At 34.3% G+C, this 230686-nt stretch carries 210 protein-coding genes, 9 tRNA genes, 9 rRNA genes, 2 pseudogenes and 1 other annotated feature (2 of these 231 cut by a window edge); of the genes and pseudogenes, 44 read left to right on the top strand and 186 right to left on the bottom strand.

All coding sequences use genetic code 11. The annotated features are described in order from the left end of the window. A protein-coding gene (tarA, locus tag LG295_RS11365; RefSeq protein ID WP_107529829.1) for an N-acetylglucosaminyldiphosphoundecaprenol N-acetyl-beta-D-mannosaminyltransferase TarA crosses the window boundary here: on the bottom strand, window positions 1-73 show its start. Its footprint begins 674 nt before the window's first position; only the first 73 of its 747 coding nucleotides appear in the window; its start codon is at window positions 71-73; its stop codon lies beyond the left edge, outside the window. Window positions 74-310: 237 nt separating this feature from the next. On the opposite strand from tarA, the gene LG295_RS11370 reads away from it, so the two are divergent. Beyond that, on the top strand, window positions 311-1060 hold the full coding sequence (locus LG295_RS11370; protein ID WP_107558116.1) for a M50 family metallopeptidase: 750 nt from the start codon (window positions 311-313) through the stop codon (window positions 1058-1060). 234 nt (window positions 1061-1294) lie between these two features. Here the strand turns inward: LG295_RS11370 and LG295_RS11375 are convergent, their stop codons facing one another. Then, complete coding sequence (locus LG295_RS11375) at window positions 1295-1939, bottom strand: metal-dependent transcriptional regulator (RefSeq protein ID WP_017722623.1); 645 nt, start codon at window positions 1937-1939, stop codon at window positions 1295-1297. 121 nt (window positions 1940-2060) lie between these two features. Here LG295_RS11375 and LG295_RS11380 point away from each other — a divergent pair, with 121 nt between their 5' ends. Genes LG295_RS11380 through mntC form a run of 3 tightly spaced genes read left to right on the top strand, consistent with a single transcriptional unit; the run spans window position 2061 to window position 4568 of the window. Then, window positions 2061-2783, top strand: a complete 723-nt coding sequence (locus tag LG295_RS11380) for a metal ABC transporter ATP-binding protein (protein ID WP_107558115.1) — start codon at window positions 2061-2063, stop codon at window positions 2781-2783. A 25-nt stretch (window positions 2784-2808) separates the two neighbouring features. Then, a complete protein-coding gene (locus tag LG295_RS11385; RefSeq protein ID WP_404475953.1) occupies window positions 2809-3642 on the top strand; it encodes a metal ABC transporter permease in 834 nt (277 codons plus the stop codon). Then, window positions 3639-4568: a manganese ABC transporter substrate-binding lipoprotein MntC gene (mntC, locus tag LG295_RS11390; protein ID WP_107529825.1), complete on the top strand. Its 930-nt coding sequence runs from the start codon at window positions 3639-3641 to the stop codon at window positions 4566-4568. Before LG295_RS11385 ends, mntC begins: the two co-directional genes overlap by 4 nt. Before the next feature lie 571 nt (window positions 4569-5139). Here the strand turns inward: mntC and LG295_RS11395 are convergent. The 9 genes from LG295_RS11395 to LG295_RS11435 all read right to left on the bottom strand — a co-directional run bounded on the left by LG295_RS11395 (window position 5140) and on the right by LG295_RS11435 (window position 13934). Further along, window positions 5140-7191 (bottom strand): sodium:proton antiporter, encoded by a 2052-nt coding sequence (locus LG295_RS11395; RefSeq protein ID WP_107558114.1) that lies wholly within the window; start codon window positions 7189-7191, stop codon window positions 5140-5142. 321 nt (window positions 7192-7512) lie between these two features. Further along, window positions 7513-7959 carry a Na+/H+ antiporter subunit G gene (locus tag LG295_RS11400; RefSeq protein ID WP_017722629.1) on the bottom strand — a complete coding sequence of 149 codons (447 nt, stop codon included), beginning with the start codon at window positions 7957-7959 and terminating at the stop codon, window positions 7513-7515. Further along, on the bottom strand, window positions 7934-8236 hold the full coding sequence (gene mnhF2 / locus LG295_RS11405) for a Na+/H+ antiporter Mnh2 subunit F (protein ID WP_017722630.1): 303 nt from the start codon (window positions 8234-8236) through the stop codon (window positions 7934-7936). The genes LG295_RS11400 and mnhF2 overlap by 26 nt, the downstream gene beginning before the upstream one ends. After that, on the bottom strand, window positions 8233-8715 hold the full coding sequence (gene mnhE2 / locus LG295_RS11410) for a Na+/H+ antiporter Mnh2 subunit E (protein WP_107529823.1): 483 nt from the start codon (window positions 8713-8715) through the stop codon (window positions 8233-8235). The genes mnhF2 and mnhE2 overlap by 4 nt, the downstream gene beginning before the upstream one ends. Further along, window positions 8715-10217 carry a Na+/H+ antiporter Mnh2 subunit D gene (mnhD2, locus tag LG295_RS11415; protein ID WP_107529822.1) on the bottom strand — a complete coding sequence of 501 codons (1503 nt, stop codon included), beginning with the start codon at window positions 10215-10217 and terminating at the stop codon, window positions 8715-8717. The genes mnhE2 and mnhD2 overlap by 1 nt, the downstream gene beginning before the upstream one ends. After that, a complete protein-coding gene (gene mnhC2, locus LG295_RS11420; RefSeq protein ID WP_017722633.1) occupies window positions 10207-10554 on the bottom strand; it encodes a Na+/H+ antiporter Mnh2 subunit C in 348 nt (115 codons plus the stop codon). Before mnhC2 ends, mnhD2 begins: the two co-directional genes overlap by 11 nt. Further along, window positions 10551-10976 (bottom strand): Na+/H+ antiporter Mnh2 subunit B, encoded by a 426-nt coding sequence (gene mnhB2, locus LG295_RS11425; protein ID WP_017722634.1) that lies wholly within the window; start codon window positions 10974-10976, stop codon window positions 10551-10553. The genes mnhC2 and mnhB2 overlap by 4 nt, the downstream gene beginning before the upstream one ends. After that, window positions 10963-13359, bottom strand: coding sequence for a DUF4040 family protein (locus LG295_RS11430; protein ID WP_107558113.1), 2397 nt, complete (start codon window positions 13357-13359; stop codon window positions 10963-10965). The genes mnhB2 and LG295_RS11430 overlap by 14 nt, the downstream gene beginning before the upstream one ends. A 23-nt stretch (window positions 13360-13382) precedes the next feature. Continuing rightward, complete coding sequence (locus LG295_RS11435) at window positions 13383-13934, bottom strand: tyrosine-type recombinase/integrase (RefSeq protein WP_107558112.1); 552 nt, start codon at window positions 13932-13934, stop codon at window positions 13383-13385. Between the two features lie 147 nt (window positions 13935-14081). On the opposite strand from LG295_RS11435, the gene LG295_RS11440 reads away from it, so the two are divergent. Then, complete coding sequence (locus tag LG295_RS11440; RefSeq protein WP_107529819.1) at window positions 14082-14288, top strand: hypothetical protein; 207 nt, start codon at window positions 14082-14084, stop codon at window positions 14286-14288. Window positions 14289-14302: 14 nt separating this feature from the next. Continuing rightward, window positions 14303-14521: a DUF2922 domain-containing protein gene (locus tag LG295_RS11445; RefSeq protein ID WP_107529818.1), complete on the top strand. Its 219-nt coding sequence runs from the start codon at window positions 14303-14305 to the stop codon at window positions 14519-14521. 145 nt (window positions 14522-14666) lie between these two features. Here LG295_RS11445 and LG295_RS11450 read toward each other — a convergent pair whose 3' ends face one another. Next, window positions 14667-14900, bottom strand: a complete 234-nt coding sequence (locus LG295_RS11450; protein WP_017722639.1) for a hypothetical protein — start codon at window positions 14898-14900, stop codon at window positions 14667-14669. Window positions 14901-15123: 223 nt separating this feature from the next. Between LG295_RS11450 and LG295_RS11455 the strand changes: the two genes are divergently transcribed. From LG295_RS11455 to sarA, 3 genes are all read left to right on the top strand, one after another. Next, window positions 15124-16053 carry a DMT family transporter gene (locus LG295_RS11455; protein ID WP_107558111.1) on the top strand — a complete coding sequence of 310 codons (930 nt, stop codon included), beginning with the start codon at window positions 15124-15126 and terminating at the stop codon, window positions 16051-16053. Between the two features lie 108 nt (window positions 16054-16161). Continuing rightward, window positions 16162-17106: an efflux RND transporter periplasmic adaptor subunit gene (locus LG295_RS11460; protein WP_318833103.1), complete on the top strand. Its 945-nt coding sequence runs from the start codon at window positions 16162-16164 to the stop codon at window positions 17104-17106. Window positions 17107-17470: 364 nt separating this feature from the next. Further along, complete coding sequence (gene sarA / locus LG295_RS11465) at window positions 17471-17845, top strand: global transcriptional regulator SarA (protein ID WP_107529815.1); 375 nt, start codon at window positions 17471-17473, stop codon at window positions 17843-17845. A 260-nt stretch (window positions 17846-18105) separates the two neighbouring features. On the opposite strand, the gene LG295_RS11470 is transcribed toward sarA, so the two are convergent. From LG295_RS11470 to LG295_RS11565, 20 genes and pseudogenes are all read right to left on the bottom strand, one after another. Further along, window positions 18106-18909 (bottom strand): alpha/beta fold hydrolase, encoded by an 804-nt coding sequence (locus LG295_RS11470; protein WP_107558493.1) that lies wholly within the window; start codon window positions 18907-18909, stop codon window positions 18106-18108. A 204-nt stretch (window positions 18910-19113) separates the two neighbouring features. Then, on the bottom strand, window positions 19114-19824 hold the full coding sequence (locus LG295_RS11475; RefSeq protein WP_107529813.1) for a hypothetical protein: 711 nt from the start codon (window positions 19822-19824) through the stop codon (window positions 19114-19116). A gap of 274 nt (window positions 19825-20098) precedes the next feature. Continuing rightward, window positions 20099-20605 carry an SA0570 family protein gene (locus tag LG295_RS11480; RefSeq protein WP_107529812.1) on the bottom strand — a complete coding sequence of 169 codons (507 nt, stop codon included), beginning with the start codon at window positions 20603-20605 and terminating at the stop codon, window positions 20099-20101. Between the two features lie 355 nt (window positions 20606-20960). Then, the gene (locus tag LG295_RS11485; RefSeq protein ID WP_107558494.1) at window positions 20961-21761 is read right to left on the bottom strand and encodes an alpha/beta fold hydrolase; all 801 of its coding nucleotides are present in this window, start codon (window positions 21759-21761) and stop codon (window positions 20961-20963) included. Beyond that, window positions 21718-22462: pseudogene (locus LG295_RS11490) on the bottom strand (HAD family hydrolase). Before LG295_RS11490 ends, LG295_RS11485 begins: the two are co-directional and overlap by 44 nt. A 72-nt stretch (window positions 22463-22534) precedes the next feature. Beyond that, a complete protein-coding gene (locus LG295_RS11495; protein ID WP_107529856.1) occupies window positions 22535-23485 on the bottom strand; it encodes an iron ABC transporter permease in 951 nt (316 codons plus the stop codon). Between the two features lie 274 nt (window positions 23486-23759). Continuing rightward, window positions 23760-24644: an ABC transporter substrate-binding protein gene (locus LG295_RS11500; protein ID WP_107558495.1), complete on the bottom strand. Its 885-nt coding sequence runs from the start codon at window positions 24642-24644 to the stop codon at window positions 23760-23762. Between the two features lie 228 nt (window positions 24645-24872). Continuing rightward, window positions 24873-25466, bottom strand: coding sequence for an endonuclease III domain-containing protein (locus tag LG295_RS11505; protein ID WP_107558497.1), 594 nt, complete (start codon window positions 25464-25466; stop codon window positions 24873-24875). A gap of 189 nt (window positions 25467-25655) precedes the next feature. Then, entirely contained in the window at window positions 25656-27323 is a 1668-nt protein-coding gene (gene argS, locus LG295_RS11510) for an arginine--tRNA ligase (protein WP_107529808.1), read from the bottom strand. After that, a complete protein-coding gene (locus tag LG295_RS11515; RefSeq protein ID WP_107529807.1) occupies window positions 27324-27737 on the bottom strand; it encodes a DUF1934 domain-containing protein in 414 nt (137 codons plus the stop codon). Window positions 27738-28063: 326 nt separating this feature from the next. Next, window positions 28064-28576 (bottom strand): YwhD family protein, encoded by a 513-nt coding sequence (locus tag LG295_RS11520; RefSeq protein WP_107529806.1) that lies wholly within the window; start codon window positions 28574-28576, stop codon window positions 28064-28066. Between the two features lie 255 nt (window positions 28577-28831). Beyond that, window positions 28832-30136, bottom strand: a complete 1305-nt coding sequence (locus LG295_RS11525) for an HD domain-containing protein (RefSeq protein ID WP_199186520.1) — start codon at window positions 30134-30136, stop codon at window positions 28832-28834. Window positions 30137-30164: 28 nt separating this feature from the next. After that, complete coding sequence (locus LG295_RS11530; RefSeq protein ID WP_326001095.1) at window positions 30165-30644, bottom strand: GNAT family N-acetyltransferase; 480 nt, start codon at window positions 30642-30644, stop codon at window positions 30165-30167. Window positions 30645-30820: 176 nt separating this feature from the next. After that, entirely contained in the window at window positions 30821-31378 is a 558-nt protein-coding gene (locus LG295_RS11535; RefSeq protein WP_107529803.1) for a flavodoxin family protein, read from the bottom strand. 262 nt (window positions 31379-31640) lie between these two features. Next, entirely contained in the window at window positions 31641-32576 is a 936-nt protein-coding gene (locus LG295_RS11540; protein WP_107529802.1) for an aldo/keto reductase, read from the bottom strand. A 417-nt stretch (window positions 32577-32993) separates the two neighbouring features. After that, on the bottom strand, window positions 32994-33335 hold the full coding sequence (locus LG295_RS11545; protein ID WP_107529801.1) for a DUF1450 domain-containing protein: 342 nt from the start codon (window positions 33333-33335) through the stop codon (window positions 32994-32996). A 377-nt stretch (window positions 33336-33712) separates the two neighbouring features. Further along, on the bottom strand, window positions 33713-34681 hold the full coding sequence (locus tag LG295_RS11550) for a sugar phosphate isomerase/epimerase (protein WP_107529800.1): 969 nt from the start codon (window positions 34679-34681) through the stop codon (window positions 33713-33715). A gap of 19 nt (window positions 34682-34700) precedes the next feature. Continuing rightward, a complete protein-coding gene (locus tag LG295_RS11555; RefSeq protein ID WP_326001097.1) occupies window positions 34701-35747 on the bottom strand; it encodes a Gfo/Idh/MocA family oxidoreductase in 1047 nt (348 codons plus the stop codon). A 19-nt stretch (window positions 35748-35766) separates the two neighbouring features. Beyond that, window positions 35767-36483: a ThuA domain-containing protein gene (locus LG295_RS11560; RefSeq protein ID WP_404475957.1), complete on the bottom strand. Its 717-nt coding sequence runs from the start codon at window positions 36481-36483 to the stop codon at window positions 35767-35769. Between the two features lie 18 nt (window positions 36484-36501). Beyond that, window positions 36502-37584, bottom strand: coding sequence for a Gfo/Idh/MocA family protein (locus LG295_RS11565; RefSeq protein WP_107558496.1), 1083 nt, complete (start codon window positions 37582-37584; stop codon window positions 36502-36504). Window positions 37585-37807: 223 nt separating this feature from the next. Here LG295_RS11565 and LG295_RS11570 point away from each other — a divergent pair, with 223 nt between their 5' ends. After that, window positions 37808-38557, top strand: a complete 750-nt coding sequence (locus tag LG295_RS11570; protein WP_107529796.1) for a MurR/RpiR family transcriptional regulator — start codon at window positions 37808-37810, stop codon at window positions 38555-38557. Window positions 38558-38705: 148 nt separating this feature from the next. Here the strand turns inward: LG295_RS11570 and LG295_RS11575 are convergent, their stop codons facing one another. From LG295_RS11575 to pta, 6 genes are all read right to left on the bottom strand, one after another. Next, window positions 38706-40316 carry an alpha-glucoside-specific PTS transporter subunit IIBC gene (locus tag LG295_RS11575; RefSeq protein WP_107558741.1) on the bottom strand — a complete coding sequence of 537 codons (1611 nt, stop codon included), beginning with the start codon at window positions 40314-40316 and terminating at the stop codon, window positions 38706-38708. A 273-nt stretch (window positions 40317-40589) separates the two neighbouring features. Beyond that, complete coding sequence (locus LG295_RS11580) at window positions 40590-41666, bottom strand: phosphomevalonate kinase (protein ID WP_107529794.1); 1077 nt, start codon at window positions 41664-41666, stop codon at window positions 40590-40592. A gap of 12 nt (window positions 41667-41678) precedes the next feature. Further along, the gene (mvaD, locus tag LG295_RS11585) at window positions 41679-42662 is read right to left on the bottom strand and encodes a diphosphomevalonate decarboxylase (protein ID WP_107529793.1); all 984 of its coding nucleotides are present in this window, start codon (window positions 42660-42662) and stop codon (window positions 41679-41681) included. A gap of 5 nt (window positions 42663-42667) precedes the next feature. Beyond that, complete coding sequence (gene mvk, locus LG295_RS11590) at window positions 42668-43591, bottom strand: mevalonate kinase (protein ID WP_107529792.1); 924 nt, start codon at window positions 43589-43591, stop codon at window positions 42668-42670. Between the two features lie 618 nt (window positions 43592-44209). Next, window positions 44210-45046, bottom strand: a complete 837-nt coding sequence (locus tag LG295_RS11595) for a lipoate--protein ligase family protein (protein ID WP_325999528.1) — start codon at window positions 45044-45046, stop codon at window positions 44210-44212. Next, window positions 45046-46032: a phosphate acetyltransferase gene (gene pta, locus LG295_RS11600; protein WP_107558739.1), complete on the bottom strand. Its 987-nt coding sequence runs from the start codon at window positions 46030-46032 to the stop codon at window positions 45046-45048. Before pta ends, LG295_RS11595 begins: the two co-directional genes overlap by 1 nt. Before the next feature lie 172 nt (window positions 46033-46204). On the opposite strand from pta, the gene hemQ reads away from it, so the two are divergent. From hemQ to LG295_RS11615, 3 genes are all read left to right on the top strand, one after another. Beyond that, window positions 46205-46954: a hydrogen peroxide-dependent heme synthase gene (hemQ, locus tag LG295_RS11605; RefSeq protein WP_107529789.1), complete on the top strand. Its 750-nt coding sequence runs from the start codon at window positions 46205-46207 to the stop codon at window positions 46952-46954. A gap of 479 nt (window positions 46955-47433) precedes the next feature. Further along, complete coding sequence (locus LG295_RS11610) at window positions 47434-48204, top strand: threonine/serine exporter family protein (protein WP_404476882.1); 771 nt, start codon at window positions 47434-47436, stop codon at window positions 48202-48204. Between the two features lie 11 nt (window positions 48205-48215). Then, a complete protein-coding gene (locus LG295_RS11615) occupies window positions 48216-48668 on the top strand; it encodes a threonine/serine exporter family protein (protein WP_047172793.1) in 453 nt (150 codons plus the stop codon). 128 nt (window positions 48669-48796) lie between these two features. Here the strand turns inward: LG295_RS11615 and LG295_RS11620 are convergent, their stop codons facing one another. From LG295_RS11620 to LG295_RS11635, 4 genes are all read right to left on the bottom strand, one after another. Continuing rightward, window positions 48797-50284 (bottom strand): APC family permease, encoded by a 1488-nt coding sequence (locus LG295_RS11620; RefSeq protein WP_107558757.1) that lies wholly within the window; start codon window positions 50282-50284, stop codon window positions 48797-48799. Between the two features lie 63 nt (window positions 50285-50347). After that, the gene (locus LG295_RS11625; protein ID WP_039068954.1) at window positions 50348-50710 is read right to left on the bottom strand and encodes a DUF423 domain-containing protein; all 363 of its coding nucleotides are present in this window, start codon (window positions 50708-50710) and stop codon (window positions 50348-50350) included. A gap of 26 nt (window positions 50711-50736) precedes the next feature. Then, window positions 50737-51102, bottom strand: coding sequence for a DUF5327 family protein (locus LG295_RS11630; RefSeq protein WP_325999529.1), 366 nt, complete (start codon window positions 51100-51102; stop codon window positions 50737-50739). Window positions 51103-51105: 3 nt separating this feature from the next. Continuing rightward, complete coding sequence (locus LG295_RS11635; protein WP_107529785.1) at window positions 51106-51762, bottom strand: uracil-DNA glycosylase; 657 nt, start codon at window positions 51760-51762, stop codon at window positions 51106-51108. Window positions 51763-52554: 792 nt separating this feature from the next. Between LG295_RS11635 and thiD the strand changes: the two genes are divergently transcribed. Both thiD and vraX read left to right on the top strand, forming a co-directional pair. Further along, window positions 52555-53385 carry a bifunctional hydroxymethylpyrimidine kinase/phosphomethylpyrimidine kinase gene (thiD, locus tag LG295_RS11640; RefSeq protein ID WP_107529784.1) on the top strand — a complete coding sequence of 277 codons (831 nt, stop codon included), beginning with the start codon at window positions 52555-52557 and terminating at the stop codon, window positions 53383-53385. A gap of 275 nt (window positions 53386-53660) precedes the next feature. Beyond that, complete coding sequence (gene vraX / locus LG295_RS11645) at window positions 53661-53831, top strand: C1q-binding complement inhibitor VraX (protein WP_017723548.1); 171 nt, start codon at window positions 53661-53663, stop codon at window positions 53829-53831. 258 nt (window positions 53832-54089) lie between these two features. On the opposite strand, the gene LG295_RS11650 is transcribed toward vraX, so the two are convergent. The 8 genes from LG295_RS11650 to LG295_RS11685 all read right to left on the bottom strand — a co-directional run bounded on the left by LG295_RS11650 (window position 54090) and on the right by LG295_RS11685 (window position 62455). Further along, window positions 54090-54536: an ASCH domain-containing protein gene (locus LG295_RS11650; protein WP_107529783.1), complete on the bottom strand. Its 447-nt coding sequence runs from the start codon at window positions 54534-54536 to the stop codon at window positions 54090-54092. A gap of 298 nt (window positions 54537-54834) precedes the next feature. After that, a complete protein-coding gene (locus LG295_RS11655; protein ID WP_345965546.1) occupies window positions 54835-56247 on the bottom strand; it encodes an MFS transporter in 1413 nt (470 codons plus the stop codon). Window positions 56248-56438: 191 nt separating this feature from the next. After that, entirely contained in the window at window positions 56439-56702 is a 264-nt protein-coding gene (locus LG295_RS11660) for a hypothetical protein (protein ID WP_107529781.1), read from the bottom strand. 1 nt (window position 56703) lies between these two features. Then, window positions 56704-57066 (bottom strand): hypothetical protein, encoded by a 363-nt coding sequence (locus LG295_RS11665; protein ID WP_107529780.1) that lies wholly within the window; start codon window positions 57064-57066, stop codon window positions 56704-56706. Next, window positions 57038-58180 (bottom strand): acetyl-CoA C-acyltransferase, encoded by a 1143-nt coding sequence (locus LG295_RS11670; RefSeq protein WP_107529779.1) that lies wholly within the window; start codon window positions 58178-58180, stop codon window positions 57038-57040. Before LG295_RS11670 ends, LG295_RS11665 begins: the two co-directional genes overlap by 29 nt. Further along, window positions 58177-59547, bottom strand: coding sequence for an AMP-binding protein (locus LG295_RS11675; RefSeq protein ID WP_107529778.1), 1371 nt, complete (start codon window positions 59545-59547; stop codon window positions 58177-58179). Before LG295_RS11675 ends, LG295_RS11670 begins: the two co-directional genes overlap by 4 nt. Window positions 59548-59885: 338 nt before the next feature. Further along, complete coding sequence (locus LG295_RS11680) at window positions 59886-61061, bottom strand: NADP-dependent malic enzyme (RefSeq protein ID WP_107558416.1); 1176 nt, start codon at window positions 61059-61061, stop codon at window positions 59886-59888. A 68-nt stretch (window positions 61062-61129) separates the two neighbouring features. Beyond that, window positions 61130-62455, bottom strand: coding sequence for a 2-hydroxycarboxylate transporter family protein (locus LG295_RS11685; protein ID WP_404476884.1), 1326 nt, complete (start codon window positions 62453-62455; stop codon window positions 61130-61132). Window positions 62456-62762: 307 nt separating this feature from the next. Here LG295_RS11685 and LG295_RS11690 point away from each other — a divergent pair, with 307 nt between their 5' ends. Continuing rightward, window positions 62763-63671: a PhzF family phenazine biosynthesis isomerase gene (locus LG295_RS11690; protein WP_107529775.1), complete on the top strand. Its 909-nt coding sequence runs from the start codon at window positions 62763-62765 to the stop codon at window positions 63669-63671. A 685-nt stretch (window positions 63672-64356) separates the two neighbouring features. Here LG295_RS11690 and LG295_RS11695 read toward each other — a convergent pair. The 7 genes from LG295_RS11695 to nagB all read right to left on the bottom strand — a co-directional run bounded on the left by LG295_RS11695 (window position 64357) and on the right by nagB (window position 70068). Continuing rightward, the gene (locus LG295_RS11695; RefSeq protein ID WP_199186516.1) at window positions 64357-64521 is read right to left on the bottom strand and encodes a hypothetical protein; all 165 of its coding nucleotides are present in this window, start codon (window positions 64519-64521) and stop codon (window positions 64357-64359) included. Window positions 64522-64747: 226 nt separating this feature from the next. Beyond that, window positions 64748-65116, bottom strand: coding sequence for a YbaN family protein (locus tag LG295_RS11700; protein WP_107531790.1), 369 nt, complete (start codon window positions 65114-65116; stop codon window positions 64748-64750). A 154-nt stretch (window positions 65117-65270) separates the two neighbouring features. Continuing rightward, a complete protein-coding gene (locus LG295_RS11705; RefSeq protein ID WP_107531789.1) occupies window positions 65271-65990 on the bottom strand; it encodes a response regulator in 720 nt (239 codons plus the stop codon). A gap of 14 nt (window positions 65991-66004) precedes the next feature. Continuing rightward, entirely contained in the window at window positions 66005-67585 is a 1581-nt protein-coding gene (gene dcuS, locus LG295_RS11710; RefSeq protein WP_318832381.1) for a DcuS/MalK family sensor histidine kinase, read from the bottom strand. A gap of 459 nt (window positions 67586-68044) precedes the next feature. Next, window positions 68045-68593, bottom strand: a complete 549-nt coding sequence (hxlB, locus tag LG295_RS11715; RefSeq protein ID WP_107531787.1) for a 6-phospho-3-hexuloisomerase — start codon at window positions 68591-68593, stop codon at window positions 68045-68047. Between the two features lies 1 nt (window position 68594). Then, window positions 68595-69227 (bottom strand): 3-hexulose-6-phosphate synthase, encoded by a 633-nt coding sequence (gene hxlA / locus LG295_RS11720; protein ID WP_029377852.1) that lies wholly within the window; start codon window positions 69225-69227, stop codon window positions 68595-68597. A gap of 112 nt (window positions 69228-69339) precedes the next feature. Then, window positions 69340-70068 (bottom strand): glucosamine-6-phosphate deaminase, encoded by a 729-nt coding sequence (gene nagB / locus LG295_RS11725; RefSeq protein ID WP_107531786.1) that lies wholly within the window; start codon window positions 70066-70068, stop codon window positions 69340-69342. A 366-nt stretch (window positions 70069-70434) separates the two neighbouring features. Here nagB and LG295_RS11730 point away from each other — a divergent pair, with 366 nt between their 5' ends. The 5 genes from LG295_RS11730 (at window position 70435) to LG295_RS11750 (ending at window position 73856) form a co-directional block, all read left to right on the top strand. Next, window positions 70435-70794 (top strand): YojF family protein, encoded by a 360-nt coding sequence (locus tag LG295_RS11730; RefSeq protein ID WP_017723530.1) that lies wholly within the window; start codon window positions 70435-70437, stop codon window positions 70792-70794. Window positions 70795-70805: 11 nt separating this feature from the next. Next, window positions 70806-71471, top strand: coding sequence for a bacillithiol biosynthesis deacetylase BshB2 (gene bshB2, locus LG295_RS11735; RefSeq protein WP_017723529.1), 666 nt, complete (start codon window positions 70806-70808; stop codon window positions 71469-71471). Between the two features lie 14 nt (window positions 71472-71485). Then, a complete protein-coding gene (gene folE2 / locus LG295_RS11740; protein WP_039068917.1) occupies window positions 71486-72364 on the top strand; it encodes a GTP cyclohydrolase FolE2 in 879 nt (292 codons plus the stop codon). Window positions 72365-72664: 300 nt separating this feature from the next. Further along, on the top strand, window positions 72665-73411 hold the full coding sequence (locus LG295_RS11745) for a transcriptional regulator (protein WP_318832380.1): 747 nt from the start codon (window positions 72665-72667) through the stop codon (window positions 73409-73411). A 106-nt stretch (window positions 73412-73517) separates the two neighbouring features. Further along, a complete protein-coding gene (locus LG295_RS11750) occupies window positions 73518-73856 on the top strand; it encodes a transcriptional regulator, SarA/Rot family (protein ID WP_107555197.1) in 339 nt (112 codons plus the stop codon). A gap of 160 nt (window positions 73857-74016) precedes the next feature. Here LG295_RS11750 and LG295_RS11755 read toward each other — a convergent pair whose 3' ends face one another. The 3 genes from LG295_RS11755 to tadA form a co-directional block, all read right to left on the bottom strand. Continuing rightward, window positions 74017-74583, bottom strand: coding sequence for an NADPH-dependent FMN reductase (locus LG295_RS11755; protein ID WP_107531585.1), 567 nt, complete (start codon window positions 74581-74583; stop codon window positions 74017-74019). 18 nt (window positions 74584-74601) lie between these two features. Further along, window positions 74602-75474: a Cof-type HAD-IIB family hydrolase gene (locus LG295_RS11760; protein ID WP_107531586.1), complete on the bottom strand. Its 873-nt coding sequence runs from the start codon at window positions 75472-75474 to the stop codon at window positions 74602-74604. 100 nt (window positions 75475-75574) lie between these two features. After that, window positions 75575-76066: a tRNA adenosine(34) deaminase TadA gene (gene tadA / locus LG295_RS11765; RefSeq protein ID WP_107531587.1), complete on the bottom strand. Its 492-nt coding sequence runs from the start codon at window positions 76064-76066 to the stop codon at window positions 75575-75577. Between the two features lie 64 nt (window positions 76067-76130). Here tadA and LG295_RS11770 point away from each other — a divergent pair, with 64 nt between their 5' ends. Then, window positions 76131-76748 (top strand): deoxynucleoside kinase, encoded by a 618-nt coding sequence (locus tag LG295_RS11770; protein WP_107531588.1) that lies wholly within the window; start codon window positions 76131-76133, stop codon window positions 76746-76748. After that, window positions 76741-77403, top strand: coding sequence for a deoxynucleoside kinase (locus LG295_RS11775; protein WP_107558423.1), 663 nt, complete (start codon window positions 76741-76743; stop codon window positions 77401-77403). The genes LG295_RS11770 and LG295_RS11775 overlap by 8 nt, the downstream gene beginning before the upstream one ends. Window positions 77404-77480: 77 nt before the next feature. Here the strand turns inward: LG295_RS11775 and LG295_RS11780 are convergent, their stop codons facing one another. The 3 genes from LG295_RS11780 to LG295_RS11790 all read right to left on the bottom strand — a co-directional run bounded on the left by LG295_RS11780 (window position 77481) and on the right by LG295_RS11790 (window position 79220). Next, the gene (locus tag LG295_RS11780) at window positions 77481-77870 is read right to left on the bottom strand and encodes a hypothetical protein (RefSeq protein WP_107531590.1); all 390 of its coding nucleotides are present in this window, start codon (window positions 77868-77870) and stop codon (window positions 77481-77483) included. Between the two features lie 82 nt (window positions 77871-77952). Beyond that, window positions 77953-78645, bottom strand: coding sequence for an HAD family hydrolase (locus LG295_RS11785; RefSeq protein ID WP_404475967.1), 693 nt, complete (start codon window positions 78643-78645; stop codon window positions 77953-77955). Between the two features lie 419 nt (window positions 78646-79064). Then, complete coding sequence (locus tag LG295_RS11790; protein WP_107531592.1) at window positions 79065-79220, bottom strand: DUF1648 domain-containing protein; 156 nt, start codon at window positions 79218-79220, stop codon at window positions 79065-79067. Between the two features lie 44 nt (window positions 79221-79264). Between LG295_RS11790 and LG295_RS11795 the strand changes: the two genes are divergently transcribed. Beyond that, window positions 79265-79411 (top strand): hypothetical protein, encoded by a 147-nt coding sequence (locus LG295_RS11795; RefSeq protein ID WP_199193405.1) that lies wholly within the window; start codon window positions 79265-79267, stop codon window positions 79409-79411. Window positions 79412-79562: 151 nt separating this feature from the next. On the opposite strand, the gene LG295_RS11800 is transcribed toward LG295_RS11795, so the two are convergent. Further along, complete coding sequence (locus LG295_RS11800) at window positions 79563-80639, bottom strand: branched-chain amino acid aminotransferase (protein WP_107531594.1); 1077 nt, start codon at window positions 80637-80639, stop codon at window positions 79563-79565. Between the two features lie 496 nt (window positions 80640-81135). Further along, window positions 81136-82098, bottom strand: coding sequence for an NAD-dependent epimerase/dehydratase family protein (locus LG295_RS11805; protein ID WP_326020342.1), 963 nt, complete (start codon window positions 82096-82098; stop codon window positions 81136-81138). Window positions 82099-82538: 440 nt separating this feature from the next. Here LG295_RS11805 and LG295_RS11810 point away from each other — a divergent pair, with 440 nt between their 5' ends. Continuing rightward, window positions 82539-83180, top strand: a complete 642-nt coding sequence (locus tag LG295_RS11810; RefSeq protein ID WP_107531596.1) for a FusB/FusC family EF-G-binding protein — start codon at window positions 82539-82541, stop codon at window positions 83178-83180. A 61-nt stretch (window positions 83181-83241) separates the two neighbouring features. On the opposite strand, the gene LG295_RS11815 is transcribed toward LG295_RS11810, so the two are convergent. Further along, on the bottom strand, window positions 83242-84132 hold the full coding sequence (locus tag LG295_RS11815) for a LysR family transcriptional regulator (RefSeq protein WP_107531597.1): 891 nt from the start codon (window positions 84130-84132) through the stop codon (window positions 83242-83244). Between the two features lie 123 nt (window positions 84133-84255). Here LG295_RS11815 and LG295_RS11820 point away from each other — a divergent pair, with 123 nt between their 5' ends. Further along, entirely contained in the window at window positions 84256-85431 is a 1176-nt protein-coding gene (locus tag LG295_RS11820; protein ID WP_107531598.1) for an MFS transporter, read from the top strand. A gap of 508 nt (window positions 85432-85939) precedes the next feature. On the opposite strand, the gene LG295_RS11825 is transcribed toward LG295_RS11820, so the two are convergent. After that, window positions 85940-86107, bottom strand: a complete 168-nt coding sequence (locus tag LG295_RS11825) for a hypothetical protein (RefSeq protein WP_318832378.1) — start codon at window positions 86105-86107, stop codon at window positions 85940-85942. A 139-nt stretch (window positions 86108-86246) separates the two neighbouring features. Here LG295_RS11825 and LG295_RS11830 point away from each other — a divergent pair, with 139 nt between their 5' ends. After that, window positions 86247-87389, top strand: a complete 1143-nt coding sequence (locus tag LG295_RS11830; RefSeq protein WP_318832377.1) for a low temperature requirement protein A — start codon at window positions 86247-86249, stop codon at window positions 87387-87389. A gap of 97 nt (window positions 87390-87486) precedes the next feature. On the opposite strand, the gene LG295_RS11835 is transcribed toward LG295_RS11830, so the two are convergent. Both LG295_RS11835 and LG295_RS11840 read right to left on the bottom strand, forming a co-directional pair. Further along, window positions 87487-88794: an NtaA/DmoA family FMN-dependent monooxygenase gene (locus tag LG295_RS11835; protein ID WP_318832376.1), complete on the bottom strand. Its 1308-nt coding sequence runs from the start codon at window positions 88792-88794 to the stop codon at window positions 87487-87489. Between the two features lie 626 nt (window positions 88795-89420). Beyond that, window positions 89421-89774, bottom strand: a complete 354-nt coding sequence (locus LG295_RS11840; RefSeq protein WP_318832375.1) for a zinc ribbon domain-containing protein YjdM — start codon at window positions 89772-89774, stop codon at window positions 89421-89423. A gap of 273 nt (window positions 89775-90047) precedes the next feature. On the opposite strand from LG295_RS11840, the gene LG295_RS11845 reads away from it, so the two are divergent. Next, window positions 90048-90179 carry a hypothetical protein gene (locus LG295_RS11845; RefSeq protein WP_017723505.1) on the top strand — a complete coding sequence of 44 codons (132 nt, stop codon included), beginning with the start codon at window positions 90048-90050 and terminating at the stop codon, window positions 90177-90179. Between the two features lie 105 nt (window positions 90180-90284). On the opposite strand, the gene LG295_RS11850 is transcribed toward LG295_RS11845, so the two are convergent. Both LG295_RS11850 and LG295_RS11855 read right to left on the bottom strand, forming a co-directional pair. Beyond that, complete coding sequence (locus tag LG295_RS11850; protein ID WP_318832374.1) at window positions 90285-90761, bottom strand: SRPBCC domain-containing protein; 477 nt, start codon at window positions 90759-90761, stop codon at window positions 90285-90287. A gap of 242 nt (window positions 90762-91003) precedes the next feature. Then, window positions 91004-92374 (bottom strand): amino acid permease, encoded by a 1371-nt coding sequence (locus tag LG295_RS11855; RefSeq protein WP_325999536.1) that lies wholly within the window; start codon window positions 92372-92374, stop codon window positions 91004-91006. A gap of 421 nt (window positions 92375-92795) precedes the next feature. Between LG295_RS11855 and LG295_RS11860 the strand changes: the two genes are divergently transcribed. Then, window positions 92796-93803: a fatty acid desaturase gene (locus tag LG295_RS11860; protein WP_325999537.1), complete on the top strand. Its 1008-nt coding sequence runs from the start codon at window positions 92796-92798 to the stop codon at window positions 93801-93803. 286 nt (window positions 93804-94089) lie between these two features. Continuing rightward, window positions 94090-96729 (top strand): fibrinogen-binding adhesin SdrG C-terminal domain-containing protein, encoded by a 2640-nt coding sequence (locus LG295_RS11865; RefSeq protein ID WP_404475971.1) that lies wholly within the window; start codon window positions 94090-94092, stop codon window positions 96727-96729. Window positions 96730-96992: 263 nt separating this feature from the next. On the opposite strand, the gene mmuM is transcribed toward LG295_RS11865, so the two are convergent. Both mmuM and LG295_RS11875 read right to left on the bottom strand, forming a co-directional pair. Then, complete coding sequence (gene mmuM / locus LG295_RS11870) at window positions 96993-97901, bottom strand: homocysteine S-methyltransferase (RefSeq protein ID WP_107530565.1); 909 nt, start codon at window positions 97899-97901, stop codon at window positions 96993-96995. A gap of 9 nt (window positions 97902-97910) precedes the next feature. After that, window positions 97911-99239 (bottom strand): amino acid permease, encoded by a 1329-nt coding sequence (locus tag LG295_RS11875; protein ID WP_318832370.1) that lies wholly within the window; start codon window positions 99237-99239, stop codon window positions 97911-97913. 274 nt (window positions 99240-99513) lie between these two features. Here LG295_RS11875 and LG295_RS11880 point away from each other — a divergent pair, with 274 nt between their 5' ends. The 3 genes from LG295_RS11880 to LG295_RS11890 all read left to right on the top strand — a co-directional run bounded on the left by LG295_RS11880 (window position 99514) and on the right by LG295_RS11890 (window position 103213). Next, window positions 99514-100758, top strand: a complete 1245-nt coding sequence (locus LG295_RS11880; RefSeq protein WP_318832369.1) for a Glu/Leu/Phe/Val dehydrogenase — start codon at window positions 99514-99516, stop codon at window positions 100756-100758. 272 nt (window positions 100759-101030) lie between these two features. After that, window positions 101031-101975: an agmatinase family protein gene (locus LG295_RS11885; RefSeq protein WP_318832368.1), complete on the top strand. Its 945-nt coding sequence runs from the start codon at window positions 101031-101033 to the stop codon at window positions 101973-101975. A 17-nt stretch (window positions 101976-101992) separates the two neighbouring features. Beyond that, window positions 101993-103213, top strand: a complete 1221-nt coding sequence (locus LG295_RS11890) for an Nramp family divalent metal transporter (protein WP_107530561.1) — start codon at window positions 101993-101995, stop codon at window positions 103211-103213. A 397-nt stretch (window positions 103214-103610) separates the two neighbouring features. Here the strand turns inward: LG295_RS11890 and LG295_RS11895 are convergent, their stop codons facing one another. Both LG295_RS11895 and LG295_RS11900 read right to left on the bottom strand, forming a co-directional pair. Further along, complete coding sequence (locus tag LG295_RS11895; protein ID WP_318832367.1) at window positions 103611-104090, bottom strand: SRPBCC family protein; 480 nt, start codon at window positions 104088-104090, stop codon at window positions 103611-103613. Window positions 104091-104183: 93 nt separating this feature from the next. Then, entirely contained in the window at window positions 104184-105812 is a 1629-nt protein-coding gene (locus tag LG295_RS11900; RefSeq protein ID WP_318832366.1) for a ribulokinase, read from the bottom strand. Window positions 105813-106015: 203 nt separating this feature from the next. Here LG295_RS11900 and LG295_RS11905 point away from each other — a divergent pair, with 203 nt between their 5' ends. Genes LG295_RS11905 through LG295_RS11915 form a run of 3 tightly spaced genes read left to right on the top strand, consistent with a single transcriptional unit; the run spans window position 106016 to window position 109166 of the window. Then, entirely contained in the window at window positions 106016-107089 is a 1074-nt protein-coding gene (locus LG295_RS11905) for a zinc-binding dehydrogenase (RefSeq protein ID WP_318832365.1), read from the top strand. 15 nt (window positions 107090-107104) lie between these two features. Then, entirely contained in the window at window positions 107105-108343 is a 1239-nt protein-coding gene (locus LG295_RS11910; protein ID WP_107530557.1) for an MFS transporter, read from the top strand. Between the two features lie 40 nt (window positions 108344-108383). Next, window positions 108384-109166 carry a DeoR/GlpR family DNA-binding transcription regulator gene (locus tag LG295_RS11915; protein ID WP_107530556.1) on the top strand — a complete coding sequence of 261 codons (783 nt, stop codon included), beginning with the start codon at window positions 108384-108386 and terminating at the stop codon, window positions 109164-109166. A gap of 109 nt (window positions 109167-109275) precedes the next feature. Here LG295_RS11915 and LG295_RS11920 read toward each other — a convergent pair whose 3' ends face one another. The 9 genes from LG295_RS11920 to eda form a co-directional block, all read right to left on the bottom strand. Next, window positions 109276-110997, bottom strand: coding sequence for an ABC transporter ATP-binding protein (locus LG295_RS11920; RefSeq protein ID WP_107530555.1), 1722 nt, complete (start codon window positions 110995-110997; stop codon window positions 109276-109278). A gap of 481 nt (window positions 110998-111478) precedes the next feature. Further along, window positions 111479-112300: an SDR family oxidoreductase gene (locus LG295_RS11925; RefSeq protein ID WP_107530554.1), complete on the bottom strand. Its 822-nt coding sequence runs from the start codon at window positions 112298-112300 to the stop codon at window positions 111479-111481. Beyond that, the gene (locus LG295_RS11930) at window positions 112300-113331 is read right to left on the bottom strand and encodes a mannonate dehydratase (protein WP_318832364.1); all 1032 of its coding nucleotides are present in this window, start codon (window positions 113329-113331) and stop codon (window positions 112300-112302) included. Before LG295_RS11930 ends, LG295_RS11925 begins: the two co-directional genes overlap by 1 nt. Before the next feature lie 2 nt (window positions 113332-113333). Next, complete coding sequence (gene uxaC / locus LG295_RS11935; RefSeq protein WP_318832363.1) at window positions 113334-114740, bottom strand: glucuronate isomerase; 1407 nt, start codon at window positions 114738-114740, stop codon at window positions 113334-113336. A gap of 17 nt (window positions 114741-114757) precedes the next feature. Beyond that, the gene (locus LG295_RS11940) at window positions 114758-116053 is read right to left on the bottom strand and encodes a TRAP transporter large permease (protein WP_318832362.1); all 1296 of its coding nucleotides are present in this window, start codon (window positions 116051-116053) and stop codon (window positions 114758-114760) included. Then, the gene (locus LG295_RS11945; RefSeq protein ID WP_107530550.1) at window positions 116050-116559 is read right to left on the bottom strand and encodes a TRAP transporter small permease; all 510 of its coding nucleotides are present in this window, start codon (window positions 116557-116559) and stop codon (window positions 116050-116052) included. Before LG295_RS11945 ends, LG295_RS11940 begins: the two co-directional genes overlap by 4 nt. After that, a complete protein-coding gene (locus LG295_RS11950; RefSeq protein ID WP_107558094.1) occupies window positions 116534-117571 on the bottom strand; it encodes a TRAP transporter substrate-binding protein in 1038 nt (345 codons plus the stop codon). Before LG295_RS11950 ends, LG295_RS11945 begins: the two co-directional genes overlap by 26 nt. A gap of 26 nt (window positions 117572-117597) precedes the next feature. Further along, window positions 117598-118569, bottom strand: coding sequence for a sugar kinase (locus LG295_RS11955; RefSeq protein WP_107530548.1), 972 nt, complete (start codon window positions 118567-118569; stop codon window positions 117598-117600). A 3-nt stretch (window positions 118570-118572) separates the two neighbouring features. Then, on the bottom strand, window positions 118573-119190 hold the full coding sequence (gene eda, locus LG295_RS11960; protein WP_107530547.1) for a bifunctional 4-hydroxy-2-oxoglutarate aldolase/2-dehydro-3-deoxy-phosphogluconate aldolase: 618 nt from the start codon (window positions 119188-119190) through the stop codon (window positions 118573-118575). Window positions 119191-119327: 137 nt separating this feature from the next. Here eda and LG295_RS11965 point away from each other — a divergent pair, with 137 nt between their 5' ends. Further along, window positions 119328-120272, top strand: coding sequence for a LacI family DNA-binding transcriptional regulator (locus LG295_RS11965; protein WP_107530546.1), 945 nt, complete (start codon window positions 119328-119330; stop codon window positions 120270-120272). Window positions 120273-121091: 819 nt separating this feature from the next. Here the strand turns inward: LG295_RS11965 and cidR are convergent. The 3 genes from cidR to isaB all read right to left on the bottom strand — a co-directional run bounded on the left by cidR (window position 121092) and on the right by isaB (window position 123861). Beyond that, window positions 121092-121967 carry a cidABC operon transcriptional activator CidR gene (cidR, locus tag LG295_RS11970; protein ID WP_107530545.1) on the bottom strand — a complete coding sequence of 292 codons (876 nt, stop codon included), beginning with the start codon at window positions 121965-121967 and terminating at the stop codon, window positions 121092-121094. 72 nt (window positions 121968-122039) lie between these two features. Continuing rightward, window positions 122040-122900, bottom strand: a complete 861-nt coding sequence (gene bla, locus LG295_RS11975; RefSeq protein ID WP_318832361.1) for a class A beta-lactamase — start codon at window positions 122898-122900, stop codon at window positions 122040-122042. A gap of 376 nt (window positions 122901-123276) precedes the next feature. Next, a complete protein-coding gene (gene isaB, locus LG295_RS11980) occupies window positions 123277-123861 on the bottom strand; it encodes an immunodominant staphylococcal antigen IsaB family protein (RefSeq protein WP_107530544.1) in 585 nt (194 codons plus the stop codon). A gap of 846 nt (window positions 123862-124707) precedes the next feature. Here isaB and LG295_RS11985 point away from each other — a divergent pair. Further along, entirely contained in the window at window positions 124708-126099 is a 1392-nt protein-coding gene (locus tag LG295_RS11985) for a gluconate:H+ symporter (protein WP_107530543.1), read from the top strand. Window positions 126100-126173: 74 nt separating this feature from the next. Here the strand turns inward: LG295_RS11985 and LG295_RS11990 are convergent, their stop codons facing one another. Then, entirely contained in the window at window positions 126174-127253 is a 1080-nt protein-coding gene (locus LG295_RS11990; RefSeq protein WP_107530542.1) for an aldo/keto reductase, read from the bottom strand. Between the two features lie 224 nt (window positions 127254-127477). Between LG295_RS11990 and LG295_RS11995 the strand changes: the two genes are divergently transcribed. After that, the gene (locus LG295_RS11995) at window positions 127478-127783 is read left to right on the top strand and encodes a monooxygenase (RefSeq protein WP_107530541.1); all 306 of its coding nucleotides are present in this window, start codon (window positions 127478-127480) and stop codon (window positions 127781-127783) included. Between the two features lie 187 nt (window positions 127784-127970). On the opposite strand, the gene LG295_RS12000 is transcribed toward LG295_RS11995, so the two are convergent. Then, entirely contained in the window at window positions 127971-128810 is an 840-nt protein-coding gene (locus LG295_RS12000; protein ID WP_107558090.1) for a sialate O-acetylesterase, read from the bottom strand. 192 nt (window positions 128811-129002) lie between these two features. On the opposite strand from LG295_RS12000, the pseudogene LG295_RS12005 reads away from it, so the two are divergent. Then, window positions 129003-129851 (top strand): annotated as a pseudogene (locus tag LG295_RS12005) (NAD-dependent epimerase/dehydratase family protein). A gap of 77 nt (window positions 129852-129928) precedes the next feature. On the opposite strand, the gene LG295_RS12010 reads toward LG295_RS12005, so the two are convergent. From LG295_RS12010 to LG295_RS12055, 10 genes are all read right to left on the bottom strand, one after another. Next, entirely contained in the window at window positions 129929-131197 is a 1269-nt protein-coding gene (locus tag LG295_RS12010) for a DUF1958 domain-containing protein (RefSeq protein WP_325999541.1), read from the bottom strand. Between the two features lie 311 nt (window positions 131198-131508). Continuing rightward, window positions 131509-132462 (bottom strand): ornithine cyclodeaminase family protein, encoded by a 954-nt coding sequence (locus LG295_RS12015; RefSeq protein WP_318832357.1) that lies wholly within the window; start codon window positions 132460-132462, stop codon window positions 131509-131511. Window positions 132463-132471: 9 nt separating this feature from the next. Continuing rightward, a complete protein-coding gene (locus LG295_RS12020; protein WP_318832356.1) occupies window positions 132472-132891 on the bottom strand; it encodes a hypothetical protein in 420 nt (139 codons plus the stop codon). 102 nt (window positions 132892-132993) lie between these two features. Next, window positions 132994-133770, bottom strand: a complete 777-nt coding sequence (locus LG295_RS12025) for a 3-hydroxybutyrate dehydrogenase (protein WP_318832355.1) — start codon at window positions 133768-133770, stop codon at window positions 132994-132996. A gap of 9 nt (window positions 133771-133779) precedes the next feature. Then, the gene (locus tag LG295_RS12030; RefSeq protein ID WP_107558717.1) at window positions 133780-134427 is read right to left on the bottom strand and encodes a 3-oxoacid CoA-transferase subunit B; all 648 of its coding nucleotides are present in this window, start codon (window positions 134425-134427) and stop codon (window positions 133780-133782) included. After that, window positions 134420-135124: a CoA transferase subunit A gene (locus LG295_RS12035; RefSeq protein ID WP_107558718.1), complete on the bottom strand. Its 705-nt coding sequence runs from the start codon at window positions 135122-135124 to the stop codon at window positions 134420-134422. Before LG295_RS12035 ends, LG295_RS12030 begins: the two co-directional genes overlap by 8 nt. A gap of 175 nt (window positions 135125-135299) precedes the next feature. Further along, on the bottom strand, window positions 135300-136253 hold the full coding sequence (locus LG295_RS12040) for an accessory Sec system protein Asp2 (protein ID WP_107530533.1): 954 nt from the start codon (window positions 136251-136253) through the stop codon (window positions 135300-135302). Window position 136254: 1 nt separating this feature from the next. After that, the gene (locus LG295_RS12045; RefSeq protein WP_107558719.1) at window positions 136255-138600 is read right to left on the bottom strand and encodes a CDP-glycerol glycerophosphotransferase family protein; all 2346 of its coding nucleotides are present in this window, start codon (window positions 138598-138600) and stop codon (window positions 136255-136257) included. A gap of 396 nt (window positions 138601-138996) precedes the next feature. Next, the gene (locus LG295_RS12050) at window positions 138997-139500 is read right to left on the bottom strand and encodes a GNAT family N-acetyltransferase (protein WP_325999542.1); all 504 of its coding nucleotides are present in this window, start codon (window positions 139498-139500) and stop codon (window positions 138997-138999) included. A 24-nt stretch (window positions 139501-139524) separates the two neighbouring features. Further along, window positions 139525-140097 (bottom strand): GNAT family N-acetyltransferase, encoded by a 573-nt coding sequence (locus LG295_RS12055; RefSeq protein ID WP_107530601.1) that lies wholly within the window; start codon window positions 140095-140097, stop codon window positions 139525-139527. Window positions 140098-140348: 251 nt separating this feature from the next. Here LG295_RS12055 and LG295_RS12060 point away from each other — a divergent pair, with 251 nt between their 5' ends. After that, window positions 140349-140813, top strand: coding sequence for a hypothetical protein (locus LG295_RS12060; RefSeq protein WP_325999543.1), 465 nt, complete (start codon window positions 140349-140351; stop codon window positions 140811-140813). Between the two features lie 318 nt (window positions 140814-141131). Here LG295_RS12060 and LG295_RS12065 read toward each other — a convergent pair whose 3' ends face one another. Both LG295_RS12065 and LG295_RS12070 read right to left on the bottom strand, forming a co-directional pair. Continuing rightward, complete coding sequence (locus LG295_RS12065; RefSeq protein WP_199193388.1) at window positions 141132-141626, bottom strand: AAA family ATPase; 495 nt, start codon at window positions 141624-141626, stop codon at window positions 141132-141134. A 253-nt stretch (window positions 141627-141879) separates the two neighbouring features. Further along, window positions 141880-143070 (bottom strand): glycine C-acetyltransferase, encoded by a 1191-nt coding sequence (locus LG295_RS12070; protein WP_107530603.1) that lies wholly within the window; start codon window positions 143068-143070, stop codon window positions 141880-141882. A gap of 191 nt (window positions 143071-143261) precedes the next feature. Here LG295_RS12070 and LG295_RS12075 point away from each other — a divergent pair, with 191 nt between their 5' ends. Beyond that, window positions 143262-144440: a M20 family metallopeptidase gene (locus tag LG295_RS12075; RefSeq protein WP_107530604.1), complete on the top strand. Its 1179-nt coding sequence runs from the start codon at window positions 143262-143264 to the stop codon at window positions 144438-144440. A gap of 440 nt (window positions 144441-144880) precedes the next feature. Here LG295_RS12075 and tuf read toward each other — a convergent pair whose 3' ends face one another. The 28 genes from tuf to LG295_RS12215 form a co-directional block, all read right to left on the bottom strand. After that, window positions 144881-146068, bottom strand: a complete 1188-nt coding sequence (gene tuf, locus LG295_RS12080; RefSeq protein ID WP_107530605.1) for an elongation factor Tu — start codon at window positions 146066-146068, stop codon at window positions 144881-144883. Window positions 146069-146284: 216 nt separating this feature from the next. Then, entirely contained in the window at window positions 146285-148375 is a 2091-nt protein-coding gene (gene fusA, locus LG295_RS12085; protein ID WP_404475978.1) for an elongation factor G, read from the bottom strand. Between the two features lie 119 nt (window positions 148376-148494). Further along, window positions 148495-148965, bottom strand: coding sequence for a 30S ribosomal protein S7 (gene rpsG, locus LG295_RS12090; protein ID WP_002484155.1), 471 nt, complete (start codon window positions 148963-148965; stop codon window positions 148495-148497). A gap of 70 nt (window positions 148966-149035) precedes the next feature. Next, window positions 149036-149449 (bottom strand): 30S ribosomal protein S12, encoded by a 414-nt coding sequence (gene rpsL / locus LG295_RS12095; RefSeq protein WP_002484156.1) that lies wholly within the window; start codon window positions 149447-149449, stop codon window positions 149036-149038. A gap of 94 nt (window positions 149450-149543) precedes the next feature. After that, window positions 149544-149798, bottom strand: a complete 255-nt coding sequence (locus LG295_RS12100) for a ribosomal L7Ae/L30e/S12e/Gadd45 family protein (RefSeq protein WP_017723033.1) — start codon at window positions 149796-149798, stop codon at window positions 149544-149546. 232 nt (window positions 149799-150030) lie between these two features. Further along, window positions 150031-153627, bottom strand: a complete 3597-nt coding sequence (rpoC, locus tag LG295_RS12105; RefSeq protein ID WP_199186503.1) for a DNA-directed RNA polymerase subunit beta' — start codon at window positions 153625-153627, stop codon at window positions 150031-150033. A gap of 169 nt (window positions 153628-153796) precedes the next feature. Further along, window positions 153797-157348 (bottom strand): DNA-directed RNA polymerase subunit beta, encoded by a 3552-nt coding sequence (rpoB, locus tag LG295_RS12110; RefSeq protein ID WP_107558152.1) that lies wholly within the window; start codon window positions 157346-157348, stop codon window positions 153797-153799. Between the two features lie 198 nt (window positions 157349-157546). After that, entirely contained in the window at window positions 157547-158155 is a 609-nt protein-coding gene (locus LG295_RS12115) for a class I SAM-dependent methyltransferase (RefSeq protein WP_107558151.1), read from the bottom strand. 267 nt (window positions 158156-158422) lie between these two features. Further along, entirely contained in the window at window positions 158423-158791 is a 369-nt protein-coding gene (rplL, locus tag LG295_RS12120) for a 50S ribosomal protein L7/L12 (protein ID WP_017723037.1), read from the bottom strand. A 41-nt stretch (window positions 158792-158832) separates the two neighbouring features. Then, complete coding sequence (rplJ, locus tag LG295_RS12125; protein ID WP_017723038.1) at window positions 158833-159342, bottom strand: 50S ribosomal protein L10; 510 nt, start codon at window positions 159340-159342, stop codon at window positions 158833-158835. A gap of 76 nt (window positions 159343-159418) precedes the next feature. After that, window positions 159419-159566: a sequence feature (ribosomal protein L10 leader region), on the bottom strand. Between the two features lie 88 nt (window positions 159567-159654). Beyond that, window positions 159655-160350, bottom strand: coding sequence for a 50S ribosomal protein L1 (gene rplA / locus LG295_RS12130; RefSeq protein WP_017723039.1), 696 nt, complete (start codon window positions 160348-160350; stop codon window positions 159655-159657). Window positions 160351-160578: 228 nt separating this feature from the next. Then, on the bottom strand, window positions 160579-161001 hold the full coding sequence (rplK, locus tag LG295_RS12135) for a 50S ribosomal protein L11 (protein WP_017723040.1): 423 nt from the start codon (window positions 160999-161001) through the stop codon (window positions 160579-160581). 331 nt (window positions 161002-161332) lie between these two features. Further along, the gene (nusG, locus tag LG295_RS12140; protein ID WP_029377932.1) at window positions 161333-161881 is read right to left on the bottom strand and encodes a transcription termination/antitermination protein NusG; all 549 of its coding nucleotides are present in this window, start codon (window positions 161879-161881) and stop codon (window positions 161333-161335) included. 14 nt (window positions 161882-161895) lie between these two features. Then, a complete protein-coding gene (secE, locus tag LG295_RS12145) occupies window positions 161896-162075 on the bottom strand; it encodes a preprotein translocase subunit SecE (protein WP_002484168.1) in 180 nt (59 codons plus the stop codon). A gap of 130 nt (window positions 162076-162205) precedes the next feature. After that, window positions 162206-162349: a 50S ribosomal protein L33 gene (gene rpmG / locus LG295_RS12150; protein WP_107530610.1), complete on the bottom strand. Its 144-nt coding sequence runs from the start codon at window positions 162347-162349 to the stop codon at window positions 162206-162208. 113 nt (window positions 162350-162462) lie between these two features. After that, entirely contained in the window at window positions 162463-163038 is a 576-nt protein-coding gene (locus LG295_RS12155; RefSeq protein WP_107530611.1) for a sigma-70 family RNA polymerase sigma factor, read from the bottom strand. Window positions 163039-163110: 72 nt separating this feature from the next. Next, window positions 163111-163635, bottom strand: a complete 525-nt coding sequence (locus tag LG295_RS12160; RefSeq protein ID WP_017723043.1) for an NYN domain-containing protein — start codon at window positions 163633-163635, stop codon at window positions 163111-163113. Next, a complete protein-coding gene (rlmB, locus tag LG295_RS12165; RefSeq protein ID WP_107530613.1) occupies window positions 163632-164381 on the bottom strand; it encodes a 23S rRNA (guanosine(2251)-2'-O)-methyltransferase RlmB in 750 nt (249 codons plus the stop codon). The genes LG295_RS12160 and rlmB overlap by 4 nt, the downstream gene beginning before the upstream one ends. A 7-nt stretch (window positions 164382-164388) precedes the next feature. Continuing rightward, window positions 164389-164736, bottom strand: a complete 348-nt coding sequence (locus tag LG295_RS12170; protein ID WP_199186502.1) for a Mini-ribonuclease 3 — start codon at window positions 164734-164736, stop codon at window positions 164389-164391. Window positions 164737-164776: 40 nt separating this feature from the next. Beyond that, window positions 164777-166177 carry a cysteine--tRNA ligase gene (gene cysS, locus LG295_RS12175; protein ID WP_404475981.1) on the bottom strand — a complete coding sequence of 467 codons (1401 nt, stop codon included), beginning with the start codon at window positions 166175-166177 and terminating at the stop codon, window positions 164777-164779. Then, on the bottom strand, window positions 166161-166811 hold the full coding sequence (gene cysE, locus LG295_RS12180; RefSeq protein ID WP_107530615.1) for a serine O-acetyltransferase: 651 nt from the start codon (window positions 166809-166811) through the stop codon (window positions 166161-166163). The genes cysS and cysE overlap by 17 nt, the downstream gene beginning before the upstream one ends. Window positions 166812-167154: 343 nt before the next feature. After that, complete coding sequence (gene gltX, locus LG295_RS12185; protein WP_404475983.1) at window positions 167155-168609, bottom strand: glutamate--tRNA ligase; 1455 nt, start codon at window positions 168607-168609, stop codon at window positions 167155-167157. A 425-nt stretch (window positions 168610-169034) separates the two neighbouring features. Continuing rightward, window positions 169035-170093 (bottom strand): PIN/TRAM domain-containing protein, encoded by a 1059-nt coding sequence (locus LG295_RS12190; RefSeq protein WP_107530617.1) that lies wholly within the window; start codon window positions 170091-170093, stop codon window positions 169035-169037. An 81-nt stretch (window positions 170094-170174) separates the two neighbouring features. Next, window positions 170175-171545: a DNA repair protein RadA gene (gene radA, locus LG295_RS12195; protein ID WP_404475985.1), complete on the bottom strand. Its 1371-nt coding sequence runs from the start codon at window positions 171543-171545 to the stop codon at window positions 170175-170177. Window positions 171546-171885: 340 nt separating this feature from the next. Beyond that, entirely contained in the window at window positions 171886-174348 is a 2463-nt protein-coding gene (locus LG295_RS12200; RefSeq protein WP_107530618.1) for an ATP-dependent Clp protease ATP-binding subunit, read from the bottom strand. 13 nt (window positions 174349-174361) lie between these two features. Beyond that, window positions 174362-175372: a protein arginine kinase gene (locus tag LG295_RS12205; protein ID WP_404475986.1), complete on the bottom strand. Its 1011-nt coding sequence runs from the start codon at window positions 175370-175372 to the stop codon at window positions 174362-174364. Beyond that, window positions 175365-175916: a UvrB/UvrC motif-containing protein gene (locus LG295_RS12210; RefSeq protein WP_042363311.1), complete on the bottom strand. Its 552-nt coding sequence runs from the start codon at window positions 175914-175916 to the stop codon at window positions 175365-175367. Before LG295_RS12210 ends, LG295_RS12205 begins: the two co-directional genes overlap by 8 nt. Before the next feature lie 16 nt (window positions 175917-175932). Beyond that, window positions 175933-176394, bottom strand: coding sequence for a CtsR family transcriptional regulator (locus LG295_RS12215; protein ID WP_318832353.1), 462 nt, complete (start codon window positions 176392-176394; stop codon window positions 175933-175935). A 156-nt stretch (window positions 176395-176550) separates the two neighbouring features. Between LG295_RS12215 and LG295_RS12220 the strand changes: the two genes are divergently transcribed. Beyond that, window positions 176551-177765 carry a NupC/NupG family nucleoside CNT transporter gene (locus tag LG295_RS12220; RefSeq protein WP_107530620.1) on the top strand — a complete coding sequence of 405 codons (1215 nt, stop codon included), beginning with the start codon at window positions 176551-176553 and terminating at the stop codon, window positions 177763-177765. Window positions 177766-178160: 395 nt separating this feature from the next. Here the strand turns inward: LG295_RS12220 and pdxT are convergent, their stop codons facing one another. Beyond that, window positions 178161-178739 carry a pyridoxal 5'-phosphate synthase glutaminase subunit PdxT gene (gene pdxT, locus LG295_RS12225; protein ID WP_107530621.1) on the bottom strand — a complete coding sequence of 193 codons (579 nt, stop codon included), beginning with the start codon at window positions 178737-178739 and terminating at the stop codon, window positions 178161-178163. A gap of 1 nt (window position 178740) precedes the next feature. After that, window positions 178741-179628, bottom strand: coding sequence for a pyridoxal 5'-phosphate synthase lyase subunit PdxS (gene pdxS / locus LG295_RS12230; protein WP_029377948.1), 888 nt, complete (start codon window positions 179626-179628; stop codon window positions 178741-178743). A 97-nt stretch (window positions 179629-179725) separates the two neighbouring features. Between pdxS and LG295_RS12235 the strand changes: the two genes are divergently transcribed. Next, the gene (locus LG295_RS12235) at window positions 179726-181099 is read left to right on the top strand and encodes a PLP-dependent aminotransferase family protein (protein WP_107530622.1); all 1374 of its coding nucleotides are present in this window, start codon (window positions 179726-179728) and stop codon (window positions 181097-181099) included. Window positions 181100-181264: 165 nt separating this feature from the next. On the opposite strand, the gene rrf (LG295_RS12240) is transcribed toward LG295_RS12235, so the two are convergent. The 55 genes from rrf (LG295_RS12240) to LG295_RS12510 all read right to left on the bottom strand — a co-directional run. Then, window positions 181265-181379: ribosomal RNA gene (gene rrf / locus LG295_RS12240) — 5S ribosomal RNA — on the bottom strand. A 78-nt stretch (window positions 181380-181457) separates the two neighbouring features. Further along, window positions 181458-184380: ribosomal RNA gene (locus LG295_RS12245) — 23S ribosomal RNA — on the bottom strand. 189 nt (window positions 184381-184569) lie between these two features. Continuing rightward, window positions 184570-184646: transfer RNA gene (locus LG295_RS12250), tRNA-Ile, on the bottom strand. A gap of 102 nt (window positions 184647-184748) precedes the next feature. Beyond that, window positions 184749-186301: ribosomal RNA gene (locus tag LG295_RS12255) — 16S ribosomal RNA — on the bottom strand. 254 nt (window positions 186302-186555) lie between these two features. After that, window positions 186556-186670 (bottom strand): 5S ribosomal RNA (rrf, locus tag LG295_RS12260). Between the two features lie 79 nt (window positions 186671-186749). Next, a 23S ribosomal RNA gene (locus tag LG295_RS12265) occupies window positions 186750-189672 on the bottom strand. 286 nt (window positions 189673-189958) lie between these two features. Next, a 16S ribosomal RNA gene (locus LG295_RS12270) occupies window positions 189959-191511 on the bottom strand. A gap of 151 nt (window positions 191512-191662) precedes the next feature. Beyond that, window positions 191663-191738 (bottom strand) — tRNA-Ala (locus tag LG295_RS12275). 19 nt (window positions 191739-191757) lie between these two features. Then, a tRNA-Pro gene (locus tag LG295_RS12280) sits at window positions 191758-191831 on the bottom strand. A gap of 23 nt (window positions 191832-191854) precedes the next feature. Beyond that, a tRNA-Arg gene (locus LG295_RS12285) sits at window positions 191855-191931 on the bottom strand. Window positions 191932-191944: 13 nt separating this feature from the next. Further along, window positions 191945-192033, bottom strand: a tRNA-Leu gene (locus LG295_RS12290). 8 nt (window positions 192034-192041) lie between these two features. Continuing rightward, a tRNA-Gly gene (locus tag LG295_RS12295) sits at window positions 192042-192116 on the bottom strand. A gap of 14 nt (window positions 192117-192130) precedes the next feature. Further along, window positions 192131-192203 (bottom strand) — tRNA-Lys (locus tag LG295_RS12300). Window positions 192204-192209: 6 nt separating this feature from the next. After that, window positions 192210-192285, bottom strand: a tRNA-Thr gene (locus tag LG295_RS12305). A 13-nt stretch (window positions 192286-192298) separates the two neighbouring features. Then, window positions 192299-192374: transfer RNA gene (locus tag LG295_RS12310), tRNA-Val, on the bottom strand. A gap of 20 nt (window positions 192375-192394) precedes the next feature. Then, window positions 192395-192509 (bottom strand): 5S ribosomal RNA (rrf, locus tag LG295_RS12315). Together the 16S, 23S and 5S rRNA genes with 9 tRNA genes alongside form the textbook arrangement of a ribosomal RNA operon. 510 nt (window positions 192510-193019) lie before the next feature. After that, complete coding sequence (gene lysS / locus LG295_RS12320; RefSeq protein ID WP_318832394.1) at window positions 193020-194507, bottom strand: lysine--tRNA ligase; 1488 nt, start codon at window positions 194505-194507, stop codon at window positions 193020-193022. A 22-nt stretch (window positions 194508-194529) separates the two neighbouring features. Next, window positions 194530-195009 carry a 2-amino-4-hydroxy-6-hydroxymethyldihydropteridine diphosphokinase gene (folK, locus tag LG295_RS12325; protein ID WP_318832395.1) on the bottom strand — a complete coding sequence of 160 codons (480 nt, stop codon included), beginning with the start codon at window positions 195007-195009 and terminating at the stop codon, window positions 194530-194532. Continuing rightward, window positions 195009-195374, bottom strand: a complete 366-nt coding sequence (folB, locus tag LG295_RS12330) for a dihydroneopterin aldolase (RefSeq protein ID WP_107531890.1) — start codon at window positions 195372-195374, stop codon at window positions 195009-195011. The genes folK and folB overlap by 1 nt, the downstream gene beginning before the upstream one ends. Further along, on the bottom strand, window positions 195352-196155 hold the full coding sequence (gene folP / locus LG295_RS12335) for a dihydropteroate synthase (RefSeq protein ID WP_318832396.1): 804 nt from the start codon (window positions 196153-196155) through the stop codon (window positions 195352-195354). Before folP ends, folB begins: the two co-directional genes overlap by 23 nt. Before the next feature lie 227 nt (window positions 196156-196382). Beyond that, a complete protein-coding gene (gene cysK, locus LG295_RS12340; protein WP_107531889.1) occupies window positions 196383-197315 on the bottom strand; it encodes a cysteine synthase A in 933 nt (310 codons plus the stop codon). A 146-nt stretch (window positions 197316-197461) separates the two neighbouring features. Further along, window positions 197462-198343, bottom strand: a complete 882-nt coding sequence (gene hslO, locus LG295_RS12345; protein WP_107555043.1) for an Hsp33 family molecular chaperone HslO — start codon at window positions 198341-198343, stop codon at window positions 197462-197464. A gap of 236 nt (window positions 198344-198579) precedes the next feature. Beyond that, entirely contained in the window at window positions 198580-200646 is a 2067-nt protein-coding gene (ftsH, locus tag LG295_RS12350) for an ATP-dependent zinc metalloprotease FtsH (RefSeq protein WP_107558396.1), read from the bottom strand. Between the two features lie 296 nt (window positions 200647-200942). Next, a complete protein-coding gene (gene hpt / locus LG295_RS12355; RefSeq protein WP_107531063.1) occupies window positions 200943-201482 on the bottom strand; it encodes a hypoxanthine phosphoribosyltransferase in 540 nt (179 codons plus the stop codon). A gap of 5 nt (window positions 201483-201487) precedes the next feature. Then, on the bottom strand, window positions 201488-202771 hold the full coding sequence (gene tilS / locus LG295_RS12360) for a tRNA lysidine(34) synthetase TilS (RefSeq protein WP_107558397.1): 1284 nt from the start codon (window positions 202769-202771) through the stop codon (window positions 201488-201490). A gap of 207 nt (window positions 202772-202978) precedes the next feature. Then, window positions 202979-203377: a S1 domain-containing RNA-binding protein gene (locus LG295_RS12365; protein WP_107531058.1), complete on the bottom strand. Its 399-nt coding sequence runs from the start codon at window positions 203375-203377 to the stop codon at window positions 202979-202981. 100 nt (window positions 203378-203477) lie between these two features. Continuing rightward, window positions 203478-203876: a cell division protein DivIC gene (gene divIC / locus LG295_RS12370; protein ID WP_107558398.1), complete on the bottom strand. Its 399-nt coding sequence runs from the start codon at window positions 203874-203876 to the stop codon at window positions 203478-203480. Window positions 203877-203897: 21 nt separating this feature from the next. After that, on the bottom strand, window positions 203898-204161 hold the full coding sequence (locus LG295_RS12375) for an RNA-binding S4 domain-containing protein (RefSeq protein WP_017722017.1): 264 nt from the start codon (window positions 204159-204161) through the stop codon (window positions 203898-203900). Next, complete coding sequence (locus LG295_RS12380; protein WP_318832397.1) at window positions 204158-205351, bottom strand: MazG nucleotide pyrophosphohydrolase domain-containing protein; 1194 nt, start codon at window positions 205349-205351, stop codon at window positions 204158-204160. The genes LG295_RS12375 and LG295_RS12380 overlap by 4 nt, the downstream gene beginning before the upstream one ends. Further along, window positions 205351-206904: a polysaccharide biosynthesis protein gene (locus LG295_RS12385; protein ID WP_318832398.1), complete on the bottom strand. Its 1554-nt coding sequence runs from the start codon at window positions 206902-206904 to the stop codon at window positions 205351-205353. The genes LG295_RS12380 and LG295_RS12385 overlap by 1 nt, the downstream gene beginning before the upstream one ends. Then, window positions 206894-210406: a transcription-repair coupling factor gene (gene mfd / locus LG295_RS12390; protein ID WP_318832399.1), complete on the bottom strand. Its 3513-nt coding sequence runs from the start codon at window positions 210404-210406 to the stop codon at window positions 206894-206896. Before mfd ends, LG295_RS12385 begins: the two co-directional genes overlap by 11 nt. After that, window positions 210403-210975, bottom strand: a complete 573-nt coding sequence (gene pth, locus LG295_RS12395; protein WP_318832400.1) for an aminoacyl-tRNA hydrolase — start codon at window positions 210973-210975, stop codon at window positions 210403-210405. Before pth ends, mfd begins: the two co-directional genes overlap by 4 nt. Window positions 210976-211184: 209 nt before the next feature. Further along, entirely contained in the window at window positions 211185-211841 is a 657-nt protein-coding gene (locus LG295_RS12400) for a 50S ribosomal protein L25/general stress protein Ctc (protein ID WP_107531053.1), read from the bottom strand. Between the two features lie 138 nt (window positions 211842-211979). Continuing rightward, window positions 211980-212945, bottom strand: a complete 966-nt coding sequence (locus tag LG295_RS12405) for a ribose-phosphate diphosphokinase (RefSeq protein ID WP_039069421.1) — start codon at window positions 212943-212945, stop codon at window positions 211980-211982. 152 nt (window positions 212946-213097) lie between these two features. Then, on the bottom strand, window positions 213098-214453 hold the full coding sequence (gene glmU, locus LG295_RS12410) for a bifunctional UDP-N-acetylglucosamine diphosphorylase/glucosamine-1-phosphate N-acetyltransferase GlmU (RefSeq protein WP_107531052.1): 1356 nt from the start codon (window positions 214451-214453) through the stop codon (window positions 213098-213100). Window positions 214454-214915: 462 nt separating this feature from the next. After that, window positions 214916-215227, bottom strand: a complete 312-nt coding sequence (spoVG, locus tag LG295_RS12415) for a septation regulator SpoVG (protein ID WP_029379205.1) — start codon at window positions 215225-215227, stop codon at window positions 214916-214918. Between the two features lie 65 nt (window positions 215228-215292). Beyond that, window positions 215293-215667: a RidA family protein gene (locus tag LG295_RS12420; RefSeq protein WP_107558403.1), complete on the bottom strand. Its 375-nt coding sequence runs from the start codon at window positions 215665-215667 to the stop codon at window positions 215293-215295. Between the two features lie 18 nt (window positions 215668-215685). Then, window positions 215686-216510: a pur operon repressor gene (purR, locus tag LG295_RS12425; RefSeq protein ID WP_017722007.1), complete on the bottom strand. Its 825-nt coding sequence runs from the start codon at window positions 216508-216510 to the stop codon at window positions 215686-215688. A 19-nt stretch (window positions 216511-216529) separates the two neighbouring features. After that, window positions 216530-217378, bottom strand: coding sequence for a 4-(cytidine 5'-diphospho)-2-C-methyl-D-erythritol kinase (gene ispE, locus LG295_RS12430; protein ID WP_107531051.1), 849 nt, complete (start codon window positions 217376-217378; stop codon window positions 216530-216532). 354 nt (window positions 217379-217732) lie between these two features. After that, window positions 217733-217996: a Veg family protein gene (locus LG295_RS12435; protein ID WP_029379202.1), complete on the bottom strand. Its 264-nt coding sequence runs from the start codon at window positions 217994-217996 to the stop codon at window positions 217733-217735. Window positions 217997-218095: 99 nt separating this feature from the next. Beyond that, entirely contained in the window at window positions 218096-218986 is an 891-nt protein-coding gene (gene rsmA / locus LG295_RS12440; protein WP_107531050.1) for a 16S rRNA (adenine(1518)-N(6)/adenine(1519)-N(6))-dimethyltransferase RsmA, read from the bottom strand. Beyond that, window positions 218987-219538, bottom strand: coding sequence for a ribonuclease M5 (gene rnmV / locus LG295_RS12445; RefSeq protein ID WP_107558656.1), 552 nt, complete (start codon window positions 219536-219538; stop codon window positions 218987-218989). It abuts the gene before it with no gap. A gap of 134 nt (window positions 219539-219672) precedes the next feature. Continuing rightward, the gene (locus LG295_RS12450) at window positions 219673-220446 is read right to left on the bottom strand and encodes a TatD family hydrolase (protein WP_029379199.1); all 774 of its coding nucleotides are present in this window, start codon (window positions 220444-220446) and stop codon (window positions 219673-219675) included. Between the two features lie 25 nt (window positions 220447-220471). Continuing rightward, window positions 220472-222454 (bottom strand): methionine--tRNA ligase, encoded by a 1983-nt coding sequence (gene metG / locus LG295_RS12455; RefSeq protein ID WP_107531047.1) that lies wholly within the window; start codon window positions 222452-222454, stop codon window positions 220472-220474. Window positions 222455-222792: 338 nt separating this feature from the next. After that, window positions 222793-223626 carry a 16S rRNA (cytidine(1402)-2'-O)-methyltransferase gene (gene rsmI, locus LG295_RS12460; RefSeq protein WP_404475991.1) on the bottom strand — a complete coding sequence of 278 codons (834 nt, stop codon included), beginning with the start codon at window positions 223624-223626 and terminating at the stop codon, window positions 222793-222795. Between the two features lie 3 nt (window positions 223627-223629). Then, window positions 223630-223878 (bottom strand): GIY-YIG nuclease family protein, encoded by a 249-nt coding sequence (locus tag LG295_RS12465; protein ID WP_107531045.1) that lies wholly within the window; start codon window positions 223876-223878, stop codon window positions 223630-223632. Then, entirely contained in the window at window positions 223871-224596 is a 726-nt protein-coding gene (locus tag LG295_RS12470) for a tRNA1(Val) (adenine(37)-N6)-methyltransferase (protein WP_404475993.1), read from the bottom strand. Before LG295_RS12470 ends, LG295_RS12465 begins: the two co-directional genes overlap by 8 nt. Window positions 224597-224709: 113 nt before the next feature. After that, window positions 224710-225051, bottom strand: a complete 342-nt coding sequence (yabA, locus tag LG295_RS12475; RefSeq protein WP_107531043.1) for a DNA replication initiation control protein YabA — start codon at window positions 225049-225051, stop codon at window positions 224710-224712. Between the two features lie 15 nt (window positions 225052-225066). Continuing rightward, window positions 225067-225870, bottom strand: coding sequence for a stage 0 sporulation family protein (locus LG295_RS12480; RefSeq protein ID WP_107531042.1), 804 nt, complete (start codon window positions 225868-225870; stop codon window positions 225067-225069). A gap of 2 nt (window positions 225871-225872) precedes the next feature. After that, on the bottom strand, window positions 225873-226799 hold the full coding sequence (locus LG295_RS12485) for a DNA polymerase III subunit delta' C-terminal domain-containing protein (protein ID WP_404475995.1): 927 nt from the start codon (window positions 226797-226799) through the stop codon (window positions 225873-225875). A gap of 134 nt (window positions 226800-226933) precedes the next feature. Next, entirely contained in the window at window positions 226934-227263 is a 330-nt protein-coding gene (locus tag LG295_RS12490) for a cyclic-di-AMP receptor (protein WP_017721994.1), read from the bottom strand. A gap of 26 nt (window positions 227264-227289) precedes the next feature. Beyond that, on the bottom strand, window positions 227290-227907 hold the full coding sequence (gene tmk, locus LG295_RS12495) for a dTMP kinase (protein ID WP_107531041.1): 618 nt from the start codon (window positions 227905-227907) through the stop codon (window positions 227290-227292). A 1-nt stretch (window position 227908) separates the two neighbouring features. Next, complete coding sequence (locus LG295_RS12500) at window positions 227909-229252, bottom strand: lysine decarboxylase (RefSeq protein WP_404475998.1); 1344 nt, start codon at window positions 229250-229252, stop codon at window positions 227909-227911. Between the two features lie 666 nt (window positions 229253-229918). Then, window positions 229919-230033, bottom strand: a 5S ribosomal RNA gene (gene rrf, locus LG295_RS12505). Between the two features lie 79 nt (window positions 230034-230112). Continuing rightward, window positions 230113-230686 (bottom strand): 23S ribosomal RNA (locus LG295_RS12510); it runs 2349 nt beyond the window's last position.

The raw sequence follows: 230686 nt of genomic DNA on the forward strand, positions 1-230686 counted from the left end.
TTTCCTCTAGCGTAACGTTATCAAAATAAACAGATAACACATTTACTTTATTTTCTTTGTTGCTTTCCGTCATGTTTTGGAATCTCCTAACTCAATTATAGCGCTTTATCATTATAGTTTATGCTTGTTATATTAACATATTATGATTCATCCATATAATATAAATCAGTACTAATCATCTTTATATTCTAAATCTACATCCAAAGTCCAAATGCTTTATTTCAAAATTTACTTTATACTTAATATTGCGCTATGACTGTTTTCACTTTCTATAAAAGCGGTTATTGAAAATTAAAATCGAGGTTATATTATGTCATATTTACAATCATTTTTTAGCTCTGTAATACAACTCAATTTATACTGGGTCGTGTTTATAGCTTTAATATATGTATTGATTCATTCTTATCGCAACAAACCAATAAACCAAATTTTAGATATTTACTTAAATTACATCCCTGTATTAACACATGAATTCGGACATATCTTATTTAATAAAATAAGTGGCGGCAAAGCTAAAGATTTGGTGATTGTTTCCTCACCTGCAGAACGTATCGAAACTTCTCAACAAGGTTTCGCTATTACTCAATCAAAATCACGTCTAGGACAAGCCATAACCACTTTTGGCGGATATGTTATGCCACCACTAATGTTATTTATTGGTTTTTGGGCATTAGATTCACAATACCCTAGTTTATTTATTACGGCCTACTTAATCATTTTCATATATTTTTTAATATTAACTTCCAGAAAACTATTACCAATTATCATTGTAATATTGTTATTTGCTTTGCTTTATTTCTTGTTCCAAAGCGATAATCAACTCATGATGTTTTACATTGTAGCAATCACTTATCATTTCATTCTAGGTGTACTTTTAGGCGAAGTTATCCAATCGTCATGGACCATTTTTAAACTAACATTTTCACACCAATCAGTGACTTGGGATGGCTCAACTCTAAAATCACTAACGTATATACCTACATTCGTTTTTAGTACCATTTGGATAGCCACCAATTTATTTACTATTTACCAATTAATTCATGCTTATTTTACAACCTAAAACCTAGTTAGATTGGTTACTGAAATAGTACAACAGTGTCATTGTAATTACTGATATCATGCATAAGAAACAAGGAAAGTGCATCCATAAAATATACAAATAAAAATCCCTCCAAAGTTTTCATTTTTTAATGATTACTTTGGAGGGATTTTGTCATTATCGATCGTCTAAACAACTTCATAAAATGAAGGTGCTTTTTTGAGTACAGTATATGTCAAAGTTCAATTTGCACCATCATTTTTCTGCATAAATATGTGCAGCGTTATCATAACTTAATACCGTAACTTGATCACCTTTTTTAACAATAATCACTTTGTTGGTATCATCTCTATTGATAATCTCTATTTGCTCGTCTATTAAAATTGCTTTACTTGATAAGTAAATTAATAAGTCCGTTCTATCTCGAACTCTTTTAATTGTTACTATATCACCAGTTTCAAAAGACAATAGATTCGTTGTGTATAGTTCTTTATATTGATTTTCTCTTGGTATCACGCCCCCATGAGGACACGTGATTGGGTAATCCAATAATTTATCTAAACGATCAACAAACAAATGAGATACTCTATGCTCTAATACCTCTGCTTCTTGATGCACTTCTTCCCAATTATATTGCAAAATTTTTATTAAAAATAACTCTAATAAACGATGACGTTTAATTATATCTAAAGTATAAGTTAAACCAGTTTCAGAAAGTTTCACACCTTTATAAGGTTTTGTTTCTACATATCCCGACTTTTCCAAACGATTAACCATTTCACTTACAGAGGGCGGTTTAATGTTTAAATATTGGGAAAGTGTTTTATTTGAAACGAAAGAATGGTCACCATCATGCGTTAAAATTGCTTTTAAATAATCTTCCTTTTCTTCAGTTAGCATTATCTCACCTCTCAAGTCGATTCATCTTATTGTATCACGAATCGACTTGACACGCTAAAAGTTCATGGTATATTATAAATTAAATTAGGTTATCCTAAAATTATTATTAAGGAGGGTGAAAATGTTAGAAATTGAGAATTTAAACCTTACATTAGGAAATAAACATGTGCTACAAAATATTAATTTACCCATTCCTATTAATGGTGAAATAATTGGAATTATGGGTCCTAATGGAGCTGGGAAATCATCTTTAATTAAATCTCTTATCGGAGAATTTAAATCGACAGGCAAAGCCCAATTAAATGGTAATCCCATACAAAATGATTTGAAATCTATAACTTATATCCCACAAAAAGCGCATATTGATCTAGATTTTCCTATCAATGTGGAACATGTAGTCATGTCAGGTGCATATAAGGATATAGGGTGGTTTAAATGGGTAAATTCCGAAACCAAACAAAGATTAAATCAATTAATGGATACCTTAGAGTTAAAAGATTTACGTCATCGACAAATTTCAGAACTGAGTGGTGGACAACTACAACGTGTGCTAGTAGCTCGTGCTTTAATGACTGATAGCTCATTATATTTATTAGATGAACCTTTTGTTGGCATTGACTTTCACAGTGAACAAATCATTATGTCACAATTACGAATTCTAAAAGAATCCGGAAAATTACTGCTCATTGTACATCATGACTTATCAAAAACTGATGAATATTTTGATCGTGTAATTCTTTTAAACAGAAATATTCGTTATTTTGGGGACAGCAGAACTGCTATGAAACCTGAGCATTTAAACAACACATTTATAAGTGCTCCGTCACAACATGAAACTGTTTAGTATTTTAGAAAGGACGTAACTTATAATGGAATTTTTTCAACAATTACTCGATTATAAATTTTTAAGCAATGCACTAATTATTTCAATTGTTGTAGGTATTGTATGTGGAACAGTCGGCTCTCTTATTGTTCTTAGAGGTCTTTCACTAATGGGAGATGCAATGAGCCATGCCGTACTACCAGGTGTAGCACTGTCATTTTTATTCAATATACCTATGTTTATTGGTGCTTTAGCAACGGGGATGGTGGCAAGTATTTTTATTGGTTTTATTACTAAAAATAGTAAAACCAAATCCGACGCAGCTATCGGCATTAGCTATACTGCATTTTTAGCTTTAGGGATTATCTTAGTCAGTTTAATCAATAGTACAACCGATCTTTATCATATTTTATTCGGTAATTTACTCGCAGTTACACAAGTCACATTCTGGTCAACTATCGTTGTTGGAGTTTTAGTAATGTTATTAATTATTGTTTTTTATAGACCTTTAATGGTTTCAACTTTCGATCCAGTATTCAGTAGAATGAGTGGCTTAAATACTACATTAATTCATTACTTTGTAATGCTATTACTATCTCTTGTAACTGTAGCAAGCATTCAAACTGTCGGTATTATACTGGTGGTAGCTTTACTTATAACACCAGCATCTGCCGCATTTTTAATTTCTAAAAAATTACATACAATGATGATTGTAGCTAGTCTAATCAGTACTGTAAGTGCTATTGTCGGACTATATTTCAGCTACGTTTATAACATCCCTAGTGGTGCAACGATTGTATTCTTCGCATTCTTAATTTATATCGCTATTTTTGCATTAACTAAATTAGAACTTTTTAAAAAGAGAGGACAACAAACATGAAGAAATTACTATCAATCGCTTTAATATTTTTACTATTTTTAGCAGCCTGTGGTAACGACAAGAATGACTCGGGTGCAAATTCAAACGAAAAATTAAAAGTTGTAACAACAAACTCTATTTTATATGACATGGTTAAAAACGCTGGCGGTAAAAACGTGGAAATTCACAGTATCGTACCAATAGGCCAAGATCCACACGAATACGAAGTTAAGCCTAAAGATATTAAAGCGTTAACTGATGCTGATATCGTTTTTTATAACGGCTTAAATTTAGAAACAGGTAATGGTTGGTTTGATAAAGCCTTATCTCAAGCTGGTAAGTCAGCAAAAGACGACAGTGTAGTAAAAGTGTCTGACAAAGTAAAACCATTATATTTAAACGGTGCTGAAGGCGATGAAAGTAAACAAGACCCACATGCTTGGTTAAGCCTTGAAAATGGCATAAAATACGTAGAAACAATTAGAGATAGCTTATTAAAACACGATAAAGCACATAGTGATGATATCAAATCGCACAGCAAAGATTATATCGCTAAATTAGAAACGTTAAATAAAGAGAGTCATGAAAAATTCAATGATATACCAAAAGAACGCAGAGCCATGATTACAAGTGAAGGTGCATTTAAATATTTCTCTAAACAATATGACATCACACCAGGTTATATCTGGGAGATAAACACTGAAAAACAAGGTACACCAGAACAAATGAAACAAGCGATTCAATTCGTAAAAGATCATGACTTAAAACATCTCCTTGTTGAAACAAGCGTAGATAAGAAGAGTATGCAAAGCTTAAGTGAAGAAACTAATAAAGATATATACGGTGAAGTATTTACTGATTCAATTGGTCAAGAAGGATCAAAAGGTGATTCTTATTACAATATGATGAAATCAAATATCGAAACTGTTCACGGCAGCATGGAATAAATGATTTGGGCTATTTAACCTAAGTAATAGGTGAATAGTCCCATGCCGTACAGCTTTCCTCCTAATTGCGTACGGCATGGTGGTATTCAAGCCTTAAATCATCTCCCTAACTCCATCAATGGTCGGTTCCTCCCCCCATTGATGGAGATTTTTTATAATACTTTTTAATAAAGTACATAGTTATATTTTGCTAAATCAAAAAATAGATTTCATAAAAAAGCAGAGCCGTTTGATGGCATCTGATCTGAACGTAGACAAACCTTAGGTGATAGTTCGCCTAAGGTTTGTTTATTTATATTTATATAGTTATTTTTCAAAATAGCACCGACCTTCCAGACCAAAATTGGCTCCTTTACCAATTGATTTATTCAACATTATAAACACCAACACTGTTAAATTTATATACTATCATCTTTTCAGTGTAATATTGGCCGTCATTTAGTCGGACTCTTGCGGGAAGTGCACTAGCCGAAGGCTACGGGCTAAGGCAGCGTCCGCGCGGAAAACGTGCACAAAAAACTGCCAACAAAGTCGGAAACTTTGTCGACAGTATGAATATATTCCATATAATTTAATCCGTCAGACTATCTACAATAATCATTTCATCGTAATTTATTGCTTCACGGATTTTTAATGCTGTCACTTCACTTACTTCTTCATCTTCAACAAGTTGATTTAAAATACGACGTTGCTCTTTAAGTGCAAGTAATTTAATTTTTGTTATTGAATTTTCATTTTTAGGATTAAAGAAATTAGAAGGTGTTAAGTTATCTATACGAAGAAGATAGCTATCACAAATCATACCGACTTCTAATTTATTATCTTCAGTTGTTTCTTTTGCTAAACGGCTCACAACGCGATAGTGAACTGTGCGCATCACATTTGAAATCTCTTGTAAGTTATCAATTATGGATAACGGAGATGCCGCATTAGTTTTTACTTTATACTTAATTCTTCTTTTTAAAATCATTGCTCTGAATTCAACTTTTATACGTTGTATTAATGAAGCTTGTTTATAAACTTGGGTACGCTCTGTATAGCGCATATAGTTATCTAACACGTTAGTAGTAATATCGCCATTCTCAACTAAATTATTGAGTGTATGGTTCTCTACGTCAAATGCTAATTTTTGTAATCTTTGAAGTTCTTTAGTATTTTCATCTTCATTTTCAACAGTTCTAAGAAAAGCCAATTTATCATGATAATCCTTAATTACGTTGCCATATTGAAAACTAGATTCTACTGAAGACATTTGATTTAAATTATCTATTACTTTTTCTAAAATATAGACACGGGCTTGTTTGAAATTCATACCCACAACTTTAGGTTTCTTAGCGTTAGGAGTAACAACAGGGAGTAAAAATTGTGCTACGATTAAACTAATAATGACCATGCCTGAAGCTATAAACAATAGATCATCTCTAAAAGTAAACGAGTGATGGTCTGCAAGCATATAAGGTAATGTTAAAGCAATGGCTAAAGAAATCGTCCCATGAACACCACATAAAGTCATGATAAAAGCATACATGCCACGTTTAGGTGGTGTTTCCTTTACTTTGGTTTCATCTTCATTATATGAAATCATTTTCTGGAATGGGCTCACTGGTAAGTAAAAATACGGATATAAAACAAAAACCCATAAAAATCTAAATAAATAAATAGCTAAGGCAATTAAACATGTCACTACTATTAAGAAAATTAAATTATGTGGTTCATTTTCAATGATACGCCCCACCACTTCAGGGATTAAGTAACCTAAAATAGAAAATACAAAACCATTCAAAGCATATCCCAAAATATTCCAAGTATGGTTATAGCTCATCTGCAATCTTGTACGTGCTTGAGCAATACGATCACGTTCAAAACCATGAACTAAACCAGCAGTTACTGCTGCAATAATACCAGAAGCATGGAACATTTCTGCCACGATATAAGTTACAAATGGTGTGACTAACTGAATAAATGTGAACATATTGATATTTTCAATACCACGACGAGACAGTGTCACTCTAAATCTAACTAGCGCAACACCTATAATTAAACCTACGACAAAGCCCCCAATTGAAGAGATTAAGAACTGTTCAACAGCATTAACCATTGAGAAGCCACCTGTAATCAGCGCTGCTACAGCAATTTTAAAGGATATGATACCAGCTGCATCATTTAAGAGAGATTCACCCTCTAAAATTGTCATAGAACCCTTCGGTAATACTTTCCCATTAGTTATAGCTTGTACTGCGACTGCATCCGTTGGACATAGTATTGCGGCCAACGCAAAGGCAGCTGCCATTGGTAACTCTGGCCAAATCCAATGTACAAATAGTCCTACCACTATAACTGTCGTAACTACTAGTCCTAACGCCATCATTAAGACTGGTTTTATGTACCGTCGCAAATGGACACGTGAAACTTTAACACCTTCAACAAACAATAGCGGTGCAATCAAAGCGACCATAAATAGTTCCGAATCAAATCGAAATTCAACGGGAATTGGTGTCACATACAATAACATACCTAGTATAATTTGGATAAAAGCCAACGGTACCTTAGGAAGTATTGTGTGCACCAGCGAACTTACAATAACAAGTGCTAAAAATATAAGTATCGTTTCAAATATTTGCAAGGTTTCACCTCTTTTCAACATAATTATTCATTCATAATTGTTGAGGTTGAAACATAAAATAATATTGTCTTTAATTGAACATATTGTGTTTCAAACTCTTACTCATCAAATACCAAACGTTTTTCATCCCCAATTTGATAATTAATTTAAAAATTAACATAATTACAAATATATATTATTTTATCATTTTATTGACTATCCCTTAAACGTAACGCACCTAAAATCTATAATTTTCTATTTTAAAGTAAATTTACGATTATTTAAGCTTTTTTAAACAAAAAGACACTTCTTAAAATACGAGAAGTGTCTCCTTGAAACAAATTAGTAATCATGTTCTTTTTCATACGTTTTTCTTCTACGTTCTTCACGCTCATGTGCACGTTTTTTCAATTGTTCAAATGTGTTATTCTCAGTAGCACTCAATAATATATTCGTTTGTCTAGGCGCATCACTTTTTCTATACATATACGCGCCAGTACGGTATGCTGCACGAGAAATTAAGTGCCCCCCAACAGGAGAAGTTAAATTAATAAACACTAAAGCGAGAATAAGTCTTACACTTAAATAACCTTGTGATGAAATAAAATAGATGATAACGCCCACAAGCGTCAATAATACAGATAACGTTGAACTTTTCGTTGCTGCATGACTACGTAAGAAGACATCTTGGAATTTAATTAAACCAATGGCACTAATTAAAGCTATAATACTTCCTAAAAATATCATAAAGGCTGCAATAAGATTAACGATTTCGCTTGTTATTTGCATTGAAGACGTGCCCCCCTTCTATAAATCTAGAAATCGACACTGTACTTACAAAAGAAATAATGGCGATAAGTAATATCGAATCCAAGAATGAGAATGTGCCGAACACGATGCTTAGCAATCCGACCATCGACATTAATATTGCACTGGCAGCATCAAATGCAACTACTCTATCTGCAGTAGTCGGACCTTTTATCAATCTAAATAGTGTTAATAACAAAGCTATACCAAATATAATTAGCGCACTCGTAATAAAGAAATCTATTAGATATTCAATCATTCTGCCACCTCCAATATGAGTCCTTCATATTGTCTGATACTCTTCAGTAATTTCTGCTTTTCTTTATCTGAAACATCAATGGCATGTATAAAGAACTTTTGCTTTTCTTTCGAAATTCTAATAACTGTAGATCCAGGCGTGATAATAATTAAAATTGTTAGGAAAGATACTTCCCAATCTGTATCTAACGTCGTTTCATAAGTTACTAACCCAGGATTTAAGTCCTTTGTTTTAAATAATATATAATTGATTGTCGTAATACTTGAAGTAATTAGCTGGTAAAGATAAACTGCTAAAAACTTAATACTCACCCAAACTTTTTTCAAATAGAATTGTTGTCCAAAGAAACGATGTAAAATATAGATAACTAATAAACCTATAAGGTAACCTGCAAAAAAGGTCGATATTTTAAAAGAATCTTCATCTTGAAAAAGGACCCATAAAAAGGCAATGACAATATTAAGTAAGACTTGTCTCATTATTTATCCTCCTTCATTAAATGAGGATTAACCATTTTTTCGAACAATCCATCATCCATATTTAAGTGCGTCGCATTTTCAGTTACTTTAAATATTAACGGTGCCGCAATACCCATTGCGATAATCGTTGCTACTAAGATACCTATAAGGACTTTACGGTATTGTGGGATTTTTTTAAACACAATAGCCTCGCCTCTTTGTTCATTGCCGAGATACATCACAAAGAAAACTCTAAATAAACTAAACATCGCTATTAAGCTTGTAATAATCATCAGCGTTAAACCAATGTAGTTTCCATTTTCAATTGCACCTTCAAAAATGAACACCTTACCAGGGAAGCCACTTAACGGAGGCACCCCACCGATTGCTAAAATCATCACAACAAACGCTACACCAAAGAATGGCTCTTGTTTCGCCAACCCATGTAAACTTCGATATTGTCTATAACCCGTCACATATACTAGACTACCTATAATAAAGAATAGCAACGTTTTAACTACAATATCATTCGCTAAATAGAAAATAGCACCGTTCACACCTGCAAAAGTATTCGTTCCCAATCCTAAAATTATAAAACCGATAGATAAAATAACCTGATATGCTGCAATTTTTTTAATATCTTTATATGCAAGTACACCAAATGCACCTATTAGCATTGTAATGCAAGATAAGAAAACTAATAACGGGTGTGAAATCCCATGATGTTCATCAAATATAAGTGTAAAGAAGCGAATTAATGCGTAAGCACCAACTTTAGTCATTAATGCTGCGAATAGTGCTGCTAATTCTGTATTTAGCACTGCATATGCTTTAGGTAACCACATGAATAGTACTAATGCAGCTTTTGCACCAAATGCAATTAAGAACACCATGGAAACAATCACGATAGAACTCTTGTCATTCATTTCATTTAGTCGTTGAGATACAAGTGTGAAATTTAATGTACCTGTTAATTTGTACAATAAACCAATGCCTAATAATAGTAACCATGAACCTAAAATATTAAGTACGACATAGATAATTGCAGCACGCAATTGTTCCACTGATTGCCCTAATGTAATAAGTACGAATGATGCCAATAACATCACTTCAAACATCACATAGATATTGAATAAGTCAGCAGTTAGAAATGAGCCTATTACGCCGACAGTTAAGAATAAAATAAAACTAGGTAAATAGTAACGTATCGCCCTTTTCTCAGTTCGTCCAAAGCCATATGCCATAATCAGCGTAACGACAAAACTTGAAGTTACAACCAACAATAGACTTAAGGAATCTCCGACAAATTGAATACCATATGGCGCTTTCCAACCGCCAAAATCTAACGCGAGTGGTTTGTTATACATCACATAAATGAGCAATGCTAAAGAAACGAACGTTGTAAGAGCCATTGTACCAATTGAAAAGGTCCTAGATAACCTACTGTGTGTACGAATGAACACTAAGCCTAAACCACAAACAGCTGGTAGTAGTAATGGTAATATTAATAAATTACTCATCATTGTCATCATCACCTCTCAGTACATCGATTTCATCTTCTTTAGTTACACGATATGTTCTATAAACAAGTACTAAGAGAAAGGCAGTCATTGCAAACCCGATAACAATTGCAGTTAATACAATCGCTTGTAATAAAGGATCCACAAATTGCTTACTTCCTTCACCAATTAAAGGTTCAACCATATCTTTGCTGTATTTACCCATACTCATAATAATTAGATTACCCGCATGCGTGTATATTGAAATTCCAATAACAATTCTTATTAAATTGACCGATAATATCATATACGTTCCAATAAATATTAAAAAGCCAATAACCATTAATAAAATTAAATTCATGAGCGACCACCACTAATTGAAAGCATAACTGTAACAACCACACCAACTACGGATAATACAATACCCGCTTCAAATAGCGTTACAGTTGATAAATGTACTTCACCTAGCAATGGTAGCTGTACATATGCATCTGTTTGGTAAAGGAACGGTTTACCAAAGAACATAGGTACAACTGCTGTAATAAATGATAGTAAAGAACCACAAATCATTAGAATTCTGAAATCTAATGGTAATGCGACTAAAACTTGTTTAACGTCGAAGGCCAAAAACATCAATAGAAATGCTGAACTGAAAACGAGACCGCCAATAAAGCCACCACCTGGATTATTATGACCAGCTAAAAACAGATAAAATCCAAAAGTTAATAGTATAAATACGACAATCTTCGTTATCGTTCGTAATACAACATCATTCTCTTTCATCTTGACCCCTCCGTTCTTTAAAGTTAAGTAATGTATAAATACCTAAACCAGCTATAATTAACACCATACCTTCAAACAATGTATCTAAAGCACGGAAATCACCTAGTATTGAATTCACAATATTTTTACCACCTGCTAAATTATAAGCATCATGATAAAACGTTGAAATTGTAGGCATTGAATCACTTTGTTGAGCGATAAACACCAGTGTCACCACAATGATTGCCATCAGTAGTGATACGGCAATTTTGACTGCTTCACGCTTTTTGTGTACTTTTGCACGTGGAACGTTTGGTAGTCTTGAAAAACTGACGATAAACAGAATCGTAGTAATCGTTTCTACCACTAATTGTGTTAATGCTAAATCTGGCGCTTTCATTAAAATGAAGAAAATTGTGACACAATAACCAATAATTCCATTAAGTATGACCATAGTTAAACGTTGACGAATAAATGTTAAAGCTATACCGAGTACAAACACAACGATTAATGTAATTACTTCAATTGGACCAAATTCACTGACATGAATCTGTTGGACGTGTGGGAAGCCTGCTTGAATAATCCCATAAATAACAACCATACTAAATATTAATAAAGTCAATGTAATATAATGATTTAAGCGGTTATTCATTAAAGTACGGATACCATAACCAGAATAGTGTTCGAATTGATTATATGAACCCAAATATAAGTCGGTGATAGATTTCACCTTAAGTTTGTCAGCATAATTTTTCCAATTTATTTTAAAGGCCATCGTAAATCCAACAACTATTACAATAATGCTTAATATGAGAGGTAAATTGAAGCCATGCCATTGAGCAATATGTGGCGCCACATTATCTACTTTTTCTCCAATTGTGATACTTCGTAATGCCGGTAAAATAACATGATGTCCAAAAACATTTGGGACAAAGAAGATAACCGGTAATAAAATCATCATAATTGCAGAAGGTAGAGTAAAGACAAACGGTTCATGTGGTGAAGTTATCGGTAAATCTGCTTTTTGATAATCTCCCCAGAACACTTCCTTAATCATGTAAGCTGAATATATTAAAGTAAAGATACTTGCTAAAACCCCAATAACTGTTATCACTATAGTTAATGAAAGATTAAATTGAGGTAGTTCAACCGCACTAACTAGGCCATCAAAGAACATCTCTTTACTAAGGAATCCATTTAAGAATGGTATTCCAGCCATAGAGAACGCTGATAATAACATAACGATGTGTGTGATTGGAAACGCCTTTCTTAATCCTGATAATCGACGGATATCTCTCGTACCTGTTTCATGATCAATAATACCTACACCCATGAATAATGCACCTTTAAATAGTGCATGGTTCATAAGATGGAATAATGCTGCAAATAAGATAAATCCGTATGCTTCAGATAATGCTCCAGTAGGGTGTTGTGCAAATCCGCCACCTAAACCAACCATAGCAACAATCATACCTAATTGACTTATTGTTGAATAAGCTAATATAGCTTTCATATCAAACTGTCTCGTTGCATTAACTGCTCCAAATATCATGGTGATTAGACCAATAAATGTCACACAATAAATATAAAAATCACTTAATCCTAATAATGGTGTAAACCTAAATAATAAGAAAATACCTGCTTTAACCATTGTTGCAGAGTGTAAATAAGCACTTACTGGTGTAGGTGCAGCCATTGCTTTCGGTAACCATATGTGGAACGGAAACTGTGCTGACTTTGTAAATGCACCGATCAAGAATAATATAACAATTGGAATAAAAAGATTACTTTCGGCAATCTTATCGCTTTGTTCAATAATTGAAGATATAGAATTCGTACCTGTGACAGTATAAACCATGATGAATCCTACTAATAAAGCAAGTCCACCAAACACTGTAATCATAAACGATTGAATCGCACCAAATTGACTCTCACCTTTACTATACCAATATGCAATTAGTAAAAATGAAGAAACACTCGTTAATTCCCAAAATACATACATTAAAATGGTATTATTTGCAGTAACTACGCCTAACATACTAATCATAAAAAGTAATAAATATATATAAAAACGTGGTAAATTATCATGTTCTTTTGATAGATACTGAGTAGCATAGAAAAATACCGCTAATCCAATAAGTGAAATCAACAAGTTAAAGAATAAACTTAAGCCATCCAATCTAAAATCTATATTTATGTCCAACGATGTAAGCCACGGTATTTTTACTGATACAAAATGACCGTGCATTACTTGTGGTAATTGCCATAAAAAGTATATAGAGGCAACGATGGGTGCTAAGAGTGCAATATGACCTGTAAATCTTTGGATTTTAGGTATAGCCATTGTTACTAATAAAAGTAACATTATTAAAAATAAAGCTCCAAGTAGATAGACTAAACTCATCGTATTCCCCCTTTAATTATAATTTATAAATTTAAAGCTATTGTGGTATTGCTCTTCTTTGTAGAAATACCTATAAATTTCATCGTTTCATAAGTAGTTTGATGTCCGAGGTATTTTTGAATAATAGATATAGATATACCTGATTGATAAGCATGATATGCAAATGTTTTTCTCAAAGTGGTCAAACCAATATGCAACATCCCTAAGTCGTTAGCAGCCGCATGTATAATTCTGTATGCTTGTTGCCTCGATAAACCTTTAAATGTTCTATTTGATTGAAACAACAATTGATTTTCCTTTAGACCTTCTTCATTTATATAATCAAATAACTCATTTCTTAAATCATCAGGTAACTTGATATAAATGTTTGGGGCGTGGTCTTCTAGCCAATATAATTTTATGTGATCGTCTGCACCTTTGACATCATTCACACATAAATTCAATAATTCAGATAGTTTAATACCTGTATGTATTGCAAATTTAAACAGTAAATAATCCCGTCTAGACTTACAGCTCAATACTTTATACATTGATTTAATTTCTTCAATATCCCTGATAGGATCTACTTGATTCATATTTCCACCTCTCACACCATAAACGTTTCTTATTTAATGATATATGATATTTATGTCACATGAAAGTGTTTAATACAAATTTTCAAAATTTTTTTGACCGTTTTGTTATTCTCAGTCGATATATATAGTGAAAGGAGGTTAATTATAATGAATAATATAAGTCAACTCGCAGTCACATTATCGCGCACATTGTTCGACAAAAATGGTAAAGCTAGTCAATTTAAACGTCATTTCAGTAATTTAAATACAGACGTAACACCTGAACAACTTAAAAGCTTCAAATCCATTATCGAACAAATCACAGGAGAACGATTTGACAAACTTGAAGTCATTAAGACAGAAACGATTAATTAAGGAGGACACAAAATATGTCACAAACGTTAGAACTTATTTTCAACGATGCCGTTAATAAGACAGTCAAATTACAATTACCCAAAATTGAGCACTTTATAAACGAATCTGCCGTTAAAGAGGGTATGGTCAAATTAATTCAGTTGGATATTTTGAGACCGAAAGCAGGTATTCCTAAAACAGTGCATGCTGCACAAATTATAGATAAATCTACTAAACTTATATTTGAAAATTAATTATCTAGTAACTACGACGTAATGGACTATAATTAAAACCATTACGTAAAAAAGGCTTGAAACAAATGTTTCAGGCCTTTTTACTGGTTAATAATAAATGTCACATCATATAATCAACTGACTACTTTTCTATTCTAATCTATCATTAATCTCTCGAAGGTCTTAGTCTAACGGTATCACCAAAAAATATCTTCTTCTTACCCAATTTTTTACACATTGAATATTTATCATATACTTCAACAATTTGAGCTAAATTTTTATAGGTCCGTCTAGGATTCAACACTTCTATAAATTGATTCTTTTTTATTTGATCGTTACTGCCTGCGCCAACAAAAAAAGTTTCCTCATCTAAAAGACGAATTATGGAAAGTTGTTTCAATATCTATAGTCACTCACTTCTAAAATTACTTTCATTATTCAAAATACATTAAATTTGTTAATTTTTATTATCTAAAAAACATCAACATACGTATTTTATTATACTTTGTTTGTTGTGTACATTATTTTCTCTGATATGCATATATTTCTGCGCCTAATTTAAATGTATGCATACATTAATCTTTCCTTTATAATATAGTTATCTCGAAGGAAAGCGTGATTTAATGGTTCTCTTATATATCATTGGTATTGTTGCAGGCATGGTAGTTCCGTTTCAAACTTCAATCAATTCTAGGTTGAGTTTATATACAAGATCTTCATTCTATGCATCAACGATTTCATTTGCAACAGGAACTCTTTTTTTAATTTTAATTAATCTTATTATTAATCCCCATGTCTTTACGGGGCAATTTTATAGTAATCAATCATTGAATTATCAATGGTTTGTTGGTGGTATGCTAGGCGTTATTTTCTTAACAGGCAATCTATTACTTCTACCTCGTTTAGGCGCTTCTTTAACAGTCGTCATGACTGTAGCAGGTCAAATTATAATGGGCGTGGTAATCGATAGCTTTGGATGGTTCGGTGCCGATAAACATCCTTTCACCTTACTAAAAGTTTTAGGAATCTTTTTTTTAATTTTCGGCATTTTACTTATGAATTATGTCCGACGAGACCCTAAAGACAAAGCTCAATCTTCAACGGTATATATCTGGCTTATTATTGGCTTTATATTTGGCTTCTGCCCACCTATCCAAACAGCTATTAATAGTGCATTGGGTCAGCAACTACATTCATCAATAATGGCATCACTCGTATCCTTTACAGTTGGAACCATTGTATTGTTTATATTGACACTGATATTTAACAAAAGTCTTAAAGTTGCGACTTTTAATAATAAACAAGGCAAGTTAAAACCTATTTATTTTATCGGTGGCATATTAGGTGTCATCTTCGTAACAACAAATATTATCTTGATGCCACATTTAGGCGCTGCGCTAACAACAATTATTGTTATGCTAGGTCAAATGCTAATGGGTATCATCATAGATCATTTTGGACTCTTAGGCACAAATGTTAATAAAGTGACACCACGTAAAGTTTCAGGAATTATAGCCATTATGATTGGTATTATATTGCTAAGATTATTTTAAAATTGTGATAGTGCGTCATTTACTTTTATCAAACTGTAAATGACGCACTTTTTTTATAGCACATTAAGTCACTTTTACTGTATAATCAAACCATATTAACAACAAGAGGTGACCTCATTGCGAAAATTTTTCGTATTACTCACATTATTAGTAATTTTAAGTAGTATGGCATTATTTTGTTGGTATTATTTAAAATCAATATCCCCTAATCAGACAAATTCTCACATAGAAACAATTAAAATTAAATATGAACCCTCCTATCACTTTTCAGGCATACAGTCCCCAAGCCAAATAACAAAGCTACTATTAGAAACAGATAAAGGTTATATTCATAATTGGTTTATAAAAAATAATGACACTGTAAAAAAACATCAACCCCTCTTCGAATATTACAATCCAAACACCGAACGTCTCATCGCTAACAAACAAAAATATCTATCACACTTAAAACAAAAAAAACCGCGATCACAGTCAATTATTAGTAATGAAATCAGCCGAACCCAATCAGAAATTGAATCATTACAATCAACGTTACGCACGGTTATATATGCACCTTTTGATGGTAACATCCATATAAACCAAAATTTCCCTACTAAAGATAAAGAACTTATTCTGCAAATTTTTAATTCTAATGCTATAATCAAGTCTGTTGTTTCTGAATCACTTATAGCACAATTGCATGAAAATGATAAAGTATTGCTTAAAGATGACAGCCAACAAAGTTTCACTGGTAAAATAACGTATATTTCTAAATTACCAAGACAATTTGATCCTGCAGCTAAATATTCACAATATAATGTAGAAATAAGTACTAACTCCGAAGCGTTATATGGCAGGCATTATAATATTGAAAAACCTAATAAAAAAATTGTAATACCAAAATCCGCAATATATAATGATAAATTTGTTTTCTTACAAAGAAATAAAAAATTTATTAAACGGGTTATCAAAGCACAAAATATGGGTAATGGAAAAGATGTGTTAATTCTTGAAGGTTTAAAACAAGGCGATATAATCGCTAGAAACGTTGATACAGTACCGTCTAAAAATTAGATGTACACGGTATAAATAGTAATCACCTTTAAATACAAAAAGCTTATTTACTATTTTTATCAAATTACAACAAATTGAAACAAAGATATATTAATTTCAATTCAATCATTGGTATGTATAGAATTGAATTAATATCTGAAATCATTTACGTAACGCTTAAACAGTTTTTTGTTTACTTTCTATTTTTATTTAGTTATAATAAACTAAATAATAGTGGTTTTAATATATTTTAGCTAAATATAATTAAGCCATAGATTATGATAAACGCTTTGTTTTACACTTTGAATTAAGACAAATAATTATACAAAAACATTTTTAATATGTATATTTGATTGGGCATATAGAATTAGGGAGGAATAATAGGATGGCTATCACCAAAATCAATGATTGTTTTGAATTATTAGCTATGGTTACTTACGCTGATAAATTAAAAGGTATTATCAAAAAGGAATTTTCTGTAAGTTTTGAGGAGTTTGCTGTATTAACATATATCAGCGAGCATGAAAGTGAAGAATATTATTTAAAAGATATTATTAACCACTTAAACTATAAACAACCTCAAGTTGTTAAAGCAGTTAAAAACTTATCACAAGAAGATTACTTCGATAAAAAACGTAATGAACATGATGAAAGAACTGTATTAATTTTAGTAAGCACAAAACAACGCAAGAAAATTAATGAGTTATTATCACGTGTTAACGATCGCATTAAAGCAGCAAACGACGATAACGAAGTATAAACTTTTCATTAACAGAATTAGAGTGACGGAAACTTTATTTTTCAAATGTAGTCTCTAAACCACTCTAGTTAGACATAACTGATTAATAAGAAGCTTACAGCGCTTGTTAGAAGCGCTTATTTTATTTAAATCAGCCTATGCAAATTAAAAATAAGCCTAAGACATTCATTATGTCTTAGGCTTATTTTTATGTAAGTCATGTTTTTCAAGTGATTACCATTAAAACAATGTATAAAGAACAGAATACCAAAAATAATACTTTAATATTTTTGATATTCTGTAGCATTTATAAATTCGCTATAAACATCTAAAAAATGCTTTGGCTCTTCTATATGAGGTGCATGACCAGAATGTTCAAATTCTACCATTTGTAATGAAGTAAATGCATAATGATACTTTTCTATTACTTCAATAGGAACTAATGGATCATACTTCCCATTAATAATTAATGTGGGTATATCCGTATTTTTAATAACGACATCTTTATTAAATACTGGAAATTCCATTAACGCTCTCGTAGCTACAGCACTATCTTCTGCCGATTGTCTGCTATAGATTAATTGATTTTGGAACCATCTTTTTGCCTTATCTTCTGCTTGATACATATATGGTAATAATAAAATAAGTGATTCTGATTTATCGAAACCTTCAATTTCATCTTGATACTCAATCATCAATTTATTTAATCCATGTACGCTATCGATTAAATTACATGCTATCAATGTCAGCGTCTTTACCATCGAGTTATATCTATCACTAAAATGTTTTGCAATCAAACCACCCATATCATGCCCAATAATATGCGCCGTTGAAATATCTAATTTTGTCATCAATCCCCTTAAATCTTCTACATGATCTTCTAAATTAAATGAATTGGGTTTAGATGATTTACCGTGACCTCTAACATCGTAAACAATAACTTCGTAATGTTGCTTTAATTCTTCTTTCAAACTAAATAACGAAGCCATATTACCATCGAGTCCATGGATTAATATAATAGGAAAACCTTGACCCTCTTGGATGTAAGCAATCTCGTTGTTACAGTTTGTTACTAATTTTTTCATTATGGGTCACCTCCCCTTACAAAAGTAATATACCCCAATTTTAAAGTGCATATGCTACATTTTTTATTTTTGATTATTTTATAATCTGATATATTTTATAAACACTTTAGATACAATAAAAACACGTCCCATTTTGTAGTCATAAGACTTTGAATAAACGGCACGTGTTTCAGTTTACTTTTTAATTAATTCCAAAAATTGATATTAGTTTCGTGAAGAAATTCGAATAGTGTAATAAATAATTACAATAAGTAGTAAAATCCAAATAACTATAGAGGCAATTTGTGTAATACTTGAGTTGCTTATCATGGCATCAATAGTCTTTTGACATAATAGTAAACCAATACCTGTAAATTCTAATCTTCTAAAATACAGACCTGATATACTAAATAAAATTCCGATAAAAAACACGGCTTGATGTGCATAAATTGTAACAGCAACAATACCTAAATTGATATTAAAACCTTGTAAGACAACAAGAACCATCGATACAACAGCGACTCCTAATCCTATAACCATTTCGAATTTATTACTATATAGATAATTCTTCCAATCAATCCTTAAATATATAAAAATTGAAATTGGTAAAATCACTAGACAATAAAAAATAGAAGTACCTGTAGCTGCTTGAAATGGTACATACTGTTTATCATATAAGTAAGATAACAAGATAAAATTCACAATAAAAAATATGATAGGATTCAATTGTAAAGTGAATAAATTACGTTGTATAGTTAATATAATTTCAGCCGGTGATTTACGTCTATATTCTATATAATCTTCATCTTTTGCTTCGGATTTTTTTAAATCTCTTTTTAGTTTCTCTTTAATATCATCTATTAAATTGGGAGAAAGCCCTTTATGAGTAAAATAGTCATTTATATTTTCTACTAAAACTTTATCGTTAACTCTCATGATTGGCTCCTTTGAATCATTTTTTAATTTATGTAATGACCGTTTTTTTAAAGTCATTAAAATTGTTTAACCTTTAATTCAGTTAATAGTCTCACATTACTCTCTATTTTAACAATAAATTGAGGCTAAGACATTAATAAATGTCTTAGCCTCTCAATTAATATTGGTAGTTTAAGTACTACTTTAAAGAACCACTTTTTTAAAGTCACACTATTCAACCATTAAAATTCTAATTCGCTACCACACAATTCGTTAAAACGTTACAAAGTAAATGTTATTTCCCCATATCTATACGATATAGTTTGATATCTTTATCACTTGGTGATGCTGAACTAAATTGATAAGATAATTCATCATCTTGTACATAGCCAAAGTTACCAGTGACATTATTATAATGTTCACGTGTAACAGCATTTTTACTTACCTGTGACTTAACATCTTTATATGTTGGGCCATTCGTATCATTGTAACTCATAGAAACACGGGTAATTTTACCTTTGTTTTTCTTACCGTCTGCCGTCACAACAAGCACACCGTTATCTTTTTTAAATTCATAAAAGTGTTCATTACCATCAGGACTATATGAATAAATTGGTGCATTATTTTCGCTCAATACGCTTTGTATAGAAGCACCTATTTTAGCACCTTCTAGCGTTGTGTCTCCTTGTTGAAGTGATTTAACACTTTGGATAGAGTTACCTGATGCTGCCTCAACACTACCTGTACTAAATCCAGAGATTGCTAGACCTGAAACTAGGACTGCTGCAAATACTTTTTTCATAAGCACTCTCTCCTTCTGTATATATATAAGTTATCTTGTGCTTATCTATATTGTACTATAAATATTACCAAAATAACAGTGGTGTTACAAAAATATTACAAAAAACTATCAATCTGTAATCAAAGTAACAATTAAATGTTAGCGACTCTAAATTATATTATTAATCATTAGATGGATGAAATTATCTCATTTTCACAATCTCCGACCAACACCAACCCTTTCATATTATTATCTAATAACATCTGCCCCTCTTACAGTAATGTCCTTCTAACGAATCATACTCCCCATTTTGGCTTTAAACAAAAAACAAACCAAATGCTATAATTAGCTTTTGGTTTGCTTACAATACTGTATTTTAATACAATGTTGCTGGTTCATTTTCTTTAATAAATTCAGTTACAACATTTACAAATTTTTCTTTTTCTTCTACAAATGGATATAACCCTGATGCAGTAAAAACTTCAAACTTCACTTTTCCTATATAGTCGCCTACTTCTTTTGCTTCAACAACGGTAGTTCTCGCACCATGTTGCCCAGCAACAATTAAGGTTGGTGAATTAACGGCATTTAAGTAACGCATAATATCATTATTATTAAACGAGTCTTTTACAGCATTTAATTCTGATTTTGTTGCAATGCTATTAGTATCATCTACTTGTTTTAAGAATTTTTTAGCTTTGCGTTTAGAATAATATAAATGCTTATCTAGAAATTTTTGTTGTGCTTCTTTATCCCAATTTCTAATTAGGTCAGCGTGCTTACGATACAAGCGTTCCTCAGGCGACATATCACTTAATAAAGTTGGATTGATTAATGTTAATGAACTTGTCATATCTGGATATAATGATGCAAATGATACTGCAACTGAAGCACCTAATTCATGACCGATAAATGCACATTGAGTTACATATAAGTGATCTAATAATGCTTTAATATCCTCGGCATATGTTTCAAAATTAATTTCATTTGGTTTATCTGAATAACCATGACCACGTAAATCTACTAATATAACTTGATTATCTTTATTAAATTTTTCTTCAATATCATTAAAAACAGTTAAATTGTCTAAAGCAGTGTGTAGCATCACTATCACATTGCCTTCTCCACTCGTTCTATAATTTAAGGCTACACCATCTCTTGTTGTAAATAGATTCATAATTATCTCCCTTTCTTTGCAATAGGTAATATAGATAACAGCTCTTCAGTTGTATTGATTGTAAAGTCTACTTCTTCTGGTAAAGGCTCTACATCAACTGTTTCCTCTTCTTTAAACCAGACACTAATCATGCCCATCGCTCTTGCTGGCGCTACATCATTTAGGGGGTCATCACCCACATACATAGTCTCTTCTGGTTTTGTACCTAATTGATTTAACATATCTTCAAAAATCCTCGGATGTGGTTTGCGATATCCAACAGTTTCTGAAGTGGATAAGTAGTTAATAGCATCTTCTACACCTAATGCATGCATTCGGTATTGTTTGATTTTAGATTTACCATTAGCTATGACACCTGTTAAATAACCACTGTTTGTCAATTTTTCTAAAGTATATAATGTATCGTAATATGGAAAGACGTAACGGTAAAAATGCATCTCAAAGTCATGAAATAAATCTTTCCAAGTTAACCGATCAACGTGAAAATCTTTAATAATTGCTTTATACAGTTCTGGTTTATCATGATCTTCATCATCATCTAGCTCAATAAATTTTCTTTTAAAATCTTCAAGTTGAATGCGCACCAAATAATCATGGAATCGCTCATATTGCTCTTCAATAAATTTCTCACGTGATTTTTTTCGGTCTAAAAGTGTGCCTTCTAAATCAAATACGACCGCTTTAACTTGTGTTAAGTCCATCATCATAACCTTCTTTATAAACATTTTTTCAAACAAACAAATTTTGCTTTATATTTTTTTAAATATCACTATCTAATCATGAACACGCGATTGTGTTATCATAATATAAAATAATACTGGAATACCAAGTAAAGCTAAAATAATACTAGCTGGTATTTGGAAAGGGTCTAACAACGTGCTCCCCAACCAATCTGAGAGTACCATAATTGTACCACCTATCAGCATGTTCAGTACCATTTGTTGACCTAAATTATAATGTACACTATTTCTTCTTACAAGTTGAGGAATAACCATTCCAATAAATCCAATAACTCCCACATATGCCACAATCACTGCAGTCATAATTGAAGCAATTAGCAATAGCGTATATGTCACACTTTTCACATTTAGTCCTAATGATTGCGCACGTAAATCTCCAAGTTGTAATAACTTTATTTTAGAAATCATACCAAATAGTATGATCACACTTATGAGGGTTACAATACCAATATAAATGACTTCATTATACTCTGCAGATGAAAACCCACCAAACATATAATTTACTATATTCTTCATTTTACTTTGATTAAATATAATCAAAACATATAAGAACGCATTAAAGAGTGCGCCTATCATAATTCCAGCTAATATTAATGTTCTAATTGGATAGCCTTTTGACATGGCTGTAGTTAAAGCAATAACTAAGATTAGCGTAATGATACTAAATACTACTGAAAACATCGGCAACCATATAAAGGAAACACCTATGACAACAGCTAAACCTGAGCCAAACGTCGCACCACTTGCGAGACCTAAAGTGAAACTATCTGCTAACGGGTTATTTAGCAACGTTTGAAACATATGGCCCGCTAATGTTAAGCCTACTCCTGCTAATAATGCTTGCAACATTCTCGGCATTCTCACTTGATATAAAATTGTTTGGGATAATGCGTCACTCACATGTCCAATTCCCCACATCAAACTTAATAAAATGCTTGTTATAAGTAGTATTAACCATATGATGATTGCTTTATAATATCTCATTTCTTTCCAAGCCACGCTTTCACTTACATATTTCAACTATTACAATACCACCTGTAATCCATTAACACTATATTTAATCGTATGAATTTCTTTAAATTATAAAAAGAGAGCGAAACATAAATCTAAACTTTTACTTAGATTTATGTTTCGTCCCTCAAAACTTATAACTAACACCAATGTTTTACATTCCAACAAGAAAATATGTAATACTCATGAGGTGTTATCTTTAATGCTCCCTATGATAATGACATCTTATTTATCAATATCTAGTATCTTATTGTTTATAAATAGCATCTCTCAACGCTTTCAATCCGTCATCAATTCTCGGCCCTGGACGCGAAATTTGATCTCCATTTATTGCTTCAATATTATTGTTTTTTACCGCATTAATTTCGTTAAAACCACCACGTTGATCAATAATTTTTTCATATTCTGATTTTGAAATCCCCATTGTTGATATCAAAATATCAGGATTCTTCTTAATGATATCTTCTTTAGTAACTTTTTGCCATCCTGTTAAGTTAGAAAAACTGTTATCTACTTTTAATTGATTGAGCATATCATCAAAAAAAGTTTCTTTACCTGCAGTATATATTTCCGGCTCAGATGATACCTCCATAAATACTTTTTGGGCTTTAGCATCTTTAGGAATAGATGCTTTAACTTCTTTAATATTTGCTTTTGTTTCTTTTACAAGTTCCTTAGCTTCTTTATTCTTACCTGTGACTTTCCCTATTTGTTGAAATGTTTTATACATTTCATCAATGGATTGAGCATCTTTGACATATACAACTTTTACGCCATTTTCCTTTAGTGAATTGAGTATTTTACCACTCGTAGACTTTTGGGATTCATGTGCTAAAATCAAATCAGGTTTAGCCTTCAACAATGCTTCTTTATTTAACTTCATCGCGTCAAAGTGCTTTTTATCTTTCACTTCTTTTGGATAATCATCTACAGTTGATACACCAACCACACTGTCGCCTAAACCTAATTCATATAAAATTTCAGTGTTACTTGGAATCAACGATACAATTCGTTTATAATTATGATTTTCTGATTGCTCATTTTTTTCTGATTGATTAGAATTTGTACCACATGCTACTAAAAGCATAGACATAACAATAAAAAGACATACTATTTTAAATTGCTTTTTCATTTCTTTAACTCCTATTATCAATTTTCTTTTATCATACCAAATTCCAATACATTTTTAATTATTTTTTTAAGTATTTCTTTCCAAATTCAGACAGATATTGACATAATTCCATGCAGGTAGCGGATAGTTTTCCCAGTGCTTCTAATAAAGTTTATGATCTTATGTCAACGTAATTGGAATAACTTGATCAAATCATCATTTTCACATACAAATCTTTTCAAATTAAAGTCATCGTACGAAATATTTTTCTAAAAAATCAATTTTGTTTGTTCCGCCACCGTTAAAGTATGCTTTACCAAAATTATCTAATAATGCATGAAATTCATTTGCATCTTGGTTCGTAAAGTTATCTGGCAGCATGACATGTTTTTTTAGCTTTTCATAACTCGTAGTATGATCATAACCCAATTTATAATATATTCTTCGCGTATAACTGTCCGGTATAAATTCAATACCGCCAAATATATAGACAAGTAAAACATCTGCTGTCTCACTACCAACGCCTTTTATACTTAACAATGCCTTACGAAGATTTGCTTGAAAATATTTGTTAATGGCTTCATAATCAAAATCAAATTGGTCTAACCAGCTCAATAAAGCATGAATCGTTTGTGCTTTACTTTTGTAAAATCCACTAGACTTTATAACCTTTTGCAGAACATCAATTTCTAAATTTAGTATTTGTTGTGGTTCTAATGAAGTATTAAGTTTAAGAGATTCAATTGCATAAGCAGCGTTTCTCCAATTCGTATTTTGAACTAAAATTGCGCCTAGCATTATTTCAACCTTTGTGTCAGCAGGCCACCAACCTTGTGGACCCATGTGATTATATAATTCACGATATAACGTTTTGGTGTCTAAATTCACTTGAACCTTCCCCTAATTATTTTTGTCTTTCTTGAAATTTTAACACAATAAAGAGAGCTAGCACGATCTATTATTTTTTAAATAAGCTAACATCAGCCTACTCAAAAACAACAAATTTCATACTAGCTCTCTTTTATTTACACACTACATTGATTCTGGTGCAGTCACACCAACTAAATCAAGCGCATTGTGCAATGTAATTCTCACTGCATCTACTAACGCGATAAGCGCTTTTGTCTTATCCTCATCATCTGTCAACACTTTTTCAGCATTATAAAACTTATGGAAATGTGAAGCCAAATCTTGAATATAATTTGTAATTCTATGTGGCGCTCTATTCGTAGCCGCACTTTGTATCGTAGTTTCAAATTCAGCAATTTTTTTCAATAAATCAATTGCTTTGTCATTTGTAATAAGTGAATAATCTGCGTCTTTAGAAGGCGTAATACCTCTTTCAGCCGCTTGTTTCAATATTGAACAAATACGCGCGTGTGCGTATTGTGCATAATAAACTGGATTGTCTTGAGATTCTTGTTTAGCAAGTTCCATATCAAAGTCAAAGTGCGTATCAGGGCTACGCATTGTTAAGAAATAACGTGCAGCATCTACGCCCACTTCGTCCATAATTTCACGTAACGTGATGGCATTACCTGTACGTTTACTCATTTTAACTTCTTGCCCATCTTGCATTAAACGCACCATTTGCATAATTTGTATCTCAAGGCGTTCACTATCCACACCAAATGTTTCAAGAGAAGCTTTTAAACGGTTGATATAACCATGATGGTCAGCACCGAATAAATTGATTAAAGTGTCATTACCACGCTCAATTTTATCAAAGTGATATGCAATATCTGGTAAGAAATAAGTATAATTACCATCATTTTTGATTAATACTCTGTCCTTATCATCTTTAAAATCAGTAGTACGTAACCATGTCGCACCATCTTTTTCGTAAGTATAACCAAGTTCAGTCATCTTATTAAGTACTTCTGTGATTTCGCCTTTTTCATATAAAGTCGTTTCACTGAACCAACTATCAAAATGGGTATTAAAATCAGCTAAATCTGTTCTTAATTTTTCCATTTCATAATCCACGCCTAATTTTCTAAATGTTTTAATACGCGTTTCTTCATCTAGGTCTTTTAATTCTGGCTGTTTTTTAGCTAAATCTTTACCAATATTAATAATATCTTTTCCGTGATATCCGCCTTCTGGCATTTCAAATGAGTAATCACCAAGCGCTTCAAAATAGCGTGCTTCAATAGAACGTGCTAAATTTGTAATTTGATTACCGGCATCGTTAATGTAATATTCTCTAGTTACATTATAACCCGCTGCAGTTAAAATATTGGCTAATGTATCACCAACAGCGGCATTACGTGCATGACCGATGTGTAAATCTCCAGTTGGGTTTGCTGACACATATTCTAGTAATATGTTTTTACCATTTTTTTCTTCTGTGCTTCCAAATTCAGAGCCTTTATCTATAGCTTCTGAAATGATAGCTGTTAGATAAGCATTATCTAAATAGAAATTAATAAAACCAGGTCCAGCAATTTGTACTTTTTCAACATTAGCTGCAGTTGTATCTAAGTTGTCTACGATTGCTTGGGCAATTTCACGTGGATTACGTTTCGCAATCTTTGTTAAAACCATTGCAATATTCGTTGAATAATCACCATTTGAAGTATCTTTAGGGATTTCAACTTTAATTTCTGGAATTTCACTTGCGTCTGCGAGTTGCGCTTGCTGTATACTATGATTGATTTCTTCAATCAATGTTTGTTTCACTTGATCAATTATATTCATTTACGGCGTCTCCTTATAAATAATTTCATATTGGTAAGAACCCATTTTTTCTTCATCTTGAATTAAATCATAATGCACTTTTAACTTACCGCCATTATCTAATACAAAGTGTAAAATAGAGTGTGTACGTACAGTTAACGGTATCCGACCACCACTAATTTCGTATAAAGTAATTGTATCTTCACCTTCAACAAAATGAAGATTCATATTGATATCACCTTTACGAATAATTTTTACACCGGTTTCTTCAATTTTAACTGTCACATTTACAGTCATTTCATTAACTTCTTCTTGATAACGTATAAATTCAGCGTTTCGTTTTTGCCACGTGCCTCGTGTATTCACATTAAATTTCTCTTTATTGTCAAATTGTTTAACAACTTGTTTAGTTTGGATATTAACATTGTTTTCCAATGTACGTTTCACCCTAATCTTTTAAAATAATACACACCATTATAGCATACTTAATATATGCATTACAGTTGATAAAACGATTTTATCATAGTTTCATTTTGTCGATATAACGTATATCTATACAAAATAAAGGAATTATATAAACAAACTCCTGTTATTATACACACATGAAATAAATCATCTTTTTTAAATATGATAAAAGTAACTACAATAGAAATTATTAGCGTATCAATTTCAAGCCAATCCTTCACTTCGCTAAACTTATATAGAGAAAAGGAGATAGCAATACCTTAATTTAAGGCTTAGCCATCTCCCAATAAAATTAACTATTTACTTTCTAAAGTTTCATGTAATATTGCTGCAGAATTACGCCACATCTCCGCATCATGTGATTCAAGGAATTCTCTTAACACAGCTTTATTTTCTTCTCCAATATGGTCTATTTCGATTTGATGTTTCATTGATTTATCCATCATATTAACATGTTCAGGCATACTCTTATACCCTCTACGTATACCCTTGTTCACCAATAAGTAACAAGCTGTAACACCGGCATAGTAAGGACCATTTTCTCCTCTTTCAGTTGTAACCCAACATAGCCAATATGGTTTAGCTTCTTCACCTTCTACCACTTCTTTTTCTTTAATCCATTTAACGCCTTTTTCAACGCTCGAACGTGCGTGCATACCACCTATATCAATAAAAGCTTCTTTATTTTGTACATCTATAAAGACAGGTGCTACGTTGTCTAAACTAATTGAACCTATATTTGTACCCTTATGTCCGTCTAGTGGATCATTTTTGATAATATTGAATTTAAACCCTTTGTTTTCAGCCATTATCGCACACCTCCCACATTTTCATTTAATTTATAATAGTTATTGAGTTTAATCAATGATTGGCTATTAACTATTGAGTTTAACAGTGATGTTTTGTTGTGTTAAGTATAAACGTAAATCATATGTAATCTAGTTGTATGTCTGGAATCTCATTATCAATTCCAATGTTTACAAAATTACTCGGCCGTTATTACTTAACTCCCTATTTGTTTACTTAATCTACATGTTAATTACATGCTACAATTCCACTTAAAGCTAATTCAACTCATCTAAAATGCTATTAATAGCATGCTTTATTTGGTCATCTTCTATTTGAGAAATTAATTCTTTAGGATAATATAATTTATAATCTTCTCTATTAATACCTGTAATACTATGAATAACTAATGATTGGCTACTTATTTCCCGAGTCTTACCATTTCTTTTTAGCAGGTGAATAGGTTTTCTATCAGAACCTGGTCTGTCGTAATCATATGGTAAATCTGAAAAAGACTCGCTGACGAAATAATAGTTTGGATCAATCCCTGCTTGAATAAATAAATCCGTTAATTCTGTAATCGTTATAATAGAGCCATCAAATGGCATATATTTAAATAAGTCGCGATTAATGAAACGACGAGATAAGTCACTCAATATAGGGTCATCTTCTTTAACCCAAGCTTTTAAGTAATATAATACAACAGCTTCATCTAAATCAACGTATTGCTCAATTGTCATAGACTCTTCAAAGAAAGGTATAAAGTCAGTCGGATACATTTTAAATGTGTAACCTTCGTTATACAATTGTTTCGCGCGTTTTAAACAGTTGTTTAATAAGACTTCTCCACCTCTACTTACCGGATGAAAGTATATTTGCCAATACATTTGATAGCGACTCATGATAAAGTTCTCAACGGCGTGCATACCGCTCTCTTTAATAAGGACCTCATCTTTAGAAGGCCTCATCAGTCTTAATATGCGTTCCATGTCAAACTGTCCATAAGATACACCTGTAAAATAAGCATCTCGTTGTAAATAATCCATTCTATCTGCATCAATTTGAGAAGATATCATCGAGATTACTAATTTATTTTTATGTGTTTTATTAATTACATCGGCTACTTGTTGTGGAAAATCCTCTGACACGCGTTTTAAAACTTCGTTAACTTCAGTTGGCCCAGTGATTATTGCTTGTGTAAAAGCTTCATGATCTGTATTAAATATTTTCTCAAAACTATGTGAAAAAGGCCCATGCCCTAAATCGTGTAGTAAGGCTGCACATAAAGCTAACGGTCTATCATTGTTATCCCATGCCTCTCGTCCATCAAATGAATCATCGATTATTCTACGCACGATTTCATATACACCAAGTGAATGACCAAACCGACTATGTTCAGCTGTATGGAATGATAGATATAGTGTGCCTAATTGCTTGATTCTTCTCAAACGTTGGAACTCTTTTGTTTTAATTAAATCCCAAATGACTTGATCTCTGACATGAATGTACCTATGAATGGGGTCTTTAAACACTTTTTCTTCTGGTAATTTTTGTGTAGCGTATGTTGTAAAAGTCAATGTCATTCTCCTATCCATATCTATACTGCGTAGCTTATTTTAGTGTTTTACGCATTAATGCCAAATCCATTGCTTCTCCATACATTACATGTGTGTAAGAACGGAGTTTTTCAAAGCCTTTTTGCTCATAAAATGACACTGCTTCATCATTTTTATTATCGACTTCTAAAAAGACTTCGTCATATTCACCCTCAAAATAATTTAATCCTTCAGTTAACAATTTCGAACCATATCCATGATGTTGCCACGATGGCCTCACATAATGTGCAGATAAAAATAATTCTGTGCCATATATAAACGTTGCAAAACCAATAATTTCATTATCTTCTTCTACGACTAAGAATAATTGATCTTCTAATCGTTTGAGTAAGTGTTGACCATTATATGAAGCAGCCAATAGCTCATTGACTGTTTTAGCTGCGTAAATATTCAAATAAGTGTTATACCAAGCTTTCGTTGCTACATCTCTGATGCCCACAACATCTTCGGGTGTTGCTCTTCTAATTTCTTGCATGTCGCTCTCCCCCTATTTAGATAGGTAATAATAGCTACATTATAACATAATATTTGTATTCAAAATACTTTATCTCGCTTGATACAAATAGTTTGTTATAATGCATTTTCATTTCAAACATCTATTGCTTATATGATTAAAAAGTCCGAGACACGTAATTATGTCTCGGGCTTAAACTATTTGTTATATATTTGCTTATGTTCTAATGTTTGTTGCCACTCCTGGGCACGTGTTAATGCGTATACATCTTTTTCTATGTCTCCAGGTCTTTCTGCCGTGCCTATAATATAGCCCGATAAGCTTGCGCCTAAAAATTCCAAACTATATTTGACTTGTGTAATACAAGGTTTAGCTTTGACTTTAGGGCAATCGCCACCCACAATAATCAATCTAAAATCTTTTTCTGCCATTTTTGCTTTAAAGTCTTTATACCTTGGATCCATCAACGTTTCAGACCAATGATCAATGAACGCTTTCATTGATGCTGATAAGCTATACCAATATATCGGTGAAGCAATAATAACTGTATCACTTGCTAACACTTTATCTATAATGGTTTTGTAATCATCTTCGTATGATTCTATAGTGGTATTATCGTGTCTTACGTCTCTCACAGGATTTAATTGATATTCTGTTAAGTCTATCCATTCGTAGTCATACCCAGCTATGGCCATCTTAGTTAAATGCGCAGTATTTCCGTCTGGTCGACTGCCCCCGAATAACACTGTAATCATAATAATCTCCTTCTACTACTAATTTAAAAATACATCACATGAAAAGTTATAAATATACAATTCCATAAATGTCCTAAACTTAATTAATAATCCTACACTAAAAAGTCTAGTTTATAAACAGTTTAATCAAAATAGATTGAAAAATTAAATTATTTGCTCAAAATCAGAACTTTTATCTATATTATAAATGCATATTTTTAGAAATAAAGTTATAAATATAAAAATAAGACAAACTGAATTCTAGTTTGTCTTATTTTATCTATTATTTTACAGGAAATAATTCTTCTATTTTATTAATCTCATCTTCCGTCAATTTCACATCTAATGTCGTTAAATTATCAACTACTTGGTTTGGTCGTTTGGCACCAGGTATAACAATATCTAAAGAAGGTCTAGTTAAATAGAAAGCCAATACAATATGAGCTACATCAACTCTATGATTATCAGCAATACCACGTAATTGATCAACTTTGGCTAAGTTCTCTTTATATCTTTCGCCTTGAAACTCAGGGTTTTTTGCACGAAGATCATCAAACGTTGTGTTTTCATTATATTTTCCAGCTAATAAACCAGAAACTAGTGGGAAATATGGAATAAAGGTAATATTATTTTCACTTGTATAATTAAAAATATGTTCATTTTCTCGGTTTAATAAATTATATTCCATTTGTACAACATCTACATAGCCATCTTTATTAGCTTCTTTTAGTTGGTCTAGATTAAAATTAGACACACCAATCGCTTTAATTTTACCTTCATCTTTAAGTTCTTTTAAAGCAGCAACCGCTTCATTCTTCGGCGTGCTATCATCTGGGAAATGTATATAATAAACATCTATATAATCTAGTTGCAGACGTTTTAAACTTTGTTCAACTTGATCCTTTAAAAATGCCGGGTCATTTGACATTTTCACATTGCCATCATCATCAAAATAATGCGCGCCTTTTGTAGCAATAGCATACTCTTCGCGTGTGAATTCTTTTATTGTTTCTCCTATTAATTCTTCAGAACGTTCCGGTCCATAGATAAACGCTGTATCTATTAACGTTATACCATTTCTAATTGCAGTACGTACTGTTTCCATACCTTGTTCTTCATCTAAATCGTTGTATAAATTATGCCCACCTACAGCATTAGCTCCAAATGCGATTGGATTTACTTTAACATCTGATTTTCCAATTTGTATTTTTTTAGTCAATATTATCCAACTCCTTCACAGAAATTTAAAATTCACTTAATCATTATGTTTGTTACTTAGATTTATCTTTTATAATCAGTTGCTATTTCAAATAATGAGTATAATGATTCACATTCTTCTCTACCCATTTTCAACAATTTTAATAATGAGAAATATGTTAATTTAATCTATTTTAAATTTAGCATGGTTTCGTTGTAAAACTAAATAAATTTGCTCATTAAACAACTTAATTTGATATAAAATTAATAATTAAACATCTCAAATAATAATTATATTCTAAACTATTTTTAGTTCCATCTATAAAAAACACCCTAAAAGTCAGAAGGTTAATTCTCTCTTTTAGGGTAATTCTTTTTCTCCATTATTTTCTAATAAGTTAAATCTGTTTTATGTAATTACTTTATAAACTCATGTAATTTATTGCGTACTTTTACGTTTCGCTAATTTCTCTTTAAGTTTTCTATCTTGCTCTTCTTTACGACGTTTACGTTCTTCATTTCGTTTTCTCAAACGTTCTTCTTCTTCAGGATCTCTTGGTTTTTGTAATTGTTTTACCACTTTTTCCATGAGCTCATCTTCTGAAAGTGCCGCTAACGGACGATTATTAACAAAAGCAAACGTTTTACGACGGCCTGGGCCACAATATGACTGACAGCCGATTTCAATTTCAGCATTAGGGTCTAATTTAGTCAACTTTTTTTCTAAAGTTTTGCAATTTACAGCTTGGCAATCATCACAAATCAAAAATTTATTTTGCAATTATACCCTCACCTTCCTTATCATTGACTTCCACATATTCAAACAATTTATAATAACAATCATTTTATCTCATTTAAGGTTACATATATTTTATGTGACATTTCTATTTCATGTCCCTTTCCATCTACAACTCTAATTATTTTACCCTTTTTAATAAAAATTTCAAGTTCTTAATTTAGCAACTTTTAAGTTACATAATGGAATAGAAGCCAAAAAAGAAGTCAAATTCAAATTCACTTCTTTTTTTGGCACTATTTTAACAGAGATCTTATTAATATTTACTTAATTGTCTTATAACTAAAATCATTGTAATGTGGTTGGCCTTTAATATGGAGTTTGGACGAAGGTTTGCTCATTTTAATATTAAATGTTTATCTCTATGTCCACCATAAATCTGGTGCAGGATGCTCAATATTAATTGAATTCAAATTATTCACTGCTTTACTAAATCCTTCTTCAATAGACATGATAGGATCTTCATGCTCTATACTTACAACATAATCGTAACCATTTATCCTTAGTGCACTAATCATATCTCCCCATACTTGAGTATGATGACCGTATCCTACTGTCCTAAATGTCCAAGCCCGAGTCTGCACATTGCCATAAGGTTGCATGTCTGTTAGACCATACATATTTACATTTTCTTGATCAATGTATGTATCTTTAGCATGAAAATGGTGAATAGCATTTGCTTTTCCTAATATTTTTATTGCTGCAATTGGCTCAATACCTTGCCACCACAAATGACTAGGGTCTAAATTAGCACCGATATATTCATTAGTTGCTGCTCTTAATTTCAACATTGTATAAGGTGTATGTACTAAAAAACCAGCATGTAATTCTATACCAATTTTTACATCATTTGCTTTAGCATATTCTGCAACTTTTCTCCAATAAGGTATAAGCTTTTCTTCCCATTGCCACTCTAATATTTTAGTATAGGCTGTCGGCCATGGTGTCACAGGCCAATTTGGATATTTAGCTGTTTCATCTGATCCTGCAACACCGGAAAAAGTGTTAACTACGGGTACATTTAAAAGTGAAGCTAATTTAATTGTTTTAAACAAAGTATCATGTGCTTGCTGGGCTTCTTTTTCATTAGGAGAAATTGGGTTGTTATGGCAACTAAAAGCACTAATTTCCAATCCACGTTGGTGGATTGTTTCAATGAAAGCATTACGTTGAAGTTCGTCTTCTAATAAGTTATCCATTGGACAGAATTGATCCCCAGGGTTACCTCCTGTTCCTATTTCCACCATTTTGACTCCAGCATTTGCTACATAATCTAACATTTCTTCAAATTGTTTATCTTGGAATAATACAGAAAACACACCAATTTTCATAAATAATCCTCCTTTAACATTATAACTCGTTCAATTTAACACTTTGACCAGTTTCACTACTTCGATAAATTGCATCTATGATCTTGTTTATTTTCAATGCTTGTTCTGGTTGTACGATAAGTGTTTCATTACCAAGACAACTATTTACAAAGTTCTCAGCTTGTCGTTGTGCCGCTATACCTTCATCATGTTCTGCATATGCTTGTTCAGTAAAATAAGTCCCTAATTTAGGTCTATATATTTCAAAAGGATATAAATTCAGACCGCCATCAACGCCAGAAATACTTAAGTGTCTTGTGTCTTCTTTTATATTTGCTGACCATGAACACTCAAATTGAAGTGTTGAATGATCATTAAAAGATATATAGCTTGTCACGTGATCATCTACATCAAACTTTTCATGATCAAATGGTCCCCAATCATTCAATTGATTTGGTAATTTGCTAAGACGATTATAAGTTTTACCTAACACCTCTTTGGGTTCAATGTCGTTTAGTAACCAAAGTGACAAATCGAGCATATGACAACCATAATCTATTAGACTACCGCCACCCTGCAACGTTTTATTTGTAAACACACCCCATCCAGGGACTTTACGTCTACGTAATGCTTGTACACGGGTAACTAAAGGATCACCTACTATACCACTATCAATAGCTTTTTTTGCCGTAATCGCTGCATCTGTGAAGCGATAATGATATCCTATTGCCAACAATTTACCAGCTTGTTTAGCAGCATCTACCATAGCCGCACATTCAGTCAAATTCATGGCCATTGGTTTTTCGCAAAATACATTGACTCCTGCTTCTAAAGCAGCAATACTTATCTCCGCATGAAATTTATTTGGTGTACAAATAGCTACTGCATCAACTTGTTCAAACATCGTATAATATGATTCATGAATATTTTTAATATGAAAATCATTTGCAACATTTTTTGCCAATGCTAAATCAACATCTTGAACTGCCACAACATCCACTAAATGATTTAAATTTTGAAAAGCTGGAATGTGTCTGTTACATGCAATGCCACCGCATCCAATAATCCCCACTTTCAATTTAGCCATAAGCAGACCACTCCCAACATTATTTTTTTGATATTTGTTCTAATGGTTGTACGTTTCCATATTGATGTCTTGTCGTATTACTGTTAAATGCCCACTTCACAGCATTCTTAATAACCTTTTGCACATTTACATTGTAATAGGTAGGATAGGTTTCATGGCCCGGTCTAAAATAAAATATTTTCCCGTTGCCTCTTTTAAAAGTTGCTCCACTTCTAAAGACTTCTCCACCTTCAAACCAACTGATGAAAACTGTTTCGTCTGGTGATGGTATATCGAAATGTTCTCCGTACATTTCTTCTTTTTCAAGTTCAAAATATGAGTCAATTCCTTCAGCTATAGGGTGCGTGGGATCAACAACCCAAAGCCGTTCTTTTTCATCTGCCTCTCGCCATTTAAGGTCACACGATGTGCCCATTAAACTCTTGAAAATTTTTGAAAAATGTCCTGAATGTAAGACGACTAATCCCATATCTTCTAATACTTTCTGTTTTACTTTTTCTACGACTTCTTCATCAACTTCTTCATGTACTTTATGCCCCCACCAAATAAGTACATCTGTTTGTGCTAACACATCATCTGTTAAACCGTGCTGAGGTTCATCTAACGTTGCTGTAGTCACAATATGATCATCTGTTAAAAATGATGCTATTACATGATGTATACCGTTTGGGTAAACAGCCTGCACATCTTCACTTTCTTGTTCATGTCTAAATTCATTCCATATTGTAATATTCATAAAATACCTCCATAAGCTTTATTTATCATTTAAATAAACAGCTTGCCCTGTTTTAGCTGATTCGTATATAGCTTCTAATATCTGAGTTACAACAAAAGCTTCTTTTGGTTTAACGACAGGTTCTATATCCTGAGTAATACTATTTATCCAAGCTCTCGCTTCTTCTTCTGCTTCATCTATCTTTTCACCTTCATAAAAATCAACACCAGCATTTTCTAATTCAATTTCAGAAGTATACAGTGTTTTTAAGTCTTCACCGTGTATACGTAAGCCATTTTTCATGTCAGCCCCACCGCCAGTACCTGACAATGAACATTTAGCTTCATCAACGTCTAAAGAATTAAGCGCCCAGCTTGATTCTAGTATAATGGTAGCCCCATTCTTCATCTTGATAAATCCAAATGCAGAGTCTTCTACCGTGAATTTATTTGGATCCCAAGAACCCCAAGCATTAGCTGCATCCGCTTGTTTCCCCAATTTATGAAATGTAGAGCCCATCACGGATTCAGGCTCATAATTATCCATCATCCATAATGTAAGATCTAATGCATGAGTTCCTATATCAATTAACGGGCCACCTCCTTGTTTCTCTTCGTCTAGAAAAACTCCCCATGTTGGTACTGCACGTCTTCGAATAGCATGAGCCTTACTAAAATATATCTCTCCTAAATCTCCACGTTGCGTTACTTTTCGTAGATATTGACTATCAGCACGAAATCTATTTTGATAACCAATAGTTAACTTTTTATTATTGTGCACTGCAGCATCAATCATTAATTGTGCTTCTTCAGAAGTTTTAGCCATAGGTTTTTCACACATCACATGCTTGCTTGCATTCAATGCTGCTACAGTAATCTCTTGATGCGTATTATTTGGTGTACAAACATGAATAACTTCAATCGAATCATCTTTTAATAATTCGATGTAATCTTCATACACTGTTGCATTTTTATCACCATAACGCTTTGCTGCTGATTCAGCTTTTGTTTTATCTATATCACAAAAGGCAACCATTGATACCTCTGAAATTTTTGCTAAACTTGGTAAATGTTTACCATTTGCTATACCTCCACAACCAATAACACCAACTTTAACTGTCATCATCTCATCTCCTTAATTTTTGAACACTCCAAAAGAAAACGCTTACAATAAAATACAAAAAAATATTTAAGTCTTCTTTCTTACTTGAACTCCTTTAAAATTATAGTAGAATAAAAAATTAAAAACACCAATAAGTTTGACGTATTTAGAATTTATATATTAACATTAGAATATATTTTCAAAATTAGGAAATTTTTCCAATGGATAGGTGGAATCTTTTTATATGGTACTAGATCATCTTATTAATAAACATTTTGAACAACTAACAGAAAATGATTTACATATTATCAATATTATCAGACAAAACATTGATCAAATTTCGAACATGAAAATCCATGATTTAAGTAAACTTACACATACATCTATCTCTACAATTCATAGGTTAGTTAAAAAAATGGGGTTTGAAGGTTACAGTAATTTTAAGTTTTACTTGAAAATGGATACAAATACATCATCTACACCATTCACGAATGCAGATACAATTGTTGAAGATGTTCAAAGAACGGTTGAACATCTTGAAATGTTTGACTATCAACCACTGAATGAATTAATTGAAGCTGCTCCATTCATCTATATTTTTGGTACAGGTATGGCACAACAAAATGTAGCTCGTGAAGCTCAAAGACATATGCTATCTATTTCTAAAAGAGCTATTGTTATTAATGATGAAACAGAATTACGTTTAGCTATAAACCAAATGTCCTATGATGATTTACTTTTTGTTATATCGTTATCAGGAGAAACTAAAAATTTAATAGAGCCTATTCAACTTATTAAGGCCCGTGAACTACTTTACGTATCAATTACAACTTTGCATGATAACTATATTGCTAAACATGCTGCTTTTAATATTTACGTTAATAGTCCACCTATTCAATTTTTTAATAATACGGAATACTACAGTTTCACACCTTATTATGTCGTATTTGATTTTATAGCAAGAACTTATCATAATTATAAAATTAATAATTAGTTTCATGTACAGTCTCGACTGGTTTAATTACTACAAAAATTTAAATAAATCATTATATATGCTGTATTGATAAAAGTGGGGCGTGGTTTGAAAACCATTCTATGTTTTGATTTCCACACCACCCCACTATTTCAAAATATTAACAAAGTTAACTTGATTTATTTAAAATTTGTTCCACTTCTTCTCTTACTTGTGATACCGAAAGTCCAACAATAACTTGAACGTTTTTACCACTTTTAACAAGACCATGGGCTCCACCTTCTGATTTAAAATAATTATCTGCTGCTACCTTTTCAGGATCATTTACAGTCACTCGTAGTCTTGTAGCGCAATTAGTAACGTCAACTATATTATCTGCGCCACCTAATCCTTCTATATATACATCTGCTTTCATTTGATATTCACTATAACTGTCAGAAACTGAATCTTGTTTTTTATTTTCACGGTAGTCTTTTTTCGTATATAGTTTAGTATCTTTATTGTCATCTTTCTCTCTACCAGGCATTGGAATATCAAACTTCAATATTATGAATCTAAACAAGTAATAATAAATAAAGATAAAAATAATACCTATTACAAATTGAGCTAAATAAGTTCCCCAATGTGATCCAAACAAAGGAATCCAATTGGTTGCTGCTATTTCAATAAAACCACCACCTAAATTCCCAACTAAGCCAAATGCATGCATAATCGTAACCATTGTTGCACCTAAAATAGCATGTATCAAGAATAAGAAAGGTGCAATAAATATGAATGTAAATTCTAATGGCTCGGTAATTCCTGCAAAAACTGCAGTCAATGTAGCTGCCAATAATAGTGCACCTACCTCTTTCTTTTTATGAGGTTTAGCTGTTGAATATATTGCTAACGCTATACCAATCGAACCAAATATTTTCGTGTTACCTTGTAATAAGAACCCCCCACCAGGGAATATATCTTTCAATGATTTAGTTGTCTCAGAATATTCAGTAAGGTGTGATATCCAATAAGATTTAATACCGCCATCTACAACAGCCGGACCATACTCAAACGGTGTATAGATAAAATGATGTAAACCTGTTGGTATCAATATCCTTTCTAGGAAGTGAAATAACCATACACCAACATAACTAGATGAAGCAAGAAAGACTTGTAACGATGCAATCCAACCTTGCACAATCGGCCAACCCCAACTTGTTAAAAAAGCAATTGGAATCATACAAAAGAATGCAAGCATAACTACAAATGGTGATCCCTGGAATATACCTAATGATTCAGGCAATTTCTTATCATAATAACGGTTATGTAACCATATTGCGATACCCGAGATAATTAAAGCACCAATAATGTTAGTATCTAATGTTTTAATACCTACTAATTCTGTCAGTCCTGTTGCATCGTCAACATTCTCTTTAAAGTTAACCCCAAAAGCAGGCCCCCACGTCGTTAATATGCCATTAATAAAATAATTAAACATCATATAAGTAACTACAGAAGACATCACTGCATGTCCTGCTGATTTTTTCGCTAATGAAATAGGTAACCCAATTACAAAAATGAGTTCTATATTTTCAAATACAGTCCATCCTCCATTTTCAATTAATGACCATATTTGAAACCATAAACCATCAGGATTGGCAAGCCCTCCCATAATAGCTTCATTTTTGAAAAGTGTCGCAACGCCAATAATAATACCGAAGAATGGGAACAATAACACAGGTACTATCATCGCTCCACCGAACCTACGTATTGCATTGCCAATGTTTCGTCCAATATTCATAATCATCATCCTTTTCACACACTTTGGAAGCGCTTTCTTAAAATGATGATATGCTTAAATATTTATAAGTTCAATATAATGACGTGATTCTGACATGATGTATCCTTGAATGATTTTATTTTCATCAAAAGGTAAATTTTCCAATATTTTAATAAAACAGAACTTATATATATATCACCTAAATGACAAATACTTAATTCTATTTAATAAAAAAACAGCACTTTAATCCACTTATTCGGATTAAAATACTGCATTCACCTTAATATGCTTTATTTACTGACCATGATAAATATTAAATTCAAGTGGTTTCACTTCATTGTCTAACCATTCTTGATAAATTAATTTTTTCTTCACTTTATTATCGATAATTGTAATACCACAATCACCGCCGCCCGCGCCTGATGTTTTAGCTGCACCACCGTATTTTTCGGCTACAGAACATAAAACTTTCAAGTGTGCTGTCTCAATATCAATCGTTGCCTCTTTGTCCATCGATTGAATGATTTCACGGTTTGTACGAATCATTTGCTGTACGCCTTTAATGTGATTTGTTTTGAAAGCGTGAATCAGTTTTTCTACACATAAATGTGAGCGTTCTAAGAATTTACCATAAAATGTAGGATCTGATTTTAAACGTTTAACTTCACTAACAAGATGATGTGATGACGCAGGAGACCCTGTCCAACCAATAAGCACTTCCATGTTTTCAGGAGGCTGTAATGGTTCAATATGTAGGCCAGGCCAGTTTTTATTTAGCACTTCATTGACAGAAGTGTCCTCTATTTGTTGTGAAACCCACTCATGGTCAAATGTACTATATGCTAGCCACCCTGTATAAATACTTACAGCAATATCTCCACATGAACTTAAGCTTTGTAATTTCATATTAGCGATCACGGCTAATTTATAAATATAAAGGTTAGATAAATGTGTCTCATAAAATTCATTTAATACTTTTACAACTGAAACGAGCACAGCTGCACTAGATCCTAACCCATACTTATGACCATTCGTATCGTCCAGATTACTATCTATCGTTAGATTAAAATGTTTCAAACTGATATTGTTACTACGAACATACTGCTCAAATACTTCAATCGCAGTAATGACATACTTCAATTGTTTAGCAGCATGTACATCTGAAACAGCAATTCTATCTTCACGTCTTTGGAAAGTTACAGGTTCATGGTGTAATGTTTTTGAATGTATTGTGCCTTGAGAAACACTAGAATCTTCAATAGTAGCTGTTACAAATCGATCTACTGCAATTAATACAGATTTATATCCAGGTTCAGTAACAGCATATTCACCTGCAATATATAGCTTACCTGGTGCTTTGACTTGAATCATTTTATCTCTTCCTTACTCAATAATTTCAACGCCTGTGCTTATAATATCGCTCGCAATGATTTGTGTTTCATCAAATGATTTATATAAGGCATCCATCACTGCTTGCTGATTTTTCTTTTCAACTAAAATTTTTACATTAGGTCCAGCATCCATTGTAAAGTAGCAAGGGTAACCTGCTTCTCGACATTGGTGTACAATATCCATTACAAGATAACTATCATCTACCATATACGTAAATGGTGGTTGTGACCCTAAGTTCGTTGCATGCATACGTAAACCATTTGCCTCAATAACTTCACCTAATTGTTTGAAGTCTTTTTGGTTTATCGCATGTTTAACTGCTGTTATATCTTCATCTACATGATCCAACCAATATTGATAAAATCGAGATGTATCACGAGTTAGTGACATACCAGCACGACTAGATACTTTTTTAGATTTATTATTGATTACTACAAATATCATTGCTAAGTCATTTTCCCAATTATCTGCTTCAACAGGAAAACTGTATGATGTTTCATCATCATGACCTTTTTCCCATTCTACAAAGCCACCGTAGATACTTCTTGATGCTGATCCAGAACCTCTACGAGCTAACCTAGATAATGCTTTACCCGTTAATCCAAGATTTAAAGCCTTGTCACACGCAGCTGCTAATGCGGCATACGCACTTGCTGAAGAAGCAAGCCCTGCTGCAGTTGGTACATAATTCTCACTTTCAATATACGCATGTGCAGATGTTCCACCTAATTCTCTGACGATATCCATAAATTTACTTATTTTAACAGCCTCATTTTCTTCAACCACTTGACCATTTAAAATAAGCGTATCTTTGGCATAACTCTCATCAAAAGTAACTTTTGTTTCAGTATAAAAACGGTCTAATGTTACAGAAAGACTATTATTCATCGGAATGATATAAGTTTCGTCAGCCTTCCCCCAATATTTAATCAATGCAATGTTTGTATGCGCACGTGCTTTACCACTATTGACCAACCTCATTACCCTCCTAAGTATTCAATCCATGTATGATGTGCACCTAAATCTGTTGCACATTTAACAATGTTCTCTGCTATTTCTAAATCAGTAGCTAGTACAATCATACTACCACCTCTACCGCCACCAGTTAACTTACCGGCAATAGCACCTTGTTGCTTACTTACTTCTAATATCTCTTCAATCTTCTCATGACTTACAGTTAATGTTCTCAAATTCTCTTGACATAAATTAAATACAGAGGCTAATTGTTCGAAATCATGGTGTTCAATTGACTCACTTGCTTCATGTACAAGTTTACCAATATGCTTTACATTTTGCAGATATTTACGATCTTCCTTACATAAATTATGCACATCTTCTACTGCTTGTTTCGTAGAACCACGAACACCTGTATCGATAACAACCATATAGCCATTTAAATCTAACGGCTTTAAGGTTTGTACTTGTCCTTGTTGAAACCACACAGGCTTATTGGAAACAATAGTTTGGGTATCAATACCGCTTGGTTTGCCGTGCGCAATGCGCTCAGCCCAATTCGCTTCCTCAATTAATAGTGCATCAGATAACGGTTTTTTAAGATAATCAAAACTTGCACGCACAAAAGCCACTGCCATAGCAGCACTAGAACCTAATCCTCTAGAAGGTGGTAAGTTTGTATCAATCGACACTTTTATAGGCGTTTTAATACTATATTTTTCAATAAATCTTGTAATTACTGCTTTTAAATGTTCAGGTGCCTTACTTAATTCACCTTCAAATACTTCACTTTTGATAAAAGAAACGCTTGTTTCCTTCAAAGATTCAATTGTTGCTTTTACTTTACCAGTCGTGAATGGAATTGCAATTGCTGGTTCACCAAATGTTACAGCATGTTCACCAATTAATATTACCTTACCATTCGCTTCCCCGTATCCTTGTTGTGCCATATTTTCAATCACCTTTAGTATTTTCTTTAAATTGTATTTATATGTAATTATTTGTACAGTTCAGGCTTCTTTTCATTTACTCCATAAAAATGCATTCATCACTCAAATCATATTTCCAAGGAAATCTTTGTTTTTCTTTCTATAAAAAAGAAAAAGAAGTCGTATTTAAGTATGTAATTTTTAAATTCAGATAAAACTTCATTAGCATTAAACATTTTCATTATTTTTGCAAACATCATTTTATATTATCTCACAAATTCTATATAATGCCATACGACTCTGGTCATAGTTTATCAAATTCTATAAACTACACCTGCTTACATTATCATAGAGATCTATAAACAATCATCACAAAAATTAATACCAGATGCTAATTCATGTTCATACTTACTCATTATAAAACGCCTAGGCCATATATTCAAAAACTTACATTGAAAATGGCCAAATTTATTAATTATTAGTTTTTAAACCATACTTTCACTATATTACTTATTTCATTTCTATAATTCAACAGATTTAAAAACCTATTGCTATAAATCTTATTTAATTTAACAAAAAAACAAAAAAGACTAGTATGTATACTTAATCTTCAAGTACCCATACTAGCCTTCCTCTAATCTAATTCATTGTTTGATTGATTTTAGCGTTACGTTCTATCATTTTCTCAAAATAGCCTTCATATAATTGCCATTCCTCTTCAGTGATTAGCTCCATGTTCAAGCGCCCACCTAAATCTTTGATTGCATACAACAATTGGAACATCACATCTTGGACTGTTATCTTCTTATTTAAAAGCGTTTCTAACGATGCCATACAAGATGGTTCAATATTTGGATAAGTGAACTTGGTTTCCTCACCTTTTAACGCACGCTCATAAAAAGACTGCATCATCTCAGCTCTTTCACTGCCATCACCTTCTACACAAAGGTAAATTTGAACTGCGATACCACCACGAACGCGTCTTTGCGAAATACCAGCAAACTTTCTACCATTAATGCTCAAGTCAAATTTACCTGGGCAGTATGACCTTTCGATTTCATGGGTCGCTATTTCAATATCTTCATCTTCAAACATTTTAGCAATTAATAAATACATTACCGAAAAAGCTTCATCAATTGTTATGTCATGTTTCCCTTTAAAAATCAATGATATATTTAGCACGCCTTGATCTAAGACCACACCTAGTCCACCCGAGTTTCTAACAATTGCATTATAACCACGCTCTTCAGTAAGATAACGTATACCGTCTTGCAAATAAGGTAACCTCGAATCATGAATACCTAATATTACAGTATGTTGATGCACCCATGTACGAACAACACTACATGATAAATCTTTCCCCACGCTTTCAGAAAAAGTATCATCAAATGCAAATGACTGCATAGGCGCCAAGCCTGAAGAATGATCTATATAACGCCAATCTGCGGCATTAAAATATTTGCTTGCTAAATCCATTATTGTAATGACTGTGCAGCAGTAATGATTGATAGATTATATACGTCTTCTATAGAACAACCACGTGATAAATCATTTACTGGTGAGTTAAGGCCTTGTAATACTGGACCAACCGCATCAAATCCGCCAAGACGTTGAGCAATTTTATAACCAATATTTCCAGCTTCTAAACTTGGAAATACGAATACATTTGCATCGCCTTGAATTTTAGCGTCTGGCGCTTTGTTCTTCGCAACTTCTGGTACAATTGCTGCGTCAAATTGGAATTCACCATCTACAACGACGTCTTCAATATTATCAGCTTCAATTTTCTCTTGAGCTATGTCTACAGCATTTGAAACTTTTTCAACATCATCTGACTTAGCAGATCCTTTTGTTGAGAAACTTAACATTGCAACACGTGGTGACATTCCGAAACTTTTAGCTGACTTAGCACTTTCAACTGCAATTTCAGCTAAATCTTGCGCTTCAAGTGTAGGGTTAATTGCACAATCACCAAAAATATATTGTTGATCGTCTTTAATCATAAAGAAGATGCCTGAAGTTTTAGAGACACCAGGTTTTGTTTTGATAATTTGTAATGCTGGGCGCACAGTATCTCCAGTAGAATGAGCAGCACCACTAACAAGTCCTTCTGCTTTACCAGTATAAACAAGCATTGTGCCGAAGTAGTTAACATTTTTCAACATTTCTTGTGCTTGTTCTTCTGTTGCTTTACCTTTACGACGTTCAACAAAAGCAGTTACTAATTCTTGTTTTAATTCACTCGTTTCCGGATCGATGATTTCTAAATTTGCAATATCTAAGCCTTTATCATTAGCTAAGGCTTTAACCTTTGCTTCGTTACCTAATACTACAGGTGTCACATAGTCTGTCCCTTGTAATTGTGTTGCTGCTGTTAGTACTCGTTCGTCTTCCCCTTCAGGTAAGACTATTTTCACGTTTTTTCCTGAAAGTTTTTCTTGTAATACATCTAATAAAGACATAAGGGCCTCCTCAAAATTTCAATTCTTTTTATTTTACGAATACCATTATACGTTATTTTTTCTTAGAATTCCATGTCACCAATTTGTAATCATTTACTTATGTTTTAATACTCCCTTTATGGTAAAATTTTGTAGTGAAGACATAGAAATTTTCATAAAAGGAGAGATTTAAATGCCACAAGCACCAGAAACATTAGATGGATGGTACAGTTTACATTTATTATATGCGATTGATTGGTCAAGCCTACGTTTAGTGCCGAATGAAGAACGTCAAAATCTCGTAGAAGAGTTACAATCATTTTTAAATAAACACGAATCAGCACGCACAAACAATACTGGTGACCATGCATTTTACAATATAACAGGTCAAAAAGCAGATATTCTTTTATGGGCATTACGACCAGAAATGAAAGATTTAAACGCCTTTGAAAATGAATTCAACAAATTAAAAATTACTGATTTTTTAATCCCAACATATTCATATGTTTCAATCATAGAATTAGGAAATTATCTTGCAGGAAAATCTGATGAAGATCCTTATGAAAACCCTCATATTAAACCAAGATTATTCCCTGAATTACCACATTCTGAATATATCTGTTTTTATCCAATGGATAAACGTCGTAATGAAACTTATAACTGGTACATGCTCCCACTTGAAGAACGTCAAGCGCTTATGTATGCACACGGTAAAATCGGTCGTCAATACGCTGGAAAAATCAAACAATTTATTACTGGCTCAATGGGATTCGATGACTTTGAATGGGGTGTAACATTATTTGCAGATGACCCATTACAATTCAAAAAAATTGTCTCTGAGATGAGATTTGATGAAACAACAGCACGCTATGGTGATTTCGGTAGCTTCTATGTAGGACACATTGTTAAGAAAGAAAGTTTACAAGACCTTTTTTCATTATAAATGTGTGAAGAAAGAAACACAGAATGAGAAGTAATTGGCATAAGCACTACTAACTCATTTTAAAAATTCATATTTTGATTAAAAAAGATCTCGTCACTAGATTAACTAATGACGAGGTCTTTTAATTTTGAGCCAAGAAATATACCCTTGTACTCATTTAATTGTAGTGTGTTTGGGAGAACTTTAGCCACTACTTAATTTAAATACTAACTGTTTATATTGTCGCTACTCAATATATATCTGTAACAGTTAACTAATACTATTTTAACCTATTTGAAATATTTGAAACATAATTGTATTAGAAAAATTGCACAAAATACATTAATCCCCTTATATAATAAGTGCAGAGCGATTCTTATAACAAAATGTAATAATAAAGTGTTACAATAAAAAATATTAATTCAACAACTTATTCCCATGCTTTGAGAACGATTCAATAGTGTTGGTTAAATACATTTTTATTTGGTGATTAAATGACAATTTATAATCAAGCAATCGAGAGTTATGATGAAAAAATGGCAAAAGATGTTATTATGCTTGCCGGAAGAATTCTATTAGAATCAGGGGCAGAAGGTTCACGCGTGGAAGATACGATGACAAGGATGGCTTTTACTTTAGGTTATAAAGAGAGTAATAGTTTTGTTACAAATACTGTCATCAATTTTATGCTACATAATGAATCTTATCCAAGGATTTTTCGAATTAAAACACGAGACACGAACCTACTTCGTATTTCACGAACAAACGGTATTTCAAGACGACTGGCACTTGGTGATATTTCTTTAGAAGACGCTTTTCAAGAATTACAAAAAATATACAATGAACAAAGCATTCAAAACCATTATCTTTTTTACAAATTTATAGCTGCCGCAATCATTTCAGTTAGCTTTTTATACTTACAAGGTGGTTATCTAATAGATGTTTTTACCGCATTAGTAGCTGGGTCGTTAGGCTATATCGTAGTAGAATTATTGCATCAAAAATTGCATGCTCAATTTATTCCTGAATTTATGGGAGCGTTAGTAATTGGCTTAACAACAATTATAGGACATCACCTCATCCCAGGTGGTTCAGTTGCCACTATTATAATTGCTGCAGTCATGCCGATCGTACCAGGTGTGTTAATCACAAATGCCATTCAAGATTTGTTTGGTGGACATATGTTGATGTTTACCACTAAATCATTAGAAGCGCTCGTTACTGCTTTTGGTATCGGGGCTGGCGTTAGCACAATACTAATTATTTTTTAGGAGTTATGTCTATGTTTTGGATATTAAATTTTATATTTAGCTATACCGCTTCCCTCTTTTTCGGAGTAATATTTGATGTTCCTAAACGTCTATATAACATTGTCGGACTTGTTGGAGCTTGTGGTTGGATGGTTTATATTTTATTTTATGATGGATTTTCTACGCACACGATCTACTCTAGTTTCTTTGGAAGTCTAGCTTTAGGCTGTTTAAGTCATATCATGGCTCGTGTTAAAAAAGAACCAGTTATCATCTTTATGATTCCAGGAATAATTCCATTGGTTCCTGGTGGACTAGCCTTTGATGCAACTAAGAATCTAGTACTGTTAGAGTTTAGTAAAGCTATAAATACAATGTTAGAAGTCACACTTATAGCTGGTGCAATAGCCTTAGGATTACTCTTTGCCGACCAAATAGCCAAACTCATTGTTTCCGGAACAAAAATACGTAAAAAACGCGTATGAATATTATATTTACTACAATTGACACAAAAAAGAAGGACAGCTCATCACTATAGATTGCTGTCCTTCTTTTTAAATCATTTAATTTTTACTATTACATGCTAAATACATATGTTTACGAGAAGTAATAACTATTGATTCGCTTTCTCTGACTTGTGTTCATTTATTAGATCTACGATGTCATCTTCTGAACGATTTAAAATCAATCTACTTAATTTATCGTTGTCCATACGCTTCAATTTTGGATAGCGCACTACAAAGAAGATTAAACCAATCACTAACCAACCACCTAATGCAATATATGAAGGTAGAGATAGTGAGGCTGGTGAACCAGGAACTAATAATAACAGTAAGAAAATAAATGATACGATTGAGCCTAAGATTGCAAATGTTTTATAAACAGGGCTATACGTATTGCTGGATTTATTAAAACTAAACAACTTAGCTGCTGACAGACAAGTAATAAAGTATGCAATAGATACTCCTGTTGACGACATATCGACAATCCAAGTCAATGCAGTACGTCCTAACCACGGTGCAATTAACGTAATAGCAACTAAGAAGATAATTGCAATATATGGCGTTTTGTATCTATTATGCAATCTACTAAATACTGATGGCATAATACCTGAACGGCCCATAGAGAATAGCAAACGACTGGAGCTCATTAAGAAGCCATTTAATCCAGTAAAAATCCCCATGATAATAGCAATTGCTAACACTGCTAAACCAATATAACCAAAGGCTTCTTGTGTTACAGCACCTGTTAACCATAAGTTTCCATTTAAACTGGTCGACGAAGTACTTAACCAACTAGTGTATAATATCATCAATACATAGGTAAATGCTGCAGCTAACAAACTATATACAATAAGTTTGAATGTTTTATTAGGCGAAAAATCAAATTCTTCCGCTGTCTGTGGTATATTATCAAATCCAACATATGCCCATGGCGCAATTGCCACAATCATTATGATTGAAGTAAACCATCCCTTACTTTCATCGGTTAATGGTTGTAAATTTTCAAAAGAAAAGTTATTACCAAAGAAAGAACCGAAAAATAATAATAATATTGTAATAACCATTGCTACACAGAAATAGTATTGCAGAGACCCTGAAACACTTGCACCTTTAATCGCTATAAACATAAAAACAATTAATAATAATGAAGCAATCAGAATTTCAGTGATATACACGTCCCATCCTGCTATCGTATATAATTTACCAGTTTCTAAAATATCAGGTAATAAAAATTTAATTAATAAACTAAATGCTGTGGCGTTTAATGCGACCACACAAATATACCCAAATGTTAAGAACCAGGATGAGAAGAAACTTACGTACCTCCCAAACCCTAAAAAGCTAAATGCAAAGGCTCCGCCTGAAACAGGAAAATGTTCTACTAATGCACCATAACTTACTGCTATAAGTATCATTAATAATGCACCGATGACGATACCTATCGCTGCAGAAACCGGGCCTGATTGACCTATCCAGTCACCAGGTAATATAAAAGCACCCCAACCTATACACGATCCATAGGCGATTGCCCATACAAACTTCTCAGATAAATTCTGTTTTAAATCTCCTCTATCTATCTGTTTTTCATTTTGACTCATAAATAAAATTCACCTCATGGAATGTATTATACCCATAAGATGAATTCTATAACAATTATAAATTTATAATTTAATCGTTGCTATAACTAACATTAGCCAGCCAGCAATAAATAGTACGCCGCCAATTGGTGTAACCGCGCCTAATATACGAATTTGAGTTAAAGCTAAAATATACAATGAACCACTGAAAAATATAATACCAAAGAATAGTAACCAACCTGCCCAATTGACATTAATCGATGTAGTACCACTAATGATACCTATCGCTAATAATCCTAGACCATGATACATCTGGTAAGTTGTCGCCTTTTCCCAAATGGATAAGTATTTCTCCGACAGCTTATTTTCTAATCCATGTGCACCAAAAGCACCTGTACCTACTGCCATCATCGCATTAAGTGCGCCTAAAACAATAAACACTTTCATCATGTTAATTTCCATCCTTCCATTATTTAAAAATCAAAAATTGAGTCACCATTACCTATTTCATCATCTGTAACCAATTTATTAGAATTTAATCCAGTATCGGTTGTCACATTCTGACTGGAACTATTTGGAACTTTTCCACCCATCGCTCTGATTTCATTTTCAGAAATATGCGCTTTAGTATTGCCTTGTTGTACTGTTGATGATTTAAAAGAAGATGATACATTAAAACTATTGTCACTATAAAGTTGTTTATTAGAACCAGTCTCAGTAACTAATGATGTTAATGTATGAATCGCATATATATGCTTCTCAAAATCAGTATTACTTTGAGCTTCGTCTGCTTGAATTAACTCCTGTTCAATCAATTGAATAATCTTTTCTTTTTCCATATATTAATCCTCACTCTCACACCAATTCACTGGTTGGATGCCATTTGTCTGTAAATATTTATTTGTCAGAGAATACGGTTTTGATCCAAAGAAACCACGATATGCTGACAATGGACTCGGATGTGGAGACTGAATAATATGGTGTTTTGTAGTGTCTATTAGCTTAATTTTCTGTTGCGCGGGTTTCCCCCATAAAATAAACACGACATTTGTCAATTGTTCAGATACCGCTTTTATCACTTCATCAGTAAAGACTTCCCAGCCAATATTTTTATGAGAATGCGCTTCCCCTTGGCGAACCGTCAAAACAGTATTTAATAACAAGACACCCTCACGCGCCCAATCCTGTAAATGTGGAGATTTTCTTATACAACCAATATCATCTTCAAGTTCTTTATACATATTTCGTAAAGAAGGTGGAAACTTGGCATCTGGCTGCACTGAAAAAGCTAATCCATGTGCTTGATTCGGTCCATGATAAGGATCCTGGCCTAATATGACCACTTTCACGTGTTCAAAAGGCGTTAAATCAAATGCTTGATAAATATTTTCTCTATCTGGATACACCACTTCAGTAGTATATTCTTTTTCTAAAAAATCATGCATGGCAGTAAAGTCATGTCGCGTAGTTATATCATGAAAAATATCCGACCATTCCATATCGTCTCACCTCATTCATATAGTAACATAAAGAACCACTTTTTTGCTTTAGCAAAATTAGTGGTACTTACACATGAGCTTATGCTCAGGTGTTCCTCTCTCCTTTCTCGGTAACGAGAGGCTTTATCACTTTTTTGCTTTAGCAAAATTAGTGGTGCTTACACTTGAGCTTATGCTCAGGTGTTCCTCTCTCCTTTCTCGGTAACGAGAGGCTTTATCACTTTTTTGCTTTAGCAAAATTAGTGGTGCTTACACTTGAGCTTATGCTCAGGTGTTCCTCTCTCCTTTCTCGGTAACGAGAGGCTTTAACACTTTTTTGCTTTAGCAAAATTAGTGGTGCTTACACATGAGCTTATGCTCAGGTGTTCCTCTCTTCTTTCTCGGTAACGAGAGGCTTTATCACTTTTTTGCTTTAGCAAAATTAGTGGTTCTTACACATGAGCTTATGCTCAGGTGTTCCTCTCTTCTTTCTCGGTAACGAGAGGCTTTATCACTTTTTTGCTTTAGCAAAATTAGTGGTGCTTACACTTGAGCTTATGCTCAGGTGTTCCTCTCTTCTTTCTCGGTAACGAGAGGCTTTATCACTTTTTTGCTTTAGCAAAATTAGTGGTGCTTACACTTGAGCTTATGCTCAGGTGTTTGCTTGGTTTATTAATTTAACGACCCTCACTTACGTAAATCCTTTTAAATCCTTACAAGCTTCTCAAAGCCTTCTTTATCAACACCTCATTATTTAGAATACCTGTTAAACATGGTATGATAAGTGCAAAAGATATTTAGGAGTGAAATTTAATGGCATTGAAAAAAACATTAACGATTGCCGGTTCAGATACTAGTGCTGGAGCAGGCATGCAAGCTGATTTAAAAACCTTCCAGGAATTAAACACATACGGCATTGTAGCCTTAACTTCAATCGTAACAATGGATGAAAAAACATGGTCACATGATGTAACACCAATTCCATTTGATGTATTTGAAAAACAATTAGAAACAGCAATTTCAATTGGTCCAGATGCAGTGAAAACAGGTATGCTAGGTACACAAGAAATTATCAAACGTGCCGGCGAAGCATTCGTTGAGTCTGGTGCAGACTATTTTGTTGTAGATCCAGTAATGGTATGTAAAGGAGAAAACGAAGTACTGAATCCAGGTAACACAGACGCAATGGTAGAATATTTATTACCAAAAGCTACTGTTGTAACACCAAACTTATTTGAAGCTGGTCAACTTGCCAATTTAGGTACTTTAAAATCAATAGATGATATGAAAAAAGCCGCCGAAATTATTCACCAACAAGGTGCAGCACACGTTATTATTAAAGGTGGTAAAGCATTAGACCAAGATAAATCATACGACCTTTACTTTGATGGCAAACAGTTCTATCAATTAACAACAGATATGTTCCAACAAAGTTATAACCACGGTGCTGGCTGTACATTCGCAGCAGCTACTACTGCATACTTAGCAAATGGTAAATCACCTAAAGATGCTGTTATCGCTGCAAAAGCATTTGTTGCTTCAGCAATTAAAAATGGTTGGAAAATGAATGACTTCGTTGGTCCAGTTGATCATGGTGCATTTAACCGCGTTGAACACATTGATGTAGAAGTTACAGAAGTTTAAATAAATGAGAGACAGAAACACACCTCAAAAGCATGTTTACAATGAGGTGTGTTTTCTTTATATATTATGGAAAGTTTTGAAAAATGGGTTATGAACAACTATATAATATAAACTTCAAACAACCTATAAAACTACTTCAAACACGCACTATTATTTAAATATTCAAATAATATACGACATTAGTCTGATAAAAAGTTGATACTGTAGACTCATGTATTTACTTTGTTTTTCTATTAATATATTAAGTGTAGAGAGATAAAGGAGGGAATCACAACATGATTATCTACAAACAAGCTTTTGAAAATGGTAACCCAATATATGAAATCATCACCAAGACTTTCAAAACAATTTCTGTTAAGTTCGATGAAAATTTCAACATGAATGAATTATATAAGTTACTCTCTCTACTTGAAAATGATGTTGATAACATGAAGTTAAGTTATTAAGCACATTTTCTATACATCGAAGACTTTGCAGAAAATGCAATATGAAGAATTCAGAATTTAAGATATACAATTAACTCCCCTTTAAGAAATATGAAGTTAAAAAAGCAAAGCATGTATAAGTTGTCCCCTTATACACACTTTGAACACACACAACCCTATAAACACTCACCCTAAGTGGTACATAGTTAGGCAAAGATTGTCCCCTTTGTTTGCTTGGAGAGCAACCTCGAAGCAGTTCTAACTTATGTACCACTATTTTTATACATATAGCAATTTAAACTCTTCACATACTACTCCAATTGATTCATTAAACTCCAATCCTAAAGACTCATAATACGGCTTAAAGAAATCTATATGTGCTTTACGCCAATATGCTAACGACTTGTCACCTTCGCCTTCTAAGTATGCATGATGTTCAGTTACTTTATTAAAAGTAGTTTGATAAACGCGTGTTGTTTGAATTACACATTGGGGATGACCTCTTTCATTTAAAATGACACTAACCTCTCCTACTTTAGGGAGTGGTTCCTCTTCAACTTTATAAGATTCATAACCACTTGTCGTTGCAGTTTTCTCACCTTGTTTTACTAATTTCGCTAATTCATCTTCATCAACACCAAAAGACCATGCTTCAAATTTCATACCTTTATATTCTGGGAATGCTTCAATAAATTTTCTCCAATACTGTTCTACTGTATCAGCCATATTCATCCTCCTAAGTTTTCTCAATTAACCTTAAGATAACATAAAAAACAGTCCTGGACATTGAATGTCTGGAACTGTTTAATCATATAGACAGTAAATAACTGAAATGAACATAAGTATTTTTAACCCTTGCAATCCGTTTATTAAATTAATGATGCTTGCACATGAGAATTAACTCGAGTGTTTCTTTCATCAAAAGCTATTTCATTCCTCGTCATAGTTCATAGAAAGGGACAGAAATCATTTTATATAAAAAATTGATTTCTGTCCCTCTTTTAACTATATTTGAAATTTTTAATTACACGCGCTTATCTTTCGTCCACCACAAAGCTTTATCAGGGTTATCCTTATAATATTCATATTCTTCGTCACTTTCGACATTAGGGTATGAACCTTTAAGTGATTTCCCTGCTGTACTTACATGTAATAACGAAATAACGATAATACCTACAATACTCACAGCCGTTAAATAATAAGCCGGAGATAATGGATCACCTGTTTTCGCTACAAGTGAAGATGAGATTAACGGTGTCGTACCACCAAATAATGACACAGATACATTAAATGTTACTGCCAGCGTTCTATATCTAATATGAGTATAGAACATTGTTGGTAACGAACCAGGCATAGTTCCTTCATATGTTGATAAGAAGAAACCTAAGACAAAGATACCAACGATAATAAAGATAATCGACGTTGTTTGGAAAAGTGAAAAAGCAGCAATACTAAATACTGCAGTACCAATCAATCCAATTAAAAATACATTTTTCTCACCAATTCTATCAGCAAGTCGACCAAACATTAATGCTAATGGAATCATTACTGCCATAACAACTGTGATTAAGACAGATACTGTTGTGCCATCTAATTTAACAATTTGTTGTAAATATGATGGCATATATGAAGTTACCATATAATTTGTACAGTTAAAGAACGCAACTGCAACAAAACATACAATAATATCTTTATAATAATATCTAATAATGGTTAAGAAACCAATGTTATCTCTTTTCGGTTTATCTGCAAGTTCATTTTCGTATACTGGAGATTCTTCTAGTTTTCTTCTTAAATAAAAACCAAAGATACCTAAGAATAAGCCTAAGATAAATGGAATTCTCCAACCCCACGAAGCCATTTGATCATCATTTAAAAAGAAGAATAATAATCCACTTAATACTGATGCAGCAATATAACCTGATAATGTACCAATTTCAAGTCCAGAACCAAGTGTATTTCGCTTTCTATCTGGAGATGATTCTGCTATATATACCATTGCACCTGCATATTCTCCACCTGTTGAAAATCCTTGTAACACTCTACCTAATAAGAGTAGTATTGGAGCCCAAACACCAATTTGATCATATGTAGGTAATATACCTATGAGTAGTGTCGAGAACGCCATCATAATGATGGTTGTTGTTAATACTACTTTCCTACCGTATTTATCCCCAATCATACCGAAGATAATACCACCGACTGGTCTAAGTAAGAACGCGATTGCAAATGTTGCAAATGTAAATATTGTTTTGAGTTGATCATTTTCTACCGAACTGAAGAAGTTTTGTCCGAGTATCACCGCTAAATAAGAATATAAACCAAAGTCAAACCATTCCATTGCGTTTCCGATACCTGTGGCAAACACAGTTTTTTTAGCAGTTTTGGGATCAACCTTATTTATACTACTTTTATCAAAATCCTTTTCATAATCCATGAATATGTCCACTCCCTTTAACATGTTATACAATTATACGTAGTTAATGAATATTGTCAAACTGCACTCAACCTTTTAATCACTTTTTTCTTTATTTTTATGCAAAAAATGTATACTAATCTATTTATTTTTCGTACATATAAAACTTATAATAAAATAAAAAACGAGCTCCATTAAGTAAATATGGAAACTCATTTTTTCGTAATACATATTTTTATTTTGTCATTTTCATTTAAAATAATTAATTTATTAGGTTTTTCAAATTTAACTTTAATAACTTCTGATATTTCAATAGATTCAACATATTTCACTTTGTAAGATGACCAATTCACTTTTGTTTTTGTAAGCGCTATTTGAACTACCATTTGACCTGGAACTATTTGCTTATGTACTGGATTATGATCGTTAATTAATGATAAATATTCACTTACTTGTTTTATATTTAGCTCAAACATTTTAAATACACTCCAAAAAAGTTTGCGTAATAGATATACATTTATATTTATTTTTATTAATTTCTAACTTGACTATATATTTCATATATTGACGTATTTTCTTACAGTCGACAATATACATATGTGCTAAATAATGTTCATTTACACTTAAAGGATGTATTTGAGTAACCTCGGTTTCTCTAAGTAAAATTTCATTTTCTATAAATTCTTGAAACAAGGTAAATTCTGGCCATAACTTTGCGCACAAAAGTGGAGGAACTATATTAGTTGGCTCATTACCAAAAAATTGATTGTAAATATTAACTTCCTTATCATTGAATATAACTTCTCTAACTTCATGACCATCGTTCAAATAATGCTGCATTTCCCATGCCCCCTCCAATACCCATAGTTGCAATAGTTCTATGATAATTCTTCATATAAAACAAGCGTGTAACCAAGGCAGCTCCACTTGCTCCATATGGATGCCCTGTAGCGATTGCGCCACCATATATATTCAACTTATCTAGTGACATACCTAGCTCTCTTTGACTTGCTAATACTTGAGATGCAAAAGCCTCATTTAGTTCCATGGCGTCTAATTCATCTATTGTATATTTATTTCTCTCAAGTAACGCGTTTACTGCAGGTACAGGACCCATACCGAGTATAGTAGGGTCTAGTCCTATTGTAATGCCATCTTTAAAAATTAAACCTTCTTGTAAACCGTAATCTTTAGCGACTGTTTTATCCATAATCAACAATAATACTGCACCGTCATTCTTCATACAACAATTACCTGCAGTGACTGTTCCTTCAGTTAATAACGGTTTCAAACGATTTAATGTGCGTTCACCCATTTTTTCCTTAATACTTTCGTCTCTGTTAAAAATTTCACCTTTTACTTCCAACGGAACAATTTCTTGATTAATATGCTTTTGTTTATAAGCCATAATTGTCTTGCTATGACTTTTCCATGCAAATGCATCTTGATCTTTTCTTGAAATGTTATATGTTTGTGCTACATGTTCTGCAGCTTGAATCATCGATGGATCTTGGCTATCTGGTGCAAAAGAGGCACGTTCAAAAAATTCAGGTAACTGCGTGTCATAGACGGATTGCGGCCTTTTAATCTTCCATGGTGCTCGGCTTGTACTTTCTACACCACCAGCAATATATATGGAACCCGCACCAGCTTGAATCATTCGACATGCATGTATCACAGCTTCTAGCCCAGAACCACATTGCCTGTCTAATGTAAGCCCTGGAATATTTTGATTCAATCCAGCTTCTAACAAAGATTTTCTAGCAATATTGCCACCGTTTCCTACCACATTACCTAAAATAACATCGTCAACTTCTGACATTATATGTGCATATTGTGCATTGAAATGCTCAAATAATGGTTTTAATAATGCTTCTGGTTCTAAATGCTTTAATTTCCCACCATATTTGCCAAATGGCGTTCGTTTCGCTGCGATTACAACTGCTTCGTTCATTGTTTTAATTCACCCTTTAAATAAAGACTTCTCATAAGTTTGCGTGCAATTTTACCACTTTGTGTATAATACATTTCACTTACTTTCACTAACTTTGATGGCACCTGATAACGAGCCAAATACTGAGTTAAATAATGCTTAAACTCCCGATACTTCACTTGACGCTCACCCGTATAAAGCATTATAGCGATTTCGCCAAATTTTGAATGAGGCTCACTAATGACTAATACTTCATTGAATTCTTTAAAATTTTGAGCAAAATGTTCTATTTCACTTGGATAAACATTCCTACCACCAATAATCATTCGTTCATGCTGGCGACCATGTAAATATAAATAACCTTCTGAGTTTATTGATGCAAAATCACCAATCTCTATCCAATCATCATTTGGATGTGAATCCCCAATATATCCACTGAATACCATGTTGCTCTTAACTTTTAATTTACCAATACCATATTCATCAACTTGGTCGAGATTGATTGTAACATTAGGAAATAGTTTTCCAACAGAATGACTAGGTGCCTCATTATTATAGTTATAACTAATGAAACTCGCCTCCGAAGTTCCAAAGAACTCTATTAATGTTGCATTAGGAAAAAGCATGGTAACACTATTTCTTAAACGATGTTGTAACTTATCTCCGGTCGTAAATATATATCTAATTTGTTGCCCAGAACTGTTCCAGGCAACACAAGTATCTAACATTGTAGGAACTACAAATAAAGCGCAATGCTTTATTGTTTTGTCTATTTTTATTTTATTCATTAATACTTTTGCATTAAATTGTTGCTGCCCAATAAATTTCCTACCACTATACAAAGCAAAGATGCACACAAATAAAGATAAAGAGTGTGATAGTGGCCCTGGTGCAATCATAGTATCTATTTCAGTGTCCATTAATTTTTCAGTTTCTTCATATGAATATAGCCATGACATCTCATTTCTATAATACGCTTTAGGCAGACCTGTCGTTCCAGAAGTAAAACCAATATGTAATATATTATCTATCTTTGTAGTATTTTCTTCTACTTGTTTAAATAATATGACTTTTAAATCATTATTTATAAGATATGCAATATCGTATTTTTCTATGAGCTTGTTTACTTGCTCTTGAGTCCATCGAAAATCCATAACACAAGGTATGCATCCTTTTTTGATCAAAGCCAAATAATACAATACTGTAGACATCGGGTTGTTCATCGTAAGTGCAACACATTGATTTTCAGGAATATCATGTAATTGTTCTACAATCGCTACTATGCGTGCTTGCAACGCTTTATAACTTACAAGTTCTGCATCAAATTGAAGTGCACAATCGTACGGTTGATATTGCGCGTACCTTTCAATATTTTTTAATAATTGCATTTTCATCACCTTATTGTTAACTATAATATTCTTAATGTTAACATTTATTATATAGATTTCATATTGTTCGGTGTAGCTATATACTGTTTTTTTCAAATATTTTTATATTTTATTATTACGATTTCTATAACAATCATTCCATTTTAAATAAAAAAGTCGACATGATTTTAGGACAGAAACACTATCCTCAACTCATATCGACCTCATTTATTATACGATTTAGCATGCTCTCAACAACATTTATAAGAAATAGAATTTTTAATATCGGTAACTTTGACAGTTTTAAAAATCAGTTATAGTTACTGACTATATCAATCATCCACTTCATTTAAATCAATTTATTTATGGACTGTTTCCAAAGCTGATTTTTCAACTTCATTGGCTACCGTTGCTACTACATCTGAATTTAATGCATGTGGAATTACATAGTCTTTACTTAATTCACTTTCAGGAATAACATTTGCAATACCCTGTGCAGCAGCTACTTTCATTTCAGTCGTAATATGCTGCTTACGCGCATTTAAAATGCCTCTAAAGATACCTGGGAATGCTAGTAAATTATTAATTTGATTTGGATAATCAGAACGCCCAGTTCCTACAACAGCGGCTCCTGCAGCAATTGCTTCTTCTGGAAAGATTTCAGGTATTGGATTGGCTAATGCAAAAATAATTGGCTGATCGCTCATCGCTTTAACATGACTTTCATTTAAAACATTAGGTGCCGAAACGCCTATGAACACATCTGCCTCTTGAATCACATCATCTAAACCACCGCGTTTTTGCGTTAAGTTAGTCACTTCAGCAATATCCTTTTGTGCATCATTCATCCATATCTCGCCTTGACAAACTACGCCTTCAATACTTAATAATACAATATCTTTATATCCAGCACTTAATAATAATTGCGCAATGGCAATACCTGCTGACCCTGCACCATTAATCACTATTTGCACTTCATAATCTTCTTTCTCGACAATTTTTAATGCATTAATTAATGCAGCAAGCACAACAATAGCGGTCCCATGTTGATCGTCATGAAACACAGGAATATCTAATGCTTCTTTTAATCTTTTTTCAATTTCAAAACAACGAGGTGCTGCAATATCTTCTAAATTTATTCCTGCAAAATTAGGTTGAAGTGCCTTTATAATATTAACAATTTCTTCAGTATCTTTAGTATCCAAACAAATAGGAAAGGCATCTAAATCTGCAAATTTTTTGAATAATATACTTTTTCCTTCCATGACTGGTATCGCAGCTTTGGGCCCAATATCGCCTAGCCCCAAAACGGCTGTACCGTCTGAGACAATGCCTATCATATTACCTCTAGACGTCAATGTATTTACCTTTTCTTCATCTTCAGCAATTACATTACACACTTCCGAAACACCAGGCGTATAAACTGTGCTTAAATCTTCTTGCGTATTCACATCTACTTTACTATTAATTTCCAATTTCCCTGCATGTTTTTGATGAAGCTCTATTGATTCAGCTTTATAGTTTTTTATAGTCATGTATTTCTACTCCCTTAATTATTTGTTATTTCGTCTTTTATTTATAAATAGTAGTGAATGCATTCTTATTAACTTAATAGTTTCATTAAAAATGTTGCAGCTATTACTGTTGATACACCGCCTAATCTTGTTGCTACTTGCGCAAATGGCATTAATGACATGCGTTTTGATGCTGATAAAATTGCAACATCACCTGTGCCACCCAGGCCACTATGACATCCTGTAACAATGGCAGCATCAACTGGATACATTTTCATCAATTTGCCGACAAAAAACCCAGAGCCAATCATCGTTATAACCACTGAAGCACAAACCACAATATATGCAGGTGAAACAATCTTAACAACTTCCTCTAATGGTATATACAACATACCTAAGCCAACCATAAGTGGCCAAGTCAAACTCGTAGATATGAATTTGTATAGCTGGTGTGCACCTTGTTCCATTTTATTAGGCATTAATTGTAAACATTTAATCAATGTAGCCAATAAAATCATAATTACTGGTCCTGGAATACCAATGAATTTGTGTGCAAGATCACCAAAAATAAAGAACGTACAGGCTATTAATAAACCCGCTCCCATAAGTGAAAAATCTACTTTTTTATTATCGTCGTTTGTATCAGCTGCCATCTCTTTATCATCAGTTGCCTTTACTAATGTCCCATCACCAGATAATGACTTTTTCTTTTCTCCTAATCTCATCATTAATCCAGCTGTCACGACTGCAATAATATTACCGATAACAGCTGCTGGTATCATTTGCGCAACAAAGGATTCAGCAGATTCCCCTAAAATTGATGAATATGCTATTGATAAAGGTAAAATGCCTTCTCCAATTCCTCCCCCAATAATAGGTACAATAATATAAAATAATGTATGTTTAATTTCATAACCAAATAACATACCTACAAGTAATCCAACAATAACCGCTGTTAAAGTACCTACAATTAACGGAATAAACATACGGGTAAACCCCTGTATTAAAACTTTACTCTTCATTCCTAAAATACTACCAACAACAAGACATGAAATATAAAAATATAAGAAATTTGATGTTTTCATTAACGTTGTTACGGCGTTCATAGAAGCTGTATTAAAGACACCTAAAAATACTAAAGAAGATGGTATTAATAAAGCTAAAATTGCAGGACCACCTATATCTTTTAAAATTGGAATTTTCATTCCTAAATCACCAAACAATACCCCTAAAATCATAATGATCGCAAAACCACCAATCATATCGGCCGGTAACGCATTGTAAACAGAGGCAATAAATATGATTACTGCTAATGTTATATAGAGAGGTAAAGGTATAACCCCTAACTTCATATGTGTTAATTTCGACCAGATTCGGCCATCTTTTTCTACCCCATCTATAGTAAGCGCTTTCATTTCACTTTTAGATATCATTGACATCCCCCTTAAATAATGAATATTTTCATAATATTGCTAAACGAGGAGGAATGATAGATTATGTAAATTTTTAAATCTTTTTGTAATTAAAAAAACCAAAAATATGTAACATTATTAAATAATAACGGGTAAACAGAATAATATTTTGGGTTAAACGTGATTACAATTAGTGTTATTTTAATAATCATTTATTACTTAGGCTATAAACTTTGATAAATTAGAGGTAACAACAAATGAGTTAATCAACAACATTAAATATGAGATTGTTACATATAGGAGTGATTCAATGACAAAATCTGTACAAGTCTATCACTATGACGCTTTTAGTACTGAAGCAAATAGAGGTAATCCAGCGGGTGTCGTATTATGTGGTGATGATTTAAAAGTTGAAGAAATGCAGGCGATTGCCTTAAAAGTTGGATTCAATGAAACTGCTTTTCCACTTAAATCTAATAAAGCTGATTTAAGCATACGATTTTTTACGCCAGGTCATGAAATGAACCTGTGTGGTCATGCAACTATTGCAACGCTTTACGCATTAAAAACTAGAGGTTTATTACAGAATAAAACAGACTTTACAATCGAAACAAACGCTGGTGTATTACCAATAAAAATTGATAATTCAAGTGATGATGTATATATTACTATGCAACAAGCCTCACCACAGTTTAAAACATTCTCTGGTTCTAAGGTTGATTTAGCTAATGCTTTGGGTATAGAAACAAGCGATTTTGATGATAATTTACCTATTGTTTATGGAAGTACAGGTGTTTGGACACTTATTACCCCAGTTAAAAACCTTAAAGTTTGTGAAAAATTGAATCCAGATAATGACCTATTTCCTTCAATATTAAAAGAACTGCCACACGTTTCGATTCATCCATTCTGTATGGAAACGCATCACTTCAACACCGATATGCATGCAAGACATTTTTCCTCACCCTTTTCAGGTACTAAAGAAGACCCAGTCACAGGTACCGCTTCCGGTGTAATGGGCGCATATTACATTAAATATATAAAACAGAGACAGAGGGTATCTAACCCATTAACGTTACTCATCGAACAAGGTCAAGAAATAGAAAAGGATGGTAAAGTGAACGTTGAAGTGACAACTCATACTGATGATTATGATATAAAAATTTCTGGGAATGCTGTGTATGTCAAAACCTTTAGCATTGTTTTAGATGACATTTAAAACAATAAAAGCATGTGGATCATATATTTATGCCACATGCTTTATTTTAATCAAACACTCTTTTCCAAAATATATTTATCACGATTATAACATATTAATAAACTATGTTATTATGTTTATAGTGCTTACATATAAATATCACATATTCTATAATTATGATAAACATTTAAAGTTTAAGAAAAAATAAATTGCTAATCTTATAATGATAAATGAAGCGTTTTTCTAGCTCTTATTTATCACTTTACATGCAAGTACAAACAATTCGCATTTTTCATAAATTAAATTTAAAGAAAGCAGTGAAGATATGATTACTAAAAATATCAAGTACCCTTACGCTAAATTAATGATTGATATTATAGGCATACTTTCCTTTATTGGCGTGGTAATTACTATAATTATAAATTTCTATATGCATAAGCGTAATACTACTTTTGAAATGGGCTTTAATGTCACTGGCAGTAGCTTTATACTTTTATGTGTGTTACTTTGTATTACCATTTTTTGTGCCATTGCTTCAACTATATTTAAAAGAATAAAATAATTTCCTTGTTAAAAAGCTCCCCGAAATCGACTATATAGATTCCAGGGAGCTTTTCTATTAATAATATGTCATATCATTAATAAAGTTTATAAATTTTAACGCTATCACTTTTAAAGCCAATTAGTATGATGTTCAACTTTCTAACTAGTCAAAGAAATTCATTAATGTCATTACTAAAGTCAAAGCACAAGCAATTAGGATGACTGTCTTACCTTTTTCTGTTTTCTCATTTCCTTGTTTGTACTCTTTTAGTACAAACAACCAAGAAAGTATCACTAAAATACCCAAAATAATAGTGATAAATTTCATTTTCAATCCTCCAGTTATAAAGAATAACGCTAAAAAAACTAGTTTTTATGCACATCGACCCTATACCTTTGTTTTTAAATCCTCTCTTGTAATCTGCTTATTGAATTTGTGAGATTACATATGAGCATTTGACCATTTCTACCTTTTATAAATACAAATGGTCAAAATAAAAGCTGAATACAATTTAATCGCTATCCTATTGTTTCTTATTCCTACTTTTTTAAACTTAAAAATCCTTAGGCAATGTTTTAACAACTGTAAATAGCACAATTGTCTGGATAACTACCATAATTACCAACCCTAGTCTTATTAATGAATGATCTATCATAAAAATCGAAAATCCAACAACAATATAAACACTAATCAATAACTTAAATTTATTTTTCAAAGTATAACCTTTGTTGTTTTTAAAACTCTCTACATAAGTTATATAAACTTTAGTATTTACTAACCATTTTTCAAATCTCTCCGAACTCTTGGAAAAACAAATAACAGCAACTAACAAAAATGGCGTCGTAGGTAATAGCGGTAATACAGCTCCTACAAAACCAATAATTGTAAATAATACACCCATAGTAATTAAAAAGTATTTCAAAAAAACACTCCTAAAGTTAATTAATTCTAATTATAAACTAATTAGATACCTTTTTGAACTTTAGACTTCAATCATAATGCAAGTTGAGCAGTGGATATTCAATCTGCAGTTACGAACACTACAAACATTTACTTGAGGCACTATTAAATACTTTCTAGGTAATTGAAATATATTTTTGTAGAAAATCGATGTTTTTCTTTTTAAATTTATATAAATATACTGGTCTACCAATGCCATAAGTGAGCGACTCTTCAAGCATATCTATTTCTACAAGAAACTTTAAATATTTACGTACAGAAACTCTAGATATATGGGCCGCTTCTGCAATTTCTGCCGTAGAAAACTCACTCTTTTCTGATTGATTCACATTATTAACAATCGCTTGCAATGTACTCTGCGTTAAACCTTTAGGGAGTGTCGCTTTAGTTTCATGAGTGGTATTACGCTTAATAAGTAGCGCCTCATCTAACGCGGTTTGATCTACTACTTCGCGTTGATTAAATATTTGAAACTTATGCTTATATTTAACTAATGCTTGTTCAAATCTTTCAAATTCAAATGGTTTAATTAAGTAATCGACTGCCCCATAGTGTAGCGCAGTTTGTACTTTTTCTATGTCTGATGCCGCCGTAATTAATATTGCATCTGTTTTTAATTGATGTTGACGTATATAATCAAGTAATGTCAGACCACTTTCATCTGGTAAATAGACATCTAATAATACTAAATCAACCTTCTTACATTGAAGTATTGCTGTGGCATCTTTAATGTTATATGCGATATCGTTTATATTAAATCCTTCTATTTTTTCTAAAAATTGTTGGTTTAATTGAGCGACCATCGGATCATCTTCAACAATTAATACATCAATCATCTTTTCCCCTTCTTTCAATCATATGGGATTTCAACTATAAATTTAGTGCATCCATCCAAATCTTTATCGACGTTAATTGAGCCATTGAGCTTCTTAACACTTTCTTTTATTAAATATAGACCATACCCTCTGTTATTTCCTTTTGTAGAGTAACCTTTTTCGAAAATCTTATGTTGCATATGTGTTGTTAGACCTTCTCCGGAATCTGTTATATCAAATTTCAAATTTTGTTGTGTATAGTTTAAATTAACTTTAATTATTTTGTCATTCTGATGCTCTAAAGCATCTATACTATTATCAATTAAATTACCAATTACGGTAATAATTTCATGTGTTAATCGACTATCATGAGGTTCGGGAACCACTTCATTTATATGAATTGTTAATTCTATATTTTTCTCCCTAGCCAAACTCAGTTTACCAATTAGAAATCCTGCCAATGCCGCATCTTTAATTTGTGTAGCAATATTAACATTTTCTTGAGCACTATAACTCACAATTTCTCGAATATATTGTTTTACTTCCTCATAATTTTCCATTTGTAACATGCCCATAATAACATGTAACCTATTACTAAATTCATGAGATTGTGCTCTTAAAGTTTCCGCATAAGTTTTCACACCAACTAGTTGTTCGGATAATCTATTCATCTCTGTTTTATCTCTGAAAGTTGAAATTGCTCCAACGATTTGGTTATTAACATATAGTGGCACTCTATTAACCAATATTTTCACGCCGTTAATATTTTGTTCTTCATCAACTTGAGGTTGTCCAATCTCTACCACTTTATCTAATTGAGTTGAATCCAAATATTCATTTATTTTCATGCCGATTGGATATGCAGCTAATCCCGCTTTTTTAAATATTTGTATAGCCGATTTATTTACCAAATTAATTTTCCCATCTTTATCTACTGCAACGATGCCTTCATGAACAGACTGCAACATCGTATTTCTTTCCTCTAATCGTTTCGCAATAATTCCAGGTTCTAAACCATGTAGTATCTTTTTAATATATCTCGCCAATAAGTATGCACCTACAATGCCGAAAAACAGACCTATAATCAGGCCAATACAAATATCTTTCATTCCCGATGCAAATGCTTCATTTACAGTTTCAATTGGTATACCAACTGCGACTATACCAATCTGTTCACCATTGTCATAAATTGGGGTAAATGACCTTAACGATTTTCCTAAAGTTCCTTTAGATTCAGTTATAATTTCTTTCCCTTTTAAGGCTGGTGATTCATCTCCTCCTTGAAATTTTTTACCTATTAAATCAGAATTGGGATGCGATTTTCTTATACTATTCATATCCATAACAACAATGAAACTGACGTCTGTCGCTGCCTTAATTTCAGAAGCATAACGCTGTATTTGTTGTTCCTTACTTTTATCTTTCAAACCCCTTTTAATAATATTAGATTGTGCCGTGGTGCTAGACACAGCTTCCGCCTTCTCTTCAGCAGTTCTATGAATAGAATTTTTAACAGTATTACTTATTAAAATACTAGTAATAACTAAAGAAATTAGCACAACGATACATACAAAAATAATAATTATTGTACTTAATTTCCATTGTCGTTTCTTCAAATATCTCACCTTCATCACATTAGACGCTAAAACATCAGCATATCTTAGCATAATATTATTAATCATGTCTAAATTTTCAGAAATTTTTTATTCCTTGTTAACCAAATTTATTTGTTTTTACCTATTTGATTTATATTAAAATAGATAAACCTTTTTTGAAAGCCATTACTTTAATGAATGATAAAACACTAATAAATACATTATATATTTATAATATAAATTTTAACAACATGATTAATAAAAAAAACACTATTTTAGCTATATCTTATCTCTACATATAAATAAGATATACATTAATAAGACCGTAATGTTCGCAGAAATATTAATAGCTGTAGTGTACAATCTAAACTTTTATTTATTCACGAAAATGACGCATAAAAAACTGCCAACAAAGTCGGAGACCTTGTCGACAGTTAAACGATGTTAGTGATTTATGTGCTAACCTCTCGAACACCTTAATTATTCTAAATTTGCGTGGTTTTGTTGCATGGTTTCTTCATCTATATTCAGTTCTGACATTAAATCTAAAACGATGCTGTCCAAGAATATTTGTGACGCTTGTTCGAATAAACTACCTAATGGTTGAGCCGAACCTTCTGCATCGTATTTAGTACCAGCTGGCAACTCAATGATTGCATTCGTCAATTGACCGATTGGTGAATTTGGACTTGTCGTCAATAAAACCACTTCAGCGCCAACACCTTTAGCTTTATCAGCTAAAAGTTTCAAGTGTTCCGTTTTTCCTGATCCAGAAATAATTACAAATAAATCTTCTGAAGTGATGGAAGGCGTCGTTGACTCTCCAACAACATATGCATATTTGCCTAATTGATTTAAACGCATGGCAAAACTATTTGCTACAAAGCCAGAGCGACCCTTCCCAGCAACAAAAACTTGTTTCGCTTTAACGACCTGTGCTAAAAAAACTTCAGCTTCATTATCTTTCACATGTGAAAGGGTATGGTCTAGTTCGTCTAAGATTAGACGATAGTTTGTAATTTCAGTCATATTATCTGCCTTCAATCGCATCTTTACATTGCTTTGCAGCTTCTACTGGATCATCTGCATTAGCGATACCGCCACCAACTACAACTAAATCTGGGTCTTCTGCTACCACTTCTTTAATCGTATCCGGTTTAATACCACCGATTACCGCAACTTTAGAACTTTTAATTACTGATTTCACCTGACGTAAACTTTCTAATGGTGATTCGCCCTCAGCCTGTAAATCATAACCTGTGTGAACGGCAATGTAGTCCGCACCTAGTTCATCTAATTCTTTTGCACGCTTTTGTAAATCTTGTACTGCTATCATATCGACTAATAATTCTTTACCATGTTTATGTGCTTCTTCAACTGCAGCCTTGATAGAAGCATCTTCAGCAACACCTAAAATAGTTACTACATCTGCACCAAACTTCACTGCTTGGCTCACTTCATAATCTGCTGCGTCCATAATTTTAAGGTCAGCTAAAACTTTAACGCCTTCAATATTATCATTTAAATGTTGTACGGCTGGTAACCCTTCATTTATCACAATTGGTGTACCAATTTCTACAATATCTACATAGTCTTTAACTTTATTTGCAAGCTCTGCCGCTTCCTCTTTGTTTAATAAATCAATTGCTAGTTGTAATTCCAAAATGATCATCCCTTCTTGAATTAGATTATCAAAGCCTCACTGGGCTAAGCTTACGCTTTAAAATCTTACGCTTAAAATGTTTACCCTTTTCTGTATGATTAAAACTCAGTCACTATAATCTAGGTGCTGCATCATCATCAACATAAATTTCTACATTAGGGTGTGCATGTAATATTGTAGCTGGCACATCACTATTCACTTCATTTTCAGCTAATTTCTCAATAGCCGCTCTTTTCTTCTCTCCAAATGCGAGTAAAATGATTCTCTGTGCTTTTAAAATTGTAGAAAGTCCCATAGAAATAGCCTGATTGGGTACTTCATCCCCATTTTCAAAATAGCGACTATTCGCATTAATCGTACTTTCAGTTAAATTCACAACATGTGTGGCACTATTCACATCTGTACCAGGCTCGTTAAAACCAATGTGTCCATTTTCACCGATGCCTAATATTTGAATGTCTACTGGACCTTGTTGATTTATCAAATATTCATAACGCTTTGTTTCTTCATTTAAATTCTCCGCATTTCCATTCGGAATATGAACTAATGACGGATTAAAGTGGGGATAACGTTTGAATAATACTTCGTTCATGTATGTGTGATAACTTTGTACATGTGTAGCATCAAGACCTACATATTCGTCTAAATTAAATGTTTCTATTTGAGATACGTCTAATTTGTTTTTATTTAATAACTCGACTAAAAATTTATAGACTTCAACCATGGTACCACCTGTAGCTAAACCTAATTTACTATGACATTGTTGACTCATCTGCTTGTATAATTCACAAGCTACATAAAAAGAAGCATAACTTCTCGTTCCAAGATTTGTTATTTTCATAAACAAATGCCCTCCTATTAAGATGATCAAACTATTTTATACTACATATGATTACAACATACATTATACGTTTTTCTGGTGATTTTAACAGAATTTGAATTTTAGAACTCATATCATGTTATAGAATATAAATTATTTACATTAAAATGAGCAGAGTTATACATTTCTATTGCTGTTTTTAGTAGAATAGATAGATAATCAAAATTACAGTACAATTCTGGTATATAAAATTTACTTTTCAGGTAGCAAATGTACAAAAGTCGGTTTAAACTAGACTGTAGATATCTTTTAGAGTACATTATTTGTACTAAATTTAAATCAAATGAATTTTGTAGTGATGGGTTTTGAAAGCAAGGAGGCAAAATTTTGGAAGAAATCAATCATGAAAAAGTACAATCTTTACTTTCTTCATATGAGCATAAACCTGTATACTTACACGTCGAAACAACAAATGGTGCTTACGCTGCACATTTTGACCAACGTGTATTTAATGCAGGAACCTTTTTAAGAAATATTCAAGTTACTTATGAACATGCGCAACTTAAAGGCGGCAACAAAGATCCTTTCCGTGTTGGACTCAAATTAAAAGATAACGGTTGGGTTTATGTTCAAGGGTTAACACATTACGAAGTAAATGAAAATGGCGAGTTTCTATTAGCGGGCTTTAACTATGAAGGTCAATTAGCTGCTGCGTTAGAAATAAGTACTCAACCATTTAAAGCTTAAGGAGGCATATTATGTCAGAGGAAAGCCAAGTATTAGTAATTTTTCCACACCCAGATGATGAATCATTCTCATCTGCAGGCACACTCGCACGTTATATCGACAATGGCGTTCCGGTCACTTATGCATGTTTAACGCTTGGGCAAATGGGGCGTAATTTAGGTAACCCACCTTTTGCAACACGTGAAACATTACCGGACATTAGAGAAAAAGAATTAGAAAATGCCATGGAAGCAATAGGCATAACTGATTTACGTAAAATGGGATTAAGAGATAAAACGGTTGAATTTGAACCCCATGATGAAATGGATGCTATGGTTAAATCTTTAATTGATGAATTACAACCATCTGTGATTATTTCGTTCTATCCTCAGTTCGCTGTACACCCAGATCATGAAGCTACTGCTGAAGCAGTCGTAAGAACTGTTGGTCGTATGGCAGCATCTGAAAGACCACGTTTACAACTTGTAGCATTTAGTAATGACGCACCTGAAAAATTAGGTGAACCCGACATTCTAAATGAGATCAGTGATTATAAAGAGGTAAAACTTCGCGCATTTGAGGCACATGCATCACAAACAGGACCATTTTTAGAACAATTAGCAACACCTGATGTCCCTGGAGAAGTGCACAGTTTCTTAGAAGTAGAACCTTATTGGACTTATAACTTTGAATCTTAAGTGGAGGCAATAGCATGACAGAATTTGACTTATCTACTCGAGAAGGTCGTTGGAAACATTTCGGTTCCGTCGACCCTATTGAAGGCACTAAACCAACTGTAAAAGAAAATATGAAAGACTTGCAAAGCACGCATAAAGACTTCTTATTTGAAATAGAAGAAGTCGGCATTAAAAACCTTGTATACCCTGTACTTGTTGATCGTTTCCAAACTGCTGGAAATTTTAGTTTTTCAACAAGCCTTAATCAAGATGAAAAAGGTATCAATATGAGCCGAATTTTAGAAAGTGTTGAAAAACACTATCATAATGGTATCGAATTAGACTTTGACTCACTTTATCAACTGCTACGTAGTTTACAAGAAAGCATGAACCAAAATGCTGCTGGCTTAGATGTATCAGCAAAGTGGTTTTTTGATCGACACAGCCCAGTAACCCAAATTAAAGCTGTGGGTCATGCAGATGTTACTTATGGTCTAGCAATAGATAAAAAAGAAGTAACGCGCAAGGAAATCACAATTCAAGCTGCAGTAACGACACTCTGCCCTTGTTCTAAAGAAATCAGCGAATACTCTGCCCATAACCAACGTGGTATTGTAACTGTCAAAGCATACATCAACAAAGATGTTGAGCTAGTAGACGATTACAAAGGGAAAATACTTGATGCTATGGAAGCGAACGCAAGCTCTATATTATACCCTATCCTTAAACGTCCAGATGAAAAAAGCGTCACAGAACGCGCTTATGAAAACCCAAGATTTGTAGAAGATTTAATTCGTTTGATCGCTGCAGACTTAGTCGGTTTTGAATGGCTAGATGGATTCGACATAGAATGTCGTAACGAAGAGTCCATACATCAACATGATGCCTTTGCAAAATTAAAATATAGAAAATAAAATATAGCGATTTTAAAAAGTGTACAAAATGTCTGATTAACATCGACAATTTGTACACTTTTTTATTTACTTATATAACTTAAATTTTATGCCACTGTATTGTAAGGTGTGCTTAATTAAAATTTTAGTATGTTAGATTAAAATTTTAACATTTACCTAGAATCAACTTCTCTATTTTTAAAACAATAAATACTAACATTTAATTTTAGCTAATGTTCTATATACGATTTCCATATTAAAATGATTATGATAGTAACTTTAAATCAATTTTTATTCGATAAGTGTGAGGTAATTATAAAGATGGACTATAAAATTAAACTTCATAAACTTATAAAAAGCACAAATTATAATCTAAGTACACCGCACTTTTTAAATATTTATTGGGTCTCCAAAGGCAATGTCACATTATTAAAAAATGACACATTTGAACAATATATTTCTGGTGATATTTTTTACGTTCATGACTATGAATATATCGAGCTTATATCTATCGATGCTGACTTACTTTGTTTATCAATAAACAACTATCATTACATAAATGATATTGATCATACAATGGCTAATGGAATAGATTCATATCTTGGAGATGGAGAACATCATATATTAAAATCACAATTCACAAATATATTTTCATCTTTGACGGAAGAATGCCATGTGCCTAAAAAAGCGTTCTTATCACTTTTAACAACGATACATACATTAAGCTTGTGTAACAGTCAACTTGGCTATGAATCAAATAATTATAAATATACACTAATTAAAAATATAACAATTTACATCCACAACCATATAGAAGATAAGTTAAATTGTCAGCAAATTGCCGAAGTATTTTTTGTAAATTCTAGTTTTTTATCTCGAACTTTTACAATGATTGTGGGTAGTACATTATCACAGTACATGGTAGCTGCGAAAATTCATTTTTCAAATTGCGCATTACTAAATGGAGATACATTAGATAACGTATGGAAAACATATAAATTCCGTACGTTTCAAAATTATTTACAACAATTTGAAAAGGTTAAAGGCTATGCTCCCTATCAATCTTGAAATAAATAAAACTTATTAAAGGCATAGTCAATCTGGATGTGCACGATAAAGTGAAATAATAAGACAAATCTTTATACAAAGTTTAAAAAGAATTGAGAGGGAAATTATGAATACAATTTATTATGAGGAAAATAGAAATACAATTAAACGAGCACTAAAGAAAAATTTAGATATGTCGTTTTTAGAAATTGTCATTTTAGAAAAACTGAATTATCTCAACAAAGAAAAAATTGATGCTGTAGAACTTAAAAAGCACCTAAATATTGAAAACACACCTATTTCAGTGCAAATTAATCATTTAAGCAACTTAGGATTGTTTAAAAAATCAAGAGACGTTTATGATGAAAGACGCATCTTCTTACATGATATAGATTTTCCGAAAATAGAATCTATTATTAAGCAATACCATTTAATCGTCGATACAATATTAAATAGTAAAGGCTAATCAACCAAGTTTATTATATAACTAATGGGCTGGAACGTATAAATGTTCCAGCCCATTATTGTGATGTAGTGTATTATATAGGGCCTTTGCACCCTTTTATAACTATTTTACGCTAATTAATACCACTATTTTAGTTCATAAGTAAAATAGCACGTTTACCTTATTTTAAATGTTCGTAAGGACTATTTTTAACGAATGAGATTATTTGATCTACAAATAAACGTGCACGTAATTGGAACTCTTCATTATCTAAGTATAATGTACCATCTTCAAGTTTTTTATAATCTGTATCATGCGTAGCGATTTGCGTTGGTACCGCAATACCTAATAACGTTCTAACAATCAGTCGTAAATGTGATAATGGTTCGGAACTTACAATACCACCACTATTACCAATCAAGCCAACTGGTTTCATTTTAAAATCATCCATTGTTAAATGATCTAATGCATTTTTTAAAATACCAGAATATGAACCATGGTAATTCGGACTACCTAACACAAAGAAATCTGCTGCTCTCGCTTTTTCCTTTAATATGTTTAAATTGTTTTTATAATCTTCGCTTGGTTGTGAAGCGCCAGACACATCAAGTTGATGGATTGGGTGGTCTGCCAAATCGAAGATATCAACTTCAAAGTCATGCGCTTCAAAATGACCTTTTAAATATTTTGATAATGCAGTAGTATGCGAACCTAATTTCGCGCTACCTACTATAATTAAACCTTTCATTTATTACTTCACCTCATACTATTTTTCGTTATTTTCCTTAAGTAGTTTCATAATCGCCTTACCGACGCCACTTTCTTCATTAGAGTCTGTTGCATATGTTGCTACTACTTTTACTTCTGGCGCAGCATTATCCATCGCTACAGAATAACCTACACGTTCAAGCATTGAAATGTCATTCATGTTATCACCGATTGCCATAACATTTTTCATGTCAATATTTAGTCGTTCAGCAATTGTTTCTAAAGCTATACCTTTTTGTGCATCTGAATGAGTAATCTCAATATTACCTCTAGATGATGATGATATTGCAAGACTTTCTGATTGAGCTAACTTTTCACTAACACGGTCAATTTTTGACAAATCACTATCAAACGCCAAAATTTTCATTACAATTTCACCTGGCGTATCTTCAATTTTGTCATAATTATCTACTACTTTTAAAGTCCCGTTATCAATACGCTTTTGAATACCTGCTTTAATCTTTTCTACATCCGCATGTTGTCCTGCACGTTCGGCAATATCTATATAAATTTCTAAGTCACGTTGCGGATTTTCTGTATAGATACCTAAATTTGTATATACTTGATAATAGATATCTTCATTTTTAAGTTCATGCGTAATTCTATTGATTAACTCACGATTCAAATTAGAAGTGCTCATGATATTAAATGATTCATCTCTCACTTCTGCACCATTCAAACAAATATAGGGCATTTTTAAATCTGTTTGATTCACGGGCGCATTCGCCTCATAAAAAGCACGGCCTGTTGCTATAACAACAGTAATACCTTGTGACTGCGCGTATTTAATGGCTTTAATATTTTCCTCGGATATTTCATGTGCGGCATTAAGTAACGTACCATCCATATCTGTAGCAATTAAGTTTATCATTCGTTTACCTCGTTTCCTTCTTAGATCGATTACACAAATTTAATTACATCTCATTCTCATTTGCCATAATTTTGTAACATATTATTATTCTACCAAAAGTTTAGCTATTTGTATTATCGGCTGTTTGTATGATTTTTTTCTTTTTTCTAATATGCCTAAAAAATTCAGTCAATAATTGACTACATGCTTCTTCCATTACACCTATTTCTACTTGTGCACGGTGATTAAATCTAGGTTCTTGTAAGAGGTCCATCAGACTACCCGCACATCCTCCTTTGGGATCTTTTGCACCATATATCACATGCGGAATACGGCTCATTACAATCGCACCAGCACACATAACACAAGGTTCTAAGGTCACATAGAGTTGGCACTCTTCCAATCGCCAGCTTTTTAAGTGCTTAGACGCTTTTTGAATAGCAAGATATTCTGCATGTGCGGTTGGATCTTTTTTTGATTCTCTTAAATTGTGTGCTCTTGCAATAATTTCATCATTTTTAACAATCACAGCGCCAATAGGTACTTCACCTATATCGCCAGCTTTTTTAGCTTCTTCAATCGCCATTTTCATATAAAATTGCTGATTTGTCATGTGTCTCACACACCTCACATATGGTACAATATTTATTGTCTATTTTAACATTGGAGCGGAAAATATGAAAAAACATTTTATCGCAATTGAAGGTCCGATTGGAGTCGGAAAATCTTCTTTAGCACATAAACTCAGTCAAACTTATAAATATTACGAAGAAAAAGAAATTATTACAGAAAATCCTTTTTTATCAGATTTCTATGATGACATTTCAAAATGGAGTTTCCAAACAGAAATGTTCTTCTTATGTAATCGGTATAAGCAATTTCAAGATCTTGCTTTAATTGATAATGGAATTGTTAGCGATTATCACATATATAAAAATAAGATATTTGCAAATAATACTTTAACCACATCAGAATATAATAAATTCTCAAGAATCTACGATATTTTAACCGAAGATTTAGAAATGCCGAACATTATCATCTTTTTAGATGCTGATTTAGCAATGCTAAAAACACGTATTGCACATCGTAATCGTAGCTTCGAACATCAAATTGCAGATGATTATTTATTAAATCTAAAGCGTGACTATAATGCATATTATGAATCTCTTAAATCTGAGGGCGCACGTGTTATACGAATCGACACGACTCAACTTGACTTTGTTAAGTATGATGAAGATTATAATTATATTTTAGAATTAGTGAAACCACTTATTGGAGGACATGAGCATGAATAAATATGGTATTCCACAAGATGCTGTAATTACTATCGCTGGTACAGTAGGCGTTGGTAAATCAACATTAACAAAAGCTTTAGCAGAACGTTTTAACTTTAAAACTTCATTTGAAAACGTCGATAATAATCCATACCTCGATAAATTTTATAATGACTTTGAACGTTGGAGCTTCCATTTACAAATTTATTTCTTAGCAGAACGCTTTAAAGAACAAAAACGTATGTTTGAATACGGAGGCGGTTTTATTCAAGATCGTTCTATTTATGAAGATGTTGATATTTTTGCCAAAATGCATGAAGAACAAGGAACAATGAGTCCTGAAGACTTCCAAACTTATTCTGAGCTTTTCAACGCTATGGTAATGACACCTTACTTCCCCAAACCAGACGTTTTAATTTATTTAGAATGTGACTATGAAGATGTGATTCAACGAATTAAACAACGTGGTCGTCAAATGGAAATTGAGACGGATGTAGCATATTGGCAAAAGTTATTTCAACGCTATGAAGATTGGATTGCCGAATTTAACGCGTGCCCTGTGGTTCGTGTAAACATTAATGAATATGACTTACACGAAGATCCCGAATCATTAAATCCAGTTATCGATAAAATACGCCATGTCATTGACACATACCGTAAAGTTGATCAACGCTAGACGCTAACTTTGCATAAAAAGTCACTCCCACTAAACTTATTTAGTCGGAGTGACTTTTTTTATTCGGGTATTGTCATTTATTCAATATGACGTCGATAAATGATTTTTTCAATTTCATCTTCTGCCACATATTTACTATAGTAATATTCATCTGTCTGTACTAAACCAAAGGTGCTAGCCTTATCTTGGTCTTCGGTACCAATATATAATTGTCCCTCAGTGTCTTGATAGAGATCAAAAACAGCACCACCGTATCTCGCTTCTTGGTACAGTGCATACAGTTCATCTATATCATCGCGCGCAACATGTTTAAAATACAACGTATGCGCCGTATGATTTGTTGTATTTGCTTCAAAACCATGCGCTAAAGCTCGCTCGTCTTCAGTGACCAATACAACTTCATTACTAATAATTTCCACTACTTTATAAGTTTCACCTTGATAATCGGCGTATTTACCATCAATCATCTAATCACCTCGACACTTATATTAAATATAAAAAAATCATAATATACGTTACGTATATTATGACATAATTTAGAAGTTAAGCCTATTGATTTATTATTTCCACAATATCATTTGCAGTTTCTACTATGTAATCTGCATTTGTAAATTCTTGTTCTAAACCGACACCTGTTAATACTGCGATTTTCAAGCCTAATTTTGCATTAACACCTGTTTGCATATCATTTGCAGTATCACCTACAATCACTACATCTTGAGGCGCTACATCATAGTGATCAAATAACGGATTAAGTACTTTTGGATTTGGTTTTTCAACTGCGTTTGCTTCTGTTGAAATAACCACATCAAAGAAATGATCAAATTTCGTAATTTCTAGAAACTGATCCACGCCTTTTTTAGAATCGCTGGTTACAATTCCCATCTTATAACCTTGCCGTTTTAAGGTTTCGAGTGTCTCCTCAATACCTTCTACTAAGACATTTTCTGGAACACGATTATCTACAAGTGTTTGGCTTCTACTTTGTGCCCATCCAGTAACATCTTGACCTGCAATATCACAGAATGCTCGAACCATTTCATCTAAAGCACCTGAAGCCATAATCGTACCTGGTTGAATTTCTCCATCTACTACACCTAAGTACGCATATGCTGCCTCTCTATCACCAATTTCATTTTGGTAAACTTCCATAAAATCATCTACAAGTTGTAAACCAATCTTCATCCAACTACGGTCGAAATATATGATTGTGCCATCTTTATCAAATAAAATCCATTTCATCGCTAGAACAGCTCCTATAGTTTCACACTATCTTTGTTTTTAAAACCTATTTTATTTTAATATAAAACTAACTCTGTATACAAATAATGAAACTGCATTTGTTATATCATTTTCGTTTGTTCTTATAGTCGTTCACTACCAACCATATTAAGGTTACTCCAATAACTATAACAAATGTCACAAACTGAGAGATGTCTAAATGTATCGATCCACCTTTGATATTATAGATATCCATTGCTCCCTTTAAACAAATAAATAAAAGAATTTCAAAATTCAAGATAGCAACAAAAGTTATATGCGTTTTAATCGCTTTTTTGTCGGTTGTTTTCCTGTTAAATTAATATCTAGATTTACCAATTTCGGATAATATTTATATAGTGAATACATTAAAAACCATATCATTAAACCTATAAATGGTATCAAAAGCAATGCATTTTTATCCCCCATCCGTCTGGGTAATTATATAAATCATAGTGAATAGGTACCGTTTTAGGCAAAGTATTATAATTTATCCACGTATATAGCATTAACAAAATCAGCATAATAAAACTGGCAACGTTCAATATTTTATTCACGTCTATCCTCCTTTCAAAAACATTGCGCTAAAAGAGAAAAACAAATGTCTCCATCTAGTTGGTTTAAAGGAATTGGTGTCATTATCATTTCTGTGATTGTCGTTAGTGGATTTTATCACATCGCTGATATAAAAAAAGGTGCTAAAGATGGTATGAAAGAGGCAAATCTTGAAGCGATAACTTCAAAATAGTAATTCTTTTGGAATACATTTTATCAAATCATACATAAAGCGAGGCTGGGACATACATTGGTATGTCTCAGCCTCAAATATTATATTAGTTATTACAATTTACCCTCATAATTTAGGTTATTGTTCAATAATCATTATATTTTTATGTGGTTTAGTATCTTGGTACAACGACTCTCCAGCCTTGTGGATCTTCAAGTTTACCACTTTGGATGCCAGTATAATTATCGTATAATTTTTGAGTAACTTCCCCAGTTTCATTATTATTAATAACGATCTCAGTTTCACCATATTTCAACTGACCTACAGGAGAGATAACTGCTGCAGTACCTGTACCAAATACTTCTGTTAATTCACCTTTATTGTGTGATTCAATAAGTTCGTCGATAGATACTCGACGTTCTTCTACTTCATAGCCTAAATTTTGCGCTAATTCAATCACAGTTTTACGTGTAATACCTGGTAAAATACTACCATTTAATTCTGGTGTTACAAGTTTACCATTTTCTACGAAGAAGATATTCATACTACCAACTTCTTCTACATATTTTTGTTCAACACCATCTAACCACAATACTTGATCATAACCTTGTGCTGATGCATTCGTTTGTGCTAATAGGCTAGCAGCATAATTACCTGCAACTTTTGCATGACCTACACCACCACGAACAGCACGCACATATTCATCTTCCACATAAATTTTAGTTGGGCTTAACGACTCTCCACCATAATATGAACCTGATGGCGACAAAATAATTAATAATTTATATGAATAAGAAGGGCGTACGCCTAAAATACCTTCTGTGGCGAAAACATATGGACGTATGTATAACGATTGACCTTCACCTTCTGGTACCCAATCACGTTCTATATCTACTAATTGCTTCAACCCTTCTAACACTGCCTCTTCATCAACCTTCGGCATATCTAATCGTGCCAATGAATTATTAATACGTTTAAAGTTCTCAGAGGGACGGAATAAATCTACCTCACCGTCATGCTTGTAAGCTTTCAAACCTTCAAATACTGCTTGGCCGTAATGTAAGGCTTGTGCTGCTGGAGAAAGTTCAATTGGTCCATAAGGCACAATCTTTAAATCATGCCATCCTTGATCAATATCGTAGTCGAAACTTAACATATAATCTGTGAAATATTTCCCAAAACCTAAATCACTTGGATCCGGTTTTTCTTTAAGTGTTTCTCGTTGTACAAATTCAATTTTTTCTGACATGATTTTTCCTCCTAATGGTATTTCTTTGAGTATTACATTAAATTATATCAATCCAACGAATGCTGTTCAATAATTTTCAAAAAATTTAAAATAAAGAAATAATAAGGGAGAGAAACAGAAATCTATTTGCATACGCTGTTTCCGTTGTATTTAACCTCTAGTTATGGCAATAGAAAATTAAAAACTTCAAATAATAAATATAATGGATAATTAGCATTAATTTTCACCATTGAAAATAGTACTTTAAAAATGAATGGTCTTCTAGAATGAATTCATTTCCGCTGCTATTAATATATTTATTAATAAAAATAGCGTAGATATGTTATCAAATTCAAAATTTTGACAACATATCCACGCCGCATTAGACTTTCTATACACTTAACAGACGAAAATACATAGTATTTAGTTTTAATTTATAATAGCAAATGCTCCATTTTTAATTATCACCATTGCTATTTGAATTTTAAAATCTTATTGATTAGTAGCTGATCTTGTTTTATCTTACTTCAGCTGTTTCTTTACCTTCGATAGCATCTAACATCACTTTAGTCATTTTGTTTAAATCGTATTGTGGATCAAAGCCCCATTCTGCTCTTGCACAACTTACATCAATACTATCTGGCCAACTATTAGCAATTGATTGTCTCACTGGGTCTACATCATAGTCTAATTTAAAGTCTGGATAATGTTCTTGAATTGCTGTTTTAACCATTTCTGGTTCAATACTCATCGCACTTAAATTATAAGCATTACGGTTTATTAATTTAACGCCGTCTGCTTCCATAAGTTGTATAATGGCATCAATCGCGTCTTCCATATACATCATATCCATAAAGGTGCCTTTTTCAATAAAGCTTGAATAATGTCCTTCTCTTACAGCTTTAAAATAAATATCGACTGCATAGTCAGTTGTACCGCCACCAGGTTCTTTAATATGTGAAATTAAACCTGGGAATCTTACACTACGTGTATCAACACCAAACTTTTCAAAGTAATACTGACATAACAATTCACCTGCAACTTTATTCACGCCATACATTGAAGTTGGACGCTGAATCGTTACTTGTGGTGTATTAACTTTAGGTGTTGATGGACCGAACGCACCAATAGAACTTGGTGTGAAGAATAGTAAATCATGTTCACGTGCAACCTCTAAAGCATTCATTAATCCGCCCATATTTAAATCCCATGCAAACAAAGGATTTTTTTCAGCAGTAGCTGATAATAAAGCAGCCATATGCATAATCGTGTCCGGCTTAAATGATTCAACAAGTTCATTCATACGTGCTTTATCAGTCACATCCAATATTGCAAATGGACCATTTGCAATTGCAGAATCCGTTTCTGGTTCTTTAATATCAGTAGCTAAAACATTATCATTGCCATATAATGTTCTACACTTCACTACTAACTCAGTTCCTATTTGTCCTAATGCACCAGTAATAATAATTTTTTTCATATTTATATCTCCCTTGTATATTACAGAAATTGTAATGTATTTTCCCAGTGGACAATACCCGTATTTTCAACAATATTATACTATAAAAACGCTTTTTTGTATACTTTGAGTGAACATTTGCTTTGAATTTTAGCAGTGTGAATCGCTAATGTCTACCATTTAGCCATTACATACTTCACTATGTCTAGTTGCTATATCTCTATTTACTATAAAATTCATCTAGTAAATGGTGAGCATTTCCAATATTTGACACACATGTCATATGTTGGTATAAGTTATTTATTAAGTATTTATGGAGATGGTAATATGTTGCATACAAATGCTACATTGTTAATACAAAGTTCTCGATCAAAATAGTCGATGCTTTGTAAAACTTTTTCTTTTCACAGGGCATCTATCTTATGCATGCAGTTATTAAAATGTGAGAGGAATATCAAATTATGGAAAAACAACTATACCCTTATCAATTTAATTATATAAAAGAACGTGTCGCTCATTTAATCAATGTGTATAATTCAGTTAATGACCTTAATACTATCGCTTCTATCCAAGAGACTACACGTGAACAAATTCTCAATACGTTTCAAAGCGTAGATTCATCTATTCAATTAGAAATTGAAAAGTTGATGAATTATCAATTATCAAAAATGCAAGCTGAAAAAATCTTAAGTACACTTCAAGGTTATGTGTTGCCTTTCGAACATCCTTCTAAAAAACAAGTAGATAAAGTTTTTAGAAAAGTAAAGAAATTGAAAACACCACTTATCAGTAATGAAGTGTTATTAGAAAGTACATTTATTGGTTGGAACGATGTGGCTTCCAATAGAAAATATCTGATCTATTATAATGATTTTGGAAAATTAGATGGGTTTTATGGTGATATTTCAAACCAAACAGTTAAAGGCTTTTGTTCAATTTGTAATAAGGAGTCTCGTGTCACCTTATTCATGAGGAAAACACGCACCACTAGTGATGGACAATACACTAAAAAAGGTGATTATATCTGCTTCGATAGTACAGTTTGTAATCAACAAATCTCTGATTTATCCTACTTTTATCATTTTCTCAATAAAATACAATAATTAAAAAGCAGAACCTATAAGGACTTCACACCCTATAGGTTCTGCTTTATTTTGTGATTATTCATTTTCTTAAATATTCTATAAATGTCTTTATTGTTTGTTCATTAGTTCTATCTGATTGTGTAAGTGCCGTAAAATAAATATAATAATCGAACGGCGAGCCAATAGGCAACATTTCTATTAAGCCATTCAATATAAACGGATCATCTTCCAACATCAAACTTGATACAATACTTATTCCTAAACCCTCTGACACAGTTTTAATTAACACACTTGGATTATTAGTACGGAACACAATTTTCAATGGGCCGTTGTCATCTTCAAATTGCTTGAAATTGTGATGATAGAAATTGCGATCGTACAAAACAAATGGATATTCACGAATCGCTTTCATATCTACCGTGTTTTGCAATGATAATTTTGATTTTTTAGGCACAATCAACCTAAAATCTGTAGCAATATTCAATGAATGCGCTACAATGTGCTGCCCAAACTGTTCATTTTCAGCTTTACCAATCAATCCTATATCAACTACCTGAGCTTCAACCATTTTTAAAATTTCATCTCTATCACTTTCGATTACTTCCACTTCAATATGTGGATAATCTCTCTTAAATGCAGATAATGCTTTAGGAATAATTTTATTGAATAGTGTAGGAATCGTTGCAATTGTTAACGAACCCTCGATATTAGAATGCAACGCGTCTACCTCAGATAATAATTCACTACGCGCTTCAATAATATTAATCATTAACGGAATCAGTTTCTTCCCAACTTCAGTTGGCAAAGTCCCTTTACGTGATCGATTAAATATTTTATATCCTACTTCTGATTCTAGGTTTGCGATTGACTGACTCATCGCAGATTGACTGATATGCATAATATTTGCTGCTTTAACGATTGATTCCGTTTCATATATTTTTTGAATATAAGTTAATTGTTCAAAGTTCATTATTTCACCCCTTTTTACATAAGTAATACTTATACAAACATCATAAATTCTAATTTTACATTAGTGTATATTAATCATTATAATATATAGTGCATGAAAAATTAATTAAAGGACGGTCTTCGTATGTATGATAAACTCTGGTCAAAAGATTTTATCTCCGTTACAATTGTAAATTTTTTAATGTATTTGATTCATTATACATTAATCGTTACAGTCACTATATTTACTATTGATAAATATCACGCTTCAGAAAGTATGGGAGGATTAGCGGCAGGCATATTTATTATCGGTATGCTATTCGGACGTTTGGCTTCTGGACGTGTGATTGACAATTTGCAACCCAAAAAAGTGCTGCTCTTTGGGATTATCTTTTCTATCATAACTGTTGGCTTGTATTTCGCAATTCATAGCCTGTTAATTTTAATGTTTGTCCGACTATTACATGGCATTGCCTTTGGGTTATCTTCAACTGCAACCGGTACGATTTCATCAAGAATTATTCCAGAAAAGCGCAAAGGTGAAGGTATTGGTTATTATGCACTTAGTGTAACAACTGCATCGGCTATTGGCCCTTTTTGCGGTATCATATTAAATCAACAATTTGGTTTTCAATCTATCTTTATAGTTAGTCTTATCGTTATTGTCGCCGCTTTAATTGTGGCATTATTGATCAAAGAATTACCAAAAGTATCTGTTCAAACATCTAATACTGAGAAAGTCACTGGCGTTGCTGCATATATTCAAAAAGAAGCCCTACCAATTTCATTTGTTATTATTTTCGTAGGTATTGCTTATTCAAGCGTTTTATCATTCTTAACGGTTTACACAGAACAAATTAACCTTGCAACAGCCTCAAGTTTCTTTTTTGTTGTTTATGCAGTGAGCACCTTTGTAACTCGTCCATTCACAGGTAAAATTTACGATAACTATGGTGAAAATAAGGTCATGTACCCTGTGTTAATCAGCTTTATCATCGGTCTAATACTATTAAGTTTAACGCACACAAGTATTTCATTACTCATTGCTGCAGTGTTTATTGGGATCGGCTATGGTACGATAGTGCCCACTGCCCAAGCCATTGCTATTCAACAATCACCTACTGATAAAATCGGCTTAGCTACATCTACGTTTTATATGTTTGCAGATTTCGGTGCAGGCATTGGACCTTTTGTGCTAGGCGTTGTCATTCCATTGATGGGATACCGAAATCTATACTTAACTATGGCAGTTTTAGTAATTGTTTCGATAGTACTTTATTACTTTATGCATGGTAAACAACGTGCTCGTCAACCATATTAATATGTTCTAAATTGTATAAAAGGAAAGGAAGTAATAATTTTATTAACTCCCTTCCACAAAATAGACAAACCTTAGGTGATAGTTTGAACTGACCCCAAATAGTGGGAATGAAATAAAAACAAAATATAATGAGACTTGCCCAAATGAAAAACTAGAAATATTAAATCTATATGAAATAAATTACCTCGTATAGAATCAACACAGTTATTAAACATTTGGAACAAGCAACGGAACACGAATCACTGACATTAGAAGAACAATAAATAGCTGATGTGACATCATCTTTAGTTTCACAATTTAAATCACATCATAGAATAAGGAACAGCAATATCACCTGAATCGACGGTTTTACAAAACGCTGAAATAGACTTATACCAAAATTTCACAACTTTTTATGATTTATAAATAAAAAATCAAAAATAGACTAAGTTTTTCTACGAAGAAATAATAGACTCCATTTTAAAGTTTTCACTTTAAAATGGAGTCTATTAAAATATTTCATCTTATTTTATTCATTTAATTTATTCCCTTTATTTGGTAATGGCGTTTTTCTCAACATTGTAGCCATGTGCATTGTATTATAGGCAAGCCATTTGATATGTCTTTTAGTGAATTCATTTTCATGCTTTATATCCATATAAGAAGAACCGATGCCAGCTTCTTCTACCCAATACACATCAACATTTCGAGGAATCGTAAAACCAATATGTGATAAACGATAAATTAATTTATCGTTTTTTGTTTCTAGAATTAAAAATTTGGTAAAATATTCAATGATATTATTTTAAAAATAATTATGAAAAGAAGAGTTGAATATGAAAATACAAAAAAACCGTTATTTTGACGTAAAAAAAGTAGAATTTATAGAATTATTTTTTGACTTAATTTTTGTCTATGCAATTTCACAAATGTCTCACACAATATTGCACTTAGAACATGCCATAGTGCCTGGTATTTTATTTTTCAAATATGGCGTAATGTTATTTGTATTTGTATCTATTTGGAGTTATCAAACCATTTATACTAATAGATTTGGCTTAAATAATACTAGAGATCTTATGTTCCTTATGTTTAACATGTTTATTACAATTTATTTATCTAATAGTATAAACACAAATTTCGATAAAACTTATGAGGCATTTTTTCTATGTACTGCTATTTTGTTTTTAAGTATTGGACTCCAATATTTACTTACGTTTTCAGAAAACATTCTTCATGAAGAGAAAAAACTTTGTTTAGTTTACGGTTTAACTTCAATATTTTCTAGTATCCTGATTTTTATAGGTTATTTTATTCCTGGAGATACACATTATCATATGCTTTATATTGCTATAATATGTTGTTTACTCTTCCCTTTGTTTGGAATTAAAATATTGCAAAAATCACCAGTTAATATGCCACATCTAATAGAACGCTATAGCTTATTTACAATTATTATGTTTGGAGAAAGTATGGTTGGTTTAGGTTCATTGTTCAATATTCAACATTTTGAAATCATATCAATTTTCCAATTTTTAATTATTTTAGGACTATTTGGAAGCTATTGGATTAAATTAGAGTCCTTTATGAATCCAAAACAAAAGTCTACGGGTCTCAAACTATGTTACACACATATAATTATATTTTTTGCTTTAGGTTTAATTAATGCTAGCGAGATATTTTCAGAAGAGGTAAAAATTAATCCTACATTTGAAATTACGCTTACATTTGTAGCAATATCACTATTTTATCTTGGGATGTTATTGAACATGACGTACTTTCATCAAGTGTACAAAACAAAAAAACTGTATATTTATGTAGCAATCATCCTCATCTTATTCTATATCATTAATCTATTAATTCCTTTTCATAGTTTAACGTTTACAATTCTAGTATTTTTAACTGTTTCAACTATACTCGGTACATTTATGAAAATCCGTTATAACAATAAAGCTAGAGACATCACTATCACTGAGTAAAAATAAACGTCAAATGCTATATATCCATAGCATTTGACGTTTATTTGTTGTCATGAAATTTTATAACTTGTTTTCTATGATATGCTGCATTAACACGCTATTCCACTACGCATTGTAGATTTTCTCTCAAAGTTGTTCCCGTATACGCTTTTCTAAATAAGCCACGCTCTTGCAATATAGGAATTACTTTATCAATAAAAGCTTCAAACATATCTGGATAAGTGGGCGGCATAAGAGTAAAACCATCACAGCATTCCTCTTCAAACCATTCTTGCATCATATCTGCAACTGTTATTGGGTCTCCAACAATTGTTTTATGCCCCATCCATGTACTCACACGCTGTGCTAATTCTCTTAATGTAAGCGATTCTGTTTCTATAGTACTTCGTATCGCTTCATAGCGCGCTTTCGACACAACTTTTGTTGTTAAGTTATCATAAGACGGTAAAGATGGGACAACAGCGTCTAAATCCCATCCTTCAACACTTTGTCCGATACTTTGTTCAATCTGCTTAATTTTTTCATTTACATCTATGAAACGATCTAGTGCGGCTCTTATTTCTTTAGCTTCTTCCATCGTATCTGCAACATAAACTGTCAAACCTGGTAAAATCAATGGTCTACCTTCAGACTTATTAAGTTGCTCTGTTCGTTTCTCAATATCTTTCAAAAACCTCTTAGCGTCTGCCTTATTCCAAGCTACTGAAAAAATCATATCTACAGCTTTCGAAGCAAAATCACGACCTGGAATCGACGTACCAGCTTGACACAAAACCGGATATATTTGAGGGCTAGATGGTATATTTATAGGGCCTTTTACCTTAAAATAGTCTCCTTCATGATTAATTTCATTTACTAAGGACCACTCTATGCCTCTGCCAGACTTTCTATCATTTATTAATGCATGACTATCAAACGATTGCCACAATTGTTTCAATACATGTACAAATTCTTCTGCTTTTTTATACCTTTCATTTAAAGGAGGAAGTTGCGTCATTGAATGATTACTTGCTTCATTATCAAATTGTGAGGTAACAATATTAATACCGGCCCTCCCATGACTAATATGATCTAAACTACCTATTAAACGTGCTGTATTGTATGGATCATAAAATGTAGAAGATAACGTTGCTATTAACCCAATATGTTTCGTTATTTGTGAAATAGCAGTCAAGGTAGTGATAGGTTCTAAGAAATAAGATAAATGTCCTGTATTTTCTTGAGAAATATATTGCCCATCTGCTAAAAATATAGCATCTAAACAACCACGTTCTGCAATTTTAGCAATTTCTTGTTGGTATGTAATTTGCCCTATTTCATCAATCCTAGAGTTTTCTAGTCTCCATGAAGCAGGATGTAAACCCGTACTATAAATAAGTGAAACAATATGCATCTGATTCTTCATAATATTGTCTTCTAATCCCCTTATTACTATGAAATTTTTATCGCTATAATCTAACAAAATAAGATATTACGAAAAATTTCACAATATTTTAATTACACATAGTATATAAAAACAATTACTTTTATGCACCTAATTTAAATATTTTTTATACATAAAGATTATAATTAATACATTAAAAATAGCCACTAAATTCTTAAAGAAATTGAATTTAGTAGCTTAGAATTATTATTTTATTCATTTCACTGCAGACATACAACACACTTTTGATACTTTAATTTTTATAAAAATATAATCTTTTGACATATACTCAATCTCCTCGTAATAAGTAATTATATTCGAATTTGTTATCTGAGAAAATTATAGTTAAATTTCATATCTACCATAATTAACGAATGTCCAATAGTTAGATTTATAATAACATATAGAAATATACACAACATGTTGTTTTAGTATGTCATATCATATTTATTATACAGTAATTATATTTGTTCATAATACTAGCGTAATCTATCAGCTATTTATTTTTACTAAATATAAATAACAAAAAAGGGTGAGACAACGAATCCCCATTTAAATCAGGTCCTTATCCCATCCCTCAGCGTTATTATTTTATGTTTAATTTTGCTCTAGCCTTTTAATTTCTTTACAAGTGAAGATTTTAATCCCACTAGTCCAATTTTATCAACTTTCGCGTCGATGTCATGCCCGTCGTCAGGTTCAACTATTTTTATACTTTTTACTTTCGTACCTTGTTTAATTACAAATGATGTACCTTTTACTTTTAAATCTTTAATAACAGTAACAGCATCCCCGTCAACTAATTCCTGCCCATTCACATCTCTTGTAATTTGAGCTTCTTTGTTTTCATCATTTTCAGCTTCAGACCATTCGTGAGCACACATAGGACAAACGAATAAATTTCCATCTTCGTATGTATAACTTGAATCACACTCTGGACAATTAGGTAAAGTATATTCCATGCTTAAACCTCCATTAAATTATTGACTTGCTTTTAATCTACCATATTATAAAATATATCCTCTATTTTCTCTACTTTTTTATTAAAATCGTCAGTTATTTTTAACCTTATTTTTGTCTTAATTATGCTACCAAAGCCTACATGCTATATTTTTTAATAATGTTAATCATATTATTTTCTTATCTTTTCCACTTATCAATGCAAATAAAAATGTTTATTTGCATTGATAAGTGGAAAAGTACTTGTGTCACAAATCTTAAAGGAGGTTTTTATAATGAGTAAATTTGACGAGTTTAAAGACAAAGCAAAAGATAAGGTTGACGAAGTAAAGAATGATAAAGATAAGCAAAAAGAAGTGAAAGACCAAGCTTCAGATAAAGCAAAAGACTTAAAAGATAAATTTTAATTTTATAAACTAAAAATGAGCTGGGACATTAACTATTATGTCCCAGCTTATTTTGGTATTAATCGACTATTACAATAATAAAAACTAAACTACTAAATTCAAATATTAACCTAAATCAAGTTTTGTTTCTACTTCCTCTTTTACACTGTCAAAATCACATTCACTTTGGTCCAAGGGTTTACCTGTTTCTGCCACACTTTTTATACTTTGCAGTTGGAACTGCCAACCCGAAAAGTCTAAAATGATATGCGGAAAATCAAACGGTAAGAACTCATCTAATATAAGTACTGTTTCATATCCACTATCATACAAATCAAATCTTACTGCACCGGTATCCCATGTGTAACCAATAGCTACATTATCTTCGAATGCAGTAATTTCCATTTCCATATCGTCTTGGTCATCCATATGAAATGTCATCTTGCCACCAACTTTGCGTTCCTTAAATGATAATTGAGGAAACCATTTCTGAACCCCCTCAGTCGTGCTTAATAAATTAAAAATAGTTTCACTATCTTTCTCAATAGTTATTTTCAGTGTTTGATAAGCACCTTGGTCATCCTTTGCATATACAGCTTCCATTTCAATGTAACCTCCTCTCACAAATCAAAATTTAAATGTATTATTAAATATTGTCACAACACATATGGTAACTTCCTTAAATCTAGCAGAGCACAAAAATAATATTTTATTAAAATAACAGCTTTGTATTAATCCAGTCCTAGAATTGATGATCTAGCATTAAATGGCACATAAGAATCAGGTGTTTCACTCTACCATCTACTATTTAAATGACTACACAACCTAACACTCTACTTATATCCCTAGCTGTTTACTTCCAATTTACGCACTTTTCTTGTATATCTCAAATAAATTAATGCAAGTAGGATGAACCATATTGGTGACAAGATAATACCCATCCTCGTATCAGGTACAAGGAATAAAATAATTAAAATAAAAACAAAGAATAATTGAACCATTCTTGCCATATTTACGCCACCAGGTAACTTAAATGAACTTTTTTTATGATTCTCTGGATTTGATTTTACATATTTTGCATAAGCATGCATGATAAACATCCACACAACAACTAACAATATAGTTGATATTGCTGTTACATAAAAGAATACTTGAGTTGCATTAGGTATTAAGTAATTAAGCAATACTGTTATAGATAATAATGCACAAGTCACTAAAATTGCGATATACGGCACGCCTTTTTTATTCGTTTTCATCAGTAAATGATGTGTTTGCTTTTTCTCTGATAAGCCAAATAGAATTCTACTGTTCGCAAAGATACCACTATTACACGCAGAAGACGCAGCTGTTAATACTACAAAATTGATAAGCCCTGCCGCAAATGGCACACCAATTAATGCAAATAAGCTAACAAAAGGACTATTATTTGGATCAATATCTTGCCACGGAATAATAGACATCATTACCGCTAATGCTCCAACATAAAATAATAAAATTCTTATAGGTACACTATTAATTGCTTTCGGTATAGTCTTTTCTGGATTTTTAGTTTCTCCAGCTGTAATACCTAAAATTTCAATACCAGTAAACGAAAATACTACCATTTGGAAAGACATGAAAAAACCAGATGCTCCGTGTGGAAATAATGAGCCATTATTAAATACATTAGCTACACTCGTTTGTCCAAAAGGTGTCTGTATCGCAAATACTATCATTACAATACCTACAACAATCAAAGCGATTATTGTCACTACTTTTATAATTGCGAACCAAAATTCTAATTCACCAAACATTTTTGTACTTGTTAAATTAAATGCCATTAATATCAAAATACATGATAAAGACGTAATCCAGTTAGGTAAATCTGGTATCCAAAATTCTACATATTTTGCAACTGCTGTAATTTCAGCCATACCAGACGTAATCCAAGTTAACCAATATGTCCAACCAGTTACAAACCCCGCAAACGGACCTATTTGATCATGTGCGATGTCTGCAAATGTTTTGTACTCTGTGTTATGTAATAACATTTCTCCCATTGCACGCATAAACATAAACAATACGAAACCGACAATAATATAAGTTAGTAAAATGGATGGCCCCGTTAAACTTATGGATTGTCCTGCCCCTAAGAATAATCCTGTTCCAATAGCGCCACCAATCGCAATAAGTTGAATATGTCTATTGCTTAACTCTCTGTTTAAAGTATTCGTCATAAAACTAGCCCACCTCAGTTGTTTTTAAGCACGCTTAACATATGCTCTGTTTATTCCCCCTATGTCTTACTATAAATAAACTAATTTAAATATTGCATGCATATATCTCACAATGCTTGGTTGTATAATATTCTTTTTTTCTGAAAATTACAACTATTGGTTTAAAATTATTTAAATATCATTGAGTTTTTACAATTTTTTATTTTTCAACGCATTAATTGGTTAAAATATAAACATTTAAATTAACTGAGAATTAAATTTTATTTTTAGATAAAGCTTTTTATTAGCCATTATTTCACTTTTTATTAAAAAGTATTCAAATAATTCAAATAAATGTTTGTAATAGGTATCCTACTTCTATACACTGAATTAAACACTTCAGTAAAAATTGATTTCTGAGTGGATAGAAAGTTTGGTGTAAATGGAAAAAGATAAAAAGAAATTGTTACGTAAGATGGTCAAACCGTTTGAAAAAACGAGCTATACAAAAAGTACAATCCAAATAATCAATACAATAATTCCCCTCCTTGCGTTGTTAGTATCAAGTGGGTTTTTATATCAAGTACATTGGTCATTAGCAATTATTAGTAGTATATGTGCTTCAATCTTTTTAATTAGAACATTCATTATTTTTCATGATGCATGTCATGGTTCATATCTAAAAAAACAGAAGCATAATGATTTATTAGGTAATGTGACAGGTTTTTTAACCTTTTTTCCCTATCGAAAATGGCGTAGAGAACATTTAATGCATCATGCAGGTAGTGGGAATTTGGAGAAGCGTGGCATTGGAGATATTTGGGTCATGACAGTTGAAGAATATCAAATTTCGTCTCGTTTTAAACGTTTAACTTATAGATGTTATCGCAATCCATTTGTAATGTTTGTTTTAGGGCCGTTTTTCTTAGTATTTGTATCTAATCGCTTTAACGCAAAAGATGCTAAAACAAAAGAACGCACGAACACATGGCTCAATAATATTTTATTATTAATCATTTACGGTGGTCTTATTTACCTATTAGGGGCTAGCCAATTTTTTGCTATTTTTGCGCCTATGGTCTTTATTTCTGGAATGATAGGTATTTGGCTTTTTTACATTCAACATACCTTTGAAGATTCTTATTTTGAGGAATCTTCTGAGTGGGATTATGTTAAAGCAGCTATTGATGGTAGTTCATATTATAAATTACCAAAATTCATTCAATGGATAACTGGTAATATTGGATATCACCATGTCCATCATTTAAATCCTAGAATTCCAAATTATGCTTTAGAAGCTACGCATGACAATGTCACACCATTACATCATGCAACCTCAATTACGATTAGAGAAAGTTTCGCTTCGTTAAAATTTAAATTATATGATGAAAGTCATAAACGTTTTATCACATTTAAAGAATTTGCATTAAAACAAAAACAGCCTTCGTAAATACAATATTACTTATACGCAATCAAATATAATTACTTTAACACACTACTTGATTCTCAAATTTCATGAGGATTGAGTAGTTTTTTACATCCAAAACATTTCACGCGTCATTTTTTAAAATTCATAAAATAATTAATTTTTATAAGATTAGCTAAGCTAATCTTATTTTTATCATTTAATAAATTATTCAAAACAATTAATTATTACATTGCGTAAACATATAAAATAAATTATAATACTTATCTATATCACAATATAATATGAATTTTAAAAAGAGGAGTATGTTATGTTTATAAAGAAAAATGAAAAGTTTGGTATTCGCAAATATAAATTTGGAGCTGCGTCAGTACTTTTAGGTACTTGCCTAGCCATTGGTCTAAGTACTTCTGGGGAGGCAAAAGCATCAGAGTCTACGAATGAAGAAACAAAAATCGATTCAAATAATCAAAATAGTGCAGCACAAAGTGAAAACAATACATCAAATGAGGTTGCTATTAACAATGAAATAACTGCACCTAATGATACAGCGTTAAATAAAAATGATATGGAAAATACGGAATCCGTTAACAATGATAAAAGAATAGAAGCAGATGAAACTTTAAAAATTGAAGATAACACTAAACTAGAAGAATCACCTCTAGAAAATATGAACGATAAAAACGAAAATGCTAAATTAGATACGAACAGCAACAATAAAGATGCTAATTCTGGTGAACAAACACCATCTAACTCTGCACCAACTTCTAGCGAAACCCATACGCAAAATGAAACTACGCAATCTGCCACTACATCTGAACAAAACACACCACAGAAAAATGAAGTAAGTGAACCTAAGAAAGATGAAGCACAACTATCATCAATTGAAAACATTGCTTCACCAAAACGCACAATCTCTACATATAATGCTACGAATCCAAACCTTGAAGTAGCTAGTAATGAGAATGGAGTTGGTAAAGACGTAAGTGATAAAATTACTGTGGTTAATAGCAATATTGAATCGAATGCTACAATCAGACCACATAATGGTGAAAGATCAACTTTAAACTATGAATTAACATTTGGGGAAGGTGTTAAAGAAGGAGATTATTTCGACATTTCACTTTCTAATAATGTAAATACTCGTGGCGTATCTGCGATAAGTAAAGTTCCAGAAATTAAAAATGGAGAAACAGTTATTGCAAATGGCAGTATTTTAGAAGACGGAAAAATTAGATATAGATTCACAGATTACGTAAATAATAGAGAGAATATAAAAACAAACCTGTCTTTAAATTTATTTATTGATCCTAAAACTGTTCCTCACGATAGTAATCAATCAATTATCGCGACAATAAATGGACAAAAAACTCAAAAAGATGTATATATAAAATATCTAAATGGTATAAATAATGTTGGTTTAAGTGTTAATGGTAGTATCGTTTCATTGAATAAACAAAATAATACTTTTACACACCTTGCTTATATTAATCCAAATAATTTTAAAATACCTGCCGCTACTGTCTATGGTCAAATCATTAACGGAAATAAACAAGACGGCAACCTGCCCTCTGTAAAAGTCTTTAAAGTAATGAAGCCTAATGAATTAAATCAAAGTATATACGCTGACACGTCAGATACTTCAATGTTTCAAGATGTTACTAACGACATTAATTTAAATGTTACTAATGGTAATTATCAAATAGACTTTGATAATTTAGATAGTGTCTATGTAGTCAAATTTGATAGCACTTATGATGGTGATGCACAATCGTTAACTTTTAGAACAACACTTTCAGGATTCTCGCCATATTATGAAGATTATTACACACAAGCAAGTTGGAATAATGGCGTATTATTCTATCAAAACAAAGCTGATGGAGAAGGGTCTGACCCGAAACCTAAACCTGAACCAATGCCAGATCCTGAGCCGACACCTGATCCTGAACCAACGCCGGATCCTGAGCCAACGCCGGACCCTGAGCCAACACCTGATCCTGAGCCAACGCCGGATCCTAAACCGACACCTGATCCTGAGCCGACACCTGATCCTGAACCAACGCCGGATCCTGAGCCAACACCTGATCCTGAACCAACACCTGATCCTGAGCCAACGCCGGACCCTGAACCAACGCCTGATCCTGAGCCAACGCCGGATCCTGAGCCGACACCGGATCCTGAGCCAACGCCGGACCCTGAGCCAACACCTGATCCTGAACCAACGCCGGATCCTGAACCGACACCTGATCCTGAACCGACACCTGATCCTGAACCAACGCCTGATCCTGAACCAACGCCGGATCCTGAGCCAACGCCGGACCCTGAGCCAACACCTGATCCTGAGCCGACACCTGATCCTGAACCAACGCCTGATCCTGAACCAACGCCTGATCCTGAGCCAACGCCGGACCCTGAGCCAACACCTGATCCTGAACCAACGCCAGATCCTGAGCCAACACCGGACCCTGAACCAACGCCGGACCCTGAGCCGACACCTGATCCTGAGCCGACACCTGATCCTGAACCAACGCCGGATCATGAACCAACGCCGGACCCTGAGCCAACGCCGGATCCTGAACCAACACCGGACCCTGAACCAACGCCGGATCCTGAGCCAACGCCGGATCCTGAGCCAGCAACTAAAGATAATGAAATTAAAGTTTCACCTAATCATCACAATAATGTGGTTAAATTAGATTCACAAAAAAATACAAAGTTAAATATACAGGCTATCAATACTAGTACAGCAGTAAAATCTAGCCAAAATGCCACAAATACAAAAGCAGAAACGTATATTCCAAAAACAAAACCTTCACAGTCAACAACTGAAAAGAAACAATTACCTGATACCGGTGAAAAAGAACGCAATACAACTATTTGGAGTAGTTTATTACTATTATTAGGTTCCACACTACTCATCTTTAGAAAAAAGAAACAAGAAGAAAAGTAAAACTTCTCAATAAAAAAATATAAAATGACTTATTCACTGTCATGAGGTGAAATTTAAAACATAAATATATTGGTCTTCACAATTTTTCATGAGAAATATCTAAAGTTAATAATCGAATCAATTTAAAACGTTTTATTAGTATATTACTTATCGTTTCATATTTAAAATACGCTTCAAGAAATAACCTAAAAAGTTACTTTCTTGAAGCGTATTTTTCATAACCTAAAACAAAACTTCGGTAGATATATTCATTCATATTATAATTAAACCGATAAATTTATTTTATCGTGAATTCTTTTAATGTCTTCTGGTGTTGTTTGGCAACAACCACCAACTATTTTAACATCATGTCTTAACCAATCTGGAATCTGTTCAACTATCAAGTGGCTATCCCCCATACTCTCCCATTGTTTTGTGTCCGCATTATATTTTGCGCCGCCATTAGGATATAGCGCAATTGTCTGTGGTAAAATAGTAAGCCCTTTTCCCATAGCTTGATTGACCCCTGCTACAGATGAACAATTAATACCAAAAACTGGAATTTCTTTTTTATATTTTTGGATAAACTCACATAAATCTTCGAATTTTGTACCATCAGACAAGTCGCCTAAATCATTTACCGTTACAGATAACCAAAATGTTTGGTCCGTATAGTGTGGAACAATATACTCAACAATAGCTTTAATCTCTTCAAAGTTTGGCACCGTCTCAAAAACAAAGTCATGCACCCCTCTTGTAATTAATGCGTCTATACGTGAACGGTGAAAATTAAAATAATCCTCGTTACTTAATTCATAATCACCTGTATACTCAGAACCATCACTTAAATATGCACCATAAGGTCCTAAACTACCAACGATTACTTGCTTATATGTACTCGAATCCATGATTTGATCAACCGCTGTAGTAAATAGTTGTTCTATTTCAACATCTTTTAGTCCAATATCTGAAAATGTTTGATAACTTGCTTGATATGTACTCGTAAGTAATATGTCTGCCCCTGCATCTGTAAATGATTGGTGCGCTGCTTTAATTTTTACAGGATTATTTTTCAATACTTCACTCGACCATAATGATGAATTTAAATTACACCCTGCTTGTTCTAATGTTGTTGCTAATCCACCATCTAACACTAGTGGCGATTGAGCTTCTAACTTTTCTAATAATCTCATTTATTTGCCTCATTTCTTGTGGTACTTAATAAAATAGTATAATAATGCGATTGCTGCAAAAGGCACACCGAAATAAAGCGCTGGTGCTTGATTAGAGTCAAAAACCATCCCAACACACGATACTAAACACAAAATAAATCCAATAATAGGTACTGATTGATGTATTTTCAAACTATGATCAACTCTTTTGGCATTAAAGTAAGAAACACATATACTCATCCAAACAATTACTACGGCTAAACCAGCAATAGATACAAGTACTACATATAGTGAATCCGCTGCATAAACACTTGATAATAAAGCTAACAAACCACCTATCATACTAAATAACGTTGCATTTACAGGCATTCGATATTTATTTAAACGCCCAAACCATTTAGGAAACACACCTTCATTTGATAAACTCCATATCATTCTACTTGCAGCATATAACCCTGAATTAGCAGCAGATAATAAAGCCGTAATAATCACTAAATTCATAATGTCCCCAGCATATGGAATCCCCATTTTTTGAAAAATCACCACGAAGGGACTTTCTAAGGATTTCCCTTGATAACTAGGGATTAATATCGAGATAATAACCATCGTTCCTATAAAGAAAATAACTAGTCTCCATAAAGTGGCGCGTATCGCCTTAGGAATAACTTGCTTAGGTTTTTCAGTTTCACCAGCCGCAATTCCTATTAACTCTGTTCCACTAAAAGCATAATTCACAGCCAACATTGTTAAAAATACTGCCCCTATTCCATTAGGAAAAGTAGGATGAGTGTATCTCTGCGTAATTGTATTTATTCCTTCATATCCATTGTAATGGATTATACCTAAGATGACGCAAATACCTAAAATAATAAACACAATAATCGTAATCACTTTTACCATCGAAAAATAAAATTCAACTTCTGCATAGAACCTTGTCGATATGATATTAAAAATCAATACCAATATAATCGCACTGGCAGCAAATATGTATTCAGGTATTTCAGGAAACCATTTTTGCATCAAAATACCAACGGCAGTAAATTCAGATCCTAATGCTACCGTCCACGTTAGCCAATAAAACCATGCAACAATGTACCCTACTGAAGGGTGAATATATTTGCTAGCATATGTATGAAATCCTCCAGTTACAGGATGTTTAATGGCTAATTGTCCCAAACAAAGCATAACTAAGTATACGAGGGTTGAACCTACTAAGTAAGACAACACAGTACCTAGTGGACCTGCTTGCTGTAATGTATATCCAGAACTTAAAAATAAACCTGTACCAATGACACCGCCAAAACTCAATAACATAAGATGACGTTGTTTCATAGCACGTTTAAATGTCGTTTGTTCCATTTTATGTGCTCCTTATCTTTAAGTACTAAATATATAATTTTTTATATTATTAATCATTCTATTTATTTCTGAAAATTTAGTCAATATAAAGTTGCAAAATACACTACTTAAAATTCAAACACCATTGTATACACACCAGTAAATAATTTAAATAAGTAAGCGCTATCTTTTTAACTGAATTTTCAAACTTTTATAAAAATTCAGTTTTTAGTATTGATTTTCATTCTTCACACCCTTACCATGAAATATAAGTAACAGATAAAGGAGATATGTAATGACAGAATATAATGATTTAGTAACTTCAACACAGCAAATTACGAAAGAAGCTTTACATAAATTAGGTTTTGACGATGGCATGTATGAACTCATCAAAGAACCTTTAAGATTTTTAGAAGTACGTATCCCAGTCCGTATGGATGACGGTACGGTTAAAACATTTACCGGTTATCGTGCACAGCATAATCATGCCGTTGGTCCTACTAAAGGTGGTATCCGTTTCCATCCCGATGTAAATAAAGAAGAAGTTAAAGCGTTATCCATGTGGATGACAATGAAATGTGGCATCACCAACCTACCATTTGGTGGTGGAAAAGGCGGTATTATCTGCGATCCTAGACAAATGAGCAACCAAGAATTAGAACGTTTATCTCGCGGTTATGTTAAAGCTATTTCACAATTTGTTGGACCTGAGAGCGATATCCCAGCACCGGATGTTTATACAAACCCGCAAATTATGTCTTGGATGATGGATGAATATAGTAAGATTAATCGTTCCAACGCCTTTGCATTTATTACGGGTAAACCCCTTTCTTTAGGCGGTTCACAAGGCCGTAACCGTGCCACTGCGCTAGGTGCAGTCATCACAATTGAAGAAGCAACAAAGCGTAGAAATATTGATATTAAAGGGTCTCGTGTGGCGATTCAAGGCTTTGGTAATGCTGGAAGCTTTATCGCAAAAATCTTACATGATATGGGTGCTAAAATTGTAGCCATATCTGAAAGTTTCAGAGCGCTGCATGACCCGAATGGTTTAGATGTTGATCGTCTAGTTGAACTTAAAGAGCAACATGGCAGAGTCACACACCTATTTGATGATAATATACCTAAAGAACAATTATTTGAGGTTGATTGTGACATCTTAGTCCCTGCTGCACTATCTAATCAAATCACTGAGGATAATGCGCATCAAATTAAAGCAAAAATTATCGCTGAAGCAGCTAATGGACCGACTACCCCAGAAGCGACACGTATTTTAACTGAGCGTGATGTCTTAATTATCCCTGATGTCTTAGCTAGTGCTGGTGGCGTAACCGTCTCTTACTTTGAATGGGTACAAAATAATCAAGGTTACTATTGGCCAGAAGCGGAAGTTAATATGAAGCTACGTGAAAAAATGGTTGAAGCGTTTAATACAATATATGACTTAGCAGAAGATAGAAAAATGGATATGCGTTTAGCTGCTTATGTATTAGGAATCAAACGTACTGCTGAAGCATCACGTTTCCGCGGTTGGGCTTAATGCTTAATACGTATCACACAAATTCATAAAACATATCAATAAAACTTGTTTATAACATCCACTGACGTTAAATGACGCTAGTGGATGTTTTATTTATTTATCACTAGCTTATTACTAACAATGCACTACTTACTCCCCTTGCATAGTAACTTTTCTATTTAAAATTATTTAATTAACACTTCCCGCTTATAGAAATTCGAATTTTCAGATTTATTTGAAATATAAAATAATAATCTATATACTTATTTACAATAAAGGGGAGGATATACATTATGAAAAATAATATTTACGGTAATGTTCCATGTTTTTTAAATAGTAAGAACCTAACTCAAATAAATACTTTAGACACAGATGTCATCGTTTATGGTGCACCGTTTGAAGGTGAAAGTACTTGGGGGAATTATACTGGAGTTGAATTAGGACCAAAACAAATACGTGTTTGTTCCGCGCGTTACAGTCAATATTTGCCCGAGTTAAATCATATTGATATCAGCGAACACTTAACTATTGGAGATGTGGGCGATGTTCCATTTGTAGCACACGACAACAAACAAAGCTATGATAATATTGCTAATTTCACTAAACCACTTTGGGAAAGTGGAAAGTTCTTAGTAGGGTTTGGCGGTGAACACGGTGTTACATATCCTATCCTTAAATCTTTAACAGAAACTGGTAAGAAAGTAGGCATCATACATTTAGATGCCCATTACGATAATATGCCGGACTATGAAGGTGAGCCTTATGCGCGTAATACACCTTTCATGCACCTTTATAATACCGATGGCATACGAAATGAAAGTATTATTCACACAGGTATTCACGGTCCTCGAAATCAACCTGCTACAGGTCGTTATGCTCAACAAGCAGGGGCTGTTACTTTAACAATTAATGATATTCGTGAAGCTCAAGATTTAAAAAAGTATGCACATGACATTTATGAACAAGCAAGTCAAGATGTTGATGTTGTGTATTTAACAATTTGCAGTGATGTATTGGATTTTGCCTTTAATCCAGGAGGACCCGTAGATGGTAACGGCATTACCTCTTATGAATTATTAACAATGATTCATGAATTTGGTAAATTAGGTCTTTGTGGCATGGATTATGTAGAAGTATATCCAATGATGGATGCCAACCAAAACTCAGCTCACTTTGTCTCTACAGCAGTACTATATGTGCTTGCTGGCCACGTCGCTTATTTAAATCAATCAAAATAATTTGAGGAGTGGTTTAATTGTTAAAAAGTGCTAAGAAAATTTTACGTTCACTTGGTCCAGGAATGATTATTACAGCCTCTTTCATTGGTCCAGGCACTGTGACGACCATGACTCAAGGTGGCGCAGGATTTGGCTATAGTTTACTTTGGGCGGTAGTATTTTCCATCATCGCTACAATTGTACTGCAAGAAATGATTATTCGGTTATCACTTGTCACCCGTGAGGGCTTGGGTGAGGCCATCCAAGACTTATTTAAAAATAAACTTGGCAAGTTGATTATAGTTTGGTTCACTTTAATTGCTGTAACCATTGGTTGTGCAGCATATATCAGTGGTGACTTGATTGGCACCTCACTTGGTGCTTCCTATTTATTAAATTTGCCTGAACATTGGGTAGCACCCGTAATCGGTGTCATTATCTTACTCATCGGCTTATTTGGTAATTATCGTTTTTTAGAAAAAATAATGATCCTACTCATGGTTATTATGGGTATGATATTTATTACTACTATGATTGTTATTAAGCCAGATGTTATAGGTATCTTAAAAGGTATCTTTGTACCTACAATACCAAATGGTTCAATCCTCACGGTCATTGCACTTATTGGTACAACCGTTGTGCCTTACAACTTCTTCATCCATTCCACTGCAGTCCATGAACGATTTGGTCACATAAAAGAATTAAAATTTGCACGTTGGGATACAGTCATCTCCATCTCAGTTGGTGGTATTATATCCGCAGCGATATTAATCTCTGCAGCCACTTTAATCCAAGGTAAAGAGGTCACAAGTGTGATACAACTCGCAGGACCACTAGAACCCGTGTTAGGTGATGCGGCTCCAATCGCAATCAGTGTTGGTTTGTTTGCTGCAGGTCTATCGTCAGCTATTGCTTCACCCACAGGTGCTGCCGCTACTATTAGCAGCCTACTCGGATGGCAAGGTGGTATGAAGAGTAAAAAGTATAAGGCAGTATTTACTATTATTATCATTATAGGTATTATCACTTCGGCCTTAGGCTTTGAACCGCTTCAAGTATTACTCATTGCTCAAGCCTTAAATGGTATCATTTTACCTATTGTGGCCATTTTAATTTTTATTATTATTAATAAGAAGAACTTAATGGGTCACTTTACGAATACCATTTGGCTTAATATTATCGGAGGAATAGTGGTTTTAGTCGTAAGCTTTTTAGGTATTTATAGTTTAATAGATGCTATTAGTACTTTTATGTCTTAACCTTTTATAATCAAGTATCATCGTCTTACATTCTCTGTACAACTTCTAAATATAACTTTTCAAGCTACTAATCAACTGTATTCACGGAAGATTAGTAGTTTTTTGTTTTTATAGCGTAAATTAGAACTTTTCTATTTTCCCACGTGCATAAATAATAGCGTAAAATAGCGCTTCAACTTCAAATCAACCTAGATATGTAATCTTTACTTATATAAACAATGTTGTTTCTCTATCGCTGACAACTACGCTTTAACCTTATTAGGAACATGATAAAAAAGTACCTCGTATTACATAAAATAGCTAACTAAATTACATAGTAAACCCCTCATTACCTTTATTATGTAATGAGGGGCTTATATTCATATGATCATACTATATAATGATTTCACATCTGTTATTAAGCTAGTATTTGCTTTAGTTGTTCAAACATTTTATTATATCCTTCTTCTGATTGCTTTTTAGTATCTTCCTTTAATTGTTCGTATGATTGCTTGTTCATTGTGTCGTTTAAAGGTACTTTTAAACCTTGATTAAATTTAACTTGTGTTTCATTTTCTAAGTCTATAAACTCAATGGTTATGATATCTTCTAAATCACTAAATTGAGGCATTTTAAATGAGTACATCAATTTATATGGTTTTACAATATCCATATATGTACCTGTCGCTTTATATGTTTTACCTTCTCTTTCATCAACTATCTCCCACTCACCATTAATTTCAAACTGGTTCTGTGCGATTTTATTTGTTTTCTTAGAAGTATATAACCATTGCTTGAAAATCTTTGGTTCTGTCCATGCCTCAAACACTTTTTCAACCGAAGCGTTCACTTTAAATTCTATATCTAAATTTACGATTTCCCATTCCACAACAGTCATCCCCTTAGTATCATTAGTTACTATATCATTTCCTCTTTTTACACCTATAAACCACAAATACCTAGCATTTCAAATTGTATTAATACTGTAAATTCACATCAATGCACTAACATTACGCATAATACGTGCTTTTTTGTAACCATGTAAATCGTGCAATTCTTTGTAAGCGCTGAATAATTTTTTATAAATACGTACCTGTTGAGGATCTGGTTCTACTTGATAAAGTACTGGTTCTTTCATCGCTTCTATAGCAGAATTGAAATCAGGATGCGCACCACCACAAATAGAACCTAAGATGGCTGCACCAATGGCTGGCGCATATTCACTATCAATGACAGTAATCTTCTTATTTAATATATTGGCATAAATTTCCATCAGTAAACCATTCTTTTTAGGAATACCTCCACAAGCAAATACATGCTCAACTTCCATTTGCCATCCTTGATATTGTTGCATAATCATTTTCGCACCAAAGGCAGTTGCCTCCAAATATGCACGATAGATTTCCTCATGTTTTGTCTGTAAACTCATTCCAAAGAGACTACCTTTTAAATTACTATCACTTAATACACTACGATTACCGTTATGCCAATCTAAAGCGATAAGACCACTTTCACCGGGATAAAGTTGAGCAGCTTTTTCATTAAGTAAATCAAATATAGAAATTCCGCGTGATTCTGCTGTTTTAACATAATCATAAGGAGCTTGCTTCGCGACATATTCAAACAAATCACCTACTGCCGTTTGACCCGCTTCATAAGCATATAAATCTGGAATGATGGCTCCTTTAACTGATCCAGAAATTCCGGGAACTTTATGTTGTTCTTTATTAAGCATTAAATGACATGTGCTAGTACCCATAACCATTGTCATTTCTTTATCTTTCTCTGAACCAATACCTAATAAACTTGCGTGTGCATCGATGATAAACGGACTGACTTGTGTATCTGGTGACAAACCTAATTTTTCTGCCATCTTCATGCATAAAGTACCTACGCTATCACCTATACTGACTACCGGTGCATCAACTTTTGTACGTACAATATCTGATAAATTTGAATCTACTTTATCAAATAAATCATAATGAAAACCTGTCTCTGCTTCCCAAAATGATTTGAAGCCCAAGCCACAATTAGACCTTACATTTTGACCAGTCAAACGATTTACAATCCAGTCGCCCGCTTCCATAATATTTGCTGTAACGTCCATAACTTCAGGTGCTTTATTGTTAACTTCCATGATTTTAGGAATCATCCATTCACTACTAACATTAAATCCATAATACCCTAACCATCTATTTTTAGCTTCTAATGCCGTCTTAAATAATAAATCTGCTTCATCTTGTGCGCCATGGTGTTTCCACAACTTTACATAAGCATGTGGATTATCTTGAAAACCTGGTCTGTTGTGTATGGGTTCCATTTGTTCATCTACAAATATAACTGTTGAAGATGTAAAATCAATGCCGATGCCTACGATTTCAGACACTGAAATATTGGTTCTTTCTATAATGGCTGGAATGCCTGTCTCAATGATGTCCATATAATCATTGGCATTTTGGAGCGCAAAGCTTTGAGGTAGTTTCTCTCCACCCAACTCACCTTCTATGGTGCCATGTGTATAGTTTTTTATATATTGTTCTTCAATTTTTCCATTTTCGGTATTAATCAAAAATACTCTACCTGAACCAGTACCAAAATCAATGCCTATGCTGTATGTCATTGTATAAGCCCCCATTCACCTTTCTTTAAGAAAACGCTTTCTTAAATCATAATTAAGTTTAAACTAAAAATCAACACAAAAAATCACAAAACAACAAATAACTGCAAAACAGAACAAAATGAGTTTGACAAATCCGCATGTAAGCGTTTACTATTGTCGATATAAACATATATGAACAAATAATATCAAGGAGATGTGCAAATATGAAAATTCAATCGAATGTCTTCCGATTAACTGAACCTGGTCAATTCGAAAAAGCTACACTTGTTCATGACTACGACGATAGAGATCTTATTATTAGACCAACTAAAGCAAGTGTCTGTCATGCAGATTTACGCTATTACACAGGTAATCGTCGTCCTGAAGCACTCGCAAAAAAATTACCTATGGCACTGTTTCATGAAGGAATTGGCATCGTTAAAGATTCCAAACATCCAGATTTCATCCAAGGTGACAAGGTTGTCATTGTTCCAAATATTCCTTCTTACCTACGTAAACAAACTTTTGCACCTTCTCCTTATCAAGACAACTATGATGAGCATGCTTTATTTATGGGAAGCGGCTTTGATGGTATATGCCAAGATCAACTGGTTGTACCTGGAGATAATGTAGTTAAAGTACCTGATTCTTTAGATGAAGACGTTGCTTTGTTAGCAGAGCTATGTTCTGTTTCGCTATTCCCTATCAACCAACTTGAACATATCACTACAGATAACTCTCCTCAAGTTGCCATATTCGGTGATGGTCCTGTTGGTTACTTAGCAGCTACGGCATTACATTATATTTACGGTATTGAAAAAGAACAATTGTTAGTATTTGGAGCCATCGAAGAAAAATTAGCTGCTTTCGAAAGTTTTGCAACGACGCATTTAGTCTTTGACTATGATTTCAAACAACATCGTGGTGTACATACTGTCTTTGAATGTGCTGGAGGCAAATTCTCTGAATCTGCTATTAACCAAGCCATCGACCTAATTGATAGACAAGGTCATATTGTATTAATGGGTGTCACTGAGGAGCGTGTCGGTATCAATACGCGTGATGTACTTGAAAAGGGGCTAACATTTTCTGGGAGTTCTCGTAGTACAAAACGCGAATTCGAACAGCTTATCAATGCGTTCAGCAACAAGCAATACCAGAAAGCATTAAGACAGTTAATTCCTGACACTTATTATCATATTTATAACACTAATGATTTAAAAGTAGCATTAGATGATACAACAGCTAACAAAGGATGGAAGAAAACTTATTTAGAATATCATTGGAAAAATGACTAAAAAGGTGGTTTATAAATGAATAATTCAAATTCTATTCTAGGTATGCCTCGACAAATTATTTGGGGCTATATTGGTATCATCGTCTTTATGATGGGTGATGGCTTAGAGATTGGTTGGCTAAGCCCTTGGCTACACGGACATGGTTTCTCTGTGCAAGAAACAAGTTTACTCTTCTCTGCATACGGTGTAACAGTTGCTATAGCAAGTTGGCTCAGTGGTGTATTTGCTGAAGCACTTGGAGGTAAACGTACTATGTTATTAGGCCTAATCTTTTATATTATCGGAACAATTTTCTTTGTTGGCTTTGCAATTCCTTCTCAAAACTTATCACTCATGTTGCCAGCATATGCATTAAGAGGTTTGGGCTATCCCTTATTTGCTTATTCATTCTTAGTATGGATATCGTATCGTTCAGAACAAAAGACACTCGGCGCAGCTGTGGGATGGTTCTGGTTTGTCTTCACAGGTGGTTTAAACGTTCTTGGTGCTCTCTATTCTATTTGGGCCATCGAATATTTAGGGCATATCAATACATTATGGAGCTCATTAATATGGGTTGTTCTAGGTGGCTTCTTTACTATAATATTAAATAAAGACACACTACCTTCAAGCCAAGGTAGCGCTTTAGAAAAACTCAAAGAAGTATTTAAAGGTGTAACTATTGTTGCCGAAGAACCAAAAGTGTTATTAGGTGGCATTGTTCGTGTAATTAATACGACAGCACAATTCGCCTTTCCAGTTTTCTTACCTATTTATTTATCATCTTTTGGTATCCCGACCTCTAAATGGCTAGCGGTATGGTCCACTATTTTTGTTGGTAATATCTTGTTTAACCTAATCTTCGGTGTTGTTGGGGATAAGATTGGTTGGCGTAATACTGTAATGTATTTCGGTGGCATTGGAAGTGGTATTTCGGTACTATTGATGGGTTATGTCCCTATTTGGACAGATGGCAATTTAGCTTTATTAACAATTGTTGGTTTCTGTTGGGGTGCATTTATTGCAGCATATGTACCACTATCTGCATTGGTACCTTCCCTTGTTAAAAAAGATAAGGGCGCAGCTTTATCCGTGCTTAACTTAGGTGCTGGTTTACCTGTATTTGTCGGTCCAATGATTGTTTATCTATTCATCGGTAGTATAGACGCAATCGGTGTGATTTGGGTCCTTGCCATTTTATACTTTATCAGTACATTCCTGACTTATTTTATTAAAATACCAAAACATATGCAAAATGGTGAATATCCCGCATAATTAGCAATAGCCAAACAATAATTTTAGGAGGTTGTCGTCGATGTTACCAGCAGAAAGAGAACAACATATTATTACATTTTTGAAAGCTAATAAAAAAGCTACGATACACACGTTAGCTAAAGAATTCGATGTACATGAAGCAACAATTCGCCGTGACTTAAATAAATTAGAACAGTATAACCACATCAAGCGGACACATGGTGGGGTCGTATTAAATGACACAGAGGTTTGGGATGAATTAAACTTTGATGACCGTGAAACAAGTTATTATTATGAGAAAGTAGCTATAGGTCAAAAAGCTGCTGAATTTATTGAGGCAAACGACACATTGTTCATTGATTCTGGGTCGACGACATTACATTTTGCGCGTGCACTTGCACAAAAAAGCAATTTAACAATTATTACTAATGATATCCATATTGCTTCTATTTTAAAATCAACATCTAACCAAGTCATCGTTACTGGTGGTACCTTATATAAAGATAATTACTTATTGAATGGTATGATGACAAACGAAGCGCTTAAACAATTTAACCCTTCTAAATTATTTCTCGCAACACCTGCTATTGATTTAGAAAAAGGCGTTACACACTTTAATGACACACTTGCTTCTACAAAAATACAAATGGTTAAACAAGCCAAAGAAATTTATGTACTTACCGACAGTTCTAAATTTGACAAAGTATCTCTTTATCACGTTTGTCCTAATGACACAATCGATGTATTGATAACGGACCAAACTAACTCAAAAGTTGATTGGCAAAGTTATCGCAATCATTTTAATAAAATCATTACGGTAAACGCACAATCTGAATCATTTTAAACATCCCTCCCAATATATAAACACTATTTACTATTTGCGCGAACAATAAAGCGTGCATCATTAGGTACTAAACCTATTGATGCACGCTTTTTATTTATCTCTTTTAAAGTTAAAAAGTCTCAACTTCCGCAAATTGTGATGTGTAAAGTTGTTTATATGGGCCATCCTGCTGCATAAGGGTTTCATGACTTCCCTCTTCCAATATTTGGCCATCTTTTATAAATATTATACGATCAACATCTTTAATCGTTGATAACCTGTGCGCAATAATTAAAGATGTTCGATCTTCTGAAAGTTTTTTAAACGCTTTTTGAATTTTATTTTCTGTTTCAATATCTAGTGCACTTGTTGCTTCATCTAAAATAATAATAGATGGGTCTTTCAAAAACATTCTCGCAATCGATATACGTTGTTTTTGTCCACCAGATAATTTTGTGCCTCTTTCTCCTACGAGTGTATCAAGTCCGAACGGCAACTCTTTTATAAATGTTTCTAGTTGCGCGTTACGGATAGCATCCCATATCTGTGTTTCATCAGCATCTAAATGTCCGTAAACAATATTATCCCTTAATGTGCCAGAGAACAAGAAAACATCTTGCTGCACAACTCCAATTTCTGAACGTAATGATGCTAATTGGATAGAGCGAATACTTTGCCCATCTATTAAAATATCACCTTCATCTACTTCATAAAAACGTGGTAATAGCGAACTAATTGTAGTCTTGCCACTACCGCTGGGACCAACTAATGCGATCTTCTCACCTTGATGAATTGTTAAATTCATATGATTTAAAATGGGTGTCTCACCATATCCAAACGACACATCTTTATATTCAATAGTTTGAGGCTTTGTCGGCATCTTAGTAGCATGTGGGTCATCTTGTATTTCGGGATCTAATGCTAAAATTTCTCTAAAATTATTAAATCCTGCAATAGCTTTTGGAAATAATTCGATAATCATGTTAATTTGTTCTAAAGGTTTAAACAATACATTCGTAATCATAATAAATGCTACGATACCACCGTAACTTAAATCCCCATGTAATACGAAATAACTACCTACAATTAACACAATAACCAGTGTTAATTTTTGGGCGATATGACTAATCGTAATATTCCATGACATGTAATTATATGCCTTTAATTTGGTAGCTCTAAAATTGTCATTTATACCATTGAATTTTTGTTGTTCATGACGTTCATTAGTAAATGCTTGAACTAATCTAATACCACCAACATTATCTGCTATCAATTCATTAAAACGAGACACATTCGCAAATAGTCCTTTAAATGCTCGAGACATTTTTTGACTGAAATATATTGCTAATATAAAAACAATCGGTACAACACAGAATGTAATAAGCGCTAATTTCACATCAATCGTCAACATAATTACAAACGCACCGATTAAAGTCATAATAGATAGAAATATATCTTCTGGCCCGTGATGCGCTGCTTCTCCAATATCCATTAAATCATTGGTTAGTCGCCCTATTAATTTCCCAGATTTTTGATTATCAAAATACTTAAAGTTTAATTTTTGAATATGACTATATAAATCATTACGCATATCTCGCTCTATATTTGTGCCTAACTTATGGCCCCAGTATGTGACAACAAATTTAAGCACTGATTCCATAGCAAAAATACCTAGTAATACCAATCCAAAAATCACAATAAGATTCCAATTATTCGTTGGTAACAGGCGATCTATGTAAATACTCGTTATGAGAGGAAATATTAACTCTAATAACCCGACAACTATGGCAGAACCAAAATCTATAAAAAATAATCCTTTGTATGGCTTATAATATTTCAAAAATGATTTCACAACATCCCACCTAATCTATAATTTATAAATGTGCATATGTCTTTCATTATGGATTAATTGATAATTATTATCAATACTTTTTCATAATTGAGCTACATCCATTTTGTAATAATGATTGTTACTTACCATTATTTCAACCTTTTATTAAATAGTTATCTCATGCTTGTTCTCTGTGGTTATTAAATCTAATCTGCTATATGTTTTTACAATAAAAATAAGAGTGGATTAGAAACCAATTTTGATTACATCGATTTCGTATCACACTCTCTCAACAATAATTAACCAATCACACATTGGTTACAATATTTAGTTTGTCATTTTATGCAATAATCGTAATATGTGGTTAAGTATATAAACCTTTACAACATAACGTAACCCCTTTGGTTTTTTACTAAAACAGACGTTAGCTATGCAGTCATTTGGTTACTTTCTCCTGCGACCTGTCTAATTAACTGATACCTCGACCAGTTACAAATCTTTGCTAAACTCCAGAATATGATGAGAATCCACCATCGACTGGTACAACTATACCAGTAACAAATCCACTCATATCGTTATCCATTAACCAGTAAAGTGTACCTAAAATTTCTTCAGGTTCGCCAAAACGATTCATTGGTGTTTGAGATAAAATTTTCGAAGCACGTTCAGAATACGAGCCATCTTCATTACGCAACAATGCTTTATTTTGGTTTGTTTCAAAGAAACCTGGTGCAATTGCGTTCACACGAATTCGACCTGCAAAGTAAGTGCTTAACCACTGTGTAAAGTTACTCACTGATGCTTTAGCACCACTATATGCTGGAATTTTCGTTAATGGTGTAAAAGCATTCATAGATGATATGTTAATAATCGTTCCTGTGTCAACTTCTACCACATCTTCACCAAATACTTGTGATGGTAAGAACGTACCTGTGTAGTTTAACTTAAACACTTTATCTACACCTTCTTCAGTTAAATCGAAGAAGGTTTTGTCACCGTCTTCATCATACATTTCATCATTTGTTGTAGCATTTGGATTATTACCACCTGCGCCATTAATAAGTACTGAAATTTTTCCAAATTTATCATTAAACGTTTGTTTGGCTTGTTGTAACGACGATTTATCTAATACGTTAGCTACCAGTGCGACGGTTTGTGTTCTTTCTTTATCAATTTCATTTTGTAAGTCCACAATTTTCTCTTCGGAACGTCCTAGAATGCCTACATTCGCACCTTTTTCTACAAGTGCTTTCACAAATGTTGAACCTATTACGCCTGTTGCTCCTGTAATAACGACATTAATGTCTTTAAATTGTGCAGTCATTATTTACTCACTCCTTCAATTAAACCATTAATATATGTTGCCCCTAATGCTCTATCGAACAATCCATAGCCTGCTTTCCCTGTTTCTCCCCAAATCATACGCCCATGATCTGGTCTGATTGTACCTTTATATTCTATATCTCTTAATGCTTCTACAACTGCTTTCATATCTACAGATCCATTTTTAGATAAATGACCTGTTTCAACGAATGAAAATTCATCTAAGCGTTTTACATTACGCATATGCACAAAATGAATATGCGCACCAAATTCCCGAATCATAGTTGGCAAATCATTCTCAGCTAAGGACCCCAAAGATCCAGTACAGAAGCAGATACCGTTATGTTTACTACCATTAATTGCTAGTAATTGTCTATAACTGTCATTATTCTTTATAATACGAGGAATACCAAAAATTGACCAAGGTGGATCGTCCGGATGAATCGCTAAATCAATATCGTGCTCAATTGCAGTTGGTAACACTGCGTCTAAGAAATATTTTAAGTTTGCCCACAATTGTTCATCTGACATTTCACGATACGTTGTAATAAGTTGATTCATCTCTGCTCTTGAATAACTTTCGTCCCATCCCGGTAAATTTAAATCTGTTGTTAAAGGGTCGATGTCTTTCAACTGATCGTGTTTATAAATTAATGTATTAGATCCATCATCAAGTTCGTAATCTAGCTGTGAACGGGTCCAATCAAATACAGGCATAAAATTATATGTGACTGTTTTAACGCCATTAGCCGCTAAATTTTTCAATGATGTTTTATAATTTTCAATTAAGGCGTCGCGTTCTGTCGTCCCCATTTTAATTTTTTCACTAACGGGAAGACTTTCTACTACTTCAAATTTTAAGCCTTCCGCTTCAATAGATTGTTTTAACTGAGAAATTCTTTCGAAAGTCCAAACTTCACCAACCGGTACATCGTAAATCGCCGTAACAATTTGTTTCATATCTGGAATTTGTTTAATGTTTTTTAAAGTTACGGGGTCATCTTCCCCGTACCAACGAAATGATAATTCCATAATTATTCCTCCTTAACTCCTTCAATTTTGAATAAATTAACTGCATTGTTATAACAAATATCTTTCACCATTTGATCAATTGTAGATGATGATAATGCAATTTCTCCTTTTTCAATCTTTTCTCCCAAGAAATTACATAATATTCTTCTAAAATACTCATGGCGTGTATAAGAAATCATACTACGAGAGTCCGTTAGCATGCCGACAAATTTAGACAATAAACCAACATTGGCATAATCTACTAGGTGGCGTTCCATGCCTTCTTTCGTATCATTAAACCACCATGCTGCACCTAGTTGTACTTTGTGCGCACTATTTGAAAAGTTACCTGCAGTCGCTTGAACCATTAAATGATCATTTCCATTATTAGGGTAAATAATAGTATCTGAAAGTGCTTGGTGTTGCTCAAGATGGTCTAACATAGCATTTAACCTCTTCGCACTGAGTTGTTCTCCAACACTATCGAAACCACTGTCTGGACCTACTTTGTGATACATATTTGTATTATTATTTCTTGTAGGACCTAAGTGGAATTGAACGACCCAATTCAATTCGTGATAGACTTTACTAATTTCTGTTAAAATATAGCCTGCTAATTCATATTGTTCAGTTTCTGAAACACTTTGACCACTTACTAATGTTTCAAATATCGCATGAGCTTCTTCAGACGACGCAGTCATTAATGGTGTTTTTTCAAAACTTTGATCCGAACTTCTAGCACCTTGTCTATCAAAGTAATGCACACGTGCTTTCAATGCTTCGATATAATTATTTAAGTTATTAATGTCACAATCAGTCGCTTCATCTAATTTAGTTATTTTTTCTTGCACTGTTGCACTACTCAAAAATACATAGCTGTCCGGTCTAAATGTAGGACACACCTTGAATGTTACTTTTTTATCTTCATTTAATAATTGATGATATTTCAAATCGTCACATGGATCATCTGTCGTACATACAACTTTCACATTACTTTGCTTTATTAAATTCTGTGGTGTGTGTGATGTCTTAGCTAATTTACGGTTTAATGATTTATAAAGTTTTTTTATATTTACTTTATCTAAATCAGTATCCTCATTAAAATAACGTTTTAATTCAAGTGCACACCAATGGTACATCGGATTAACGATTGAATACGGCAACATATGCATAAATGCTTGGAACTTATCAAAGTCATCTGCATTACCAGTGATATATGCTTCTTCAATACCGTAAGCCCTCATTAACCGCCATTTATAATGATCTCCTCCTAGCCAAAGCTGCGTAATATTCTCATAATTTTTATTTTCATAAATTTCTTTAGGGTCTAAATGACAATGGAAATCATAAATAGGTAAATCTTTTGCCTTTTCATATAACTTCACTGCTGTTTTATTGTTTAGTAAAAAATCATCTGTAATTAATGACATAATATTTTGCTCCTTTTCTATAATCCTAATAATTTAGGAAGGAATAATGAAAGTTCTGGGATAAATGTTATAAATAACATCAAGATAATTAATGCGATGAAATAGGGTACTAAATATTTAAATACTGCTTCTACACGTACGCCGCCAACACTTGCACCTACAAATAATGCACTACCTACTGGTGGTGTGATGTTACCAATACATAAGTTAAAAGCGATAATAATCCCAAAATGAATTGGGTCTAATCCTAAAACTTCTGAAATTGGTAAAAATATCGGCGTAAATATTAATACTGCTGGCGTGATATCCATAAACGTGCCAATCGCCAGTAAAATGACATTAATTAATAGTAATAAAATGATTGGATTATCAGTCATAGAAATAATGCCATTTGAAATTGCTTCAGGTAATCCTGTATAACTCATAACAAGCGAGAACAATGCAGAAGCAGTAATTAAGAACAATATCATCCCACTTATCTCTGCAGTCTCTTTTATCACATTGGGAATTTGTTTCAATGATAAACTTTTATAAATAAGCGATAATACGGTCGAATAAAGTACAGCTACAGCTGCACCCTCAGTCGCAGTAAATACGCCTGAAACAATACCGCCAATAACAACGACAATTAATAACAAACTTGGCAAAGCATCTAATGTTAAAAATAATTTATCTCTCCAACCAATACTTTCGGATACTTTATATCCTTGTTTTTTGGCCATAATAAAAGCTACTATCATACAGGCAATGCCCCACAATATTCCTGGTATATAACCAGCTATAAATAATGCAGCAATCGATGTACCGCCACTCACAAGCGAATAAACAATGAGTAATGAACTTGGTGGAATCAATAAACCTGATGGTGCCGAGGCAATATTAGCTGCTGCCGAGTATTCTTTTTTATAACCTTGTTTTTCTTCCATAGGCCCCATGATGCGCCCCATTGCTGCTGCGGCTGCTACGCTTGATCCTGATATTGAACCAAACAACATGTTGCCAACAATATTGGTATGCGCTAATGACCCAGGCAAACGACCTACAAGCACTTTTGCAAAGTTAACTAACCTAAATGCGATGCCACCATTGTTCATTATGATACCTGCCAAAACAAATAATGGTATAGCAAGCATCGTAAAATCATCAATACCTGTAACCATACGTTGCGCTGCCGTCACTATGGTCACATCAAATGGTAAAATCATTAACAACGTGATGAGCGAACTCAAGATAATCGCTAATGCAATAGGTAAACCGAATAATAGGAAGAAGAAAAAAGTTATAAACAATACTAAACCTGCCATGATTGTCATATATGCTCACCTCCATCTTCCTTATTAGCCTCTTGGACGGTCGCTAATTCTTGTTTATCTAACAGGTTATATATGGCATAAAAAATAATAAACAAACCAGAAACAGGAAGTGCGCTATACATCACAGCCATTGATAAACCAGTTGAAGGTGCGATTTGTAACCATGTCAGTTTAACCACCTCATAACCGCCCCATATCATAAGCACCAGTGCTACAATAATTAAAATAATATCCGAAATTTTTTCCATTATTATTTGTATTTTCTGTGGTAGCTTTTCACGGATAAATAATATAGCTATATGCTGTTTGATGCCGAACACATAACTTGCACTTAGTAATCCAAACCAAATTAATAAAAACCTCACTATTTCTTCACTTACAGTACTTGGACTGTTAAAGATAAAACGTGTCAATACTTGGTAGATCGACAGGATAACCATTACGAAAAGTGCAATACCAGCTAAAGTTAGCAATAATTTATCAATGATCGTCTTTGCTTTCTTCATAGCGTTGTTCCTCCTTTTCGATTAATTTATAATCCGCTTGAGTATCGGGATTCTTTTTAAATTCATCTTGTAAAGGTTTTGAAGACGATTTGAATGATGATTTATCTACGTCATGGAATTTCACACCCATTTTTTCTTTAGCTGTTTTCTTACTATCTTCAATCGCGTTATCCCAAATCGTTTCATGCTTGTCAGTTGAATAAGCCGCTGCTTCTTTCAACCACTGTTGTTGTTCTTTAGAAAAACTGTCATAGGTTTCTTTATTCATGATTAATATATCTGGAACTATGGCATGCTCCGTATAGTAATAATGTTTAGCCACCTCACCATGATTATTATTTGTTAATGCTGTTTCGTTATTCTCTCCAGCATCAATTACACCTGATTGCATTGCAGTGTATACCTCTCCAAAATCCATAGGTGTAGGCGTACCACCAAGTGATTTAATTAAATCGACACTTGTTTTACTAGGCTGCACACGAGTTTTCAGCCCTTTTAAATCTTTGCTTGTTTCAACTTTTTTATCTTTTGTATAGAGATTACGCATGCCTGCATCGTAATAAGTAATACCTAAAAATCCTTTATCAGCCGTTGATTTGAAAAATGCATCTTGTACTGATTGTTTTTGCATCACATGTCGATAACTATCTTGTGACTCAAATAAATAAGGCATATTAAATAAGGAGTACGTTGGAGAAAAACTTTCTAATGCTCCTGCTGAAACCTTAGTCATCTGTATTGCGTTTGTTTGTGTCATTTCTATAGCTTCACGTTCACTACCTAATTGTCCATTTGGATATATATTAACTTTTATCTGTCCATGGGATTCTTTTTCTAATCTATCTTTAAAGATCTCAAGTGATTTGTGTACTGGATGTTCGGTTGGCTGATTATGCGCTAACATAATTTCTTTTTTCTTACTTTCTGCGCTAACTTTAGAATCTGATAGCACAATAACTAACATGCCAGCTAAAAAGAATACGCTTACAAACAGAGCTAAAAATTTTTTCATGTTTTTCGCTCCTTTTAATTTAGACCTTAACGTTTCAGTTCACCAAAGTGCGACGACAGATTATGAACTGCACTTTCTTCTATATTTAATGCATCTTCATTTGTCGTATGTTGTATCACTGAGCATTTTGTAGCAAAATCAGTTACAGCATCTAATTGCCATTCCTTTGCTAGACCATGTAAAAACCCAGCCATAAATGCATCACCAGCTCCAATACGGTTAAGTACGGTATATGCATATGCTTTACCACTTATGAATTTTTCACCAGCTAATGCAATCCCTTGTAATGTACTTTGTTCAATATCTCGATTACTGGAAGCCATTAAATCTATATCAAATCGCTTCTGTATTGTCTTGGCACAAGTTTCAATATCATCATATTCGTCGTTCGTCTCTAACAAATGAGTAGCGTCTTTCTTACCAAAGAACAATACATCTACAAGTGGTAATACAGATTGAATTACCGGTAATGCTTCTGCTTTTGTCCATAAATTGCTACGGAAATTAATATCAAATACAATTTTAGTACCTCGTGCTTTTAATTCTGTAAGTACTGATACAATTTGCTCCCGAATAGTCTTATTAACCGCTAATGTAATACCCGTGAAGATAAAGAAATCACCACTTTGTGTAACTAAGCCGTCGACAACTGTGTTTCCATGTTGTGCAAATGTAGAATGCTCACGATCATATATAACTTTACCGCTTCTATAACCAAAACTTTCTTCCATGTAATAAGTCCCTATTCTACCTTGTTGTTGTTTCACGAATTCAGTACCTACACGAGTTTGATACATCTTTTGTAATGCTATGTGACTCAGTGCATGTTGTGGTAACACCGTTAACATCTCTGTTTTGTGACCAAATTCTGCTAATGTGATGAGCGCATTCAATTCTGCGCCACCGACATTTACGTCAAATGTGTGTGTATCTTTAAGCTGTTCATAATTAGGCGGAGTATAGCGTAGTAACACTTCACCAAATCCAAATACCGTCATAAATTATCCCTCGCTTTTTAATTCAGCTACATAATCCTTTAAACCTGCTTTACCTTGTTGTTGATAAATTTTTGTAATTTCACTTCCGATACCGACTGCAAAGCTGCCTGCGTTTAACCATTCTTGATGATTATCTTTACCAACTCCTCCTGTAGGAACAATTTCAATTTGAGGTAGCGGTCCTTTAAAATCTTTTATAGATTTTGGTGAAAACTGTGTCGCAGGAAATAGTTTCAATACTTTACAACCGTATCGTAAAGATTCAACCATTTCTTTAACAGTCATACATCCAGGAATATAAGGTACATCATATAGATTAGCCATTTTCGCTGTCTCTTTATCAAAAGATGGACTTACTATAAATTTAGCACCATTTAAGATAGCATTACGTGCAGAAATGCTATCTAATACTGTACCAGCACCAATAAGCGCATCTTCTCTCTTTGATAACTCACCAATAATATCAATGCCATTCGGTGTTGTTAATGTTACTTCAATAACATTAAGCCCCTTATCTATGATTGTATGAGCAATATCTAAAAATGATTCAGCATCATCAGTACGCATCACCGCAATATGTTGTTCCTGTTGAATTGCCTTCATTGTTTCTATGGAATTCATCTTGTCATCCCCTTTTTATAAATAATTTGGCTACAAAATAACAACGTTGTTATTTATATCCAAAAAAATATTGTAACGCTTGTCTCTATGGTATAATTAATTCTATCTTAAATCAATCTATTTTAAGGAGAAGTTTTATGGCTGTGACTTTAAAAGATGTTGCCGAAGCCTGTGGTGTCAGCTATTCCACAGTCAGTAAAGCATTAAAAAATTCCCAATTGGTTAAACCAAAAACAAAACAAATGATTCAACAAAAGGCTGTTGAGATGAATTATATTCCAAATCATTCTGCAAGAGCACTTGTTTCTAAAAAAAGTGGCACAATAGGATTAATATGGCCATCTGTAGATCGTGTTGCTGTAACACATCTCATTACAGAAATTAATTTGGCTATTAAATCATTAGGTTATGTCATGTTTGTGTCAATCGATGATGTCGCTGCTGCTTCAAAAAAATTTGTTGAATTTGGCTGTGATGGTATTGTAATCTTCGATGAAGGCGACGACTCTAACCTACCTCCAGAAATATATAACAACGTACCTGTGGTTGCTTATGGTGTTGACCGTACAATTCCTTATCCTATCATTAACGTCAATCACGCTGAAGCTATGGTCCTAGCAATAAAAGGATTGATTGCTAAAGGTGTCGATACAATAGACTATATTGGTGACATCAATACAACAGATGCTCGACAAATTGCTAAAAAAGAAGCCATCATAAATTACTGTGAAAACAACAATGTTAACTATCGAATTATCGATTCTAACGGATTGAACGCAATAGATGCTGAAGCTGCGGTCAAACAATTTTTAAATAACGAAGCCCTCTCTCCGGGCGTCATTTGCGGGAGCTATGATATTACGGTAGGTACGATTAATGCTATGGATTCAAATCAACAACCTATAATTTATTCTTATGACAATATCCCACAAATAAAAAAATTGGATTATCCAGTGCAAGCTATAGGTGTACCGACTGCCGATATTGCACAGCAAATTGTCACAACTCTAGATCAAGTCATCAAAGGTGAACCTACAGAATCTGCGTATCATTTACATCCTACGACAAGTGATGAAGACTAATTAATATTTTGATATATACTATAAACAAAGCGCCCAAGACTACATGGACAGTGTAGACTTGGGCGAAATTGTTTGAGAGATATTTATCTAGAGGGTTAATGCATTTTTATGACTTCAAACGAAATATTCATTTCGTTCAATGTATTATAGGTTCGTCTGGTGATTGTTTTTAAAATCTAATAAGTGACTTCATAGATGCGTATGTCATCTTATCGATTTACAACAGCCAGTATAACAATATGTTTTGTTAAATACAGTTAATAAAAGGTATAGATAGGTTCATTATTTCGTCTATGGTGGGGCGTCCTGTGTCGAAATGATGCTTTACCAATAGCGTTGGATGGGGTGTTTTTAACTTCATGACTGGGAGAAAGTTAATTTATCATTGGTTTTATTTATCATTTCGAATTATTATGTTTATATTCTCACAGGTAATACATCATTCATCTGTTTAAGGCTTACAAATAACAACCAAGTTTGGTTATGCTACATCGACTCTGTGTAGCAATAACGTATTACCAAGGCTATACATAATTTCAGGCGCTTTTTATTTACATAATAAGTAATGAATCCTATTTAATAAAGCGCTTTCTATTAAACTGCTGTTGTATCTTAGGTGTACGATAAAATAAATACATTATGAAATACTTATCTACAAATCATTATAAATGATTTATTAGCGAGTACTCATAACCCTCTACAACTCTATTATAGTATGGTAATTAACATGATTAAAATACATAGTTGGAATATTTAACATTCCCTTTCGGAATACTTGGTGCTAACTAAATATAAAAATGAGCTGGTACAATTGTGTAATTATTTGTAATCTGTTAAAAATTGAATCCATTCATGTGTCACATGGTTCATATAACTATCTTTTTTCCAAATTAAACCTAAATTCCATGCAGCATCAGCTCCCGTAATTTCAATACCAACAACGTCATCATTCAAAATGCGTACAATACTCTCAGGCAAAATACTCACACCAATGCCATCTCGAATCATATTTTCAATAAAAGTAATTTGAGACATTTTTGCTACTGTTTTCGGATGAAATCCAACTTTCCTACAACTTTCGATAATTTGGTCTTTTAAGTAATAATCATCATGGAACATGATAAATTTTTCACTCTTCAAATCCCCTAGATACACAGATGATTGTTTCGCTAACTCAGCATGTTTATCGACCACTAGTAATAACTTTTCATTATATAAAGGTACTGCATGGTAAATGTCATCGTCAACAGGCAACGTAGTAATACCAACGTCAATTTCATCGCTGTTCAAATAAGACTCAACCGCTTTTCCTCCACCTTCTATCACTTCATACGTTACATTTGGGTATTTATTATGAAATTCATTTAAGCTTTCTGTAAATAAACGGACATTCATTATAGCAGAAATACCAACACGAATATGCCCTCGTTCTAAGTTTGTCACGTCCCCCATTTCTAGCGACAAATCATCCAGTACAGCCAAAGCTTCAACGCACTTATCATAAAATATTTGACCAATATCTGTCAGTATAATATGCTTTTTTCGTCTATCGAACAAAGTAATATTAAATTCATCTTCAATACTTTTGATATTCTTACTAATTGTAGATTGCGCGATATAAAGATGTTCCGATGCCTGTGTCATACCACCATTTTTTACAACTTCCACAAAATACTTCATTTGCTTTATTTCCATTTTAAACTCCTCTATGGCCCTCTGTTTAATTATTATCAACAACTGATTTGGTTCCTCGATATGACAAATTTATCACTTCAATTTTTTAATTGCTTCTTTCGCTGCTGCTGCGATGATTTTGTCATCAGGTTTCGCGTTTTTTTGGTCTTGTTTCGTATAAACTGCTAAAATAATTGGCTTTCTATGTTTGTCAGTATATATGAATGCTAAATCATTACGTGTTCCATAAGTTAAAGCTTGGCCACTCTTATCTCCAACAGTATACTCTTTAGGCACACCAGCTTTGATCAGACTATCACCAGTTTCATTTTCAATCATAACTTGTTTTAATAATGCTTGATTGTCTTTATCCATTTGTTTGCTAGCTAACAATTTATGCAAGGTTGTTGCTGCTGCTCTTGGCGTCGTAGTATCAGCAATTTTAGTTGGATCGTAATCATTTAAATCTGGTTCTAACCTTTGAGGTTTTGAAATGTAATCTCCTAGACTTTTTAGTTCATTATTAAACCCTTCAATGCCACCGATTTCATTTATAATCTTATTATTTGCAGTGTTATCACTTTGGAGCATAGATGCCTGCACTAAACTTTTCAATGACATTGTTTTACCTATGTATTTTTCGGTAACTGGAGAATACGCAACAATATCTTGTTCATTTATTTTTATCTTTTTATTAAGCTTACCGTTAGGCATATTGTTAAGTAAAATCCCACTAGCAATCGCTTTATATGTAGAAGCAAATGCAAATCTTTCATCTGCATTATGTTTATACACTTTACCATTATCCGTATTCATACCGTAAACACCTATAGTGACATCATTCTCTTGTTCGATATGTTTAAGCTCACTCGCAGATGCGCTATCATAATGCGTTAAATATGCTAATATCAATGTAAACATACTTACCAAAGTAACTAGAATTATTTTTTTCATAAGAAACATCATCCTCCTAATTGTTTAAAATATTATTATTAAACTTTTTTATAATTATAACTGTAAAGTTAATTAATTAAAATCAATATTACAAACATACCAAAATCCGCTATGAAGAAATCTAATTTCATTTAAAAATCTTCGTCGTCACACAACACCAAAATGATTAGAATTGGACGGTGTAAAAACTTTATCTGCAATAAATTTCATGCATAAATAACACTTACTCAACATACTGATTACAAATGCTTTCACCTTTGCATAAGAACTACTAACTTAATAAATTAAAAGTAGTTGTGTAGAGAAGCGGGGTTAATGATTAAGGCTGAGACAATTAAATTTGCCCCAGCCTCTCTACTCAAGATTTTAAATTATTCTATTGACCAATTGTAATTTCCATTAAATTGTCGTTTTTGTCAAAGAAAGCTGTATAGAAACCATCATTTGTTTCATATTTTACAAATGTGCCATCTTTATTACCTAATTTTCCTTCTTCAATAATTTCATTAGAGTTGTGTGCATCTTTGAAAGTTTCTTTAGAAACTGAGTCTGGTTTTGTGAAGAATGTTATTTGAACTACTTCATTATCGCTATTAAAGGATACAGAAGTATCATAAACTTTTTTAACATGGTCGAACTCTTTCTTAGCATCTGTATCTACTTTATAACCGTTAATTGAAACATTGTCATATTTTAAAGCTCGTACAAAGTTATAATCTTGAGTGAATGACGGGTCGTATGTTGTGTAACCTTCGTAGTTATACCATGGCGTTTCAGCTTTTAGTTCTGCTTTACTTTCAGTATTTGCACCGCTAGAACCACCTTCACCATGTCCCCATTTTTGCTCTTGCTCAGCTGCTTGTGCACTTGGACTATTGGTTGTAATATATGCTGCTGAAGAACCTACGACAAGTGTTGAAACTACGACAGTTGCTGAAAGTATCTTCCCTATTTTACGCATAATAAATCACTCCTTTAAATTTATGTCCTTTTTTGCCAAACAACAACCTTTCATAACTAATGAATTTCTATTTGATATAGATAAGATAACCTTGTTTATCAAACTACATATTATAACAACTTTCATTTATCTCAAATCTAGCAAAACTATCTACATTACCTGGTGATTCTCCCTCAGCTAAAGGTTATTACTATGATGTGCATTTTAAATTTAGATTTAGAAATTGTATCAGGCTTTGTATTAAATTTTACTGACACAACTTCATCTTGTTCATTAAAGATAATTGTTATAACTATCGATTGTGACATCATCGTATTTTAGTGACTATACAAAATCGTCATCTACTGGAATGATACATCATGTGTTGTGTATCCATCATTTTTGTATCAACATGGTATTTCAGATTTTAAATTAACACTACCCTCATCACTCCCCATGTTTGACTTGCTTGTTCTTTTGCTTCTGCTTTTGCTTTTTGGTCGCTACTCGTTATATACACAAGAGATTGCCTAGAAAAAGAACTCACGTTAATCCTACTATTGTTCATCACCTGACTAAATAACGAATGTAATCACTCCTCCATTTTTATAGCACCTATCTGCAAAAGTGTAATTATTCACTTTCATCATACACCTAATATTTTTAATTGCAAGATAATATTAAACATTTAATAAATTAATTTTCTATTTCTACCAGTATAATGAAAACGGTTTATTGTAATTATTTTTGATTTGTTTTAAAATGTTTCTCATGATCGAAATTAATTTTATTCCAAAACATTTAATGTCTGATGTATATAACAGAGGTGTTAATTAATTTTGTCATATTCAAAGGGGGAAACATCCATTGACAACTCAAGATTATCAGCTATTGATTATAACTGTAATCAGTATTATGTTACTGATTTTTTTAATCACTTCTAAATTAAAATTCCATCCACTACTAGCGTTGCTGCTTACAGCCATATTTGTTGGATTCACTTCGGGGTTAGGTATCGATAAAATTGTCGAATCGATAGAAGCAGGTGCGGGTTCCACACTTGGAGAAACTGGGGTAACTATTGCTCTAGGAGCAATGCTCGGCAAGATACTATCCGACTCTGGTGCAAGTGACAAAATAGCTTCATCTATACTCCACAATGCAACTTATAAAAAATTACCTTGGATGATGGCATTGGCTGCGTTTATCATTGGTATTCCAATGTTTTTCGAAGTCGGATTAATAATGCTTTTGCCACTGATTTTTACAATTGCTAAAAAATTGGAAGACGAAAATAAAATTAAAGGGTCTGCGTATGTTGCAATTGGCGTACCTGTTATTGCAGCATTAGCAACCATGCATGGTATGGTACCACCGCATCCAGGTCCTCTTATTTCTGTAAATCAGTTTAATGCTAACATAGGTTTAACGATGATATTTGGTATTATCTGTGCCATTCCAACTATTATCATCGCCGGCCCTTTATACGGAAAATTTATTACACCTAGGTTATCTGTAAAGCCAAATCAAGATTTGTTAAACCAATATACTTCAGAAGATGATAATAAAGATGAACAAGCGGAGTCAGTACCAACTATTTTAGCTTTTTCAACTATTTTAGTACCTGTCATCATGATGTTACTACATGCAATTGCAGGGGTCTTCTTTGGAGAAAAAACATTACAATATAAAATTTTTGAATTTTTAGGAAGTCCGATCATAGCCATGTTTATTGGTGTACTCTATGCCATAATTGTACTTGGTTATTTTAACAAACAAGATACGCAAAAAATCCGAGATGCTTTAGGTAGCAGCTTAAAACCTATTGCAGGAATCATACTCATCATTGCTGGTGGTGGCGCATTTGGTCAAGTCCTCGAAGATTCAGGGGTAGGCACTGCTATTGTTCACCTAGCACACAGCTTTTCATTATCTCCATTACTCATGGGTTGGGTGGTTGCTGCACTATTATCCATTTCAACAGGTTCTGCAACAGTTGGTATTGTTGGTGCAACTAACTTGATCTTACCACTTGTTCAAGCAGACGCTAGTATAAATAAAGAATTATTAACTATTTCAATTGGATCAGGTTCCTTATTCTTCAATTATGTGAACCATGGTGGGTTCTGGTTAGTCAAAGAATCTTTTGGTATGTCCATGGGTGAAACATTTAAAACTATTACTATCGTACAGTCGATTGTCGGTATTTGTGGTTTAATCATGGTATTGCTATTAAATGCAATTATAGGTATTTTTTAAGACAAAAAAGGAGCTATTCCTCAAACTTGGAATAACTCCTTTTTTGACTTTGATTATTTTTAACAACACTATCCTTACAATAGCGTATCTTTATTAGACATTAATTGATTATAACCATCCAAATAAACTTTTTCTGATTCTGATGCTTTATCATAAGAATTCATAGCACGATGCCATAGTGGATATATAGGCTCTGGGTTAGTTAAATCAGTAATTGCAGCTGTTTCTTGGTTAGTTAATTTTAAATTATATGAAGCAATATTATCTTGTAGCTGTTCTTTCGTTCTAGCAGCTAAAACTAGAGAATCGACATTGGGGCGCTCTCTAAGCCACGCAAGTGTGACTTGAGCTACTGAAACACGATGTTGGTCAGCAATTTCTTGTAAGGTATCTATGAGGTTATAAAATAACGTTTTATCTTTGATATATGGTTCTGCCCAACCATCACCTTGTCTTGTGCCGGATTCACCAGACTGTTGTCTATTAATCTTACCTGTTAATAATCCTTCTCCTAAAGGTGACCAAATGCTATTACCTATACCTAATTCTTTGGCAGCAGGTAATAACTCATATTCTGCTTCTCTTGATTCAGGCGTATAATAAATCTGTTGAGCGATTGGAGGTGCCATATGATTTGCTACTGCTAAAGTATGTGTCTTGGCTAATGCCCAACCACTATAATTAGACACGCCCCAATAACGAATCTTACCTTTTTTAATCAAATCATTCATCACTTGTATCGTCTCTTCTACAGGCGTCTGGCCATCCCATAAATGAGTATAATATAAGTCAATATAATCTGTATTCAAACGTTTTAAAGAAGCATCAATTGATCGCTCTATGTTCACTCTCCCTGCTCCACCATCATTGGGATTATCTGTTAATTGAAAGCCTGTCTTACTGCTGATAACCATCTGTTCACGTTTATCTCTAATCGCTTTACCCAATGCAATTTCCGCATCACCTTTAGCGTATAAATTAGCCGTATCGAATTGATTGATACCTTGATTTAATGCATAATCTATCACATAGTCAGTCAACTCTTGAGACATACCACCTGCATTTTCAAAACCATTTGTGCCTGCGAACGGAATACTACCAAGAGCATATTTCGACACCGATAACCCTGAATTACCTAACAATGTATAATCCATATTTATCCTCCTTATTAACATAGTTTTAACCATTTTCCCTTTAAAAGTAAATTTAAATCAAAATGATTTTATTTTAAAAAAATAACGAAAATTATACTGTTTTAACTATAAACGTTCTATTTTTAAAGAAATATACGACATACTTAAGCCTTTGTTGGTACATTTCATTACTAATTATAGTTATGATGTACTTATAATTACTTAATTTCGAAAGGATGTTTTTAATGGTAACAATTTTACAAGTAGATTTTCCTTTAGATGGACCATTTGGTAATGAAATGGCTGAACAATTTAAAGATTTAGCAGAATCCATCAACCAGGAACCAGGATTTTTATGGAAGATTTGGACTGAAAATGAGTCCGAACAAGAAGCAGGAGGTATTTATGCATTCGATAATAAAACTAATGCAAGGCAGTATTTAGATATGCATAGCCAACGTATCAAATCTATGGGCATACCTTATGTAAATGCCAAAATATTCGATGTTAATGAGCGTCTTACAAAAATAACTAAAGGTCGCTTAGACTAAAGCTATAAAAATAAAAACCCCTTCAATGCTACACTAGCAAAAGTGTGCCTTAAAGGGGTTCTGTTATGTGATTTTAGTTCAAATTAGTTCACAACTCGTCTCATAATATAAGAGAATTTTACCTATACGCTGTTACAGTCTCATAAAATTATAGAAATACAGAAGTTATTTCCTGGGCAATTCGATTTTACTGTAACTCTCCCATACCTTCTATAAACTTCTCATAAGTAATTTCATTTTTGGAGAACTGAGCAACAAGTATATACATTTGTTCATTTTTTGTATGTTCTTGTTTATATAATAGTGTGTCAGCTTGTGTTTCTGCTGGTAATGGATGAATAACGTGTTCATATTTTGAAAATGCTTGATAGTAACGCATACCAAAGAGACGTTGAGAAACTGCATTGATATGAATAGCGTCTGAATTAGAAGTTAACCCTTCGGCTGTAACATAATAGCAATTGTCTTTTTCTTCAGCCGTTTGCTGTAACGCCTTATTAATTGCTTTATATTCTATAGCACTTTGACCAAATGCTGACTTTCCTAAGAAATCTGGAAGTAAACCTAACACAAATGGTACTTCCGGCACATTTAACGTTGTTCTAAAATGATCAATAAGTTCATTTAATTTTGAAGCATATGTTTGGTAATGTTGATTTAAACTATCACTCTCACCTTGATGCCATAATATGCCTACTATTTCACTGGTTTCTTGTGCAAATTGTGCTTCAGTAATAGCATGCCTAGCAAGTACATGTTCTGGATTCCAATCATCTATAGAGGTTCCACCATCTGCACAAGGTATCAAGCCTATCGTTTCATTAGGATGGTCATCTAACCACAACTTAGCAAATGAGGCAGCTGGTCCAACACCAGCTACAGAACGATCACTATGAATCGGTTCATCCATCATTTGCCACCTACCATTTTTAAGAACCATAATACGCTCATCTAAAATAGGCGAAACATCTTCCAAGTAACCTCGCCCTGCCATATTTGACTGTCCTATTAGCAATATTGATTTCATATTAAAACTTCCTAACTTGATTACGTATTTGTTATAAGCATCATACTATATTCATGTAGTTAAGAAAATGAATTGCTTTAAAATTCCGCACTGTTATAAAGCTGTTAATTCTCTCTTAGTACAATACATTTTCAGCTAAAAGTGTTTACGTATCGTAGAAAAGTGAATTTAATTATTAATATTCACATAACTATGACAAGCATATTTGTTACTAGAGCGACAGGATTAATAGGTACTAAATTAACACAGAGACTATTAGAAGAAGGATATCAAGTTGCTAGATTTACGACATCACAACAAGAAAAGGCAAAACTCGTTGATAATGGTATTGAAGCATATATTAGAGATATTTTAAAATATGATACAGTAGAATCTGCAATAGCCGATTATCAACCAGATATTATTAAATGAGATTACAGATTTAAAAATGTAGATATGGCAGCCAATACAAGGATTAGAATTGAAGGAACTCAAAATCTTGTCGAGGCCGCTTTGAAAAATGGTGTAAAACACATGCAATCTCAAAGTATTACTTTTACTTATGAAGGTGGTAATACGTTAGCTACAGAGAATACGCCTCTTGATTACAATGCCACAGGCAATCGTAAAATCACAGTTGACGGTGTTGAAGGTTTAGAACGCGAAACTTCACGTTTTGAAAATGATGTTGTACTTCGCTACGGATTACTATACGGTCCAGGTACACGGTATGGTAAGGTCGGTATGATTTATCACTTATTTAATGAAGGAACTGTCACAATGACTGATGGTATACATTCATTTATTCATATTGATGATGCAGTAGAAGTGGCAATTCAAACATTAAACTTTGAGTCAGGTATTTATTAATATCGTGGATGATGAACCAGTTAAAGGTGATGTATGGGCACAAGGGTATGCAGACTTATTAAATGTGACCCCTGAAATCAATATTCAACCTGCAGAATCGCATGAACGTGGTGCTAATAACACTAAATTCACGACCAAGGTGGGAAACTAATTTATCCTTCATGGAAGCAAGGCATGGACCCAATTAAATAATTAAACATTAAAAAACTCCTAAAGTTTAACTCTAGGAGTTTCTTAAATTTTGATGGATCATTTTATTACTTACATAGCTATTTCATTTCATCTGAGTTTTTTCTATTTCTAGAAATTATACATAAAATAACGATTAAACACATTGCAATTAATAAATGCCATCCATATCGACTTACCCTATAGATATAATTTTGCTTAAGTGGTGTCACTGTAACACTTGGTTGTTTCATATCACTTGTAAGATATTGTCGCTTAGTATCCGCAACTAATAATTGGTTGTTTTTAACTTCAAATTTAATTTGTTGTCCTTTTTCTACTACGTCACGTAAAGGTGTTTCGACGTTATACCATTTACCATTGATAAACTGCTTTCCTTTAGGCATAACTTCTTTATATTCAAATTGATTATATACTTTATCCAATAACGCATTGCCGATAACGTGTCGTTTGTACTCTGAATCATCAACGTCCCAATGCCCTACTCCCATAACAACTTGTACGAGTCCAAAGTTTCCTCTATCTATTGTAGCAGTATAATTATATGCTGCTTTATCACTAGATCCAGTCTTCAATCCGTTTGTCCCTTTATATTCATGAACATCGCCTTCCAATGAATGATGATACGTATGGAAATGTTCTTCATAGGGTGTATTTGGTTTGCTAGTGTATGTAATATGTTTTGTAAAAGACGTTAAATATGGATATGTATTTTTTAAATAAAAAGCCAATTTGGCAAAATCTCGTGGCGTCGATGAATTATCTTCATCTAAGTTACTGCCTGGTGGTAAATATTCATTTCCGACACTACGATTTTCAGCACCAAATGGATTGGTAAAATGTGTGTGCTCCATCTTGAGCATTCTAGCTTTTTGATTCATCATTGTTACAAATTTACTTGTGTCAGGTTCCACCTGTTGCATGAGCATGCGTGTTGCAACATTCGAACTAGGTACAATCAGTAAATTAATCAGCTCTTTTATAGTATATTGTGCTCCCTCATGCATGATATTATTGCTTAGTAACGGGTGATGACTAAAACGCTCATCATCGGCAGTTACAGTCACCGCTTTATCCATGGAGAGAGAGCCATCTTGAATTCTTTCTAACACAATTGATAACGTCATTAGTTTAGACATACTTGCAGGTCTCCATGTTTTATCAATATGCTCTTCCCATAATATTCTACCTGTTTGACTGTCTGCTATAATGCTACCTTTAGGTTGATAAAAATCACTTATGCTATTACCATGTGCCCTTGTTACATCAATAGACGACTCAGCAAATACATAATTAGGTTGCAATATCACTAAAATTAAAAGAAATAATACAAATAATAACCGCTTCACTTTAATCTCCTTCATAGATATAAAATATAAAATATTAACTATAATATACTATGTTTCTTTAAAGCTTAAGATATTATTTTTTTACACTTTACCAATCATTTTTGAATTCTTTATATGTTCTAGTTAGATAAAAGTGCTTATTTTTTCAATACTTCACATTGTTGGCTCGCTTTCTAATGCTGAACAGCTTCAGCTTGTCCAAGAACTTTATGTCCCAGATGCTTACGATACATTGTAATTAAGTGAACTACTAAATATATTAAAAATGAGCTAAGACAACAATGTGCCTTAACTCACTTTTTAAACTTTAATTATGATTTTATCGCTTTTTGATAAAAGTAATTTGCGACCACAATATCTACAATGGCAACACCTACAGATTTAAATATCGTGATTTCATCTTCAGACACGCGCCCTTCTAACTTTGAAGCAATGATATGTCCAAGTTCACCATATAAATAATCTTGTGCAAACATACCTTCCGATACTGGATTAATTAAGTCTCCCGTCTCTTCCATTGCAGCTTCTACTGCTTCAACAACGACTTTGTCTGCATCTCCAACCGCTTCAGATGGCAATTCTTGCATGTCTGGTTTAAATGAGCCAACCGCATTTACGTGCACCCCATGTGCTAAGCGTTGTTTGAACACAGGGGTTTTTGAATTAGTCGCTGTTACGATAATATCTGAACCTGCTATAGCTGTTTCAACATCATCACAAACAACTAACTTTAAATGTTCATGGTCTTGTTGAACCCTTTTAGAAAAGTTTACTGCTTTATCATAAGTACGATTATAAAATTGTATGCGCTCAATATCTCTTACAGCTAACACCGCTTCAATAAGCCCTTGTGCTTGGTCACCCGTACCGATTACACAAAGTGTTTTCGCATTTTCTCGCGCAAGATACTGCGTAGCCACACCAGAAATGGCACCTGTCCTAATCTTAGTTAAATACGAGCCTTCTAAAACAGCTAACGTCTCACCTGTTTCATAATCCGATAGAATCACAGAGCCAACAATGGTGTTCTTGCCAATTTTTGTGTTATTAGGAGCTACTGTTACAGTCTTAAGACCCACAATCTTTAACTCATCTGAAAGTGCTGGCATAACGAGATAGCGATTTTCTTCATTAAAAGGTAATGAATAACGCAGTGGGGTATTTGTCTTACCTTCAGAATATGCTTTTAATGATTCTGCTACTGCGTCAATAATCTCTTTCATATCTAACAATTCTTCCTGTTCCTGTGCATCTATATAACGCATAAGCCACCTCTAATCTGTATAATTTTCTTCATATATGTCAGTTTTAGATTCAATGAAATGCTCGAAAAATAATAACAATGTGTATGTTACTGCAATAATAAGCACCATTATCCACAATTGTTTACCTTTAATAAGTAAAAAAGTCATGCCTAATCCAAGCATGAGACAAAATGCAATCATATTTTTTATAAAAATAATCCAATAATCTGTTCTTATGCCAATCCAAGTACGAACATTTTTATCTTGTGTTTTTATACCATACAATGTAATTTTCAAATTTTTAATAGTTGAATAAATAAACACTAAAATTAGTAATGCAATGATTATATTTCTATACAAACGGTTATCCATGTAATCAGACATAATAGCGCAAGCCATAGGAAAAATAATTGTAAACCAACTTGTATCATTTGCCTCTGAATTTTTCATCGAACGCTTACCTCCAATTAAACTTTACGCTGTTAACTTTAACGTAACATATTTTAATTAGAAATTATCATGGATTTAAAAATAAATTGCTCTAACGTTAAATTATTGTACTGTATAGCCTCCATCTATAAGAATCGCTTGTCCTGTTACACTTTTACCACTATCACTACATAAGAATAAAGCATAATCTGCAATATCTTTAATATCTAACAAACGTTTTTGTGGGATTAATGGGTATAATACCTCTTCTAACACTTGTTCTACTTCTACGCCTCTGTCTTTTGCTAAATCTGCCATTTGATTACGTACTAAGGGTGTATCAATATAGCCAGGACAAATTGCATTGACTGTTATACCTGCTGTTGCTGTTTCTAATGCCGATACTTTTGTTAAACCGATAATCCCATGTTTCGCACTATTATACGCGGCTTTCCCTGCAAAACCTATCACACCATTAATAGAAGCCATATTTAAAATACGACCAAATTTTTGTCGCTTCATAATAGGCAATGCATGTTTAGTTCCAATAAAGCTCCCTGTTAACATGATATCTATCATCTGCCTAAATTTATCTGTAGGAAAAGACTCAATACTTTCAACATGTTGTAAACCAGCATTATTGAACAAAATATCTAATCGTCCATAATAAGAGACAGTTTGCTCAATCATTGATTTCACAGCTGTTTCGTCTGTAACATCTACTTGTATAGCAATACAGTCATAGCCTTGTGCTTTCAATTTGTCTGTTTCTTCATTGAGCTTATCTTGATTTAAATCAGCTAATACTACTTTGGCTTCATTTTCCAAAAATACTTTGGCAACGCCTAATCCTATACCACTAGCTGCACCTGTAATAATCGTCACTTTATCTTTTACCAATTGTGCCACCTACTTTAATTCATTTTCAAAATGTGCCTCTGTACTAGCTTCTACTTGCTCTAATGTTGTATCAGGTTGCAATTCAACAAGTTTCATAATACCATTCTCAAATTTAAATACAGCTAAATCAGTAATTAATGTATTCACCACACCTGCGCCCGTCAGTGGTAGTTCACATTGAGACTTAATCTTAGATTCTCCATGTTTATTCATATGATCCATAATGACCACGACCTTTTGTGCACCAACGACTAAATCCATTGCGCCACCCATTCCTTTTACTAGCTTTCCAGGAATCATATAATTCGCTAGGTCTCCTGATTCTGAAACTTCCATACCACCGAGAATGGCTAAGTCAATATGACCTCCGCGAATCATAGCAAACGATTCTGCATTATCAAAATAAGATGCGCCTTTTGCAGCAGTTACAGTCTCTTTACCTGCGTTAATTAAATCCGGGTCAATTTCTGCCTCTGTAGGATACGGACCAATACCGAGCAATCCATTTTCTGATTGAAAATAAACATTCTCTACGTGATCATTAATTTCGTTTGCTACTAAGGTAGGCATTCCAATACCTAAGTTAATGACCATATCACTTTTAATTTCTTGTGCTGCACGCTGAATAATTTTTTTACGTTGTAATTGCTTATCCATGGTTAGCCTCCTTAAACGTACGTTTCTCAATTCTTTTTTCAAAATGAGACCCTAAATAAATGTAATCAACATAGACACCAGACAGGTGTACCTCATCTGGATCAATTTCACCTACTTCAACTAACTCTTCTACTTCAACTACAGTTGTTGCAGCTGCCATCGCACATAGAGGGTTAAAGTTGCGAGCTGTCTTTTCAAAGACAAGATTTCCGAAGGTATCTGCTTTTTGTGCTTTTACAATACCAAAATCACCTTTAATTGCACGTTCCATTAAATATGTTGCTCCATCAAATTCACGTGTTTCTTTACCTTCAGCAATACGTGTACCAACACCAGTTTTAGTATAAAATGCAGGAATCCCTGCTCCACCAGCACGTAATTTTTCTGCTAATGTTCCTTGAGGCGTTAATTCAACATCTAGTTCTCCACTAATAAGTTGCTGTTCAAAAATTTTATTTTCCCCCACGTAAGAGCTAATCATTTTATCAATTTGTTTATGCTCTAATAAACGACCTAAACCAAAATCATCGACACCGCAATTATTACTAACTACCGTTAATCCCTTGGTATTTTTGTTGCGAATTGCTTCAATGCTATGTTCTGGAATACCACACAATCCAAATCCTCCTGCTAAAACAGTCATACCATCCTCTAAACTTTCAAAAGCTTTATGTATTTCTTTAATAACTTTCGACATATATTAACCTCATTTCTAAGTTTATTTTTAACACCTAGTACTAAAACAATTATACGTGAAAATACTTGCGAAGTCTTTTATTTGTGTTTGCGCTTACATTTAAGTAGAGATTATTACGCTAATAAAAAAGAGAAACTGTAATAATTCTACAATTTCTCATATAATTTATTAATTTTTATTTACCTAATAATAGGCCATTTAATAGCATAAGTTGTTCTGGTACACTGTTGCGTGAAACGTCTGGGTGATTCACAATCATATCGTCATCTAAGTTAATTTTATTAATTAACTGATTATCAATACGGTTTGTTTCATCAAAATAATATTTAACATTATCGCAACAAATCACATATTTTTTTGCATCGTTTGATTGCTTCAAATGTTGCTCAATTGAAGGAACTAAATCTTCCTTTCTTAATCCTTTCATAAAGCGTCTATCATTTTGAGCTAAATTGCCACCTATATTGACGATTGGATCTACCGCTACTGTCTTAAAGTCTAAGGCTGCACCATGATATAGCGCGCCGGTTCCACCTTTTGATCCACCGTATAGCACCACGTTTTCATCTTCAATACCTAAATTGCTCGCTGCATATCTAATCGCATCTTGAATATCTTCTTCGTATTCTGGATAATTTGTTGTACTAATATAATGAGAGCCGTGAGACACATTCAAGTCCATAATACGCATCGTATAAACATTTTTCACTAAACTTCTTTCAATACCATCAAAGAATTTAGGAAACATACGCTTAGGCATTAATGCACTATCATACTCTTGTAGATTAGGCATACAAGTAAAAATAACTAACAATTTCTTAGGGACATTTTCATTTACTTTTCTACCTTCTGGTTCATCCAAAGTATAGAAGAGATCACGAAATTGTTTCAAATCTTTTCTCTGAAATAACTCTTTGACATGTTTTCTTTTATAGAATTTAGAAATAGTCCCTTGATGAAAATAAAGTATATAATCATTTTTTAACAATGTCTTGTATTGTTCATGAAGCTCAGGATTTTTTCTTACCATTTCTAAATAATTTAAGTTACTTTCAGTATCTATCAATATTCTTTTATCATTATTAAAGTCAATTGGATCATTGATTCTATATATCATTTCTGTACTCATGTTATTTATCCATCCCATTACTATTAGTTTCTTTAAAAACAGTCTTTAATATTTGTTGCGAACTTTCTTTACTATCTTTTGAAATCAGTCGGTTCACGATTTTTGAATAATCCATATAATGCATGCCTTTAAGTTGCAGCGCGAGTTTTTCTTCATCTAAAGAAACGATTGGGAAGTGTCCTAATTCAAAAATATTAAAGTAGAAGCCAATATCTTTCTGATACATTTCTACATCTTCTTGTAATAACAGAATAGGCTTATTTAAATGTGCAAAATCAAAGATAGTTGATGAATAATCAGTAATCATCGTTTCACAAAGAATATATAATTCTTGAATATCTACAAATTCATTATAAAAACAATGTATTCTAGCGTCTAAACTATTATATTTACTTCTAAGCATGCCTTCGTTTGGATGTAATTTAACAATGATTTCATATTCCTTAGGAAGATATTCTAATAATTTCACTAAATCAATACTTGTTAAATTCTCTCTTTCTTTTTTTCTCCATGTTGGGCAGAACAAAATATATTTCTTATCTTTGTTCGTCGTAAATAAATATTTTCTTTGTAATTTCTTACGTTCATCGTTAGTTACTTGATTAAGTAAATATTCATTTCGAGGAGCACCGTAGTCTAAAATTTGCAGATTTTTATTTTCTTTTAAATTAAATGCCGATTCAAGTAACATCGTATTCATTTTTGAAGATGTTAATAAATAGTCCCACTTTTTCATACGTGGTCTGAATTGTTTTAATTGATCTTTACGTTCTTTTTCGTCACCTAAATCATTGACCATTTTTTTCAACGGGAAACCATGCCAAGTTTGAACAAATACTTGATCCGGATGTTTATATACTTTATCCCACGAATTACTATTCATAAAGACATACTTACATTGCCTAAATTTAGTTTTGTATTCTTCAGTTCCAAAACGTATAGGTTTAAAACCGTAATTTCTAATTTCAATGTCTACTAAAGAATTAGCTGAACTAACAAAAATATTTTTTTGTGGATAATTTTTTTGAATACTGAGTGCGATATATTTAGGATCCCCACTAAAATTATTACCATGGAACGATTCAATAAATACATTACTCTCTTTTGGTTCTATATCATCTAATATTTTCTTACTAAGTCTTTCTTTACGATTATTATAATATTTTTTTAACCCTTCGAAAAAAATATTATTTTTTAACACCTTACTTAAAAAAGGCTTTTCTTTTAAATCTTTATATAAAACTCTACCACTATCTAATTTTTCAATTTTATTTTTAGGTTGAAGACGTACTCTTTTTCTATATTTTGTTGGAACAAGTGGACGTTTGTTTTGAGATGCTTTTTTAAATTGTTTTAAATATTGGTTGCTGTATTCACTATCAAGAAATTCTATATTTAAATTTTCAACATCTGTCAGTCTATTTTCTTTTGAATATTTATTATTTAACATTGAAAGTAATAGTTTGCTGTCTCTAGAAAGGTTTTTTTCTAAAAATTGAATACCCTCGTATTTGTCATAAACTTCTCTAAGTACATCATCATTACCTGGGTAAATAAGCGCTCTATTTCCTCTAGCTAATGTTTCTAAAATTGAATATCCTAATGTTTCATAAGGTGATGAGGAAATATAAATATAATTTAATGGTTCTTTCTCATTTATATGTATATTGTCTTGTAAGTTGTAATAATTTACGAGGTTCTTATATAAGGATTCTGATGGACCATAACCAACAATATAAAGTTGAATATCATCTCTTTCAGTGTTTTTAATAATATAATTCACCAATTTGATTACATATGAAATATCTTTGATACCATCTTCAAAGCGTGCTTTTATTAAAAGGTTTCTTTTCGTATTTATTGGTTCTTTATTAATGTTAATATGTTCTGCATTAACATATTTGTTAAATACTGAATTATAGTTATATTTACAAATAAACCTCTGTTTAATGCCTTCTGTACTAACTCTCACACCATCTATTGCTTCTAAGCAAAGGTCTATTGAATCATCTATATATTCCATTGGTCCATGTATTTCTCCAATGACCTTAGTTGATTTATTGATCACTTTGACGTCTTTGGCGTAATGGAATAAATCTTCTCTAGTTATAATTAATACATCACATTTAGATAATAGCTTTATATCTCTAAATTTATATATCTTTAAATTTTCATTATCAATAGCTTCATGAATAAACAAACGTGTAATAGCATCTTGATCAAAGTCTAAATTATTAAAGTAATTAACTGTATATCCTTGCTTTAAAAAGGATTTAATCAAATTAATATTACTTCTTGAAGTTCCACCTTTAGCAAAAATATTAAATCCCAAAATATTGATATTCATAAACGCATCCTCCATTCATTTATTATTTCGCCCTTATGAACATTTCACTCTTATAATAAAAAAATTAACGAAAAAGTCATTTGGGTTATATTATACTGTATCACTTTATTAAAATCTATATATTTTACTATAAACATACATTTGTTTTTCTGTTTAATCTGCGTTATTAATAATAATTATTTTTTTATTAGATTTTTATCAACCTCTATTTTTTCATAAAATTTTTAAATATCTTTTACATAAAAGTGTTATTTTACACAAATATTCTTAATCATAATAAACCGTGGACCTGATGTTCGACAGTTAAAACAACAAAAACACCGACAAAAGTCATAAGACTCTTGCCGGTGAACTTATAGTTACATAATTTAAATTAGGTTTTATACTCTGTAATTATTAGGCGATTTCAATTTGGAAACGACGTATCACTGTACCATCTTCTAATGTTGAAGATTCAATTTCTTCTCCACCATTATGTTTAATGACGGCCGCTGAGGCTTCGTTATCCTTCTCACATGTAATTAATGCTTCTTGTACGCCAATTCTTGATAAATAATCTAAAGATTTCTTCAATAATTTATTACCAAAGCTTTTGCCACGGTGTTTCTTTCGGATGCCATAGCCAACATGGCCACCAACTGTTTTAAGTTGTTCATTTAAATTATGGCGAATATTTGCCGCACCGATAATTTCATCATCATCGATTAAAAATAACGTCGTATTGTCTACTGATGCATCATGTGATTTATTGTCTGCTAATTCATGTACTAAATCTTCAAAGTTATTATACTTTGTAATGTTAGTGATTTCAGGTACAACTTTTTCATCGTGATCAATCCACTCTCTCATATAATCACAATACATCATTTCGTCTCCCATTGTTAACTCTCTAAACTCCATGTTGACACTCCTTCCTTTCTTGGTTTATGTTTTTAATATTTCATCATGTGTATTTAAATAATAAACGTAATGGTCTGTCCATTGACCATTTTCAAATATAAATCCCTTACGGACACATTCAAATTGGAATCCTACTTTTTCAATTAAATTCACAGACCTTGGGTTATCGATATTGATATGGGCCTCAACTCTATGAAAATTCAGTGTGTCGCGGCTTTGTTTAATCAATTCTGTTAATGCTTCATAAGCATACCCTTGCTGCCAATGTTGGTTATGAATGAAATAGCCAATCTCTGCCCACTGAAAATGATCACGACTTAAGTTTTTAATATTAAGCATACCTAAATGATTATGTGCCTTATCAAAAATGCCAAAGATATATAAATCATCCGATTTAATTGCCTCTTGATGTCTTGTTACCATAGCTGCAAACCAAGGTTCGGTGGCATCTGACATATCTAATTGACCCTTGTCATGTTTATATTGAGATGGTTTTCTATTTACAAAACCTCGTAACCATGATTCATAATCATTTTCTTCCAACGGTCTAATGATAAGACGTTGTGTTGTGAAATGCAACCATAAATTTTTATCCATTAATTAGCCCCTTATAACACGTTTCTTTAACATAAACATACCATTTAAATAGGTGAAGTTATAGTTATTTCTTTATCATCAAAAATTGAATCTAATACAGTATTATTAATATATTACCTTTTTACTGTGCGTTAAAACTTTCTTTAAAGGGTATATAAATTAATGAAAGCGCAATCATTATTAAACATAGCATGCCATATATTTACTTTATATAAGACAATAGAGATTTGATATCTTAGGAGGTTGTTATTATGAATAAAACAGATACTTCAAAAATTTTCTTTATGTTTTTCGGTATTTTGTCATGGCTGTCAGCGATGATTCTATTTATTTTACCTACACTTCCACCTTATCAAGATTACATTAAATCACAAGGTGGTATGGCAACAGGGTGGATTATTTTGTTACTTGTGTTTATCACACTATTTTACATTGCCATTTTAATTCTGGATATTTATAGTCCGATTGCTACACAAGTGGTTCAATTTGTTTTATTAACCGTTGTTGTTGTTTGTGCTGTACCATCAATAACAGCATTTATCCTAGCATCTTTTGTTATTAATATTAGTATCGTGGAAATATTCATTCCAATTATACTTGTAATTTTAGCAAGTATGCTCCATATTTTATGGTTCGCAATTCCTTTTATGCAAAATAAAGAAAACAGAGAGCATACTAAAAACAAAGCAAAAACAAATCCATTTAAACAACAATAACACCTATAGAATCACTGCTATAAAGCACCACTGCTATAAAGAACCACTGCTAAATTTATTTAGTTAGTGGTTCTTACACATGAGCTTTTGATCAGGTGTTCCTCTTTGTTAGTTAGTGGTGCTTACACATGGACTTTTGCTCAGGTAATCCGCTTACTAAATTAACTACTTTTAGGCATGACCTCCACAGTTCATGCCTATATTATTTTAAGCTGCATCATAATCTGCAAAACTAATTAATACAACGAAATGATGCCAACGTATATAAATTTCTATCCTTATTCCCTTTAGTAGATGCAATTATCACAATAAATAGATTTATAACACATCTATATCTTTTAGTATCATATTTATTATATAATCTTCAGTCATTGATTCGGTAATATATGTTTCTCCTTGCATGTTCAACGTATCTCTCGGGACAAACCACTTAGACATTGCTATTTCATCAAAGTCTGTCTGCTGTTTAGTATAATGTCTACGGACTGTTTCTTGAAATGACAGATTAAAATAATATACATGCACATTGATGTTAGACTTTTCAAAAAAGCTATTAAGCATCGTCCCATACTTATGTTTGTTTAAAATGCCTTCTAATATGACATAGTCACAATGATTAATACCATAAGTTACGATTTCTTCTATTAAATTAATTGCTAAATTACCAGGTAGATCACGAACGTTAAGCATCTGTCTGCGTATTTCATCTTGACCTATTAGCATAGCACCTTCTCCTAAATACTGTTGTATACGTTTGGCTATTGTTGATTTACCACTACCAGAATTCCCTCTAATAATAATTAGGTGCACCATTATTTTCACCTCTCTAAAGAACCATTACTATAAAGCACCACTGCTATAAACAACCACTGCTAAATTTATTTAGTTAGTGGTTCTTACACATGGGCTTTTGCTCAGGTGTTCCACTCAATCTTATATCGTTACATTTGTTTGGCCATTATATATTAAAATAAAACGAGACAGCATTCTTAGTATTGTAACTAGAATCCTGTCCGTTCCCATTAATTCAATCAAGTACATCTTCAATACGTGGCTTAATCGATTATTATTTAATTGTGCCTAGTTCTTTACCAACTTTTTCAAATGCAGCTAAAGCTTTATCTAACATTTCTTTTGTGTGAGCTGCTGTAGGCATATTACGTACACGTCCAGTACCTTTAGGAACCGTTGGGAAGACGATTGATTTCACGTATACGCCTTCATCTTTCAAGCGACTACTAAACGCTTGTGTTTCCTTCTCATCACCGATAATTACAGGTGTGATTGGTGATTCTGAGTTACCGATATCGAAGCCTAATTTTTGTAATCCTTCTTTTAAGTAATTGCCATTTTCCCAAAGTTTATCATGCAATTCGGTAGATGCCATTAACTTCTTCACAGCTTCTGTAATTGCTTTTGTATCTCCAGGAGCTAATGATGTTGAGAATAAAAATGGTCTAGATTGTGCTTTTAACCAATCAATTAGTGATTGAGTACCTGCTACGTATCCACCAACAACACCAATTGCTTTTGATAACGTACCAATTTGGAAATCAATCTTATCTTGTAATCCAAAATGCTTAACTGTTCCCGCTCCTTTACCCATTACGCCTGAACCATGAGCATCATCGACATAAGTAATGAGACCAAATTCTTCTGCAATTTCAACGATTTCTGGTAACTTAGCTACGTCACCATCCATACTGAACACACCATCAGTGATATACATTACTTTATTATATTGACCTGATTCTACAGCTTCTTTCGCTTTAGCACGTAAATCTGCCATATCTGAGTGGTTGACGCGAATAATCTTCGCTTTAGATAAACGACAACCATCAATGATAGAAGCATGATTTAATTCATCTGACAGAATAGCATCATTTTTGTTCATAACTGCTGAAATAGCTGCCATATTACAATTGAATCCTGATTGATATGCGATAGCTGCTTCAGTTCCTTTGAACTCTGCAAGTGTTTGTTCTAATTCATCATGCACATCTAAGGTACCATTGATTGAACGTACCGCACCGGCACCAACACCATGTGTATCGATTGCATCTTTTGCTGCTTGCTTTAAGTCTTCATCTGTTGCTAGTCCTAAATAGTTATTGGAAGATAAGTTTACATAATTTTTCCCGTTAATAGAAATTTCAGGGCCATTGGCACCTTCAATTGTATCTATTTCATTATATAATCCATTATCTTTTAAATATTGAATATTTTCATCTAAAAAGCCATGTAGTGACTGAACCACTGCAAGTCCCCCTTTGAATTATCTTAGTTTTCAAATCAATCATAACCTATTTTAATAAAAGTGGAAAGTATTATAAACGCACGCCACAATGCGTTTCCCACAATATAATTTGTCTACTATCAATTGCACCTACAGTTGTACATTATTAAGTGGTATAATAGTGGAAAATGTTTAAGGAAGAAGGGTTGAAGTTGTTTGATTGGTTTCAACTAGCACAACAAAAAGAAAGTAGAATGGTACAAATTCGACGTTACCTCCATCAATATCCCGAATTATCATTTGAGGAATACCACACACGTGACTTTATACTTAACCAATTAAGTCAATTATCATGTGAAATTCGTACTCCTGTAGGACGTAATGGTGTCGTAGCTACATTTAAAGGTCATGGTGATGGACCTACCGTTGCGCTTCGTGCAGATTTTGATGCACTACCTATAGATGAATTAACAGAAGTAGACTATAAATCTAAAAATCCTGGCGTCATGCATGCATGTGGTCATGATGGTCATACTGCAATCTTATTAGGTGTTGCAGAGATTATTGAAAATCACTTAACCTCTTTAAATGGTGATGTGGTATTAATCTTTCAATATGGCGAAGAAATTATGCCAGGTGGCTCTCAAGAGATGATTGATGATGGTTGTTTACAAGATGTCGATAAGATATATGGCAATCATTTATGGTCTGGATATCCTACAGGTACGATTTATTCTCGTCCTGGTGCATTAATGGCTTCCCCTGATGAGTTTAGCATTACAATCCATGGTAAAGGTGGGCACGGTGCTAAGCCACAAGAAACGATAGACCCTGTCGTGATTATGGCAGAATTCATTATGAGTGCACAAAAAATTGTTTCTCGTACTATAGACCCTGTAAAGCAAGCTGTAATTAGTTTTGGTATGGTCCAAGCAGGTTCTGCGGATAATATTATTCCAGATTCTGCATTTTGCAAAGGGACTGTACGTACATTTGATACAGAAATTCAAACTCATGTTATGACTAAAATGGAGAAATTGCTTAAAGGTTTAGCCGTAGCTAATGACATAACGTATAACTTTGACTACATTAAAGGTTATTTACCTGTACACAACCATCAAGATAACTATGAAGTAGTGAAACAGGCCGCTAATGATATGAACTTAAGATTCAATGAATCAGATTTAATGATGATTGGTGAAGACTTCTCACACTATTTAAAAGTACGTCCAGGCGCATTCTTTTTAACTGGATGTGGTAATCCTGAAATTGATACTATTCATCCGCATCATAGCCCATGTTTTAACATTGATGAAAAAGCAATGAAATACGCAACAAGCGAATTCCTAAAAATATTAGAACTCGAAAAAGTAATTATTAAAGCACCTTAGTCATAAAATGACTTAGGTGCTTTTATGCATGAGCTTTTGCTCAGGCGTACCTCTTACCTTAGTCATAAAATGACTTAGGTGCTTTTATGCATGAGCTTTTGCTCAGGCGTACCTCTTACCTTAGTCATAAAATGACTTAGGTGCTTTTATGCATGAGCTTTTGCTCAGGCGTACCTCTTACCTTAGTCATAAAATGACTTAGGTGCTTTTATGCATGAGCTTTTGCTCAGGCGTGCCTCTTACCTTAGTCATAAAATGACTTTATAGGCTTACTATTCAGTGAAACTGGATTAGTAAGTCTTATGCATTTGTGTAGGCAAATGTACACCTTTATTTATAATAAACGAAGCACAAGGTTCAAATTACGGTCTTGCGCTTTTCCATACAAAAAAGCCTCCCGAAGGAGGCTTTAATAATTCTATCAAAGATAGAAATCTATATTATTCGTTGATTACTGTAACAACGCCTGATCCAACAGTACGTCCACCTTCACGAATAGAGAAACGAGTACCGTCTTCAATAGCGATTGGAGAAATTAATTCAACGTCCATTTCAACGTTATCGCCAGGCATAACCATTTCAGTACCTTCTGGTAAAGTAACAACACCTGTTACGTCAGTAGTACGGAAATAGAATTGTGGGCGGTAGTTAGTGAAGAATGGTGTATGACGACCACCTTCATCTTTTGATAAAACGTAAACGTCCGCTTTGAATTTAGTATGTGGTGTAATAGTACCAGGGGCAGCTAAAACTTGACCACGTTGGATGTCATCACGTGAAACACCACGTAATAATGCACCAATGTTGTCACCAGCTTCAGCGTAGTCTAATAATTTACGGAACATTTCTACACCAGTAACTGTTGTTTTGCTTGACTCTTCTTGCATACCAATGATTTCGATTTCTTCACCGACTTTGATTTGACCACGTTCAACACGGCCTGTAGCAACAGTACCACGACCAGTGATTGAGAATACGTCCTCTACTGGCATCATGAATGGTTTGTCAGAATCACGTTCTGGAGTTGGGATGAAATCATCAACTGCTTGCATTAAGTCTAAGATTTTTTGCTCATAGTCAGCGTCGCCTTCAAGCGCTTTTAATGCTGAACCAGAGATTACAGGTACATCGTCACCTGGGAAGTCATATTCGCTTAATAAGTCACGAACTTCCATTTCTACTAATTCTAATAATTCTTCATCGTCAACCATGTCAACTTTGTTTAAGAATACAACTAATGCTGGAACACCAACGTTACGTGATAAAAGAATGTGCTCACGAGTTTGTGGCATTGGGCCATCAGCAGCAGATACTACTAAGATAGCTCCGTCCATTTGTGCAGCACCAGTGATCATGTTTTTAACATAGTCAGCGTGACCTGGGCAGTCAACGTGCGCATAGTGACGTTTATTAGTAGTGTACTCAATGTGAGAAGTATTAATAGTAATACCACGTTCTTTTTCTTCTGGAGCGTTGTCAATCATGTCGTATGATTGTGCTACAGAGTCACCATTTTTTGCTAATACAGTTGCGATAGCAGCTGTTAAAGTAGTTTTACCATGGTCAACGTGACCAATAGTACCAATATTGGCATGTTCTTTTGAGCGGTCAAATTTTTCTTTAGCCATTATAAAATCTCTCCTATTCGTTAGAAAATTATTTTTAATTTATCTCTCATGACAGTTTCTCACCATCATGAGAAGATGGATTATAATTTGGAAATAAAGGACCATACAGTACCTTTATAATGCATTTTTCCCAAAAAATCAATTGATAAAACAATAAGCTACATAATTAAGCTTTATGTGTATTGTACAGACAGTTGTCGCACAAAACAAGTTTAATTATTCGGCTTTATTGCCACTGTTTTTCTTAACAATTTCTTCAGAAATTGATTTTGGAACTTCAGCATAGTGATCAAAGTACATTGTATAAGTACCGCGACCTTGAGTGTTAGAACGTAATGCAGTTGCATAACCGAACATTTCTGAAAGTGGTACAAAAGCATTTACAACTTGTGCATTACCACGAGGTTCCATACCATCAACACGTCCACGACGAGATGTTACGTCACCCATGATATCACCCATGTACTCTTCAGGCATTTCGATTGTAACTTTCATCATTGGTTCTAAGATAACTGGATCACATTTTTTAGCAGCTTCTTTAAGCGCTAATGATGCAGCAATTTTGAAGGCCATTTCAGATGAATCGACATCATGGTATGAACCATCAAATAATCTAGCTTTAACATCAATTAAAGGATAACCAGCTAATACACCGTTTTCCATTGAATCTTTAAGGCCTACTTCAACTGATGGAATGTATTCACGAGGAACGACACCACCAACGATAGCGTTTTCGAATTCGAAACCGCCACCTGTTTCATTAGGTGAGAATTCAATTTTAACGTCACCATATTGACCACGACCACCTGATTGACGAGCGAATTTACCTTGAACTTCAGCTGATGCTTTAAATGTTTCACGATATGAAACCATTGGCGCACCAACGTTACATTCAACGTTAAATTCTTTCTTCATACGGTCTACTAAGATATCTAAGTGAAGTTCACCCATACCACCGATAATAACTTGTCCAGTTTCATCGTCTGTGTGTGCATGGAATGTTGGATCTTCTTCTTGTAACTTAACTAAAGCTGTAGTCATCTTGTCTTGGTCTGCTTTAGATTTAGGTTCAACTGATAAGTGAATAACAGGTTCTGGGAAATCCATAGATTCCAAGATGATGTCATTCTTCTCACCACATAAAGTATCACCAGTACCAGTATCTTTAAGACCTACCGCAGCTGCGATATCTCCTGAATATACTGTGTTTAACTCTTGACGAGAGTTAGCGTGCATTTGTAGTAAACGACCTACACGTTCACGTTTGTTCTTCGTAGAGTTTTTAACGTAAGAACCTGATGTTAAAGTACCTGAGTAAACACGGAAGAATGTTAATTTACCAACATAAGGGTCAGTCATTACTTTGAACGCTAAAGCAGCGAACTCAGCATTGTCATCAGCTTTTGCGATAACTTCTTCTTCTGGGTTGTCAGCACGGTGACCAACAATTGGTTTTACGTCTAACGGTGATGGTAAGTAATCAATTACTGCGTTAAGCATTAATTGAACACCTTTGTTTTTGAAAGCTGTACCAACAAGAACTGGATAGAATTCAATGTTGTTTGTAGCTTCACGGATAGCATCTTTTAATTCAGAGATAGAAATCTCTTCATCTGCAAGATATTTTTCCATTAATTCATCATTAGTTTCAGCTACTGCTTCAATTAATGTTGAACGAGCTTCTTCAGCTCTTTCTTTATGATCTTCAGGAATTTCAATTTCTTCAATTTCAGTTCCTAAGTCATTGTTGTATTTGAAACATTTCATTTCAACTAAGTCGATGATTGCTTCAAACTCATCTTCCGCACCAATTGGTAATTGGATTGGTTGTGCGTTTGCTTGTAAACGGTCATGGATAGTGCTTACTGCGTATTCGAAGTTAGCTCCTAATTTGTCCATTTTGTTTACAAAAACAATACGAGGTACGCTATAAGTTGTTGCCTGGCGCCAAACTGTTTCAGTTTGAGGTTCAACACCTGATTGAGCGTCTAGTACTGTTACTGCACCATCAAGTACACGTAATGAACGTTCAACTTCTACAGTGAAGTCTACGTGTCCAGGTGTATCGATGATGTTTACACGGTGGTCATCCCACTGTGCTGTTGTTGCGGCAGATGTGATAGTGATACCACGATCTTGCTCCTGTTCCATCCAGTCCATTTGTGAAGCACCTTCGTGTGTTTCACCAATTTTATGGATACGTCCAGTATAGTAAAGAATACGTTCAGTCGTAGTTGTTTTACCAGCATCGATGTGAGCCATGATACCGATATTACGTGTTCTATCTAAACTAAAATCTCTAGCCATGTATTTTTCTCCTTCCAGTATAACTGCGAATAAATACTATAAATATGGCGATGCCCTAAACACGAACCTGTGATAGTAATCTATCAATATGGAACATGTTCAGGGAAACAGCTACTATCCTACCAGCGATAGTGAGCGAATGCTTTGTTAGCTTCAGCCATTTTGTGTGTGTCTTCACGTTTCTTAACTGCGCCACCAGTGTTGTTAGCAGCATCTAAGATTTCGTTAGCTAAACGTTCTTCCATAGTTTTTTCACCACGAAGACGTGAATAGTTAACTAACCAACGAAGACCTAATGTAGTACGACGTTCTGGACGAACTTCTACTGGTACTTGATAGTTAGAGCCACCAACACGGCGAGCTTTAACCTCTAATACTGGCATAATGTTATCGATAGCTTCTTCAAATACTTCAACTGCTTCACGACCACTACGTTCTTTAACTAAGTCGAATGCAGAATAAAGAATTCTTTGTGCTGTTCCACGTTTACCGTCTAACATAATTTTGTTGATCAATTTTGTAACTAATTTAGAGTTGTGAATTGGATCTGGTAATACGTCTCTTTTTGGTACTGATCCTTTACGAGGCATAATATAAATCCTCCCTTCCGATTATAATATAATTCTTTAGTTTATAGCGAAAATTTACGCAATCTTAAACTTATTTTTTAGGTTTTTTAGTTCCGTATAATGAACGGCCTTGTCTACGTCCATCAACACCTGAAGTATCAAGTGCACCACGTACAATATGGTAACGCACACCAGGTAAGTCTTTTACACGTCCACCACGTACAAGTACAACACTGTGTTCTTGTAAGTTATGTCCGATACCAGGAATGTACGCATTGATTTCAATGTTGTTAGACAAACGAACACGAGCATATTTACGTAACGCGGAGTTAGGTTTTTTAGGTGTCATTGTTCCTACACGAGTACAAACACCACGTTTTTGTGGAGAATTTAAGTCAGTAAATTTTTTCTTTTTACTGTTAAAGTTTCTATTTAATGCTGGTGAATCAGATTTTTTAGATTTACTTTGTCTAGGTTTACGTACCAATTGGTTAATAGTTGGCATTGAATGTTCCTCCTCTCTTCATTTATAATCCCACACATCCAGGTGGTTCATTTTAAGGGTAAATAAAATTTAGTAAGAATGATTCTTACTAATCTCATTTTAATAATGCAACAATTGTTGCACTAACGTTTATACCTACATATTCTCCTAAAGCCTTTTTGCTTTTGAAAAATGAAACAGGCATGTGTTTGTGATTGATTTGGCTTAACACGCGAGTCATAAGATGAATCTCAACGTCTTCAGCGATAATCAATGATGTAACTTGATCTCTATTCAAAGCTTTGAGCGTTTGTTTAAGACCAATGACATGATGTTGTTTGTTAAAGCGTGCAACTTTTTCATTAGACATCAAAATATCCTCCAAAGTTCTGCTTGCATCAACCTTAATAATAATAACACTTTCAGTACTGCTGAGTCAACTTTTATTCGTATTTTTCAATAAAAATTTTAAAAATATCAGAAGTCGGATAGAAACCACAATTTCAAATGTGATTCCTTGTTCCACTTCTATAGTCAATAGCATTAAAGAGCCCGAGATATCTATTAACATCCCGGACTCTCTGTTTATTGAATACTAAATATTATATTTCAGTAGTTTGGACTTCTTCAATAATTTCAGTATCTGGTGTTGCTTTGTCGTATTCAACGTCTCTATAACGTCTCATACCTGTACCAGCTGGAATCAATTTACCGATAATAACGTTCTCTTTAAGTCCGAGTAAGTTATCACGTTTACCTTTGATTGCTGCATCTGTAAGTACACGAGTTGTTTCTTGGAATGAAGCTGCTGATAAGAAGCTTTCAGTTTCAAGAGAAGCTTTAGTGATACCTAGTAATACTGGTTTAGCTGTTGCAGGACGTTTACGTTCTTTGAACGCTTCACGGTTAGCATCAGTAAAGCTATGAATATCTACTAATGAGCCAGGTAATAGCTTAGTATCTCCTGCTTCAATGATACGTACTTTACGTAACATTTGTCTTACCATAACTTCAACGTGTTTATCATCGATTTCAACACCTTGCATACGGTAAACTTTTTGAACTTCTTTTAATAGATAACTTTCTGTAGCATTTAAACCTGAAACAGATAAATAGTTCTTAGGTTCGATTGAACCTTCAGTAAGTACTTCTCCACGTTCAACACCTTGTCCAACTTCTACTTTCAATCTTGAAGTACCAGAAGCTAGATAAGATTTCGTTTCGTTAGCACCTTTAATTACGATTTCTTGTTGACGATCTTTAGCAAGTTTGATGTCATCAACGACACCTTCGATTTCAGTAATCACAGCTTGACCTTTAGGATTACGTGCTTCGAAGATCTCTTGGATACGAGGAAGACCTTGTGTGATATCGCTACCTGCTACACCACCTGTATGGAATGTACGCATTGTAAGCTGTGTACCTGGTTCACCAATTGATTGGGCAGCAATTGTACCAACTGCTTCACCAACTTCAACTTTTTCACCAGTCGCAAGGTTTTTACCGTAACATTTTTCACATACACCATGACGTGTATTACATGTAAATGCTGAACGGATATACATTTCCTCTATACCTGCATCTGTGATTTTCTTAGCGATGTCTGGTGTAACTAATTGATCTGGGTTAACAATGACCTCATCTGTTTCTGGATGACGGATTGTTTCTTTAGAATAACGACCTTCAATACGTTCGATGAATGGTTCAATCATTTCTGTACCTTCTTTTATGTCAGAAACAAGTAAGCCACGGTCAGTACCACAATCTTCTTCACGGACGATAACATCTTGAGCCACGTCAACAAGACGACGAGTAAGATAACCTGAATCGGCAGTCTTAAGTGCTGTATCGGCAAGACCTTTACGAGCACCATGAGTAGAGATGAAGTATTCTAATACCGTTAAACCTTCACGGAATGATGAAGTGATTGGTAATTCAATAATCTCACCAGATGGTGCAGCCATAAGTCCACGCATACCAGCCAACTGTGTAAAGTTAGATGCGTTACCACGGGCACCAGAGTCACTCATCATGAAGATTGGGTTCGTTTCTTCAAGTGATCCCATTAGTTCGTTTTGAATTTGGTCTTTTGCGTCAGTCCAAATTTCAATTACAGCATTGTAACGTTCAAAATCAGTGATTAAACCACGATTGAATTGTTTCGTTACTTTTTCAACTAATTTTTCATGTTCATCAAGGATGTCTTGTTTATCTGGTAATACCACGATATCAGATACACCAACAGTAATACCTGCTTTAGATGAGAACTTGAATCCTAAGTCCTTCATTCTATCTAACATCATTGACGTATCAGTGATACTGAAACGGTTAAATACTTCAGCAATAACATTTCCTAAGAAATTCTTGTTGAACGGTTTGATTAATTCTTGCTCGTCAAAGTAAGCTTTTAATCCGCCTTCACTAATTTCAGTTGGCGCAATGAAATATCTTTCCGGTGTTTTATTTTCTAAGTTTGTTTGTGTTGGTTCATTAATATATGCAAATGAATCTGGAATGATTTCATTGAATATTACTTTACCAACAGAAGTTAGCAAGATTTTTTTGTTTTGCTCTTCAGTAAATGTTGGATTGTTAAATGATGATGCATGTACACCAATACGTGTATGCAAGTGAACATAACCATTTGCATAAGCTTTGAGTACTTCATTTGTATCATTGTAAATCGTACCAGTATTCACAGCATCTTTACGCTCAAGAGTTAGGTAATAGTTACCTAATACCATATCTTGTGATGGCGTAACAACTGGTTTACCATCTTTAGGGTTCAAGATGTTTTGCGCAGCTAACATTAACATACGCGCTTCAGCTTGTGCTTCTTTAGATAATGGTACGTGAACAGCCATTTGGTCACCATCAAAGTCAGCGTTGTAAGCTGTTGTAGCAAGTGGATGTAGACGAATCGCACGACCTTCAACTAATGTAGGTTCGAATGCTTGGATACCTAATCTGTGAAGTGTAGGGGCACGGTTTAAAAGAACTGGATGTTCTTTAATTACATCTTCTAATACGTCCCATACTTCGTCATCCATACGCTCAATTTTACTTTTCGCATTTTTGATGTTTGTTGCAATTTCACGTTGTACTAATTCTTTCATTATGAATGGTTTGAACAACTCGAGTGCCATTTCTTTAGGCAGACCACATTGATACATCTTCAAGTTTGGTCCAACTGCAATAACTGAACGACCTGAGTAGTCAACACGTTTACCTAATAAGTTTTGACGGAAACGACCTTGTTTACCTTTTAACATATGTGAAAGTGATTTTAATGGGCGGTTACCTGGTCCAGTAACTGGACGGCCACGACGACCATTATCAATAAGTGCATCAACAGCTTCTTGTAACATACGTTTTTCGTTTTGAACGATGATGCCAGGAGCACCTAAGTCTAATAAACGTTTTAAACGGTTATTACGGTTGATAACACGACGATATAAATCGTTTAAATCACTTGTTGCAAAACGGCCACCATCTAATTGAACCATTGGTCTGATTTCAGGTGGAATAATAGGAAGTACGTCTAAAATCATCCATGCTGGATTATTACCAGAATGTCTAAATGATTCAACAACTTCTAAACGTTTAATCGCACGTGTAAGTCTTTGACCAGTAGCTGATTCTAACTCATCACGTAAATGTTTAAGTTCAGCATCTAAGTCTATTTCTTCAAGTAATTCTTTAATACCTTCAGCACCCATTTTAGCAGTGAATTTGCCTGGGAATTTATCGTAGTACTCTCTAAATTCTGCTTCAGATAACAATGTCTTTTTCTCTAAACCAGTTGGACCTGGATTTACAACAACGTATGAAGCAAAGTAAATAACTTCTTCTAACGCTCTTGGTGACATGTCTAATAATAGACCCATACGACTTGGAATACCTTTGAAGTACCAAATGTGAGATACAGGTGCAGCTAATTCAATGTGCCCCATTCTTTCACGGCGCACTTTAGATTTAGTTACTTCTACGCCACATCTGTCACAAACCATACCTTTATAACGTACACGTTTGTATTTACCACAACTACATTCCCAGTCTTTTGTAGGTCCAAATATTCTTTCACAGAATAGACCATCTTTTTCTGGTTTTAAAGTACGATAGTTAATTGTTTCTGGCTTTTTAACCTCACCAAAAGACCATGAACGGATTTTTTCGGGTGAAGCAAGTCCTATTTTCATATAATGGAAATTATTTACATCAATCAAGGAGCCTACCTCCTTCAATTTAGATTAGCTGTGCAAATTGATTGATTGCTCTATATCAATAATAGAATAACCGATGTAGAGAGTTAGTCCATTATTGAACTTTATCTCTACAAGGCTTATTCGTTTATAAACTTAAATGCAATTAGTCTGTAACTTCTTTTTGTGATTGCGGTGCATCTTTTTGTTGAAGATCCACTTTACGCTCAACGACATCATCATCTTCATTGTCTTGCATGTCAATTTCATTGTCATGCTCGTCCATGATTTTAACGTCTAGGCCTAAACTTTGTAATTCTTTCATCAATACTCGGAATGATTCTGGAACTCCAGGTTTAGTGATGTTTTCACCTTTAACAATAGATTCGTATGTCTTAACACGACCTACTGTATCATCTGATTTGTAAGTTAAAATTTCTTGAAGTGTATATGCAGCACCGTAAGCTTCAAGTGCCCATACTTCCATCTCACCGAAACGTTGTCCACCGAATTGTGCTTTACCACCAAGCGGTTGTTGCGTTACTAATGAGTATGGTCCAGTTGAACGCGCATGTAATTTATCGTCAACCATGTGTGCTAGTTTCAACATGTACATAACGCCGACTGAAATTCTGTTATCGAATGGTTCACCAGTACGTCCATCGTATAATACGGTTTTTCCGTCACGAGCCATACCAGCTTCTTCGATTGTTGACCATACGTCTTCATCACTCGCACCATCAAATACTGGTGATGCAACATGGATACCTAAGTTTTTAGCAGCCATACCTAAGTGTAGCTCTAATACTTGTCCGATATTCATACGTGATGGTACACCTAGAGGGTTCAACATGATATCAATTGGTGTACCGTCTGGTAGATACGGCATGTCTTCTTCAGGAACAAGTTTTGAAATTACACCCTTGTTACCATGACGACCACACATCTTATCTCCTACGTGAATTTTACGTTTTTGAACGATATAAACACGAACTAATTGATTAACACCTGGAGATAACGTGTCATCTCCTTCTTCACGGTTAAAGACTTTAACATCTAGAACAATACCACCTGCACCATGAGGTACGCGTAATGATGTATCGCGGACTTCACGTGCTTTTTCACCAAAGATTGCGTGTAATAAACGTTCTTCTGCAGTTAATTCTGTTACACCTTTAGGCGTTACTTTACCTACTAAGATGTCTCCATCATTAACTTCAGCGCCGACGTATACAATACCACGGTCATCTAAGTTTTTAAGCGCACTATCTGAAACATTTGGAATATCACGTGTGATTTCTTCAGGTCCTAGTTTAGTATCACGTGCTTCTGATTCATACTCTTCAATATGGATAGAAGTATATACGTCATCTTTAACTAGGCGTTCACTCATGATTACGGCATCCTCATAGTTGTAACCGTCCCAAGTCATGAAACCAACAACTACGTTTCTACCTAATGCCATTTCACCAAGTTCCATAGATGGACCGTCAGCTAAAATTTCGCCTCTTGTCACTACGTCACCAGAAGCAACGATAGGTCTTTGGTTATAACATGTACCAGTGTTTGAACGTTTGAACTTAGCTAATGGATAGCGATCTAATTCGCCTTCATATTCTTGACCATCTTCTTCGATAAGTTGACGAACAAGGATTTCATTAGATTCAACGTGCTCAACACGACCTTTGCGTTTTGCAACAATTGCTGCACCAGAGTCACGTGCTGCCACGTGCTCCATACCTGTACCAACAAATGGTGATTCCGGGTTCATCAATGGCACTGCTTGACGTTGCATGTTTGCACCCATCAATGCGCGGTTAGAGTCATCGTTTTCTAAGAAAGGAATACATGCTGTCGCAGCAGAAACAACTTGTTTTGGTGATACGTCCATGTAATCCATTTTTTCTTTAGCCATAACTGTGTTATTACCACGGAAACGACAAACAACTTCATCATCTAAGAAACGACCATTTTCATCTAATTTAGAGTTGGCTTGTGCGACCACATAGCTATCCTCTTCATCAGCTGTTAAGTAATCGATTTGATCAGTAATGCTGTTTGTTTCAAGATCTACCTTACGATACGGTGTTTCAATGAAACCAAATTCATTCACACGTGCATAACTAGACAATGAGTTGATAAGACCAATGTTAGGTCCCTCAGGTGTTTCGATTGGACACATACGACCATAGTGAGAATAGTGAACGTCACGTACTTCCATTTGAGCACGTTCACGTGTTAAACCACCAGGTCCTAGAGCAGATAAACGACGTTTGTGCGTTAACTCTGCTAATGGATTAGCTTGGTCCATGAATTGTGATAATTGTGAACTACCAAAGAATTCTTTAATAGATGCAATAACAGGACGTATATTGATTAATTGTTGTGGCGTTACAGAATCTGTGTCTTGAATAGACATTCTTTCACGTACCACACGCTCCATTCTTGATAAACCAATACGGAATTGGTTTTGTAACAATTCACCTACTGAACGTAGACGACGATTACCAAGGTGGTCAATATCATCTGTGAAACCAATACCACTTAATAAGTTAAAGAAGTATGACATTGATGAAATAATGTCTGCTGGAGTAATACATTTCACTTCTGAATCAGGGAATGCATTACCAATCACTGTTGTTGTACGTCCCTCTTCATCATTAGGAACATAAACTTTAATTGATTGAATCTCAACAGGTTCATCAATTACTGTACCTTCTAATTCAAAGACTTCACTGTTAGCATTTGATTCTAGTACATCCATGATTTCATCTAAATTACGACGATCAAGTACAGTACCTTCTTCAGCTACGATTTCACCTGTTTCTGAATTAACAATTGGTTCTGCTAATTTTTGGTTAAACAAGCGATGTTTTAAATGAAGTTTTTTGTTTGCTTTATAACGACCTACACTTGCTAAGTCATAACGTTTCGGATCGAAGAAACGTGAGTATAAAAGACTCTTAGCATTTTCAACTGTAGGTGGTTCACCAGGGCGTAAACGCTCATAGATTTCTAATAGCGCTTGATCTGTGTTTTCTGTACCATCTTTTTCTAACGTATTACGTAAATATTCATTTTCACCTAAAAGATCAACGATTTCTTGATCAGTAGAGAAACCTAAAGCACGTAATAATACTGTTAATGGTAACTTTCTAGTTCTATCAATACGGACGTATACAACATCTTTAGCATCAGTTTCATATTCTAACCATGCACCACGGTTTGGAATAATAGTTGCGTCGAAGTTTGTACGGCCGTTTTTATCTAGTTTTTCATTGAAGTATACGGATGGTGAACGAACTAGTTGTGATACGATAACACGTTCAGCACCGTTAATTACGAATGTACCTGTATCTGTCATTAATGGGAAATCGCCCATAAACACTTCTTGTTCTTTTACTTCGCCAGTTTCTTTGATAATTAAACGCACTTTAACACGTAGAGGTGCAGAATACGTTGTATCACGGTTTTTTGATTCTTCTAAATCATATTTCGGTTCTCCGAGTCTATAATCTACAAACTCTAAAGATAGATTGCCTGTGAAATCTTCAATCGGTGAAATGTCTCTAAACATTTCTAATAAACCTTCTTCTAAGAACCAATCGTAAGACTTAGTTTGAATCTCAATTAAATTCGGTAATTCTAATACCTCTGAAATTCTCGCATAGTTTCTACGTTTACGATGTCTTCCATATTGGACAAATTGACCTGCCAAACAGATTCACCCCTCAAAAATTGCGTGTTTACTTTTAGTAAATCACCAAATATAATTAGACAAAAAGAAAACGGTAGCATACTTATGACACCATTTTCTATTTCACCTTATATACATTGTTAATTTATACGTAAAAGTACACACTTATTGAACATAAATTTTTACATTCTATTACTATATCAGAATACAGCTACTTAATCAACCTTTTACACTTCTTAAAATGTAATAGCCTTTGCTTTTTTCTAATACTTCAACGTTATCGAATGTGTCTTGCATTTTTTTCTTTGCAGATGGCATACCTTGCTTTTTTTGAATTACTACAAAAAGTTCACCATCAAGTTTTAATTTAACATAAGCGTCTTCCAAAATGCGATGGACAACTTCTTTCCCTGCTCTAATCGGTGGATTAGTAAGGACGAAGTCATACGTGTTGTCTTCTACTTGTGATAAACCATCACTTTCTTTAACTTTAACATTGTCTATACGGTTTCTTTTTTTATTTTTTCTTGATAAATTTAGCGCGCGTTGATTCACATCAACCATTGTCACTTCGTGGTGTGGGGAAACTTTCGCAATCATTAAACCGATAGGGCCATAGCCACAACCAACATCTATGATATTCTTTGTAGGACCAGGGGGATATGTTTTCAAAAAAGTTTTCACTAGTAAATCAGATCCAAAATCTATTTTCCCTTTTGAAAATACACCAGCATCTGTTACAAGTTCTAAATCATGGTTATCGTAGGAGTACGTAAAAAGCGATTCATCACTTTCTACTTCAGGATTTTCATCATAATAATGACTCATGACTACACCTCTTTTAATCTAATTCGTCTTAGATTAATAATATACCCAAATATTTTAAATTTCGACTTTAAAGCCTTTATTTAAATATTGAAAATAGGCAATAGATAAAATAAGATAAAACCCCGTTATAGTAATAACGGGGTTTTCATTTCTCAAAGATTTCAGATAGTCCATAATACACTTAATATTAACGTACCAAAGCAGTCAATGTATTAAGCTACAAGAACTATCTTCCATATATAATTATCAACTGTTAACCAGCAGGAATTATTTTAATTCTACTGTAGCGCCAGCTTCTTCTAATGTTTCTTTAAGTTGTTCAGCTTCTTCTTTAGGTAAAGCTTCTTTAACTACTTTAGGAGCTCCGTCAACTAATTCTTTAGCGTCTTTTAATCCTAAGCCAGTAGCTTCTTTAACAGCTTTAACGACTTTGATTTTTGATGATCCAGCTGAAGTTAATTCAACATCGAAATCAGTTTTTTCAGCTTCAGCGTCTCCGCCACCAGCTGCGCCTGCTGCTGCTACTGGAGCTGCTGCAGTTACACCAAATTCTTCTTCAATTGCTTTTACTAAGTCGTTTAATTCTAAAACTGACATTTCTTTAATCGCTTCAATGATTTGTTCTTGATTAGCCATTTTTAATATTCCTCCATTAATTTTAATTAGTTTATGCGCAATTATTCAGCGCTTTCTTCTTTAGATTCTTTCTCTTCTCCAACAGCTTTAACCGCATAAGCGAAGTTGCGTACTGGAGCTTGTAATACTGATAATAGCATAGAAACAAGACCGTCGTGTGATGGTAATGTACCAACAGTGTTAACTTCTTCTGCAGAAATAACGTTGCCTTCCATAACACCTGTTTTAATTTCTAATGCTTGATGTTCTTTTGCAAATCCTGCGATAACTTTTGCTGGAGCAACAACATCTTCTGTTGAAGTAGCAACTGCAGTAGGACCTACTAAGAATTCATCTAAACCGTCGATACCAGCTTTTTCTGCTGCACGGCGAACCATAGTGTTTTTGTAAACTTTGTACTCAACACCAGCTTCACGTAATTGAGAACGTAATTCAGTTACTTCAGCAACGCTTAGACCACGATAGTCAACGATAACTGTAGATACTGAGTTTTTAAGTTGTTCAGCAATAATATCAACTTCTTGTTTTTTTGCATCGATGATAGCAGACATTTAGACACCTCCATAGATTTTAGTTTGGTGCTTTTAATTTTGAAGTAATCATTAACGAATCGTATTCGCTTGGTATTACTCAATAAAAAAAGCACTTTCTACCCGTGGCAAAAAGTGCTTGAAAGATCTAAATTCTTCACGTTCAAGTCAATTTTAGCCTCGGTAGGATTTAATTTTAAGTTATTACTAACTCCTACTGTCTTAGGTAAAATAATACATTAACCAATATAACTAAATTAATGTACTATGTCAATATTTTTTTAAAGGCTGAAAGCATAAACTTTCAGCCTAAGTAACTTTTATTTTAATAGATTAAAGTTTGATGCTTGAAGTATCAACTTTAACTCCAGGACCCATTGTTGTAGTTACAGCAATAGATTTGAAGTACGTACCTTTAGCTGAAGCAGGTTTTGCTTTAGTTAATACGTCTTGTAAAGCTCTGAAGTTTTCAACAAGTTTGTCTGTATCAAATGATGTTTTACCAATTGATGCGTGAACAATACCTGATTTCTCAGCACGGTATTCTACTTTACCAGCTTTGATTTCTTCAACTGCTTTTTTAACGTCCATAGTTACTGTTCCAGTTTTAGGGTTTGGCATTAAACCTTTAGGTCCTAATACACGACCAAGTTTACCAACTTCACCCATCATGTCTGGTGTAGCTACTACTACGTCAAAATCAAACCAACCTTGTTGGATTTTTTCTACATATTCGCCTTCGCCAACGAAATCTGCACCTGCTGCTTCTGCTTCAGCTGCTTTTTCTCCTTTAGCGAACACTAATACACGTTGTGATTTACCAGTACCATTTGGTAGCACTACTGCTCCACGGATTTGTTGGTCGTTTTTACGTGTATCAATACCTAAACGGAATGCTACTTCAACTGATGCGTCAAAGTTAGCAATGTTTGTTTCTTTAGCTAGTTCAACAGCTTCTTGTACATCGTAATGTTTTAAGCGGTCGATTTTGCTAGCTGCTTCTTGATATCTTTTGCTTTTTTTAGCCATTTCATGTTCCTCCTTTAGTGGTTTTAGCGGAATTTCCTCCCACATTTACTTGCTTTCACAAGTTAAGAGCAGATAACAGAGAGGTTTAAATTATGTTTTATCTTAGAATTAAATTCCTTAATAAATGACATTTTTCCTCATATTACGACAATATTGAACGCTGTCATCATGTTTGTCATTTCTGTCATCTGCTTCTATCGTCAATCTATATATTCATTAATGTTTTTATTATTGAACTGTGATTCCCATACTACGAGCAGTACCTTCAATGATACGAACTGCCGCTTCTTCGTCTGAAGCGTTTAAATCTTGCATTTTTTGGTTCGCAATTTCACGTACTTGATCTTTAGTTACTGTAGCAACTTTGTTTTTATTAGGTTCGCCTGAACCTTTTTCAACGCCTGCTGCTTTTTTAAGTAATACTGGAGCCGGTGGTGTTTTTGTAATGAATGTAAATGAACGGTCTTCATAAACACTGATTTCTACCGGAATGATTAAACCTGCGTCTTCTTGTGTACGTGCGTTGAATTCCTTACAGAATCCCATAATGTTCACACCCGCTTGACCTAATGCTGGACCAACTGGTGGTGCTGGATTTGCTTTCCCTGCAGGAATTTGTAATTTAACTACTTTTTCTACTTTTTTAGCCACGATGTGCACCTCCTTGATATCGTGATGTGGTCACAGGACTGAGTTTTGTCCTCCCACTCTTCTACATTTCGTGACGAAATGAACGCTCTATGAGCGCGACCACAGTATTATAACATTAATCCATTACGTAAAGCAATGGTAAAATGTAAGTTTTTTTATAGAACCCCTTATCATTTTAATGATTAGGGGTTCTTAACGCATGAGCCCTGCTCAGGTGTTCCTCTAACTTTATCATTTTAATGATTAGGGGTTCTTAACGCATGTAAAGTAATACTTCTTGCTTTAGCAAGTCTAGTATTACTTATATAAGTGCTATAGCATTTATATATCTTTATAATTTTTCTACTTGATCAAATTCCACTTCTACTGGCGTTTCTCTACCAAACATGTCTACAAGAACAGTAAGTTTGAATTTATCGGTTTCAATTTCTTGAATTTCTCCAACTTGGTTAGCAAACGGACCTGATTTAATTCTCACTTGCTCACCTAATTCAACTTGGACATCGATTGTTTTCTCTTTCATGCCCATTTGTTTAAGAATGAAACGTGCTTCTTCAGGAAGCAATGGATTAGGTTTTGATCCAGCACCAGCTGAACCAACAAATCCTGTTACACCAGGTGTATTTCTTACTATATACCATGATTCATCAGTCATAACTAGTTCGACTAACACATAACCAGGGAAAGTTTTTTTACTTAATGTTTTGGCTTTGCCATCTTTAACTTGTGTCTCTTCTTCTTCTGGTATAACAACTCTGAATATTTTTTCAGTCATATTCATAGATTCAACACGTTTTTCTAAATTCTTTTTAACTTTATTCTCATAACCAGAATAAGTATGCACAGCATACCAACGCTTTGCGCCAACTTCTTCAGACATGTCGTCACTCCTATCTATTTAATTAATTCTATAATTCTACCAATTCCTAAGTCTAAGGCATAGAAGAACACTAAGAAAAATACTACTGTAGCTACAACAATGACTGTGTATTTAAATAATTCTTCTTTCGTTGGCCAACTTGTCTTTTCCATTTCTGACTTTACGCCTTGGAAGAAATTTTCTTTTTTAGCCATTTATAAGACCTCCGTATATTTCGTTATTCCTTATTTGCTTATTCCATACAACAAATCAAGCAAATACAATACTCTCAACTTAAATGGAAGGGCATATTTACTCAATCGTGAACTTTCATATGTCGTTATATTATTTTGATTCCTTGTGCATCGTATGTGCATTACATCTCGAACAAAACTTTTTCAATGCTAATCTAGATGCAAGATTACTTTGTTTGGGAACGTTATAATTTCTACTACCACATACATCGCAATTTAATGGTACTTTTTTCATTAGACTTCCCCTTACTCATTATAATACCAATCTACTATACATAACATCTAAGTCAATTGTCAATCTTCAAACACGTACCTATTCATACCATACAATCCTTTGAATTGCTCTGATTAATAACCATCTAGATGACGTCTTAATTTTATTTTACAACGATGTATCGCATTGTAAACTACTTTCTTCGGTACAGCTAATAATTCTGCAATTTCTTTTGGCTTGTAATCTTTCAATAAGTAAATGACAACCATTTGTTCTAACTTAGTTAAGTTTAACACACATTGTTGGATACATTCTCCTACTTCTATAGCTAAGATATGCTTGTCGATAGGGCGTTCCACCTTACTATTATTGTAGGACACTATAAACTCATTAATCAATAATGTTTGCCTTTCATAACCATAAAACTTCTTACGAATATAGTCATTTTTAACATTCTTAATAACACGATTTACATAATGTTCAATTGGTATAGTACCTTTAAAGTCAAAATGCCTAAACGCTTGAAAAAGTTTGATCAGCACCTCTTGGCACAAATCTTCTTGATCATTTGGATGAACAGAAAAATGTTTTAACCTTTTACGAATTAAAGGTATAAGTGTTGTAAATATTTTAGGTAAATCATGCTTTTCAAAAATATTTTGCTCTGCATTTGTTGAGGCTGTAAATTCAAGGTTGTTCGGTTCTAACATAGCAGCTTCCTTTCTTCAAAAGTAAAGATAGGATACAGCGACTATGCTCCAAAAATCAAGTGGGCAATAATGTTATTGATGATTATCCCCACGTCTAAGTTTTTCAAATTCTTCTAAAATCTCATTTGAAAGCTCTATCCTTGTTCGTGGTTTTTGTTCATTAAAGCCATCTAGCTTTTTAGATACAGACACTTCATTTTCTCTTAAGTCTCTCCACATCTCTCTTGAAGATACACGATATGCTCCAGCACCAAATATCGCATGTTGCTCACTCATATCACTCGTGACAACTGTAATGTGACGAGTATGTTTATCATATAAGTCGTACACATAACGTTCAATATAGCTATCTGCTGTTTCTTTTTCTTTTGTGAATATTGTTTTAACGCCATGGTACATATATTCAGAATGGGCACCCGATTGCTCATAAGCATCAAACACACAGACAACTTCATCAGCAATCACTGCATTGTAGTTCGCTATTGCTATAAGCAATTGTTCGCGTGCTTCCTCAAGATTATCTTGCGCAATACGGCTCAACTCTTGTGAATAACCAATCATATTATATCCATCAATGATTAAGTACCTATCCTTCATACCTTATCTCCAATGTTGTTACGTTTACGAAATACCTCGTACATCATTAAACTTGCTGCTACTGAGGCATTCAAGCTGTTTACATGTCCAACCATCGGAATGTTGATGTAAAAATCACATTTGTCTTTCACTAGACGACTCATACCTTGGCCTTCACTACCAATAACGATTGCTAACGGCATTGCTACATCCATTTCTCTATAGTCTGTAGAGTTTTCCGCTTCTGTACCTACGACCCAATAGCCGTTGTCTTTTAATGTTTCAATTGTATTAGCTAAATTTGTCACTCTCATAACTGGTATATGCTGAATGGCACCAGTTGATGCTTTAGCGACAGTTTGTGTTAACGCTACTGAACGTCTCTTAGGTATGATGACACCATCAACGCCTGATGCATCTGCCGTTCGCAGGATAGAACCTAAATTATGAGGGTCCTCTAAACCGTCTAGTATTAACACCGTAGATAGTTTGTCTTGCGCTTTTTGCTTCTCTAAAAACGCATCAAAATCCGTATATTCATATGGTGCGATATAAGCCGCTATCCCTTGGTGAGGGGCATCAGATAATCCATCAATTTTTGATTTTGGTACTGATTGAACTATGATTTTTCTACTATTTGCTTTTTTTAATATTTCATTGATTTGGCCTTTTTTGATAGTATCTTGAATTAAAATTTTATTAATTGTATGGCCTGAAACGATTGCTTCTTTTACAGCATGTCGCCCAACGATTACGATCTCTTCCATATTATCACTACCTTTCGTTTACATTTTGTACGACGCTTTCCAATAAAGCAGTCAAACGCGCTTGTTCTTTTTCTAAATATAAATAGCCAATGACTGCTTCTAAGCCCGAACTTTTTCTATATGTTTGTATATCTGTATTTTTAGCCTTGGTATAACTTTTAGCGTTTCTGCCTCGACGAACGATATCTAATTCATCTTCAGTAAACCAATTGTTTTCCATTAAAAATTCAAGCGTCTGTGCCTGACTTTTAGCGGAGACATAGCGTTTTGCTTCTTGATGTAATCGATTAGGTTTTGCTTTTAATTTTAGTACGATATATTCCCTTACGTGTTGGTCTAAAACTGCATCACCCATATAAGCAAGTGTTAGTGGATTTAATAGTTTATTGTCAATATTAGCCACGTTTAAATCTCACACCTTGAGTCGTGTCTTCTAGTATAATGTTTTGTGCTTTTAATTGGTCTCGAATTTCATCAGCACGTGCAAAGTCTTTTTCTTTACGAGCATTGTTTCGTTCTTCAATTAAAGCTTCAACTTGCTCATCTAACAATTCGTCACTGGCATTATCTTTTAATGGAATACCAAGTACGTCGCTAAATATTTGGTATACTTCCTTAAATCGCGCTAAGACTTTTACCGAAGTAGTGTTTTCTAACACATATTTATTAGCTAATTTCGCTAAATCATACCAAGCTGTAATCGCATTTGCAGTATTAAAGTCATCGTTCATCACAGTTTCAAACTGCTTTAAAATATTGTCGATTTCAGTAATGTATGCAGATTGGTCTTCCACATCTGTTGCAATTGCTTCACGTTCTTCAATAGCTTGATAACTATTACGCACACGTTCCAAGCCACTTTTCGCCGCTTCTACAAGTTCCATATTATAATTAATTGGACTTCTATAATGCACACTAATCATGAAAAAGCGTAAAACGTCTGGATCAATTTGTTTAATAATGTCATGCACTAATACAAAGTTACCTAACGACTTACTCATCTTTTCATTATCTATATTAATAAATCCGTTATGCATCCAATAATTAGCGAAAGGTGCATGGTTATGTGCTTCTGACTGTGCAATTTCATTTTCGTGGTGAGGGAATTGTAAATCTGTTCCACCTGCGTGAATATCAATTGTCGCGCCTAGTTCATGGTATGCCATAACTGAACATTCAATGTGCCAGCCTGGTCTACCTTCTCCAAACGGGCTGTCCCAACTAATTTCGCCTGGCTTAGCCTTTTTCCACAATGTGAAATCTAAAGCATCTTCTTTCTGTTCACCCTGTTCGATACGTGCGCCCACTTTTAAGTCGTTTAGTGACTGATGACTTAATTTGCCATAATCTTCAAATTTCCGTGTTCTAAAGTAAACATCGCCACCACTTTCATATGCATTGCCTTCATCTACAAGTTCTTTTATAAACTTGATTATATCGTCCATGTGATTCATTACACGTGGGTTTGATGTTGCTTTTTTTACATTTAAAGCACCTACATCTTCATAAAACGCTTTGATGTAACGATCCGCAATCGTTTCAACTGATTCATCTAGCTCCTTAGAACGCTTGATTAATTTGTCATCCACATCAGTGAAGTTAGATACATAAATGACTTCATAGCCTTGATATTCAAAATATCTTCTTACTACGTCATAGTTTATTGCTGGTCTTGCATTTCCAATATGGATGTAATTATACACTGTTGGTCCACAAACATACATTTTCACTTTACCTGGCTCAATAGGTTCGAACGTCTCTTTTTGACGTGTTAATGTATTATATAATGTAATCATCTTGAATCTCTCCATTTCTTGTTTTCTCAAGTTGTTTTTCTAACTCTTTTAATTGCTCGTAAATTGGGTCAGGTAAATTACGGTGGTCAAACGTTTTCCCGATACGTCTGCCATCTTGTTTCACGATATGTCCTGGTATACCTACTACAGTTGAATAACTTGGCACTGAATTTAACACTACTGAATTAGCCCCGATATTCACGTTAGCATTAATTGTTATATTACCAAGCACTTTTGCGCCTGCAGCAATTAATACATTATCACCGATGTCTGGGTGCCGTTTCCCTTTCTCTTTACCCGTTCCACCTAATGTAACGCCTTGATAAATCGTTACATTATCACCAATACGACATGTCTCTCCAATGACTACGCCCATACCGTGATCAATAAACAAACGTCTACCGATTTGGGCACCTGGATGTATCTCAATCCCTGTAAAAAAACGTGTAATTTGAGAAATAAGTCTAGCTAAAACATACTTTTTCTTTTTATACAGTTCATGTGCAATCAAATGACTCCACACCGCATGTACACCTGCATAAGATGTAATCACCTCTAACGTAGTACGCGCAGCTGGGTCTTGTTCAAACACCATATTCACATCATCTTTAACTCTTCTTAAAAATTTAAACAAGGTTGCTACCTCCTTATAAAAAAAGCACCCCTAACTAAAATTGTTAGAGGCGCTTTTGCTTTAGCACGGTTCCACTCTTATTTTAAACACAGCCACTTGTTTAAATGCATTCGCAATGATCCAAACTAAAACGACTTTTGTTTACTCTTTAAAGTTTATTTAATTCATTTGCACAAAGGTGCATTCTGTAATTTCAGTGATGTGCTTGCAGCTACCGCACACTCTCTATACACTTTCATCACATACTAATCCTTTGCCATTTTCAATGTTAATCATAGGTTGTTTGATGTAATTTTTCAAGCATTATCAATTTAACACAATCTTTACATGCTACAACTTTACTTTAAACATATTTTTTCAAACGAGATAATACTTTTTCTCTACCTAAAACTTCAATTGTATTTGGTAGTTCAGGACCATGCATTTGGCCAGTTACAGCTACACGGATAGGCATGAATAATTGTTTGCCTTTGATACCTGTCTCTTTTTGAACTTCTTTGATTGTTTTTTTAATTTCTGTCGCTTCAAATGGTTCAAGCACTTCTAATTTACCATATAAATGATTCATAAGTTCAGGTACGTGTTCACCATTTATCACTTCTTGCTCATCGTCACCTAAAATTTGTTCATCGCGGAAGAATAGCTCTGATAAAGGTACGATTTCTCCAGCGTAACTCATTTCTTTTTGGTAAAGTGCTACAAGTTTACGTCCCCAATCTAAATCTTCTTCAGTTGGGTTTTCAGGAATTAACTCTGCTTTAATTAAATGTGGCAAGGCTAATTCAAATACCGTTTCACTATCTTTTTGTTTCATGTATTGGTTGTTAACCCAAGCTAGTTTTTGTTTATCGAAAAATGCTGGTGATTTAGATAAACGTTTTTCATCAAAAATCTTAATGAATTCTTCTGGAGAATAAATTTCATCTTCACCTTCTGGTGACCAACCTAATAGCGTAATAAAGTTAAACAATGCTTCTGGTAAATAACCTAAATCACGATATTGTTCGATGAATTGTAAGATTTGTCCATCACGTTTACTTAATTTTTTACGTTCTTCATTGACTATAAGTGACATATGGGCAAATCTAGGCGCTTCCCAACCAAACGTTTCAAAAATCATTAATTGCTTTGGTGTATTAGAAATATGGTCGTCTCCACGAATTACGTCAGAAATTTCCATATAATGATCGTCTATTGCTACAGCAAAGTTATAAGTAGGTACGCCGTCTTTCTTAACGATGACCCAGTCACCCATGTTATTTGAATCAAACGAAATTTCACCTTTTACCATGTCATCAAATGAGAATGTGGTATCTTTTGGTACACGGAAACGTATAGATGGTTGACGACCTTCAGCTTCGAACTGTTGACGTTCTTCTTCTGTTAAGTGGGCATGTTTACCACCGTAACGAGGCATTTCACCACGTGCTATTTGTTGTTCACGCTCTTCTTCTAATTCGTCTTCTGTCATATAACATTTATAGGCTTTATCTTCATCTAATAATTGCTGAATTAATGGGTTATAAATTTCTGCACGTTCTGACTGACGATAAGGGCCATAACCTTTATCTTTATCTACAGATTCATCCCATTCTATGCCTAACCATTTTAAATTATCAAATTGTGATGATTCTCCATCAACTAAGTTACGTTTACTATCCGTATCTTCAATACGAATTACAAAATCTCCATCATAATGTTTAGCAAATAAATAGTTAAATAATGCAGTTCTTGCATTACCGATATGCAAATAGCCTGTTGGACTTGGTGCATATCTCACTCTTACACGATCACTCATTATGTTCACTCCCGTTTTAAATGTTTATTTTTATTGGTTAAGTTAATATTCAGGTTACACAAATTCACACAGTAAATAGGCTGAACGTATGTAAACTCAACTACGTGTAGTTCACCAAGAAAATAACGCTCAACTATTAATAAGTTTATGATTATCGCTTATTAATCATACCATAGCTTATAATTTTTTAAAGTATCCTAATCTAAAAAGCACTTTGCATAATTTTATACAACTGAATAAACAATCCACTTTTATAGAAATATAATTTCGCTATCTATTGTAGCACTTTAGCTAATAATATGATATCACCGTGCTTAAATTATCTTATAGTTCCCCTTAATTTTTCAAGCCGTTAAAAAACAAAGGTTTCATGTGAAACTGTAACTGTGGGCGCTACAATTCCAAACGAAACCTTTACTTACAAATTAATTTATTTTTTTGGCAAAAATTATTCGACCTGAAGAAGTTTGTAACAAACTAATTACTTCTAAATCGATATGTTCACCTATATGTTTTTTAGCGTTATCTACAACTACCATAGTACCATCATCTAAATAACCTACTGCTTGACCAGATTCTTTCCCCATTTTAGTAAGCAATAGATTAAAGCGATCACCTTGGTGTACTGAAGGTTTAATTGCTTCAGACAAATCATTAACGTTTAACGCTTGAATACCTTGAACATGACACACTTTATTGAGATTAAAATCCGTTGTTATAATATGCGCTCTATAATGTTGCGCTAATTTAATTAACATCGCATCGATATCACTATGAGACTTAGTTGGATGTATAATTCTCGTTGGATGATTAGTATCATATAATTCATTTAATATATCTAAACCTCTTTGGCCTTTTTCACGTTTCACACTATCGTTGGCATCTGCAACGATTTGGAGTTCATTAATAACACCTTGAGGAATTAATATTTCTCCGTCAATAAAGCCACACTCGATAATATCTAATATACGCCCGTCGATAATGGCACTTGTATCAATGATTTTAGGCACCGCATTACGTGCATTAATAGACATTGAACGCGCCATATTCTCTGGTAAAAATAGCAACATTTCATCACGCTTTCGCAAACCAAACTGAAAGCCGAAATAACCTAAAATAATTGTAACTATAATTGGCACAAAATGATTAATGACATTATTGCCGATAATTTGAAAAATAAAAGATATCATAACAGAAATTAATAAACCTATCATTAGTCCAATTGTAGCAAATAATATTTCTACTGCACTTTGACGCATAATTGTTTGTTCTAATTCTTTTAAAGCATACGTTGCCTTTTTAATAAACCAACCAAAGATTAAAAAGAATATAATAATCCCCAGTAGCCCATTGAAATAAGTATTTGTTAATAGGGGTAAATGATTTAGACCAGCGTCATTGACTATCTCTGGTAATAGATACACCCCTATACTTGCACCCAAGATAATATAGCACAAGATCACAATGAGTCTTATAATGTTCACAGATTAACTCACCTTCCTTTAGAAAGTTACTCAGGCTAAATAAGAATATATACTTAACCTAAATAACTTTGTGTTTTTTAATTATTGTTTTGTTAGTGCATATTTTAAAGCTTCATGGACATTCTTAACACCAATGACCTTGATGTCATTTGGAAATTGCCATCCACCAATATTTGATTCCGGAATAATCACACGCTTAAATCCTAATTTTTCCGCTTCTTGTACACGTTGTTCTATACGAGAAACTCGTCTAACTTCTCCTGTGAGTCCTACTTCTCCAATAAAGCAGTCTAAACCATCGACTGTTAAATCTTTAAAACTTGATGCTGTTGCAACAACAATACCTAAATCTACAGCTGGTTCTGTTAAACGTACACCACCTGCCACTTTTATATAAGCGTCCTGTTGTTGTAATAAATAATTCTCTTTCTTTTCTAACACTGCCATAAGCAGACTCAATCGATTATGATCGATCCCTGTCGCCATACGCCTTGGATTATTAAATGTAGTTGGCGTCACTAACGCTTGTACTTCTATAAGTAATGGTCTCGTGCCTTCCATTGTAGAAACAATAGTTGAACCAGGTACATTAGTCGAACGTTCTTCAAGAAACATTTCCGACGGGTTCTTAACTCCCTTTAATCCTGTTTGCTGCATCTCAAAAATACCCATCTCATTCGTAGAGCCAAAACGGTTTTTAACTGCTCTTAAAATACGATACGCGTGATGCTCATCGCCTTCGAAGTAAAGGACTGTATCTACCATATGTTCAAGTAAACGCGGACCAGCTATTTGGCCTTCTTTCGTAACATGTCCCACTATAAATGTAGCTATATTCAATTGTTTCGCTATATTCATTAAACTTTGCGTACTTTCTCTAACTTGCGACACAGAACCTGGCGCCGAACTAATTTCTGGATGGAAAATAGTTTGGATTGAGTCTACTACAAGTAGATCTGGCTTGAGTTGCTTAACTGTTTCATGTATAACTTCTAAATCTGTTTCAGCAAACACATTTAATTCACTTGAGTCCTCATCTAATCTTTCTGCTCTTAATTTCGTTTGATTTAATGATTCCTCACCTGTAATATACAACACATTTTTAGATTGTGATAATGCTGCACAAATTTGTAAAAGTAATGTAGATTTACCAATACCTGGATCGCCACCTATCAATACGAGCGAACCATTTACTATACCGCCGCCGAGCACTCTATTAAACTCTTCGGAGTTTGTTTTTACTCGTGGCGTTGTTTCATGTTTAATGTCATTTAATTTTTGTACTTTAGAAATATTGTCTCGACTGCGTACGCCATGTTTTGGACTCGCAGCCTTTTGTTCGACTATTTCTTCCATTTGATTCCAACCGCCACAGTTTGGGCATTTCCCCATCCACTTTGGAGACTGGTAACCACAGGCCATACATTCAAAAATCACTTTCTTTTTAGCCAAAACTGCACCTCCATCTTTCATTGAACAAATCTATTTTAAACCTCTGTCTGTTTAAAAACAAATTTTATTCATAATCAAACAATTCGATCGAAAAATATTCGTATATAGTTATTTAAAAATCTTAATAACTTAAGGATTCTAATCTTTAGCAAAAGCTATTTTTATAAAATGCCATGCTTGTGTATAGAGTACCACTGATATTATATTTTGACTTTTTAAATATTACTCGTTTATTAAGGTAAATACTACTCTATTGTTTATACAATATAAAAACAAAGCAGCACTCCCCAAATATGCGTTCACATATTTGAGAAGTACTGCTTTAATTTATACTTAACTTTTAAGATTCAGTTGTTTCTTTATCTTTAGTTGTATCTTTTCTTTCTTGAATATCATACTTGAATTCTTTACCATCATGATTAATTATTACTTCTTTGCCCTCAACTTGATTGCCTTCTAGAATTAATTCACTTAAGTTATCTTCAACTGTTTTTTGAATTGCACGGATTAATGGTCTTGCACCATATTCAGGATCATAACCCTCTTCAGCAATTTTTTCTTTGGCAGCTTCTGTAACTGTAATATTAATATCTTGTTCAGAAAGACGTTCTGTTAGTTTATCAACCATCATAGTCACAATTTCTTTCAATTCTTCTTTAGAAAGTTTGTGGAAGACGATAATGTCATCAACACGATTTAAGAATTCTGGACGGAAGGCGTTTTTCAATTCTTTCATCATTGTCTTACGGATTGTTTCATAATCTTGTCCTTCAGATGCGCCTCCAAAACCAGCGAAACGTTGGTCTTGTAATTCTTGTGCACCTACGTTAGATGTCATGATAATAACTGTATTACGGAAATCTACACGACGACCTTTTGTATCTGTTAAGTGACCGTCATCTAATACTTGTAATAGAATATTAAACACATCAGGATGCGCTTTTTCAATTTCATCAAATAAAATCACTGAGTAAGGTTTACGTCTTACTTTTTCAGTTAATTGGCCACCATCGTCATGACCTACATAACCTGGAGGGGCACCAACTAAACGACTGACAGCATGTTTTTCCATAAACTCACTCATATCAACACGAATCATGGCGTCATCTTCACCGAACATAGACTCTGCTAATGCACGAGCTAACTCAGTCTTACCAACACCCGTAGGTCCTAAGAAGATAAAGCTACCGATAGGACGTTTAGGATCTTTCAATCCAGCTCTAGCACGTCTAACTGCTTTACTAATGGATGTAACAGCATCTTTTTGGCCGATTACTCTATTATGAAGTGTATCTTCTAAGTTAAGCAGACGGTCTGATTCAGTTTCATTAATTTTAGTTAATGGGATACCTGTCCAACCAGCGATGACTTCACCAATATCTTCTTCTGATAGAGATGTGTTATCACCGTTTTGAGAATTTTTCCAGTTGTTATTTGCTTCTTCATATTGTTTCTCTAATTTTGTTTGTTTATCACGCAAGTTTGCTGCATTTTCAAACTCTTGAGCATGAACAGCTGCATCTTTTTCGTTTTTAACTTGTTCTATCTGTTGTTCAATTTCTTTCAAGTTTGGTGGTGTTGTATGACTTTTAAGTCTTACTTTAGAACTTGCTTCATCAATTAAGTCTATCGCTTTATCTGGTAAGAAACGATCTGAAATATAACGGTGACTTAATTTAGCTGCTGATTCTAAAGCTTGATCTGAAATGTTAATACGGTGATGCGCTTCATAACGATCACGTAATCCTTTTAAGATTTCAATTGTATCTTCAACAGTTGGTTCACCAACTTGAACAGGTTGGAAACGACGTTCAAGTGCTGCATCTTTTTCAATATTTTTACGGTATTCATCTAAAGTAGTTGCACCGATACATTGTAATTCACCACGAGCTAATGCTGGTTTAAGAATGTTAGATGCGTCAATAGCACCTTCTGCACCACCTGCACCTACTAGTGTGTGTAATTCATCGATGAATAATACGACATTTCCAGCTTGATGAATTTCTTCCATTACTTTTTTCAAGCGTTCTTCAAACTCACCACGATATTTTGTTCCAGCAACAACTGTCCCCATATCTAATGACATTACACGTTTACCTTTAAGTGTTTCAGGTACTTCGTTATTAACAATTGCTTGTGCTAAGCCTTCAGCAATAGCAGTTTTACCGACACCTGGTTCACCAATTAATACAGGGTTGTTCTTAGTACGACGACTTAAGACTTCAATGACTCTTGTAATTTCTTTTTCTCTACCAATGACAGGATCTAAAGTGCCGTCTTTTGCGATAACTGTTAAGTCACGAGCTAGACTGTCTAATGTTGGTGTATTATTAGATTTATTAGCTTGTGCATTTTTATTACTTGTTTCAGGGCTACCTAAAGCTTTAACAACTTGTGCACGTGCTTTTGTGATGTTTAAATCTAAGTTTGCAAACACACGCGCTGCGACACCTTCGTTTTCTCTGATTAATCCAAGTAAGATATGCTCTGTTCCTACGAAATTATGATGTAATTTTCTAGCTTCATCCATTGATAATTCAATTACTTTTTTCGCACGAGGTGTATAGTGTAATGCGCCCATTTGTTCTTGACCATGGCCGATTAATTTTTCTACTTCTTCAACTACTTTTTCTTCAGTAATATCAAACGTTTCTAGAACTTTAGCTGCAATGCCTTCAGGCTCTTTCATTAAACCTAAAAGTAAATGTTCAGTTCCAATATTCGAATGATTTAAGCGTATTGCTTCTTCCTGAGCATGTGCTAGTACGCGTTGAGCACGTTCTGTTAGTCTACCAAATAGCATATAGTATGACCTCCTAATTTATATGTTCTCTTAATATATCTGCTCTTTTTTCATTAACTGTTCTATCATCTTCTTCGTCTAATAAGAAAGGCGATTGTATTGCAACCATTAACTCGTTAAACTTGAAGTCATCTAATTCAATATAGCCTAAATCTAAACCAAGTTTCACTTCACTTAATCTTAGTGAAGCTTCCTCCATAGATATCAGTCTACTATATTTTAATATTCCTAACGAACGATATACTCGGTCTAATGTTTCTATATGATTATGTCGGTTTAATCGTTCGCGGATTTGCATTTCTTCATTAATAATTTGCTGCACTACCTCTGATAAGCTTTCAATGATTTCTTCTTCTGTTTTACCTAAAGTAAGTTGGTTTGAAATTTGGTATATATGACCATAAACTTGAGATCCTTCTCCATAAATACCTCTAATTGTAAAACCAAAACGATTAATTGTTTGAGCAATGCGATTCATACGTTTCATTATTGTCAATCCAGGCAAATGCAACATAACACTGGCACGCATGCCTGTCCCAATATTAGTAGGGCATGTTGTCAAATAACCTAAAGTTTCGTCAAAACTTACATCTAATTCACTATCAAGTTGATCATCAATTGCTGAAGCTTTTTCGTATAATGTTGATAGTGATAAATCGTTACCCATGGCCTGAATACGTATATGGTCTTCTTCATTAACCATAATGCTTAAAGATTCATCTTCATTGAGTAATACGGCAGAAGCAGGTTGTCTTATTAATTCAGGACTTATAAGATGTTTCGCGACAAGCTTGTATTTACTTTGTTGATCCATTGAATCCAAACGTTGTACAGACAAGTCAGGAAGCGCATCTTGTACGTCATTAATTATTCGAAAACCATCTTGTTCTGACAAAAACATTAATGGGTGTACATGATTTTCTAAATTTCTTGCCAATCGTATTCTCGAAGACATCACAATTGGACTTTCTTCTCTATCACGCATCCATTCACTCATGTATGCACTAATATCATTTTTACTCATCATGTTTCACCTCGCCATCCTCTTTCAATGCTTTAATTTCGTCACGAACAACGGCGGCTTCTTCAAAGTTTTGTTCTTCTATCAGTTGTTTTAAATAAGAACTTTTTTCTTCTATTTGTTTTTTTAATGCTAATTTTCTGTGTGAAGAATGTGGTGTTTTTCCTACATGTTCAATTTGACCACCTTGCACACGTCGTACAATATCGACGATGTCATCTTTGAATGTAGCATAGCAATCTGAACAGCCAAATTTCCCAACATGTGCGATATCTTTTAATGTCATATGACAAGTAGGACATCGTTTTTCTTCTTTAAAAGCAATTTCATCAAAATCGATACCATGTTTAGCAGCTAAGTGTTGTAAGATTTGCTTCACTACAAATGCGCCTTCAATGTCATCTTGTGATTGAATTTGCTGATTTTGAGTCCATGGATTACCACCTTGTGCACATGTGGAACAAACCCATTTTTCATTTATACCATCTTGACCTTTCACTGCCAATTTCACTTCTGCTTCATTCAAATGACAATTCTCGCATAGCACGACGAAACACCTCACTTTAATAATAATTTATAACATGCAATAACCGTTTAATAATATTTGCTCGAATGATATCTCTCGATAATACATCCATTTTTAATGTCTCTCTGTCGATAACGGCGTGTATCATTTTTGCTTCACGTTCATTAATGTAATTTTTATCCAATAAGCCATCTATAATATAATAAGCTTGCTGCTGTGAAATAGATGGACCAACTAATTGAAGTAAATGATTAATATAACCTGTCTCATCTCTGTTTTCAATTTTGGTGATTCGAATATATCCGCCACCACCTCTTTTACTTTCAATCTCATAGCCGTGCTCATTTGTAAAGCGTGTTTTGATTACATAATTAAGCTGGGAAGGCACACAGTCAAAGCGCTGCGCAATATTGGCACGTTGAATTTCTACAACGTCTTCATTGGTGTCTTCAAATAACTTTTTAATGTATTGTTCTATGATGTCAGACATGTTGTGCATGATTATCACCTCTTTTGACCTTCTTTGACTATATTATATGACCAACTTTGACCTTTTTCAACCAATATGTTTTAAAAATTTTTAATTAAAGATGTAAGTGCTATCTAATTTATTGTATTATAGGAGTTAAGAAAAATTAAAAGGGATGAATGACTTATGCATATTTTTATTGGTTTAATTGGGATAGCAGTGTTTCTTGGATTGGCGTTTCTATTTAGCTCAGATAGAAAAAATATCCGTTGGCAATATGTCGGTTTACTACTTGTAATACAACTAGTATTCGCATTTATTTTACTCAAAACTAAATTTGGTATTACAGTTATCGGTGGCATATCAGACGGTTTTAATTATTTACTAGCAAAAGCAGCAGAAGGTGTGAACTTTGTATTTGGTGGATTTGAATTTGTAGATCCTAAGAACCCACCCTTCTTTTTTAATGTATTATTACCAATCGTATTCATTTCAGCATTAATTGGTATTTTACAATATACAAGAATCTTACCTTGGATTATCAACGTTTTAGGTTTAGCCATTTCAAAAATTAATGGTATGGGCCGCTTAGAATCATATAATGCTGTTGCCGCTGCAATTTTAGGGCAATCAGAAGTATTTATTTCATTGAAAAAGGAATTAGCACATATTCCTAAACAACGCCTGTATACATTAACAGCTTCTGCAATGTCTACAGTATCAGCTTCAATTATCGGTGCTTATTTCACATTAATTGAACCACGTTTTGTAGTTACAGCAGTGGTATTAAATCTCTTTGGTGGTTTCATCATTGCTTCTATCATCAATCCTTATAAAATTGATGCAAAAGAAGATAAACTTATCGTTGATGAGAGTGAATCAGGTAAACAATCATTTTTCGAAATGTTAGGTGAATATATCTTAGACGGTTTTAAAGTTGCAGTCATCGTAGGGGCAATGTTAATTGGTTATATCGCTATCATTGCTTTACTTAATGGTGTTGTTAGTGCAATCTTTACCGGTTTATCTGGTGGCAGTATCACTTGGGATTTCCAAACACTTATCGGATTTGTCTTTGCACCATTTGCATTTTTAGTTGGTGTACCATGGGACGACGCAGTACAAGCTGGATCCATCATGGCTACTAAATTATTATCAAATGAATTTGTTGCAATGCAAAGTTTAAGTGAGATTAAAGATATGAGTACTCATGCTAAAGGTGTTATTTCAGTATTCGTAGTATCATTTGCAAACTTTAGCTCTATCGGCATTATTTCTGGAGCAATTAAATCACTTAACAACGAAAAAGGTGATATCGTCGCTCGTTTTGGACTAAAATTATTATTCGGTGCTACACTTGTTTCATTTATTTCAGCGGCTATTGCCGGGTTCTTTATTTAAAAATATAACTTGGACATAGATATCCGTAAACATAAAAGCTTATTCGTTTGATTTAAGTACATTTTATATAATATAAACTATTTCCATTACAAAATAAAAATCTTGCTACATAACGCAAGCAAACTACAAAACACACTCCCTATCACATGGAAGTGTGTTTTTTTTATACTTGTTAAATTGCTGCTATATCTATATTTACCAATAGTAAACATCAACCTACATATCTTCTCTAAACTATACGATTTGCTAGGATATCACTAGCCAATATTTAAAGCGAAATTTATATAAACTAAAATAAGACACTTCGTCTTATAAAATAACTACTCATTATTTTTAACGAAGTGCCTTATTAAAAAATTACTTACGCGACATATATTTTAGTGAAGTTCTATCTATTACACCTTTTCTGTGATCAAAGAAGGTTTTACGATTTCTTCTATAAAATACTGTGTCACTCTATAATCATCTGTTAATTCTGGATGGAACGATACACCTAAGTAACGTCCTTCTTGAACTGCTACAATTTTTTCACCAACTGTACTTAACACTGATACTTCACCGTGTGTCGCTTCAATATGTGGAGCTCTAATAAAAACACCTTCAATATCTTCTGCGATACCTTGTACATTTAATTCACTTTCAAAACTATCCACTTGTCTACCAAATGAATTTCTTTGAACAGTGATGTCTAATTTATCTAAATAGCCTTCTTCACCAACAATATGCTTAGCCATAACTATTAATCCAGCACACGTTCCAAACATAGGTAATGTAGATTGTTGTAGCGCTTCTTTAAAGCCATATAAATTCATTAATCGACGTAATGTTGTAGATTCACCACCAGGTAAAATAAGACCATCAATGTGATCTAATTGTTCTGTACGCTTAATTGCAATGCCTTCATGACCGCTAAGTTCAATATGACGTATATGTTCCCTTACTGCGCCTTGCAGTGCTAGTACACCAATTTTCATATTACCATCCACGCTCTTGCATACGTTCTTCTAAAGTCAATTCATTGATGTCTAAACCTTTCATAGCTGTACCTAAGTCTTTTGCTAAACGTCCTATTAATTCATAGTCTTGGTAGTGAGTTGTAGCTTGTACAATAGCTTTAGCGAATTTTTCAGGGTCTTCCGATTTAAAAATACCAGAACCAACAAACACACCATCAGCGCCTAATTCCATCATTAATGCTGCATCTTGAGGTGTAGCTACACCACCAGCTGCAAAGTTAACAACAGGAAGTTTACCATTCTCTTTAATATTTTTTAGTACTTCAAATGGCGCTCCAATATTTTTAGCTTCAGTCATGATTTCGTCATCATTCATCACTGTTAATCTTTTTACTTCTGCATTAACTTGGCGCATGTGTCTAACAGCTTCTACAATATTTCCTGTACCCGGCTCACCTTTTGTACGTAACATTGCTGCACCTTCACCGATACGTCTTGCAGCTTCTCCTAAGTTACGGCATCCACATACAAATGGTACTGTAAACGTATCTTTTAATAAATGATACTCTTCATCTGCAGGTGTTAATACTTCTGATTCATCAATGTAGTCTACACCCATTGATTCAAGTACGCGCGCTTCAGTAATATGACCAATACGCCCTTTTGCCATTACCGGAATCGAAACAGCATTCATAACTTCTTCTACAATTTTAGGATTAGCCATACGTGCAACGCCGCCAGCTGCTCTAATATCAGATGGTACACGTTCTAACGCCATTACCGCAACTGCTCCAGCTTCTTCAGCTATTTTAGCTTGTTCAGCATTGACAACGTCCATAATCACGCCGCCCTTTTGCATTTCTGCCATTCCTCTTTTAACTCTCTCTGATCCAGTTACTTTAGACATTTGTTTTTCCCCTTTACTTAGTTGATTAAGTTCATTTTAAGAGATAAACTGGTATTTAAAAAGGTTCAATTTCAATTTAATTTTGGAGGTCAGTTACATGTCAAAATCACATCTTTATATCGATTTATATGAAAATTTAAAAAATCAAATTATTGAAGGTCAATATAAATCAGGAGATAAATTTCCTTCTAAACGCGCATTAGGACAACATCTCTCTGTAAGTAATACAACCATTGAACATGCGTATCAGTTTTTACTCGATGAAGGTTATATATATTCAAAACCACGTTCAGGCTATTTCGTTTCAGATATTGAAACTTTACCGATAATTAATAGGAAAACACAATTCAATACAGATGAATATTTATCATCCCCAAATAAACACTCGGATGCTTATTACAAATATGCATTCAATTTATCAGAAATTGATACTGATTACTTTCCAATTCAACAGTTTAGAAAATATGCGCGAGATGCTTTTGAAATAAATCAATTACAATTACTCCAACACGCAAATCCTAAAGGTGAATGGTCATTAAGACAAGAAATTGCTCACTATTTATTCAATAGCCGTGGTGTATCATGTCATCCTGAACAAATTGTGGTTGGTTCATCGACTGAACAATTAATTAATTTACTAACGGATATCTTAAACAAAGCACAATTCCTTATTGAAAATCCGAGTTACCCACCTATCAAGCAAGTATTAGAAAAAAGACAAATTCCTTATATGCAAGTACCAGTAAATCAAACTGGTCTTGAATTAGACTATTTAAAGACAGCAATTCATAACATCGCATATGTGACACCCTCACATCAGTTTCCTACTGGCTATGTAATGAATTTAAAAAAGCGTACCCAGCTCATAACATGGGCACACGAACGTGATGATAGATATATTATTGAAGATGATTATGATTCAGAATTTCGCTATTTTGGCAAACCAATTCCCGCGTTACAAAGTTTAGACACGAAAGACAAAGTAATTTATATTAGTACTTTCTCTAAATCACTATTCCCTAGTTGTAGAATTGCCTACCTTGTTTTACCTAAAAAGTTACTTAATCAGTATGAGAATTTAGAACATAAAGAAGGTAATACAGTACCTGCACACTTACAAAAAATTGTAGCAAGTTTTATGGAATCAGGGAGCTTTGAAAGACATTTAAACAAAATGAGAAAATTATATAGTCGCAAATTAAAATTTATTATTGAAGCACTTAAACCTTATGAAGATCAATTAGAAATAGAAGGTGCTTTAGCAGGTATGCATTTTAATTTAACAGTTAAAAATGGTCTTTCTATAAAAGACTGTCTAAAAAATGCAGAAAAGAATAAATTAAAAATAACACCATTTAATCGATATGATACTACACAACAATCTGTAAAATTCATATTAGGATTTGGTGGCATTCCTTTTTCAGAACTTGAAGCACATACCAATGCACTAATTGATAGTTTATGCATTTAAAACATGGATAAAGTCCCATATCTCAATTAATTGAGATATGGGACTTTATCATGAATTTTACTCATGTATTTCATCGAAATCGACAATGACTTTCGGTTGAAGTTAAGCTCTTAGCGCACAAAAAAAGAGACCTCTCGGTCTCGGCTCATCGCATCCTATAATGCTGCCTGGCAACGTCCTACTCTTGCGGAACGTAAGTCCGACTACCATCGGCGCTAAAGAGCTTAACTTCTGTGTTCGGCATGGGAACAGGTGTGACCTCTTTGCCATTGTCACCAGACAATGAAATGTATGAAATTATACATTCAAAACTAGATAGTAAGTAAATATGATTTAACCAAAACAAAACATTTAAAATTTGATTAAGTCTTCGATCGATTAGTATTCGTCAGCTCCACATATCGCTATGCTTCCACCTCGAACCTATTAACCTCATCATCTTTGAGGGATCTTATAACCGAAGTTGGGAAATCTCATCTTGAGGGGGGCTTCATGCTTAGATGCTTTCAGCACTTATCCCGTCCATACATAGCTACCCAGCGATGCCGTTGGCACGACAACTGGTACACCAGAGGTATGTCCATCCCGGTCCTCTCGTACTAAGGACAGCTCCTCTCAAATTTCCTACGCCCACGACGGATAGGGACCGAACTGTCTCACGACGTTCTGAACCCAGCTCGCGTACCGCTTTAATGGGCGAACAGCCCAACCCTTGGGACCGACTACAGCCCCAGGATGCGATGAGCCGACATCGAGGTGCCAAACCTCCCCGTCGATGTGAACTCTTGGGGGAGATAAGCCTGTTATCCCCGGGGTAGCTTTTATCCGTTGAGCGATGGCCCTTCCATGCGGAACCACCGGATCACTAAGTCCGTCTTTCGACCCTGCTCGACTTGTAAGTCTCGCAGTCAAGCTTCCTTATGCCTTTACACTCTATGAATGATTTCCAACCATTCTGAGGAAACCTTTGAGCGCCTCCGTTACTCTTTAGGAGGCGACCGCCCCAGTCAAACTGCCCATCTGACACTGTCTCCCACCATGATAAATGGTGCGGGTTAGAAATCCAACACAGCGAGGGTAGTATCCCACCAACGCCTCCACGTAAGCTAGCGCTCACGCATCTCAGGCTCCTACCTATCCTGTACAAGCTGTGCCGAATTTCAATATCAGACTACAGTAAAGCTCCACGGGGTCTTTCCGTCCTGTCGCGGGTAACCTGCATCTTCACAGGTACTATGATTTCACCGAGTCTCTCGTTGAGACAGTGCCCAAATCGTTACGCCTTTCGTGCGGGTCGGAACTTACCCGACAAGGAATTTCGCTACCTTAGGACCGTTATAGTTACGGCCGCCGTTTACTGGGGCTTCGATTCGTAGCTTCGCAGAAGCTAACCACTCCTCTTAACCTTCCAGCACCGGGCAGGCGTCAGCCCCTATACATCACCTTACGGTTTAGCAGAGACCTGTGTTTTTGATAAACAGTCGCTTGGGCCTATTCACTGCGGCTCTCCTGGGCGTTAACCCTAAAGAGCACCCCTTCTCCCGAAGTTACGGGGTCATTTTGCCGAGTTCCTTAACGAGAGTTCGCTCGCTCACCTTAGAATTCTCATCTTGACTACCTGTGTCGGTTTGCGGTACGGGCACCACAATTCTAGCTAGAGGCTTTTCTCGGCAGTGTGAAATCAACGACTCGAGGAAACAATTTCCTCTCCCCATCACAGCTTGACCTTAAGAGTGCCGGATTTGCCTAACACTCAGTCTTACTGCTTGGACGTACAATCCAATAGTACGCTTCGCCTATCCTACTGCGTCCCCCCATCGCTTAAAACGAATAATGGTGGTACAGGAATATCAACCTGTTATCCATCGCCTACGCCTATCGGCCTCAGCTTAGGACCCGACTAACCCAGAGCGGACGAGCCTTCCTCTGGAAACCTTAGTCAATCGGTGGACGGGATTCTCACCCGTCTTTCGCTACTCACACCGGCATTCTCACTTCTAAGCGCTCCACATGTCCTTGCGATCATGCTTCAACGCCCTTAGAACGCTCTCCTACCATTGTCCTTACGGACAATCCACAGCTTCGGTAATATGTTTAGCCCCGGTACATTTTCGGCGCAGTGTCACTCGACTAGTGAGCTATTACGCACTCTTTAAATGATGGCTGCTTCTAAGCCAACATCCTAGTTGTCTGGGCAACGCCACATCCTTTTCCACTTAACATATATTTTGGGACCTTAGCTGGTGGTCTGGGCTGTTTCCCTTTCGAACACGGACCTTATCACCCGCGTTCTAACTCCCAAGTTAAATTGATTGGCATTCGGAGTTTGTCTGAATTCGGTAACCCGATAAGGGCCCCTCGTCCAAACAGTGCTCTACCTCCAATAATCATCACTTGAGGCTAGCCCTAAAGCTATTTCGGAGAGAACCAGCTATCTCCAGGTTCGATTGGAATTTCTCCGCTACCCACAACTCATCCGCTCACTTTTCAACGTAAGTCGGTTCGGTCCTCCATTCAGTGTTACCTGAACTTCAACCTGGTCATGGGTAGATCACCTGGTTTCGGGTCTACGACCAAATACTCAACGCCCTATTCAGACTCGCTTTCGCTACGGCTCCACATTCACTGCTTAACCTTGCATCAAATCGTAACTCGCCGGTTCATTCTACAAAAGGCACGCCATCACCCATTAACGGGCTCTGACTACTTGTAAGCACACGGTTTCAAGTTCTATTTCACTCCCCTTCCGGGGTACTTTTCACCTTTCCCTCACGGTACTGGTTCACTATCGGTCACTAGAGAGTATTTAGCCTTGGGAGATGGTCCTCCCGGATTCCGACGGAATTTCTCGTGTTCCGTCGTACTCAGGATCCACTCAAGAGTGAACAAACTTTCGACTACAGGATTATTACCTTCTTTGATTCATCTTTCCAGATGATTCGTCTAGTTTATTCTTTTGTAACTCCGTATAGAGTGTCCTACAACCCCAACAAGCAAGCTCGTTGGTTTGGGCTCTTCCCGTTTCGCTCGCCGCTACTCAGGGAATCGATTTTTCTTTCTCTTCCTGCGGGTACTAAGATGTTTCAGTTCTCCGCGTCTACCTTCAGATATGCTATGTATTCACATATCGATAACATGACATAACTCATGCTGGGTTTCCCCATTCGGAAATCTCTGGATCAAAGCTTACTTACAGCTCCCCAAAGCATATCGTCGTTAGTAACGTCCTTCATCGGCTTCTAGTGCCAAGGCATCCACCGTGCGCCCTTAATAACTTAATCTTTTTTGACTTTCAACACGAACAAGTCGGTTGAAAACCCAAAATGTTATTAATCTGTGAGTGTTCTTTCGAACACTAGCGATTATTTCTTTTTGAATTCAAAGCTTGTTAAAAAACTCTAATTCACTCGGTTTTGCTTGGTAAAATCATAAATTTTACTTACTTATCTAGTTTTCAATGTACAAAAAAATGGTGGGCCTAAGTGGACTCGAACCACCGACCTCACGCTTATCAGGCGTGCGCTCTAACCAGCTGAGCTATAGGCCCATTCTTTTTGAATACTCCAATGAGCATTCAAAACTGAATACAATATGTCAATGTTATTCCTATTTCATCTTCGTAAGAAGATGTTTCCGAATATATCCTTAGAAAGGAGGTGATCCAGCCGCACCTTCCGATACGGCTACCTTGTTACGACTTCACCCCAATCATTTGTCCCACCTTCGACGGCTAGCTCCATAAATGGTTACTCCACCGGCTTCGGGTGTTACAAACTCTCGTGGTGTGACGGGCGGTGTGTACAAGACCCGGGAACGTATTCACCGTAGCATGCTGATCTACGATTACTAGCGATTCCAGCTTCATGTAGTCGAGTTGCAGACTACAATCCGAACTGAGAACAACTTTATGGGATTTGCATGACCTCGCGGTTTAGCTGCCCTTTGTATTGTCCATTGTAGCACGTGTGTAGCCCAAATCATAAGGGGCATGATGATTTGACGTCATCCCCACCTTCCTCCGGTTTGTCACCGGCAGTCAACCTAGAGTGCCCAACTTAATGATGGCAACTAAGCTTAAGGGTTGCGCTCGTTGCGGGACTTAACCCAACATCTCACGACACGAGCTGACGACAACCATGCACCACCTGTCACTTTGTCCCCCGAAGGGGAAAGCTCTATCTCTAGAGTTTTCAAAGGATGTCAAGATTTGGTAAGGTTCTTCGCGTTGCTTCGAATTAAACCACATGCTCCACCGCTTGTGCGGGTCCCCGTCAATTCCTTTGAGTTTCAACCTTGCGGTCGTACTCCCCAGGCGGAGTGCTTAATGCGTTAGCTGCAGCACTAAGGGGCGGAAACCCCCTAACACTTAGCACTCATCGTTTACGGCGTGGACTACCAGGGTATCTAATCCTGTTTGATCCCCACGCTTTCGCACATCAGCGTCAGTTACAGACCAGAAAGTCGCCTTCGCCACTGGTGTTCCTCCATATCTCTGCGCATTTCACCGCTACACATGGAATTCCACTTTCCTCTTCTGCACTCAAGTTTCCCAGTTTCCAATGACCCTCCACGGTTGAGCCGTGGGCTTTCACATCAGACTTAAGAAACCGCCTACGCGCGCTTTACGCCCAATAATTCCGGATAACGCTTGCCACCTACGTATTACCGCGGCTGCTGGCACGTAGTTAGCCGTGGCTTTCTGATTAGGTACCGTCAAGACGTGCACAGTTACTTACACATTTGTTCTTCCCTAATAACAGAGTTTTACGAGCCGAAACCCTTCATCACTCACGCGGCGTTGCTCCGTCAGGCTTTCGCCCATTGCGGAAGATTCCCTACTGCTGCCTCCCGTAGGAGTCTGGACCGTGTCTCAGTTCCAGTGTGGCCGATCACCCTCTCAGGTCGGCTACGTATCGTCGCCTTGGTAAGCCGTTACCTTACCAACTAGCTAATACGGCGCGGGTCCATCTATAAGTGATAGCAAAACCATCTTTCACTTTAGAACCATGCGGTTCCAAATGTTATCCGGTATTAGCTCCGGTTTCCCGAAGTTATCCCAGTCTTATAGGTAGGTTACCCACGTGTTACTCACCCGTCCGCCGCTAACGTCAAAGGAGCAAGCTCCTTATCTGTTCGCTCGACTTGCATGTATTAGGCACGCCGCCAGCGTTCATCCTGAGCCAGGATCAAACTCTCCATAAATGAATTATGATGTTTGATTAGCTCATAAAATACTAATTTGTGTTATCTCTAACACTTGTTTTGAACCAACAATTTAATGTTGTGTTCGGAATTAACGTTGACATATTGCAATTCAGTTTTCAATGTTCATTTCTTCAATCACAAGAAATAATTTTACTCTCTTTGACTTAGAAAGTCAAGAAGTTATTAAAATTATTTTTTTGTTTTTGGGTAAAACTTCCATAAAAAAACGACCCAAGGGTCAATATGGAATTGCCTGGCAACGTCCTACTCTTGCGGAACGTAAGTCCGACTACCATCGGCGCTAAAGAGCTTAACTTCTGTGTTCGGCATGGGAACAGGTGTGACCTCTTTGCCATTGTCACCAGACAATGAAATGTATGAAATTATACATTCAAAACTAGATAGTAAGTAAAATATGATTTAACCAAAACAAAACATTTAAAATTTGATTAAGTCTTCGATCGATTAGTATTCGTCAGCTCCACATATCGCTATGCTTCCACCTCGAACCTATTAACCTCATCATCTTTGAGGGATCTTATAACCGAAGTTGGGAAATCTCATCTTGAGGGGGGCTTCATGCTTAGATGCTTTCAGCACTTATCCCGTCCATACATAGCTACCCAGCGATGCCGTTGGCACGACAACTGGTACACCAGAGGTATGTCCATCCCGGTCCTCTCGTACTAAGGACAGCTCCTCTCAAATTTCCTACGCCCACGACGGATAGGGACCGAACTGTCTCACGACGTTCTGAACCCAGCTCGCGTACCGCTTTAATGGGCGAACAGCCCAACCCTTGGGACCGACTACAGCCCCAGGATGCGATGAGCCGACATCGAGGTGCCAAACCTCCCCGTCGATGTGAACTCTTGGGGGAGATAAGCCTGTTATCCCCGGGGTAGCTTTTATCCGTTGAGCGATGGCCCTTCCATGCGGAACCACCGGATCACTAAGTCCGTCTTTCGACCCTGCTCGACTTGTAAGTCTCGCAGTCAAGCTTCCTTATGCCTTTACACTCTATGAATGATTTCCAACCATTCTGAGGAAACCTTTGAGCGCCTCCGTTACTCTTTAGGAGGCGACCGCCCCAGTCAAACTGCCCATCTGACACTGTCTCCCACCATGATAAATGGTGCGGGTTAGAAATCCAACACAGCGAGGGTAGTATCCCACCAACGCCTCCACGTAAGCTAGCGCTCACGCATCTCAGGCTCCTACCTATCCTGTACAAGCTGTGCCGAATTTCAATATCAGACTACAGTAAAGCTCCACGGGGTCTTTCCGTCCTGTCGCGGGTAACCTGCATCTTCACAGGTACTATGATTTCACCGAGTCTCTCGTTGAGACAGTGCCCAAATCGTTACGCCTTTCGTGCGGGTCGGAACTTACCCGACAAGGAATTTCGCTACCTTAGGACCGTTATAGTTACGGCCGCCGTTTACTGGGGCTTCGATTCGTAGCTTCGCAGAAGCTAACCACTCCTCTTAACCTTCCAGCACCGGGCAGGCGTCAGCCCCTATACATCACCTTACGGTTTAGCAGAGACCTGTGTTTTTGATAAACAGTCGCTTGGGCCTATTCACTGCGGCTCTCCTGGGCGTTAACCCTAAAGAGCACCCCTTCTCCCGAAGTTACGGGGTCATTTTGCCGAGTTCCTTAACGAGAGTTCGCTCGCTCACCTTAGAATTCTCATCTTGACTACCTGTGTCGGTTTGCGGTACGGGCACCACAATTCTAGCTAGAGGCTTTTCTCGGCAGTGTGAAATCAACGACTCGAGGAAACAATTTCCTCTCCCCATCACAGCTTGACCTTAAGAGTGCCGGATTTGCCTAACACTCAGTCTTACTGCTTGGACGTACAATCCAATAGTACGCTTCGCCTATCCTACTGCGTCCCCCCATCGCTTAAAACGAATAATGGTGGTACAGGAATATCAACCTGTTATCCATCGCCTACGCCTATCGGCCTCAGCTTAGGACCCGACTAACCCAGAGCGGACGAGCCTTCCTCTGGAAACCTTAGTCAATCGGTGGACGGGATTCTCACCCGTCTTTCGCTACTCACACCGGCATTCTCACTTCTAAGCGCTCCACATGTCCTTGCGATCATGCTTCAACGCCCTTAGAACGCTCTCCTACCATTGTCCTTACGGACAATCCACAGCTTCGGTAATATGTTTAGCCCCGGTACATTTTCGGCGCAGTGTCACTCGACTAGTGAGCTATTACGCACTCTTTAAATGATGGCTGCTTCTAAGCCAACATCCTAGTTGTCTGGGCAACGCCACATCCTTTTCCACTTAACATATATTTTGGGACCTTAGCTGGTGGTCTGGGCTGTTTCCCTTTCGAACACGGACCTTATCACCCGCGTTCTAACTCCCAAGTTAAATTGATTGGCATTCGGAGTTTGTCTGAATTCGGTAACCCGATAAGGGCCCCTCGTCCAAACAGTGCTCTACCTCCAATAATCATCACTTGAGGCTAGCCCTAAAGCTATTTCGGAGAGAACCAGCTATCTCCAGGTTCGATTGGAATTTCTCCGCTACCCACAACTCATCCGCTCACTTTTCAACGTAAGTCGGTTCGGTCCTCCATTCAGTGTTACCTGAACTTCAACCTGGTCATGGGTAGATCACCTGGTTTCGGGTCTACGACCAAATACTCAACGCCCTATTCAGACTCGCTTTCGCTACGGCTCCACATTCACTGCTTAACCTTGCATCAAATCGTAACTCGCCGGTTCATTCTACAAAAGGCACGCCATCACCCATTAACGGGCTCTGACTACTTGTAAGCACACGGTTTCAAGTTCTATTTCACTCCCCTTCCGGGGTACTTTTCACCTTTCCCTCACGGTACTGGTTCACTATCGGTCACTAGAGAGTATTTAGCCTTGGGAGATGGTCCTCCCGGATTCCGACGGAATTTCTCGTGTTCCGTCGTACTCAGGATCCACTCAAGAGTGAACAAACTTTCGACTACAGGATTATTACCTTCTTTGATTCATCTTTCCAGATGATTCGTCTAGTTTATTCTTTTGTAACTCCGTATAGAGTGTCCTACAACCCCAACAAGCAAGCTCGTTGGTTTGGGCTCTTCCCGTTTCGCTCGCCGCTACTCAGGGAATCGATTTTTCTTTCTCTTCCTGCGGGTACTAAGATGTTTCAGTTCTCCGCGTCTACCTTCAGATATGCTATGTATTCACATATCGATAACATGACATAACTCATGCTGGGTTTCCCCATTCGGAAATCTCTGGATCAAAGCTTACTTACAGCTCCCCAAAGCATATCGTCGTTAGTAACGTCCTTCATCGGCTTCTAGTGCCAAGGCATCCACCGTGCGCCCTTAATAACTTAATCTTTTTTGACTTTCAACACGAACAAGTCGGTTGAAAACCCAAAATGTTATTAATCTGTGAGTGTTCTTTCGAACACTAGCGATTATTTCTTTTTGAATTCAAAGCTTGTTAAAAACTCTAATTCACTCGGTTTTGCTTGGTAAAATCATAAATTTTACTTACTTATCTAGTTTTCAATGTACAAAAAATGCAATGAATACTCCAATGAGCACTCAAAACTGAATACAATATGTCAATGTTATTCCTATTTCATCTTCGTAAGAAGATGTTTCCGAATATATCCTTAGAAAGGAGGTGATCCAGCCGCACCTTCCGATACGGCTACCTTGTTACGACTTCACCCCAATCATTTGTCCCACCTTCGACGGCTAGCTCCATAAATGGTTACTCCACCGGCTTCGGGTGTTACAAACTCTCGTGGTGTGACGGGCGGTGTGTACAAGACCCGGGAACGTATTCACCGTAGCATGCTGATCTACGATTACTAGCGATTCCAGCTTCATGTAGTCGAGTTGCAGACTACAATCCGAACTGAGAACAACTTTATGGGATTTGCATGACCTCGCGGTTTAGCTGCCCTTTGTATTGTCCATTGTAGCACGTGTGTAGCCCAAATCATAAGGGGCATGATGATTTGACGTCATCCCCACCTTCCTCCGGTTTGTCACCGGCAGTCAACCTAGAGTGCCCAACTTAATGATGGCAACTAAGCTTAAGGGTTGCGCTCGTTGCGGGACTTAACCCAACATCTCACGACACGAGCTGACGACAACCATGCACCACCTGTCACTTTGTCCCCCGAAGGGGAAAGCTCTATCTCTAGAGTTTTCAAAGGATGTCAAGATTTGGTAAGGTTCTTCGCGTTGCTTCGAATTAAACCACATGCTCCACCGCTTGTGCGGGTCCCCGTCAATTCCTTTGAGTTTCAACCTTGCGGTCGTACTCCCCAGGCGGAGTGCTTAATGCGTTAGCTGCAGCACTAAGGGGCGGAAACCCCCTAACACTTAGCACTCATCGTTTACGGCGTGGACTACCAGGGTATCTAATCCTGTTTGATCCCCACGCTTTCGCACATCAGCGTCAGTTACAGACCAGAAAGTCGCCTTCGCCACTGGTGTTCCTCCATATCTCTGCGCATTTCACCGCTACACATGGAATTCCACTTTCCTCTTCTGCACTCAAGTTTCCCAGTTTCCAATGACCCTCCACGGTTGAGCCGTGGGCTTTCACATCAGACTTAAGAAACCGCCTACGCGCGCTTTACGCCCAATAATTCCGGATAACGCTTGCCACCTACGTATTACCGCGGCTGCTGGCACGTAGTTAGCCGTGGCTTTCTGATTAGGTACCGTCAAGACGTGCACAGTTACTTACACATTTGTTCTTCCCTAATAACAGAGTTTTACGAGCCGAAACCCTTCATCACTCACGCGGCGTTGCTCCGTCAGGCTTTCGCCCATTGCGGAAGATTCCCTACTGCTGCCTCCCGTAGGAGTCTGGACCGTGTCTCAGTTCCAGTGTGGCCGATCACCCTCTCAGGTCGGCTACGTATCGTCGCCTTGGTAAGCCGTTACCTTACCAACTAGCTAATACGGCGCGGGTCCATCTATAAGTGATAGCAAAACCATCTTTCACTTTAGAACCATGCGGTTCCAAATGTTATCCGGTATTAGCTCCGGTTTCCCGAAGTTATCCCAGTCTTATAGGTAGGTTACCCACGTGTTACTCACCCGTCCGCCGCTAACGTCAAAGGAGCAAGCTCCTTATCTGTTCGCTCGACTTGCATGTATTAGGCACGCCGCCAGCGTTCATCCTGAGCCAGGATCAAACTCTCCATAAATGAATTATGATGTTTGATTAGCTCATAAAATACTAATTTGTGTTATCTCTAACACTTGTTTTGAACCAACAATTTAATGTTGCGTTCGGAATTAACGTTGACATATTGCAATTCAGTTTTCAATGTTCATTTCTTCAATCAATAATAAATATGGTGGAGACTAGCGGGATCGAACCGCTGACCTCCTGCGTGCAAAGCAGGCGCTCTCCCATCTGAGCTAAGCCCCCATATATAATTTTAAAAGAGTCGGGAAGACAGGATTCGAACCTGCGACCCCTTGGTCCCAAACCAAGTGCTCTACCAAGCTGAGCTACTTCCCGTATTAATTTAAACATTTTAAAAATGGTGCGCCCGACAGGGGTCGAACCTGTAACCTCTTGATTCGTAGTCAAGTACTCTATCCAGTTGAGCTACGGGCGCATTATTAAAATGATGGTGCCGAGGACCGGAATCGAACCGGTACGGTGATCTCTCACCGCAGGATTTTAAGTCCTGTGCGTCTGCCAGTTCCGCCACCCCGGCAAAAATAATGGAGCAGAAGACGGGATTCGAACCCGCGACCCCGACCTTGGCAAGGTCGTATTCTACCGCTGAACTACTTCTGCAAAATGAAACTTTATGAGCCATAGTGGGCTCGAACCACTGACCCTCTGATTAAAAGTCAGATGCTCTACCAACTGAGCTAATGGCTCATGAAATGGTGCCGGCCAGAGGACTTGAACCCCCAACCTACTGATTACAAGTCAGTTGCTCTACCAGTTGAGCTAGGCCGGCTATTCATTTGAAATGGTGGAGGATGACGGGTTCGAACCGCCGACCCTCTGCTTGTAAGGCAGATGCTCTCCCAGCTGAGCTAATCCTCCACATGGAAATCTATTATAAAGCCTGGCAACGTCCTACTCTTGCGGAACGTAAGTCCGACTACCATCGGCGCTAAAGAGCTTAACTTCTGTGTTCGGCATGGGAACAGGTGTGACCTCTTTGCCATTGTCACCAGACAAAATAACTTACTCCATTAATGATACATTGTTTATCAATCGATTGCAATAGCCAATTTTACACTATCTTCAAGAAATCTTTAAACAACATTTACTTAAGTTATTCGCTTATGTAATCATCGTTTTTGACGACTTTTATATAATACTACGTTTTTTCATTCGAGTCAACTGTTTTTTAACTTTTTCTCAAAAGACTTAATATAGTATTTTCGATGTCATGTTTCGCTCACTTGCTTAACTCGACTTGAATAATCTTACCATATGAAAACAGCATTTACCATACCTTTTATAGTATATTTTTATATCTTTATAGCATATTTATGCATAATCGTTTCTTATTACTTAATTTAATTATTAAAATTGTGTTTGAAATGGACTTTTACATACTTCCTCCATATATCAACCGCTTCTTTTTCCAATAAAAAACGAATATCATGTTTTGTCATAATGACAAAACATGATATTCGTTAAGTTTTGAACTAGCATATCCAAATATATAATTTGTTATTTTTACTTCTGTCTCATATATGGGAATAATAATACGTCACGAATTGATGCTGAATCAGTAAGTAACATCACTAGTCTATCAATACCTATACCTAAACCACCTGTTGGAGGCATACCATATTCTAGTGCTTCAATAAAGTCTTCATCCATTTCGTGAGCTTCATCGTTCCCTTGTTCTTTTTCTACTAATTGAGCTTCAAATCTTGCTCTTTGATCAATAGGATCGTTTAATTCTGTAAATGCATTACCATGTTCTCTACCTACAATGAATAATTCAAAGCGGTCTGTAAACCTAGGGTCCTCTGGATTTTTCTTAGCTAAAGGAGAAATCTCTATTGGGTGCCCATAAACAAATGTAGGTTGAATTAATGTTTCTTCAACTTTTTGTTCAAAGAATTCATTTAAGATATGACCGTATTTCATATTACTTGTGATTTCTACACCATGTTCTTTAGCGGCTGTTTTAGCTTCATCATCACTTTGGATGTTAAAGAAATCTACACCTGTTGCTTCTTTAACAGCGTCAGCCATATGGATTCGTTTCCAGTTAGATTCTAAATCAATTGTTTCTTCACCATATGATACTTTAGCAGTACCTAATACTTTTTCTGAAATGTGTCTAATCATGTTTTCAGTAATATCCATGATGTCGTGATAGTCCGCGTACGCTTCATATAATTCAATCATTGTAAATTCTGGGTTATGTCTTGTAGACACACCTTCATTTCTAAACACGCGACCAATTTCATATACTTTTTCTAAGCCACCGACAATAAGACGTTTCAAATGTAATTCAATTGCAATTCTCATATATAATGTAGCATCTAATGCATTATGGTGTGTAACAAATGGACGTGCTGCAGCGCCACCCGCTATTTGATGCATCATTGGTGTTTCTACCTCTAAGAATCCTTGAGAATTTAAATAGTTACGCATCTCTTGTAAGATTTTACTGCGGTTAATAAATGTCTTAGTACTATCTTGGTTTGTAATTAAGTCAAGATAACGTTGACGATAACGTTGTTCAATATCTTGTAAGCCATGGAATTTATCTGGTAACGGACGTAATGCTTTTGTTAAAAGCGTGAACGATTTTGCTTTAACCGAAAGTTCACCTGTGTTCGTTTTAAACATAACACCTTCAACACCAACGATGTCACCTAAATCTGAAGAATTCCAAATCTCAAATTGTTCATCGCCTACTTGATCTTTTCTAACATAAATCTGTATTTGGCCACTTAAATCTTGAACATGGGCAAATCCTGCTTTACCTTTACCACGTTTTGTCATTAAACGTCCAGCTATACTTACACGGCTTTCTTCTTCTTTTTCTTGTAATTCTTCTTTAGAAAATTGATCCCAATCTGCGTGCAATGGGCTAGCCATTGAACTACGGTCGAATTTTTGTCCAAATGGATCAATTCCTAAATCGTATAATTCTTGTAATTTTTGGCGGCGAACCTGCATTTGGTCGTTCATTTCTTCTGACATAACTTTCTCTCCTTTATGCTTTTCAATCTTTATACTTTTTCACTGAATCGTCTGTCATCACTATATCACCAATTTTTTGATTAGAATGCGGTTCAATAAAATCAGATGCTATATCATTTAATGGAATCAGAACAAATGAACGTTCTAACATTCTTGGATGTGGAACAATCAAATCTTCTTTTTCAATAATTTGATTTCCATACAATAAAATATCTACATCTAAAGTTCTTGGGCCCCAACGTACATCTCTAACGCGATTCAATTGTTGTTCTGTTTCCATACATACCTTTAACAAATCTTTTGGCTTCAATACTGTATGAATTTCAATACATTGATTTAAAAATTGTGGCTGATTTACATAACCTACTGGCTCTGTTTCATATATTGGCGAAACTTTCGTGACTTCAATACCATTTTTGTTATTTAAAATGCGCACTGCTTCATCAAGTTGTGTTTCTCTTTCTCCAACATTACTACCTAATCCTAAATACGCATATATCATTAGTGATTCTCCCTCACTATTTCAACACCTACTCCATTATAATGTCCAGGTATAGGTGGATTTTCTTTAGTGATTCTGACTTTCGTTTCCACTACACGATTATAGTGTGAATTTATACGTTTTGCAATACGTTCAGCCAGATGCTCTAATAAATTTACTGGTTCACCTTCCATAATCGCTTTCACTTCTTCAAATACTTCTCCATAATGCACAGTATCTGTAACTTTGTCAGTTTCACCCGCTATGCTAAGATCAACTTTCATCGTGACATCAACAATAAATATTTGTCCAATCTCATTTTCGGCTGGTAACGCGCCATGATAACTATAAAATCTCATACCATTAAGAAATATTGTGTCGCGCATTATCATTCTCCTTTAAGTAATCCATACTTTGTGCTATCCGAGCGTTTAATGCAACGTTATGCACTCTTACACCCTTAATACCTTTAGTAATACCATATGCTGTTGTTCCAGCAGTTGCTTCATCTCGTTCAGTTGGAGTTGTGTCTACACCAATCATTTCCTTAATAAATCTTTTTCTGCTTGTTGCTAACAGTACCGGGTACCCCGTTGCTACGAGTTCATCTAATCGAGACATAACTTCCTTTTCCTCGTCTCTTGTTTTGGCAAAACCAATACCTGGATCAATCCACACTTTATGTTGTGGTATCCCCGCCATTTCAGCTTTATTTGCTTGTTTTAAAAGATACAACAACATTTCATCCACAACTGATTCTTCTCTATGCCCATCTCCGTTGTGCATTAACACAATTTCACCTTCATATTTCGCAACAATTTCAAATATACGCGGATCATGGTGGCCAGCCCATTGGTCATTGATCATCGTAACACCTAATTTCATGGCCGCTTCTGCTACTTCACTTCTATATGTATCAACTGATAATTGAATACCTAAACGAGTCAAAGCTTCTACCACAGGTACGACACGATCAAGTTCTTCTTCAACGCTCACTTCTTCATAACCTGGTCTCGTAGATACGCCACCAATATCTATGATATCAACGCCCTCTTCTATCATTTTCTCTGCGCGTTCAGCAGCCTTTTCAACTGTATTATATTTCCCACCATCAGAAAATGAATCCGGTGTAACATTTAATATTCCCATAATTTTTGTATGCGTCATAATCATTTTGCTTCCTTTCACATCTAAAATGATTTTCCTATCAAATTATTATCATATTTCTATAATAACGTTATTTTTTATTTTTTTCAGTAACAAGTACTTGAATGACCTGCAAATTTTAATAATTCAAAATAAACCTATATTTAAAGTGAAGTGTTTAATTCAATCACCACATTAAAAAACCGGCACACATAATTATGTGACCGGTTATCAATATGCTTCAATGATTAATCGTCAAATGCGAATAATGGTGTTGATAAGTAACGTTCACCATTACTTGGTAATACAGTAACAACTGTTTTACCTGCACCTAGGTTTTTAGCCTTTTCAATGGCTGCATGAATCGCTGCACCTGAAGAAATACCACATAAGATACCTTCTTCTTTAGCAACTTTACGTGCCATTTCCATAGCTGTTTCGTTACCTACTTGAATAATTTCATCGTAGATATTTTCATCTAAAGTATCTGGAATAAATCCTGCACCTAAACCTTGTAGTTTATGAGGACCAGGTTCTCCACCACTTAATACCGGAGAGTCCTCTGGTTCAATTGCTACAAGATTGATATCTGGGTACTGCTCTTTTAACACTTTGCCTGCGCCACTTAATGTTCCACCAGTGCCGACACCAGCTAAGAATGAGTCAATTGTTTTACCTTCAAATTGTTCAACTAATTCTGGTCCAGTTGTTAATTCGTGTACACGAGGGTTAGCTGGATTTTCGAATTGTTGTGGTTCAAAGTAACCAAACTCTTCTTTCAATTCTTTAGCTTTCTTGATTGCACCTTTCATAGCTTCTGAACCAGGTGTTAATACTAACTCTGCGCCGTATGCTTTTAATAAGTTACGACGTTCTTGGCTCATCGTTTCAGGCATTGTAAATACAGCTTTATAGCCTTTAGCTGCACAAACAAATGCTAAGCCGATACCAGTATTTCCGCTTGTTGGTTCAACGATTGTATCGCCAGGCTTAATTTTGCCTTCTTTTTCAGCTTCTTCAATCATAGCTAACGCGATACGGTCTTTTACAGAACCGCCTGGATTTTGATATTCAAGTTTTACATAAACGTCTGCAGCGCCTTCCTCTACAACGTTGTTTAATTTAACTACAGGTGTGTTTCCAATCACTTGTACGATATTGTCTACTGGTTTATTTGACATAAGTATTGCTCCTTTTCGTTAAAAAGTTTTTAAACCCTACTTTTTTTCTCGGATATACTTTTATTTTATCAGATTTTTCTGTAAATACAACAATAAAACATTATTTATTTAAATTCCAAGGTATTACAATATCAATATTACCTTTTTTACTTAATATTTTCTAATAATTCCTGTAATTCTTCTTCTGAATACGTGTACTTACTTCTACAAAAATGACATTCTGCTTCTGCACCATGATCTACATCGATCATATTTTGTATTTCTGCCTCTCCTAAGCCTTTAATAGCATTTAAGAATTTATCGTGCCCACAATTACATTCAAATTGCGCCGGAAGATTTTCTAGTATTTGTACATTGTCTTCACCAAGAATTTCAAATAAAAGTTCTTCTGGTGATAAACCCTGATCAATTAGTTTAGATACTGGAGTCATACTATTAATGGCATTTTCTAATTGATTAATCGTTTCGTCTTCTGCACCTGGCATTACTTGGATTAAAAATCCACCTGACGCTTTAATTGAATTATCAGGGTTAACGAGTACACCAAGACCTACCGATGAAGGAACTTGTTCACTTTTAGCAAAATAGTATGTGAAATCGTCACCTAACTCACCTGAAACGATTGGGCTTGAACCTGAGAAATAATCTTTTAGTCCTACGTCTTTAACTACAGTTAATGACCCATTAGTTCCAACCGCTCTACTAACATCTAATTTACCACTTTCATTTAACGGGAAATGTGTTTGAGGGTTAGTAACATAACCTCTTATATTTCCTTTCGCATCAGCATCAGCAATAATTTTACCTATTGGCCCTTGACCATCTACAGTTACTGTTAATTTTTGTTCACCTTTCAACATAGCACCCATCATTAATGTTGCTGTCATTGTACGACCCAACGCAGCTGATGCAGTTGGCCAAGTATAATGTCTTGTTTGCGCTTCTTGAACACTTTCAGTTGTCAAAGCGCTGTATGCACGAATCTGTCCTCCAAAAGCTAAAGCTTTAACTATATAATCATTAGTCATTTTTAAGATTGCTCCTTTAATTTTAATTAAATTTTGTCATATATCGGCTTATTTTGTCGATTTCCCTTCTATTAACGCAACTTATTTTAATATTTCTTGGTGAAAATTACTAACTATTTGTTTGACTACACATTTGCCTTTAAATAACGATTGCTTAGATGGGTCTTTAAACTATAAACAAAAGACTTCTTTCTACTATTCATATTGATAGCAGAAAGAAGTCTTGGTTTAATTTCTTAGTTTCGATTGCTTGGGTCATTAGGATCACTTGGATTGCTTGGTTTATCAATATTTGGTGATTGTTCATGACCTGTCTCTTCTGTGTCTTTATCTTCTTGCTCTTGTTCATCATCGTTATCTTTTTCTGATTGCTCTTTACGAACTTCATCGTATGATTTTCCGTACTTACCTTTTTCAAAATCACTGTCTTCATTTTCGACAACTTTTGCGCCATCGTAATCAACTTCAGGTAATACGCCGTCATAGAATAATGAACGTATCTGTTCAGCAACTAACGTCTCTTCAGTCAGTAATGATTCAGCGATTAAATTCAACTGAGATTTGTGTTCTAGCAAGATATCTTTACAACGCTCATATTGTTCTTTAATAATACGTTGTACTTCTTTATCAATTTCGTAAGCAATTTGCCCTGAATATTCTGGATCTCCTTGCATGTCTTTACCTAAGAACACTTGTCCATTACTACTACTTGAGAATTGAACCGTACCAAGTTTTTTACTCATACCATACTCAGTAACCATTTGACGTGCAATTTGCGTTGCGCGTTCAAAGTCATTAGATGCACCAGTAGATACTTCGTTAAAGTTAATATCTTCTGAAACACGTCCACCGAGTAAACCACAAATTTTATCTAGTAATTCTGGTTCCGTCATTAAGAAACGATCTTGTTTTGGTAACATCATTGCGTAACCACCGGCTTGACCACGAGGGACAATGGTAACTTTGTGAACCACTTCAGCTTCATCAAGTACCATACCTATAATCGTATGCCCCGCTTCGTGGTGTGCTACAATGTTACGTTCTTTATCAGAAATAACACGAGATTTCTTAGCAGGACCTGCAATAACGCGGTCAGTTGCTTCTTCTATATCACGCATATCGATTTTCTTCTTACCTTCACGTACAGCAACAAGTGATGCTTCATTTAATAAGTTTTCTAAATCGGCACCTGAGAAACCTGGAGTTCTTTGTGAAACTGCTTTCAAATCAACTGTTTCATCAAGTGGTTTATTCTTAGCATGCACATGTAATATCGCTTCACGACCCTTAACATCTGGACGACCTACTTGAATTTGTCTATCAAAACGACCAGGACGTAATAATGCTGGGTCTAAAATGTCAGGACGGTTAGTAGCAGCTATCATAATGATACCTTCGTTTTCACCAAATCCATCCATTTCAACTAATAATTGGTTCAATGTTTGTTCACGTTCATCGTGGCCACCGCCGACACCAGCACCACGTTGACGTCCAACTGCATCAATTTCATCAATGAAAATGATACAAGGTGCATTTTTCTTAGCATTTTCAAATAAATCACGTACACGGCTTGCACCGACACCAACAAACATCTCAACGAAGTCAGAACCACTGATTGAGAAGAATGGTGTACCAGCTTCACCAGCAACTGCACGTGCAAGTAATGTTTTACCTGTACCAGGAGGACCTACTAATAGGACACCTTTAGGTATTCTTGAGCCCATTTGTTTAAATTGTTTATTGTCTTTTAAGAAATCGACAATTTCAATTAATTCTTGTTTTTCCTCATCTGCACCAGCTACATCTGAGAAGCGTACACGTTTCTTCTGACTGTCGTACATTTTCGCTTTGGATTTACCGAAGTTCATCATACGACCGCCACCGCCGCCGCCACCTTGTGCTTGGCTTAGGAAGAAAATAAATAATAACGCAATAATTAATACAGGAATTAATGTTGTTAATATACTTACAAAAACACTTTGTTTTTCTTCTTCTTTAACTGTAAATTTTAATCCATCTTGTTTTTGTGCTGCATTTGTTATTTTTTCAAGCTCTTTATCGTTGTTATATAAAATTGTTGAAGAATAGTCTTCATCATTTTTTGTTTTACCACTTACCATATATACATTTTGTTCAGGCTGTATTTCAAGTGATTTCAAATCACCTTTTTCTAGCTGTTTCACAAATTGGTTATATGTAAGTTGTTTTGGCATATTCCCATTTCCATTTAAAAATGAAAACAGACCAAAAATAATAACGCCAATGATTGCGATAACTAGCACGTTACGAAAGGCTTTCTGCATGCGTCGTTTCCTCCTACTTCAATAATAAAACTAACAAAAATTGTAACATAATGCATAAGTTCAAGGCTAGTATTTCAACTTTTGTACTATGTTTACAATTTCGGACGCTTTATCTTAATTTTTATTTCTTTACTTTTAATTATATTTAAAATGTATTACACATTAACAAGCCACCATAAATTTATGTATACAATACTTACAAGAGTTTATCTAATTAAATTCTACTGTATTTACTCACATAAAACGACTTAGATTTACATTATATAATAATTTTCTATTTGGATAAATTGTATTGCTTATTTCGAATAAATTTCTGGTTTAAGTGTTCCGATATATGGTAGATTTCTATAGTTTTCAGCGTAGTCCAAACCATAGCCAACCACAAATTCATCAGGAATTTTCTTGCCAACATATTTAGCTTCGATATTGGCTTTACGACGGTTAGGTTTATCAAGCAATGTTACGATTTCAAGCGAATTTACACGACGAGATTCTAGTAATTGAGTAATCGATTTTAAAGTTGTTCCAGTTTCTAAGATATCTTCTATAATCAAGATGTCTTTATTTTCAATTGAAGAACTTAAATCTTTTAAGATTTGAACCTCTCCTGTAGATTCTGTCCCTCCGTGGTAACTTGAAACATCCATAAAATCTATCGCTAAATGTGTATCAATATATTTAATTAGGTCTGCCATAAACATTACTGACCCTTTTAGTATGCCGATACAAACAAGCGGTTTCCCTTTGTATGCTGCTGTAATTTGTTCACCTAAATCTTTACATATTTGATGAATATCTTCCTCTGATAACAATACTTCCTTTAAATCATCTCTCATTTTTTTCATTCCTCTCCCATATTTCGTATACAAATTAAGTCTTTGTATTTACTTTTTAAAAATAATGTCCCAACAGCAATAATTTCATTATCAGCATTAACTATGATTGGCATTTGGTCACGTTCTTGTTGCTCAATTTTATTATCAATCAGCAATCTGCTAACCTTTTTATGCCCTTTCATTCCATTTAGTTCAAATTTATCACCATCGTTTCTTGTACGAACTACTAGTGGAAATTCAAATGCAGGAAGATCGTTATTAATGTCAATACTATAGTGACTATAGTTGTAAGTCCCTGATTGATTCATCTTAGCCGGAGAAAGTTTCACATCATCATTTGCCATTATTATAAATTTATCATAAGCGATGTAAATTATCCATTTATCTGTTGTATATAATGTAGATTGCGCTATATTTTCCTCCATGATTTGAAACCATTGATTATATGTTTTTTCTGTTAAAGCATCGTGCATTGGTAGACTAGCAAGTAGTTTATCTAATACGGTCATTTTCACGCTATGTCGCAGTTGTAAAAATTGTTTTCTACAAAAACGATATTGAGCGTTATTAACTTCAACAGCACTTTCTATAAAAGCGGTAGCCTCGCTCTCAATAACTAATCGTTGTTCGTCATGCCATTCTTTTAGTTTTAATAACTGCTTGGTCTCTAAGTGTTTATTTTGCTCTATTTCAGGTAAGATGCGGTTTCGAATGTCATTTCTTACATAATGATTTTCTGCATTAGTTGCATCTTCATAAAAAGGAACATCGTAAGCATGCTGATAATTTCTGATTTCTACTTTAGTCGCTGTCAAAAGTGGTTTACATAAATCGTAACAACCTCGCGTTGTTAAATAAGACATCCCCAGACTACTTCTAGTAGAACGGCCTGTCATTAACCTGTAAAAAATGGTTTCTAATTGATCATCTTGATGATGAGCTGTAAGTAGTACATCTGCATTTAAATCCTTCATCATTAAATCAAACCAACGATAACGTTCAAGTCTAGCCTCATTCTCAATACTGTTACCTTTTTTAACAATGTTAGATAAATCCAATTGTTTAACATGTAATGCAATGTTATGGTCAATACAATATTGCTTGAGGAATAATTCTTCTTCATTGGCAATCGATCTAATATTATGATTCACATGCAAACAGGTTAATCGGGCGTATGTATCTTGCAAGTTTGTAATAAGTTGGTGCAACAACACCATACTGTCTATACCGGTAGATACAGCCAATACGATGTGCTTATCCGAGGACCAACCTTCAGTATTCACTTCCATGCAAACCACCTCCTTACTTGTAGACATTCATTAGACACCTTGGCATAAAATGAAAGTGCGCTAATTTTTAACAAAAAAGAGACTGTTTCCTCAAGTAAGAAAACAGTCTTAGATTGTTACGATCAAACTTAATATTGGAATAAATGATTTCACTTTGTCCTCAATGAATCAAGTTAGGTATTTGCGGAACAGTCTCATTATATATTTTTAGCGTCTTGCGCCTTTTCCGCCACGTCTAGATTCTGTTTGACGTTTGATGGAAGTTAATTTATCTTCACTATCTTTCAAGAAATTTGTTAATTTCTTTTCAAAGTCTTCACCTTTTGGTTGAGATTGTTTGTGATTAGGTTTACTTTGCGGTCTACGCGGACGATCTTTTGCTTTTTTTATAGATAGGCTAATTTTTCCATCGTCAGCAATTGAAAGCACTTTAACTTCAACTTCATCTCCAACAGATAAGTGGTCTTCTACATTTTCCACGTAATTATCTGCAACTTCACTTATGTGAACTAAGCCACTCTTTCCTTCTGGAAGTTCGACAAAAGCGCCAAACTTTTTAATCCCAGTGACTTTACCTTTAAGCTTGTTTCCTACTTCGATTGACATATTGTAAATAAATCCTCCCGATTTGTTTCGATTTTAATCTTATTATATGCCTGTTTGCATAAATTAACAATGGTATTATGATGCAAAAAAATTTTTTTCGTTATTTATCCTCTTTCGATGATTTCGATTTGGATTCAGACTTGTCTCCTGGCAACTTGAAAATCACTTCACCATCATTACTTAAATAATAATCGTCTCTCGCTACTTTCTCTATATAACTTTTATCATTAAGATTATTAAGTTGTTCTTTTAATGCGAGTTCTTCATCTTGTTGTTTTTGATATTTTTGTTCTTTTTGTTGACGTTCTACAGCATCTTCTTGATTACTTTGCTTTTGAGTGACAAGCATTATACATAAAACAATGATAATAGCGAGTAAGATACCACCAAATAGAGTAATACGTCTACGGACTACGCGTCTTCTCATCTTTTGTTTCTGTTTCTTCTTGTTTTCTGAAGAAGTAAATGTATTACCTATGTTTTCTACTTTTTTACTCAATGCTTGTCACCTCCTCTGTTATTATGATTCACCAATTTTTTCTTCTTTTACAATTTCATACATGCCTTTAGCATTTTCTTTCGTTGCATGTTCGCTTAAACCTGTCACATTTATAGTTATAATTTTTTGACCAAAACGAATTACAAGTTCGTCTGTAACTTTAACGTCTGTACCAGCTTTAGCAACTGTACCATTCACTGTAATTCTTCCTTGATCGCTTATCTCTTTTGCTAATGTGCGACGTTTCACCAATCTTGATACTTTAAGATATTTATCAAGTCTCATGATTTATCTCCTCCTCGCTCTAAAAATTGTTTTAAAGCAGCTTCGTCTAACGACATATTTTTGGTTATATCATACAACTTCATAAAATGCTCTGCAAACACTTTTTCAAATTTCACACGTTGCACTTTACCTTCTTCAGCTTTGGCATTTGCCCATATATGTTTTAAATCTTCTTCTGACTCTGCTTGTGCTTCACCAAATATATGTGGATGCCTGTGTATCATCTTACTTGTTAAGGTTTGTACTACTTCATTTATATCAAAAAAGCCTTCTTTTTTACCAATACTTGTATGCAAGAGTACTTGTAATAGTATATCACCTAGTTCTTCTATAATATGCCAATCATCTTCATTATCTATGGCTTCAAAGAGCTCAAATGATTCTTCTAATAAATACCTTTTTAATGTGTTGTGTGTTTGTACTTTATCCCATGGACAACCATTTTCATCATCAACCAGTTGATCAATAATACTTGTCGCGTAATAAAAATCACTATAGTATGTTGCTTCGTCATCAACTTTTTTAATAAATACACTTGTTACATTATTGAATTTCATAGCGTGATGGTCTAATTCAAACAAAGGTGTTTCAATAACATTTGCTCCACCACTACTAGCACCGTCTACAATATAAACGAGCTGTTCATCATCATATCGCTCCATCAATGTCACTTTTAAATCTCCAGCTGTCATGGGACTATACACTTGCGTTATTAGGGTGTGTGTACGTATGTTTAATTGCTGACTTGTAAGCGACGTAGCATCAAGCAAAGTAAAACCATCATTAGGGTCTACTTTCACCGCTTCAAACACATCATCTATAAAGCTTTTACCGCCTAATATTTCAACTTGTATGTCGTCATGTTGTTGTGCATATGTCTCTAATTTTACAGTTGTCGTTTCAGCTACGCGAGGATGTCCAGGTACTGTATACACGATATCATCTTCTTGAGCTGCTTCAATTAATTGCGTCACAATAGTTTGATAGACGTCATCAAACGCTTGATTTTCTTCATAAACATGATCAAAACTTTGGAATTGCATACCTTCGTCAGTGAGAGCTTGTATTACTGGATGCTCTAAAGTTCTTGTATATGTTATAGGCTTAGTTTTCAAAAATTTGTATATGCCTAATGGCAAATCATCGATGCCGTAGTTGCCTAATCCAACAATTGTTATCTTCCCTGTCATTATCTTTTCCCCCTCTTCATATGGTATAACTTATCTCCAAATGGTAAATGCTTTAATTCTCTATAACTTAACAAGTTGGTGTGTACAATAGCAACAACAATCACAATGGCACCAACACCTGCTGCGATTAATAATTCTATTAAACCAATTATCCGTCCATGTTCAGGTATCAACCACATTGTAATTTGAACTGCTAATGAAAGGATAAGCATTGTAACAATTAACTTCATCACATATTTACGCATACTTTGGAAAAGATAATATTTTAATACATGTTTGTGTAATACAATGGCAAATAAAATGAGTGATATTACGGTACTTATACTACCACCCAACATTAATAATTGCGGTATCAATACTATATTTAGTATCGTTTTACTTACTACACCCACGCTAAATGCCAATAATACAGGACGCACTTTATTTTTCACTTGTAATAGAGCAATATCCATCATAATGAGTGATACACAAATAACAGTTAACATATATACAGCTAGCGTTAACGTTTGGCTATCATTTTTAAAAAATACGCTATTCATCATAGGAATTAAATTAATTAAACCAATACCTGCTGAAACACTAAACAAAATTGTAATTTTAATAGAAGCGTTAGCATATCTATTGGTAAGCACCTTATTCTCAACTTTTATTGCATCCGTTAGTAAAGGGATTAGTACAAAGCAAAACGTTGTTGTGACGATTAATCCCATTTGAATAAATGATGCACCACGGTCATAGACACCTTTTTGAGAAGCCGCTTGTTGAAAATTCAAACCTGTACTTTGCAACATGTGAAGTACTGTAAAACTATCGACCATTTGCCAAACAATAACAATAAGTTGACTTACCGCAAAGACAAGTATAGCTATGACGAGTTTCCGCCATTCTGCAAATGGTTTTTGCGCTGATTCATACGTCTTATTTTGTGAATGTTTAAATGGTTTACACATTCCAAGGAAGAGACTCGATGCTAAAAACCCAAACGCCGAACCAATAATTGCTAATGTTCCCGCAGCATAAAGTGACCATTGCTGTGTCATAAATAAAATAATCGACACAATGATAATACCCACACGTACAAATTGCTCGATTACCTGGGAAATAGCTGGCACATTCATACTCCTCTGCGCTTGATAATAACCTCTAAACACACCCAAAACACCGATAAACAAGAAGCTAAAACTTGCTGCTCTAAGCATAGGCGTCAGATTAATATCCCCCATTAACAATGCAACCCACTTCGCACAAAGTAGCAGAATCAAGAAAAAGACTGTGCTTATGAGTTGTATGCGCATCATCACATGAATGTACTGTTTTAAATTTCCTTCTGAACCAAATATCTGGGTAACTGCACTAGGTATCGCATTCATCGTTAAAATAACGCCTAACGCTACAATCGGATAAACTTGCTGATATGCATATAACCCTTCATCACCCAAAATATTTTGGTAAGGTACACGGTAAATTGCGCTTAATACTTTGACAACTATAAGAGCCAAAGTGAGCACGACCACTCCATTAAAAGCAGTCGACTTGTCTATCTTAGCTTTCATCAGAGATAACCATACTTTCTTCTAAACATTTTGCTAGGAATTTCAAATTATCAAACCAAGTATTTGTTTTATTTAATGTCACTTTCATTTTACCATCTTGAACGCCTACTTTCATTGCGCGTCCTAATGGTTGCGTCTGTTTAAATAATGTTTCGCCATTAATATCTGTCGTACCCTTTTCAGATAAATAAATTTCTACCTTTTTACCAATATCCTTAATCAAGGTTACGCCAGCATGCAATGCATGTATTTTAATTTCCATCATTTCTAGAAGTCTTTCAACTTCAACAGGATAATCATTAAATCGGTCAATTAACTCATCTTTAACATCTCTTAACTGTGCTTCTGTCTCAATTTTACGTAATTTCTTATAAATTTCTATTTTAGCTTGCTCATTCTGAATGTACTCTGCTGGTAAGTATGCATCAATATTAAGTTCAATCTCAACATCTGGAGCATCTTGTTTTTCATCTGTTACGCCACGTTTTTCATTTACTGCTTCTTCTAACATTTGAGAATATAAGTCAAATCCTACTGAATCTATAAAGCCATGTTGTTGTTTACCTAATAAATTACCTGCACCTCGAATGTTTAAATCACGCATCGCAATTTTGAAACCTGAACCTAATTCAGTAAATTCTTTGATTGCTTGCAAACGATCTTCAGCAGTTTCCGACAGTACTTTATTCGTAGGATGTAAGAAATATGCATAACCAATACGACTTGAACGACCTACACGTCCTCTTAGTTGATAAAGTTGACTTAACCCAAAGCGATCTGCATCTTCTATAATTAATGTATTCGCATTTGGAACATCTACGCCTGTTTCTATAATAGTCGTAGTTACAATGATGTCATATTCATGATTGATAAAACTCAGCATTGTTTCTTCTAAATCTCTTTCATTCATTTGTCCATGCGCAACACCTATATTGGCATCTGGCATAAGCATTTGTAATTGCTCTCTTTTTTCATATATAGAGTGCACTTTATTATATAAATAAAACACCTGGCCATCTCTTGATAATTCTCTTTCTAGAGCTTCCTTAATAAAGTTAGTGTTCTGCTCTAATACGTATGTTTGCACTGGGAAACGGTTCTCTGGTGGCGTTTCAATGACAGACAAATCACGCACGCCTAGCATACTCATGTGCAAAGTACGCGGGATTGGTGTAGCTGTTAGCGTAAGCACATCTACATTATTTTTTAAAGATTTGATTCGTTCTTTATGTCGAACACCAAATCGTTGTTCTTCATCAACAATGAGCAATCCTAAATCTTTATAATGAATATCTTTCCCCAATAATTTATGTGTTCCTACAATGATATCAACAAAACCTGATTTCAAACCTTCTTTAGTTTCCTTGATTTCTTTTGCTGTTCTAAATCTACTGATTAGCTGAACTTCTATTGGGAAGTCTTGCATGCGCTCGATTAATGTTTCATAGTGCTGTTGTGCTAATATAGTTGTCGGTACTAAAAAGGCAACTTGTTTACCTTCCATCACTGCTTTAAATGCTGCTCTTACAGCAACTTCAGTCTTACCGTAACCAACATCCCCACACAGCAATCTATCCATAGGACGCTCAATTTCCATATCCTTTTTAATCTCTTCAATCGACTTGCTTTGGTCGGGAGTAAGTTCATAAGGAAAGTCAATTTCAAAATCATTTTGTTCAGCTGTATCTGGACCAAATTGATATCCAACAGACATTTCACGTGCTTTATATAGCTCTATTAATTCGTCTGCCATATCTTCAACACTTTGTTGAACTTTTGCTTTTGTCTTTTTCCACTCTGTACCACCAAGTTTGTTTAACTTAGGTGTTTTATCTTCTGAGGCCACGTATTTTTGCACTTGATCCATTTGGTCAACAGGTACAAATAATTGGTCTGTTCCTTTATATTGAAGTTTAATGTAATCTTTATGTACGCCGCCCACTTCTAATGTTTCAACACCTAAGTATCTACCTACACCGTGATGGACATGTACAATATAATCACCTACTTTTAAATCTTGATAAGATTTAATTTTTTCGGCGTTTGTTAATGTTTTTTGTTGTTTTGGTTTTTTCTTTTGTTTTGATTTAAATAATTCTCTCTCAGTAACAACCACTAGTTGCATGTATGGTAATTCAAAACCTTCTGATAAACTACCTTCAGTAATGATTGCACTCCCACCTTCATTACGATGCGTAGGCGTATCAATAAATGTTGGTATATGCATTTCATTAAGCATAGATTGTATACGTTCTTTTTTGACTTCTGTTTCAGCAAGTACAACAATCGTATAATCATTTTGAATAAACCTTTGAAATTCTGAACGCATAATATCATATTGTCCATAAAACTGTTGCACAGGCTTACATGAAAATTTAATAATTTCGTTTAGTTCAATAGACATTGTCGCTGTGAATAATGTGAAATATGTCACTGGATATGATTTTAGCTGGTTTTCAAAAGCATCATATTGCAAGAAACTTTGATCAATAAATCCTTTACCACTTTCAATCAAGTTTTGCATAAACTCATCCGCTTCTGAAATAAGTGACGTTTCAGTTTCTTTAATTCTGTTATATTCATCTACCGCTACAATGGCGTCATCTTTAAAGTAATCGATAATTGTTGTAGGCTGTTGATACATAAAAGCGACAAGGCGGCGTAGTACTTGGTGATCAAACATAGATGATTCGAACAACTGAAAACTTTCATATGTTTCTTTTAATTCATTACGAACCGATTTATCAATTTTTGGCCTTGTATATTCATATGCTTCTTTAAGTTTTTGCTTTGTATGCTTAAGCACATTTTCTGTAATTATATAATCGCTCGCGGTAGTGATGTTTACTTCTTCAACATTTTCCTCTGATCTTTGTGTTTCTACATCAAAGTCACGAATTGAATCTACTTCTGTATCAAAAAGTTCAATTCTAACTGGACTACCAATTAGTGGATATATATCAATAATACCGCCTCGTAAGGAAAACTCACCTATATGAGAAACAACACTTTCTCTACGATATCCCATATTAACTAACTTATTTAAGAAGTCATCAATATCTAAATCGTCTCCCACACTTAAAGTTAACTGATGTGATTTCCACATTTCTACTGGGGTCAACCATTTCTTCAGACCGTTAAGTGGAACAATAAATAAACCTCTCTTTTCTTGAGCAAGCGCCGTTAATGTACGCACACGTTCACTCATAAATTGAGGGCTTTGTGTTGAAAATTCTTCTGTCATAATATCTTGCATTGGGTACTTGTAAATATCCTGTTCTTCAACAAACTGTGTCAAATCACTTTCTAATTTATCTGCTTGATACAGATTGTTTGTTACAATTAATAATTGTTTAGAACTATTTAAATATTTCTCGGCGATAATCGTTGCTTTAGCGGCACCTGATAAGCCAGTAACCAATACTTGCTCTTTTCCAAATACTTCGTTTAATTCCTGATAACGTTTATCTTCATTTATATATTCTGTAATTATTGATTTCAATTGATTTCACCATTATATTCATTCATCACGCGATCAAACCGATCACTTTCTATGTAGGCTTCAATTGCACGTGCAGAATGTTCTATTACTTTATTCATTTTTTCCATTTCTTGTTTTGAGAATTTTTGTAGTACATAGTCTACGATAGACATCCCATTTGAAGGTCTGTCTACACCAATCCTAATACGTTTAAATTGATCTGTGCCTAACACTTGGATAATAGATTTCATACCATTATGTCCACCAGCACTCCCTTTTTGTCTTAAACGGATTTCACCTTGTGGTAAGTCTAAATCATCATATAAAACGACTAAATCATCAATATCTATGTCATAGTATTTCATTAATGGGCCAACTGCCTCGCCAGATAAATTCATCATCGTCATCGGTTCAATAAACATTACTTTTTCGCCTGCAAATCGTTCTATCGTATAAGCACCTTTAAACTTCTGTTTATCTAAAGTAAACTTATTTTGCTCTAACATATAGTCAATTACTTCAAATCCAATATTATGTTTTGTTTGTTCAAAGCGTTTACCGATATTGCCTAAACCTACAATACACTTCATTATGTTACCTCCAATAGTTGTCTTTCTTTATCTAATTTATATTCGAGTTCTATTATTTATTATTCTTATTATTTTTTGTCGTATCATTCACTATAATAACATAAAAAAGCACCTGCTTAACGTATTAAGCACGGTGCTTTTTATAAGATATGATAACGCTGAGTTAAGCAGCGTATGATGGTAAAGTAATTACAAGCTGTGTCAGCTTATTATTTTTCTTCACTTTCATCTTCATCGTCTTTTTCTTCGCCAACAACAGCTGGTTCTTCAGTTTCTGAATCGCCTTCCATTGCTTCGATTTCTTCTTCAGTAGGTTCCTCTGTTGGAGGAACTACTGTTACAACTGAATCAGTTACTTCGTTTTCGATAGTGAATTCACCTGAAATTTTGATGTCTTCTACTGAAAGCGTATCATTAATCTCTAATTCAGTGATATCTACTTCGATTACTTCAGGAATATTGTCTGGAGTAGCAGTAACTTCAAGGTTGAATAATGGTTGTTCAACAACGCCGCCTTCTTTAGATCCAACAGCTTCACCAACTAATTGAACTGGTACTTCAACAGTACGTTCTTCAGTCATGTTGATAGCTAAGAAATCAATGTGAGTGATTTGGTTTTTAAGTGGATCGAATTGGTAGTCAGAAACCATTACTTTAATAGTTTTAGAACCTACGCCTAATTCGATAACACCGTTACGTCCAACTTCACGGATAACTTTGATAAATTCTACTTCATCTACTTTAACTGAAGTATTTTTAGTACCATAACCGTATACGATTGCAGGTACTTTACCAGTATTTCTTAATTTTTTAAGGTCTGAACGAGTTTGTTTACCTTGACGAATAATTGACTTTAATCCAGCCATATTATTTCCACCTTTCATATTTTGTTCTTATATTTCATAATAAGAACCCCTTCACTTACCCATCAACATCATGTTGCTTGCAAGTGTTTATTAAGTCGTGAAATCACGAACGGAACAATTATATATCTATTTTACCAATTAGTCAAATAGCACACTTACAGATTCGCGTTCATATACACGGATAATTGCTTGTGCTAGTAAACCTGCTACAGATAATTCTTTCGTGTTAGATGGTTTACGACTTTCATCTAATTGAATTGAATTCGTAACTACAAGCTCTTTTATCGCTGAATTTTCAATGCGTTCTTTTGCAGGACCCGATAAAACAGGGTGTGTACAACATGCATAAACATCTTTAGCACCTTTATCTTTTAAGGCTTGTGCAGCTAAAGTAATCGTACCAGCAGTATCAATAATATCATCTATAATAATGGCTGTACGCCCATCGATTTCACCTACAATATTCATCACTTCAGCAACATTAGGTTTTGGACGACGTTTATCTATAATGGCAATTGGTGTTTTCAATATATCTGCAAGTTTACGTGCTCTTGTTACCCCACCGTGGTCAGGTGAAACAACAACACATTCTTCAAGATCAATATCTGTCTGATTATTAAAATATTCTGCTAAGATTGGAACACCCATTAAGTGGTCAATTGGCATATCGAAGAATCCTTGGATTTGTGGCGCATGTAAATCAAGTGCAATCATACGATCTGCGCCTGCTGTTTCAATTAAGTTCGCTACAAGTTTTGCTGTGATTGGTTCACGACTACGCGCTTTTCTATCTTGGCGTGCATAGCCATAATATGGAACAACTATATTAATATTCGCTGCTGATGCGCGTCTACAAGCATCAATCATGATTAACAATTCCATTAAATGTAAATTGACCGGATTTGATGTTGGTTGAATAATAAATACATCACAACCGCGAATACTTTCTTCTATATTAATTTGAATTTCTCCATCGCTGAAACGTTTTACCGAACATTTACCTAGCTCAATTCCAACTTGGTCTGCAACTTCTTGGGCTAATGGTTCATTACCCTTTAAAGAAAATATTTTCAAAGCAGAATTCTTATACTCATTGTTTAACATTTATAGTCCTCCAATTAATTCTTTCAATTCGTTTTCATTTGTAGACAAAACAAAACTTAAAGCGTTCAGCAACATAATCACACACTCTGGTTAACTTTCATACAATTACATTGATTTTAACAGTTTAAGCACGCTTGTCTAAATATATGCCTTTATTTTTTCAAATAACCCTCTTTGGTTGTTTGTCTAGCCCTAGCTAATGCCAAACTGTCTTGTGGGACATTATCCGTTATAGTGGATCCTGCCGCTATAAAAGAACGGTCTCCTAATGTTATTGGTGCAACGAGATTTGTATTACAACCAATAAATGAATCATTGCCAATAATCGTTTTAAACTTATTGATACCATCATAGTTCACAGTAATTGAACCGCAACCTACATTTGTTCTTTCTCCAATTTCAGCATCACCTATATAACTTAAGTGAGGTAATTTAGCACCTGTTTTAACAACAGATTGTTTAACTTCCACAAAATTACCTACTTTAACTTTTTCACCTAAGTCTGCACCAGGACGAAGCTGTGCAAATGGTCCAATATTAGCATGATCGCCAACAATCGCTTCATTAATAACGGATTGTTTAATTGTGACATTTGATCCTATTTTACTGTTAGTTATTTCAGCATATTGTCCAACGATTGTATCTTCTCCAATTACAGTGTTGCCAGCAAGTTTCACCCCTGGTTCAATGACTGTATCTTCTCCTATGATAACGTCAGCACCTATATATGTAGTTGCTGGGTCAACAATCGTCACGCCGTTTCTCATATGCTGTTCATTAATACGTTTCTTAAAAGCTTTTTCAGCTTCACTCAACATCACTCTATCATTAACACCCATAATTTCTTCAAAATCATCTGTATGATAGATTTCAACGTTACCTTTATCGTCTAAAATTAATGAAAGTACATCAGGCAAATAATATTCTTTTTGCGCATTTTCATTTCTCACTAACTCCAATTTTTCAAATAAAACTTGGTTATCAAATGCAAAAATACCTGAACTAATTTCATTAATTTGTCGCTCTGTCTCAGATGCATCTTTTTGCTCAACAATTTTAGTTAATCGTTGTGCTGAATCGCGCAGGATACGTCCATAACCGTATGGATTTTCTGCTGTTGCTGATAAAACAGTGGCCTGCGCTTTTGCATTCTCATGATGTTCTACCATAGATTTCAATGTTGCCGCAGTGATTAACGGTGTGTCTCCACATACTACTAACGTTGTACCTTGTTTATCTTTCAAATGTTCACTTGCCATCTTAACAGCATGTGCAGTGCCTAATTGTTCTTCTTGAAAACTGTAAAGTGATGCATCGCCCAATGTCTCTTTGACATTTTGTGCGCCATGCCCAACAATTGTAACAAGTTGTTCTACGCCAGATTGCTTAACGTTATCAACGACGTGTTCAATCATTGATTTGCCTGCTACATCATGTAGTACTTTGTATTTCTTTGATTTCATACGCGTACCTTTTCCAGCCGCAAGTACTATTGCATGTCTTTGCATGTATGTTAACCCTCCATTAAAATATACACTTCTTACTTATTATAATTTAACGCTAGTCACACTTTCAAGGCTCAAAACATCAATGTTATATAATGGAAATATTTTTATTAAAAATATCAGGAATATCTAAGCATGGATTTGTCATCTTTGTTCAATTGAGTAACCGCTTTTATATTATCAATACCTAGCGTAATATACGAACATATAATACGAATACTATATTCTCATTTAGTTGTTATCATAAGTATACACCCATTTTATAATTCTAATGTTCTGGTTTATGCTATAGTAAAAAATGTATTTTACTTATAATTATTAATAATATATTTTTTGTCACCTTTACACTTTCACAATTAATTTTATTTTTTTATTTCAAATTGACTTTGCAAAATAAAAAAGATTGGATTTCCTTTTATGCGGAAATCCAATCTTTTTTATTATACTTAGTTCTACTATTTTAATTTAAGCTTCTTCTTCTTCAGAATTATCTGATGACTGCGCATTTCTGTCAGGGATGACCTCATCAGTTTCTTCATACACTTTCATCACGGCATCTTGTATTTCTTGTCTCATTTCAGAATTTATAGGATGCGCGATATCTCGGAATTCACCGTCCGGTGTACGTTTACTTGGCATTGCGACGAATAGACCTGTGTTGCCTTCAATCACTCGTAAATCATGTACTACAAATGATTCATCTAAAGTAATTGAAACGAGCGCTTTCATTCTTCCATCTGTTTGTATTTTTCTAAGTCTTACATCTGTCACTTTCATGTAGTGAGCCCCCCTAGTATCTCTTTGTTTAGAAGCTTAACAATTTCATTAAAAATTATAAACCCTTACTTCACTTTCGCTATTAATTCGATTTCAACTTTAACATCTTTCGGCAATCTCGCCACTTCAACGCAACTTCTCGCTGGTTGATGTTCATTAAAGTATTTGCCATAAACTTCATTTATATTTTGAAATTCATTCATATCAGCAATGAAAATAGTAGCTTTAATTACTGAATCTAAATCTGATCCAGCTTGGTCTAACACGACTTTTAAATTTTCTAGAACTTGTGTCGTTTGCTCTTTTACATCTTCACTGACAATTTCCCCTTTTAAATTTAATGGAATTTGTCCTGAAGTGAATACAAGTCCATTTATTTCCGTTGCATGCGAGTATGGCCCTAAAGCTTCGGGCGCCTTTTCCGTATTAATAACTTTCATGATGTCGAAATCGCTCCTTTAAGAAAATTTAGTTAAACTGTTGCCTTGTTCCACCTTAAATTCCTGATTGTATTCATCTACATCAGATAATCTAACTAAGGAAGTATAATCTTCAATTAATCTTTGCTTAACTTCTTTTGATTCTACTAGTACCGATACCCCTTTAACATGTGCTTTAAACTCATTCATCAAATTCATCACACCATTTATTGAACCGCCGGCACGCATGAAATCATCTACGACAAGTACATTGGAATTCTCAGGTAATGTTCTCTTTGATAAAACCATGGTCTCGATTTTTCTAGAAGAACCAGATACGTAATTTATAGAAACTGTAGAACCTTCAGTAACTTTATTATCTTTACGTATAACTACTACAGGTAAATTCAGTACATTTGCAACTGAATTTGCAAGTGAGATGCCCTTAGTAGCAATTGTTACAATAGCATCTAACTCTTCATCCATATATAGTGTTGCGATTAATTTACCAACCCGGTTCAATAAAGTAGGATTACCCATTAAATCAGATAAAAATAAGTAACCACCTGGTAGTAAACGTTCTTTCTCTTGTAAATGTTCTATCACTTCATCAATCACTTCTGTCGCTTCTGCTTTGCTCATCTCAGGTTTATAAGTAACACCACCACTAGCACCTGCAGTAGTAATCACTGTCCCAAGCTTTTCTTTTTGAAAAGTTGTTTTAATAATTTGAACATCTTCACTAATGGAAGACTTTGCTTGCTTAAATTTTTGTACAAAATACGTTAACGGTATCAACTTATTCGGATTGTTCATTAAATATTGAGTCATATAAACAATTCGTTCACTTCTTTTATAGCGCATTCGATTCATCCCTTCTCAATTAGCCTAATAATCTTACAATGTGCACTTCATTACAACAACCGTTAACAGCATTGTATACGTGCTTTGCTTGTCGTTCTTTTCTTGTTAATCCATAAACAGTAGGACCACTACCACTCATAACAGCACCGTCTGCTCCATTCTCTAGCATATTGGCCTTTATTTTCAATATTTCTGTATGCATCTTACCCGAGACAGGTTCCAATCGGTTTGACAGACTTTCACATAATAGGTCATAATCCTCTGCAATTAAGGCCGCTTTACATGCTTCAGTATGAACATTATAAGGTTGTTTTAAATCCAGTTTTTTAAATATATCAGGTGAAGATATACCTAAATCAGGTTTAGCTACTACCACCCATGCAGAAGGTGGCTTATCTAAAAACTTAATGATTTCACCTTTACCTTTACATAATGCAGTTTTTCCTAAAATACAAAATGGAATATCTGTTCCAATCTGTATCCCCAACTCACACAGTTCTTTAAGCGGTCGATTTAAATTATATAATCGATTCATCCCTCTCATTGTCGCTGCAGCATCAGTAGACCCGCCTGCCAAACCAGCTGAGACAGGAATATTTTTATCTATAGTAATAGTTATACCTTGCTTCAAATTATAGGTCTTTTTCATTAATTCTGCAGCCTTATACGCTAAATTTTTGTTATCGGAGGGAACATAGGATTGTTCTACGTCAACAATTATCTTTTTGTCTTTACGTAGTTCAAATGACAATCTATCATTCAAATCAATCGTCGTCATTATCATTTCAACTTCATGAAAACCATCATCTCGTTTAAAGAGTGTGTCCAACGTTAAATTAATCTTCGCTGGTGCCGTTTCATATATCATATTCCCACCCTCTTCCAATTCGATATGGTAATAAAATGATTTTAACATATTGTTAACATTGCGTTGTTAGTTTTTTAAAACTTAATATTTTCTATTACTAATTTATTAATAAAAAACCATTAAATGGCGTTGACTAAAATTAAAAAACATATCTCTTAACTTACTATTTTACAATATTGTTTATTTTAGATAAAACTATTACCTACTCTTAAATGCAATAATATTAATATAACAAAAAAGATATGTTAGCGTCATTACACCAACATACCTTTTATTTAAATTCGTTCTCATATTAAAGTTTAAATTGAAAAGCAAGACATCATTATGTGCCAAACTTAATTTAAATTTGTTTATTTAGTGTGCAATTGCTTCTTGATGATTATCACCTTCAAAAGAAACTTGTACGTTTTCAGTTAAAACATCAGTGTATGTATAGGATACACGCTCAAAATTATAAATATCTTGATCTAGTTCAACAATAAAAACAGAAGGGTATGTCTCTTTTAAAACACCACTACGTTCAATTGTTTTTTTACGTCCACCATTCGCTTTAAGTACAATTCTGTTCCCTAATTGACAATCAAGTGAATTTTTGATGTCTCCAATAGATTTTGGCATATTGCTCCACCTCGCTACAAGTTGTATAATAACACATTTTGAGGATTTTTGTCAAATAAATTATTAATTTTAGCAAGGTAAAGCGCACTTGTCAATAATTTAAAATTCTAATTCCGGGAAATTTTTCAATTCATTGTATAAATGTGCAAATTCTTTTATTGAAAGCGTTTCTCCGCGTCTTCTCGGGTCTATATCACTTGCTTCTAACCAATCGAGTATCATTTGTTTATTAGCTTTGCCGTTTACAAATAAACTTTGATAGTTATTATTAATTGTCTTACGTCTTTGACCAAACGCTGCTTTTGTCATTTTGAAAAATTTATCTTCATCATCTACAGTAACAATCGGTGTGTCGCGCTTCATTAATTTAACTACAATGGAATCTACGTTCGGTGGTGGTAAGAATACAGCTTTAGGTACAGTTAATACTTTACTCGTTTCTGTATAATATTGTGCCACAATTGATAATGAACCATACGCTTTTGTGCCGACCTGTGCATTGAGACGTTCTCCTACTTCTTTTTGCATCATAACTACATAACCATCAATTGGTAATGATTGTTGCATTAAATTTAATAAAATAGGTGTTGTAATGTAATATGGTAAGTTAGCTACTACCATTATTTTATTGCAGTCAGAAAAATGTTCAGCCACGTAATGCGCGATATCTGCTTTAAGTATATCTTCATTTATTACAGTCACATTACCATATGGTCCCATTGTATCTTCGAGTACAGGAATTAGACGTTGATCAATTTCAAATGCAACCACTTTTTTAGCATTTTTAGCCAATTGTTCCGTTAACGAACCCATACCAGGCCCAATTTCTATTACTCCAGTTTGCGCATCAATATCACTTGCTTCAATGATATTATGAATAATATTCACATCAATTAAAAAATTCTGTCCTAAACTCTTTTTGAAATTAAATCCATATTGATTAAGTAATGCTTTGGTACGCGTCGGTGTTGCAATATCTTTATATTCCATTTAACTTTCACTTCCCTCATTATCACTTAATGCATTTCTAACATCTGCTTCTGTATAACCAAATGCATTTAGTTTATTCAACAACTGTTTCCCATTAGAATGACCAATATGCAATTTACGGCCTAACAGCTCCCTTTTTTTGCGTGCATCTTTACCAACGAGCAAGCCTAAATCAATCAACACGTCTTTACTTATTGATTCGTGTCCTTCTTCAAAAGGCGTACTTACATTCATTAATGCTTCTTTTATATCTTCAACATTAGCATGTTCTACACCTATTTTCCCACGTTTGTTTTTAGCTTTATCGCGGTCAATATAGGCATGTTTAACGCCTGGGATATATTTTTGAATCGTATTCCTTATTTTATCACCTGGAAAATCTGGATCAGTCAGTACAATGACACCTCTAGTTTCAAATGCACGTGCAATAACCTCTAAAGTTGCTTGATTGATCGCACTGCCGTTTGTCTCAATCGTATCACATTCAACCGCTCTTTTTACTCGTTCTGTATCGTCTCTACCTTCAACTACAATAAATTCATTTACCTTCATTTATTGTTACACCTTTCATTACTCACTTCGATTTTAGATAAAAATAAAAAAGGTATCGGCGTAAATTATGATGACTACTTAGCCTGTATTTTATCAACTAAGCCTTATCTCAGACCGATACCTTTTGTAATGTTTTATGCTTTTAAATTAAACAATCGTTCTGCATTTTCAGTTGTTTGCTTACACACTTCTTCATAACTCACACCACGTAATTCAGCAATTTCTTCAGCAACTAGTGTGACGCGTGCTGGCTCATTACGCTTACCTCTATAAGGGTGTGGCGATAAAAATGGCGCATCTGTTTCAACTAATAATCTATCAAACGGTACATGCTTTGCAACTTCTTTAGGTTGTTTAGCATTTTTAAATGTTACAGGACCACCTAAAGAAACATAGAAGTTCAATTTATTAATGACATCATCTGCAATTTCAGGAGAGGCACTAAAGCTATGCATAATACCACCAATCTCTTCTGCATGCTCTTCTTTCAAAATATCTATACAATCTTGAGTTGCTTCTCTGTTATGAATGATAATTGGCAGATTAACACGTTTTGCTAAGGCTATTTGCTTTCTAAATAACGCTTGCTGAATATCTTTAGGTGATTTATCCCAGTGATAATCCAAACCAGTTTCGCCGATGCCAATCACTTTAGGATGCGCCGCAAGTGCTTCAATCCATTCCAATCGTTCTTCTGTACAATCAATCGCATCAACAGGGTGCCATCCAATAATACCGTAAATAAATTCATATTGGTCAATGAGCTCCATTGTACGCTCAACTGTAGGTGTATCAAAACCAACTACAAACATGCGATCCACACCATTTTCTTTAGCGCGTTCAATAACCGCTTCTAAATCTTCGTCGTATTGATCTGCATTTAAATGAACATGTGTATCGATTAGCATCTTTTAACCGCTCCTTAATTTGTGATTATTTAATTACTGACCCATTTGGAATCGCGCTTGGTAAGCTAACAAGTGTTAGTACACCATCTTTTTCAGCTGATAAAATCATACCTTCTGATTTTCTTCCCATTAATTTAGCAGGTTTTAAGTTAGTTACAACGGCAACCTTCTTCCCTATAATGTCTTCAGGTTGGTAGTATTGTGCGATTCCTGAAACAATCTGACGCTGTTCATTATCTAAATCTACTTGGATTTTCAATAACTTATCAGATTTCTTCACTTGTTCAGCATCAATAATTGTTGCAGCTTTAATTTCTACTTTGTCAAAATCTTTAATGTCAATTTGAGCTTTAGCTGGGATTTCTTCTGCTTCTTCTGTCTCTTCTTCGCTCTTTTCAGGTTGCATTGATTCTTTAATATAGTCAATTTCAACCGTGCTATCTAGACGTGGGAAGATAGGTTGTGGTTTATCACTCACCATGATCGGTTCAGTTAAAGCGCCATATGTTTCAATACTTTCAAGTTCAAATAGCTCTGGTGTATTGATATTTAACTGTGTAAAGATTTGTTTTGGTGCATGTGTAAGGAATGGTCTTAGTAACACTGCAATAATACGAATATTCTCTACTAAGTGAGCCATGACATTACCAAGCATTTCTTTTTGCTCTTCATCTTTAGATAATACCCATGGTGATGTTTCATCAATATATTTATTCGTACGACTAATGAATTTCCATATTGTTGAAAGTGCTACTGAAAATTGTAAATCATCCATATTTTCATGGAATGTCTTCACAGTATCTAGCGCCATTTGCTCCATATCTTTGTCTAATTCATGTTTAGGGCCTTGATATGCTGGTAATTCACCATCAAAATATTTATTAATCATTGAAATCGTACGATTCACTAAGTTCCCTAAATCATTTGCTAAATCATAATTTGTACGTTCCACAAACCCTTCAGGAGTAAAAACGCCATCAGAGCCAAATGGTAATTCACGCATTAAGTAATAACGTGTAGCATCTAAGCCATAACGATCAATAAGCACATTAGGGTCTACGACGTTGCCTTTAGATTTACTCATTTTACCGTCCTTCATAAGTATCCAACCATGTGCGAACACTTTTTTAGGTAAAGGTATATCTAATGCCATTAATAAAATTGGCCATATAATAGAGTGGAAACGCACGATTTCCTTAGCCATTATATGAATATCTGCCGGCCAATATTTTTTAAATAAACTATCATCATCAGATAGATAACCTAATGAAGAAATATAGTTTACAAGTGCATCAATCCAAACGTAAACAACGTGTTTTGGATTCGATTTAACATGAATTCCCCAATCAAATGACGTACGCGACACTGCTAAATCTTCAAGTCCAGGTTTAATAAAATTATTAATCATTTCATTTTTACGTGAAGGCGGTTGAATAAATTCAGGGTTTTCATCGTAAAATTCTAATAAACGGTCTGTATATTTAGATAAATTAAAGAAGTAACTTTCTTCTTTAACCAATTCTACTTCATGACCAGAATCTGGACTTTTACCTCCAACAATTTCTCCATTTTCGAAAACTGGATCAACTAATTGTGTTTCTGTGTAATATGTTTCGTCCGGTACTGAATACCAACCCTCATATTCACCAAGATAAATATCATTTTGAGCTAATAAACGTTCAAAAATTTGTTGCACGACTTCTTTATGACGTGCTTCCGTAGTACGAATAAAATCATCATTTGAAATTTCTAATTTTTGCCATAAGTCTTTAATACCAGCAATCATTTCATCTAAATATTCTAATTCTGATTTTCCAGCTTTATGTGCTTTTTCTTGTATTTTTTGCCCATGTTCATCCGTACCTGTTAAATAACGAACATCATAGCCTTGCATTCTTTTATAACGTGCGATTACATCACCAGCTGTTGTTGTATAAGCATGACCGATATGTAAATTCCCACTTGGATAATATATTGGTGTAGTGATATAAAAAGTTTCTTTCGCCATCAATGTTCCTCCTCGATTCTTACACTATAAATATATCTAAATTCATTTTTGTTTTCAATGAAGCAGATGTGTATTTCTATTCCGATTTATATGTTAATCATCATAAAAATTCTTTGGATAGCATACTAGTCATATCCAGCATTTTTAAGTTTTAATTTTGCTATAATTTAAATATGATTAATAATCTCTATCTTATCTACATTACCATAAATCGCGCATGTTATGGGAGTTTTTCAACTCTTTTTTCTTGATTAAATTTGAATTTGTGGTATGTCCTTTTACTTAGATCTATTAATTAATAAATCAAACAACCTACGATTTGATACACCACAACATACTTAAACTTCATGATAGATGTCATAAACTTCACTTGTCCTCATTTGGCGCAATTCTGCTACCTGTTTAATCGCCGCTTTCGGTTTCATACCTTGATTTATATGATAATCAACGTGTGCTTTGAGCGACATATCTTCAAACCAAGCTGTATCTTCGACTGGTTCTGCACCTTCAATAAGTACTACAAACTCACCTTTAGTTGGAATACTTTCGTCATTAAGATGATCTAGCACATTTCCGACATAGTCAGTAACAATTTGCTCGAATTTTTTTGTCAACTCTCTCCCTACAGATACTTTACGCTCTCTATCAATCTTTTGAATCGTTTTAATTGTATCTTTTACACGATGTGGCGACTCGTAAATAATTAATGTGCTATTTTCATACATACGTTGTTCCAAATATGATTGTTTTTGTTTATCTTTTCGTGGTAAAAAGCCTAAAAACGTATAAGTAAAGGAAGGTAACCCACTTGCCATTAGTGCAGTTAAACCTGCATTGGGTCCAGGTATAGTCTCTACTCTTATACCGTTTTCTCTAGCTGCAACAACAAGTTCATATCCAGGGTCACTGATTAATGGCAAACCTGCATCTGATACTAATGCTATATCAATGCCTTGTTGCAATTGTTCAATAAGATAATCTGTTTGCTGTTCTTTATTATGGTCATGGTAAGATTTAAGTGGCGCTTGTATTTCATAATGTGCGCATAATTTTTTGGTCACTCGTGTATCTTCACATGCAATCAAATCTACGGTTTTTAAAGTATCAATAGCCCGATATGTAATATCCGCCAAGTTACCAATAGGCGTTCCTACTAAATATAATGTCGACATAACCTAACCCTCACTTATTAATTCTAATTTTTGTTGACGTGTGTATGTTTTAATTTCATATTCACGTTTCAATGCTTCAGACTTTGTATCGAACATTTCTTGATAAACAAGTTGTACCGGACGTCTTATTTTCGTATATTTAGCACCTTGTCCATTATTATGTTTAGCTACTCGCTGTGTAACATCTTTTGCATAACCCGTATATAAACTACCATCTTTACATTTAACTATATAAATAAAATGCTTATCCATAATATATTTCTCTCATTTCCTCGGTGTAAGTGCCATCATTATTATAAATATAAAATGGTGACTGTATGTCTAAACCTTGGTTACCACCTTTTCTACCTTCCACAACTATTGTCTGCGCCACTTTATCTTGTTTACTGTATACAAAACAAAGTTTTTTAGGCTCAATTTGATATGATCTCATATAACTTAAGACATCCATAAGACGTTCCGCCCTATGAACCATTACCATACGTCCACCTTGCTTTAATAAATGTCTCGCTGCTAAACAACAATCTTCTAATGTACACATTATCTCATGCCTAGCTATTTTATGCGCATCTTTTTGATGTTGATGTTGTTGATTGACTTTAAAGTAAGGTGGATTACAAGTAACAAGGCTATATTGTGAAGGCTTGAACTGTTGATGTGCGTCCTTTAAATCCATATGATACATGTGGATCCTATCATCTAATTGATTATATGCGAGGCTTCTTTGTGCCATATCAACTAGTTGTTGCTGAATCTCTATAGCATCTATATTTTGCTGCCCTTTATCTGAAAGTAATAGAGGAATAACTCCATTTCCTGAACACAAATCCATAATCGTATCTTGCTTTTTAACTTTTGTAAAATGCGCGAGTAATAGTGCATCTGTAGAAAAAGAAAACACTTCATCATTTTGTATAATGCTTAAGTTTTCTTTTGTTAAATAATCTAATCTTTCATCTGCTAAAAGCATCTTTCTAACCTCCAAAAAAGAGGATAAGGTAACGATGCTTAATAATCAAGCCTACCGTTACTGCTCATCCTCAATTACATATGACTACTATTGATTTTGTTCTGTACCAACTTTTATTCAGTTAATACTTCGAGACAGAATAAGCAATCATCGCCTTTTCTATGTTTCCCAAATAATTCACCATTACAAATATGAAAACCTTCTTTATAAAGCATAGCCAAATTATCTTTACTGCGAAGTGGTTGTTTAACAGGGGGTTTATTACCTTGCGCTACATTTTTAGATTGTTCTTCCTTATCTATCAATGTTTTTAGATTCTCATTCTCGATTTGTAAGGCGACATTTTCTTCAATTAATTCAACCGTAAGATTTTTCAAATTAACCATATCCGTATTGATTTGATTAATATTTGATTCTAAATTCGCTAATTTTTCAAATATGTCGCTACGATTCAATGTTATTTTGGCCTCCTAATTTAATGTCTCTAATTCTTCCATTTTATATTCAAGTGGCTGTTCAAGTCCTTCCACTTTTACTTGCATAGAAATATCTAAGATGTTTAGGCCAATCACTTTACCATTACCTTCTGGCGTTTTAATAGCTTCTCCTACATCAGGTAATTGAGCGCGCGCTTCTTCATAATAGTCATTTTCATATTTAAGACAACACATTAAACGACCGCAAGCTCCTGAAATTTTAGTAGGATTAAGAGATAAATTTTGATCTTTTGCCATTTTTATAGATACTGGTTCAAAGTCACCTAAAAACGTAGCACAGCATAAAGAACGTCCACACGGTCCGATACCACCGAGTAATTTCGCTTCATCTCTAACACCTATCTGTCTTAATTCAATACGTGTTTTTAGTTTTTGAGCTAGCACTTTTACTAATTTTCTAAAATCAACACGTTCATCCGATGTAAAATTAAAAATCACTTTTGATTTATCTAATGTAAATTCACAATTCACTAGTCTCATTTCTAGACTCTGCTGTTGAATCGTATTTTTGCATAATGTCATTGCCTCTTCGGCATCTTTTTCATTTTGCTCATATTGACTTAAATCTTCATCTGTTGCATGACGGACGATTTCTTTTAAAGGTAGTGTTACATCTTCATCTGCAACATCTAACGGAGCATATTTTACACGCCCCATCTCTAATCCTCTTTTAGACTCAACTACCACCCAATCATCTACATTTAAATCGAAATTTTTTGGCGAATAGTATTCCATTTTCCCTGATTTTTGAAAATCAATTCCTACTACATTTTGCATGTTTAACTCACCCCTTTTATCACAATCTGTTCAAATACTAATGTCGGATTAACATTTTGGTTTAATTTTTTATGTGCTTCTGTTATTTGATCATACATCAAAATAATTTGATTATATGTTAATTTTTTAGAAAATACTTTCACTTCTTCATGCATATCATGATATATGAACTCATCATCCATTCCTACCTTAGCATGCATAACATCTTCAAAGAAACCATTAACTGCGGCTAATGTAACTAACTGTAAACGACGATTTTTAGCCTGCTTTAATAAATCGACAATCGCTATCAACGCCATTGAACGATTTGTTAACAACAACTGGCACCATTTTATAATACTTTTACGCAACGCCATCAGGTCTGCCTCTTCATTTATCGCCACTGCAGTTTCAATTTGTGTTGTATATGTACTTAGCACTTCTGCTACAGGACGCGAAATTTCGCGTTCGATTAATCTTTCTATAAAGATAGACTTATCTATTGGCTTAAAATATACATGCTGACATCTAGAATGAATAGTATCTAAAATTTGTTCTGGTTTCGTTGTTAATAATATAGCTATCGTATTATCGGGTGGTTCTTCTAAAAATTTTAAAATACTATTTTCACCTTGAACGGTTAACTTCTCAAAAGATTCAATAATATATACTTTATAGTCACCCTCGATAGGTAGTTGATTCATATGATGTACTAATTGTTCTACTTGGTCTTTTTTAATCGTAGTTTCTTCGGAAGATATATACATAAAATCTGGATGATTAAATGTTTCTACTTTTAACTGACATTGATTGTCTTGGTCACATAGGATTAATTTCGTGAAATCAATTGCGACTTGCTGCATGGATTGCCCATCATCACCCTCAAATAAATAAGCGTGCGACAGTTTACTTGATTGATACGCTTTTGTCAGTCTTTCTAACTCATCCATCATAAAGTTACTCCTTTATATAAAAAGGCTGCTTATACATAGTAACCTTACAAATCACATTACTTAAGTTCATGACAATTTAATCTTAAGTGGAAATGTAATTTGAAAGGCCACTATATATAGCAACCATGATTCTAAAATTGATGGAAAGCATCAACTGGCATTACAAATACCGTTGCTCCTCCAACCTCTACTTCAACCGGATATGGAATATAAGAATCTGCACTGCCACCCATTGGTGTTATAGGTGATACAAGTTGCTCTCTATTACCACAAGTGTCATTAATAACTTTTAGCATTTCATCAACTCGGTCATCTTCAACACCAGATAAAAATGTTGTATTACCTGCTCTTAAAAAACCACCTGTTGTTGCAAGTTTCGTTGCTCTAAAGTTATGTTTTACAAGTTTATCTGAAAGTTCTTGACTATCCTGATCTTGTACGATTGCTATAATCATTTTCATATTAAACACCTCTTCCCAGTATTATATCATAATTTTTCTAAGTATTTCATGATAGATTCATACGTTGCATTAACAACTTTTTCTACACTCTGATCTGCGTCTATTACCATAAAGCGTTCAGACTCATTATGAATAATTTTTTTATAACCTTCAACTACTTTTTCATGAAATTTCACATCCTCTTGATCTAAACGATTTTGATTTCGTTGATTTTTCAAGATTCTTTCCCTTCCAACGTCTACGCTAACATTAAGATATATCGTAATATCCGGATACAAACCATTAATAGCAAATTCATTAATAGATTTCACTTCTTCTATTCCTATTCCCCGAGCATAGCCTTGATATGCTAAAGAACTATCAATATATCTATCACATAATACTAATTTACCACTCTCTAATGATGGAATTACCTTACCTACGAGATGTTCACGTCTAGAAGCAGCAAATAATAATGCTTCTGTTCGATCATCCATATCATCTCCTTCAAGCAATACTTCACGAATTTGCTCTCCAGTTTTTACACCGCCTGGCTCTCTGGTAAGTACAACTTCATATTCATTTTCTAATTTTTTGGCTACTTGCTGTATGACAGTCGTTTTCCCTGAACCTTCAGGGCCTTCAAAAGTTATAAAAGCTGACATTTTATTCATCCTTAATTTCAATTTTATGTTTTTTTATTCCTTCTACTCTTATGTGGTGTTCACACCAATAATTCATTAATTTTATCATATTTTCTGTTATTATTTCTCCTTTTAGCATTACTGGTATACCTGGTGGATAAGGTACAAGATTCACTGCTAAAATTTGATTTTCAGCTTCATTGATATCTATACTTTTAACTTTTGCTATTTCACCAGGCTGATACAAACCACACATTTTATAATCAGGAATATCATAATCTATGTTATTGAACCTTTTTTCTACTTCTATTTGTTTTACTCTGTCGATTAAGTCTTCAAATGGATATTGGTCACCTTCATGCCACAGAGGTAAAACGAATAGTACTTGATATTCATCTGCTAATTCTACATAAATATCTTTGCTTTCAAAAAACTGTTGTAATTCAATACCTGAATAGCCCGTACATTGTATATTCAACTTCAATGGGTCACTTACTTCAACTACACGCATGCCTATAGACTCAATAGCGTAAATACATTTCTCTCTTTTTTCAAAAAACAAGTTAGTATTATAATTTTCATAAAAATCATGCGCTAACTCTAAACTATTCATGAGAAGATACGAAGGACTTGAAGATTGAAAATACGTTAAATATTTCAAGACCTTTTCACGCTGCGGTGCATTTTTATGAATAAATATTATTGAACTCATTGTTAGTGACGGCAATGTTTTATGATATGACTGCACAACATAATCTGCTCCTAAATTCAACGAAGACTTTGGGAAACCTGGTAAATCAAAGTGTGCACCATGTGCTTCGTCTATTAACGTAGGTATTTGATGAATCTTTGTATAGTCTAGTATCTCTTCAATATCAAAACATTCCCCATAATAGTTTGGGTATGTAAGAACTAATAACTTCGTATCATTTAATTGTTGGAACAGTGTGCTTTGCTGAGGGCCCAAATATTGTTTTGTTTTTATACTCATAGCCATACCCAATAATCGACATGGTTCATGAACTAAATCTAAAGCATGAAAAACAGACTTATGTGCATTTCTTGCAATAACATATCGACCTTGAACATTTGAGAAACCTTGTATAACTGATAAAATACCTGATGTTGTCCCATTGACTAAATAAAATGCATCATAATCAGGATGTTTTTTCACATTGGCCATGCTTTGTGCTATAACACCTTCAGGATGATGTAAATCATCTAAACCCGTTATTTCTGTCATATCCATTTCAAACTTTAGTTGATTAATATAACCTATTGTCGCATTTTTATGTCCCGGGACATGCATAGAAATTGGTTTTCTTTCTAATAACTCATTAAACTTTTTCTGTAATGGCAGTGACATACAACACCCACTTTTCAAACTTTAATTTTCATTATATTTTAACATATTTAAAGAACTACTCATAAACTCATATAAATCTGGTTATTTTTCTTTTAAAGCACCACCGCTTACTCTATTGAGTTAATAGTGGTTATATATAGCGTATTGCCCATCTACGCTGTCGAAAATTGACAATGACTTCCAATTATTTCCGGTTGAAATTAAGATTTTCCTCATAAAAAAAGACCCTTTTGGGTCTTTAATTGCCTGTAAAGTCCCACTTTGTTAATTTTGACTCTAATTTATTAAAATAGAATTGTGACTTCTTATCAGATTATATTTCATTGTACTAGTGGGACTTATACATGAGCTTTTGCTCATGTATTCCGCTTTGCCTACTCTTGCGGAACGTAAGTCTGCTACCTTCGGCGCTAAAGACCTTTCTTACCGTAAGACAAGCGCTCGCATCTTTCCTCACTTGCACGTTCTTCTTACTCACTTACCACTCGTAAGCTCGTTTCGTCGCTCGTTTAGTTCGTCAGCTTCTAAAGTCCCACTTTCTTAATATTGTACTAGTGGGACTTATGCATGAGCTTTACTCATGTACTCCGTCGAAATCGACAATTACTTTCGGTTGAAGTTAAGCTCTTTAGCGCACAAAAAAAAGACCCTTTTGGGTCTTTAATTGCCTGGCAACGTCCTACTCTTGCGGAACGTAAGTCCGACTACCATCGGCGCTAAAGAGCTTAACTTCTGTGTTCGGCATGGGAACAGGTGTGACCTCTTTGCCATTGTCACCAGACAATGAAATGTATGAAATTATACATTCAAAACTAGATAGTAAGTAAAATATGATTTAACCAAAACAAAACATTTAAAATTTGATTAAGTCTTCGATCGATTAGTATTCGTCAGCTCCACATATCGCTATGCTTCCACCTCGAACCTATTAACCTCATCATCTTTGAGGGATCTTATAACCGAAGTTGGGAAATCTCATCTTGAGGGGGGCTTCATGCTTAGATGCTTTCAGCACTTATCCCGTCCATACATAGCTACCCAGCGATGCCGTTGGCACGACAACTGGTACACCAGAGGTATGTCCATCCCGGTCCTCTCGTACTAAGGACAGCTCCTCTCAAATTTCCTACGCCCACGACGGATAGGGACCGAACTGTCTCACGACGTTCTGAACCCAGCTCGCGTACCGCTTTAATGGGCGAACAGCCCAACCCTTGGGACCGACTACAGCCCCAGGATGCGATGAGCCGACATCGAGGTGCCAAACCTCCCCGTCGATGTGAACTCTTGGGGGAGATAAGCCTGTTATCCCCGGGGTAGCTTTTATCCGTTGAGCGATGGCCCTTCCATGCGGAACCACCGGATCACTAAGTCCGTCTTTCGACCCTGCTCGACTTGTAAGTCTCGCAGTCAAGCTTCCTTATGCCTTTACAC

The sequence above is a fragment of the Staphylococcus pseudoxylosus genome, from assembly GCF_044794325.1.
GTDB lineage: Bacteria > Bacillota > Bacilli > Staphylococcales > Staphylococcaceae > Staphylococcus > Staphylococcus pseudoxylosus.

Coding starts and splice junctions, on each gene's coding strand:
- LG295_RS11370 (WP_107558116.1), top strand. CDS start 311: ATGTCATATTTACAATCATTTTTTAGCTCTGTAATACAACTCAATTTA.
- LG295_RS11375 (WP_017722623.1), bottom strand. CDS start 1,939: ATGCTAACTGAAGAAAAGGAAGATTATTTAAAAGCAATTTTAACGCAT.
- LG295_RS11380 (WP_107558115.1), top strand. CDS start 2,061: ATGTTAGAAATTGAGAATTTAAACCTTACATTAGGAAATAAACATGTG.
- LG295_RS11385 (WP_404475953.1), top strand. CDS start 2,809: ATGGAATTTTTTCAACAATTACTCGATTATAAATTTTTAAGCAATGCA.
- mntC (WP_107529825.1), top strand. CDS start 3,639: ATGAAGAAATTACTATCAATCGCTTTAATATTTTTACTATTTTTAGCA.
- LG295_RS11400 (WP_017722629.1), bottom strand. CDS start 7,959: ATGCAAATAACAAGCGAAATCGTTAATCTTATTGCAGCCTTTATGATA.
- mnhF2 (WP_017722630.1), bottom strand. CDS start 8,236: ATGATTGAATATCTAATAGATTTCTTTATTACGAGTGCGCTAATTATA.
- mnhE2 (WP_107529823.1), bottom strand. CDS start 8,715: ATGAGACAAGTCTTACTTAATATTGTCATTGCCTTTTTATGGGTCCTT.
- mnhD2 (WP_107529822.1), bottom strand. CDS start 10,217: ATGATGAGTAATTTATTAATATTACCATTACTACTACCAGCTGTTTGT.
- mnhC2 (WP_017722633.1), bottom strand. CDS start 10,554: ATGAATTTAATTTTATTAATGGTTATTGGCTTTTTAATATTTATTGGA.
- mnhB2 (WP_017722634.1), bottom strand. CDS start 10,976: ATGAAAGAGAATGATGTTGTATTACGAACGATAACGAAGATTGTCGTA.
- LG295_RS11430 (WP_107558113.1), bottom strand. CDS start 13,359: ATGAGTTTAGTCTATCTACTTGGAGCTTTATTTTTAATAATGTTACTT.
- LG295_RS11435 (WP_107558112.1), bottom strand. CDS start 13,934: ATGAATCAAGTAGATCCTATCAGGGATATTGAAGAAATTAAATCAATG.
- LG295_RS11440 (WP_107529819.1), top strand. CDS start 14,082: ATGAATAATATAAGTCAACTCGCAGTCACATTATCGCGCACATTGTTC.
- LG295_RS11445 (WP_107529818.1), top strand. CDS start 14,303: ATGTCACAAACGTTAGAACTTATTTTCAACGATGCCGTTAATAAGACA.
- LG295_RS11455 (WP_107558111.1), top strand. CDS start 15,124: ATGGTTCTCTTATATATCATTGGTATTGTTGCAGGCATGGTAGTTCCG.
- sarA (WP_107529815.1), top strand. CDS start 17,471: ATGGCTATCACCAAAATCAATGATTGTTTTGAATTATTAGCTATGGTT.
- LG295_RS11470 (WP_107558493.1), bottom strand. CDS start 18,909: ATGAAAAAATTAGTAACAAACTGTAACAACGAGATTGCTTACATCCAA.
- LG295_RS11475 (WP_107529813.1), bottom strand. CDS start 19,824: ATGAGAGTTAACGATAAAGTTTTAGTAGAAAATATAAATGACTATTTT.
- LG295_RS11480 (WP_107529812.1), bottom strand. CDS start 20,605: ATGAAAAAAGTATTTGCAGCAGTCCTAGTTTCAGGTCTAGCAATCTCT.
- LG295_RS11485 (WP_107558494.1), bottom strand. CDS start 21,761: ATGAATCTATTTACAACAAGAGATGGTGTAGCCTTAAATTATAGAACG.
- LG295_RS11495 (WP_107529856.1), bottom strand. CDS start 23,485: ATGAGATATTATAAAGCAATCATCATATGGTTAATACTACTTATAACA.
- LG295_RS11500 (WP_107558495.1), bottom strand. CDS start 24,644: ATGAAAAAGCAATTTAAAATAGTATGTCTTTTTATTGTTATGTCTATG.
- LG295_RS11505 (WP_107558497.1), bottom strand. CDS start 25,466: ATGGGTCCACAAGGTTGGTGGCCTGCTGACACAAAGGTTGAAATAATG.
- argS (WP_107529808.1), bottom strand. CDS start 27,323: ATGAATATAATTGATCAAGTGAAACAAACATTGATTGAAGAAATCAAT.
- LG295_RS11520 (WP_107529806.1), bottom strand. CDS start 28,576: ATGGCTGAAAACAAAGGGTTTAAATTCAATATTATCAAAAATGATCCA.
- LG295_RS11525 (WP_199186520.1), bottom strand. CDS start 30,136: ATGACATTGACTTTTACAACATACGCTACACAAAAATTACCAGAAGAA.
- LG295_RS11530 (WP_326001095.1), bottom strand. CDS start 30,644: ATGCAAGAAATTAGAAGAGCAACACCCGAAGATGTTGTGGGCATCAGA.
- LG295_RS11535 (WP_107529803.1), bottom strand. CDS start 31,378: ATGATTACAGTGTTATTCGGGGGCAGTCGACCAGACGGAAATACTGCG.
- LG295_RS11550 (WP_107529800.1), bottom strand. CDS start 34,681: ATGAAAATTGGTGTGTTTTCTGTATTATTCCAAGATAAACAATTTGAA.
- LG295_RS11555 (WP_326001097.1), bottom strand. CDS start 35,747: ATGGCTAAATTGAAAGTGGGGATTATTGGATGCGGTGGCATTGCATGT.
- LG295_RS11560 (WP_404475957.1), bottom strand. CDS start 36,483: ATGAATATTACAATATGGAATGAATTTAGACATGAACAAGAAAGTGAA.
- LG295_RS11565 (WP_107558496.1), bottom strand. CDS start 37,584: ATGACAGTTAAAGTTGGTGTTATTGGTTGTGGAGGTATAGCAAATGGT.
- LG295_RS11570 (WP_107529796.1), top strand. CDS start 37,808: ATGGTACTAGATCATCTTATTAATAAACATTTTGAACAACTAACAGAA.
- LG295_RS11575 (WP_107558741.1), bottom strand. CDS start 40,316: ATGAATATTGGACGAAACATTGGCAATGCAATACGTAGGTTCGGTGGA.
- LG295_RS11580 (WP_107529794.1), bottom strand. CDS start 41,666: ATGATTCAAGTCAAAGCACCAGGTAAGCTATATATTGCAGGTGAATAT.
- mvk (WP_107529792.1), bottom strand. CDS start 43,591: ATGGCACAACAAGGATACGGGGAAGCGAATGGTAAGGTAATATTAATT.
- LG295_RS11595 (WP_325999528.1), bottom strand. CDS start 45,046: ATGGATTTAGCAAGCAAATATTTTAATGCCGCAGATTGGCGTTATATA.
- pta (WP_107558739.1), bottom strand. CDS start 46,032: ATGTCTTTATTAGATGTATTACAAGAAAAACTTTCAGGAAAAAACGTG.
- hemQ (WP_107529789.1), top strand. CDS start 46,205: ATGCCACAAGCACCAGAAACATTAGATGGATGGTACAGTTTACATTTA.
- LG295_RS11615 (WP_047172793.1), top strand. CDS start 48,216: ATGTTTTGGATATTAAATTTTATATTTAGCTATACCGCTTCCCTCTTT.
- LG295_RS11620 (WP_107558757.1), bottom strand. CDS start 50,284: ATGAGTCAAAATGAAAAACAGATAGATAGAGGAGATTTAAAACAGAAT.
- LG295_RS11625 (WP_039068954.1), bottom strand. CDS start 50,710: ATGAAAGTGTTTATTGTTTTAGGCGCACTTAATGCGATGATGGCAGTA.
- LG295_RS11630 (WP_325999529.1), bottom strand. CDS start 51,102: ATGGAAAAAGAAAAGATTATTCAATTGATTGAACAGGAGTTAATTCAA.
- LG295_RS11635 (WP_107529785.1), bottom strand. CDS start 51,762: ATGGAATGGTCGGATATTTTTCATGATATAACTACGCGACATGACTTT.
- thiD (WP_107529784.1), top strand. CDS start 52,555: ATGGCATTGAAAAAAACATTAACGATTGCCGGTTCAGATACTAGTGCT.
- vraX (WP_017723548.1), top strand. CDS start 53,661: ATGATTATCTACAAACAAGCTTTTGAAAATGGTAACCCAATATATGAA.
- LG295_RS11650 (WP_107529783.1), bottom strand. CDS start 54,536: ATGGCTGATACAGTAGAACAGTATTGGAGAAAATTTATTGAAGCATTC.
- LG295_RS11655 (WP_345965546.1), bottom strand. CDS start 56,247: ATGGATTATGAAAAGGATTTTGATAAAAGTAGTATAAATAAGGTTGAT.
- LG295_RS11660 (WP_107529781.1), bottom strand. CDS start 56,702: ATGTTTGAGCTAAATATAAAACAAGTAAGTGAATATTTATCATTAATT.
- LG295_RS11665 (WP_107529780.1), bottom strand. CDS start 57,066: ATGCAGCATTATTTGAACGATGGTCATGAAGTTAGAGAAGTTATATTC.
- LG295_RS11670 (WP_107529779.1), bottom strand. CDS start 58,180: ATGAACGAAGCAGTTGTAATCGCAGCGAAACGAACGCCATTTGGCAAA.
- LG295_RS11675 (WP_107529778.1), bottom strand. CDS start 59,547: ATGCAATTATTAAAAAATATTGAAAGGTACGCGCAATATCAACCGTAC.
- LG295_RS11680 (WP_107558416.1), bottom strand. CDS start 61,061: ATGACTATAAAAAACTATAAAGCTGAATCAATAGAGCTTCATCAAAAA.
- LG295_RS11685 (WP_404476884.1), bottom strand. CDS start 62,455: ATGAAAGCGCTTACTATAGATGGGGTAGAAAAAGATGGCCGAATCTGG.
- LG295_RS11690 (WP_107529775.1), top strand. CDS start 62,763: ATGACAAAATCTGTACAAGTCTATCACTATGACGCTTTTAGTACTGAA.
- LG295_RS11695 (WP_199186516.1), bottom strand. CDS start 64,521: ATGAAATTTATCACTATTATTTTGGGTATTTTAGTGATACTTTCTTGG.
- LG295_RS11705 (WP_107531789.1), bottom strand. CDS start 65,990: ATGATTGATGTATTAATTGTTGAAGATGATCCGATGGTCGCTCAATTA.
- hxlB (WP_107531787.1), bottom strand. CDS start 68,593: ATGACTGAAATTACAAACTATCGTCTAATCTTAGACGAACTAGACCAT.
- nagB (WP_107531786.1), bottom strand. CDS start 70,068: ATGAAAATAACAAATCTTGGAACGAGAAGTTATGCTTCTTTTTATGTA.
- bshB2 (WP_017723529.1), top strand. CDS start 70,806: ATGTCAGAGGAAAGCCAAGTATTAGTAATTTTTCCACACCCAGATGAT.
- folE2 (WP_039068917.1), top strand. CDS start 71,486: ATGACAGAATTTGACTTATCTACTCGAGAAGGTCGTTGGAAACATTTC.
- LG295_RS11745 (WP_318832380.1), top strand. CDS start 72,665: ATGGACTATAAAATTAAACTTCATAAACTTATAAAAAGCACAAATTAT.
- LG295_RS11750 (WP_107555197.1), top strand. CDS start 73,518: ATGAATACAATTTATTATGAGGAAAATAGAAATACAATTAAACGAGCA.
- LG295_RS11755 (WP_107531585.1), bottom strand. CDS start 74,583: ATGAAAGGTTTAATTATAGTAGGTAGCGCGAAATTAGGTTCGCATACT.
- LG295_RS11760 (WP_107531586.1), bottom strand. CDS start 75,474: ATGATAAACTTAATTGCTACAGATATGGATGGTACGTTACTTAATGCC.
- tadA (WP_107531587.1), bottom strand. CDS start 76,066: ATGACAAATCAGCAATTTTATATGAAAATGGCGATTGAAGAAGCTAAA.
- LG295_RS11770 (WP_107531588.1), top strand. CDS start 76,131: ATGAAAAAACATTTTATCGCAATTGAAGGTCCGATTGGAGTCGGAAAA.
- LG295_RS11775 (WP_107558423.1), top strand. CDS start 76,741: ATGAATAAATATGGTATTCCACAAGATGCTGTAATTACTATCGCTGGT.
- LG295_RS11780 (WP_107531590.1), bottom strand. CDS start 77,870: ATGATTGATGGTAAATACGCCGATTATCAAGGTGAAACTTATAAAGTA.
- LG295_RS11785 (WP_404475967.1), bottom strand. CDS start 78,645: ATGAAATGGATTTTATTTGATAAAGATGGCACAATCATATATTTCGAC.
- LG295_RS11795 (WP_199193405.1), top strand. CDS start 79,265: ATGTCTCCATCTAGTTGGTTTAAAGGAATTGGTGTCATTATCATTTCT.
- LG295_RS11800 (WP_107531594.1), bottom strand. CDS start 80,639: ATGTCAGAAAAAATTGAATTTGTACAACGAGAAACACTTAAAGAAAAA.
- LG295_RS11805 (WP_326020342.1), bottom strand. CDS start 82,098: ATGAAAAAAATTATTATTACTGGTGCATTAGGACAAATAGGAACTGAG.
- LG295_RS11810 (WP_107531596.1), top strand. CDS start 82,539: ATGGAAAAACAACTATACCCTTATCAATTTAATTATATAAAAGAACGT.
- LG295_RS11815 (WP_107531597.1), bottom strand. CDS start 84,132: ATGAACTTTGAACAATTAACTTATATTCAAAAAATATATGAAACGGAA.
- LG295_RS11820 (WP_107531598.1), top strand. CDS start 84,256: ATGTATGATAAACTCTGGTCAAAAGATTTTATCTCCGTTACAATTGTA.
- LG295_RS11830 (WP_318832377.1), top strand. CDS start 86,247: ATGAAAATACAAAAAAACCGTTATTTTGACGTAAAAAAAGTAGAATTT.
- LG295_RS11835 (WP_318832376.1), bottom strand. CDS start 88,794: ATGAAGAATCAGATGCATATTGTTTCACTTATTTATAGTACGGGTTTA.
- LG295_RS11840 (WP_318832375.1), bottom strand. CDS start 89,774: ATGGAATATACTTTACCTAATTGTCCAGAGTGTGATTCAAGTTATACA.
- LG295_RS11845 (WP_017723505.1), top strand. CDS start 90,048: ATGAGTAAATTTGACGAGTTTAAAGACAAAGCAAAAGATAAGGTTGAC.
- LG295_RS11850 (WP_318832374.1), bottom strand. CDS start 90,761: ATGGAAGCTGTATATGCAAAGGATGACCAAGGTGCTTATCAAACACTG.
- LG295_RS11855 (WP_325999536.1), bottom strand. CDS start 92,374: ATGACGAATACTTTAAACAGAGAGTTAAGCAATAGACATATTCAACTT.
- LG295_RS11860 (WP_325999537.1), top strand. CDS start 92,796: ATGGAAAAAGATAAAAAGAAATTGTTACGTAAGATGGTCAAACCGTTT.
- LG295_RS11865 (WP_404475971.1), top strand. CDS start 94,090: ATGTTTATAAAGAAAAATGAAAAGTTTGGTATTCGCAAATATAAATTT.
- mmuM (WP_107530565.1), bottom strand. CDS start 97,901: ATGAGATTATTAGAAAAGTTAGAAGCTCAATCGCCACTAGTGTTAGAT.
- LG295_RS11875 (WP_318832370.1), bottom strand. CDS start 99,239: ATGGAACAAACGACATTTAAACGTGCTATGAAACAACGTCATCTTATG.
- LG295_RS11880 (WP_318832369.1), top strand. CDS start 99,514: ATGACAGAATATAATGATTTAGTAACTTCAACACAGCAAATTACGAAA.
- LG295_RS11885 (WP_318832368.1), top strand. CDS start 101,031: ATGAAAAATAATATTTACGGTAATGTTCCATGTTTTTTAAATAGTAAG.
- LG295_RS11895 (WP_318832367.1), bottom strand. CDS start 104,090: ATGACTGTTGTGGAATGGGAAATCGTAAATTTAGATATAGAATTTAAA.
- LG295_RS11900 (WP_318832366.1), bottom strand. CDS start 105,812: ATGACATACAGCATAGGCATTGATTTTGGTACTGGTTCAGGTAGAGTA.
- LG295_RS11905 (WP_318832365.1), top strand. CDS start 106,016: ATGAAAATTCAATCGAATGTCTTCCGATTAACTGAACCTGGTCAATTC.
- LG295_RS11910 (WP_107530557.1), top strand. CDS start 107,105: ATGAATAATTCAAATTCTATTCTAGGTATGCCTCGACAAATTATTTGG.
- LG295_RS11915 (WP_107530556.1), top strand. CDS start 108,384: ATGTTACCAGCAGAAAGAGAACAACATATTATTACATTTTTGAAAGCT.
- LG295_RS11925 (WP_107530554.1), bottom strand. CDS start 112,300: ATGACTGCACAATTTAAAGACATTAATGTCGTTATTACAGGAGCAACA.
- LG295_RS11930 (WP_318832364.1), bottom strand. CDS start 113,331: ATGGAATTATCATTTCGTTGGTACGGGGAAGATGACCCCGTAACTTTA.
- uxaC (WP_318832363.1), bottom strand. CDS start 114,740: ATGTCATTAATTACAGATGATTTTTTACTAAACAATAAAACAGCAGTG.
- LG295_RS11940 (WP_318832362.1), bottom strand. CDS start 116,053: ATGACAATCATGGCAGGTTTAGTATTGTTTATAACTTTTTTCTTCTTC.
- LG295_RS11945 (WP_107530550.1), bottom strand. CDS start 116,559: ATGAAGAAAGCAAAGACGATCATTGATAAATTATTGCTAACTTTAGCT.
- LG295_RS11950 (WP_107558094.1), bottom strand. CDS start 117,571: ATGAAAAAATTTTTAGCTCTGTTTGTAAGCGTATTCTTTTTAGCTGGC.
- LG295_RS11955 (WP_107530548.1), bottom strand. CDS start 118,569: ATGACGGTATTTGGATTTGGTGAAGTGTTACTACGCTATACTCCGCCT.
- eda (WP_107530547.1), bottom strand. CDS start 119,190: ATGAATTCCATAGAAACAATGAAGGCAATTCAACAGGAACAACATATT.
- LG295_RS11965 (WP_107530546.1), top strand. CDS start 119,328: ATGGCTGTGACTTTAAAAGATGTTGCCGAAGCCTGTGGTGTCAGCTAT.
- cidR (WP_107530545.1), bottom strand. CDS start 121,967: ATGGAAATAAAGCAAATGAAGTATTTTGTGGAAGTTGTAAAAAATGGT.
- bla (WP_318832361.1), bottom strand. CDS start 122,900: ATGAAAAAAATAATTCTAGTTACTTTGGTAAGTATGTTTACATTGATA.
- isaB (WP_107530544.1), bottom strand. CDS start 123,861: ATGCGTAAAATAGGGAAGATACTTTCAGCAACTGTCGTAGTTTCAACA.
- LG295_RS11990 (WP_107530542.1), bottom strand. CDS start 127,253: ATGGATTATACATTGTTAGGTAATTCAGGGTTATCGGTGTCGAAATAT.
- LG295_RS11995 (WP_107530541.1), top strand. CDS start 127,478: ATGGTAACAATTTTACAAGTAGATTTTCCTTTAGATGGACCATTTGGT.
- LG295_RS12000 (WP_107558090.1), bottom strand. CDS start 128,810: ATGAAATCAATATTGCTAATAGGACAGTCAAATATGGCAGGGCGAGGT.
- LG295_RS12015 (WP_318832357.1), bottom strand. CDS start 132,462: ATGCGTTATATAGATGCACAGGAACAGGAAGAATTGTTAGATATGAAA.
- LG295_RS12020 (WP_318832356.1), bottom strand. CDS start 132,891: ATGAAAAATTCAGAGGCAAATGATACAAGTTGGTTTACAATTATTTTT.
- LG295_RS12030 (WP_107558717.1), bottom strand. CDS start 134,427: ATGGATAAGCAATTACAACGTAAAAAAATTATTCAGCGTGCAGCACAA.
- LG295_RS12035 (WP_107558718.1), bottom strand. CDS start 135,124: ATGTCGAAAGTTATTAAAGAAATACATAAAGCTTTTGAAAGTTTAGAG.
- LG295_RS12040 (WP_107530533.1), bottom strand. CDS start 136,253: ATGAGTACAGAAATGATATATAGAATCAATGATCCAATTGACTTTAAT.
- LG295_RS12045 (WP_107558719.1), bottom strand. CDS start 138,600: ATGAATATCAATATTTTGGGATTTAATATTTTTGCTAAAGGTGGAACT.
- LG295_RS12050 (WP_325999542.1), bottom strand. CDS start 139,500: ATGGAGTTTAGAGAGTTAACAATGGGAGACGAAATGATGTATTGTGAT.
- LG295_RS12055 (WP_107530601.1), bottom strand. CDS start 140,097: ATGGATAAAAATTTATGGTTGCATTTCACAACACAACGTCTTATCATT.
- LG295_RS12060 (WP_325999543.1), top strand. CDS start 140,349: ATGAATAAAACAGATACTTCAAAAATTTTCTTTATGTTTTTCGGTATT.
- LG295_RS12065 (WP_199193388.1), bottom strand. CDS start 141,626: ATGGTGCACCTAATTATTATTAGAGGGAATTCTGGTAGTGGTAAATCA.
- tuf (WP_107530605.1), bottom strand. CDS start 146,068: ATGGCTAAAGAAAAATTTGACCGCTCAAAAGAACATGCCAATATTGGT.
- fusA (WP_404475978.1), bottom strand. CDS start 148,375: ATGGCTAGAGATTTTAGTTTAGATAGAACACGTAATATCGGTATCATG.
- rpsG (WP_002484155.1), bottom strand. CDS start 148,965: ATGCCTCGTAAAGGATCAGTACCAAAAAGAGACGTATTACCAGATCCA.
- rpsL (WP_002484156.1), bottom strand. CDS start 149,449: ATGCCAACTATTAACCAATTGGTACGTAAACCTAGACAAAGTAAATCT.
- LG295_RS12100 (WP_017723033.1), bottom strand. CDS start 149,798: ATGTCTAATGAAAAAGTTGCACGCTTTAACAAACAACATCATGTCATT.
- rpoC (WP_199186503.1), bottom strand. CDS start 153,627: ATGAAAATAGGACTTGCTTCACCCGAAAAAATCCGTTCATGGTCTTTT.
- LG295_RS12115 (WP_107558151.1), bottom strand. CDS start 158,155: ATGAGTCATTATTATGATGAAAATCCTGAAGTAGAAAGTGATGAATCG.
- rplL (WP_017723037.1), bottom strand. CDS start 158,791: ATGGCTAATCAAGAACAAATCATTGAAGCGATTAAAGAAATGTCAGTT.
- rplJ (WP_017723038.1), bottom strand. CDS start 159,342: ATGTCTGCTATCATCGATGCAAAAAAACAAGAAGTTGATATTATTGCT.
- rplA (WP_017723039.1), bottom strand. CDS start 160,350: ATGGCTAAAAAAAGCAAAAGATATCAAGAAGCAGCTAGCAAAATCGAC.
- nusG (WP_029377932.1), bottom strand. CDS start 161,881: ATGTCTGAAGAAGTTGGCGCAAAGCGTTGGTATGCTGTGCATACTTAT.
- secE (WP_002484168.1), bottom strand. CDS start 162,075: ATGGCTAAAAAAGAAAATTTCTTCCAAGGCGTAAAGTCAGAAATGGAA.
- rpmG (WP_107530610.1), bottom strand. CDS start 162,349: ATGAAAAAAGTACCATTAAATTGCGATGTATGTGGTAGTAGAAATTAT.
- LG295_RS12155 (WP_107530611.1), bottom strand. CDS start 163,038: ATGTTAGAACCGAACAACCTTGAATTTACAGCCTCAACAAATGCAGAG.
- LG295_RS12160 (WP_017723043.1), bottom strand. CDS start 163,635: ATGAAGGATAGGTACTTAATCATTGATGGATATAATATGATTGGTTAT.
- rlmB (WP_107530613.1), bottom strand. CDS start 164,381: ATGGAAGAGATCGTAATCGTTGGGCGACATGCTGTAAAAGAAGCAATC.
- LG295_RS12170 (WP_199186502.1), bottom strand. CDS start 164,736: ATGGGTGATGCAGTTTTAGACCAACACGTAAGGGAATATATCGTACTA.
- cysS (WP_404475981.1), bottom strand. CDS start 166,177: ATGATTACATTATATAATACATTAACACGTCAAAAAGAGACGTTCGAA.
- gltX (WP_404475983.1), bottom strand. CDS start 168,609: ATGAGTGATCGTGTAAGAGTGAGATATGCACCAAGTCCAACAGGCTAT.
- LG295_RS12200 (WP_107530618.1), bottom strand. CDS start 174,348: ATGCTATTTGGTAGACTAACAGAACGTGCTCAACGCGTACTAGCACAT.
- LG295_RS12205 (WP_404475986.1), bottom strand. CDS start 175,372: ATGAGTAAAAATGATATTAGTGCATACATGAGTGAATGGATGCGTGAT.
- LG295_RS12215 (WP_318832353.1), bottom strand. CDS start 176,394: ATGCACAACATGTCTGACATCATAGAACAATACATTAAAAAGTTATTT.
- LG295_RS12220 (WP_107530620.1), top strand. CDS start 176,551: ATGCATATTTTTATTGGTTTAATTGGGATAGCAGTGTTTCTTGGATTG.
- pdxT (WP_107530621.1), bottom strand. CDS start 178,739: ATGAAAATTGGTGTACTAGCACTGCAAGGCGCAGTAAGGGAACATATA.
- pdxS (WP_029377948.1), bottom strand. CDS start 179,628: ATGTCTAAAGTAACTGGATCAGAGAGAGTTAAAAGAGGAATGGCAGAA.
- LG295_RS12235 (WP_107530622.1), top strand. CDS start 179,726: ATGTCAAAATCACATCTTTATATCGATTTATATGAAAATTTAAAAAAT.
- lysS (WP_318832394.1), bottom strand. CDS start 194,507: ATGTCAGAAGAAATGAACGACCAAATGCAGGTTCGCCGCCAAAAATTA.
- folK (WP_318832395.1), bottom strand. CDS start 195,009: ATGATATATGCGTATTTAGGATTAGGTAGTAATGTTGGAGAAAGAGAA.
- folB (WP_107531890.1), bottom strand. CDS start 195,374: ATGCGCGACACAATATTTCTTAATGGTATGAGATTTTATAGTTATCAT.
- folP (WP_318832396.1), bottom strand. CDS start 196,155: ATGACGCATACAAAAATTATGGGAATATTAAATGTTACACCGGATTCA.
- cysK (WP_107531889.1), bottom strand. CDS start 197,315: ATGTCAAATAAACCAGTAGACAATATCGTACAAGTGATTGGAAACACA.
- hslO (WP_107555043.1), bottom strand. CDS start 198,343: ATGACTAATGATTATATAGTTAAAGCTTTAGCTTTTGGAGGACAGATT.
- ftsH (WP_107558396.1), bottom strand. CDS start 200,646: ATGCAGAAAGCCTTTCGTAACGTGCTAGTTATCGCAATCATTGGCGTT.
- hpt (WP_107531063.1), bottom strand. CDS start 201,482: ATGAGAGATGATTTAAAGGAAGTATTGTTATCAGAGGAAGATATTCAT.
- tilS (WP_107558397.1), bottom strand. CDS start 202,771: ATGGAAGTGAATACTGAAGGTTGGTCCTCGGATAAGCACATCGTATTG.
- LG295_RS12365 (WP_107531058.1), bottom strand. CDS start 203,377: ATGTCAATCGAAGTAGGAAACAAGCTTAAAGGTAAAGTCACTGGGATT.
- LG295_RS12375 (WP_017722017.1), bottom strand. CDS start 204,161: ATGAGACTTGATAAATATCTTAAAGTATCAAGATTGGTGAAACGTCGC.
- LG295_RS12380 (WP_318832397.1), bottom strand. CDS start 205,351: ATGACAGGGAAGATAACAATTGTTGGATTAGGCAACTACGGCATCGAT.
- LG295_RS12385 (WP_318832398.1), bottom strand. CDS start 206,904: ATGAAAGCTAAGATAGACAAGTCGACTGCTTTTAATGGAGTGGTCGTG.
- pth (WP_318832400.1), bottom strand. CDS start 210,975: ATGAAGTGTATTGTAGGTTTAGGCAATATCGGTAAACGCTTTGAACAA.
- LG295_RS12400 (WP_107531053.1), bottom strand. CDS start 211,841: ATGGCTGGATTAAAGTCAATTATTCGTCAAGGTAAACAAACTCGTTCA.
- LG295_RS12405 (WP_039069421.1), bottom strand. CDS start 212,945: ATGTTAAACAATGAGTATAAGAATTCTGCTTTGAAAATATTTTCTTTA.
- glmU (WP_107531052.1), bottom strand. CDS start 214,453: ATGCAAAGACATGCAATAGTACTTGCGGCTGGAAAAGGTACGCGTATG.
- spoVG (WP_029379205.1), bottom strand. CDS start 215,227: ATGAAAGTGACAGATGTAAGACTTAGAAAAATACAAACAGATGGAAGA.
- LG295_RS12420 (WP_107558403.1), bottom strand. CDS start 215,667: ATGAAAGTTATTAATACGGAAAAGGCGCCCGAAGCTTTAGGGCCATAC.
- purR (WP_017722007.1), bottom strand. CDS start 216,510: ATGCGCTATAAAAGAAGTGAACGAATTGTTTATATGACTCAATATTTA.
- ispE (WP_107531051.1), bottom strand. CDS start 217,378: ATGATATATGAAACGGCACCAGCGAAGATTAATTTAACGTTGGACACA.
- LG295_RS12435 (WP_029379202.1), bottom strand. CDS start 217,996: ATGCCAAAATCTATTGGAGACATCAAAAATTCACTTGATTGTCAATTA.
- rsmA (WP_107531050.1), bottom strand. CDS start 218,986: ATGGAATATAAAGATATTGCAACACCGACGCGTACCAAAGCATTACTT.
- rnmV (WP_107558656.1), bottom strand. CDS start 219,538: ATGAAGGTAAATGAATTTATTGTAGTTGAAGGTAGAGACGATACAGAA.
- LG295_RS12450 (WP_029379199.1), bottom strand. CDS start 220,446: ATGCTAATCGATACACATGTTCATTTAAATGCAGATCAATACGACGAA.
- metG (WP_107531047.1), bottom strand. CDS start 222,454: ATGGCGAAAGAAACTTTTTATATCACTACACCAATATATTATCCAAGT.
- rsmI (WP_404475991.1), bottom strand. CDS start 223,626: ATGTCGACATTATATTTAGTAGGAACGCCTATTGGTAACTTGGCGGAT.
- LG295_RS12465 (WP_107531045.1), bottom strand. CDS start 223,878: ATGGATAAGCATTTTATTTATATAGTTAAATGTAAAGATGGTAGTTTA.
- LG295_RS12470 (WP_404475993.1), bottom strand. CDS start 224,596: ATGCTTTTAGCAGATGAAAGATTAGATTATTTAACAAAAGAAAACTTA.
- LG295_RS12480 (WP_107531042.1), bottom strand. CDS start 225,870: ATGCAAAATGTAGTAGGAATTGATTTTCAAAAATCAGGGAAAATGGAA.
- LG295_RS12485 (WP_404475995.1), bottom strand. CDS start 226,799: ATGGATGAGTTAGAAAGACTGACAAAAGCGTATCAATCAAGTAAACTG.
- LG295_RS12490 (WP_017721994.1), bottom strand. CDS start 227,263: ATGAAAATGATTATAGCAATCGTACAAGATCAGGATAGTCAAGAACTT.
- tmk (WP_107531041.1), bottom strand. CDS start 227,907: ATGTCAGCTTTTATAACTTTTGAAGGCCCTGAAGGTTCAGGGAAAACG.
- LG295_RS12500 (WP_404475998.1), bottom strand. CDS start 229,252: ATGTCACTGCCATTACAGAAAAAGTTTAATGAGTTATTAGAAAGAAAA.